We start from the raw sequence: 229984 nt of genomic DNA, 5'->3' as shown, positions 1-229984 counted from the left end.
GGGTCTTCCCATGGATTTAAGTATGAGGTAATCCGCTTAATCCGATATGGAGCCGATAGTACGAGCCCGACAAATCCGCTGAGGCCGATCAGTCCGAGAAAGACGAAATGGGCGATCCGCGCGCCGGCTACAAAAATCATGACAATACAAGTTCCGACCATTACTGTCCCCGTTCCGAGGTCAGGCTGGCACATGATAATCAAAAATGCTGAAAACACGATGCCAAGTGCAGGGACGAACCCCCGTCTGAACGATGTGATGTTTTTTTGTTTTTCAGAGAGAAATTTAGCAAGGAATGCAATCATCGCAAGCTTCATAAACTCTGAAGGCTGTATGCTGAATGCTCCGACTCCGATCCAGCTTCTTGAACCGTTCCGCACCATTCCGACGCCCGGTATCAAAACAAGCACCAGAAGGAAAAAGCAGATAACCATCAGCAATTTGGACCATGTCCTCCAAGTCCAATAATCGACATTCATGATAAAAAACATAGCAATGACGCCGATTCCCGCAAACAAAAGCTGCCGTTTCGCGAAAAAGAATGAGTCGTCAAATTTATAATCCGCCCATACCGCACTCGCACTGTACACCATAATTAATCCGATTGTTAATAATAATAACGTAATGATGACCAATAACAAATCAGGCGATGTTTTTTTAGTAGTCAAAGCAATCGACACCCCAAGCTTAAAGTCATTAGGGCTGCCGATTTACTTCAAGACAAGCCCTTACTTAAGCATATGCACGGCATCTATAAACATGTCACCGCGTTCTTCAAATGTTTTGAATTGATCCCAGCTCGCACACGCGGGTGACAGCAGGATGACATCTCCTTCATTTGAGAGCGCAAACGCCGCAGATACTGCTTGTTCAACATTATCGACACGTTTGACATGTTGTATTCCCAGTTCATTGCCGAGTTTCTCGAGTTTTGGCGCCGTCTGGCCAAATGTAAGCACTGCTTTGACATGCTTCATATAAGGTTTCAAGTCATCAAAACCATTTCCGCGATCCAGTCCGCCCGCAAGCAGAATGACCGGCTTGTCAAAAGCTGAAAGCGCCTTGCTTGTCGCCAGAATGTTTGTTGCTTTACTGTCGTTATAAAATTTGCGGCCATTCACAGTTGTGACATATTGGAGGCGGTGCTTCACACCAGTAAAGCTTGTCAGCACCTTTTTAACCGCCTCATTGGATGCTCCTGCCGTTTTCACAACTGCAATAGCTGCTAAAATGTTCTCCAGGTTATGAGCACCGGGCAGTACAACCTCTTCCAGAGGAAGAATGGCTTCGCCGTTAAACATAATCATACTGTCTTTTACATATGCGCCCTGTTCAAGCGTTTTGCTGACTGAAAACGGGACGATTTCGGCTTTTCCGGCTTCAGCAAGACGCACGACGGTTTCATCATCCTGGTTGACAATGGCTTTATCTGAAGCAGTCTGATGAAGGTACACTTTCTGTTTCGCTTTTTCATAGTTTTCGCGCGTATGGTGATAATCCAGATGGGCGTCAAATACATTTAAAATCAGGCTGATTTCCGGTCTGAAAGCGTGTGTTCCCATCAGCTGAAACGAAGACAGTTCGGTAACGATCCATTCATCTCCATCAGCATGATAGGCAACCTCACTTGCGACTGTGCCGATGTTTCCGGCAATCAGTGCTTTTTGCGAGTCAGCTTTGAGCATTTCGTAAATTAGCGTTGTCGTGGTCGTTTTACCGTTCGATCCGGTAATCCCGATAAACTTGGCGCTGGTCAGGTAGTAAGCGAGCTCAATTTCCGTCCAAACCGGAATGCCTCGTTTCTCCGCTTCCTGAACCATAATATTTTCATAAGGAATTCCCGGGTTTTTGATCAGAATCGTGATTTGATGCTGATCGAACAGAGAAACTGGATGCTCTCCGCAAACAACTTCGATTCCTTTTTCAGAAAGCTTTTGTGCCGGTTCATTTTCTTCAAAAGGCTTTTGGTCATTGACTGCAACATAAATGCCTTTTTCATGAAGAATGGAGGCCGCCGCATATCCGCTTTTCGCAAGCCCAAGGATTAAAAAATGCTGTTTCTGTAAAAATTGATCATTTTCCACTTATAACCACACCTCGATGTAAATTCCTAAAACGGCAAGCAAAAGTCCCGCAGCCCAAAACGTCACGACTACTCTCCATTCAGACCAGCCGACAAGCTCATAATGGTGATGAAGCGGACTCATTTTAAAGATTCGTTTACCTGTCGTTTTAAAGCTGATGACCTGCAAAATAACAGATAATGTCTCGATAACGAATACACCGCCGATGATAACCAGCAGGATCTCTAATTTCGTTAAAATGGCAATGGTAACGATGGCTCCTCCCAATGCAAGCGATCCCGTATCTCCCATAAAAACTTTGGCCGGATGAGCATTAAATACAAGGAAGCCCAGAACTGCACCGACAACGGCAACTGAGAAAATCGCTACGTCATATTGAGACTGATTCCATGCCAGAATGGCAAAGGCGCCAAAGGCAATCGCCGCAGTACCGGACAATAACCCGTCAAGGCCGTCAGTCAGGTTAACTGCGTTTGATCCGCCGACAAGCATAAAGAGCACAAGGATAAAGTAAGCCCAGCCAAGATCAAATGATAAGTCAGTTCCAGGAATGCGAATATCCGTCGCAAAATTGTAGTAATGATACACGGCGTAAAATACAACTGCAATAATAATTTGTCCGATCAGCTTTTGCTTTGATGTCAATCCAAGATTGCGCTTCATGACAACCTTGATGTAATCATCTAAAAAGCCAAGCAAACCGTAGCCTAGCGTAACAAACAGAAGCAGCACCATTTCGGGGCTTATTTCTGAAAACTTCTGTGTCATAACAATTGTTGTCACTATGATAGAAAGTATGATCATGACCCCGCCCATTGTCGGTGTCCCTGATTTTTTCTGATGTGATTTCGGTCCTTCTTCTCTAATACTCTGGCCGAATTTTAATCTTCTTAAAAACGGAATAAGAATCGGAGAGAGCAGAACACTAATTAAAAACCCCATTAAAATTGTAAACAGAATGACTTGCTCAAGCATTGTCCTTTTCTCCTCCTGTTTCTTTCAAACGACATACGTAGTTATCATATTCATGATTTTTTTCCATATGAAAAATCTTTTCAAGCTCCATTATTCAGTAACATCTCTTTCCTATGAATTCGTCTTATTCTTATTGAGTTCAACAATGGCTCTCGCCGCTACTTCAGCATCATCAAAATCGAAAGTTTCATTTCCGATCTGCTGATAGGTTTCATGTCCTTTTCCGGCAATGAGGACAACGTCGCCTTTTTTGGCATTGGCAATTGCGAAAAAGATCGCCTGTTCGCGGTTTGCAATACTGTGATAGTATGCGTTCTCTACTCCGGCTTCCATATCTCTTAAAATCGCGCGAGGATCTTCGCTTCTCGGGTTATCTGACGTGAAAATCGGCTCGTCAGCCAGCTCCACAGCAATTTTAGCCATTTTCGGGCGCTTCGTCTTATCTCTGTCTCCTCCGCAGCCGACAACGACAAATAGCTTTCCTTCCGTCATGTCTCTGCATGTCTCCAGCACATTTTCAAGGCTGTCCGGTGTGTGCGCGTAGTCTACAATGACAGGAAACTCCTGCTGCTGATTGACCAATTCAAAACGGCCTCTTACACCATGCAATTCTTCAACAGCTTCAGTGATGATTTCAAACGGTATGCCTGCTGCAATACATGTCGCAACAGCGGCCAGCACGTTATACACATTAAATTGTCCGACGAGAGACATCGTGATGTGCTTCGTGCCTTTGTTTGTCACGAGATCAAAGCTTGTGCCCTGTGCAGTGATACTGATGTTCTTCGCCATCACATCAGCATCGTTTTTAATTCCGTATGTAGAGATATGCGCAGCTGTTACCTTTTCAAAATAAGCGCTCGCCTCATCGTCAGCATTCAGGACGGCACGCTTTGGATGTTCATGGTTGAAAGCCCCGCCAAGTTGGGAAAAGAGCAAGCTTTTTGCATGCCGGTACTCATCCATCGTTTTATGATAGTCCAGATGGTCCTGTGTTAAATTCGTAAACACGGCAATATCATAATCACAGCCATGGACGCGTCCTAAAGACAAAGCGTGGGAAGAAACCTCCATGATTGCAGTGTCAACATGCTTGTCATTCATTTTCTTAAACGTTTTCTGCAGCGTGACGCTTTCCGGAGTCGTGTTTTTAACAGGAAGTGTTTCGTCTCCGATTTTCATGTACATTGTACCGATCAAGCCTGTGCGTTTTCCCGCTTTTTTCAGAATCTCATCGACCATGTGGGTCGTTGATGTTTTGCCGTTTGTCCCTGTTATCCCAATCAGCTGAAGCTTCTTCGTCGGCTGTCCGTAAAACGCATCAGACAAAACGCTGAGCGCGCGAAGTGACTGCCGGACAATAATAACAGGAACATTCACATCGACCTCTCTTTCTGCCACAATAGCCGCTGCACCGTTTTCTACTGCTTTTTGCGCAAAATCGTGGCCATCCACCGTATACCCTTTTACACATACAAAAAGACTCCCTTTCTTTACTTCCCTGGAGTCCATCTCAATTGAAGTTATTTCAGGGTCTTGTGAGTCGTTTACAGAAGGTTCGGTTGTTAAGTATGTAAGCAGCTTTGTAAGTTTCATCGTATCAAACCTCTCAACATTCTAATTCGTTCTTTTTATCATTGAAGTCACATCAAATGATGTGGTAATGATTTTAAGCATACAGTTCATATTTTAGCGTAAATAAAAGGATACATCCAGCTAATCTTGAAAGATATCAGCATTTTTTCTGCAATAAAAGAATAGGCAGCCCGAATCAATCGGCTGCCTCCTTTTCATCTTCTTCAGTCAAATACACGCGTATCTTTGAGCCTTCTTTTACTTTCGTTCCGGCAGCTGGCGATTGTTTAACGATTTTGCTCCCTTTCCCGGAAGCATCCACATTGAGATTCACCAATAGTGACTCAAGATCTGAGACAGACATCCCTACAACATTCGGAACTTCTATTGTTTTTGTGTCGTTCCATTGGTATTTTTTCTCGATTTGATTTTTCCGGGGCTTCACACCAAGTTCCGGCAGACTGTCTCTCATAATATTTCCGACAATAGGCGCTGCCACCGTTCCGCCAAACTGAATCGTGCCTTTCGGGTTATCCACCGCAACGTAGACGACTAGACTCGGATCATCAGCTGGCGCGAAACCGATAAATGATACAATATGGTTGTTTTCAAGATATTTTCCATCTTTAACCTTTTGTGCAGTTCCCGTTTTTCCTCCGACACGATATCCTTCTACAAATGCATTGCGGCCGGTTCCTTCTGCGACGACGCTTTCTAGAGCATAGCGGATTTGTTTGGATGTTTCCTCAGAAATGACTTGTTTCTTTGCGATTGGTGATTGTTTTTTGACCGTTTTCTTCGTAACAGGATCGATCCATTCCTTTGCAATATAAGGTGTGTAGAGCGTTCCTCCGTTTACAGCGGCGGATACTGCTGCAACCTGCTGAATCGGCGTGACGGATACTCCCTGTCCGAAAGCCGTAGTTGCTTGCTCCACCGGGCCCACTCTCTCAAGCGGGAATAAGATGCCTGTTCCCTCGCCTTGGAGATCAATCCCCGTTTTTTGTCCAAAACCAAAGTCTTTGATATATTTGAAAAGCTTTTCCTTTCCTAAGCGCTCGCCTAATTCAACAAACCCCGGGTTGCAGGAGTTCTGCACAACTTCCAGATACGTCTGAAGCCCGTGCCCGCCTCTTTTCCAGCACCGCAGTCTCGCTCCGTCCACTTCCGCATGCCCTTTATCATAAAATTGATCCCGTTTCAAATTTACTTTTTGCTCTTCAAGGGCTGCTGCAAGTGTAATAATTTTAAAGGTAGATCCCGGTTCATACGTGCTCCATACTGGCAGGTTTCGATTGTAGACGGACGGATCAACAGATTGGTAATCAGCAGGGTCGAAGTCAGGCCTGCTAGACATCCCCAAAATTTCTCCGTTTTTCGGATTCATGGCTACGGCAATCATGCCGTCCGGATGATATTTGGCCTCAGCGTTATCAAGCTCTCTTTCCATTATCGTCTGGACCTTTGAATCAACCGTCAGCTTCATATCAAGCCCATCCTTAGGCGGCGTATAGTCATCCGCTTCATCAGGCATTTTTTTACCCTTGGCATCTGTATAAAACTTGACAGAACCTTTTTCCCCTTTTAAATCATCGTCGTAATAGGCTTCCAATCCAAGGAGTCCTTGGTTGTCAATTCCTGCAAATCCAAGCACATGAGATAAAAAGCTGCCGAACGGGTAATGACGGATACTGTCCTCCGCAACATACACACCTTTTAAATCAAGCGCTTTAATTTCCTTCGCCTTCTCATTTGAAATTTTTCTCCCTTCAGGAGTGATCTTTTCGATTGACGCTTTTTTTGTCACATGTTTATATACTTTTTCTTCTGACATATTGAGCACCGCCGCAAGCTGCTTGCTCGTTTTCATTGGATTCTGAACTTGGCGCGGCACGACGAATACGGTCGGCGCACTTTTATTTGTTGCCAGCTTCACACCGTTCCGATCCAGAATCTCGCCTCTCTCCGGCTCAAACGGCAAGTTACGGCTCCAGGAATCTTTCGCCAGCGAAGTCAGTTTTTCGCCCATCACAAACTGAACATACCCCAGCCTTGTATCAATGATCAGAAACACGATCACGCCAAAAAGCAAAACAAATAATAAACGTTTTCTAACCGTTACATTCGAGACGCGCAAGAGACCGTTCACTCCTTATTTAGGCTTGTTTCATTTTATGCCTGAAATTGGACAGGTAGAACGATGCTCCTCTGAAGGCATAAAAAAAGAAAGCCTGCATAACGCAGGCTTTCTTTTTAATCAGGATTTTTAAACTTAACCTTGATTACGGTTTTGTCTTTGATTTCTTTGTCTTTCTTAACACTTTGGCTGACAGCGTAGCCTTGCCCGTTTACTTCAATATGAATTCCCGCGAGCTCGCCGTATTGAAGAACCTCTCTTCTCGACCACCCTGTCATATCAGGCATTTTGATTTTGCCGCCCGTTTTCAGGAAGACCTTTTGATTGGTGAGAACTTCCTCATCCGCTTTCGGATACTGTTCTTTTACAGCGACATCACTGCCGATGACAATTGGTGTGAGATTCTCCTCTTTTGCTTTCTTTTGAGCAGCAGCTACCGTTTGATCTGTTAAATCAGGCATTGTCTGCGCTTTTGTTTCTTCCTTATCTGAGTCAGATTTTTCAGTTGGTTCAATGTTCAGGTAGTGCAGGCTGTTTTTCATTGTCGGGTTGAAGATTTCTGATACCGGATCTGAACTGCTTTGTCCTGCTTTGAGTTGCGGCTGCTGTACAGCAACATAAATTAAAAGCTCAGGATCATCTTTTGGTGCCATACCCATAAACGAAAAGATATAGTCATCTGTTCCGTCTAGATATCCGCCTTTACCGGCTATTTGCGCAGTACCTGTTTTCCCGGCAACATCAAATCCTTCGATTTTATAGGCTTGCCCTGTTCCGATTTTCGACGTAACAACTTCTCCCAATATATCCCGCACCTTTTTCGCTGTGCTTGCAGAAATTGGGGTTCCGGCTGATTCTGGCTTATTTTGATAGATGGTTTTATCTTTATCGGGATCAACGATATGGTCAATCACATAAGGTTTCATCATTTTGCCGTCATTCGCAATTGCCGTTGCGGCCTGAAGCTGCTGAATTGGTGTGACTGCAGACGCTTGTCCGTATGCGGTTGACGCCTTATCAAATTCATATTTAAAGTTGATTTTGCTAGAGACTTCTCCTGGCAAATCAATACCTGTTTTTTGATAAAAATTGAATTTGTGTAAATATTGATTAAGACGGTCATATCCCAGCTTTTCTTTCGCCAGTTTCGCAAATGCAACATTTGACGATCTAAGGACGCCGTCATGATAGGTTGTCGGCCCCCAGCCTATACCTCTATTATGGTCCCTGACAGGTTCCCCGCCAACTTCAAACGTACCTGATTTATATTTTTCGTTCGCATTAAACACGTTTTCCTGCATCGCAGCAGCGAGTGTAAATATCTTCATCGTTGATCCGGGTTCATACGCATATGAAATCAAATCATTATAGTAGTTTGTCACATCGCGCTTGTTCGGATCAAAGCTTGGTCGCTGTCCCATGGCAAGGACTTTGCCTGTTTTCGGATCGACAACTGCGGCCATGATTTTTTTCGGATTATACTTTTGCGCTACTTTTGTCATGCTGTCTTCTAAAAAGGTTTGAATTTTCTGGTCAATGGTTAAATATACATTGTCACCATTTTTTGGCGCTGTAATTTTATTTTTGCTGTTCGGGAGCTCCCAGCCGGATTTGTCGCTTTCATATGTCACATATCCGTCGCGCTCCTTCAAATACTTATCCAGCACGTTTTCTAATCCCATCGCGCCGGAAATTTCATTTGTTTCTTCATCAACCTCGGCATAGCCGATTAAATTGGATGCGAAAATACCATTTGGATAGTAGCGTTTTGTATCCCGCAAAAATGAAATGCCCGGGAGTTTCATTTTTTCAATTTTTTGCTTTTGTGAATACGTAATATCCCGGCCAGCTGATCCAAACTCGACTTGTTTTGCATCTTTATTTAAGATATCAAGGATGTCGGCCTTGTCCAAGTTTATCACTTTAGACAATGCTTCTGCCGTTTTTTCTTTGTTTACAACATGCTGAGGATGCTTGACATCAGTGGTCATTTTTTTATCGAGAATCGCAATCAGTTTATACGTCGCTGTGTCCTCTGCAATGACTTTTCCTTTTCGGTCTAAAATCGAGCCGCGGCTCGCTTCGATGGTCCGTTTCTTTTCATGCTGCTCTGTCGCTTTTGTCGCAAGCACTTCGCCATTCGCTTTTCCGGTTATTTGAATATATGCCATTCTCCCCAGGATGACAAAGAAAAAGAGAGCGAAACAAATACTTAGAATCGCTGCTCCTCTATTCATAAATTTATTCTTTTTTGGCATTTGAATCATTCCTGTATGTTTTTCACTTTTTTATCTTTTAAATTCAAGCCGTTCTTTTTCGCAATGTCCATAATGCGCTGCGGTTTGCTTAAATCAGCAACGCTTTTTTCGAGGTCACCAATTTGCTTATTTTCGGATGAAATTTGCTCCTCAAGCTTTTGCACCTCAATATTGGTTTGATATGCCGCATACGCCTTCGATACGATCAAAAGCGATACGCTGAGCACCGCCGCAGCAAAGAGGACAAGAAGCACTTTTTCTCCGAGAGTAATGGAAGCCCTTTTCTTGACAATCACTTTTTTCTCAGGACTGATCGCATGCCGCTGCTGTTTCTCTGGTTGGTAAGCTAAATTGCTCATAGGCTGATGACCTCCTTTTAATTTTGCGTTCGCGTTTCGTTATTTTCTTTTTTCAGCAATCCGAAGCTTGGCAGAACGAGCCCGGTTGTTCTCTTCAAGCTCTTCTTGAGATGCCGTAATCGGTTTTCGTGTGATGAGCTTCAGCTCCGGTTCAAACTCTTCCGGTATAACAGGAAGCCCCGGAGGAAGTTCCGGAAGCGACGACTTTTCTTTAAAAGTGGTTTTGCAAATTCTGTCTTCTAGCGAGTGGAAGGTAATGACTGATACCCTGCCCCCTGGCTTCAGAACCTCAATTGCCTGCTCCAAAGCTTCTTCAAACACCCTAAGTTCATCGTTTACGGCAATTCTGATTGCCTGAAACACGCGTTTAGCGGGATGTCCGCCGCTCCTTCTCGCTGGAGCGGGAATCGCGTCTTTTATTAGATCGACCAGTTGGCCCGTAGTTTGAATAGGAGACTTCATTCTTGCCTCCTCAATTTTTCTGGCGATCTGTTTACTGAACTTCTCTTCTCCGTATTTAAAGAAAATACGGACGAGATCCTCATAGCGCCACTCATTAACGACTTCTTTCGCCGAAAGCGTAGCCGACTGGTCCATCCTCATGTCCAACGGTGCGTCATGATGGTAACTGAATCCGCGCTCCGGTGTATCCAGCTGCGGAGAGGACACCCCTAAATCAAATAAAATGCCGTCTACTTCTGTAATGCCTTGTTCATTCAAACATTCTTTTAAATACCTGAAATTGCTTTTCATCAGAATGAGCTGTCCTTTATAATCGGACAACACTTCTTTAGCATGCTGTAATGCCGTATCATCTTGGTCAAAAGCGATTAAACGCCCCTTCTCGGATAACTGCTGCAATAAGTATGTACTGTGCCCAGCTCCGCCGAGTGTGCAGTCTACATATGTACCGTCCGGCTTAATATTGAGTCCGTCTACGGTTTCACGAAGAAGTACTGTCTTGTGTTGAAACATATTGTGTTGGTCCCACCTTTTATCAGGATGAATTGAAATTGCTTTTAGAGTGTTATACACGAAGAATCATTATATATCAAACCCAATCATGTTTTCAGCAATTTCAGCAAATGAATCTTCTTGCTCTTCTGTGTATTGTTCCCAAATTACTTTACTCCACAATTCAATTCGATTAGAAACCCCGATAACAACACATTCTTTTTCCAGTTTGGCGTAATTCAATAGAGATGATGCGATATTTACCCTGCCTTGCTTGTCCAGTTCGCATTCAGTCGCCCCTGAAAAGAAGAAACGGGTAAACGCGCGGGCATCTTTCTTTGTGAGAGGAAGAGCTTTTAGTTTTTCTTCAATTTGTTTCCATTCGTGCATAGGGTAGCCGAAGAGACATTGGTCAAGTCCTCTAGTCAGCACAAATTGCTCACCTAGGCCTTCTCTGAATTTAGCGGGTACGATCATGCGGCCTTTCGCATCGATGGTATGCTGATATTCACCCATAAACATGATCTCTTGCCCCACTTTCTCTCCTTAACTCACCACTATTCACCACTTCGCTCCACAACTTCATTTTACACTGTTTACCCATAAAAAAAAACCCTGAACTATTCAGGGTTCTTTAAAACTTTATTTCAAAGTTTGACAACTTGATGTTGATTTTGAAAAGAAAATGGCAGATTCTTGAATGTCGTGAAGAATTTTGGACCGTACCTGTTCAAATAATACATGATATTCCAAATCCGTTCTTGCGGCGCAAGAAGCGGCTTAATGCTATTTTGAATTCTTTCATAATCCTTCAAGACGTAGCCTTCTTTTTCTTCAATTCGCTTCGTCACCGTGCGCTCTAAGAATTGAAGCTGATCCTGAATAAAAGCGGCATTTTTCAGGAGTAAAGGTTCCATGCTTTGATCAACCTTTAACGCCTCCTGCCGGACCGTTTTGTGAATCGCTTCAATTTGGCTTTTCGCCTGATCCATCACCGCCGTAAACTCTTCCGGAATCTGGCGCTCGAAGTATGTCTCTCTTTGATTCTCCGTTCCGCGCTCAATCGCGTCTTGTAATGAGATATTCCGTTCAGCCAGTTTTTTCTCAATATGCCGCTCAAGTATCGTAATGTTCAGCCTTGGCATGACAGGAGGCATTTTGAAGCCCATCACCGCAAAAGCCTGTTTGAGCTCGCCCCAATAATTGATTTCTCCAGGCCCTGCAATAAATGCTAAAGTCGGAATGAGAAATTCCTGCATTAACGGTCTCGTTACAACATTGTTGCTGAAACGCTCTGGATGTTCTTCCATATGTGTATGAAGTTCATCCCTCGTCCATCCTAGATCAAGCTCTTTGATGACAAATTGGCCGTTGTCTTTTTCAATTAGAAAACGCTCTTCTTCGTATTCATAAAACAGATTCGCCTGCTCTTTTCCGGACTCGATAATCGGTTTGTAGCCTGCTTGACGCATGAAGGCCTGCTGATCTGATACAGCCCGGGCGAGTTCATCATTTTCTCGAAGAATCTTTTGGAACATGGCCGTTTCCAGCTTTTTAATCCCCGGATCTCCAGAATTTAATAAAACTAAGCCCTCTTCTTGGAACAAATCCGCGATCAGCAGTTCAAAGAAGTCAGTAAACGTAACAGATTCCCTTAAACATCGTTTAACATTGTCGAGAAGTGTATTCGTATGGTCTGTTTCTTCAAAAGCGGCAAAAACATCATCTATCCACGCGGCACACTTTTCCTGATCAAGCGATGTACTCGCTGCTGATGATTTCTTCCAATAAGACTGAGGCAGCTTTTTTTTCACAGGCCCATTCTCTTCAGATGTGTGAACAAAATTAATCTCATCCAAATCGTGGTCTTCTCCAGCCACCCAGAAGATTGGTATGACAGGCACTTGCAGTTCCTTTTCTTGTTGCTTTGCCAAAACAATGATTGAAATGATTTTATGTATGGTGTAAAGCGGTCCTGTTAAAAGTCCTGCCTGCTGTCCGCCGACTACAGCGGCACTTGACGGGTCCTTCAGCTTCTCAATAGCAGACTGCATCGCACTTGAACCGAATTTATTATGGTAAGAGGTTAAGTACGCCGCCAATTCCTCTCTTGCGAAAAACCGGGAAGATAAGTCTTCCAGTCTTTCGCGCCACATGTCCTTATGATGAATACTGTAATCAAAAAAAGAAGACATTTCTTCTTTGCCATCTATATAGTGCTGTACAAACACATTCTGATTTTTGATGGAAAGTTCAGTTAGCTGCATCTTCTAGAACTTCCTTTCTCCAATAAATAGTTAGTGATCCGAAATGAGTATAGCATGTTACCGAAAAAGCTCAAAAGACTTTGTTTGCATTTCGCTCCAATGCTTTGATGCTGCCATATAAAAACTCTAGGTGGACTGCATCAAGACCTTGAAGACTTGCTTCCTTCAATAAGTACCCGATAATGGCGTCAGCTTCCGTCTGCCGGCCTCTAATGACGTCAACCAGCATTGATGAACGATTCTCTTTCGTTTGCCCACAAACGGCCTGAACCCGCTCCCAAGCCTTTTCTTCATTTTCAAGTTTTAAAATGCGGCATGCCTCCTGAAATACCAGCTTCATAAAAGCCAGATAAGCTGGCGTTGTCAGCAGTTCTCCATTTTTCACCTGCAATAAAGCAGTTAAAGGATTAATACACGCATTTACAATCAGCTTGCCCGTCAGCAGACGGTACCAATCCGTCTCATAATAAATCGGAAAATCCGAATGGTTATGCTGAAACAAGATGTTCAGCCGGTCTGGTTCAGCATCGTCGAACGCGCTCCATTTTATCGCACCTAAGCCTGTATGATCAACAGCTGTATCCGATTTTCTTACAGCTCCGTGCTCAACGATTCCAACATAAATGGAATGGCCAACGTGCCAGTCTTTTAGGTCGTGGATATGCCCCATGCCGTTTTGCAAAAATAATATATGCGTTTTCCCGATCCGTTCAAGCGACGAAAAAACAGATTGAAGCTGATGCTGCTTCACTGTCACGACAAGCAGGTCAAAGTCCGAATTGATACTCGTGTCCGCACTGCAATCAGCCCTGAATTCCGCCCCGCCTTTATAAAGCCGGATTCCTTCAGACTGAATGGCCGCAGCCTGTTCTTGCCGCCTCGTCACAACAGTCACGTCGTGATAAAGTGACAAATAATAGGCGCATAAAAGACCGACGGAGCCTCCGCCGATAATTCCAATTTTCATGATGTCACACCCAATTTAGCATTTACGTATTATCATAGCAGAAGTAAGAAGAAATTACTTCTCAAAGATCCCATGTGCTTAAAATTAAAGTTTAAATATTTGGATTTTTTAAATAAAGCGTTTACAATATATGTAGAAACAACAAAGGGGGAGATTTGTTTGACAAAGGTAGAACGTCTGCTTATCAACTATAAAACGCTGGAAGAATTCAAGAAATTCAAAGAATACGGCATTCAGGAGCTTTCAATGCTTGAAGAACTTCAGGATAATATTATTGAAAATGACAGCACCTCGCCTTTTTACGGGATTTATTTTGGCGATAAACTTGTAGCACGAATGAGTCTGTATCAAGTTAACGGCAAATCGAATCCCTATTTTGACAACCGCCAGGATTATTTGGAGCTGTGGAAGCTTGAGGTTCTTCCGGGCTACCAGAACAGGGGATACGGGAGAGCCTTGGTTGAATTTGCAAAATCATTCAAAATGCCGATCCGGACAAATCCGAGAATGAAATCAGCGGAATTTTGGAACAAAATGAACTTTAAAACTGTTAAGTATGATATGGCGAGGGACAAAGGGGAAAACCCGCTCATCTGGCATCCTGATATGGATCACGAAATGACACCAGGAGAGTCTGCATAGAAATCAAAACAACCGGCCTATTCTTACTATAGGGCCGGTTCATTTCAGGCGTTTCTTTACGTTTCTTGAGCCGCTTTTTTCATTCTTCCGTCTTCCTTCGAAACAACCATTTTTCTGGCCCGATCCATGATATCGATCAGTGCCTTATAATCCTCTTCTGTCATCTCTAGCTGATTCCGCAATGTCTGATTTTCACTCCGCAAATCCTCAAGCTCTTTTTGCAGCGATTGGATTTGCTCCTTCAATTTTTCCCTTTCAAGCTGAAATTCTTGTGCAGACGGCGCTTCTTTGAATTGTTCGAGAAATTGGATGACATCCTGAATGGACAAATCTCGTTTTCCTTCCGACGATGCCGAGGCAGTCTGCTTCATGGAATTCGGCATATTGACCGAATGAACGCCGATTTGCTTTCTCAGTTCTTTCCTTTGCTTTTTTGCAAGCTCTATACCTGACTGGTATTGTTTTCTCACATACGAGTTCCACCTGAAACCACAGGCTGCCGCGGTTCTGGTCAGCGCCCTTCCAACCTCCTCAAAGGCTGAAAGCTGTGTTCCTCCCTCTCGAATATGACGAAGCACCACTTCTGCCAGCAGCAAATCCTCATCCTGAGTCCAAGCATCTTGTCTTGTAATGGTCAAATTCAATCTCCCTCCATGTCAGCTTATTTATCTCATACATATGCCGGTAATAGATTAGATAGACTATTTGCACTCACAAATTTTCCGCAAGCTGACAGGAAGAGAAAAAGAAAAAGCGCAGGGCTTTCACCCCGCGCTTTTCTTATTAGTTACTTTTTACATTTATGTCTTTGCCGTTGTATGATCCGCATGCTTTGCATACACGGTGAGACAACTTCATCTCTCCGCATGACGGACATTCTGTCATACCAGGTACATTAAGTTTGAAATGTGTACGGCGCAATCTTTTCTTCATTTTAGAAGTTCTTCTAAAAGGTACAGCCATTATTCCCACCTCCTTAAAGAGTTAAGATTCATCATCTTGTTTTAAGAGCTTTTCGAGGGCTGCAAGTCTCGGATCAACTTGATTCTTCTTGTCTTCTTCCGAAATGACTTGCCAATCCTTTCCTTCTTGAGGAGCAGCTCCTTTTTCTTGTTCAGATTCACAAAAGATTTGCATAGGGATTTCTAAAAGAATTTCTTCTTTCACGATCGGAGTTAAGTCGATAGTATCGTCCTCAACAATGTGAACGTCATCATCTTCTATATCATCCGTGTGATGAAATATAAACAGTTCTTTTGTTGAAATTTCAAATGGATACGGGACATCAACGAGTGTTCTTGAGCATGGCAAAATCATTTCGCCTGAAATTGTAAAATCAAACGAAACCTGTTTGGATTTGATATCCGCTCTGCCCTTCACCCGGACGGGAGAAATGCGGCGAATGTCAGAATTCAGCTTTGTCAGCTCATTTAACTCAACTGTTTCATCAAACTCAAAACTTTGTTTTGGCATTTGATGCAGCTGATAAATCGTCCATTTCATTTGTATCACCTCAGGAAAGCAACAAACATGATTATAGCTTTTAAGATTGTTTTTGTCAATATTTTTTCTTTACAGCATAATGCTGCCATTGAAGTATCGTTGACAGCGGAATATGCTATGCATACACTTAAAACAAAAATAAGGCGTAAGAGTTTTCATTTGCAAATGTACCATACGTTTTTAAACATAGCAAGAAAGGCGGAAAAAATATGAAAGCTGTCGGATTGGTGGTTGAATATAATCCCTTTCATAACGGTCACCTTTATCATGCCCAAACAGCAAAGCTGCAAACCGGATGTGACACGGCTGTCGCGGTCATGAGCGGACATTTTTTACAGCGCGGGGAACCCGCTGTTGTATCAAAATGGGCCCGAACAAAAATGGCGCTGCAAAGCGGAGTTGATCTTGTCATTGAGCTGCCTTATCTTTATGCCGTGCAAAAAGCAGACATTTTTGCACGCGGCAGTGTTTCCATCCTGAACGAACTTGAATGTGCGGCGCTGTTTTTCGGGAGTGAAAATGGGGATATCAAGCCTTTTTTAGAAACAGCACAGCTTATTGATGAGCATAAACATATATTGAATGACCGAATTAAAGAAGAACTTAAAAAGGGGGCCAGTTACCCAGCAGCGGCGGCTATCGCCTTCAGCTCCATTTTGCATACTGAAAGTGCACTTGACTTGTCAAAACCAAATAACATTTTGGGATACCAGTATGTGACCTCGATTCTAACCGGGGGATATCCTATGAAACCTTATACTACGGCACGAATCTCTTCGGACTATCATGATGCCGATCTCCCTGAAGGCGAAAACCATATAGCAAGTGCCACAAGCATTAGAAAAGCGATGATTGGCCAGAATCTCGAAGCCTGCCTTCGTTTTCTCCCTGCTGCATCTGCACGTGAATTAGCAGCTTACCGCAAATCTTTCGGATTGTGGCATACACCTGAAAGCTACTTTTCTTACTTAAAATACAGCCTTTCAACTGTAACGGCACGGGAATTACAGCAAGTATACGAGGTGGAGGAAGGTTTAGAGCACAGAATTATTCGTTCGATCAGAAAATCCAGCTCCTATCAGGAATTTATGGAACTGCTGAAAACAAAACGCTATACGTGGACAAGGCTCCAGCGGATGAATACACACATTTTAACCAGAACAAAAAAACAGGATATGCAAAAGCTGCTTGACAACGATAAGGCGCCGTATATCAGGCTTCTCGGCATGACGAAAAAAGGACAGGCTTATTTATCCGAAAAGAAAAAAGCACTGTCTGTTCCGCTTGTCAGCAAACTGTCCTCTTTCTCCCATCCAGCTCTCGATCTGGACGTAAAAGCAAGCAGGATTTACAGCCTGCCGATAGAAGAGCCGCTGAGAACTGAGTTTGACCTACAGGAATACGGACATGCACCGATTCGATATGACGAAGATGAACAACACTTTTTAAATGTATAGAAAAAGCACCTGAGAATCAGGTGCTTTTCGCTTTCAGCTTATTCAAATAATCAATCGCATCCTGCATGGTATCAACAGGCACAATCTTCATATCTGAATCAATATCTTTTGCTGTTTTTACTGCGTTCTTATAATCGGAATTGCTGGCGCCGTTTTGATTTGGCGCGAAGAAAATGTCTTTTCCGGCTTTGTCTGCGGCGACGACTTTTTGATCAATGCCGCCGATCGGGCCAACTTTTCCATCAACATCAATGGTACCTGTTCCCGCAATATCGTAGCCTTTTGTTTCGTCTGGTTTTGTCAGCTGATTATAAATTTCAAGGGACATCATTAACCCTGCTGACGGGCCGCCAATATTTTCGATTTCAAAATCAATATCAGGCTCTACCTTCACGTTTCTGTCTGTATAAAGCGAAACTCCGATTCCTGCCCGATCCGGCTCATCAGGAAATTGTTTTAACGTAAGGGTGACACGCTTTTCTTTTTCTTCTCTTTCGATCTTTAACGTGACTTTATCTCCCGCTTTTTTGCTGCTGATATAATCAATCAGCTTTTCAGCAGACTGATAGTTTTTGCCGTCTGCGCTGATGATTTTATCACCGACTTCTATTTTCCCTTTTGCCGGCATGTTTTCTACAACTGAGCTTGCGTATATGCCGTTAAAGGAATAGCTGACTTTTTTTCCTGCCTTTTGATAGGCGGCTATAACCGCATTTTCTTGCGAGCTTTTCATCATTTGGAGCTGTCTTTTCATATACTCCTTATCTGATTCGCCTTCCTCCTTAATGCTCTCATCAGGAACAATTTCATAATAAGGGTGCATCTTTGCCCACACATATGTAAATGGATTAGCCGGTCCCACTTTAACAGTCATTAAGGACAGGCTTCCTTTTTCCGGGTAGCCTCCCTCCACTTTTATCAATGAAGCAAGCTCTGTCGCTTCTCCCGGTTTTGTAATATAGTATGGAAGTTTTATAAATGATAAAACGGCGATCAGTATGAGGATGACGAGCATCCAGCTAAAATGTTTTTTACGTAGCAAATTATGAGCCCTCCCAATTCTCTATTTCTTTTCTTATCTTGCTGATCATTCGGTTTGTCGCCTCTTCGCCTGCCGATATCATTTCTTCAATATTGGCAAACGAGCTTGAGCTGTATGTTTCAAGGGAAGGGCGAATCATGATATCTGCGGCAATTGTTTGATGCCGCACTAATTCATTTTGCAGTATATCCATACTTTGCATAATCACATCAAAAATATGCACTGCTGTTTCAGTTTTTCGAACCCTGGAAACATCCGAAGCGATGATAATATCAGCTCCCATGGCTTTCACAACAGAAACCGGAATTCGATCGACGACCGCGCCGTCTACAAGAAGGCGTCCGTCCAGCCGCTGCGGAATAAAGATACCCGGGATACTGATGCTGGCCCTCACTGCATCTGACACTGATCCTTTTCGGAACACAACCTTTTCTCCCGTCTGTAAATCACACGCAACAATGCCCAGCGGGATTTGGAGCTCTTCAATCGGTTTTCCGAATGTATAAGCATGCACAAGCTGTCTGACGCGGTCACCTTTTAAAAAACCGAGCTTCGGCACCGTATAATCAGCATAAAGCCTTCGTTTAAAGGCTTTGGCTACTTTTTTCATCGTTGCCACGTCATGTCCGGCGGCATAAAAACTGCCCACCAAAGCGCCCATGCTGCTTCCTGCAATCATATCCACTTCAATTTGGTGCTTATGTAAACTGGAAAGCACACCGAGATGAGCAAGCCCTCTGGCCCCTCCCGATCCTAACGCTAACCCGATTTTAGGTTTGGCCAAAGCGTTAACCTCCTGCCTGAATTCCCTGTATACCGAATTCTATGGTCTAAACTGAACCCCTATGCTCGTATATTAGTACAAAGAATCAAGAGGACAGGTACTGCTTGGCCGTTTTACATCATACATTATTTTATCATGATATACATGTCATTGGGCATTTTTAGCATCGGGGAGGTAAGAATGAACTTGTCGAAGATTAATACACTTTTGATTGCCTCATTTTTTATTTTTTTAACAGCGACTGTCATCTCACATCCACAGGCCTCATTCGAAGCCTCTAAAACCGGGCTGTCTATGTGGTGGGAGGTTGTGTTTCCGTCATTGCTGCCATTTTTTATTCTGTCCGAACTCTTAATCGGCTTTGGCATTGTGCGGTTTGTCGGTGTTTTGCTTGAGCCTTTTATGCGGCCGATCTTTCGCGTGCCGGGTGTCGGCGGCTTCGTTCTTGCTATGGGAATGGCATCAGGAAACCCAGCGGGCGCAAAACTCACTGCCCGTCTGCGGCAGGAAAATCAGATTTCAAGAGTAGAGGCAGAACGGCTCGCGTCGTTTACCAATTCTTCAAACCCGCTCTTTATTTTCGGCGCTGTTGCCGTCGGTTTCTTTCAAAACGCATCACTAGGCATTTTATTAGCTTCTGCACACTATTTGGGGAATCTTGCCGTCGGTTTAACAATGCGCTCCTATGGCCGCAAGGAAGAGCAGCATCTCAGAAGAAAGAAAACGATACCTTTCCCTTCAGTCAAAGATGCTTTACACGCTCTTCATACCGCCAGACTTGCAGAAAAACGGCCCTTAGGTAAAATTTTAGGCGACGCCGTGACGTCTTCTGTTCAAACGCTTCTTATGGTAGGCGGCTTTATTATTTTATTTTCTGTCTTCAATCGGCTGTTGTCAGTGGTCCAGCTGACTGATGTTTTGTCTGTTTTCACAAAAGGAGCACTGACTTTGTTTCAGCTTCCGACTCAATTGGACATTCCGCTTTTATCAGGGATGTTTGAAATTACATTAGGCAGCAAGCTTGTCAGCGAGACAGATGTTTCTCTTCTGCAAAAAGCCATTATCGTCAGCTTTATTCTTGGGTTTAGCGGCTTTTCCGTACAAGCTCAGGTGGCAGGTATTTTATCGGAAACCGACATTAGATTTAAACCATTCTTTATCGCACGTTTGCTGCAGGGCGTTTATGCCGCTGTCTTCGTCATGCTTTTATGGAAACCTCTTTACACGGCATGGCATGATCCATATCAGTATGTATTTAAATCTCTTAACAGCAGTGACATGCCAACTGCCTTTATAAATGGCTGGAATCTGCTTGTGCAGATCGGACCTGCTGTCACACTATGCGCGCTGTTTACGTACATTATCATTTTTTCTTACAGACTGACAAACGGAACAAAAAAAGGATGAGTCAAAACCCTCATCCTTGTCTGAATTTTTGCTGAAGCGCCAGCTCTACTTCCGGCGGTACAAACTCTGATACCGAGCCGTTGTATCTCGCCACTTCTTTTACGATGCTTGAACTTAGAAACGAATATTGATTGTTTGTCATCATAAAAAATGTCTCGATGGATTCATCAAGCACACGGTTTACTGACGTCCCCTGCATCTCGTATTCAAAATCAGATACAGCTCTCAAGCCTCTTAAAATCGCTTTCGCATTTTTTCTTTTTGCATAATCAATTAACAGGCCTTGCGATGTTTCAACTGTTATGTTCGGAATGTCTTTTGTCACTTCTCTCAGAAGCTCACACCGTTCTTCCACACTGAACAAAGGCTTTTTTGAAGAATTATTCAGCACACATACATACACTTGTTCAAAAATATGCGCCCCGCGTTTGATGATGTCCAGATGCCCGTAGGTCACCGGATCAAAACTGCCGGGACAGACAGCTATACTCGCCACCTCACTACCCCCTCTTTTTATAAATCGCCACACCTGTTAACCCATAGGTTTCTTTTCTTGTCATCACAAGATCTCCTACGGTTTCGGGAAGCTCGACCTCTCTGTCATGCTCAGCGACGATAAAGCCGTCTTCTTCCAGCATTTGATATTCGTCAATCAGCGTTAAAAGTGCTTTCAGCTTTTGTTCCTTATACGGCGGATCGAGAAAAATTCCGCGAAAGCCGCTTTCTCTTTTAGCAGCAGCGTGCAAAGCACGTTCCGCATCATTGCGGTATACCTGTGCATGTTTTGTAAGCTCCAGCGTTTTCAAATTAGATTTTACCGTTTGAATCGCTTTAAAATCACGGTCAACGAATATACAATGCTCAAACCCGCGTGAAAGCGCTTCGATTCCAAGACCTCCGCTCCCTGCGAATAAGTCAAGTCCCCTGCCCCCGTCAAAATAAGGGCCGATCATATTAAAAATGGATTCCTTCACTTTGTCGGTTGTCGGTCTTGTTGATGTTCCGGGTACAGCCTTTAGTGAACGGCCTTTTTTTGATCCAGAAATTACTCTCATGTTCCACACCACTTTTTCTAAAAGCTATTTTGTTTCTTTATTCGGCCGGACGCCGCTATGTACATAGAAAAAAATCAATCCTATCTTAACATAAAGCATTCTTCCAAACAATGAACGCTAATCTTGATAAACAGGTGTATAGGCAGCATGATCCTTGTCCATACTATAAGCAACAGCATCTAGAGGATGTTGTTGCCAACCGCGGAGAAGACTTACGTTTCCCCATAAGTTCTTCCTCCGGTTTCTCCTCTCCCTTTGCCTTCTCCTTAACATATTAAGGAATAGAAGGACCCCGCAGATGCCTGCGGGGATTTTTTTATAGCTATATGCCGATTTTATAATCGTATTCTTTTGCCTTATCAAGCTTTGACTCGAATTCCAATTTTAAAAACGGTTTATAAGAAGGCTCCACTTTTTTCACAAATGAGTAAGACGCAATCTTGTCCATTGTTTTTTCAATTTGGTTCATATCACAGTACAGTACGACATATTTTAATCGTTTTGATACATAGTGCACATTCCCGAACTTCCTCAGCATTTTGCTCTGCTTTAGGGAGTGCAGATACACAACCATGCCCTGGCGCCTATTCTCCAATACAATCACCTGCCTGTTTTCTCTTATATGTAAAAGACGAGACGGCCAGTCTCGTCAGGACACTTTACATCCGCAGCTTCCGCCTGAACCGCAACCGCCTCCGCATGAAGACAAACCGTCAAAATAAGGGTTCCCAGTCGGAACTTTCACATGCTCCGAAACAGCTGTCCCAATCTCAACGCTGACCTCATCAAGAATGGACTGGAGCTCATTTTCAGCTCTCTTGAAGTCAGCCACCTTATCGTTCAGGTCCAGCTCACGTTTGATCTCCCTCATTTTCCGGGATATTTCTCTATAGTCAGGATGATATTTGCCAAAACGCTGTACATCCTCATACTGCTCTTTTATTTTGATAAAAGAACGAATAATCCGACCTGCCTCTTCATCTTCCTGGAGACGCTTGTAACAATTGCGGTAGTTCTCAGCCGTCTCCGACTGCAGAATCATCTCGGCAAGCTGCTGAGCTTCACTTTGAAGCCGCACGGATTCCATCGTCGCATACATAACATGCACCTCCAGTTGTTAGTTTACCATGAAACCAGCCAATTGGAAAATGCTTAACCGCAGCCGTATACAAAACCTTATGTCCGCATGAAAAAAGACCCTTTTTCGGGGCCTTTTAATCTTTTGTCCGCATCGCTTGAAACATTTGCATCATCATTTGCGCCATTTGAATCCCGTTCGTAAACTGATTCACCCGATGCGGAATGGTTTTTTCATAAAAATTCATCATTTCAAGCTGAAAGGAGGACAGATCATCCGGTTTTCTTGAAAGCCTGCGGTACCATATCGGCTGTTCTCTGATGAATCGTTTCCGTTCTTCGTTTGCTAAAATATATTCCTGAACCTCTTTGCGCATATGAGCTCCCCTTTTTTAATCCTTTCGAAAAGAAAAAGGATGCTGTCCAGAGCCTGGCTGAGAATGCTTCTGTCCGCTTCCGGAAAATGTATTAAGAAGGCTTTGCAACGATGAGATCGACTGGCTCATTTTATTGATTTGTTCGTTCATTTGATTGACATCCATCTTTTTCACCGCTGTCACCATTTTCGAGACAAAATCATTTTTTTGCGGTGTTTCAGGCACAGCTTCAGAAGCTTCTTCCGGTTCCCGATATGGATCCCAAATCGGGTCGCTCTCCCCGAAGAGGACCCAATTTTCATATACGTCCTGCCAGCTTCTTTGTTCTTTGCGCACTTCTTTTATCAGCTTGGGATGCTTTTTGACGAATTGTTTAAAGTCATTGATTGAATGATTGGCATGTTGATTCGCCACAATCCTCACCCCCTCCGAAAATCGTTACCTACTACAATGTATCGTTTTGTCGGGCATTGTGTTCGCCTATATTCATTCCCAAATGAATTTTTAGCGATATCCCTATACACTGGTGAAAAAGCCTGACTGAAGGGATGGGAAACGGCCTTATCTGTAAGCTATCAGCACATTCATTCAGACCGGCTTGTATGGAAATAGAAAAAGCCGGGAACCATTCGTCCGCGGCTTTCATTACCATCGCTTAATAAAGTTTTGGGTGTAATATTTCCGGTCTACTCCGACACCAAGATGCGTATAATCTGAATTCAGAAGCGCTTTTCGATGGCCTTCGCTATTCAGCCAGCCTTCTACAGCAGCCGGACCGTCCACATAATTGTATGCGATATTTTCTCCCGCTTGCTGAAAATCAACATGCCCTTCTTCTAAGCGGTCTTTCAGCGAGCCGTATTTTTTAGAGACATGGGAGAAATAATTATTTTCCTTCATATCCTCACTATGCCCAAATGCCACTTCCGCCGTTGGCTGATCCCACTCAAGCTTCGCAAGTCCATGTTTAACGCGTATGACATTCGTCAAATCAAGGATTTGCTTTTCGCTCGTTGTTTGGATCTTTTTCCATTTCTCATCTGAAACGGCTTTCGGTTTAATTAATTCCCCGCGGTACACTACCTCATAAGGTCTTTGCTTTACAAAGGTCTGCGCATCAAACGCCCTGATGCTGGATAGCTTCCCCTCAAATTTGTCCATATACAGCTGGACATACATCTTTCCTACCTTTACAGTCGGTCTTGTATTGATATCTTCTTCAGAAAATTCAAACCGATAGGAATTTCCTTTATACTCTACATTCACAAATGGTGCCACCTGGGTGGTCTTAAATACTTCGCCAGTTGATTCTCCAATTTTGAAAGGCTTGGCGTTAATATCATTACCCGACGCGAATAATGTGACCACTTTATTGTTTAATACCCCGATTTGGATATATTGATCCTTACCTTGATTGTATACCCACCAATCGTAATCATAAGCCGAAGGGTCAATACGTTCAGGTTCCCCAAGCTTTTTCGTTACTTCATCGGCGGGCTTGCCCATGAAGGACAATAACCCTGAAGTCGGCATATGTATTCGTTTGCCGCTTTGCGCTTCCTCATTCGACACCTGAGGCTCGCTGTCATTTGATTTCTTTTCAGGAACAGATCCATATTGAATAAACAGAACATAGGTTCCGCAGATAATCAAAAGGATAACCATTGCTCTCAATATATTTTTCAATCTATCACCCCCGTGGCGATTCACAATCTCTTGTTTACATCCCATTACAATACAGCCTATTTAACATGTCAAAGATTTATGTGTTAATGAAAAAAGCCTTCTTCTCTATTATCACCTTCGGAAATATCCGATAAGGCGCTGCCGGCACGTTCATTCGTTTGCTCAGATAAAGAAAGATCACCAAGCGTAACAATTCCAGTCAGTTTTTTATTTTTTGTAACTGGTATCCTTCTGAGCTGATGCGATGCCATCAAATGAAGAACCTCATCGACTGAAGCATCTTCCTCCACACTGACAGGTTTTTCGGTCATCGCGTCAGTGATTTTTTGCGAGTTCGGTTTTTTGATGGCGATTCCTCTTAATACAAGATCGCGGTCGGTTACGATGCCGACCAATGTTTCCCCGTCCTCATCAACTACCGGAATCGCTCCTACATTTGCGTCCTTCATCTTTACTGCAGCTTCATATACATTATCTAATACCGTGCAATATTGCAAGTCGGCTGTCATCAGATCTTTTATTTTTGTCATCCGTTTAACCTCCTTTAGTCTAGTGCTATTGTCGTCAAAATTTAATTTTTGCATACTTTCAAAAGAAGAAGATTCATTGAAAGTTTAACGCTTTCATACTATGATTGTCAGGAAAGGTAATTTTTATAAGGAGGGGTCAATGTTGAAGTTTACTGAAAGCGGACTTGAAGGGGTTAAGGCTGAGCTCAGCTGGCTAGACGACTTAATGGAAAGCAAAGGTCTTATCAGAGCGGGTCAATGGGATTACGAGAGAGTCACCTATGACAAGAAGTTTTCGACGATTGAGGGTACGTTTTACCTGCGGATACAAGGTATTGCGGCAGAAGGCGATGTCGGAAGCGGGCGCGCCGTGATTCAATTAATGTCCCCTCTCCTAGGAAAGCATTACTACCCTCATGGAGTAGAATATGGAGAAACGGAAGAGTTTCCCGTACAGGTTGTGACAAAAAGCAAGGCACTGATTCAGGACATAGCCAACATGTTAAAAACAGTTCAAATGTAACGAAAAGGTACAGCATATTTCGCTGTACCTTTTATGATATCGTCTGCTGAATATACGGCGGCTCCTCCTGCCCGTCCTTTTCCCTTTCTTTCTTCACCCATTGGAAAAAAATAACGGCCAAAAAAGTACCGTACACAATTTCCTGAATGATTTTCATCATGACTGCTCCGAGCTGCTGATCCTCTAACAAAGGCAGTGTATTCAACATCTCTGGCCCTGTTAATGGGACCTGCCCCATCATATCCGCTGGCACGCAAAGCCTCATTGCCTCAGCCCATAAAGCCGGATCTGTATAGGTGGCGTATAACGGTGCACCGCTGAACATGATCAAGGCGCAAGCAGGTGTGAGCAGCATACCGTCCGCCATAATATAACCCAGCTTCATCAAGCCGCTGAGCTGCCGTAGACGCTCAACCTTATGAACAAGCGGCCACCACATGAAGAACGCAAGCACAAAGATAAGCCAAGTGATTAATGTATGGTAAAACGGATCTGTTTTGACAGTATCAAATATAAGCGGTACATGATATAAAGAAAAAATGCCGTTAAACAAAAGCAAAGCAATTAAAGGCGTCGTAAAAAAGGAAAAAACCGGTTTGATTGAAGGCCTGAAAATGATTTTTTCCCAGAGCCATGCAGGAATCCCCGCGATTAACAGCGGCGGGACAACCAAATACAGGACGGCCATCTGCACCATATGTGCGCTGAACATAATATGTCCGAGCAGATCAACCGGGCTTCCCTCGGCTGCATATAAAAACAGCATCGCCGACAGAAAGCACACCATCTCTTTACCAGTTATTCGATTTGGCTTTGAAGACATTCGCCTATATAAATAGAGATAAAGCGCCGTAATGCCTAACAGGATACAAAAAAGATAAGGGCTCCACATCGCGCGAAACCCGAATATCTCCAACTGATTCATTTCTTCACCTCCGGCGGCTGTTTCAAATTACCACCATATAATTGTCACAAACGCAAGCACAGTGATAAACGCGACAAACACCCCTGAATACAAAAACAGTGCCGGCGCCTCATGCCCTTTCTGATTCATATGCATGAAATAATACAGCTGAAAAATGACTTGAATTGCAGCTAGCAAAATAATGAAAGGAATCGTAAACCAGCTGCCGACACCGTCCGTGGCCACAGTCAGAAATGCAACAATCGTAAGACCGATCATTAAACCAAAAGACAGGACTTGATATTTCATCTCCCGGGCATGCTTTTTTTTCTTAAATTCAAGGTCGCTATTAATATGCCCTCTGCTTTTTTTATCGACCATGTTTATCCCACCATCCCCATTAAATATACAACGGTAAAGATGAAGACCCACACGACATCAATAAAGTGCCAATAAAGGCTGGCAACGTAAAACTTAGGCGCCGTATACAGATTCAGCCCTCTCTTGGCATTGCGGATCATAAGCGTGCTGATCCACATAAGCCCAAATGCCACGTGGGCGCCGTGCGTACCGACAAGCGTGTAAAACGCAGAACCAAGGGCAGAGCTTGTGATGGTAAAGCCAAATTCATGGGTGTAATGCTTGAACTCATAGATTTCCAGTCCTAAAAAGCCCGCCCCCAATAAAATCGTAATTCCCAGCCAAAGCTGCATCTTGCCGAAGGAAAAGTTCTTCATGTGGTACATCGCGTATACACTCGTTAAACTGCTCGTTAATAGAAGCATTGTGGCAATGAATACAAGTGTCACATCGAACATTTCCGTCGTAGGCGGATCACCGGCATTTGAATTCCGAAGCGCAAGAAACGTGGCGAAGAGAGACGCAAACAGAACAGTCTCTCCGCCAAGAAAAAGCCAAAAGCCTAAAAATTTATTTTTCCCTTCCAGGGTTACTTTTTCGGGAGAAGCTGGAAAGGTTTCTGCGGTGAATTTTTCTTGAACTTGCATTATGCCTTCACCCCTTTATCATCGTTCGGCAGTTCCTCTTTATGAATATGATAGCCGTGATCATCAATTACTGAACGAAGCAGCATCGTAATAAATGTGATGCCGAGCCCGATAAAGATCACCGGCAGGCCCCAAGCGTAATCACTTCTGTACAGCAGCCCGAACGCTGCAACAAAAAGGCCGAAGGAAATGATGAGCGGCAGGATTGAGCCGTTTGGCATATGAATATCATCAACCGGTTCCGCCGGCGTCATTGATTTGTGCCCTGCCTGCTTCTCGATCCAAAGCGGATCAAGTCCTCTGACAAAAGGAAGCTGTTTAAAGTTATACTCCGGCGGCGGTGAAGAAACGGTCCATTCCAGCGTACGTCCGTCATGCCATGGATCAGCACCTACATATTCACCTTTTACCGATGTCCATATGACATTGACCAGCAGAAGAATAACAGCTGCCGCCATAAAAAACGCCCCGATTGTACTGATCAAGTTGCCGGTTTCCAGACCCTGTCCTGGCAAAAACGTATAAACCCGGCGCGGCATCCCCATTAAGCCGACAAAATGCTGAATGAAAAACGTGAGGTGAAAGCCGATAAAAAACAATACAAATGAAATTTTCCCCATCGTTTCATGCAGAATTTTACCGAACATTTTCGGCCACCAGAAATGAACACCGGCTAAAAGGCCGAATACAACGCCACCAATAATGACGTAGTGGAAGTGCGCAACCACAAAATACGTATCATGGAACTGATAATCAGCCGCAGCAGCTGCCAGCATGACTCCCGTCACACCGCCGAGCACAAAGGATGGAATAAATGAGACAGCATACAGCATAGCGGTTGTATACTTCACATTTCCTCCCCAAATCGTCAACAGCCAGTTAAAAATCTTAATCCCGGTCGGAATCGCGATAGCCATTGTTGCAACCGCAAAAATCGCATTTGCAATCGGGCCGAGACCAGTCGTGAACATGTGGTGCACCCAAACCATAAAGCCCAGAAAGCCGATGAGCACGATTGCAAAAACCATTGAAGAATAGCCAAACAAACGCTTTCTGGCGAACACAGGGATGACCTCAGAAAAAATACCGAATGCAGGCAAAATTAGGATATAAACCTCCGGGTGGCCGAAGATCCAAAATAAATGTTCCCAAATGACCGTATTTCCGCCAAGCTCCGGATTAAAGAAATTGGTTCCGAACAGCCGATCCAGCATCATGAGAGCCAATCCAACCGTAAGCGGCGGAAACGCGAACAAAATCAATGCCGAGGCCACAAATGTCGTCCATGTAAACAAAGGCAGCCTCATATACGTCATGCCCGGAGCCCTCATGTTGATAATCGTAGCCAAAAAGTTAATCCCGGCTATCAGCGTCCCGAGCCCCGATATTTGGAGTCCGAGGACGAAAAAGTCTATGCCGTGTCCTTTAGAATGAAGCGAAAGTGAGGCATATGACGTCCAGCCCGCATCTGGCGCTCCGCCCAAAAACCAGCTTAGATTTAAGAAAATGCCCCCGAAAAAGAAGAGCCAAAAACCAAGCGCGTTTAAAAATGGAAACGAAACGTCCCGAGCCCCGATCTGCAAAGGCACAACCGCATTCATCAAGGCAAATAAGAGCGGCATCGCAGCCAGAAAGATCATCGTCGTTCCGTGCATAGTCATTACTTCATTGTATGCTTGAGCACTGAGAAACGCATTTTCCGGCTTTGCAAGCTGAATTCTGATAAACATCGCTTCAATTCCCCCGACAAGAAAGAAGAATCCCCCTGCTACTAAATAAAGAATCGCGATTTTTTTATGGTCCACCGTCGTCAAATAATCCCAAAGCATAGATCCGCGCGTCCGCTTTTCTGTAAGCGCATTCAACATATGTGACCTCCCCCAATATCTCCCTTTCTTCCCTACTTGCTTTCCGCTTTTAAGCCTTTTAAGTATTCATAAAGCGCATTTGTTTCGCTGTCTGAGAGCTTTGGATATGTGCCTGTCATTTTGTTCCCCGGCTTTATGCTGTCAGGGTCCTTCAGCCAAGCCTTCACATTTTCTTTGTTGGCCTCTTTCACCCCTGCCACTTTTGTCCTTTCACCGAAGGTCGCCAAGTTAGGTGCCGTTCTAGCGGCTTCTGCACGCTTATCATTCGGCTCTACCGCATGGCAGCTCAGGCAGTTTTTCTCTTTAAACAGTTCTTCACCCTGCTTAGCCAAATCGCTCTCTGCTGTAGATTTATAGTTTTTCATTTCTTTTGTCCAACCCTGAAATTCCTTTGCAGACATTGTCTTCACCTTAAAATCCATCAGCGCATGTGAAGGGCCGCAAAGCTCTGCACACTTCCCAAAAAACATATCTCCTGCCTCTTTGCTTCGTTTTGAATCAAATGTCAGGAAGAACTTATTTTCATTATCCGTATTCGTATCAAGTTTTCCTCCAACTGAAGGAATCCAGAAGGAATGTTTTACATCAGAGGCTTTTAAATTAAAATATACACGCTGATCTGTCGGTACAATCAGTTCCTGGCTTGTGATAATGCCGTAATCAGGGTACTCAAACTCCCACCAGTATAAATTTGCCCTAACATTGACTACAAGAGCATCCTCAGCTTTGCGGCCTTTTTTATCCATTGGTGATGTGTCTGCTAGCTCCAGCGTATATAATACAACAGGAATCACAAGAATAATGAGCAGCAAAATCGGGATCACGGTCCATGTGATTTCTAAAAATTTATTCCCCTCTACCTGTTTCGGTATCGTGTTCTCACCGACCCGTGATCTTCTGAATCTCACAATCACATAAAAGAAGATAACAGATACTACTGCAACAACAACCACCATAATCAATGTGCTGAGCACTGTCAGGTCATACTGTTTATCAGCCACCTCGCCAGCAGGCTTGAGCGTGGATAAAAAAGGTTTTCCACATCCGCTTAATAGAAGCGGCACTAAGGCTAATAATAAAATAAGACGCCAATGCTTTACCATTTCACCCAACCCCTTTTCTGGTCAATACAAAGGCGGAAAGCGGATCGAAATCTATCGCCATCCAACCTATCACCAATAAAGCACTTACATTTCCTCTTCTCTTAAATTATGAGTTTTTTTACTCAAAATGCCATCTATGTATAAAAGTAAAGCCGCCTGATTAAACAAGAGGTCAAGGCGGCATTTACTAGTTGTCATCGTTTATTTTGAAGCGATAAAACAAGCATCATATCTATTTTTTAGAAAAGCGTCAAGACAACCATGGCAACGAAATAGATTGTCATGTAGTTAAGCGAGTAAACGAACATCTGCGTTGCCCACTTCATGATATTCTTGGAGCGGAATCCCATTAAGCCAAGAATCAGCCAGCCGATATTTAACAGCAAGCCGAGAATGACAATCGGAAGACCCAGACTACCAAGGAAAAACGGAAGCGGCATCAGGCACGCAACCCACACAATAATTTGTCTTTTTGTCACTTCAAATCCGTATACGACAGGAAGCATCGGAATATTTGCAGCTCTGTAATCCTCTGTTTTCTTAATAGCCAATGCTAAGAAGTGAGGAATCTGCCAAATAAATAAAATCATGAATAACACCCATGCCACGACACCGATATTCCCTTCCACAGCCGTCCATCCAATAAGCGGCGGCACTGCACCGGAAACGCTTCCTACTACTGTGTTAATCGTATAGCGGCGTTTCGTCCACATTGTGTACAATACAACATACGTAAAAACTCCGATAAAACCGATAACAGCAGCCATGACAGTTGTCATCAGCAGCATGATCAATCCTAAAGCAACCAGCAAAATTCCAGACCATAACGCCTGACTCGGCTGAATTTTACCCGTAACCGTCGGTCTTACTTTCGTACGCTCCATAAGATGGTCAATGTCCCGGTCATACCAGTTATTGATCGCGCAGGAGCCTGCAATAATCAGTGAAGACCCGATTAACGTAAGAAGAACGGTGTTTATATTGCCTAAAAAACTTAAACCGGATATATGCAGTGCAAGCCACATTCCAGTGAAAGTCGTGATGAGGTTAGAATTGACGATCCCTATTTTAATAAGGGACAGAAAATCTTTCCATGCCGTTGTTTCTTCAATTTGTCCGTCTATAGCTGTATCATTTAAGATTCTGGAGTTAGCCATAACGTAAACCTCCCTTACAAACCTAACGCAGGAGAATAAAATAACCTGCAACTCTATCATACAAGATAACATCTTGTAAAAAAACGTCCTATTAAATATTAAACGACAAACAGGAATTTATTTGTGAACTTTTTATGAATTTTACCAAAGATGAAGGCAATCTCCAAATCGGCATTGCGTTTACCTTATTTCTATCAGACCCGGCATGAATAATCAAGTGTACATTTTCCAGAAGCCGTCATTCTATTATATTTTTGTGAACAAAAGGCTCTGGGAATTGCCACAAAACACATATTCGCTTACACTTGGAACGTATATAAAATTGCAGCAGTATGTTGAGAAGGTGAATATTGTATGAATAAAGCATTAAAAGCTCTCGGTGTTCTGACGACATTTGTCATGCTAATTGTTTTAATCGGGGGTGCCCTCGTTACAAAAACAGGTTCCGGCCAAGGATGCGGCAGACAGTGGCCGCTGTGTCACGGCCGTTTTTTCCCTGAACTGAATCCGGCTTCAATTATTGAATGGAGCCACCGATTCGCAAGCGGAATCTCTATTATCCTTGTGCTAAGCCTTGCGTTTTGGTCATGGAGAAAAATCACGCCGATTTTCCGTGAAACAACGTTTCTCGCGATCATGTCAATTATCTTTTTATTTCTTCAGGCATTGCTTGGCGCATTGGCTGTCGTATTCGGTTCGAACGCGCTGATTATGGCGCTTCACTTCGGCATCTCATTAATTTCTTTTGCTTCAGTGCTTATTTTGACATTGCTCATATTTGAAGCTGATAAATCAGTCAGAACACTGGTTAAGCCGCTTCAAATCGGCAAAAAGATGCAATTTCACATGATAGGAATTTTAATATATTCCTATATCGTTGTGTATACAGGCGCATATGTAAGACACACTGAATCAAGCCTGGCATGTCCTGATGTGCCGCTGTGCAGCCCGCTGAACAATGGACTTCCGACCCAATTCCATGAATGGGTGCAAATGGGCCACAGAGCAGCAGCCTTACTGTTATTTGTATGGATTATTGTTGCCGCTGTTCATGCTATTATCTCCTATAAAGATCAAAAACAGATCTTTTGGGGATGGATCTCATGTCTTATTTTCATTACATTACAGGCACTGTCCGGGATTATGATCGTATACTCTGAACTGGCTCTGGGCTTTGCACTTGCCCACTCGTTCTTTATTGCCTGTCTGTTTGGCGTTCTATGCTACTTCTTATTATTGATTGCTCGTTTCCGTTATGAATCTAGGCAATCATAAGGACTCAAGACCAAAGCCTTAGGCGGCTTTGGTCTTTTTTCATGTCTTGTTTTGGCGCTTTATTGTTTCAATGGCCAGCCTTTGCTGAATTTGATGATCAGTGAGCAGCTCACTTCGGTCTGTCCCTTTTCTTATCGTGATTATAGAAATTTCATATGGATCTATAGCCCGCGAACATAAGTATTAAAGCCTTTTGGCCATTGGAAAATCAGATAGTGCTTAAAGAAATATGCATGGACTACTACAAAGCATCTAAAAAATTGGTGGTATACCTCTTTTTATTTTGGGCTTGTGACAGTACTCTATAATCTCTGAAGTCCCCTTATATCTCTTCTAACCATCTGTTTCACTCCACATTTTCTATAAAAAAACAAGAGTGTATATCATTGATATACACTCTTGTTTTTTTTATGCTTTTTCAATTTCGAGAAGCAGATCTCCCGTTTGGATCGGCTCACCATTTTTCACATGAACCTGCATGATTGTTCCTGAGAAAGGCGCCTGAACCGTTGTTTCCATTTTCATCGCTTCATTAATCATCAAATGATCACCTTTATTGACTTTTGTGCCTGCTTCAGCCAATACCTTAATAACTGTTCCAGGCATAGAAGCTGCGATGTGGCTTGGATTTGTCCGGTCTGCTTTCAGCCTTTCCTGAACGGAAGACTTAATGCTTTCATCTTTAATGACTACTTCACGCGGCTGCCCGTTGAGTTCGAAATAAACGACGCGGGTGGCATCAGGCTGAGGCTCACCGATTGAAATCAGCTTAACGATCAGCGTTTTGCCGCGCTCAATTTCAACTTCTATCTCTTCACCTAATGTCATACCGTAGAAGAATGTCGGTGTATCTAATACCGAGATGTCTCCATAGCTTTCTGTCGTTTTCACATAATCAGTGAAGACTTTAGGATAAAGGGCATATGCCACAGCATCCTGATCTGAAATTTCCAAGTTATGCTGCTCTTTAAATTCCTGTTTGATCGCTTCAAATGACACCGGCTCAAGCAGTTCGCCCGGTCTGACTGTAATCGGCTCCTGCCCTTTTAAGATTAGCTTTTGCAGTTTTTCCGGGAATCCGCCATGAGGCTGGCCGATATTTCCTTTAAAAAGCTCCACGACAGAATCAGGGAAATCTAAAGATTCGCCTTTTTCATAAACGTCTTTTTCAGTCAGATTGTTTTGCACCATGTAAAGTGCCATATCTCCGACAACTTTTGAGGAAGGCGTTACCTTGACGATGTCACCGAACATATCGTTCACGCGTCTGTACATTTCCTTGACTTCGTTCCATCGGTCGCCAAGGCCTACTCCCTTGGCCTGCTGCTGCAGGTTGCTGTATTGGCCCCCTGGCATTTCGTGTTCATAAATTTCAGTATGCGGAGACTTCATTCCGCTTTCAAATTCACTATAATATTTACGCACCGACTCCCAATATTGGGACAGCAATTCAACGCCTTGGACATTCATTTCCGGACGGCGGTCGTTGCCTTCCATCGCATGATAAAATCCGCTCGCGCTAGGCTGTGACGTTAATCCCGCCATTGAGCTGACCGCCACGTCTATGATATCAACGCCGGCTTCAACAGCTTTCGCATACATATAAATACCGTTTCCGCTCGTATCATGTGTATGAAGGTGAACCGGAATGTCGATCGTTTCTTTCAACGCAGAAACAAGTTCATATGCAGCCTGCGGTTTTAACAGCCCTGCCATATCTTTAATCCCGAGAATATGGGCTCCGGCCGCCTCAAGCTCCTTCGCCATCGATGTATAATATGCAAGGTCGTACTTCGTCCGGTTCTTGTCAAGGATATCTCCCGTATAACAAATCGCAGCTTCTGCCACTTTGCCGGTATCCCTAACAGCATCAATGGCTAACGTCATCCCTTTTACCCAGTTTAAGCTGTCGAAAATACGAAACACATCAATACCGGATTGAGCTGATTGCTTCACAAATTCTTTAATCACATTGTCCGGATAATTCGTATAGCCGACCGCATTTGATGAGCGAAGCAGCATCTGGAATAAGGTATTCGGCACTTCTTTGCGAAGATCTTCCAAACGCTTCCACGGATCTTCTTTCAGGAATCGGTAGGCTACATCAAAGGTCGCGCCTCCCCACATTTCCATACTGAATAGTTCAGGCCATAACGCAGCCGTCGGATTTGCGATTTTTTTCAAATCATGCGATCTGATTCTAGTTGCCAATAACGATTGGTGGGCATCCCTGAATGTCGTATCAGTTAAAAGGACAGATTTCTGCTCCTTAACCCAATTTGCAAGCCCTTCTGCACCTTTTTCATCGAGAATTTGCTTTGTTCCTCTGGCAGGCTGCTGATCAACGTCTACCTTTACGCTTAACGGTTTGTCAAACGCCGGTTTTTCTTTTTTCCCGATTCCAGGGAAGCCGTTCACTGTCACATTGCCGATGTAAGTGAGCATTTTCGTTCCGCGGTCTTTTTGTTTAGGGAATTTAAATAATTCAGGCGTTGTATCAATGAAAGACGTATCATATTGCCCTGTCAGGAACTTCTCATGTTTTGCAACGTTCTCAAGGAACGGAATGTTCGTTTTTATGCCTCTGATTCTAAACTCCTGAAGGTTTCGCACCATTTTGGCAGCTGCCTGTTCAAACGTTAAAGCCCAAGTTGAAAGCTTAACGAGAAGTGAATCATAGTATGGTGTGATCACGGCGCCCTGGAAGCTGTTTCCGGTATCAAGACGGACACCAAAACCGCCGCCTGAGCGGTAAGCCATTATTTTTCCTGTATCAGGCATGAAATCATTTTGCGGATCCTCAGTCGTAACCCGTGACTGAATGGCATAGCCGATTGTAAAAATGTCCTTTTGCTCAGGAATATTTACTTTTTTGCTGTGAAGGCTGTGCCCTTGGGCAACAAGGATCTGAGTTTGAACAATATCGATACCAGTAATCATTTCTGTTATCGTGTGTTCAACTTGTACGCGAGGATTTACTTCAATAAAGTAGAACTCGTTGTTTGCAACAAGGAATTCGACCGTCCCCGCATTTATATAGTTTACATTTTTGGCAAGCGCAACTGCCGCCTCACAAATTTGATCCCTTAATTCAGGTGACAGCGAGACACTCGGCGCCACTTCAATGACCTTTTGATGGCGTCTTTGAACGGAACAATCCCTCTCAAAAAGATGGACGACATTTCCCTGCTTGTCTCCAATGACCTGAACCTCAATATGTTTCGGATTCTCAATTAATTTTTCTACATAAACTTCATCATTGCCAAAGGCTGCTTTCGCCTCTGATTTAGCACGCTCATATGCTTCTTTGACTTCACTTTCAGATCTGACAATCCGCATACCGCGGCCGCCGCCGCCAAGCGAGGCTTTAATGATGATCGGATAACCGTTAGCTTGTCCAAATTGTTCGACGGCTTCAAGCGTTTCGGCAGGACCGTCGCTTCCCGGAATCACGGGGATTCCCGCTTTTTCTGCCTGCTCACGCGCTTTTACCTTGTCACCAAACATATCGAGATGCCCGGATTTTGGCCCTATGAATACGATGCCTTCTTCTTCACATCGTCTCGCAAAATGAATATTTTCAGATAAGAAACCGTATCCCGGATGAATTGCATCGACTTTGTTTCTTTTCGCAATATCAATGATACCTTCAATATCCAGGTAAGCATCAATCGGTTTTTTCCCTTCACCGACCAAGTATGCTTCATCCGCTTTGTACCGATGGTAGGAACCGGAATCTTCTTTTGAATAGACCGCAACTGTACGAATATTCAACTCGGTACACGCCCGGAATATTCGGATTGCAATTTCTCCCCTGTTTGCTACTAATACTTTTTGTATCGATTGCTGAGACAAACTTTTCTCCCCCTTACCCGAATGGAATATAATCTATCATAGCGGAATATCCTTCCCCTGTACACACTTGTTTTTTACTGATAAACAGTTTTTTTGAGCTGTTTCTTTTTCATTCCCTTCGGAGCCAAGGGCTCTTTCTTTTTCTTATTCTCTGAATATTTCACAAACATGCTGATATTCGCTAATATCCCCATACTCCCCAGCAGCAGCACCAAAGAAGAGCCCCCGTAACTGATAAATGGCAGCGTAACCCCTGTAATCGGAATTAATCCGCTGACACCGCCAAGGTTAATAAACGACTGGATGGCAATCATGCTTGAAATGCCGATCGCCAGAAGACTTCCAAACGGGTCCTCGCATTTTCTGGCAATATAAAAACCTTTTATGACGACAAAACCCAATAAGAAAATCACAAACAATACCCCAAAAATGCCGAGCTCTTCAGCAATGACAGCCATAATAAAGTCAGTGTGTGATTCAGGCAGATATCCGTATTTTTGGATACTTTCACCGAGCCCCAGGCCGAAAATGCCGCCTGAGCTGATCGCATAATAAGAATTGATCACTTGCAAACCTGATGAATTTGCATACTTAAATGGGTCTTCAAGACTCTCAAAACGCGCCAAACGGCCTTTAGTTAAAATTTGATCCTGATTTAAATAGAGAATCGGGCTGACTAAAATTAAAACAATTCCGCCGAGCAAAAGCAGCCTCACCAGCGTCTTTCCGCTGAAGCCGGAGCACAAGATCATGCACGTCGCAATTAACCCTATAATCATGGCTGTACCGAAATCTGGCTGCATGGCAATTAACCCGCAAATTATAAGCGTCATGACTACCGGAGGGGCTACTCCCGTTAACAGATGGTCGATATAACTTTGTTTTTTTGCATATACGGCTGCAAGGTATAAAATCACGACCAGTTTCACAAACTCCCCCGGCTGAATACTCATTCCGCCGATTTTAAACCAGCTCTGCGCGTTTCCGGCAACATGCCCGAAAACAAACAGTGAGATAAGCGCAAGAACAGATACAAGCAGTATCCCCTTCTGAAACTTTTGATGGGCCAGTGCTTTATAAGGAAACAACGCCATGAGAATAAATAGAGCGCCACCCGCAATTAAAGCAAACAGCTGCCGCATGAAGAAAAAATTACTGCTTACTCCATACCGGGAGACAGCCGTAATCATGCTTGAGCTGTATACCATCACTAAACCGAATCCGCATAATAAAACGATTGCGAATATCAGTGAGTAATCATAAGATTTTAGCATTTTTTTTAACATAGCATCCTCTTCCCTGCTTCTAACTTCCATTATCTATGGTTTTTATGTATTTATCTTTTTTATTTTACTACAATTTATCAAACGAGACGAAGAATCTCTATACGATTCGGAAGGAATGTGTAAAAAAAGACCGTCTTTTATGAGATGAGAGAAAAATAGCGGTTATAAAAAAACCCAAACTGTTAATAAGTTTGAGTTTTATCATTTATTTAGCTGTAAACGCGTCATGCAAAGCAGACAATTCGCGCTCCAATGTGTATAAAAGGTCTTTACCGTCTTTTTCATCAACCAATCCCAGGCGGACAGCAAAATCGATTTCCCTCGAAAGCCCGAACATTTGAGTATCTAAAACCTCTTCATATAGAGGACATTGAGGCATCGTTAAGTTATCCATTTGTACTCGGATCAGCTTCAAAATCTTCTCAGCGTCCACTTTTAAGAGTTCAAAAGCTTTTTGCCGATGGTCAACTATCATCTCTGAAGCCAAAAGTATCCCTCCGTTCCCCAGGCGAGTACCTAATTCTTCTATTTATCATAAAGGGTATCAACAGAAAATGCAAGAGGATTTAAGCATATGACATAAATTAAAAAATACTCAGCCTGTACATCTCAGACATTATTTCCAAAAGCTTTACACCTGCAATGCTGTTCCCTTTTTCGTCTAATGCGGGGCCGAATATGCCGATCCCGAAATCGTAAGGCGAAATGCCCATAATCCCGCCGGATACGCCGCTTTTCGCAGGAATTCCGACCTTAATTGCGAATTCCCCGCTTGCATTATACATTCCGCACGTCACCATAAATGTTTTGCAAATTCTAGCGACATCTTTTGAGATGACTTGCTCCCCAGTCTCTGGATGTCTGCCGTTCAATGCAAATACAGATCCGATTTTCGCTAAATCCAAGCTGTTCATTTCAATCGCGCATTGCTTCGTGTATAAATCCATTACTGCCTCTACATCATCTTCAAAAATGCCGTACTGCTTCATATAATAGCACATTGCCCGATTAATCATTGAAGTGCTGTATTCAGATTCAGCCACTTCCCGGCAGTATGTAATCTCTTGGTTGTTTGTCAGCCTTCTGATAAAAGAAAGCAAATAATCAAGTCTCTCTTTCACCGTTCTTCCTCTTATCAGACTTGTCACTACCAATGCCCCGGCATTAATCATAGGATTTAACGGCTTGCTCGGATTCACTGTTTCGAGCTTGATAATTGAATTAAACGGATCACCGGTCGGCTCCTGTCCAACATAACTGAAGACCTTATCTTTGCCGTATTCCATTAACACCAAAGCAAGGGAAAGGACTTTCGATATACTTTGAAGCGTAAATGTTTTTTCTACGTCACCTGCTGACAGACAAACATTATTGGAATAATAAATCGCCACTGACAGGTCGTGTTTATCAACTTTTGCCAAGGCGGGAATATAGCTGGCTACCTCCCCCTTGTCCGTTACTTTTTTCGCCTTTTTCACTAAGGCTTCAAGCTCATCATTATGCCGGCATACCATGCAAACACCCTCGTTCCCTCAGCATTTCAATACACATAATTTGTACACAAAGTGACAATTCATGCGAAAACTTTTATAATTTTGAGAGAAGGGGGTCATATCATGAGCGTTATCCAAGTAAAAGGCAATGTTACATATCCAATTACCATTGATCCAAGCGTATGGATTTTTGATGATCGCAAATTTTCGTTTGACCGCAAAGGGGACAGTCAAGACACATATTTACAATCAGCCGGGGATGAATCCGACCTTGATCCGGAACGCGTCATCAGAGAGGGGCGAATTGCGCCGCCTACATTAAAGACGGAAAAACAATATGAGAAGCAAAAACTGATGAACGGCAGTTTCGCAATGAGACTTGGGACTGTCCTGAAGAATGCTGAGCCGAACAGCTCTGCGACGCAATGTGTATTTGTCACAAGTTCGGGAAAGGCCGCCGTTTCTCTGGAAACCGCTCTGAACAGTATTGTCCATTTCAGTGAGGCAGGCAAGCCGATTCAAGAAGGCGGCCCCGTGCATATTTACTTTGAAGATCCAATTCATCACAAACAGCCGATTACCGATGTAAAAGAGATCGAAATCATTTAAGTGTTACAGCAAATCAGCTGCAAGCTGGGCGAGACCTGATCTCTCACCTTTTAACAGCTTCACGCTGCCTGAGATGGGTTGTCCTTTAAACCGCTCAACCACATAGGCCAAACCATTGTTCAGACTGTCTAAATATGGGTGATCAATTTGTTCAGGGTCGCCCATTAAGACAATTTTACTGCCCTCACCGACTCTCGTCAGCAACGTTTTCACCTCATGCCTGGTCAAATTTTGCGCTTCATCAATGATAATAAATTGATCTGGAATGCTTCTCCCTCTGATATAAGTCAGCGCCTCTACCTGAATTGAGCCAATTCCCGCCAAAATAGCATCAAGCTCCCCTGGTTTTTTCGCATTAAACAGAAACTCTAAGTTGTCAAAAATCGGCTGCATCCAAGGCTTTAGCTTTTCCTCTTTTTCGCCTGGCAAATACCCGATGTCCTTGCCAACAGGAACAATCGGCCTTGCGACGACCAGCTTTTTATATATTCCCAAGTCTTCTGTCTGTAATAGCCCTGCCGCCAAAGCTAAGAGCGTTTTGCCGGTTCCCGCTTTGCCGATCAGGGTGACAAGCGGAATATCTTCCCGCAGCAAAAGCTCTAATGCCATTGTCTGCTGTACATTTTTCGGCCTGATTCCCCATATATGTTCATCATCAAATACGAGTCTTTTTAATACCGTGCCGGTTTTGTCTGCAATTCCGACTGCCGAGGAGGACCCTCCTAGCTCATCCTTCATTAAAGCAAACTGATTCGGATAAAACGCATGCTGTTTCACATCGTTTACTGAAATTTGATTTTTCCCGTAAAAAGAGCTGAACAGCTGCTGGCTGATATATAAATCTTTATAGCCGCTGTACATTTCATCATTGTCCACAACACGGTCATTCAAGAAATCTTCAGCAAGCAGTCCGATTGCGTCGGCTTTAACCCTGACCAGTACATCCTTACTGACAAGGATAACCGGCCTGCCATTTTCCTTGGTTTCTTCCTCGAGGCTTAAGTTTTTCGCAACGGCTAATATGCGATTATCGTTCGTCTTTTCAATAAAGATCTCTTGCAGCTGGTGAAACGAACGATGATTCAGTTCAATTCTCAGTGTGCCGCCGGTGTCAAGCGGTACATGCTCATGCAGCCTGCCCTTTTGTCTTAGCGCATCGATTAGCTTAGATACGTGCCTTGCATTCCTCCCAACTTCGTCCATATACCGTTTTTTTGAATCAACCTCTTCTAAAACGACAGCAGGGATGACAACCTCATTTTCTTCAAAAGAAAATATCGCGTTAGGATCCTGTAATAACACATTCGTATCTAACACATAAATTTTACTCAAGTCTCAGCCTCCTGATATAAGGGTCAAAGTTCTTCCTGCTTCTCTTTTGATGAAAAAGGTGAATGCCTGCTAAAATATATGTTTTTGTGCATAAAGATAGAAGGTTAATTCAACAATAAAATTAATGAAAGCATTTTAAGGAGGGAACCCGCAAGTGCGAATTCTTTTCATTATCATACAGCTGACACTTATCCTGTCCGCTTGTGCCTATCAACAAGGAAAACAGGGCCAGAATGTTGAAAAAGAATCAACAAGACAGCAGGAGACTAAACCGATTCACGTAAAGGACACAACTCAAGAAACAAAAGACAATGGAACAAGAACGGATATTGCCAAGCATCTTGTCAGCGTTGCTGAAAAAAACCCCGACGTCAAGGATGCAACAGCCGTTGTGCTGGGAGGCTATGCTGTTGTTGGGATTGATGTCGATGATACTTTGGACAGAAGCAAAGTGGAAACCATTAAATATTCTGTAGCTCAGGCGCTAAAGAATGATCGATATGGCGCCAACGCAGTAGTCATTGCTGATCCCGATACGGTCAGCCGCCTTCGCGAAATGAGCAGAGAAATCAGCGAGGGCCATCCGGTAACAGGTATACTGGATGAATTAGCTGCAATTGTCGGCCGAGTGCTTCCTGAAGTGCCTAACGATGTGATTGACAATGAAGATGAACCGCAAACAAAGCAGCAAAATGACCAATTAAATAGAAAACAGCAACAGGAAATGGAGAAGGAGCAAAACGATCAATCTGATCATCATATGAAAAAGAACAACAATGACTAAGCTATAGCCTTGCGCTTTAGCTTTTTCTTATTTTGGACAGCTTCTGATCCGTGATATAATACATGTTAGTGAAAGAGGTGATATGATGAGGGTCAAATGTTCTATTTGCGATAAAATTGAAACAATTGATGATGATACCCTGATCGCGAAACGGCTTCGAAACCGCCCGATCCATACATATATGTGCCAGGAATGCCACGATCGGATTGCCAAAAAAACAGAGGAACGGCTGAAAACGGGAAAATTTACTTTTCACCCGGGACAGCAGAAAAAAGAAAAAGTCAAAAAATAAAGCGGCCGCTTAACCATACAGAACACAAAAAAGACTCAGCTTTCAGCTGAGTCTTTTATGATTTTGCAGACTGTCCTTTTTTCGACTGATACAGCCGGATTTTGTAAATGATTAAAATCAGCGCAGCGACGACCAATCCTTCTGCCACGGGCAAAAACACCCCTAAAAAAGTCAAAACAGTGCAGCCCAAAGCCAAAAATACATACACCACTGCAGATTTTAATACAGGAAGCCGTTTAGCAAATCCAAGCTTAAATACAATAACGGCCAACACAAAAATCGTGCCGTACAGCAGCCACATGCCTGCCGCAGGCTGCCGGTCTACTTGATATAGAGCGGCGAAGAACGACAGGCGTTCGCTTACGTCATTCAAAAAGATTCCCTCCCCTGTAAACGTACGGGTTCTATCTTTTCAAATTCTGCACGAAATTAAGACAATCCTGCTGTTTTTTTCTTTTTAGCTGCTTTTTCACGTTCGTTCTTATTGAGGATCTTCTTTCTTAAACGGATGGATTCAGGTGTTACTTCACAATATTCATCTTCGTTTAAGTACTCTAGAGACTCCTCAAGAGACATGATGCGCGCTTTTTTAATTGTAGTTGTCTGATCCTTTGTCGCAGAACGGACGTTTGTTTGCTGTTTCATTTTGCTGACGTTAACAACAAGGTCATTGTCACGGTTATGCTCTCCAACGATCATTCCTTCGTATACTTCAGTACCCGGCTCAACGAAGATGACACCGCGGTCTTCAATTCCTTGAATACCGTATGATGTTGCTTTTCCGTTTTCCATTGACACAAGTACACCTTGACGGCGTCCGCCGACTTGGCCTGCCTGCATCGGCTGGTAGCTGTCAAACGTATGGTTCAAAATACCGAATCCGCGTGTTAATGATAGGAATTCTGTAGAGTAACCGATCAATCCGCGGGAAGGAACTGTAAAGATGAGACGGACTTGGCCGTTTCCGTTGTTGATCATATCAACCATTTCGCCTTTGCGGGCACCCATTGATTCCATGACAGAGCCAGTATGCTCTTCAGGAACATCAATTTGCACACGTTCAACAGGCTCACAGCGTACGCCGTCGATTTCTTTGATAATAACTTCAGGTTTTGATACTTGAAGCTCATAGCCCTCACGACGCATATTTTCAATTAAAATTGACAAGTGCAGCTCACCGCGTCCTGAAACAACCCAAGCATCAGGAGAAGCTGTTGGCTCAACACGCAAGCTCACATCCGTCTGAAGCTGTGATTGAAGACGCTCTTCGATTTTGCGGGCCGTTACATATTTGCCTTCACGGCCTGCAAACGGACTGTTATTCACGACAAATGTCATTTGAAGTGTCGGCTCATCAATGCGAAGCACCGGAAGCGGATCTTGATGGTCTACAGGACATACCGTTTCACCAACGTTGATATCTTCCATCCCGGAAACCGCAACGAGGTCTCCCGCTTTTGCTTCTTCAATTTCCACACGCTTTAAGCCTTGGAAACCAAAAATCTTTGTAACACGGAATGACTTTGCCGTTCCGTCAAGCTTCATAAGAGAAACCTGCTGTCCGACTTTCATTGTGCCGCGGAATACGCGTCCGATTCCGATACGGCCTACATAGTCGTTGTAGTCAAGAAGGGCAACTTGGAATTGAAGCGGCTCCTCTGCATTATCAACAGGTGCCGGAACATGCTTAATAATGGTTTCATATAAAGCTTCCATGTTTTCATCCTGTTGTTTCGGATCAAGACTCGCTGTTCCATTAATCGCGGAAGCATATACCACTGGGAACTCGAGCTGCTCTTCATTAGCATCAAGCTCAATGAACAGATCCAGAACTTCATCGATAACTTCCTCTGGACGAGCAAAGTCACGGTCAATTTTGTTTACAACAACAACAGGGTTCAGGTTTTGCTCAAGAGCTTTTTTCAGAACAAAACGAGTTTGAGGCATACAGCCTTCATATGCGTCAACGACAAGCACTACGCCGTCAACCATTTTCATAATCCGTTCTACTTCTCCCCCAAAGTCTGCGTGTCCAGGGGTGTCCAAAATATTGATACGTGTATCTTTATAGTTAATCGCAGTATTTTTCGCCAATATTGTAATGCCGCGTTCGCGTTCAAGATCATTAGAGTCCATTGCGCGTTCAGCAACCTGTTCGTTGGCACGGAACGTACCAGCCTGATGTAAAAGCTGATCGACTAGAGTCGTTTTCCCATGGTCAACGTGGGCAATAATCGCGATGTTGCGAAGATCATTTCGAAGTTTCACTTTTTCATCTCCTAAAAAAATTAGATAACTTTCATATTATATCACACATCCTCTTTAAAAGCGTCACGTTTTTCTGTAAACTTAATATAAGACGTAAAAGGGGATGGAATTTATGAAAAAAATGAATTGGCTTTTACTATTATTTGCATTTGCAGCGGTTTTCAGCATTATGCTGATCGGCGTCTTTATCGCTGAAAAAAGCCCTGCAGGCATTATCGCCAGCATTGTACTTGTTTGCGCTGTCATGGGCGGCGGATTTACATTAAAAAAGAAAATGCGCGAACAAGGCTTGCTTGATTAAAAGCATTGCCCCGCCGGCGACATTGTAATCAAAAAACACCGCAAAGAAAGCGGTGTTTTTCATTTCTTTAAGCCTTATCTCCCCTGTTTCTTAGTCAGGAAGATGCAAAACAGCCTTCATACATAGACAATCGTTCTAACGATCACACGTGCAGCCTTCAAAAAGTAGTTCGGCAACGATACACATAAAATACCATAGCGCCTATTCCTCCACCGGAAACTACTCCCTATAATGGAATTTGTAGCACAATTCACAAAAGGGAGAGAAGAAACATGAAGAAAACATTTGTAAAAAAAGCTATGTTAACGACTGCCGCAATGACCTCAGCTGCTCTATTAACGTTCGGTCCTGATGCAGCCAGCGCAAAAACACTGGTTGATAACACTGCTGTTCAACTCCAGCATCAGGCGAGCACTAATGAAGATCTCAATACATTCATTGATATATTAAATCAATGTATATACGAACAAGACGGTGTATATTATTTTGACAGCGAAAAAGCTGTCGAGTTAGGAATGACAAAAGAAGAGGCTCAGGTAATTGCTACACTCTGGGAATCGACATCAGAATTTTTCAGCATTGTTTCACAATGTGTGTATCTCGAGGATGGAAATTACAAATTTGATACAGAAAAAGCAGTTGAACTTGGCTTCACAGAAAAAGAAGCACTTGCACTTGAACAATTTTTCTCCGCTGTTTCTCTCAAGATTCACATTCTTCAAGCAGCCATCGTGCTTCAAGATGATGTGTACAGCTATGATAAAGACGCAGCGCTACAAGCAGGTGCAACGCCACTGCAAGCTGACGTTTATGAAAAACTCTTCAGTGCCCTGTCACAAGAACAGCTTGCCGCTATTTACGATATGATTCATCCCCAGGCTTAATGTGAAAAAGCGCTTGCCGGAATCGGACAAGCGCTTTTTTTATATCAGCAGTTTGATGATCAGCATCATGGCAACCGCCGCTCCAAACCAGCAGGCAGCTTTCATGATCAGTAATCCATAGTACCTCTGTTTAAATCGCAGTTCTTCTTCCGGCAGAAAAGCCTCCTCAACGGCCTGCTCACTTTCCAATTCAAATGGCTCAGCCATCGTGTCATACATGTCTTTGCAGCTGCTGCACATTTTTAAATGCTCTTCTATAACGTGTTCCGTTTCTCTTTTACAATCACCTTCAAGATACAGAGGAAGCAGGTCTCTTACTAGAAAGCAGGTCATATCCGCTCCTCCTCTCTACTTTTCGTCATGTGTTTCTTTAGCTCTAATCTAGCCCGGTGCAATGTGGTTTTCACCTTAGAAAGACTCCATCCTAATATCTCAGCGATTTCTTCATAAGAAAGCTCTTGGAATTCTCTTAAAATCAAAACGGATTGATGCTGATCTTTTAACTTCAGGAGCTCCTGCCGCAGTGTTTCGCTTTTCACCGTCCGTGACAGATACTGTTCAGGCTGCTCATAAGTTGTTTGCGTTAACCCTTCATTTTTGCTGATATCAGTAAATTGGTATTTGACATCCCTGCGGTACCAATTGATAAAGGTATGATGCGCAATGGTGTAGAGCCATGTTCTGATGGAAGAATGCCCCCTAAACGAAGCCACCGTTAAGAGCTTTCACAAACGTGTCCTGCGCTAAGTCCTTGGCTGTTTCAAGATGATGAGTCCTTCTGAATAAATAATTTAAAATTTCTTGATAATACTGCCGATACAAGTCCTCAATGGAATCCCTATGCTTCATTAAAAGTAAAACCACACCGTCATCCAAATGGCCAATAAAATGAAACAGATATACATGAAAGACAAGTATACTTTCATATATCTGATTTGGCTTTCTTCTTCAGCACCGGGACTTCTCTTTAAACAAGTTTTACTCTTTAAGTCTTCCGCATTCTTTTGAAATAGGGATTCATGCTGTTTCATCCATTCCATTGATTCATCCTCTAGCTCTCCTTCTTTATACAGGTCGTATAAGTCTACAAAAACAGACTCTTTTTCTTTATGATTCATAAAGACTTTTCACCTCTTGTGTTTCTCCATCCACTACATAGGCATCATGGCGATTTGAACCAAACGGCTGAATAATGATCAGCCATGCATAATGCCGTTCATCCTCTCTTTGAACGATAATCGGACGCATACGCTTTTTGTAAATAACATCCTGATATAGAGAAGCTACCTTTTCGTAAGCCAATGTTCCATTACGATATGTATAGGGGAATGACTGATCAGGTGTATCGCTGTATACATAAACGTTTAGCTGACCTTGATCTTCAAAAAACTCATATGTTTTAGAAGAATCAGTATACATCACCATGTCACTCTGACTGCTTTTTTTCTTCATTTCTGATACATCAGCATCGAAGACCGTTAATACCTGCCGCTGCAGCCGGCTGTTAGTCAGTGAAATTTCCTTTTTCATTGGAATCGAGAGACTGTGTAAACTACCGGATTCTCCATCAAACTCCAATACAATTCCATCTTTTGTTTCAACTCTCACCATGCTTCCGAGCAGGCTGTCGCTTTCAATATCAGTGATCTGATAAGGCTGTTTTGATATGTTCAGCGCTGTAAACATTTGTTCCACTTTGTCTTGAATGTCTTGTTCTGTAATATGAACATGCAATAGAGAGTCAAGCTGGTAAATCGATGGATCTTCACTAAAACCCATTAAGGTTTCCTTTTCCCAATAAAATACCGCGCCATCATCAGCATGATCTTTTTTATGAAGCTGGTTTTTCAGGTATATACGTACGACTGTCTGGCCGTCCTCATTTGATACCTTTGTTTCGATATGATCCTTATGTAACACACGTCCGTGTCGCTCAAGGAAAGCGATGGACTTTCGCTTGTACTCCTGATTCGTTAGCTTTTTCCCATGCGCTTTTTGTAAGTATTCATAATTACGAATCAGCTGCGATACTTCATCTACCTCAGCTTTATAACTCTTGCTTTCAAATGAGTAGAAATAATGCACATCCATGTTTGTATCGTGCAAATAAAGTGTTTCATCCGTAGGAAAAAATGACTTTAGTATCTGTTCCGCTTTTTCTGATGAAATGTGCTCCCCGACAAAATTGAATGAATCATGGACATTTGCTGGCTTTGATACAGCGAAAGCAGCCGTTCCTATGTTATATATCGGATTTAACAGCAGGACAAAAAACACCAGGACAGCCATCGTCACCCACTTATTCACACGCACATAAACCTTTCCTGACTTTTGGAACAGATGATAGCTCATCAAAAATCCCGCCATTGCCAAATAAATCGTATATGGCATTACTGCACCATAATCTTTTGAGATTTGATTGGGATATGGCGCAAGCAGCAAGACAAGCAGTCCGATAATCAGCGTATAAAATAAGCCTAGTAAAATCTTATTTGTTCTCCAATACAGCTTGAAAAACACAACATTCAACACAATAGGAAGAGTAATAATGAAAAACAGAAACACGAATGCAATTGGCTCGACTCCATCCGGATTTTCCTTCCAATACGTAAAGAAACTGAATATCATTTGTACGATTGGCAAACTGACAACGGCAAGGTCGAACGTGTAAAACTTACCCTTTCCGCCATGATCACGCGGCATCAGCATATAGTGAAAAGCCGTCAGCAGCACATATCCGTATAACAAAAAATGCAGCAGCGGCAACAGTTCTTTTCCGTCCTCTCTTAAGTAAGCGCTGGTGAAGTTTGTTGATTGCACCTGGTGAATAAGTTCAACAGACACTCCCGCCAGCAGCACAATCCGCAACATAACACCCGCCAAGAACATTGTGCGCTGCCGGTTTATTTTGGGATGATGCCCCAAAAGATATAAACCCGCCAGAACAACAATTGACCATTGAATCAGCAGGGTGCTTTGTCTGCTTAATATAAAATAACGTTCGAAATGCAATACATAATGACTGAATAACTCCAACACGAACAACAATCCTTTACTTCTTATTAAGGCCTCATTCGGTTAGACAGCGGACTTTTCAAAAAGTTTCAAGTTGAAACAAAAATATCTCATCTTCCCCTTGATATGTAAAAAACATAACTCTTGAGTGAACCGTCACATGACACTTGACTCATCTTGATATTATTCAACAAAAACAAACACAGGACAATACTATCAATTTTGTCTAGTTATGTTAGTTTTTGTTGAGTATTCCAGAATGCTAGTTTAATATAACAATATAAAGTTTTCAGTATTTTCAAAAAGGGGGATTTATTGTGGGTTTAGGTAAGAAATTGTCTGTTGCTGTCGCTGCTTCGTTTATGAGTTTATCAATCAGCCTTCCTGGTGTTCAGGCTGCTGAAGGTCATCAGCTTAAAGAGAATCAAACAAATTTCCTCTCCAAAAACGCGATTGCGCAATCAGAACTCTCTGCACCAAATGACAAGGCTGTCAAGCAGTTTTTGAAAAAGAACAGCAACATTTTTAAAGGTGACCCTTCCAAAAGGCTGAAGCTTGTTGAAAGCACGACTGATGCCCTTGGATACAAGCACTTTCGATATGCGCCTGTCGTTAACGGAGTGCCAATTAAAGATTCGCAAGTGATCGTTCACGTCGATAAATCCGATAATGTCTATGCGGTCAATGGTGAATTACACAATCAATCTGCTGCAAAAACAGATAACAGCCAAAAAGTCTCTTCTGAAAAAGCGCTGGCACTCGCTTTCAAAGCTATCGGCAAATCACCAGACGCTGTTTCTAACGGAGCGGCCAAAAACAGCAATAAAGCCGAATTAAAAGCGATAGAAACAAAAGACGGCAGCTATCGTCTTGCTTACGACGTGACGATTCGCTATGTCGAGCCTGAACCTGCAAACTGGGAAGTCTTAGTTGACGCCGAAACAGGCAGCATTTTAAAACAGCAAAATAAAGTAGAACATGCCGCCGCCACTGGAAGCGGAACAACTCTAAAGGGCGCAACTGTTCCTTTGAACATCTCTTATGAAGGCGGAAAATATGTTCTAAGAGATCTTTCAAAACCAACAGGCACCCAAATCATCACATATGATTTGCAAAACAGACAAAGCCGCCTTCCGGGCACGCTTGTCTCAAGCACAACGAAAACATTTACATCTTCATCACAGCGGGCAGCCGTTGACGCACACTATAACCTCGGTAAAGTGTACGATTATTTTTATTCAAACTTTAAACGAAACAGCTATGATAACAAAGGCAGTAAAATCGTTTCTTCCGTTCACTACGGCACTCAATACAATAACGCTGCATGGACAGGAGACCAGATGATTTACGGTGATGGCGACGGTTCATTCTTCTCTCCGCTTTCCGGCTCATTAGATGTGACAGCGCATGAAATGACACATGGCGTCACCCAAGAAACAGCCAACTTGATTTATGAAAATCAGCCAGGTGCATTAAACGAGTCTTTCTCTGACGTATTCGGGTATTTTAACGATACAGAAGACTGGGACATCGGTGAAGACATTACGGTCAGCCAGCCTGCTCTTCGCAGCCTGTCCAACCCTACAAAATACAACCAGCCTGACAATTACGCCAATTATAGAAACCTTCCAAACACAGATGAAGGCGATTATGGCGGTGTACACACAAACAGCGGAATTCCAAACAAAGCCGCTTACAACACCATCACAAAACTTGGTGTATCTAAATCACAGCAAATCTATTACCGTGCGTTAACAACGTACCTCACGCCTTCTTCCACGTTCAAAGATGCCAAGGCAGCTCTCATTCAGTCTGCCCGTGACCTCTACGGCTCAACTGATGCCGCTAAAGTTGAAGCAGCCTGGAATGCTGTTGGATTGTAATATTAGAAAAAGCCTGAGATCCCTCAGGCTTTTATTGTTACATATCTTGATTTCTCTCTCAGCTGAAACGACGAAAAGATGCTGCCATGAGACAGAAAACCGCTCCTGATTTGCCAAAAGAGGGATGCAGCCGCAAGTACGCATTTTATAAAAGCTAATGATTCAGTCCAAATAATTGATAGACGAATTCTGCTACAGGTCACGTGGCTATGTGAAGGATCGCGCGTCCAGTTAAGAGCAAAAACATTGACAAAAAAATTTATTTATGCTAAAATTTACTATTAATATATTTGTATGTATAATAAGATTCTCCTGGCCAGGAGAATCTTATTTTTTGTGGAGGATCATTTCATGAGGAAAAATGAGTCCAGCTTAACGTCTTTGATTTCAGCGTTTGCCCGTGCTTATCACAGCAAATATGACACATCTCTTATTTTTGATGATTTTATCGCAAAAGATCTCATTAACGAAAAAGAGTTTATCGACATCAGTAAAAATATGATTCAAGGAATATCGTTTTTCAACAAAGAGATCGCCGAACGTCTTCAAAATGATCCTGAAAAAATATTAAAATGGGTTGCACAAATCCAGCTGTCTCCCACGCCACTAGCACGTGCTTCTTATTGTGAAAAAGTCTTGCACAACGAATTAATCCTGGGGGCAAAACAGTATGTCATTCTTGGAGCGGGGCTGGATACCTTCTGCTTTCGGCATCCAGAATTAGAAAACAGCTTACAGGTTTTCGAGGTTGACCATCCGGCTACACAGCAATTCAAAAAAATAAGCTGAAGGATGCAAATCTGACAATTCCGAGTCATCTTCATTTTGTTCCTATGGATTTCACCAAAACGTTTTCGTATGATCCTCTCTTAGATGAAGGATTTAAAAACACAAAAACATTCTTCAGCCTTCTCGGAGTGTCTTATTATGTAACACGGGAAGAAAATGCAAGCTTGATCAGCAATTTATTTTCTCATGTCCCGCCTGGAAGCTCTATTGTTTTTGATTATGCGGACGAAACACTTTTTACAGCAAAAGGGACGTCAAATCGAGTTGAACATATGGTGAAGATGGCTGCCGCAAGCGGGGAACCGATGAAATCATGTTTCACTTATCAAGAGATTGAACATCTGTTAGAGTCATCTGGTTTACTGATCTATGAACATCTATCACCAGACGACATTAATGACCTTTTCTTTAGTAATCGAAAAGACAATTTGTCAGCGTTTGAAACGATTCATTATATTCATGCGGTAAAAAAATAATTTTCAAATTATCAGAAGCCTCTCAATGTTTGAGAGGCTTTTTATTGAACCCGCATGCAGCAAATAAGCTGCCATTATCATATGGCAGCTTCTGCTAAAGGCTTCACCAGGATCATAAATGATTTGCCTTTCTCATCTTTTTCCGTTTTCAGCTGTTCAAAGCCGCATTGGCTTAAAAACAGTATCCATTCCCTGCGCTCAATGGGAACTCCCGCAAACATCGCTTTATGTTTCGCTCTAAGCAATTTGCTGATCTGTTCAATGATCATCTTCGCATGTCCCTTTTTTTCTTCAGCCGGGTCAATCAGGACCGTTCCGAGCCACGGCTTACCGTTTGAAGGAGACCACTCGAGATGGTAGCTGACGGCAACAGGCAGACCGTCTTTTTCCCATACAAGCCATGCCCCGTTGTACATGGAGTAGGAAATGATATAGTCTTCTGCATCTTTATCTCCAAACTCCTCCTCTTTCCATACAGGATGAGCCTCCGCGAGCTTTTCTAACAAGCTGAGATCATCCTGCTCAAATGGCCTACTTCCGAGCATGAAGATACTCTTCAAATATCGTTTTATGTATAGATGGGTTTCCGGCTAGCACACTGTGGTTTTCTAAAAAGGTAAACGGCTCTCCTTCAATGGTCGTATAGGTGCCTCCTACTTCATTTAACAGCACACAGCCGGCTGCGTAGTCCCATGGCGCAAGCCGCATCGTGATGTAAGCATCTATTCTTCCTGCCGCGACATTTGCCAGCTCTAAAGCGGCAGACCCGTAGGAGCGTGTGCCTCTGACTCTTTTCACAAGTGGCGCTAACACACTTTGATCAATTCTTCTATTTTCCGTTACCCATGTTGCATTAATGGCAAGAATCGCTTCTTCAATGACGGTTTCTTTTAATGGAGCCAGCTTCGTTTCATTCATATAAGCTCCTCTGCCGCTAAATGCGTGATACAGCTCATCGTGCACCACATCATAAATTAAACCGATTTTCCCTTCACCGTTTTCAAAAATCCCAATGGAAATCGCAAAATTTCTTTGCTGGTGCACAAAATTCATCGTCCCATCAATCGGATCAATAATCCATACGACTCCCTCAAGTGAGTGGATTTTGTCTCCTTGCCCCTCTTCACCGAGTATCCGATGTCCCGGAAAAGTTTCTTGAATTCGATTAATGAAAAACTTTTCGGTTTCTTTGTCAATATTGGTGACTAAATCATTCGGATTTGATTTCGTTTCAATTGTCAGGCTTTCATGCATGGATTGTGTAATTCTCGCGCCTGCTTCTCTTATCCACTTCTTTGCAATCTCATCAATTTCCGTCCAATTTGTCATTCGTTCGTACCTCTCTTCTATGTAGACCTTTTATTTTATAGGATACTGATAACGGCAATGAAAAAGCAAGGAAAATGAAAAATATCCCTTCTCACGTAAAAACGAACCATTCATGCGGTTCGTTTTCACTATCGCTTTTTTACCCGTTAAGACGAATCCATTCTTTTCTAAGTCGCTCAAGTTTGTTTTTGCTTTGTTCAATCTGCTCTTCATTTTCTTTCTGCATTGCTTCATATAGGGTTGCCAATTCATAATCAACCTCTAGTCTCCAGACAGCAACACGATTGTTTTTCTCTTCCTTAAATCCCTCTTTTACAACTTGCCTCATTGTCTTTCGCCCCTTCCAGAGATCATTTGTTTGTAAAAAAGCATCCCATTTTGCCATTCAACAATGATTACTTCTTATATCGTATGATTGTTCTATTTACGCGCAACATGATTCTGAAAATTGTGTGTTTACCTACTCGTTTATTACCACATTTCTCCTTACTTCAAACGCGCTCAATCTTTTTGAAGCTCGTATGAACTGTGATAAAATATGTATACTTAGCATGAAGGAGGAAAATCATGACACAAATGCGTTTCACTGAAGAAGACTTTAACACATTTACAATAGAAGGTTTAGACGCGCGCATGGAAGTATTAAAAGAGACGGTCCGTCCGAAGCTTACAGCTCTAGGCGAACATTTTGCCCCAACTTTATCAGCTTTAACCGGAGATGAAATGTTTCCGCATGTGGCAAAGCACGCAAGAAGATCCGTCAATCCCCCGGCTGACAGCTGGGTGGCGTTCGCAAACAGCAAAAGAGGCTATAAAAAACTGCCGCATTTCCAAATTGGTTTATGGGAAAGCCACGTCTTTGTATGGTTCGCGATTATTTATGAATCCCCTATCAAAGAAGAATACGGCAAATTGCTTGAAGTGAACCAAGAAACCATTACGAAAAATATCCCTGGCAGCTTCGTTTGGTCTGCAGATCACACAAAACCGGGAGTACATAAACAGTCTGAAATGGACAAGGAACAGCTGAAGACACTGTTTGAGCGTTTGCAGACTGTAAAGAAAGCCGAGCTGTTATGCGGCATCCAGCTCCAAAAAGAAGAAGTGCTGAATATGAATAACCAGGAATTCCTTCAGCGTATCGACGATGCCTTTAAACAGCTTGCTTTTCTGTACCGTCTCACCCAAAAAGTAACACAAGCATAAAAAAGAGCCGGGATATCCCCCGGCTCTTTTTCTTACATCTTAATCTTCGCGTGATCAGATTCTCTCGCCTGTTTGACCGTGCAATAAGGAGAATATGTACTTTGTTCCTCAAACTCGCCGCATAGCTTTTTTTCTTCGGCCTTCCCCGGTACAATTTCCTTGAAACGGCGGTAAGCTTTAAGCAGTTCTTCACGATCCGCCCCTTTTTCATATGCAAGCTCAACCTGCTGGAAAAATGCAATCACATCCACTGCTTCTTCGGTTGTCCAATCTTCATTCATCGGATATTGATACTCCATTTTCTTCACTCCTTGTAGATTTACTTCCCTTAAGAGAAAGCATCTTCATTTGATCATAAATTGTTCTTTACATTCTTTCAAGTTCATAATATAATTCATTTGTTTTACGTCTAAAAAACGGTTGAGAAACTGATTTTAATACACACTATTATGCATAGGTATGATTACAAAGGTGGGAAAACAATTGTCGCAACATGAAACACCCTTATACACAGGACTGAAAAAGCATGCAAGCAGACAGCCTGTTCAATTCCACATTCCCGGCCATAAAAAAGGGGCAGGAATGGACCCAGAATTCAGACAATTTATCGGTGAAAACGCGTTAAGCATAGATTTGATTAATATTGAACCATTAGACGATCTGCACGCGCCAAAAGGCATTATTAAACAAGCACAAGATCTGGCTGCTGAAGCATTTGGAGCAGATCATACATTTTTTTCTGTTCAAGGAACAAGCGGCGCCATTATGACAATGGTAATGGCTGTTTGCGGACCTGGTGATAAAATTATTATTCCAAGAAATGTTCATAAATCAATTATGACAGCTATTGTATTTTCCGGAGCGGTTCCAATTTTTATTCATCCTGAAATTGACAATGAATTGGGCATCTCCCACGGAATTACACTTGAATCTGCTAAACGGGCGCTTACCGAGCATCCGGATGCAAAAGGGCTTCTCGTCATCAACCCGACATATTTCGGTGTTGCAGCCGACTTAAAAAGCATCGTAGAACTCGCTCATTCGTTTGATGTGCCAGTGCTTGTGGATGAAGCACACGGCGTTCACATTCATTTTCACGACGAATTACCGCTATCGGCTATGCAGGCAGGAGCAGACATAGCAGCGACAAGTGTCCACAAACTGGGCGGATCACTGACACAAAGCTCTATTTTAAACATGAGAGAAGGCCTTGTATCTAAAGACAGAGTGCAATCCATCCTGAGCATGCTGACAACTACGTCAACTTCTTACTTGCTTCTCGCTTCTTTGGATGTTGCCAGAAAACGCCTTGCAACAGAAGGCCGCCAGCTTGCTGAGGAAACACTCAAGCTTGCCAATCAGACGAGAGATCGCCTCAATCAGATTGAAGGCATTTATTGTGTCGGTTCTGAGATTCTTGGGTCGAAAGCAGCTTACAGCTATGATCCGACAAAATTGATTATCTCTGTGAAAAGTCTTGGCCTGACAGGACATGACGTGGAAAAATGGCTTCGTGAATCCTTTAATATTGAGGTGGAGCTTTCTGATCTGTACAATATTTTGTGTATTTTCACTCCTGGTGACAGCCAAAATGATGCAGACCGGCTTGTAGAGGCTTTAACTGAGATCGCACAGCAAATGTCAGAACAAGATGTAACACATCAGCAAACTGAGGTTCTGCTTCCAGAAATACCTTTATTGGCAATGACTCCGCGTGATGCTTTCTATGCAAATACGGAAGTCATCCCATTAAAAGAAGCATCCGGACGGATTATTGCTGAATTTGTCATGGTATATCCGCCTGGTATTCCAATCTTCATCCCAGGAGAAATTATTACAGAAGAAAACATCAGCTACATTTTTAAAAACCTTGACGCAGGCCTCCCTGTTCAAGGACCTGAGGACTCGACTTTACATATGATCCGGGTCATCAAAGAACAAAAAGCAATTCAATAAAAAATAAAAAGCAATTCAATAAAAAATAAAAAGCAATTCAATAAAAAATAAAAAGCATGCGGCTTTAAGCCGCATGCTTTTTTTACTCTTCATCAACAGGACATTGACATTGTCCGCAGCATGTTCCGTATAATGTTGTCACTTTCTCATCTTCAAAGTAATGAATGGCTTCGTTGCAATCTTGGCAAACAATCGTACCCATCTCTTATTCCCCATTTCTTTGAAATTTGAAAACGCTTAATTTCTTTTGTTGTTATTATATTAATATGTCACATTTAAAATGTCAACAATAAACTGTATAACACATTTAATTTTAGATCATCATATAGACCGTGCTTTTCCATTTTCCCTCATACAATATCTTCTTCATACAGAAGCTTTACTCGATATATATGCCACAGCACATAATGTAATTTCACGTTTTCTTGAACTTTCATCCAAGAATGCAGCAAAAAATTCAATATACCCCAGGTTGCTATTTTAAACGATTGATATAATATGTAATCTCACTTTAAAAACGGTTTCAATTATATAACAATTAGGTAACAAGAAGCAGATTAAGCCGCCTCTCGTGATAAACTAAAGCTAGTTAACTACTGTTTATACAGAGGAGAAGATAGATGCGATATCGCGCGGTATTCCCCATGCTGATAATAGTATTTGCTTTATCGGGCTGTACGCTTTCCACCATCAATCCGATGAAAAAAAGCCGGATTGACAACATTCATCATACACAAATCCTGTTTTTTTCTGATGAGAACCAAATAGACCAGGAAGCGCCTTATTACGATGCACTGCTTGATTTAGAAAAAGATTATCCCGAGCAAATAGATAAAATGAAGGTCTATGATAAAAAAGAAGGCTGGGAAGATGAGATTGAAACTGTCCCTACCCTTATGGTTGTTGATCAGCGCCATGTCGTGGTGAAAATCGAGGGATGTGTGAAAAAGAAAGAAGACATCATTAAACCATTACAGCATGTGCTGTCAAAATAAAAAAACAGCCCCGCTTTGAGCGAGGGCTGTTTTTGATATGAAAATTATTTTACGATGTGAATCGGACTTCCGATTGCCACTTCAGCAGCTTCCATTGTGATTTCGCCCAATGTTGGGTGAGCGTGAATTGTCATCGCGATATCTTCAGCAGTCATGCCGCCTTCAATCGCTAAGCTTAATTCAGAAATCATATCAGAAGCACTTGCTCCGGCGATTTGTGCACCGATCACAAGACCGTCCTCTTTACGAGTGATCAGCTTCATGAAGCCGTCTGTTTCGTTAAGAGAAAGCGCGCGGCCGTTTGCTGCAAATGGGAATTTAGCAGCAACAATGTCAAGACCTTCTTCTTTCGCCTGTGCTTCAGTGTAACCAACTGATGCAAGTTCAGGCTCAGAGAAAACAACCGCAGGAATACCAAGGTAATCGATTTCTGCAGGCTCTCCAGCGATAGCTTCTGCTGCGATTTTACCTTCGTAAGATGCTTTATGAGCAAGCGGCGGTCCTTCGATGATATCACCGATTGCATAAATGTTAGGTACGTTTGTGCGGCACTGTTTGTCAGTTTTCACGATACCGCGGTCCGTCATTTCGATACCGACTTGCTCAAGACCAAGCTCATCAGTGTTTGGACGGCGTCCTACTGTAATCAATACGTAATCAGCATCAACAGTTTTTTCTTCGCCTTTTACTTCGAAAGTAACTGTTACGCCGTCTGGTCTTTCTTCAACGCCTTTAGCCATCGCGTTTGTATGGATTTCAACGTTGCCTTTTTTCTTCAGTCTGCGTGTAACGAGAGAACTCATTTGTTTTTCGAAGCCAGGAAGAATTTCATCTCCGCCTTCAAGAATAACAAGTTCAGTACCGAAGTTAGCATACGCAGTTCCAAGTTCAGTTCCGATGTATCCGCCGCCGATAACAACGAGCTTTTTAGGAATTTCTTTAAGAGCCAAAGCGCCAGTTGAATTCAGGACACGCTCACTATATTTGAAGTTTGGCAATTCGATAGGACGAGATCCAGTAGCAATGATTGCGTTTTTGAACGTGTATGTTTGAGCAGAGTTCTCATCCATCACACGAACTGAATTGCTGTCTACAAAGTAAGCTTCACCTTTTACAACATCTACTTTGTTGCCTTTAAGAAGACCTGCTACACCGCCAGTAAGCTTGTTGACAACAGAAGCTTTCCATTCTTGAACTTTTGTGAAATCAACTGTTACATTCTCAGCAGTGATTCCCATGTCATCAGAATGTTTTGCATTCTCATAACGGTGACCTGCATTGATCAGCGCTTTTGAAGGGATACATCCAACGTTCAGACAAACGCCTCCAAGAGTTGCTTTTTCAACGACTGTTACTTTTTGTCCAAGCTGTGCAGCGCGGATGGCAGCTACATAGCCGCCAGGTCCCGCACCAATTACAAGAGTATCTGTTTCAATAGGGAAATCTCCTACTACCATAACATTACGCCTCCATTAAAATTAATTGTGGATCGTTCAGTAAACGCTTGATGTGATTTAATGCATTTTGCGCAGTTGCTCCGTCGATCATACGGTGGTCGAAGCTGAGAGAAAGAGCTAAGACTGGAGCTGCTACGATTTCGCCATCACGAACAATCGCTTTTTCTGCAATGCGTCCGATACCAAGAATCGCAACTTCTGGATGGTTGATAACCGGAGTGAACCATTGTCCGCCGGCAGAACCGATGTTTGTAATTGTGCAAGATGCGCCTTTCATTTCAGCTGGAGCAAGCTTGCCTTCACGAGCTTTTGTTGCAAGGCCATTGATCTCATCAGAAATTTCAAAGACAGATTTACGATCTGCATTTTTCACAACCGGTACAAGCAAGCCTTTTTCAGTGTCAGCAGCGATACCGATGTTGAAGTAATGTTTTTGGATGACTTCATCTGTTTTATCGTCAATTGACGTGTTTAAAACAGGGAATTTTTTCAGTGCAGATGTAAGAGCTTTTACAACGTAAGGCAAGTAAGTCAGCTTGATTCCTTGATCAGCAGCAACCTGTTTGAACTGTTTACGATGTGCAACAAGGTTTGTTACGTCCACTTCGTCCATTAACGTTACGTGAGGAGCAGTGTGTTTAGAGTTAACCATCGCTTTTGCAATTGCTTTACGGATACCGCTCATTTTTTCGCGTGTTTCTGGGAATTCGCCCTCTGGAGCTGGTGCAGCAGCCGGTTTAGCAGCTGTTTCTTGTGGTGCAGCTGTTTCTTGCGGTGCAGCTTCTTGCGCTCCTCCGTTTACAAAGCTGTCGATATCTTCTTTTACAACACGTCCGTTGTTGCCTGAACCAGTAACCTTACGGATGTCTACGCCTTTTTCACGAGCATATTTACGTACGGAAGGCATAGCGATCACGCGTTTGTTCGGGTCAACTTCAGCTTGATCCTGCTGTCCTGCGCCAGTAGCTTTTGCAGGCTCTTGAGCTTGCTCTTCTTTCGCAACGTCTTGTCCAGCTTCTGCAGTTGACTGAACTTGTGCTTCAGTTTTCGCATCGTCAGACTCGTCGCTGCCTTTAAATTGAAGATCTTCGTAACCAGGTGCATCAAACGTAATAATCGTTTGTCCAACAGTTGCAACCGTTCCCTCTTCAACTTTTAATTCTAATACTTTTCCTTTAACAGGTGAAGGAATTTCTACTACTGCTTTATCATTTTGGACTTCAGCCAGTACATCATCTTCGTCTACCTCGTCGTTAGGCTTGACAAACCATTTTACGATTTCGCCTTCGTGGATACCTTCCCCGATATCTGGAAGTTTAAATTCAAATGCCACAGTTCTCGACCTCCTAGTTTGATTAAGCAATTTTAAAATTTACATCGTAAGCATTGAAAACAGGTATATAATAGAGGGAAAACGTTCATCTTCCCTCTCGATTATGCAGTTTGATTAAAATTCAAGCACTTTTCTTGCTGTTTCAAGAACGTCTTTATGGTTTGGAAGCCATACGCTCTCCGCTTGAGAGAAAGGAAATACTGTATCTGGCGCTGCAACGCGAAGTACAGGTGCTTCCAAGCTCAGGATCGCACGGTCATTAATTTCTGCTACTACGTTTGCAGCAATACCGGCTTGTTTTTGTGCCTCTTGAACAACAATCGCGCGTCCTGTTTTTTCTACAGAAGCGATAATTGTATCGATATCAAGTGGGCTTACTGTACGAAGGTCGACAACTTCAGCAGAAATGCCGTCTTTTTCAAGCTCCTCAGCAGCTTTTAATGATTCATGAACCATTGCGCCGTAAGTGATGATTGAAAGATCAGTACCTTCACGTTTCACGTCAGCTTTTCCAAGCTCAATTGTGTATTCTTCTTCAGGAACTTCCTGACGGAAAGAACGGTAAAGCTTCATATGCTCTAAGAAGACAACAGGATCATTGTCTCTGATCGCAGAAATTAAAAGTCCTTTGGCATCGTAAGGAGTTGATGGAATAACAACTTTGATACCAGGCTGTTGTGCAACAAGACCTTCCAAGCTGTCAGCGTGAAGTTCAGGAGTATGAACACCGCCGCCGAATGGAGAACGAATTGTTACAGGTGAAGTCCAGCGTCCGCCAGAACGGTAGCGCATACGAGCCATTTGGCCAGAAACTGAATCCATTACTTCATAAACAAATCCGAAGAATTGGATTTCCATTACCGGACGGAAGCCGTTTAAGCCTAAACCAAGGGCAAGACCGCCGATACCAGATTCAGCAAGTGGCGTGTCAAACACACGGTCTTCACCGAATTCTTTTTGCAATCCTTCTGTCGCACGGAATACGCCGCCGTTTACACCAACGTCTTCTCCGAAAACTAAGACATTTTCGTCATTTTTCAGTTCTGTGCGTAACGCATCCGTGATTGCTTGAATCATTGTCATTTGCGCCATGGCTTACTTCGACTCCTTCTGTGTATAAATTTCAAATTGCTCCTCAAGGTTGTGAGGCATTTTTTCGTACATGATTTTCATTAAATCAGTTACTTTTTGCTTCGGTTCAGCATCAGCTTTTTTGATCGCTTGCTTAATTTCTTCTTTCGCATCCTCAATCACTTTTGCTTCTTCTTCTTCAGACCATAAGCCTTTGTTTTCAAGGAACGCACGGAAACGTACAAGCGGATCTTTTTGTTCCCACTCATTTTCGATTTCTTTTGTACGATATTTAGTAGGATCGTCACCAGCCATTGTGTGCGGGCCATAACGGAATGTAAGTGTTTCAATTAGTGTTGGACCTTCGCCGTTGATTGCGCGCTCGCGTGCTTCAGCAGTTGCTGCGTATACAGCAAGCGGATCCATTCCGTCTACTTGTACGCCGACAATACCGGCAGCTACAGCTTTTTGTGCAATTGTTTCAGCTGCAGATTGTTTTTCAACAGGAGTTGAAATCGCGTAACGGTTGTTTTGCACCACGAATATTGCAGGTGCTTTATAAGCTCCGGCAAAGTTAATTCCTTCGTAGAAGTCCCCTTGAGAAGCTCCGCCGTCACCAGTGTAAGTGATTGCGACAGCTTTCTTACCGCGTTTTTTAAGACCTAGCGCAACACCGGCAGTTTGAATGTATTGAGCACCGATAATGATTTGTGGAGAAAGGGCATTCACATCATCAGGCATTTGGTTTCCTCTGAAATGTCCGCGAGAGAAAAGAAACGCTTGATATAATGGAAGGCCGTGCCAAATTAACTGAGGCACATCACGGTATCCAGGAAGAACAAAGTCTTCTTTTTCAAGCGCGAAATGCGTTGCAATCTGAGAAGCTTCTTGACCCGCAGTAGGAGCGTAAAATCCGAGACGTCCTTGACGGTTTAATGAGATAGAGCGTTGGTCAAGCACACGCGTAAATACCATGCGGCGCATTAGCTCTTTTAATTGATCATCAGTTAAATCAGGCATCGCCGCTTCATTCACGACTTCTCCCTTTTCATTTAAAATTTGGAACGTTTCGAACTGCTTTTTAATGGCATCAAATTGCTTCTTACTGTCAACGATAGCTTTTTTCGTTTTTGCAGCCATACTAAGTCACCTCTTCCTTTCTTTTAAACAGTCATTAGACGTGCATTCCTTTTATACATACAAACTTAGGGTACCCTAAAGTATCAGCAGTAAGTCGTATTATATTTTAGCCGATCCCCAGTTTGCCAAAACCTTTTATGTAGGATAGTTACACTCTGCTTTGAACTGTATTATTTCGAAGTTGTAAAAAACTAATACAACACCGCTTAACATGGATTAGTTTACACCAAATAAAGAAGAACCGTCAATCGTTTTCATCGCTGATTTTCAATAAATGTATTCGCTTTACATTTTCATCAAAAAAACAGATGCCAACCGCACCCAAAACTGTACTAGTATACCTTACTATGCTGTACTACAATAGAAATGAAAATTTTGAACGAAATCCGAATCGCATTTCATTCAAAAAAAGAGCTGATCGAGTCAGCTCTTTTTCACACGATAGCCTGCAGCATCATATAAATCTTCCCGGGCTTTATTATATTTTTCGGTTTGTTCATTAAATTCTCCGCTATATTTAAGGATCTTTTCATAAGAAGCATTGACTTTATCGATCTGCTGATCCAGATCATCTCTTGTCAAATCTTTGTCTTTCAGCTGCATATACAGTTTTTTATTAAGCTCAAGCGCTTTTTTATACTCTTTATACATAGTGCCATATGATGTATATCTTTTCTCCATATGGTTTGCTGCGGCATCGGCCTTTTCTTTTATGTCTTTTTCCTTAATATGTTCCGCTGACGTTTTTGCTTCCTCAAATTCTGTTTCCGATTTTTTCATGCTGTCATTTTCAAGCTTTAGGTGTTCTTCGCGCTTGCTGACATTTTCAAGCGCCTTATTAGATAAAGCAACAATTTTTTTATAATCATCCATATTGAGCTTCATAACACTATCGTAAAGCTGATTTTCTTTGGCCTCTAATTCTTTGAGTGTGTTTTGTTCTTCTTGAAACGGCTTTTCCGATTCCGCGGCTTTTTCTAATGAATGATGAAGTGAATCAACCGGGTCCTGTCCCATGCATCCTGTTAATATCAGTGCCATGGCACAAAAAGCTCCGATCTTCATTCCAGGCCGCCGTTTTATTGCGTCTTTCACGTTAAATCCCCCAATCTTGACAATTTCTACTATAGAATCCATGGGGACATTTGGCAATAGTCGTGCTGTATTAATGCAATACTGAAATTAAATCAAAAAAGTGAAAAATCAGGACAGATGACCATACAATTTTTTTGTTTTTACATAGGTTATATTAGACGCTATGCCTACTTATAAAGGCTCTGGCGTAATTAAAAGAGGAGGTTATGTAATATGTATGGATATGGTTACGGCGGAGGCTGCTGCAGTTATGGTGGTTACGGATATGGTGGCTGCGGATATGGCTACGGCCGCACCTTTGCGCTAATCGTTGTTTTATTCATTCTGTTAATCATTGTCGGAGCTGCTTATTTAGGCGGAGGCTGTTGCTAACCACACAGCATGAAATTGACCAGCCATATACGGCTGGTCATTCGTTTCGTTGCACCTTTGTGAAGAAATCCGATATAATTTACATATTAAGCTTTAGGAGTGAAGTTTCTTGATTACTATGGAAAACATCGTACGTGACGGCCATCCAGCCCTCAGAGAGACTGCCGAACCTGTTGAGTTGCCTCCAACTGATGCAGAAAAACAGCAGCTGGCCGACATGATCGAATTTGTTAAAAACAGCCAAAATCCGGAATTAGCCGAAAAATACAAGCTGCGCCCTGGCGTAGGACTCGCAGCTCCTCAAATTAATATCAAAAAACGAATGATCGCTGTTCATGCGGAAGATGCTTCCGGTAAATTATACAGCTATGCTCTATTTAATCCTAAGATCGTCAGCCATTCAGTTGAAAAAAGCTACTTAACAAGCGGCGAGGGCTGCCTCTCTGTAGATGAAGCGATTCCCGGTTATGTTCCCCGCTATGCTCGCATCAGAGTAAAAGGAACAACACTAGAAGGCGAAAATATTGATATTCGTTTAAAAGGATTTCCGGCTATTGTGTTTCAGCATGAGATCGATCATTTGAACGGCGTTATGTTCTATGATCATATTGACAAGGAAAATCCTTTCAAAGAACCTGAAAATGCAATCGCAATTGAGCGCTAAATAGAAAAAACGGCTGGCACAATGCCAGCCGTTTCTTTATTTTAAAAGGCCCAATTCTTTGACAGCGTATGCAATTCCATCCTCGTCCACCGGTTTTGTTACAAAGTCCGCGATTTCTTTCAGTTCGGGAACAGCATTTCCCATAGCAACGCCTGTCCCAACATATTCAATCATTTGCAGATCATTTAATCCGTCGCCGAAAGCATATGTATCGCCGATATCAAACGGAAGACGCTCAATCACTTTTTTGATTCCTTCTGCCTTCGAACCTCCGTGCGGCAGAACATCAGTCGATAGCTCATGCCAGCGAACTAGATCAAACTCAGGAAAAGCGGCATAAGCTTTTTCTTCTTCATCCTGACAAAATAAAAGAAGCTGAAAAATTTCTTTTCCTTCATAAAAAAGGTCATCAGTCTCTGGGTAATCGGTTTTAAGGCTGCCGATTCCCTCAAGAACATGAGGGTGATCCGCAACAGTCGCTTTCATCGTGTCCTCAGCCATAAACACAACAGGATGCTTGCCTTCATCCGCCTGCTTTAATAATCGCCTGATTGCATCTTCAGGCAGCGGATTTTTATAAATCACTTGATTTTCAAAGACAACAAACTGTCCATTGTAGGAAATAAATGAGTGGATGCCCAGCTCCTCCAAAATCGGCTTAACCAAAAATGGAGATCGGCCGCTGGCAATAAACACATGATGCCCTTGGCGCTGCAGCTCCGCCACGGTTTTTCTCGTACTTTCCGGTATATTCTTATCATGATCATATATTGTGCCGTCAATATCAAAAAAGATTAATTTTGAATCCATCGCAACTTCCCCTTTATCGTCTTGGTCTGCAATTCCCACCCTCATCATACAAAAAGATTGTCATTCAGCAAACAATTTCGTTCAAAAATCATATTAAATTCCATTAATAACCACGAAAAGTCTTCCTCAATCTCCGTATACTATTTGTATAAAAGAACTCTGGGACAAATTTTTCATTAAAGGAGGGACTGGCTAATGCTGCGTAAATTAAGAAAGAAACTCAGAAGACAATGGAACGGAATGCTCCGTAAGAAAGCAATTGCCTGACAAGGGATCTTTCACTTTTTGAGAGATCCTTATTTTGCTCAAGGCTTTCCTTATATTCCGTTTTCGAATATAATAGAATGAGCGAGTCTAACATACGGCATTTAAGGAGAGATTTGGAATGATTTATAAGGTATTTTATCAAGAGAAGGCTGACGAAGTACCTGTTCGGGAAAAGACAGATTCACTTTATATTGAAGGCGTATCTGAGCGTGACGTCAGAACAAAGCTGAAAGAAAAGAAATTTAATATTGAGTTTATTACACCTGTTGATGGTGCATTCTTAGAATATGAACAACAGAGCGAAAATTTTAAAGTATTGGAGTTATGAGCGGTATGAAATTTGTAAAAAATGATCAGACTGCTGTTTTCGCCCTCGGAGGTTTGGGCGAAATCGGTAAAAATACGTACGCGGTGCAATTCCAGGATGAAATTGTGCTGATTGATGCGGGGATCAAGTTTCCCGAGGACGAACTGCTCGGAATTGACTACGTCATCCCTGATTATACGTATTTAGTCAAAAACGAAGATAAAATTAAAGGGCTTTTTATCACCCACGGGCACGAAGACCACATCGGCGGTATTCCATACCTGCTCAGACAAGTGAATATTCCTGTATACGGCGGAAAACTCGCGATCGGCTTACTTCGGAATAAACTTGAAGAGCATGGATTATTGAGACAGACGAAACTGAACATTATCGGCGAGGATGATATTGTAAAGTTCCGCAAAACGGCTGTGTCATTCTTCAGAACAACACACAGTATTCCGGATTCCTACGGCATTGTTGTAAAAACGCCGCCCGGAAACATCGTACATACTGGGGATTTCAAATTCGACTTTACTCCAGTCGGCGAGCCGGCAAACTTAACGAAAATGGCCGAAATCGGTAAGGAAGGCGTTTTGTGCCTTCTTTCAGACAGCACAAACAGTGAAAATCCGGAGTTTACCATGTCTGAACGCCGTGTAGGAGAAAGCATTCATGACATTTTCCGCAAGGTGGACGGCCGAATTATCTTCGCTACATTTGCGTCGAATATTCACCGCTTGCAGCAGGTAATTGAAGCTGCTGTACAAAATGGAAGAAAAGTTGCCGTATTTGGACGCAGTATGGAATCGGCTATCGAAATTGGACAGACACTCGGTTATATTAACTGTCCTAAAAATACGTTTATTGAGCATAACGAAATCAATCGTATGCCTGCTAATAAAGTAACAATTTTATGTACAGGAAGCCAAGGGGAACCAATGGCGGCGTTATCAAGAATTGCAAACGGCACACACCGCCAAATTTCAATCAATCCTGGGGATACGGTCGTATTTTCTTCATCCCCTATCCCAGGCAACACAATCAGCGTGAGTCGAACAATCAACCAGCTGTATCGTGCGGGTGCTGAGGTTATTCACGGCCCTCTTAACGATATCCATACATCCGGTCACGGCGGACAAGAAGAACAGAAGCTGATGCTTCGTTTAATCAAGCCTAAATTCTTCATGCCGATTCACGGTGAGTACAGAATGCAAAAGATGCATGTCAAGCTTGCAACAGATTGTGGCATCCCAGAGGAAAACTGCTTTATCATGGATAATGGTGAAGTATTAGCACTTAAAGGCGATGAGGCTTCAGTTGCAGGAAAAATCCCGTCCGGTTCAGTGTACATTGACGGAAGCGGTATCGGTGATATTGGCAATATCGTACTTCGTGATCGCAGAATTCTCTCTGAAGAAGGACTTGTCATCGTTGTTGTCAGCATTGACATGGACGACTTCAAGATTTCAGCGGGTCCAGATTTGATTTCCAGAGGATTTGTGTACATGAGAGAATCTGGCGACTTGATCAACGACGCTCAAGAGCTCATTTCAAATCACTTACAAAAAGTAATGGAACGAAAAACGACTCAATGGTCTGAAATCAAAAACGAGATTACAGACACTCTTGCGCCTTTCTTGTACGAAAAAACAAAGCGCCGTCCAATGATCCTGCCGATCATTATGGAGGTTTAAAAAAAGAGGCACTCCCTAAGGGAGTGCCTCTTTTTATTGCAGTGATATGTGTTGAAATGATTTTACATCGAATAATCCCGTAGTCGTCATTTTAATATCAGGAATGACAGGCAAAGCTAAAAACGACAATGTCAAAAATGGATTAAATCCGCCTGTGAAACCGATTAACGGCAATTTATCATGAAGCGTCTGCAAGCTTTGATTCACTTGCTCTGCAGATTGGTCGGATAATAACCCTGCAATCGGCAACGGTACTGAATGGAGCTCTTCCCCATTTTTTATAATCGTTAATCCTCCGCCAATTTCCTGCAGCTTATTAACTGCCGCCGCGATATCCTCATCATTCGTTCCGACAGCAATAATATTATGGGAGTCGTGTGAAATGGTTGTGGCAATCGCTCCGCTCTTGAATCCAAAACCTTTCACAACACCAAGTCCGGTTTCTTTCAATCCTTTATGCCGCTCGACAACTGCAATCTTTAACAAATCAAACTCAGTGTCAGGCTCAAATTCGCGGGCATCAGGAGCCGGAACTTGTACTAATCTTGTTTCAAGCTGATTTGGTATGATTTGAATGACATTGATCTGCTGCTCTGAATCGATTGGCATATGAAAATCCTGTTTGTTAAGAGGAGCAGCAAGCTTAACAGAATCAAGCAGGGCCTGATCTGGTGCTGCAGTTGAAGCATGATCCTGATAGACCACTTTGCTGTCTTCAGCAACAGTCTGCCCTTTTACCATCGTCATTGTGACAGTGACATTTTCCAGATCAGATACAAAGAGCAAATCAGCGTCAAAACCCGGGGCAATCGCTCCCTTTGTATCTAATCCGTAGCACTCGGCCGCATTGAGGCTTCCTAATTGATAGGCTAAAAACGGATCAAGTCCGGCTTGAATCGCCATTTTCACCTGATGGTTTACACTTCCCTCTGACAATAAATCATCCACATGCTTATCATCCGTACAGAAAAAGAACCGGCGTGCGTTCTTTTCATTTACCGCCGGCAGCACATTGAGCGTGTTTTTGGCGACTGATCCTTCACGCATCATGACATACATGCCTCTTCTGATACGATCAAGGGCTTCTTCCTTCGATGTTACTTCATGGTCGTTTAAGACAAAGGCGGTTCTGTAAATGTTAATGAGGTCTGTTGATAAACCAGCTAAATGACCGTCTATCCGTTTTCCTGCCACACGGGCATCGAGCAGTTTCTGAACCATGTCTTCTTCAGCCTGCTGAACCGACACATAATCCATAACTTCAGCCAGCCCTAATACTTCTTCTTCTTCTTCATAAAAAGGCTTGAGATCGGCAGCTTTGAGAATTGCGCCTGATCGCTCAAAACTTGCGGCAGGCACACTGGAAGGAAGCATAAAATGGATATTCAGCGGTGTATGCCGAGCTTGTTCAAGCATAAACACAATCCCTTTTTCACCAGACACATTCGCGATCTCATGCGGATCTGTAACGACCGTCGTCACGCCATGAGGCAACACTGCTTTAGCGAACTCAATCGGTGTAACCATTGACGACTCAATATGTACATGTCCATCAATAAAACCCGGAACAATCATTTGTCCCTCTGCATCAATGGTATTTTCACCTTCATACTCACCGAGGCCTACAATAACTCCATCTGTAATCGCAATATCTTCATATATCCATTCTTGATTATATACGTCCATGATTTTTCCGTTTTTAATGACGATATCAGCTTTTTGTCTTTTGGCTGAAGCATTCAGCCTATTGACTAGCGCTTCTTTATTCAAATAGGCCCCTCCTCTTTTTTATTATATGGTACAATATGCTATCGGAACGCCTGTGCTTAGTCAATGAAATTTTAAGAAATTGACGCTCAGTTCATTAAAGTTGTTATATTCTGATAATATGAAAAACCGCCCTTAAAGGACGGCTTATTTGGCTGCTATTTAGTATGAAGAACTCTTTTTTCAAAACGGGAGATGTCTGTAACTGATCCAATAACAATGAGTATATCTTCTTGGTGGATGACTTCGGTTGCAAGCGGTGATACGATAACTTCCTTGCCCCTTTTTATGGCTACGATATTAATACCGTATTTTGCGCGAATATCTAAATCGAGAAGCGTATTTCCAGCCAGGCGGCTGTTAGCTACGATTTCAACAAGACTATGCTCTTCAGACAGCTCCAAATAGTCAAGTACATTGTTGGACACGATATTATGCGCAATTCGTTTTGCCATATCGCGTTCTGGGTGGACGATGTGATCCGCGCCAATTTTAGACAGCACTTTTTCGTGATAATCGTTCTGCGCTTTAACTGTAATCGTATGGACGCCAAGTTCTTTCAGAATGAGTGTCGTTAAAATACTCGCTTGAATATTTTCCCCGATTGCTACAATAACATGGTCAAAATTTCGCAGGCCTAAATTTTTCAGGACAGATTCGTCTGTCGAATCACCGATAACTGCGTGAGATGCAATCTTGGCATACTCGTTGACTTTATCTTCATCGATATCCATTGCCATAACCTCGACGCCTTCTTCGCTTAATGCTTTGCAAATACTGCCACCAAAACGGCCCAGCCCAATTACCGCAAATTCTTTTTTCATCGTGGTGCTCCTTTATATGACATGATATTGATCAAATTTTATCATATTCTTTTGTTACAGTGTTATCCTTTTGGCAGCGAATTCATATGCCGCTTGAGCTTTTCAGTAAACTCAGGCGACAAATACAGCTCCGCTCCGCGTTCGATTTCAATCTGATAGTGCTGAGGCGGGGCAATTTCCGCTTCTTTTTGGAGGACGAGAAAGGTTAAGCAGTCTTTGTAGTGCCTCCCGCCAGCTTCAACGTCTACAAATGCCGGCCGATACGTAAGAGATTCGACGCCCTCCCTTTTAAATAGATAGGAGAGAGCAGAATAAGGAATACGGTATAAAACGCCTTCTGTTGTTCCTCCGTCTTCCAACATGTCCGCTCTTGAACCGTCATCCCTTTTTAGCGTGAAGCGGGTTGTGTATCCTTTTAAAACAGCTCTTCCTACTGGATCTTGAAAATAGTGATCGACTCCCGCTTTTTGAAAGCGGGCATTATCCATGCATGATCCATAGGCAAAATAATAAATGGGATTTTTCGATTTGCTGATCATCTGATGTTCTTTCCAGTCGCCGCTGCTTATTTTCGTAAAACCGGCACACCCTTCTTTGTTCATAAAATAAATAAGCGCATTTTTAATCCCGACATCCGTTTCTACAAACACCGTTTGTTTATGATATCCTTGAAAAAATTGATCGAGCTTATGTATACACAATTCATCTGCTTCATATACTTCGCCGTATATATAGCCTTCGCCATTAAAAACAGCTGTGGGCCCCTCTTTTGCAGCAAACAAACTTCCCTTTGTTCTCGCCTGCTCATTGATACATGCCGATTGTGCCAGCAAATGATGGGTTTTTTCATGCTTTCTTAATGTCCCATATACAAACAGAAGCGAGTTCACTGTATTTTTCTCCTCTCAGCTGTCTGATTTTAAAGGCAAAACCACTTGAAAGACGCTGCCTTTTCCAGCTTCACTTTCGATTTTCAATTCCCCGTCATGTTCCTTCAGGATTCTCAAACAAATGGGAAGTCCCAGTCCAGTGCCCTTTTCTTTTGTTGAATAAAAAGGTTTGCCAATCTGCTTCAGCTTTTCCTGCGGCATGCCGTTTCCTTCATCCTTTACGCTTATCACTGCATGAGAGGCGGTTTTAGCAGTTGAAATGGTTACGACACCGCCCTTTGGCATTGCCTCAATTCCGTTTTTAATGATGTTGATAAAGACCTGCTTCAGCTGATTTTCGTCTCCATTAATCATACAGCCATCTGTCTCTTTGAAATTTTTCTCTATGACGATATTGGACAGAATTGCATTGGTATCAAGCAATGTCGTGACTTGTTTCAAGATCTCATTAAGCTGGTGTGTTTTAAATGTGATTGCCTGCGGTTTTGCAAGCAGCAGCAGCTCGCTGAGCACTAAATCGATTCTTTTAATCTCTGAAAAGATGATGTCAAAATAGTCTTTTCTGTCCGGATATTGTGTTTTCATAATCTGGAGGAAACCGCTGACAGATGTTAAAGGGTTTCTGACCTCATGAGCAATACCTGCGGCAAGTTCACTTGTGATTGATAGTTTCTGGGATTCCCTCGCCAGCCGTTCATTAATCTCAATGAGCTCATCTTCAGCCTCTTTCCGCTCAGTGATATCTGACATTGTACCCAGGCTGCCTGTAAATTGGTCATCCCGGTCATAGTAAAGTTTATAATGAACTTCTCCCCAAAAAATCGTGCCGTTCTTTGTCACGTATTTTGCCGTAAACATGCCAGAAGACGCTTTGTTTTGGATTTGGGTGTTAATGTGGTCGGCTACGTGCTTTTCTTTTATGAAGTAATCGTTATACATTGTTCCCATACATTCACTGATTGAAAACCCGGTTATAGATGCCCACGCTTGGTTTAAATATGTAATTTCGCCTTTTGCATTTGTTTGAAATACGATTTCCTGCAAATTATCCATGATGCGGTTTTTTTCTTCAGAAAGCTGTTTATACTTCCATTCGTTATCCTTCATTTTCTTAACCAGCTGCTGTTTCTCATCAATATAATAAGCCAACATCCAGACACTTACCAGCGTGACTGCAGTATACACAATATCAACAGGCCAATTAATCGGGTTTTTGCCTATAAAATAAAATAAATAATCCCAAAACATTATAAAAATCATTGCCAAAATGATGGAAATGATACGAGCTTGATATTTTCTCATATGACCACCTGCCGCTTGTGTTTCTCTACTTATTGTACCATTCTTCGACAAATAATTGAGTAAAATATGTAAAGTATCCCAAATCATTCATTACCAAATATCTTGATGTCTTATCTTAGGCGGCGGTAATCAAAAATTGGCACGCAAAAAAGGCGGAGATGATATCACTCCGCCTTTTTTAGCATAATTTTATTCTTTTAAAGCGGCTTGAATTTCTTCGAGGAGCAGCTGTGCACCCTCAGGGCTTAGCGTAATTTTACCGTTGCCGTATTCTTTATTTTCTGAAGTGATTTCTCCAGTCATTAAACAAACGCCATGAGGTTTGTACTTTTTCAAGATAATTTTATCTCCGTCAACAAAAAACTCAATGCTGTCTTTTATGGCAATATCCAATGCCCGTCTCAACTCAATCGGCATGACAATGCGGCCTAATTCATCTACTTTTCTCACAACACCTATTGATTTCATAAAAACCCTTCTTCCTTTAAATGTTTCTTTTCTCATGTAATGTTTTAAGGATGTACCTCAATATATCGTAGACGAATGAAACTTTGAAAAAGTTTCCCGCTTTCTATAAGAATTACAAGATATTTTTTCCATAAAACCGAAAAATGTATTACTTCTGTTACACAGTTCCTTGATTTTTTACAAAAACATTTCTTTACCGACGCACACCCCCAAAAATCGCAGTATTTCTGAGAAACTTTAAATGTAGAATCATATTAAATTAGGATAGAGATTGGGTGAAAACATGTTTCAATCAACTGAAATCGGGATTGACTTAGGAACAGCTAATATACTTGTTTACAGCAAAAATAAAGGGATTATCCTAAATGAACCATCTGTTGTCGCAGTGGATACGACGACAAAAGCAGTGCTTGCAATCGGAGCTGACGCGAAAAACATGATCGGTAAAACACCGGGAAAAATTGTCGCTGTCAGACCGATGAAAGATGGCGTGATCGCAGACTATGATATGACAACTGACCTGCTAAAGCACATTATGAAAAAAGCAGCAAAAAGCATCGGCATGTCGTTCAGAAAACCGAACGTAGTCGTTTGCACACCATCAGGCTCAACAGCAGTAGAACGCCGCGCCATCAGTGATGCGGTGAAAAATTGCGGCGCGAAAAACGTTCATTTAATCGAAGAGCCAGTTGCAGCCGCCATCGGAGCGGATTTACCGGTTGATGAGCCGGTTGCCAATGTGGTAGTAGATATCGGCGGAGGGACGACAGAGGTCGCTATTATTTCCTTCGGTGGCGTTGTTTCCTGCCATTCTATCAGGATCGGCGGAGACCAGCTTGATGAGGATATCGTTTCTTTCGTCCGTAAAAGATACAATTTGCTGATCGGCGAACGCACAGCTGAGCAGGTAAAAATGGAAATTGGCCATGCTCTGATTGAACATATACCAGAGGCAATGGAAATTCGGGGACGCGACCTCGTGACAGGTCTTCCAAAAACCATTATGCTTCAATCCAACGAAATTCAAGATGCAATGCGTGAATCCCTCCTGCATATTCTTGAAGCCATCAGAGCGACACTTGAGGACTGTCCGCCTGAATTGAGCGGAGATATTGTTGATCGCGGCGTTATTTTAACAGGCGGCGGCGCGCTCCTTAATGGAATTAAAGAATGGCTCACAGAAGAGATTGTCGTGCCTGTACACGTGGCGCAAAACCCGCTTGAATCTGTAGCAATCGGCACAGGCCGTTCTTTAGAAGTGATTGATAAGCTGCAAAAGGCAATTAAATAGTCTTTACCCGCAAAATTCTCACACGCGGCAAATTTCTTGCTTCTTTTTTCCTCACTTCCTTCATATTGTGGGAAATGGAGAAACGTTAAGGAGGAAACAGATGCTAAGAGATTTAGGAAGAAGAGTAGCGATCGCAGCCATTTTAAGCGGAATTATTCTTGGAGGCATGAGCATTTCTTTGGCAAATATGCCTCATTCGCCTGCAGGCGGCACTGTAAAACTGAATCATCCATAATATTGAAAAACCCAAGACGTGTCGTTTTGGGTTTTTCACTTTGGGCTCCTTCTTTCCTTTATAGGATCATATTTGATATGATGAGAAAAAAGCTTGGAGGAATGATTCATGGATTCATTTTCACAGAAATTAAATACATATGCACAGCTGGCGGTAGAAGTCGGCGTTAATGTCCAAAAAGGCCAGTATGTAGTCGTAAATGCTTCAACAGACGTTCGGGATTTTGTCCGTTTAATTGTAAAACACGCATATGAAAAGGGCGCAAAAAACGTCACCGTGAATTGGCAGGATGACGAAGTCGCCAAATTAAAATACGAACTTGCGCCGTTTGAAGCATTTGAAGAATATCCTGAATGGGAAGCAAAAGGCAGAGAAGAGCTTGCCAAAAATGGAGCTGCTTTCATTTCTGTTGTGTCGTCAAACCCAGACTTGCTAAAAGGTATAGATTCCAAACGGATTGCGGCATTCCAAAAAGCAGCAGGCAAAGCATTACATACATACAGACAATATATTCAATCAGACAAAGTCAGCTGGACTGTCGTAGGTGCGGCATCAGCAGGCTGGGCTCACAAGGTGTTTCCTGGCAAATCAGAGGAGGAAGCGATCCACCTTCTGTGGGAAGAAATTTTTAAAGCGACGCGCGTAAATGAAGACAACCCGGTTCAGGCGTGGATCAATCATGACCAGAATCTTCATGAAAAAGTTGACCATTTGAACGAGAGACATTACGCTGCCTTACATTATCAAGCTGAAGGAACTGATTTAACAATTAAGCTGCCTAGGAAGCATGTTTGGGCAGGTGCGGGAAGCGTGAATGAAAGCGGCCATGAGTTTATGGCCAATATGCCGACAGAAGAAGTGTTCACGCTGCCGCAAAAAGACGGGGTTGACGGAGTGGTATCAAGCACAAAACCATTAAGCTACGGCGGAAATATTATTGAAAATTTCACCCTGACGTTTGAAAATGGCCGTATAGTCGACATTAAAGCTGAAAAAGGTGAGGATATTTTAAAAGAACTGGTGGAAACAGATGAAGGTTCTCACTATTTAGGTGAAGTGGCACTTGTTCCTTACGATTCACCTATATCACAATCAAACATTCTTTTCTATAACACGCTGTTTGATGAAAACGCGTCAAATCATTTGGCGATCGGAAGCGCCTATGCCTTTAATATTGAAGGCGGAAAGCAGATGTCTCGTGAAGAGCTTGTCAAAGAAGGCCTAAATGAAAGCATTACACACGTGGACTTTATGATCGGTTCTAAGGATATGAATATTGACGGAATTACGGCAGACGGGAAAAGAGAGCCTATCTTCAGAAACGGAAATTGGGCTTTTTAAGTAAATAAAAGGAGGCTTTTTCGCCTCCTTTTTTTATTTTTCTGCTTCATACATTTGCAGATTCGCATAAACGGTTTCTAATACTGGTGCAGCGAGAGATAAACGTTTTGCTTTTTCAAGCAAAAATCCATGCAGGTGGTCTCCTTCAGTCGTTTGGCCGTTTTCCATATCCCGAAGCATGGAGGACTTCATATGGTAAGACATGCTGGTCATCGTACGAAAGCTCTCTTCCTCAAGATCCGGATCAGCCGGAACACCTTCTTTTCGTAAAACAGCGCAAATTTCCCCAATAAGAGTTTGGGCCGTGTGACGTCCGGCTTCTGTGGCGAGGATTGGGCCAAGCGGTCGTTGAAATAACGTTGTGATCCCCGCTTGCGCTGCAATAAAGAGATACTTTTTCCAAATGTCCTTCTCGATATGCCCGCTAATGATGACTTCAGCCTTCACACCTGAAAATGCCTCTTCAAGCGCTCTTATCCGCTCCGTACGCTCGCCGTTCCATTCTCCAAATACAAAACGATGCGATGCGCTCGTATGATGAATTTCTCCTTTGTTGTCTAAAGCACTTTCTATAAAACACAGGCCGCCCAGCACCTGTTCTTTTGAAAATGCCGCAAATAGCTGCTCATAGTGGCGGTACCCATTTAAAAAAGGGATAATGACAGATTCCTGATGGATAAATGGTTTGACATCCTCTATCACTTGACCAAGCGAGTATGCTTTAGAAGCAATGATAACGACATCAAATTGCCCTGTTTCTCCGGCACTGATTAGTTCGGGCTGAAATGATACATTCCCTTTTTCACTATGGATGACAAGCCCGGTTTTTTTAAGCTGCTCAGCTCGTTTTTGGCGCACGAGAAATGTCACATCATTTCCTTTCTCCGAAAGCCGTCCGCCAATATACCCACCTACTCCACCTGCTCCGACAACCAAAAATTTCATGTTGTGATCTCCTTTCATATTTAGGTATCAAAAAAAGCAGAGAAATCTCTGCTTTTTTATTCCGCGTATAGTTCAGTCAATTTTTTCTGCACATCAGCATTTTCAAGGAACTCGTCATAGCTCATTTGCTTATCGACGATGCCGTTAGGTGTAATTTCTATAATTCTGTTGGCAATGGTCTGCACAAACTGATGGTCATGGGAAGTAAACAGCATAGCGCCTTTAAAGCTGATTAAGCCGTTATTGAGCGCTGTAATGGACTCCAGGTCTAAATGGTTAGTCGGCTCATCCAAAATTAAAATATTGGCGCCAGAAAGCATCGCTTTCGACAGCATACAGCGGACCTTTTCTCCCCCGGAAAGTACATTTGCTTTTTTGTGGACTTCTTCTCCAGAGAACAGCATGCGTCCTAAGAAACCGCGTAAAAAGCTCTCACTTTGGTCGTGCGGAGAATATTGGCGAAGCCAGTCTACAAGGTTCAGATCACTGCCTTCGAAATATTCGCTGTTGTCTTTTGGAAAATACGCTTGAGATGTGGTAACACCCCATTTAAACGTTCCGCTGTCAGCTTCCATTTCCCCGGAAATGATTTTAAACAGCGTAGTAACAGCAAGTTCGTTTCGGCCAGTGAAAGCAATTTTATCTTCTCGATTCATAATAAAGCTGACATTGTCAAGCACTTTTACGCCATCGATTGTTTTTGTTAAGCCTTCCACGCGAAGAACATCATTTCCGATTTCCCGTTCCGGCGTGAAGTTAACATAAGGATAGCGGCGGGAAGACGGTTTAATATCATCCAGCGTGATTTTTTCGAGAAGTTTCTTTCTTGATGTAGCCTGCTTAGATTTAGACGCATTGGCGCTGAATCTAGCGACAAACTCTTGAAGCTGTTTAATCTGCTCTTCTTTTTTCTTGTTCGCTTCTTGAGAAAGCTTTAACGCCAGCTGGCTTGACTCGTACCAGAAATCATAGTTTCCTACATAGATTTGAATTTTGTTAAAATCAAGGTCGGCAATGTGCGTACATACTTTATTTAAGAAGTGACGGTCATGGGATACGACAATAACTGTGTTTTCAAAGTTAATCAGAAACTCTTCAAGCCACTGGATTGCCTGAAGGTCCAAGTGGTTCGTCGGCTCATCGAGCAGCAGAACATCCGGCTTGCCGAATAATGCCTGTGCCAAGAGAACTTTTACCTTCTCCGAACCGCCGAGGTCTGCCATCTTTTTTGTGTGCAGATCTTCTGAGATACCAAGGCCTTTTAACAGGATCGCAGCTTCACTTTCCGCTTCCCAACCGTTCAGTTCCGCGAATTCACCTTCTAGCTCAGCAGCACGAATCCCATCCTCATCTGAGAAATCAGGCTTCATGTAAATAGCGTCTTTCTCCTGCATGACTTCATACAGGCGTTTGTGGCCCATAATGACCACTTTCAGCACTTCATACTCTTCGTACTCAAAATGGTTCTGCTTCAAGACGGCAAGACGCTCACCAGGACTCATATGCACGTCGCCTGTCTGAGGCTCGATTTCGCCTGACAGCACCTTTAGAAACGTTGATTTACCGGCACCGTTTGCACCAATTAACCCATAGCAGTTGCCTGGGGTAAATTTAATATTAACATCTTCAAATAACTTGCGATCCGCAAACCGCAAGCTTACATTATTTACAGCAATCATTTATTATCCTCCATCATGTCTATCATCAATAAAAGTATACCATGAAAGCAGGGCAAGAGAAATGATTCCCTGATAAAACAGAGAGAAAACACTTATACACCCAAACCAGCCAGCTGTGTTACAATTAAAGAGAGAGAATGCATCCGCTCGGAAAATTACACACTCTCATGGAGGAACACGTTGAGGCTTTTAACACTTACTGAATATTGCTTACTGATCTTTTTTACGGGCTTTTACCTTGCCGTAACAGGCTTTACCGCCAAAGATATCGGCTTATATATAGGCATAGCCCTTATTTACATATTTTCGCACATTTTTTCTAAACGGCTTTTAGAAAAGCGCGGAAAAGAGAACAAACAGGTTCACCTTTTCTTCAGTGTGCTAGCTATTATCGGTTCAGTGTTCATCACGGTTTTATGCATTGCATTGGTCGCTTCTTTTTCAAAATAAAAACGCCTGCTGTCCTAGGCCAGCAAGGCGTTTTTATTTTGTTTGACGCATTTCGTTAAACGGGAAAAAGACAAACTTCGATGTGCCGACAATTCGATCTTCCGCGATCAGTCCCAGCCCGTTTCGGCTGTCCATAGAATTCAACCGGTTATCTCCCATGACAAAGTATTTGCCTTTCGGAACCTTAACCGGTCCAAAGTCTCCTGTCAGACTGACACCAAGTTTTTCTGCTTCCTTCTTGTTTTTAGACAAGTAAGGCTCGGCTACTTTTTTACCGTTTATATAAAGCGTGTCATCCTTCATTTGAACGGTTTCTCCAGGCTTTCCGATCAATCTTTTTACATAATGGATTTTAGAAGTTTCACCGTTGATAATAACGATATCTCCGCGCTTCAGCTCGCCGATATAGTTGACTGTTTTATTCACAAACAGCCTTTCTCCGTCATGTAATGTGGGATACATAGATGAACCTTCAACTAAATACGGTTCAAACAAAAAGTGACGGATCAGGAGAGCCAGCAGAACAGCGATGACAATCGCTTTACCCCATTCCAGGTACGTATTGGTTTTTTTCTTCGCCGTTTTCTCAGTATTCGTATTTTTTTCCTCGGTCAAAGTGTTTCCTCCTAGACAATTGCTATGTCAGTTGTTTCTCTTCTTTTACTTTATCATAAAAAAGAATAAAATACATAACTTAACCGCGCTCCCTGCCGGCCGGATAAGAAAAAGCGTCCTTTCGAACCAAGGACGCTTTTTTTCTTATTTTTCTGTAACAGGTTTTTTGACGATACCGAGGATAATTGCCATCACGACAGCACCGATCACGATACTTAAAAGGTAAAGCATCGGATGGTTTGTAATGAAAGCTACGAATACTCCTCCATGAGGCGCCGGAAGCGTTACTCGGAAGAATTCAGTTAATCCGCCGGCAACAGCTGCACCGACTACAGCAGCTGGTATGACGCGAAGCGGATCAGCCGCAGCAAATGGGATCGCTCCCTCTGTTACGAAAGCAGCTCCCATGAAATAGCATGTAATACCAGCTTCACGGTCACGCTGAGTGAATTTGTTTCTGAAAATGGTTGTTGCAAGTGCGATACCAAGCGGAGGAACCATACCGCCGGCCATGATTGCTGCATGAGGCGCATAGTTGCCTGCATCGATCATGGCGATACCGAACGTAAAGGCTGCTTTATTAAGCGGGCCACCCATATCGATCGCCATCATGCCGCCCAAGATAATACCCATTAACACAAGGTTTCCAGTACCAAGGCTTTCAAGCCAGTTTGTTAAGAAATTCATAAATGCCGCTACAGGTGTATTGACGACAAATTGCATTAATACGCCAGTGATAAAAATACCGAACAGCGGGTAAATCAAAACAGGTTTTAATCCATCAAGTGACTGAGGGATAAACGTAAATACTTTTTTCAGTAAAATCACAACATAACCGGCAAGGAATCCGGCAATTAAGCCGCCTAAGAATCCAGCATTCGCTTGAGTAGCCATAAATCCGCCGACCATACCAGGCGCAAAACCAGGACGATCTGCAATACTCATCGCAATGAAACCGGCCAGAACTGCAACAATCAGTTTTAATGCATTGTCGCCGCCGATAAAGTTTAATGCTGCTGCAAACGTGTTGTAGCTAGGATCATTCGGATCAGCAGAGTGAATTCCCCAGAAGAATGAAATCGCAACGAGAATACCGCCGCCGACTACGAACGGAAGCATGTTGCTGACACCGCTCATCAGGTGCTTATAAAACGTGTTTCCGATACCGCTTCCAGACTTGCCTTTCGCTTCTTCATCATCGTTTGAAGCTGCTGAACCGCCGCCGCTGCCTTGATAAATCGGCGCATCTTGATTCATCGCTTTTTCGATAAGCTCTTGCGGACGTCTGATACCCGCCGTTACAGGAACTTGAAGTACGCGCTTGCCTTTAAAACGTTCCATTTCAACCTGCTTGTCCGCTGCGACAATGATTGCAGGTGCATCTTCGATTTCTTGGGCAGTGAGCTTGTGCTTAATGCCGCTTGACCCATTTGTTTCGACCTTAATTTCCACACCAAGCTCTTTCGCTTTTTCTTTAAGGGCATCCGCAGCCATGAATGTATGGGCAATACCTGTCGGGCATGCAGTAACCGCTAAAATTTTCCCTTTTCCGGCAGGTGCTGGTGCCGCTTCTTCTTCCTCTTCCTCTTCGTCATCATCTTTATCGTGCTGATTAATAATGTCGATGATGGCATCTTCAGACTCAGCTTCAAGGAGCTGCTTACGGATTTCTTCACGCATTAACAGCGTTGAAAGTCTTGACAATGCTTCAAGGTGAGTGTTGTTTGCGCCTTCAGTCGCCGCGATCATGAACACTAAGTGAGCCGGCTGGCCGTCTAATGATTCATAATCGACGCCGTCTTTTGAACGTCCGAACGCGATCGCCGGGTTGATAACGCTTGCCGTTTTCGCATGGGGGATAGCGATTCCTTCACCGATACCCGTGGAGCTTTGGCTTTCGCGATTTAAAATGGCTTCTTTATAGGCTTGTCGGTCATTTAACTTTCCAGCCTTATCAAGAACAGTGACCATTTCGTCAATAACATTTTCTTTTTCTTTGCTCTCAATATTAAGCTTTATCGTATGCTTCGTTAAAAGCTCAGTTATTTTCACTTGTGTTTCCTCCTCTATAGACGTGTGACCTTAACTTCAGGAAGAAGCTGCTGGACAAATTCTTCTGTTCCAAGTTCTTCAGAGAACGCGGTAGCACTGCCTGAAGTAACTCCTAAGCGGAATGCTTCTTCAAGCGGCAGCTGTTTGGAAATTCCGGCAAGGAAACCTGCAACAACGGAATCCCCTGCTCCGACTGAGTTTACCAATTTCCCCTTTGGCACGTTAGCAAAATAAACAGCTTCGTTCGTAAACAGAAGCGCTCCGTCTCCGGCCATTGATACGATTACATGTTCAGCGCCTTGTTCTACAAGCTTTTTCCCATAAGGAACGGCTTCCTCAACAGATGTAATGGCCGTGCCGAACATTTCTCCAAGCTCATGATGATTTGGCTTCATCAAAAATGGTTTCATTTCTGTTGCTTTCAAAAGAGCCTCGCCTGAGATATCCAGAACAACTCGTGCGTTCTGCTGTTTGCAGGCCTCTGCGATTTTTTCATAAGTATCGTGAGGGAGTGAAGATGGAATGCTTCCTGCAAGAACAACGATATCTCCCTCTTGCAAAGATTGGAACTGTTCTAAAAAGGCTTTGAAATCTTCATCCGAAATTGTCGGTCCCTGCCCGTTAATTTCAGTTTCATCACCAGTTTTCAGCTTTACATTGATACGGGTATCCCCTTTTACTTCAGAAAAAGCTGTTTCCAGGTTTTCTTCCCGTAAAAATGTTTTGATATATTCTCCGGTAAATCCGCCGACGAATCCGAGCGCTTTAGACGCCACATGGTGTCTTTTCAGCAGTCTCGATACGTTGATGCCTTTGCCCCCTGGATACTTGGTATCATACGAAGAACGGTTCAGGCCTCCTACAGAAAAATCTTCAACGTGAACTATATAATCGACAGATGGATTAAGTGTTACAGTGTAAATCATGGTTTCACTACCTTTACGACAGTTTTTTCTTGGTAATTATCGAATGTAAGCTCTTCAGCGTCAGTCGTAATGATTGTTGCGTCGCCTATTCCGGCGAATGCCGAAAATGAAATTTCTCCGAACTTCGAAGGGTCTGCTAAGACGTAAGCGTGTTTTGCCTGTTTGATCGCTTTCTGTTTTAAAAGGGCCTCATCAGGGTCCGGCGTTGTAAATCCAGCCTCTGTATGGACACCGTTTGTCCCCAGAAAACTCTTGTCAAATCTGTACTGGTCCATGGCAATCAATGAAGCGCCTCCAATAATCGCGCCCGTTCTGTGCTTTACGTATCCTCCAAGCAGATAAAAAGAAATTTCTTTCCTTATTAATGCATCGATATGCATTACCCCGTTTGTGACAACGACAATATCTTTGGTTTTATCCATAAAATCAATCATGTGCAATGTCGTCGTGCCTGCATCAAGGTAAATGCAATCCCCTTCTTCTAAAAGAGAAGCTGCTTTTTCAGCAATCCTCAGTTTATCGTGAAGGTTTTTGGATGATTTTTCAAGCATATCGGGTTCAAGTCTGATATCGGAAAGCTTGGCCGCTCCACCATGAACGCGCTTTAAAAAACCCCGTTCTTCAAGTGTCGATAAATCTCTTCTGATTGTTGATTCAGAAGCATTAGTCAGATTTATAAGCTCTTGAATCTTTACCACATCATGCTTTTCTATTTGATCAATAATCAATTGATGCCGTTCAGGAGTTAGCATGCTTCACCTCCTAATGAAAACGTATTCATTTTGAATACAATTTCATTGTAAACGCTATTTTCGGTTTAGGCAACTAAAATCATTCAAATTCATTCAATAACTATCAAAATCTTTCACGTTTCTCCATATTAACGTATGTCTATAGGGTTTGTAAACTGTAAATTCGACAAAAATAAGGACAATTGTACGACATTTTCTTCTTATTTTAATGAAAAAAGTCTTTTATATTCATAGTAGAAATCACTAAACATAAAAAAACCTCATGCATGTTGCATGAGGCTATTCATAACGCAGCGCTTCAATGGGATCAAGCTTTGCGGCTTTATTTGCAGGAAGCATGCCGAAAATAACACCAATGAGCATACTGAACAGCACGCCCCCGCATACAACCTGCCAGGATATGAGTGACGGCCAGCCCGCAATGGCTGAAACAAGCGCGGCCCCTCCGTATCCAATACCAATCCCGATCAGTCCGCCAATCAGCGTCAATACGACTGACTCAATTAAAAACTGAGTTAGAATCTGTCCCCTCGTCGCACCGAGGGATTTTCTGATTCCAATTTCCCGTGTCCGTTCTGTGACTGATACGAGCATGATATTCATGACACCGATTCCGCCGACCAAAAGAGAGATGCCTGCAATTGAGCCGATAATCGTCGTCATAATTGCCGTTACCTTGCCAATTCCGGCCGCAATCTCCTCCATGTTCATCACTTGATACGAATCCTCTGTGCCATGATTGTCATTTACCAGCTGTACTGCTTCTTTTCCAGCCGATTTTATGTCGTCTGCTGATTCGACCTGCAATGATACGTTACTGAAATCACTTGTGCCAAAAGAGGATTTCATCATATTAAATGGCACATACATTTCACTTAAACCGAAAGAAAGCAAGCCTGTTTCTTTTTTCAGCACGCCGATAATTTCAACGGGCTGTCCGTTTATCCAGACAACTTCACCTAAAGGGGAGGTTTTATCGAACAGTTCTTCAGCCATCTTTTGAGAGATGATTCCGGCTCTATTCCCCGCAAGAAAGTCATTGTCGGTAAATGTTCTGCCGCTTTCGATTTCTAAAGAATTGACATTCATGTATCCATCATTTATTCCGTTAACCGTAGCATCGGTTTCTTCTTCGTGATAACGCGCTTTCATACTTTCAGAAGTCGAAGCAACGACTTGTTTAATGCCTTCTATTCCTTTTAAACCTTTAATATCGTTTTCTGTAAACGTAGATTCAGCTGCGGCGTTCGGGTTGCTTGCAAGCTCCTCGTCGCTAGGCATATAGTACAGCTCCACAGTATTTCCCGGGCCGCTGATCGACTGCTTCAGCATTTGCTCGCCGCCCTGTCCTACCGCAACGACAACAATGACAGAGCCTACACCAATGATAATGCCGAGCATCGTTAAGATCGAACGCATTTTATGGGCAAGGACAGAGCTTAGAGCCATTCTGATGTTTTCTAACAGGCTCATTCTCCCACACTCCTTTGTCCGGAGCTGGCAGGAACAATGTTTCCGTCACGCACCATGACGATCCGATTCGTGCAATCTGCTACTTCAGGCTCGTGAGTAACCAGAACGATTGTCGTTCCCTCGGCATTTAATGCTGTAAACTGATCCATAATCGCCTCGCTTGTTTTCGTATCCAGGGCGCCGGTCGGTTCATCAGCTAAAATCAATTTCGGCTCATTCACGATCGCCCTCGCAATCGCCACCCGCTGCTTCTGCCCGCCCGACAGCTCGTTGGGCATGTGGAGCATTCGATCGGCTAACCCGACCTTTTCCAATGCTCTCTCAGCCCGCTCTTGACGTTCCTTTTTGCCTATCCCGGAATAAATCATCGGCAGCTCGACATTTTTTTTTGCGTTCAGCCGCGGAAGAAGCTGAAATTGCTGAAATACAAAACCGATGGACCGGTTACGGACTGCCGCCAGTTCTTTATCTTTATATGAAGAAATGTCTTCTCCGTCCAATTGATATGTACCGGAAGTCGGCCGATCAAGACAGCCGATAATATTCATGATCGTCGATTTTCCTGATCCTGACGGCCCCATAATCGAGACATATTCACCTTGATGAATGTCCAAATCAATAGAATGGAGAACATCAAACGTTTCCTTTCCGATCTGGTAGCTTTTTCGCACATTAGAAAGCTGAATCATTTAAGATTTCACTTCCATTCCGTCAGTCACCTGATCAGATGGATTCAAAATGACTTGATCATCTTGGGTAAGCCCCTCTTTAATTTCTGTCAGGTCATCTGTCACTTCGCCGATTTTGACATCAACTCGCTTTGCTTTTCCGTCTTTTACTGTATACACATAATATTGGTCATCTTCTTTTTTGACTGCCTTTGAAGGAAGCGTATTTGCTTTCCGTTTATCTGTTTCAATATTCATGATAAATTTAAAGCCTGGCTTTCCTTCTGGAAGATTTCCTTTTATTTTCACTTGAAGCGGGTATTGGACCGCCTGTTCTGTTCCTTGTGCCGCAGCGCTCTCCTGCTGATCCGGAACAAGCCCGACTGCGGAAACCGTGCCTTTCCATGTTTTACCCTGTATTACATCTGAAGTGAGTGTGACCTTCTGGCCTTTTTTGACTTTCAATGTATCGTATTCAGACAATTTCCCTGAGACGACAAGGTCTTTTGGGTTGCCGATATGTATGACAGGCTCTTGAATATCTGACTTTTTGGATGCCGCCTCTTGGTTGACAGAAATAACGGTGCCTTCAATTTCGCTTTTCACTTCAAGATCTGATACCCGGTTGGCAAGTGACTGTCGCTGAAGCTCGGTTTGTTTTAATTCGATCTCCGCTGTTTTTTTCTGCATTTGAAGCTCTGTTCGTTCAGATTCGATTTGTTTTTCTGCTTCTTTCTTTCCTACCTGTTTTTCCAGTTCTCTTTCTTTGCTGTCTAAGGCTTTTAACTTTTCTTGAATTTGGTCAATTTGAAGCCGATTGGATTCAGACGTTAACTGGTTCTGTTCTTTTTCCAGGCTCAGCTGCTCATTTGTATAGGTGACTAAAGGCGTGCCCTTTTTAACTTTATCGCCTTCCTTTACTTTAATGTCTTCTAATGTCCCTTTATCAGCTTCATAAAAGACATACTGTTCATTTGAAAATTTTAGCGTGCCAGGAACCATAACCGTTGATGAGATTTCATTTTCTTCAACGCTCCCCGCCTGTATCTCCTTGCCGGCGCTGCCGCTTGTTGGAGCGGCAGACCGGTATATATTGATTCCAACAAAAAGAGCGACTATAACTGCGATTCCAATTCCGATCCAGACTTTTTTCATGAGCTTATGCACCCGCCACAGAATTGATTAAACCTGAAAAAAGCGAAAATACAACTAAAATTCCGAATAGAATGATTGCTGAAATCCACCCGGCTTTTTTGGAGATGCCTCCCGTTTTGTGAAGTCCGATTGCTAATAATACAAAGCTCCAGATGCTGAAAATTTCAAAGGTATTTAACACGCTGGCAAGAGCCCCGTCAGATGGGATAATCCCTGCCAGTGACGTCGTGCTGTAAAGAGGATTCACGTCAGTCGTAAAAGCAACGATTCCATTAACCAATAATCCGAGACTGCTAATTAAAGAGACAAACAGACCGAGAGAAAGCATTTTTTTATATGTCGTAACTCCGCCTGATATTTTTACACAGAGCCAATAAATAAGAGGGGCAATAAATAATGCTGCGATACCGCCGATAATAGCGCCTGCCATTCCGCCAAATTTGGTTATTGTTGCGACAGTTTCCATTTGTTCAGCAGATAGCCCTTGCGTATCCTGGCTTTTCAAAAGCTCACTATAATCCGTACCGAGTGATTGCAGCACGGCACCGACGATGATAATTGCTGCAACAATCAAAAGCGGTCCCCATACAGCCGGCCTTTCTCTTATTCTTTCAAATTGAACGGACGGACTTGTGATTACTCCGAAAAGTGAAGGCTTTTCAGTCGCCGTTCCGCTGTTTTTTTCTACATTCGTTTCCATTTCAAAACCTCCTTGAGAATATCTAACAAATAGTACGGGAAGGATATCAAAAAGTTTCATGTTTTTCTAATAAATTTCCAAAAGCCTTCAATATTGAAGGCTTTTCATATTATTCTATCGCTGTGCTGTATTGCGCTTTCACAAGCCCGGCATAAATGCCTCCTTTAGCGAGCAGCTGATCATGGTTCCCTTCTTCTATTTTCCTGCCGTGATCAAGAACAATGATGCGGTCGGCGTCGCGGATCGTAGACAATCTGTGAGCGATCATCACTGCTGTACGCCCTTTCAGAAGCGTTTTTAACGCTTGCTGAATTTTTACTTCTGTCTCTGTATCAATGCTTGCCGTTGCTTCGTCAAGGATGATAATAGCCGGATCGGCGAGCAATGCTCTTGCAAATGAAATAAGCTGACGCTGACCGGCAGACAGTACGCTGCCCCTTTCCTCTACCTCTGTTGCGTATCCTTCCGCTAAATCGGAAATAAACTCATCCGCTCCGACCGCTTGGGAGGCTTTCATCACTTCTTCATCCGAAGCATTTGGCCTTCCAAAACGAATATTTTCCATGATGGTCCCAGAGAAAATAAATGTATCTTGCAGGACAATGCTGATTTGAGAGCGCAGACTGGCAAGGGAAAGATCCTTAATCGGTATACCGTCTATTTTAATGGTGCCTCCGGTCGCATCATAAAAACGGCTGATTAAATTGGCAATCGTCGTCTTCCCGCTCCCTGTATGCCCGACAAGCGCAAGCGTCGAGCCCGCCGGAATAGAGAAAGAAATGGCGTAAAGGGCTTTTCGTTTTTCATCATACGAAAATTCAACCTCTTCAAAACTGATCTCCCCATTTATCTTTTCATTATGAATGGCATTCGGCTTCTCCTTGACATTTGGCTGTTCGTCCAGAAACTCAAAAATCCGTTCTGATGATGCCATCCCCATTAACAGCTGATTATAGACCTGACCCAGTCTTGAAATAGGTTCCCAAAACATTCCCAGATAGAAAGCAAAAGAAACGAAGACGCCAATCGTAATGGTTTCATTCATGATGAGTGTGGCTCCATACCAAATCAAGACAGCCGTCCCAATCGCATTCGTCATTTCTACCAGCGGACGGAACATGGCATTTTTTCTAGTTGCTTCCCGCCATGATTCGTAGTTCTCCTGATTGACACCGTCAAAATACGCCATGTTTTCTTCTTCCTGCGTAAATGCCTGTGTGACCCGGATGCCCTGAATGCTTTCGTTTAGATGAGAGTTGAGCTTCGATTGCTTCAGCCGTACCGTTTGCCAGGATCGGCGTATTTTTTTTCTGAGACTTGTTGAAATAAAAAACATAATCGGCAATGTCACCATGATGGCTATAGTCAGCTCAGGGCTCAGCGTAAACAAAATAATAATCACGCCGGCCAGAAGCAGCAAGTCGGTCAACAAATTGATGACTCCGCTTGTAAAGAGCTCCTGAAGAGAGTTAATATCATTCATGATCCTGACTAAGATCGATCCCGCCGACCGCTGATCAAAAAATCGATGGGATAAGCGCTGCACATGGGTAAATAAATGCTGTCGCAAATCGTAAATGACATGCTGGCCAAGCTGATTCATCCACCTGATTCTTAACACATTGGCGGCGTAATTGAGGACATATAAACCGCTAATAATAAAAATGAGCTGAATCAGCAGCTCCGAGTTTCTCCCTGTAATCGCATGATCAAGAACATAAACGCCGATCAAAATGGGGATCACAAGCTTCACAGCAGTGCCAATTAATACGGTGAGAAAAGAAAGCGGCAAAATTGTTTTTCGATATGGTTTGACATAGCTCAGCAGCCGCCACATTTGAGCCCAGTTAAACGGCTTTTCAATGATTTCATCTGAAGAGTAATAGAAACGCTCTAAAATCCCCTGTTTTTTCACTTGTTTCATTTGGCCCCTCCCTATCCGACCTCATGCGGCTCATTAATCATTTTGACATCGCGGTATTGCAAATCGTAAATCTTTTTATAGTAGCCGCCTTTTTCAAGAAGCTCATGATGTGTTCCCCTTTCACGAATGCGCCCTTTATTAAAAACGAGAATTTCATCGGCGTGTTTCAGTGAAGAAATGCGGTGAGCGACGATAAAGGTTGTGCGGTTTTTCATGACTTCTTTTAAGGCAAGCTGTATGCTGTGCTCCGTTTGCATATCTACTGCACTTGTGGCATCATCCAATATTAAAATGCTCGGGTTCAAGCAGATGGCTCTCGCAATGGCAATACGCTGTTTCTGCCCGCCGGAAAGCCCCATTCCCCTCTCTCCCAGCATGGTGTCATACCCATCAGGAAGCTCCATAATAAAGTTATGAGCCTGCGCCCTTTTTGCCGCTTCGATGACGTCTTCCATTGAGGCATCCGGCCGCCCATACGAAATATTTGATCTAATCGTAGATGAAAACAGGAAGGATTCTTGAAGTACGACCCCGATATTGGAGCGAAGGGTTTTTAACGAATAATCCGTGATTGGTTTGTGATCAATGGTAATCATTCCGCCAACAGGACTGTAAAATCTGGTGAGAAGCTGTGTCACTGAGCTTTTGCCTGAACCTGTCGGGCCCAACAGTCCGATTACCTTCCCGCTGTTTGCCTCAAAGCTTACATTGCACAGCGCGTTTGTTTGTTCTTTCCCGTATGCAAGAGAAACATTTTTGAAATGGACATCTCCGGTTAATTTTTGTTTATGCAAAGCATGAGGATGATCTGTAATGTCTTCTTCTTTTTCCAGAATGTCGAGCAGGCGTTCCCCTGACGCTTTTGCTTGAGAGAACATATTGATGACAAAACCTAAGTTCATAATGGGCCACATCATATAATTGACAAGGCTGAAGAAAGCAACAAGCTCGCCGGGATTGAGCTGATTTTGCATAACCAAGTAACCGCCGTATGAGAGGAGAGCTACAATACAAATGTTACCAATGAACTCCATTAAAGGGAAATACGCAGACCAGATGGATGATGTTTGTAAATACTGCGCCCTGTATTCTGCATTGGCTTTATTGAAAGTGCTGATCTGAAAATCTTCCCTTGAAAGAGATTTAACCGTATTAATGCCGCTGATATTTTCTTGGACTTTTGTATTGAGTTTCGCAAACGATTGGCGGATGCCTCTGAAGGCGGGATGGACTCTTTTGTCAAACCGGTATACCGCAACCGCGAGAAATGGCAGAACAGCTATTGTCACAAGCGTGAGAGGAACAGAATAGTAAAACATAACCGACAGGCTGATGGCTACCAGCAGGCCGAAGCGAATGAGCTCAGCGAGACCGTATGATAAGAAAAAACGAAGCCCTTCAACATCAGCAGTCAGCCTGGACATCAAATCTCCTGTTTTCGCGTTATCATAGTAAGAAAAAGAAAGCCGCTGCAGTTTTTCATACAGACCATTTCTCAGCCGATAAACGGATTTGATCCCGAACATATCACCTAAATACTGATGAAAAAAGGTAGCCATTCCTTTCAAAACCATTACCGCAATAAATCCTAAGCTGACCCACGCCGCAAGCTGATACTGCCGTCCCAGCACGATCTCATCAATTGTAATTTGCAGGATAATCGGATAAACGACAGTAATTGCAGTCATCAAAAGCATGGCTAGAAGCGACCACATAAACACTTTTCTGTACGGCCAATAATACATTTTTAATCTTTTAAATGTCTCCATATCCAGCACCTTTCCAACATTTATCATCTTCACTATATCGATACCCGAAATAAATTTCTATTATTTTTCAAAATTTCAGTCTAATTATGGAGTGAGTCTCTTACTTTATAGGGAGTAACATATGTAGAATAAACGCTTACAGAAAATCATTGTATGCTGGGGATACTCGGGGATATGCCAATGAAATACAGAAAAACCGGACGGCTGAAATGCCGTCCGGTTTTCATCCCCCGCTGACCGGCGGTATGATGGCTACCGTGTCACCTGAAGATACAGAGGTATTTTCTTTTACATAGCTTTCGTTAACGGCAATCATAGCCGTATCAATAGATTCAAGACCGTATTGTTCTTTTAGACTCGCTTTTATTTCATCTGTGGTTGCTTGTTCCATATCTATTTCTATTGCTAGTGTACCGGCCTGTTCAGCAAGCCCTGCAAATAAAAGAATTTTAATCATGCTGCTCTCCCTCGCTTAGGTCTGGTTTTCCGTTCGGATAAGCTGTCGTTTCTAGCTGGTCGCCGATCCATTGCTCACCGTCTTCCCAAATTTCTTTTTTCCAAATCGGCACAATCTGTTTAATTCGTTCAATCGCATACTCATTGGCTTCATATGCGGCTTTTCGATGGGGAGAAGATACAGCAATCACCACCGCTGCTTCACCGATATCGAGCACACCTATACGGTGCGTGATCGCAGCTGAGGCACCTTCCCATTTTTCTTCGATTTCAGCGCCGATTTGAGCAAGCATTTGCACGGCCATCGGTTCATATGCCTCATATTCAAGCCGAACCGTTCTTTTTCCGTTTGTCCATTCCCGAACCGTACCAATAAATGTCGTAATGGCTCCTGCTTCCCGTTTCTCCACTTTTTTGATGATGTCTTCAGTATTAATGGGTGTTTTCGTAATCTCAAACCGTTCCATTATGCAGACTCCCCCTTCAGCTGTGAAAGCACAAAATCCACGGCAACCGGATCATCCGCATGAAAAACGGGTAATCCCTGATGCTCTGTCATATGCTCTTTTTTTCTATAGATGATGGCGATTATATTTACTGCTTGCAGCGCTTCCAGATCTTCCTTTTCACTTAGGATAACCACTTTAGGATAAGGGGCTTTTTTAAAGCCTTCAATCAGAAGACAGTCTGTTTCGAGAAATTGGTATAACTCGATTAGCCGTGCCAAATCCCAATTGCGGCGGGCAGTCAGCTGTAACACACCAGCACCTTCTACCGCTGTTACACCAGCACCTGCCGCCTTGTAACGGTCCGTGTCTTTTCCTTCCGTGAGCGTTTGCGGTTCACCGCCGTGACCATGATGCTTCAGGCAGCCCAAATGGACTCCCTGTTCAGAGGCTTTTTCAAGAATGCGCTCAATAAACGTTGTTTTCCCGCTGTTTTGAAATCCTACAACTTGGACGATCGGGAAAGGACGGACCAAGGCCATTCACTTCCATTCTCTTCTCTGATGAGCAGTACTTGAACCGTTCTGCCAGATTCGTAGCCTCGCGTGCCGCCCGGCAGGATAATAAATGCATTGGCATCTGCAAGTGATGTGACAGAGCTCGACTTATCTAAGCCAACGGGTGTCGCCAACAGCTTCCCTTCCTGATGGTGCACGAGCGCACGAACAAATCGGGTAAATGGGTTCGGCTTCGGAAAATCCTTGGTCAAAACTGCTTCCGCACAAATTGAATGCGGTGTTTCATTGAGCAGCCATGTCTGGATTATCGGTTTGACAAACAGTTCAAAACCGACATAGCATGCCGACGGATTACCTGAAAGGCCAAACAGCAGCATATCGTTTGCATGCGCCACCGTTGTCACGCTGCCCGGGCGCATGGCAACTTTATTAAACAGCACGTCCGCTCCGAGTTTTTCATAGATCGCAGGCAAAAAGTCAAAGTCACCGACTGACACACCGCCAGTTGTGATCAGGAAATCCACTTTTTTCATCGCTTCTTTAACTGCAGCAAAGCTTTTATCCAGTTCATCAGAGATTTTCCCTAAATAAAGCGGTGTTGCGCCTGCTTCTATCGCTTGCGCATATACCATACTCGCATTGCTGTTGCGGATTTTTCCCGGTTCCAGCGGATCACTGACATTCAGCAATTCGGTACCGGTTGCGATAATCCCGACTACAGGCTTTCTCACGACAGGCACAGATGCGTATCCGAATGTTGCCAAAAGAGCCGTCACTCCTGGTGTCACCCGGGTGCCCTTTGTCAGTAAAACACTCCCTTTTTGAGCGTCCTCACCTGTTTTTGAAATATTATCCCCCGTCTGAAAGCGGCGTTTTAAAGACATAAATGACTTCCCATTCTCCTCAAAGGTTTGAGTCAATTCAATCATGACGACTGCATCTGCCCCTTCAGGGATTTGCGCGCCAGTCATAATCCGCACGGCCTGAAACGGGCCAAGTTCTTTTTCAGATACTGCTCCTGCTCCAATATGGTCAATAACTTCAAACCGAACTGGGTTTTCACGTGAAGCTTCTGCCGTATCGCACGCTCTGACAGCAAAACCATCGTATGGCGAACGGTCAAACGCAGGGACGTGGTGATCCGCAGTTATATCTTCGGCTAAAAACCGATGAAGGCTGTCTTCAAGCGCCACCCATTCTGTTTCACCTTGTTTTTGAAAATGGCAGACACGCCGAACTGCCTCGTCTACCGGTATCGGTGTTCTTTTCTCCAGCATTCTGACCCCTCCTGTTGTTACAGTCCAATCACTCTTGCCAACACGGAGTTGGCTTCTTTCACATCATTTGTTCCATGCACCAGTGCCCGTCCGTCATTGAAAATGACAATTCTGAAATCCTCGTAAAAAATATGCAGCAAAAACGCATTAGCCTCGACCTTGCCGATTGTTTTCAGCCGCTTAATGAGCTCCTGTTTCGGGATTCTTTTTAATGATTCTGACCTTACCTGCACTGTATCACGGCCGCATAGTACAGCAGCTTTTGGTGTGTTCCAATCCTGAAGATAAGGATATACCGCATTTGCTCCGCAAGATGGGCATTCCTCATGGCGTACATGATTAACGTTAATCTTCATATGCGAATTGTTCCAGACATCAAATGTCACAAAACCCCGCTGTATTGCTTCTATTTGGCCGGTTAACAGCTTAAATGCCTCAGCCTGCTGATATGCTGAAACGATATGCACAGCAGGCGGAATAATACCGGCAGTATCACACGTCGCCCCGCCAACAGGAATTTGCTCAAACAAACAAGACAGACAAGGGGTTTCTCCGGGAATGACAGTCATGAACATTCCCTGGCTGCTTACACAGGCGCCATAGACCCAAGGTGTCTTTGTTTTCTGGGCAAGATCGTTTATCAGCATGCGGGTTTCAAAATTATCTGTCGCGTCAATCACGACATCTGCTTTTTCAATCAGCGGCTCAAGCGTTTCGGCTGTTCCTTCGGTAACATACGCCTCAATATGTATCTCGCTGTTAATCGCTGATAGATGCTCTTTGGCAGCCATGGCTTTCGGCATGCGGAGTTTGGCATCGCTTTCTGTATAAAGCTGCTGCCTTTGAAGATTGCTCCACTCCACATAGTCACGGTCAATAATGGTAATCGTACCGACTCCCGCTCTCGAAAGCCCTTCAGCTCCTGCAGTGCCGAGCGCTCCCGCTCCGACAATCAGCACATGGCTGTCTGCCAGTCTTTTCTGGCCCTCTTCCCCAATTTGCTTAAATCTGATTTGCCGTGAATAACGTTCCTCCATCAAACCTGTTCTCCTTATCTTTTATGTCATCTTATCATGTTATTGCCCCGTCAGTCCCGCTTGAGGGAGTTCGATTTTTCTTCCAAACAGCTAAAATCATCACGTGTATTAATGTTGATAAACTCTGCCGGGTTTGCTCCGATATTTTCAGCCTGTACGTAACAAACCGAAATTCTGCCTAATAAATCTGATATTCTCAACCTCTTCTCAGAAAGCTGATCGTATAGAACTGGCATGATACGTTTGTGGTAAATCGCAATCAATGGCTGCACTTGTCCGTCTGAAATTGGGACTACCGCGTCCGCACCGGCAATCATCAGACGTTTGAGCTCCAGCATCGTCCTTCTTTGTATCAGCGGTGTGTCACAGGAAAGAACAGTATAAAGATCACCGTCTGTCTTTTTAAAAGCGGTATATATACCAGCCAATGGCCCCATGCCTTGAAATGGCTCAGCATCTTGATACACTTCATTTTCACCGTTTTCTTGAAATCTATCAATAAATTCGGGACGGCTGATGATAACCGTTTGTTCTCCAAGTGCCTCTTTAGCGCATTCGTAAAGCATCCTGCCCTTCCATTTGACAAACGCCTTCGGTTCTCCAAAGCGACGTGAGGCTCCCCCTGCCAGCAGTACGTTTACATGCTTCATATCATCTCACCTCTAGTTTCGTTAAAAGCATAGCAAAAGCAAAGGCTCAACGCTACTGCTTGTCTGTTTATTAAAGAGGAATAGCTGTTCAGTATTTGCATATTGTAGTGTTAACATCATGAGGGAGATGGTTCGAATGAAAAGATCAGGTCCTTTTTTCCACGACGTGTCTCAGGAGAACCTTTATTTAAAATCCGAGCTTTCAAGGTGCCATAAGCTGATTGCTGAACTTGAAGCAAGCTACTTTCATCAGAAAAATAACAAACTGCTCAAAGAAAATACCGATATGAAAGAAAAACTCCAGCAGCTGTCTGCCGAATTAACACATATGTCAACAAAAGAAAAACATGCCTCCCACACCAGCCAAACCCTGCACCAAATAAGAGCTGAACTGCTTGATAAAATCGTTGTTTTGCAGGAGCTTCTATCTGCTGAAACCTATAAACGCAGAGCCGAAATCGAAGAAAAACATAAACTTCATATTGCTAAAGTCAAAATCGAAGAAGAAAATAAAAATCTTCATAAACGGATCAGCGAACTTCAAGCCTCGATTGAGCAGGAACAAAATGCACTGCTTCAGGCAAAACAGCAAGCCGAATTGATAAAAGCCGAAAATGGGCGTCTAAAAGAGCAAATGGTAGAAAAAGAATATCAGCTAAAACATATTAAAATAGAAGTTGATCATATGAAAGATCGAATCATAGAAACGAAAGAAAGACTGCTAGACATAGAAAAAACGAAAGAAAAATTATTTCACGAAACTATTATATCGTATAAACGGCAGCTTGATGAAAGCGATGCCTGGATTGCTTCTCATTTTGCCGATATTGATGGCGGCACGAAACAAAAAGAAAAAACGGAAGAAGAAGCTCCAGCGGCCTACGCGCAGCCATACCATGTAGAGACTATCCTTGAAGATGTCACCAAACAGATACATGTGCTTCAAAAACAGCTTGCCCGCGCCCAATCATCAGACCAGGCCAAGAGCCATACAATCGAAGAGCTGAAAAACAGAGCCGCTGAAGAAAAGCCTTATCAAAAGTGGGTGTATAAGCTTAATCTTGAAAAAGAAAACAAACCTTCACAGAAAAAACCTCAATAAAAAAACTGCTTGAGCGATGCCAAGCAGTTTTTCTTTATATTTATTCATTAGCTGATTCAGCAGATTCGATTTCACCCTCTAAAATGTACTGCCCGCGATATGGTTTTTTCACTTCCGGGTACATTTTAATTAAGCTTTGCATAAACGTTGTCATATTAGGGATTTCAAGACCGCTTTCTTTTTCAATCTCTTTTTGAAGCTCCGAGCTCTTAATCGCCGCGTTGTGGCGTTTTAATGTTTTAATAGCAGCTTCACGCAGCTTAGCTGCTTTTGATCCCGGTCTTGCCGTTCCTCTTCTTCTTCGTGTTGTTCCGTCTGGTATACCGGCAGGAAGAGAGGAAATAGATTGAAGCTGAGGCTGAACAGACTGCTGCTGTGATTGCGGCTGATAGCTTCTGATTTCCTGAGCCGCAAGCTCAGCGAGAACCGGCAGAGAGTCAGGTTTTTTTTCAGAACGGAAATCCTTTTTGATTTCGGAAGGGCTTCCATTTCTGTCCAGCTCTCTTAATTTTGCGTATATTTTATCACGTTCAATTTGATATTCACGAATGACTTTCACTTCAGCTTCATTTAATTGTTCTAACCGCAAGCGCAAAGCTTCTCTTTCATTAAACATTCCTCAATGTACCCCCTATCAAAATTAACATCTTTAATTAAGATATTAGATTACAAAAGTAATTTTATCAACTATTATTTTAGCATTTTACTATTATATTTACTCTATGAAAAATTCCTTATTTTCTGAAAAAATTTTATTTTTCAAAAGAGTCCTTTATTCTCAAGGGGTCAAGGGTCTTTCTAGTTTATTTGGTATAATGTTGAAAATATATATTTTACTTACTTCTTTAAAGAAATTTAGTGTAATATCTACAATTTTCGAGTTATGAGATATGAGATTTATCTAAAATTGAGGAAAAACATCAAAAATTAGCTGTGTTTTTTAGCGTATCAATCAATCAAATCATCAATTCATATACCCAAATTTGGAAAAATAAGCTTCTTACTCTTCTTCCATTGCTTTTTGCACAAATAAAAAACCTGATGTGATCAGGTTTTTAGGAAATACTATTTAGTCAGATGCCTATTCCGTTTCAGCCAGAACGCGGTTCACACGTTTTTCAAGCATTTTCATACCGCTCCCGCCGGCTTGGAAGTGACGGAGCTGTCCTGTTTTATCAAACACATAATATGCAGGTACATATTCATTTTCAAATACATCGGTTAAAGCATGGTCACTGTCAACAAAAATCGGCTGAGTGATATCGTGTTCAGCGGCTGTTTCTTTAATTTTACCAAGGTCAAGATCATCTTCGGAACGGGGCATATGCACAGCTACAACATTCAGTTGATCTTTATATTTATCACGAAATTCATTCACTTGCGGCATCGCTTCTTTACACAAGTGACAGCTGATGGACCAGAAATGAATAAGCGTCGGCTTTTCCCCGATCAATTGCTCTCTCGTCACTTCACCATTTAACCAAGCTTTTTCTCCCGTCAATTCAGGCATTGGCTGACGTAATTTCATTGCATTTCCCTCCTATTAAACAGAAAAGCCTAACAAATATGCTAAACCTTTTTCGTTCTTAGAAAGATTTACAGTGTTTTTTGGCCTGGTTTCCAGTTAGCCGGACAGAGTCCGCCAGTCTGCAGCGCCTGAAGAACACGAAGCGTTTCATCCACATCACGCCCAATGTTGTTATGGAAAACAGTTTGGTATTGGAGCTCCCCTTCAGGATTAATAATAAACAATCCGCGCAAAGCCACACCTTCTTCTTCGATTAAAACGCCATATTCCCGGGATACCTCATGGTTTGTATCAGCAGCAAGCGGGTATTTCAGCTGGCCAAGACCGTTTTCTTTGCGGTCTGTATTGATCCAAGCTAAATGAGTATGGATGGTATCAGTTGAAACCCCGATGACTTCTGCATCAAGATCTTCGAACTCGTCATAGCGGTCAGACATTGCTGTAATTTCTGTCGGACAAACAAAAGTAAAGTCCATTGGATAGAAGAATAGCACTGTCCATTTGTCGTTTTTCATGTTTTCCTCAAGACTTACTTTGCCGAATTCTTTGCTTGCAAGGACTGCTTCCATTTCAAAACGAGGAGCTTGTTTACCTACCATACGTTCTGCCATATGTATCCCTCCAATTTATTGTTTGGCTTAAAGGTCAAAATCGCATGAAAATAAAGGGTGATTAACCATTTTTAGTTATATTGCAATGCTATTATATAAAAGCAGATTCCCTGAGTCAATTTTTAACAAATCATGTATGTCTTTGGCTTCGACATTTTTGAATAAAACGTTTAACATGGTCATGTACAGGGTAACTAGTCTCAATGTGCAGCAATCAATTAGAAAAGGAGCTCAACATGGACTTTATTAAACAATATGATTGGGCGGGACTGATTACAAATGCCGGTGTTCTGCTCATTAAACTCGCCATTATGATATTGCTCTATTTTATCGTTCGATCATTAGGCATGAAAATCATTAAACATCTGTTTGCAAAATTCGAGGAGCAGAATAGCTTGTCTATCGGACGTGCACATACGCTCCGAAGCCTGACTCTTAACATATTTGCTTATACATTGATTTTCATATTTTTCGTCATGGTTCTAGATTTGTTTCATTATGATCCAAGCGCTCTTTTAGCGGGGGCAGGAATCGTCGGCCTGGCTGTCGGATTTGGCGCCCAAGGGCTTGTCAGTGATATCGTGACAGGTTTTTTTATTTTGCTTGAGAAACAATTGGATGTCGGAGATTATATTACCGTTTCCACCTTTGACGGAATTGTCGAGCAGGTTGGCTTAAGGACAACTCAAATCCGCAGCTTTGACGGAACACTGCATTACATCCCCAACAGAAACATCACAAACGTGAGCAATCATTCTCGTGGTACCATGCAGGCTCTTGTTGACATTAAAGTGCCGGCTGAAAGAAATATTGATGAAATGATTCATATTTTACAGCAGGTTTGTGATGAGACGGCAGCGGCTCTTCCACAAATAAAAGAAGGCCCAAATGTCATCGGGATTCAAGAACTGGGGACTTCTGAAATTGTAATCAGGGTCATTGCCAAAACAGAAAATATGGAACAGTGGCGAGTCGAACGAGTGTTGAGAAAAGAAATAAAGAACGCGTTCGACCGCGCTTTCCCTAAAGAAACAGAATAAATAAAAGAACCGAAGCTTTTTGCTTCGGTTTTTATATTACTGAATTCTGCTTTCAACTTCGCTGCAAATTTCTTCAGCCGTCATCCCGGAAGCTGTAATGACAGGTGCTTGTGTTACCGTATCGGCTATCCCTTGCACATTATTATCAAGACCTGTTACGACACAGCAGTCACAGCCTTGAGCATCAGCAGGGCTTTTCATCATTACAACGTCATATCCTTTTTCTTTTAAAGCAGCTTCTACATCTGATAATGATTGTTCAATTCCAATTTTTTTAGCCATTTTTGAACACCTCCGTTTACTAGAGTGCTCATTTTATGGAATTTTATTCTTTCATTTGTACTTAATTGGCATAAACAGAAAAATAACCTGTCATGACATGAACCGCTGTTTCTATCGCATTTTCATCGGGATTCAGCTTAGCATGATGAAGCCCATGTTCAGAATCAGCGCCGAGCCAGAACATGAAGCCGGGATATTTTTTCAGCATGTAGCCAAAATCCTCTCCAGTCATTGCTTCTTTTGCTTCAATTACTGTCGCCAGTTGATGTTCAGCAACAAAAGACATAAATTCTTCTGTTAATCCGCTCGTATTGTAAACTTGGTGATATACAGACGGATATGTCACTTTTCCTTTGCAGCGGAATCCGATTTCGATTCCTTTCACTACATCTTCAATCCGTTCCTTTACTTGTTTCATCGATTCTTCAGAAAGCGTGCGGATCGTGCCTTCCAGGTGGGCCGTTTCCGCAATGATATTTTGTGCCGAGCCTCCGGTAATGGTACCAACTGTAATAACAGCACTGTCTAGCGGATCTGTGTTTCTGGAGATAATCGTTTGCAGCTGAGTGACAAGTGTACTTGCCGCTACAACCATATCCTCAGCCAAATGCGGATATGCCGCATGTCCCCCTTTGCCTTCCAGATCGATGACTAGCTCTGATGTATTCGCAAATAGAAGGCCGCTTTTTGTCGCAATGGTGCCTACCGGAAGCTCTGGAGCAATATGAAGCGCAGTGATGAAATCAGGCTGCCACTTTTTTAATACATCGCTCTCAAGCATTGGTTCCGCACCGCCAGGCCCTTCCTCTGCCGGCTGAAACAGAAAAAGCAAATCATGTTTGACTGGGTGGTGAACAAAATGATCAATAATGCCGAGTGCAATCGTCATATGCAAATCGTGACCGCAGGCGTGCATGTTGCCGTGATGCTCTGATGCGAATGGAAGACCAGTTTGCTCTTCTATAGAAAGCGCATCGATATCCGCTCTGTACGCCAGCATTTTTTCCGGCGCCGTCCCGTTCACTTTTACAAAAAGCCCTGTTCGCCATTTCTCAATTTCAATTCTGTCTTGCGGATATTGTTCCAAGACATTTAATAAATACTGCTGGGTTTTGAACTCCTGAAATCCAAGCTCCGGTATACGATGCAGATCTCTGCGAATTGCGATGAGCTCCTCTTTCTTCATTTCTATTCCTCCTGCCTATACGAATAAGGCGTGGATATATTATCCACGCCTTTTTTATCAAACTTTTCCTTACAGCTGGCGTAATTCCTGCTTGATTTCAGTTTTGCCTTTTGTTTTTTCATCAATGTCTTTGATTTTTTTAGCTGGTGTGCCTGCAACGACAGTGTATGGCTCAACGTCGTTTACCACGATCGCTCCCGCAGCAACAACAGCTCCTTTACCTACTGTTACACCTTCAAGCACAACAGCATTTGCGCCGATTACGACGTCGTCTTCAATCACAACCGGTTTAGCGGATGGCGGCTCAATAACGCCCGCAAGTACAGAACCCGCGCCGATATGGCAGTTTTTTCCAACAGTAGCTCGTCCGCCAAGCACAACGTTCATATCAATCATTGTGCCTTCGCCGATGACTGAACCGATATTAATAGAAGCACCCATCATGATGACTGCGTTATCACCGATTTCAACTTGGTCGCGGATGATCGCGCCCGGCTCGATACGCGCTTTGATGTTTTTAAGATCAAGCATTGGGATCGCAGAATTGCGGCGGTCATTTTCAACCACATAGTCTTCGATTTTGCTTTGGTTTTCTTCGATTGCTGTTTGGATTTCGCTCCACTCACCGAAAACGACACCAGTGTTTCCGTTGATAAAAGCTTTCGCAGATTCGCCGAAATTGATTCCTTCCAGCTCACCTTTCACGTAAACCTTTACGGGTGTTGATTTTGTACTATTTTGAATAAATGAAATAATTTCATTTGCGTCCATCATTTTCATATGTATAGTCCTCCTCCTGATTTTCTACCTCATTACTGTATCAAAGGAAAGATACAAAGACAAGAAAAAAAGGAACAGCCGTTTTAGCAGTTCCCAGTGAGTGATCAGACAGCGCACCCGCTTTTCTTTGCGAATTGTCTCCCAAAGTTTATTAATTCTTCCTCTTCTTCACCTTCTGGATTATTTTCGATTTTTACCGAAGGCAGCACAATGTCTCCACCGCGTTCTTTTATTTTTGCCTCTAGCGTATCAACCGCTCCGCAGAAAAATTCATATGCTGTATCACCGGAACCGAATACAGCGCATGTTTTGCCGGAAAAATCAATCTCATCCATGTCTTCAACAAGATCTAAAAATTCATCAGGCAGATCTCCGTCTCCCCACGTATAGGTTCCCATTATGACATGGTCATAATCGGTAAACAGCTGGGCATCATCAATATCCATTGCTTCGAAACGGTCTACTTCTGCTTCCGCCTCCTGTAGCCCCTTTTCAATCAAATCTGCCATAGCTTCAGTGTTGCCTGACATTGTTGCATAAACGAGCAAAATCTTCGCCAATTCCTTGTTCCTCCTCTAATGAATCATTGCTGAAACTTCGTACGGCTGGACAAATTTACATTCATACAAGCCTGCGCAAAAGAAATTCTCTTTCTGATTGGCCACTCTCCATCCATGCCCCTTAATGGTATCGAACCATTTTAACGACCGGGCTTCGAGATCAACCTGGTAAATTCTAGAAAAACCATTTTCATCTTGTGTTGTAGTGACATATATAATGCCATCATCCTCTGAAAGATCAAGAAATGATTCTTCATTTCTGATCATACTGGATTGTATGGTGAATTCTTCACCATTCAAAAGATTCCTTACAGTGACAGCACCGTGCTTTCCTTTCACAGAACCCATCGCCGCCACCAGCCAATTTTCATTGAACACGAGCATGGATGCCGTCATCCGGTTTTTTTCTTTTTTGACAACTTGGACAGTGTCACGCTTAATGTCGTAAGCCCAAATGCCGCCAAAATATTCGTGTATTTGCGTGCCGATAAAAAGATTGCCCCCGTGAAGGCATAACGACCGGATAACAGGGGGATTATGAAATTCGGCAAAAGGTTTGGCTACGCGCCATGAGACACCAAAATCATCCGATACATAAATACAATGCTTACCGTGGGCGCAGACAAACCCGTTGTTTCTGCCGATAATCGCCCACACTGTTGCATTTGTCGGAAAGCTCGACATCGTCCAGGTTTTCCCTTCATCAGCCGAACGAATGACTGTTCCCTTTTCACCAACGCCAAATAAGTAAGGCCCTATGTAGCTGATACAGTGTATCTTACTTTTCAAACGAAAAAGCTTTCTCCAGCCCTGCTCCAAAGAGTAATGAAAAATGCCTTCTCTTTGTACCGCCACAAAATATCCAGAAAACGCCGATGCCGTAACAGCGGTTGCCCCTTTATGAAACATGGATTTTTTCCTTGTTCATATAATCTGCCCATGCAAGAAAACCTCTCGCAAACGCTCGGCAGCTTTCCACATCTTCATCTGTTTCAGGCGCTAATTCAATTTTTAGTGTTTCCTGGTAAACAGCAGCTCCCGCCTCTTGCAGCATGACATTGAACAAATTCACCGCTTCGCAAAACTTTGGATAAGAATAATCGCCAGACCCGAAGCAGGCTGTTTTTAAACCATTAAGCTGAATCTGTTTGACCTCTTCGAAAAAATCCTCCGCTTCGTAGGGCAAATCGCCGTCCCCCCATGTATAGGTGCCAATCAGTACATAATCATAGGAGGTTAAACAAGACGCATCCATATCATCTATCTCGACACAATCGATATCCAACTCATATTCCTGAAGCGTATCTTTTATTATGAAGGCAATGTCTTCTGTATTTCCTGACATGCTGGCATATGTAATCAAGGCTTTAGCCATGTTATCACCCCATTAATTGATAATGATTTTCAATATCATATGTATCACTTTAAATGATAATGATTTTCATTGTCAACAGATAAATAAAAAAAAGACAGCACCTCGCTGTCTTTAAAATGGATTTTCCTGATCCAGCATATCCTTTATCACTTGTACAAAAGCTTGAACTTGTTTCAGTTCAAAGGCAGGCTCATAGCCTAATAACCATGTATCCCGACCGATCGGATGCCCTTTCATGTCTAAAAGAGGCATTTTATTCACTTTATCTTCATTTTGAAGGGTAACAGACGGCAAAATGGCATACCCGATTCCGTGCAGCGCCATCTGTTTGCACGTTTCAATCTGATCAACCAATATCGTCTGTTTCGGCGACGTTTTAAATTTTTGATGCCACCAGTGCTGAATTTCCTGAAAATAAGTGCTGTCACTTTTAAACTGGATAAACGGCCGTTCTGTATGGGCAATATCTTCAATGCAGGAAATTTCAGTATCCACTAAATACAGATGATCTGTCATTAAGTAATCTTTGCGCCCCTTCCACTCAGGGTTGCCTCTTATAATGCCGATATGAACCTGATCCTCATACAAGCTTTTCAGCATTTCGCTGCTCCACCCGGTTATGAGCGAGATCTTTGCATTCGGATACTTTTCCACATACGTCTTCAGGACTTTAGGGAGCCAATGCTGACCGATTATGGAGGCGACGGCAAGCTTCAATGTGCCGTGAATTTCACCTTCAAGCTCGTCAATATTTTCTCTTATTCTTTCCTGCTCTAATGTCACATCATTCGCAAACTGAATGATTTTCTCACCGGCGGGCGTTACCGTTAATCCTTTTTGGGATCTTAAAAAGATTTTTGTTCCCCACGCCTTTTCAATGGTTTGTAAGCGCTGAGATAAAGCCGGCTGAGATACAAAAAGCCGTTCTGCCGCCTTTCTCATATTTAATTCCTCAGCTAAAACTACGAGCATATGAAGCTCTTGAAGCTGCATGTCGTCCTCCTTTTTGTTATCAATAAGTTTTTCTTATCTCCCATTCTAATAAAATCTTAGTTTCTTATTCAAGCCCTATTCTCGTTTAAATTATGTATACGCTTTCTTTTTTCGCTCTGGCTATATAATAAAAATAGGCCGTACAGCCTACTTATTCAACGAGCGTATATGCTTATTCAATTCCTTTAAAACGACTCTTCTCGTAAAAATCCCTTCAAATACCTGCTCGTCATTTTCAACACAGACAAATCCGTTATTAATGACCATGCCGAATCCCTTCATAATCGGATCATTGATATGAAGGCGCGGAATGTCGGTCAGCATGACTTCCTCAACAGTGATTTGGTCAAGCTTTTCAAACTCAATTCGCTCAAGTCCAAAAATACTGTTCATGATCATATTTGTCCCGATTAAGCCATGTAAACGGTAAGAAGGATCCAGAACCGGGATGGCTGTGTATCCGGTTTTTGTCAATACTAATAATGCATGCTCAAGGTTATTTCCGACTTGCACGTGCGCTACTTTATCCGCCTCAATCATAAATTGTCCGACTGTTGCCTCAAGAAGTTGATCTGATTGTAAGCTTATCATGTTTTCGACCCCTTTTCATTTTCATCATCAATACATTCCCTATATTGCAATAATATAAACTTTATCAGTATTTGTCGAAAAGTTTCCTTTCAATAAAAAAGATACTCTTTGTGGAGTATCAATTATAGGGTGTCCCATTAATTTTCAAATCGAAATCGGTCGTATAGCGTTACAAGTTTTTTGTAGGTGGTTCCGTCAACGTTTTTGGTCCCTGTCTCTATATCGTTGATCTCACTGCTTAATAGCTCGATGGCATACTCATGGTTGATCAGGATATTCAGCAGAAGTTTTTGTTCTTCTTCTGTAAATCGTTCACCGATAAGACTCATTCGCAATCAGGCCCCCTGTTTTATACTGAATACCTCTGAAAGCAAGACAACTTACTTTCAGCTCTACCGCTAGAATAAGTAATCAGATAACAAACGTCAACCGCATAATTCGACATTTACCTTGGCTTTTTCAGCCAAATTATTTTGTGAAACGATTTGCATAGCTGAAGGCAGTGTATGAATCCGGCTTTATTTTGGCCTCAATCCCCATGGAGGTAATACGTCCAGTCATTTCTTGGATCAGATCTTTTGTAAGCCCTTTTTTCCCAATATCCAAGTGAACTTCAAAGGTAAGATCCGCCCCCTCACCGGTAAAGGGCAGGAGCAGATCGGTAATATCCATTAAGTGTCCATCAAGAATATGAGCGGCCGTTTCTTGGCTGTACGCCGTTTCTAACGAAATCTTCTCCCGAAGGCTATGTATGGGTCTGTCGACTGTATGATTTTTCAAGCAGCCCCAAGCTCCCTTGCCTGTACGATGCAAATGCAATGCGGTAATAAACTTTGTGTAATCGCGGTAAACCTGTGAATCGGTTCCGATCGATAACACATAAGAAGAACGGGGGTCCTTTTGAACAAAGGCTTTAAGCCGTTCCATCACATCTTGAAAGGTCATCTGTGCTTCTGAAAGATTATAAAACAGAAAAGAATCAGCCATCACGACACTCCTTTTCAAGGATTTACAACCATGAAACAAGTATGTTCCTTACCGTTTATTTCGATTACTTTTGCAAAGGCGGAAGCTTGTTCCCCCCTATTTCAGGAATCTTACTGAAGAAGTTCAAAGATTTCGATGGAAACCATGTCGATATTATCAAACGGATATGTGTTAGGTTTTTCACCTTTTTGGAAAACCGTCAGTTCAAACGTTTGATTTTTTTCGAAATATTTAACACTGCATATTTTCTCACCATTCACTTCGAAATAGCGCTGCATTGGCTCGTTAGCCGCTTCCGCTGTTTCTTGCAGACTTTGCAGCCGTGTGATGATACCCATTAATTGTGACATTCTAAAAAAAGACTCCTTTCAAAAAGCAACTTCAAATCAACAAGTATTTATTATAATACAAGTTCTATTGAGCATCATACCATAAAGTCGGACAGGATGGCATTTTCACTGCTGAATTTAAGCAAAGAAAAAAAGTGAAAAAAACGATTTTTCTTTAGTTTGAGGCTTTTTTTGAATGTCATGCACACAATTATAATTTTTTTCGAATCTTTGGCAGCATTAAGAATGCCTTTTTGCAACTTTGTCAAAACCTTCTTTTGAATTTTATGGTGAAGTCCCGCGTGGCCATAATCAATGGGAGTCATGCTGGATAGAGGTAAACAACGGAACTGAACACCCGTGCAGCAGTGTCAGGGGTGTTCGGCACTCAATGTTTCTCCCCGTGTTAAACGTTTACCACTAGTTAGGTTTATTGTTTCATTGGATTGTCCTATGCTTTGACAAATAAAAAACTTGGCGGGGGTAGCGCCAAGTTTTTTCGGATCTTGATCTGATAGAGGGGTTGGGGAACAGAGAGTAGCTTCTCTCTATAATTAAATGATAATGATTCTCAGTATCAATGTCAATCGTTTTTTTGATATTTTTTTCAATTCATAAAAAAAAACGGCCTTTCAGCCGTTAAATCAGTCCGTCCTGCTCATATAAATAAGAATAAGGCAAGTCTATAAATAAATACATCTGATCATCCATCGGATATGAAAACGTTCTGATCATTTCACCTGTTTCCAAATCACTGTACAGATCACTGAAAAAACCTTTTCTGAGATTTCTCATTCTCATAATGTTCTCCAGAAAATAAGGGCGCCAGCTCCAGTTCTTTTCCGCATATTCCGGCTGATAAATCCATTCTCCATCTTGCTTAAACACATTTCCCGTCAGCTGATCGCCTTCTTCATCACACATGTAAATCCTGAAGCTGCAATCTGTCAGCTCTTCCGCCAGCTTTTTAATAAAGTCATCATCAGAAGACAGATTGTTTTTTCTCAAAGAGGTCACAGCCTGATGCACTCGTTTGTAAAACTGTTCAGAGTGCTCATAGACGGTCTCCAGTTTCTTTTTCTCATGTGTGATAAATTGGTGAAATTCAGTTTTAAGTCTTTGTTTCAATACATCTCTCTCTAGAAACGTTTCAGATGGAGACACTAAGTAATAGCCCTGAAAATAGCGGCCTCCGTTTCTCCAGGCGTACTGAAGCTGGAAGTTCGCCTCAATGTCTTCATACAATAGCGCCGCACCGATTTTTCTTGCTAATAAAGATATGCTGTACAGCACATGCTCATATGACGGTGACGGCTGTGACACTTTCAGCGCCTGCAAATCGATTTTTAACAGATCTGGTGAGAGCAGCGCGATTCTGTCCAAGTTGCTGCTTTCTTTTCCGATGTTGTCAACTGCGATTTTAATTCCGTATGTACGATAGTATGCAAGCATATGGTAGAGCTGCTCAATATCCCCTTCAAAATTGTGCTCTGTAATTTCAAGAACAAAACGGTGGAGTTCGATTCCCTTCGCTTCATATTCTTTCAGAAGCTCCAGAAAGCTTTCACCATGATCCAGCATCAGCAGATTGGCATCCTGATTCATAAAAATCAGCAGATCAGAATCCGCCTCTAAAAAGCGGTCAAGAGCCTGGCGGATAATTCTGTTATCAACCTCTAATTTATATTCTTCGGGTATCCCCGCATCTAAAAAGAAGGGCCCGAGACTTTGGATTTCTGAATCTGCCAAAATTCGTCCAAGCACCTCATATCCGACAACCTTCTGCTCCTCGGCACTAAAAATCGCCTGGTAATATGGAAGGACATCATCAATGTTCGTTAAAATATCAAGTGGATCCAACATGTTATCACCTGCTTCTCTATCTTTGTCTGATTATACCACATTGAATCCAAAGATTAATATTCTTTAAAACGGATAAGGATTCAGCCATTGCCCCCCGTCCATTGTAATACAATCCCCGTTTATATAGGATGCTTCATCAGAAAGCAAAAACGCTGCCAAAGCGGCGATTTCCTCCGGTGTGCCCAATCGGCCGAGCGGCACACTGTTCATCGTGCGGGCCATCGCTTTTTCCGATTCAAATAGCTTCTCCGCACCGCCTGTTCGTTCAATCGGTCCGGGGGCTATCGCGTTTGTACGAATTCCGTATTTGCTCCCCCATTCAACGGCCAGCGTTCTTGTCAATGACAATACCCCCGCTTTGGCTGCAGCGGAATGAACGACCCCCGCTCCCGCTCCCCAAGCGTACGTGGCTGCCATATTTAAAATGACACCCTGCTGCTTCTGGTCAATCCAATGCCTTGCCGCTGCTTGGCTGCAAAAAAATGTGCCGTTTAAAACAATCTCAATAACGGCTTTCCATCCATTGGGCGTCAGCTTTTCTGCCGGACAAATAAAGTTTCCGGCCGCGTTGTTAATCAGCGCGTCAAGCCGGCCAAAGGCTTTTACCGCTTCTTTAATCATGTCTGAAGCGGCGGAATCGGAACGGACATCCATTTGAAAACAAGCGACCTGTCCCTCAAAGGTCTGAATTTCTTTTTTTGTTTCCTCAAGTGCCTCATGGTTCCTCCCTGTCACCATAACGTGCCACCCTAATTCAGCCTGTTTTTTTGCCATCGCTTTTCCCATGCCGCTTGACCCGCCGGTAATAATTACCGCCTTTTTTTCCATGTTTATCCCTCCAATTGTGAATGAGTATTCATTCAACAATATTCTATCATTATATCCCTGCCTATGTCAGCACATGCTCATATGAGATTTTTATCAGATACAGATGATATAATAGAAAAACTCTATTAAAGGTTGGTTTGAAATGAAAAAGATGTCCAGAAGACAATTTCTAAAAGGAATGTTCAGCGCTCTTGCTGCCGGGGCTTTAACGGCCGGCGGGGGATATGGCTATGCCAGGTATCTCGAGCCGCATATGATCGAGACAACCGAACACACAATAAAAAGCTCTCTCATCCCGCACGGATTTGACGGTTTTAAAATCGTGCAGTTCAGCGATGCACACTTGAGTGATTACTTTACTCTCGAAGATTTAAAAACTGTCATTCTTACCATTAATGAATCTAAACCTGATCTCATTGTTTTTACAGGTGATATTATTGATAATCCTGATACGTACCAGCACCACCAGGCAGTCATTCCATTATTGAGAAAGCTTAATGCTCCCTTCGGCAAGCTTTGTATTTACGGCAATCATGATCACGGAGGCTATGGAACTGCCGTTTACAAAAGCCTGATGACGGCCGGAGGTTTCACGGTATATCGCAATGGCTATCAAACATTGTCACTCGCAGATGGCAGCAAAATCGAGATTGCTTCGCTTGATGACTTAATGCTGGGAAACCCAGATTATGAAGGCACCCTTTCAAGGCTGAGCGACAGACTTTTTTCCATTCTTCTCGTCCATGAACCTGATGCAGCCTTGAAAACAACAGATTATCCCGTGAACCTTCAGCTTTCCGGCCATACACACGGCGGCCAGATTCAGCTGCCTTTTTACGGACCGATTATTACGCCTCCATATGGAAAAGTCTACACAGAGGGAATGTATCAAACGGGCAGCACTCATATTTATGTAAACCGAGGCCTCGGGATGACCAGGCTGCCTTTGCGGTTTCTGGCCAAGCCTGAAATCACTGTCTTCACCTTAAAAAGCACAAATTAATGTAGCAGGATGGGCTCCTCATCAATACTTATAAGTAAAAAAGGAGGATGAGGAAACTGCTTACGTACCAGGTGAAGCAAGGTGATACACTGAACAGCATCGCGGCTGATTTCAGAATCAGCACGGCTGCATTACTCCAGGCTAATCCGTCACTGCAGGCAGGGCTCACCGCGGGACAGTCCATAGTCATCCCCGGACTGCCGGACCCTTATACAATTCCGTATCATATCGCAGTCTCAATCGGAGCGAAGACCCTTACGCTGTTCCTAAATAATCGGGTAATGAAAACCTATCCCATCGCCGTTGGTAAAATACTAACGCAAACGCCTACTGGCGAGTTTTACATTATTAACCGCCAGCGCAATCCCGGCGGCCCATTTGGCGCTTATTGGCTGAGCCTTTCAAAGCAGCACTACGGAATACATGGGACGAATAATCCCGCTTCGATTGGTAAGGCTGTTTCTAAAGGCTGCATTCGCATGCATAACAAAGACGTGATCGAACTTGCTTCAATTGTGCCAAACGGAACAAGAGTCACGATTAACCGGTAATGTTTTCTTATTTGTTTCAAAAACAGGCGGTTTATAATATGATAAAGTGGGACCTTTAGGGTAAGGAGCGTTTTTATGGATATATTTAAAAATCGTAATTTTGTTCGTCTATTTTTCGCAGCACTCGCTTCTCAAATGGGCACGACAGTAGGCAACATGGCCTTTGCTTTTTTTTTGCTGGACCGATTCAGCAGCCAGCCTTCATATACGACCTTGGCGGAGCTGATGTATTCTCTTCCGACCATATTTGTATTTCTGATCGTGGGAGTCGTCGCGGACCGGTTTGACAGAAAAAAGGTGGCAGAAAATTGTGATTGGATCAGAGCAGGCCTGACTGTCGTGCTTTTTTTCACTTTATTTACCGGCAATATTCCTCTTGTTTTTTGCATCTTATTTATCAGAAGCGCTGTAACAAAGTTTTTCTTTCCGGCAGAAAACAGTTTGGTACAAGCCATTCTGCCGAAGGAGCATTATGCGAAAGCCGCAGGGCTTAATCAGATGCTTTTTAGCATTTTTATGGTGTTTGGAGTCGGTATAGGCGCGTTTATGTACAACACAATCGGTATTGAAGGCGCCATTATTCTTGATTTTGTCAGCTTTATCATTTCCGGGCTGCTGATCCGCAGCTGCCGGATTCCAAAAGAAGCCCGACAGCCAAACGGTGCATTCAGCTGGAGAAAGACTTCTGTTAAGGATTCAATAAATGACTTTAGAGAAGGCATCCTCTATATTTTAAAAAACAAATTGCTGGCATCTCTTATTTTCGGCTTCTTCATTTTTGGATTTGTCAACGGAGGATTCGCCGTATTGCCGATGTTTACAATGAAATATGGATTGGCTCCTGACCGTTATGAGTGGCATACGTCTGTATTTACGATCGCACTCGGGTTTGGGCTGCTGGCAGGCAGCGTAATCGGCACGATCATCTCTAAAAAAGTGAAGCCGCACTTTTTAATGTCGATACCGATTTTCATTGCAGGTTTGCTGATCTTCGTCCTCGGCTACACCAATATTTTATGGGTGTATTACGCGGCAGCTTTTGCACTGGGAATGTGTATCGGACCGATCAACATTGCAATCGGAGGGTGGATGCCAAAAATTGTTCATCCCAAACTGATGGGACGTGTAAGCGGCATGCAGGACCCTTTTATGATGTTTGCACAGTCTTTGACACTTGGCTTAGTCGCGCTGTTATTCCCTAAGTTTGTTTCAAACATTGATTATCTTTATTACGGTATGGGTGTTATTATCCTGCTCGTTTTTATTTTTTATTTTATTGCACTGCCAAAATACAGTGCTCAGGCTGTGGAAGTGAATGTTCAGGAAGCATTTCAAGAACAGCCGAAAAAGAAGGCAAGATCTGTATAATGCAGGTTAAAAATGCGCTTTTTTTCTTAGAAAAAAGCGCATTTTTACATTCAATATTTGCATTTCAACTTTAAAAAAGTATAATCTAAACATATAGAAATTGATAAGAGCAAAGGAGAGAAATAATGGACGACCATGCATATACGAAAGATCTGCAGCCAACCGTAGAAAATCTTTCAAAAGCAGTTTACACTGTGAACCGCCATGCAAAAACCGCCCCCAACCCTAAATACCTATATCTGCTGAAAAAACGGGCTTTGCAAAAGCTTGTCAAAGAAGGTAAAGGAAAGAAAATAGGGCTTCATTTTTCAAAAAATCCAAGGTTCAGCCAACAGCAATCGGACGTGCTTATCTCAATCGGAGACTACTATTTTCACATGCCTCCAACTAAAGAAGACTTCGAACATCTTCCGCATTTAGGTACACTTAATCAATCGTACCGAAATCCTAAAGCTCAAATGTCTTTAACAAAAGCGAAACACCTATTGCAAGAATATGTCGGCATGAAAGAAAAGCCGCTAGTGCCAAATCGCCAGCAGCCAGCTTACCATAAACCGGTCTTTAAAAAACTTGGCGAGAGTTACTTTTAAAATAAAAACAGCCGTGCCTCTTTCTGGCAACGGCTGTTTTTATTTATTCAATAACATACGTATCCACTTTTTTAATCAAATCACTGATCTCAGGCTTGCTGATTTGCTCATCTGCGCCTACAACTTCGCCGCGGTGACGCAGATCATCCGTAATTAACGATGAGAAAATCATAACCGGCACATCTGAGCTTTTTGGATTTTCCTTCAGCAGCTTTGTGAGCCTGTGTCCGTCCATTTTTGGCATTTCAATATCAGTGATGATCATATCAATCTGTTCTGATAAATCAGTTTCGTTTTCAGCAAGGTTCATTATGTATTCATATGCCTCTTTTCCATTTTCAAACGAAGCGATATTGTTGTACCCTGCTTCTTTTAATTCATCCTGCAAGAGGCGCATCAAAAGCGGTGAGTCCTCTACAATGATAAGCTTTTTATCAGTTCTTCTTTCATCGAAGCCCTCGGTATGCATATTATACGTGTCAACACCTGAATCTGATTCAATGTCATAAATAATTTTTTCATAGTCAGGCAAAAAGATCATCAGGTCTTCGAGCTTAATAATCCCGGTAAGGTGCCGCTCCATTCCTTGATTTAACGATGTCGGCTTTTCAATCGCTTCCCAGGATACTCTGTGAATTTGAGAAACAGAGCCGACATGAAAAACAATTTTCCGTTTATTAAATTCAGTCACGATATATTTCTCATCTTTTGATCCTTCAGGCTCTACTCCAAAAAATGAGAAGAGACTGATCACAGGGAGGATTTCTCCTCTGAGTTTAATCATTCCTTCTACATGCTGATGGGAGTGAGGCACTGATGTCACCTCGACAGGCTGAATAATTTCTCTTACCTTCATGACGTTAATTCCGAAAGCATTTTCACCCACGCCAAACTTCACAATTTCTAATTCATTTGTACCAGAATCCAATAAAATTTCGTATTGTTGTAACGACAATTCAATCCCTCGCTATTCGCATTCAGTATTGTACTGTATATATCGGCGTAATTTGTAAAAAGTGAATGGCAGCTCTTCAAAATCGAATTCCGAAGGCAACAAGCCGCGTTCCTCAAAAAAGAAACTTTTTTCCTAATAACCATTGACTTTCCAACTAACAGTGATAAAATAGTCAAGGATTTTTCCAAAGAAGGGTGTAAATAATGGGTACCTTAGTAATATTTAAAGAAAACGAAATGACTGTTTTAGAGGATATCAGTGAAGAAACTTACCTGAATATGAAGAAAGAATCAGCTGACCTTCAAGAAGAGCATCCTCCGTATCTGATTTGGCACGAAGACCTTCATTTTGATTATGGCTATTAATGAAATTGGCACATATAAACAATAATAGAACATGATACAATAAAGACAATCAAATCGCTGGTTGTCTTCTTTTTTTCTGAAAAGAAAGGTATGTTTAGAAAAAAGGCGCATACAATCGAAATATATCAGTTAAAAAGGTGACAAATGATCAGCTAGTGGTAAAATAGGATAAACTCATTATATTTGTTAAGGTGATGAATTATGGAACATTTGCTGAATCCGAAAGCAAGAGAGATCGAAATTTCAGGAATACGCAAATTCTCGAATCTTGTAGCCCAACACGAAGACGTCATTTCACTTACAATCGGCCAGCCTGATTTTTTCACACCGCATCATGTGAAAGCTGCCGCAAAAAAAGCCATTGATGAAAACGTGACGTCATATACTCCGAATGCCGGCTACCTGGAGCTGAGACAAGCTGTGCAGCTTTATATGAAGAAAAAAGCGGATTTCAACTATGATGCTGAATCTGAAATTATCATCACAACCGGCGCAAGCCAAGCCATTGATGCTGCATTCCGGACGATTTTATCTCCCGGTGATGAAGTCATTATGCCAGGGCCTATTTATCCGGGCTATGAACCTATTATCAATTTGTGCGGGGCCAAGCCTGTCATTGTTGATACTACGTCACACGGCTTTAAGCTTACCGCCCGGCTGATTGAAGATGCTCTGACACCCAACACCAAGTGTGTCGTGCTTCCTTATCCGTCAAACCCTACCGGCGTGACTTTATCTGAAGAAGAACTGAAAAGCATCGCAGCCCTTTTAAAAGGCAGAAATGTCTTCGTATTGTCCGATGAAATATACAGTGAATTAACATATGACAGACCGCATTACTCCATCGCAAACCATTTGCGGGATCAAACAATTGTCATTAACGGCTTGTCAAAATCACACAGCATGACCGGTTGGAGAATTGGATTTTTATTTGCACCGAAAGACATTGCAAAGCACATTTTAAAGGTTCATCAATACAATGTGTCGTGCGCCTCATCCATTTCTCAAAAAGCCGCGCTTGAAGCTGTCACAAACGGCTTTGACGATGCATTGATTATGAGAGAACAATACAAAAAACGTCTGGACTATGTTTATGACCGTCTTGTTTCCATGGGACTTGACGTAGTTAAACCGTCCGGTGCGTTTTATATCTTCCCTTCTATTAAATCATTTGGAATGACTTCATTTGATTTTAGTATGGCTCTTTTGGAAGACGCTGGCGTGGCACTCGTGCCGGGCAGCTCGTTCTCAACATATGGTGAAGGATATGTAAGGCTGTCTTTTGCATGCTCAATGGACACGCTGAGAGAAGGCTTAGACCGTTTAGAATTATTTGTATTAAAAAAACGTGAAGCAATGCAGACGATAAACAACGGCGTTTAAGCCGTTGTTTTTATTTTTTTGGAAATGAAATTTTAAACGCTGTGCCTTTTTCAGGATGGCTGTCCACATGTATAACTCCCTGATGGTTTTCAATGATATTAAATGTCACCATTAATCCAAGCCCCGTACCTTTTTCTTTTGTTGTTAAAAATGGCTCTCCAATCCGGTTTAGTACCTTTTCAGGTATACCTTCCCCTTCGTCTTTGACAGTAACATGAACAGAATGCTCATCTTCGGTTATGATAATGTCTACTGTTCCCCCATCAGGCATTGATTCAACTGCATTTTTGATTAAATTAATGAATACCTGCTTTAATTGGTTTTGATCCCCGTTTATATAAATGCTGTCTTTTTCATAACTTGTTCTGATAAAAATGCCATTTAAATTCGCCTGCGTTTCTAACAGGGCTGAAACCTCACCAATTAATTTTTTCAAGTTCAAATATTCTTTGACAGCATTTTGCTGAGGTTTCGCCAGCATGAGCAGTTCACTGAGTATTAATTCGATACGGCTGAGTTCAGAAAACACAATATCAAAGTAATGTTCGTTGCCTTCCATTGTCGGTTTCATCAGCTGTAAAAATCCTTTGATTGCTGTAAGCGGGTTCCGGATCTCATGGGCGATTCCCGCCGCGAGCTGCCCTGCGATTGATAATTTTTCCGATTTCAGCATCAATTCTTCTGTTTGTTTTCTCTCTGAGATGTCCCGAAGAATGACCTGGACGGCCGCTTCACCAAAAAAGGTCGTCGGAATGCAGACCATCTCCGTATAGATGACCCTGTTCTGAAAGGTGAACCAGGATTGCTTGACAATTTCAGATTCTGATTTTTGCTCGGCAATGTTTTGGATTCTCTCTTTTACATCCTCGTGATCGCAAGGATGCAGCTGATCGTATATGTTTTTGCCAATTAAATCCTCATATGTAGCCGCTTCAAACAGGGAAATTCCAGACTCATTCATAAATACCCATTTTCCATTGTGAATCACCGCAATGGTATCAATGGAATTTTGAATCAGCAGCTGATATCGTTCACGGCTTTTTTGCAGGATGGTTTGGAATTTCTTCCTTGAAGAGATATCGATCAGCAGCAGCAGCTCAGCCTGCTGGTTTTTGTAGACGGTCGGGGATGCTTTCACTTCTAAATGAACAGGTGTGCCATCAAGCCTTTTCCACGTCTGTTCAATCATTCCGACTTCCATTCCTTTTTGCATTCGTATAATCCTGTTTTTCACGATATCATGATATTCTTCTTCAATAAATTCATAGGACCATTTTCCAATAATAGCATCCTTGCTTTTGGCTCCCAGCATTGAAAGCATCGCGCTGTTTACATAGACGATCTTGCCTTTGACACTGATGCATAGCGGACTCGGGAGATTTTCAACCAACCGTTCATAATCATCCGTTATATATGTAGTCGATTCCGGGCTTGCAGGTTCGATTTCATGTTTTTCGCAGTTTAGGGATTGATGGCCTGTTTCTTCTTCAAGAACCTTCATTTTCAAAATGATTTCCCGTTCTGTCCGCTCAGCTCTTGTCGTAACAATTTCTACCGCAGCCTCCACCCACACAATCGTATGATCTTTTTTAATAAAACGAAAGGTGCACGGCATCAGATGATGTTCATTATAAAAATAGCTTTCAACCAAAAATTGGTCTTCCTCATGCAGAAACGTTTTGAGGAATGATCCGATCATCTCTCCTTGGAGATAGCCCAAATGCAGTTTGGAGTTGGCAGATATATAAATGATGCGTCCATTAGAGGCCAAGACTGCATGAATATCGGTTTTTGTTTGAAGTGGTTTAACATGCTGCGTATCCTGTTCCACAGAATCCCTCCTTTGCATGATCATCGTGTTTCGACATATACAGATTGACTTTTACCTAGTATGATTCGCTAGAAAATGAGTATTCTCCTTCTATTCTTATGGTGAACGTCAATTTTTGAATAAAAGAAAGGGCACACAATCTTTTAGTTGTGCACCCTGTTTTTTATTTTTTACTGTGTTTTTTTTCGAGCTCTGCGTAGGCGTGGATAGCTCTTTTGGCAATGAGTTTGTTGATCGGGTCGTGGTCGTTCGCTACAGAAGGAACAACAACACTGAAAGCCACTTTTGGATTTTTTGACGGATAATAGCCGACAAATGTTAGATTGTACGTGCTTTTTCCCCACCAATTACGATTTGTTCCGTAATAAAATGTTTGAGCAGTTCCTGTTTTTCCGGAAACATCCTCTGCAAATGTATTTCTAGCTGTTCCCGAAGTGGTAACTAGCTTCATTCCAGTCTTCACCTGCTGAATGTCACTTTCTGAGTTGTTAATTTTGTTGAGAATGTTTGGCTTTCTTTGTTCAATGGTCTTCCCAAGGCCTTCTTTTTTGCTGGGCTCATGAACACTTGTAACAATTCTTGGCTGAATGCGGTACCCCCCATTGGCAATTGATGAGATGTACTGAGCCATTTGAAGCGGTGTATATGTATCGTATTGTCCAATGGCCAAGTCTAAAATTAACCCCCCTACCGCATCAGGTGTAGTTTGCATACCGGCTGATTCCTGCGGCAGATCGATACCTGTCTTTACTCCCAGGCCAAATTGGCTGTAGTAATTTCTCATTTTGTTTAAATCCTTCTGGTCAGCAGGAAGAGGTCCATGCGGCTTGTATGTGACACCGGCAATGTGCATGGCGACATTAAACATGTATACGTTTGAGCTTTTTTGCAATGCCGTTAATTCATTAATAGTTCCCATATTCATATAGGACTTCTTAGGCTTATTACCGTTTCCTGCAAAATACAGTGGCATGTCAACAAAATATTTATAATGCGGGATCCCGTCCTGATAGCCGGCTAGCACGGTGGCCCCCTTTACTGCTGATCCCATTTCATATTGGGTGGTAAATGCCCCTATCGCATAATCTTCAATTTTGTTGGTTTTTAAATCTATCTTTTTCCCTGCCATTGATAAAATATCGCCGTTATTCGGGTCCATCATTACGGCAAAGGCTCTGTCAAGCATGTAATTTCCGCGTGCACGGCTGTTTCTTACTTCTTCTTCAATGATCTTTTCTACCTTTGCCTGAAGCTCCATGTCAAAAGAAAGCTGAAGATCGTATCCCCTGCTGCCCTTATCAATGGTTTTTTGGCTGACGACATTTCCTTTATTATCTTCTACGTATTCCACTTTTTCTTTATGCGAATTTAAATATTCTTCATATTGATACTCTAAATAACTTTTTCCCACCCTGTCATTATTCGCATAGCCTCTAGTTAAGTAGAAATCTTTCCGGTCGCTCAGCAGGCCCTGATCAGGTGTCGTGACGCCCCCGAAAACAGAATAAAGGGTTTTGTCATAAGGATATTTTCGTGTCCAATCGTTTACGATATCGATTCCCGGAAGTTCTTCTAAATGCTCAGAAACAATGGAAATTTCATCATATGTTAAGTCATTTTTTGGTCTTTGCGAGGAGTTTTTCTTCTCATCAAGCAGCGCTCCGTTTTTTCCATTGCTATTGCTCTTATTCGGATTCATTGCCTTTACGATTTGAGGTTCGTAAGCATTTCCGCTTGAAAACCTTGTATATATCGCAGCAGTTTCCATTTCTTCGTCATCTTGCTGAATAGCCTTTAATTCTTGATCCGGAACACGCTCTATTTGAAGCTTGTAAGCCTGGTCTCCTTTCAGATTGCTTTCTGATTCCTTAAGTAGAGCGGCGGCTTTTTTCGGATGAGCTGCGATCCAGTAATCACGAAGATCCCTTTCCTTCAAAAATTCGGTATCAATATGAATGAAAGAAGCAAGCCGCTTCGCTGTTTTGATTTTATCTTCTGTTTTTGTGCTAGATGTTGATACATACACAATTTCTGGAACGCTCTGGTTGTCGACAGCAACTTTCTGGTTTCTGTCGTACATCTTCCCGCGAGGCGCAGGATAGTAAGCTGTTTTTGCATTTGATTTCTCAGCGTCTTCTTCATGCTGTTCGCCTTCAACAATTTGAACAACCCCGAGCTTAAAAATTAATGCAGTGAATAGAACAAAGACAGCTAGGAAAAAAAGGTTCATTCTGATTGCTCTGTTTCCTTTGCTCTTTTTCTTTGGTTCACGTCCTATTTCAGTCACTTCTGGTTACCCCTCTCAAATCATTCAATATATTTACATATACTGAGATTAATTGTAACACCTTTGTAATAGTTGTTACAGCGAAAAGGAGTAAAAAAAGCTGTCAATATAAAAACACATTAAAATATAACTAACGGTTCAAAAAAAAGGAAGCTATGTAACGGTACGATAAAATCATATATACCGCTGATTCCCTTATTCTTAGTGATTCAACGGATTTACTTTACGAAAATGACAATCTCTATTTGTCAAAGGAAAGTGCTGGAATCTTTATGACAAAAAAGCTATGTTATGATTTTTCTGTAGAAACAAACAACTCTAGGAGGTTACGAACTAATGAAGAAAGCATTTATTTTATCTGCTGCCGCTGCGGTTGGATTATTCACATTCGGGGGCGTACAGCAAGCATCAGCGAAAGAACTCTCCTGCCAGCCTGTGGTTACAGTAAAAACGGGGAACACAGTACAAAACATGTCACTTAACGATGCAGTGAAAAAGCTGCATATTAACACAAATATCAAAACGTTAAACGCTGCAAACGAAAAAGAGATGAAGCAGCTTCTTCAAAAACATGCGAAGCAATCTAACGTGAAAGTTCAGGATGTTCAAAAGACAGAAACGGCAAAACCTGCACAAAAGACTACTGAAAAAGCAGCTGCTGATCAAAACACTGCTTCTAAAGCACCTGCAACTGCTGAAAAAACAAACACAACAACATCTGCACCTTCATCTGTAAGTGCATATGAGAAAAAAGTTGTTGAACTTACAAATGCAGAAAGACAAAAACAAGGATTAAAGCCGCTTCAAATTGATGAAACGTTAAGCAAATCCGCACGCGCAAAATCTCAGGATATGAAAGACAAAAACTACTTTGATCACCAAAGCCCAACATACGGCTCACCGTTTGATATGATGAAATCTTTCGGAATCAGCTACAAAACAGCAGGTGAAAACATTGCGAAGGGCCAAAAGACACCAGAAGAAGTAGTAAAAGCTTGGATGAACAGTGAAGGACACAGAAAAAACATTCTAAACCCTAACTTTACTCACATCGGTGTTGGCTACGTTGAGTCTGGAAGCATCTGGACACAACAATTCATCGGAAAATAATAAAAAAAGATTGCCTGTTTCATACAGGCAATCTTTTTTTATTTCACCCAAAGCTTATAGATACTCTGTGTTCCGCTGTTTTCTTCACCTTGAGCAGCTAGCTTGTCATATAAGGATTTTGCGAGCGACAAGCCTGGCATTTCTTCCCCCATTAATTCTGCTTCCTCTAGTGCGATTCCCATATCCTTAATAAAATGCTTCACATAAAATCCCGGTTCAAAGTTGCCTTGCAGCATACGGGGAGCAAGATTTGACAATGACCAGCTTCCGGCTGCGCCCGTTGTGATGCTTTTCAGAACATTTTCCGGCTCTAGGCCTGATTTTTGGGCATAAGCCATCGCTTCAGCAACACCGATCATACCGGCTGCAATTGCAATCTGATTGCACATCTTGGTATGCTGTCCGCTTCCAGCCGGTCCTTGATACTGAATATTCTCTCCCATTAAAGAGAAAATCGGCATGCAGGCTTCAAAAGCTTCTTTTTCTCCACCGACCATAATCGCGAGTGTTCCGTTTTGTGCACCGATGTCTCCACCGGAAACAGGAGCGTCTAAAGCGAACAATGCTTTTTCTTTGGCCGCTTCAGCAATCTTCTTCGCAAGCGAAGGCTTAGATGTCGTCATATCAATAAGATATGCGCCTTCTTTTGCGTTTTCAATAATTCCATTGCTTTCAAAATACACTTCCTCAACATCACTGGGATAGCCGACCATTGTGATGATAACATCCGCTTCTTTCGAAAGATCTTTGACCGTATCTTTCCAGATCGCGCCTTTTTGAAGTATGCTTTCTGCTTTTTCTTTTGTCCGGGTGTACACCAATACAGGATGGCCGTCATTGAGAATATGTGATGCCATGCTTTTTCCCATTACTCCAAGACCGATAAAACCAATTGTTTTTTTCAAGGTCATTCCTCCCAGATGTTTCGTTTAGATTTTAGTTAAAATTTATCATTTTTCCTTCATTTTCTAGACTACCATATCTATTCATCTTATAAAATAAAAAATCCCCAAAACAAATGATGTTTGGGGATGTAATTGGATTACAATGTGAATTTTGCAATTGTGTTCATAAGCTCTTGGCTTGCATGTTTTAGTGTTTCCGTTGAGTGTTTGACTTTCTCAAGGGTGACAAGCTGTTCATCGGTTGATGCGTTCACTTCCTCTGCTGCGGCAGCTGATTCCTGTGATATGGCTGAAATGCTTTGAATAGCTTCAGATATCGCAAGCTGTTCTTCACTCATTCTTTGAATTTCCGCGTAAATGTGATCAATACCTTGTACCAGTGACTGCATTTCTGCAGTTATCGTATTTAATACCTCTCCAGTTTCGTGAATTGCACTGTTTTGTTCATCATTCATTCTGCTTGCCTCAACCATCGCGTGAGAGGCCTCTTTTGTCTCAAGCTGGATAAGCTTCACAGTCTCGCTGATATGCTTTGTAGAAAGGGCTGATTGCTCAGCTAACTTCCGCACTTCATCGGCTACGACGGCAAAACCGCGCCCGCTTTCTCCGGCTCTGGCTGCCTCAATACTGGCATTTAAGGCAAGCAAGTTGGTTTGATCAGATATGTTTGAAATCGCTGTAACGACTTCTTCAATATTCTTAGTTTGATTTTCCAAATCCAGCAGCATCGTTTCAACCTTTTTCGTTTCCATATTGGCTTCGTTTGATTTCATCAGCAGCTGGCCGAGCGCATCAAGTCCTTTATAGCTTGCATCCTCGGACGATTTTGAGCGTTCTTTAATTCCGCCTGCCTCCTCAGCGATTTGCCTGATTTTCGTTGACAGGCTTTCCGATTTTTCATTAATGGTTTCAACTTCAGAAGCCTGTTCCGATGCCCCTGCGGCTACTTCTTCAATCGCTTTTGCAATTTGTCCGCTTGTTTCATTAGTTTCGGCAGCGACAGCCGTTAGTTGTTCAGAGGTGTCAGATACTTTCCCTGAAGAGAGTATCACTTGCTCAACCATTTCCTTCATATTTTCAACCATCAGATTGAAATCTCTTGTTAAAATACCGACTTCATCCTTAGATTTTGATTCCGCGCGCACTGTTAAATCGCCTGCGGAAACAGCTTTCGTTTTTACGATCAGCTGCTGTATCGGACCGGTTATCGTTTTGGCCAGGAAGTAGCTGAGAATAATTGTTATGATAAGCGCAATCAATGATATCCAAAGATTTGCCCGATTCATTTTATCTGAAATCCACATTAATTGATCGGTATCAAACTGCGTTCCGACCTTCCAGCCCGTTTCGCCAATCGTTTGGTACACAACCATTTTCCCATTCACATCTTGTATCCCTTGTTTCTCGGATGCGATGGTTTGCAGTGTTTGATCCTTTGATATATTTTTTCCTTGATTTGACGGATGGGCTAAAAGATTGCCGCTCGCATCAGCTAAAAAGGCAAATCCTTTGTAAGGCACCTTTTGTTTATTGACCATACTCTGGATAGCAGAGAGTTTCAAGTCATAGCTGGCAACCCCTATCACTTTTTGCCCGTCTAAGATCGCTTTCGATGCAGTAACAATCATGTCTCCTGTCACGACATCTTTATAAGGTTCCGTCCAAACAACTTGATCCGGGGTTTCAGCTGCACGCTTATACCATGGTCTTGATGTTGGATCGTAATCCTCAGCGAAATCCGCTTTTGGATATGTAAACATTTCTTTTTTTGCGGTGCCTATGTAAGCCATCGCAACATAATCATCGTTATCTTTGATTTGCTTAATGTCATCGTGAAACAGCCGAGAAGCTTCTTTACTTGGTTTCGTTACAAATGTATGCGTTAATTCCCCATTAGCCAATCTTGATAACGAAATGGCATAACTCTTTAATTGCAATTCAATATTTTGTTCAAGTGACTGCGTCACGTTTTGAGTTGTATTTTTCCCATCCTCTGTAATCATCGGTTTTAGCGTCAAATAAGAAGACAGCATTAAAAGAACAACTGTGATGATTAACATAATCGAAACAAAAACAGCAATCTTCATGTGAAGTTTTTTAAACAAACCAATCCCCTCCTAATTTCTATATCGGCCCTTTCGTTTGAAAAATGAATAATCAAAAAATAAATTATAAGAAAATCGGAATATATTTACTGAAAATTCAATCTTCTTTATAATGAAACAACATAAGGAGAGTGATGATCATACTAAAACAAATGTATGTGCATGACGGCAGAAAATTTGAGGCTCTGACTATTAGAAACTACACTGCGACTGACATCGAGAGGCTGATTTCTCTTCAAGAAGAATGTTTCCCTCCTCCGTTTCCCCAGGAATTGCTGTGGTCAGAGGACCAGCTTGCCAGCCATATCAAAACCTTTCCAGAAGGCGCTTTATGCGCGCTCATCAATGGCAGAATTATCGGTTCCATGACTGCTCTTATTGTACAATTTGAGCCTGATTCTCCTGATCATACATGGGCACAAGCAACTGACAACGGATCGATTAAAAATCATGAACCTCTTGGAAATACTTTATATGTAGTGGATATTTCTGTTTCTCCTCATTATCGAAAGCTTGGAATCGGAAAATGGCTGATGAATACGATGTATGAGCTGACTGTTGATAAGAGACTGGAGCGCCTTCTCGGCGGCTGCCGCATTCCTTTATATCATAAATACGCACACGAGATCAGCGCTGTTCAGTACGTTGAAGATGTGATGGAAGGCAGGAAAAACGACCCTGTGCTGTCCTTTCTCCTCCGTTGCGGGCGTTCACCTATTCGTGTAGTCAGCAATTATTTGGAGGATAAAGAATCATTGAATTACGGCGTTTTGATGGAATGGAAAAATCCTTTTTATAAAAAGAGAGCTGTTGATCACAACAGCCCGTTTAAGTGAAATATTCAATTTTTGCGTTAGGGAAAAAGGTATCAATATAGGATTCAAGTGCTTCTCGAAGTGCATGCTCTTCATCTTTCTGATAAATATATTTTCCGATCCCGTAACGGCCCCATTTATAACGGCGCTTTTCTTCATCTAATTCGAGCTTCGTCTTCGGATAATTTTTCTCTATCACTCGTTTGGCCGGTTTTGTAAAACGGTGTTGGATTAATTCAAACGTTATGTCATGTCTAACGTCCTGCGGCAAAGCAGCATCAAGCTTTTCAAACAGATGTCTGTATCCTTCTTCCCAGCCTTCATGAATATATATCGGAGCAACAATAAAGCCTAGCGGGTAGCCTGCTTTTGCAACTTTTACTGCCGCTTCTATCCGCTTATCAAGAGGTGAAGTTCCCGGCTCAAAGTTTTTAATCACATAGTCGGCATTAATACTAAATCTGAATCTCGTTTTCCCATTATGCTTTGCGTTTAATAGGTGATCGACATGATGAAATTTCGTTACAAATCGGAGCTTTCCGAGATCACTTTGGCCAAAATGTTCAATGGCGCGCTTCAGCGTGTGTGTCAGATGATCAATTCCTACAATGTCTGACGTACATGATGCTTCGAACCTTGTGAACTCTGGTGCGCGCTCCTTCATATACTTATCTGCCTGATCCAAAATCTCTTCGACGTTTACATAAGTTCTGATATACGGCTTTGATCCCATGGTTGTTTGCAGGTAGCAGTAATGACAATGCCCCATGCAGCCTGTTGCAAACGGAATGGCATATTCGGCCGAGGGTTTGGATGAATCAAACTTTAATGTTTTCCGGACACCGATAACTAAAGTTGATTTCGCATTGCGATATTGCTGAAGATGATTTTTCCCAGGAATATTACGCACCTGATTGTGGGATGTTGTTTCTCTGATTTCAATGCCCATATTTTCAAATTTATCTTGTAATTCTTGGCCTAGCGGATATTCCAGCGCCCTCGGTTCTATATATACAAGCTGCGGAACAAATGGGTTCTGCATGATGCCACATCCTTTTCCTTTACTAACGTTACTTTTCTCACTAGGCGGAAAGGATATGAGTTGTAATGATTTCCTTGTTACTCATACGGATCAATATCAAAGAGTTCTTTGTAAAGTGATTTAGCTTCTTCATAGCTTGCAAACACAGCATCGTCCTCTGCGAACGGGTGATAGGTTTCATAAATAAACAGGGAAAGCTCACCTTCATGGTATGGATGGTGCACAATTTCGGCTTCCTTTATGTGGGCTACATTGGCGGCGTGCGGATTTCTGTAGATCACATAAACAGTATCTCCTGCGTTAAATTGGTTTGACATACTATCCCTCCTAGCCATGTTATTGTGTCCTTCTATACCCTTACTTATGAAAAAAACCAGACAGGCCGGAGGCCGTCTGGTTTTTGTACATTACTTGAATGTTTCTTTTACGAACGCGACAACTTCTTCTGTCGTGCTCATAGATAAGATTTTCTCTTTGAATGACTCAGCTTCTTGTTTAGACAATTTGCTGATCTGTGTTCTTGCCGGAAGAATAGACGTTGCGCTCATTGAGAACTCATCTAAGCCTAAGCCGAGAAGGATTGGAATCGCAATCTCGTCTCCTGCCATTTCTCCGCACATGCCAACCCATTTTCCTTCTTTGTGTGCTGCTTCAATTACCAGTGTAATTAAGCGAAGGATTGCCGGGTTGTATGGCTGATACAGGTAAGATACACGTTCATTCATACGGTCAGCTGCCATTGTGTATTGGATCAAATCGTTTGTTCCGATACTGAAGAAATCAACCTCTTTAGCAAACTGATCAGCGATGACTGCAGTTGACGGAATCTCAACCATCATTCCGACTTCAATATCGTCAGATACAGCCTGTCCCGCTTTTACGAGCTTTTCTTTCTCTTCAAGAAGGATCGCTTTTGCTTCTTTGAATTCGTTAACTGTCGCAATCATAGGGAACATGATTTTCAAGTTTCCGTATGTACTTGCACGAAGCAGCGCGCGAAGCTGTGTTCTGAAGATTTCTTGCTCTTCAAGGCAAAGACGAATCGCTCTATATCCCAGGAACGGGTTCATTTCTTTAGGAAGCTGCAGGTAAGGAAGCTCTTTGTCTCCGCCGATATCAAGTGTCCGCACGACGACTGATTTTCCTTCCATACGCTCAAGAACCGTTTTGTAAGCATCAAACTGCTCATCTTCTGTAGGCAGCTGATCTCTTCCCATGTAAAGGAATTCTGTACGGTAAAGGCCAACTGCTTCTCCGCCGTTTTCAAGAACACCTTTTACATCATCAGGAGTACCGATGTTCGCTGCAAGCTCTACATGATGTCCGTCTTTTGAGACAGTCGGTTCATTGACAAGCTTCGCCCACTCAGCTTTTTGAGCCAAATAAGCATTATGTTTTTCTTCATACTCTTTTACAGTTTCCGCAGATGGGTCAATAATGACATCGCCATTGATACCGTCAACGATAACAGTCACGCCGTTTTGGATCGTGCCTGTAGCCGCTTTCGTTCCAACAACTGCTGGAATCTCAAGAGAACGTGCCATGATGGCAGAGTGAGATGTGCGTCCGCCGATATCAGTAGTGAATCCTTTTACGAACTCACGGTTTAATTGGGCTGTGTCAGACGGTGTTAAGTCTTCAGCTACAATAATAACCTCTTCTGAGATCATGCTTGGGTTTGGAATTTCGACGCCAAGCAGGTGGCCGGTTACGCGTTTTGTTACATCGCGGATATCTGCCGCACGCTCTTTCATATATTCGTTGTCCATAGATTCAAACATGGTAACGAACATAGAAGACGTTTCTTTTAAAGCGAATTCAGCGTTCACTGAATCAGTGCTGATTTTTTCTTTCACAGGGTTCAGAAGCTCAGGGTCACTGAGAACTAAAAGGTGAGCAGAAAAAATATCAGCTTTATCCTGACCCAGTTCTTTCAAAGCGTGCTCTTTGATTTTTTCGAGCTCTTCTTTTGAACGTGCAATCGCTTCATCAAAACGGCTTACTTCCGCTTCAGAATCAGAGATGTTTTTCTTTTCAACCGTTAAATCTGGCTCTTCAAGCCGGTATGCTTTTGCAATCGCGATGCCGGCTGAAGCACCAATCCCTTTTAATTCTTGCATTACTCGCCGAGTCCTTCGCTTTTCATTGTTTCTTCTAAAGCGTTAAGAGCATCGTTTTCGTCAGCTCCGGAAGCAGAGATTGTGATCTCAGCGCCTTTAGCGATACCTAAAGACATAACACCCATAATAGATTTAAGGTTAACTGTTTTGCCGTTATATTCTAAATTAACGTCAGCGTCGTATTTGCTAGCAGTTTGTACAAGAACTGTCGCAGGACGAGCATGGATTCCAGAATCTGCAGTTACTTTAAATGTTTTTTGTGCCATTTTTATCATTCTCCTTTTAACTTAAAGCTTTATTACTTCACAATATTATATCATACAACCGTACTTGTCATCTGACAAGCACGGCGTACTAACACCCTTATTTTTCAATCTTCACAATATCTTCTTGTTCTCTGTTGACTGAACCGCTTGCTTTAATGCTGACTGTTTCTCCTTCAGCAAGGTTTGTAAATACAATCGGTGTCATGAGAGATGGGACATTCGGTTTGACTGCATCCAGATCAACTTCAAGAAGTTTTTGTCCAGGCTCAACACGGTCTCCTTCTGATACGAAAGACGTAAATCCTTCGCCCTTCAGGCTGACGGTATCAATACCAAAGTGGATTAAAATTTCTCTTCCGCCGTCGGATTGCAGGCCGATCGCATGTTTCGTCGGGAACACATTTAGAATTTTTCCGCGAACCGGTGATACGACAATTCCTTCAGAAGGGAGAATCGCAAAACCGTCACCCATCATTTTCCCTGAGAAGACTTGGTCAGGAACATCCGTAATCGGGTGAATTTCCCCGGTAATCGGAGAAACGAAAACTTCCTCGCCGATTTCATTTTGCAGCGGTTCTGCAATCACTTCCTCAACCTGCTGGCCTACTTCCTCTTGAGCAGATGTTTTCGGTTCAGGTCTAGGCTTGCGTCCCGCAATAATGTCTTGCATTTGTGTTTTTAACCCGTCAGAACGCGGTCCGAAAATAGCCTGAATGTTGTTGCCGACTTCCAGCACTCCGGAAGCGCCAAGCTGTTTCAGACGGTCTTTATCAACCTTTTTCTGATCGTTTACAGTCACACGCAGACGAGTGATACAAGCATCAAGGTGTTTGATGTTTTCCTGGTCACCCATTGCCTGCAGAATCTCATAAGGAAGATCCCCTGCTTCACCTGTTTTCCCAGGTGCTGCTGTTTCTTCCGCAGCATCCTCGCGTCCAGGTGTTTTCAGATTAAATTTGCGGATGGCAAATCGGAATCCGAAGTAGTAAATGACCGCTAACCCTAAGCCGACAGGGATGACAAGCCACCATGCCGTCCGGTTCGGTAAAATACCGAATAGGAAGTAGTCAATTAAACCACCGGAGAATGTCATACCAATCTTAACATTCAACAGCTGCATGACCATGAATGAAAGTCCCGCAAACAAACAGTGAATCGCAAACAGGACTGGAGCAACGAATAAGAAAGAAAATTCCAATGGCTCTGTGATCCCCGTTAAGAAGGATGTCAAGGCCGCTGAACCCATAATACCTGCAACGAGTTTTTTGTTTTGCGGTTTTGCTTCATGATAAATGGCAAGCGCCGCAGCAGGCAGACCGAACATCATAAATGGATATTTACCTGTCATAAACGTACCTGCCGTTAACTGTACGCCGTCTTTAATCTGCGCCATAAAGATACGCTGATCCCCGCGGATGATTTCTCCTGCTGCACTCTTATAGCTGAAGAATTCATACCAGAACGGCGAATAGAAAATGTGGTGCAATCCGAATGGGATAAGCGAACGTTCAATCACCCCGAAGATAAATGCAGCAAGGGTTGGATTCGCTTCCACTAATCCTGTTGAAAAGGCATTCAATCCATGCTGGATCGGAGGCCAGATCACTAACATAATAAGACCCAGAATCAGTGCAGAAATTGACGTAACAATTGGAACGAAACGTTTACCCGCAAAGAAACCAAGGTATTGCGGCAGTTCAATTGTGTAAAATCTGTTAAACAATAATGCAGCTAACACACCGACGATAATACCGCCGAACACCCCTGTCGCCAAGGTAGGTATACCAAGCATGTTTACATATGCAGGATGGTTTTCCGTAAAGAACTTGGCTCTTTCAACTGAATCCGAAGGAATGGTTCCGTTTGCAAGAAGAACCGCACTCATGGATACATTCATTACAAGATAACCGATAATTGCTGCAATCCCTGCAACTCCATCACCATTGGCAAGCCCGATGGCTACACCTACTGCGAAAAGAAGCGGAAGGTTATCGAAAACAATCTGCCCAGCGCTTTCCATCACACCTGCTACAAGCTGAACATTGTCATTGCTCAAGAAATGCAGGACCTGAATCATGTCCTTATTTTGCATCGCATTTCCGATCGCAAGCAAAATACCCGCAGCCGGAAGGATCGCAACTGGAAGCATAAGCGCACGCCCAATTTTTTGAAGAACGCCGAATAATGCTTTAAACATAAGAATTGACCTCCTCTTTTTACTAGTCTGACCTTACAGCTAAAAATCATGACAACGAATTCACAGGCGTAAGTCTTCCAGTTTAACCGTTTACATTTGCCCTTTTACACAACAAGAAGGCATGAGCAAAATTGGGTGCGCAAAAGAACGAGAATGAACTTCCCGTTTTTTTCCCTCAATCACTCATGCCTGATCGAATCAGTAACACGTTATAAGGATAAACTGAATTTATGAAATTTTATTGGTTAATCGGTACAGATGAAGCGTCAGATAAACCGCTTCCGCCTCATGAACTGGTTTCTTCAATGTTTGCTGCAAGATTTTAATCAATTTCCAAGCTGTATTGTAGCATAGCGGATATTCATTTTTCAATAACAACATTAATTTTTCTGGTTCTTTAGTCGGTTCTTCTTTTTTAATTCTTTCTATTGTAAATCTGATATGCCTGATCAGCCGCAAATAGTTCACACTTTCCTTATTTACTTTCATTTGAAATGAGTCTTCAATCACCTCGACAAGCTGCGCCATGAGCTGAGAGTGCTGATTGACCTCGGACAGCGGACGGTTTGTCAACGCTGAATGGATATGCAGAGCGATAAAACCAATCTCCCCTTCCGGAAGGCAGATTCCCGCTTTTTCATTGATCATATCTATGACTTCTTTGGCAATTTGGTACTCCTCAGGATATAGTGACTGAGTCTCCATTAGAAATGGATTTTTCATATCAAATCCCTGCTGCTGCCTTTTGATCGCAAATGCGATATGGTCTGTCAACGCAATGTGAATATGTTCATTTAATGAGTGATTAGTCCTATTGCTTATGTGATAGATGACATCGTTTGAAATATCAACGAGCTTTTCATCAACATAGTCAAGGAGCTTTTTAAACTGCTTTTGTTCCTTCTCGTCTTTTAAAATGAACATTTTATCGTAGCCTTTATCTTCAATGACATCATCTTGTTTTTTTCCGAAACCAATACCTTTTCCGATTAAAACGACTTCGCTGTATTTATGATGAGAAGCAATTAATACGTTATTATTCAGTACCTTTTTCACTGTGAAGGACCCATTCACGATCCTCAGCTCCTTTGTCATTCAATACCTCATATCGTACATAACGAACAGAATGCACGTCAAACCTTTTTTCAATGCATTCACTAAACAGTCGATCTTTCGATGAGACGGTAATCCAGAACTTTCCTTTCAATCGGCTGTCCTTGAATTCTTTTTTCCAGTATGGCAAATGCCTGCTTTCCCATTTACCTTGTCTGAATATCGATCGTTGTGATTCCAAGCGCTTGGCTGATTTCGTGGTTATCAACGCTTAAGATTGCAAGCTCACCCGGTACTGACACCCGCTGGTTCTTTGCTTCAAGAAAAAGCCCTGCTGAGACTTGGTCATTGGCAACAAAAATAGCCGTCGGCTTTTCCTTCCACGTATTCCATTTATGAAAAAGCGCCTTCCCATCATTGATTGTAATCGCTTTCTCAACTACCCAGTCTTCACGAAATGCCTCGCCGATCTCTTCCAATGCCTCTTTGTAGGCTTTGATTCGAAAATGGCTGTTCATGCCTTTTTTTCTTGCCAAACAGATGGCTATTTTTTTGTGCCCTTTGGCAATTAAATAGTCCAAGCCGTTCCGAAATGCTTCTTGGTGAGGAATGCTGATGGTTGGGAAGCGGGCATTATCTGAATTCTGGCAAAGCAAAATCGGGCCCTCCCATTCCATGAGTTTCTCATCAGCAAGCGCCTTTGAGCAAAAAATCAGGCCGTCAACCTGGCGCTGCTTTAATTGGGAAAGCGCAAAGATTTCTTTTTGTACCTCATAGTTTGTTTGGAATAAAGAGAGGTGAACCCCAGATTCCGCGGCTGCGTCGGCTATTCCTGCAATCAGCTCTGCAAAATATGGCAGATTAACCGTCGGCAAGACAACACCAATCATGTTTGAAAATCCTTTCGACAAATGTACAGCGTGAATATTTCTCGTGTACTCCAATGATTCCATTGCCTCAAACACTCTTTTTCGTTTGTCTTCACTGACGTATGGATGATTGTTTATGACTCGGGAAACCGTTGTAACAGAGACACCGGCTTTTTCTGCAATGTCTTTAATATTAGCCATAGATCCCCTTCTTTCTAAATCCCCTTGATCTGGAATGCGTTTCATACAATATGATATGGACGTACCAGATATCTTTTTGTGTTTTAAGCTGAAAGGAGAAGATCACATGGGTTTCTTCATTTTAATTGGGTTATGTCTCACTGTTCTCGGTGGCAGCTGTCTTGCTGTAAAACCTCTCAACCAAAAACATGAAATTAAACCCTTTCGAACATTTGATGATTTTTTTATTTAATGCAGATAAAAAAGGACGATGTCGAGAACAAAGTCCTTTTTTATTTCTATTACGGCAGTATGATTAATTCCTTTGGATATTGGGTCAGAGCAACTGCTCCGTCCTTTGTTACGTGAACGTCATCTTCAATGCGCACGCCGCCGATTTCAGGCACATAAATCCCCGGTTCGATCGTGTAGACCATGCCTTCCTGCAGCAGTGTATCGTTGGCCTGGCTCATTGATGGATACTCATGGACAGAAATTCCGAGTCCATGCCCAAGCCGGTGAGGAAAATAGTCACCGTATCCCGCTTTTTCAATGATTCCGCGGGCGGTTAAGTCCAGATCTCCGATTCTCACACCGGGTTTGCTTGCCTCAATCGCGGCTTTTTCCGCTTGAAGCACAGTCTCGTAAATGGCCTCCTGCTTCGGATTGATGGTTTTGTAAGCAAACGTTCTTGTAATATCAGAGCAATAGCCGTCAAGAATAACACCGAGATCAAATAATACAAAATCACCTTTCTTCAACGTGGCTGTACCAGGATTTCCATGAGGCTGGCCAGATTTTTCTCCGAATAAAACCATTGTAGAGAAAGACATGCCCTGAATTCCTTTTTTCTTCAGCTCATACTCAATTTGAGCGAGCACTTCCACTTCACTGATGCCTTCACGCAAAGCGGCTGTGCCGACTTCAACACCGTAATCTGCAAGCTTTGCCGCCTCTTTCAGCAAACGAATCTCATTGTCATCTTTAATCAGGCGAAATTGATTGAGTGTTTCTTCTGCTGAAACAAATTGAGCCCCGCCAGTCGCATGCTTCAGCTGTTCTGCACGTGATAGCGAGATTGAATCCTTTTCTACCGCAAGCGTATGTATGCTGATATTTCGCTTTTTCAAGGCCTTCTCTATCAGCTCCCACGGATTTTCGTGATCCGCATAGCCAATGATTTCATGATTCCAGCCTGCGTTGCGGGCCTGTCCTGCTTCCATTCCTGGACAAACAAAGAAAGGCTCCTCTTCTTGAAAAACAAATAACCCCATTAATCTTTCATGCGGCTCTGTGTAAAAACCGGTTAAGTAAAAAACATTTTCTTTTGTATGAATAAATGCGGCAGTATGCCCCGCTTCCTTCAGCCATGAAGAGACGCGTTGTATTCTATTCACTTCTTGTTCCTCCCTGCCATTTGCAATGCATTGTTCTGTCTTCCATTGTAACAGGTTTTACCGGTGTTTGCCTTTCACGACGCCTTCATTTTCTAATGCATTTTATTTCCTGCTCCTCTTCCTGTATACTGACAGTAACGTTCAATCGCAGGGGGGTTGTTCCGTTTGCTGATGAATTTTTTCAGACGAAAAGCAGTTATGCTCTTAACGGTTTTGGGAATTTCCGCTCCTTTTATCGGGATGAAGATGGTGGGCTTTTATTATTACAGCTCTATCATAGGCTGTGCAGCGGGTTTCCTTTGCTGCATCCTCGCTCTCATCCTGGTTATGAAAAGATCTGAAAAAGACAAAAATGAAGGGAAAGCTTGATACATAAAAAGCCAGCAGCCTGATTAGGCTGCTGGTTTTATTTTAGGAGTCTTAAACCGTTTAGTATGACCAAAATCGTGCTGCCCTCATGACCAATCACGCCAAATGGCAATTCCATCACCTGCAAAAAGTTTGCACAAATCAGCAGGCAGATTACAGCTAGAGAAAACACGATATTTTGTTTGATGATCCTGTTCATTTTCCGAGACAAGCGGCACATGTTTACGAGCTTTTTCAAATCGTTTTTCATGAGGACCATATCAGCGGTCTCAAGTGCTACATCTGTTCCGCCGCCCATCGCAATGCCGACATCCGCCGCTTTGAGTGCCGGCGCATCATTGATTCCGTCACCCACCATTGCAATCGTTCCGAATTCTTCTTTTAACCGTTTGATTTCATTCACTTTTTGGTCAGGCAGGCATTCTGCCACGACAGTTGTCATGCCGGCTTCCTTGGCAATCGCTTGAGCCGTGTCTTCGTGATCTCCTGTCAGCATGGCCGTTTTAATCCCAAGTCGGTTCAGTTCTTCCATGACCTCTTTTGCTTCAGGCCTGATTTGGTCCTTCAGTGCGATACAGCCTGCTATTTGATCATCCTTTTTCACAAATACAATTGTATGACCGCTTTGAATGACATCTGATGCTGTTTGTTTCATAAATTGTGCTGCCATTTCCTCGCCGATAAAACCTGCTTTACCGACCTTCCATTTCGCACCCGACACTTCTGCCATAACGCCAAACCCTGAGGTTTCTTCTATAGATATGTAGCCGGACTGATTCACGCCGCGGCTTTCAGCGTACGCCGTTATGGCTTGGGCGAGCGGATGGCTTGATTGCGTTTCGATGGCATAGACAGCCTCAAGAACTTCCGCTTCACTGAATCCTTCTGCTATTCTGATCGTCTCTACGGCAGGCTGGCCTTTTGTTACAGTGCCGGTTTTATCAAAGGCGATCATTTGCACTGAGCCCAGCTGTTCAAGAAAGACGCTTCCTTTCACAAGCATACCGTTGCGGGCGCCATTTGAAATCAGGGACAGCGCCGCTGGCATAATAGAGGCGACAAGCGCACAAGGTGACGCGACAACCATAAACACCATTGCGCGGTAGAAGGTTTCACTCCAGCTCCAGCCCAGCGCAAAGTGCGGGACGAATAAAAGGAGCGCCACCGCAATTAGCACACCTTTCACATAAGCATTTTCAAATCGTTCGATGAAAGCCTGAGCGGGTGAAACACTATTTTGTGCTGATTCAACCAGTTTGATAATTTTTCTGAATAACGAATCTTCATTTGCTTTCGTGACACGGACAGTCAAGGAGCCATTGCGATTCACCGTTCCTGTGAATACAGTGTCGCCTGTGTTTTTTTCTACAGGCATTGATTCACCTGTTAAAGCCGACTCGTCAAGACTTGTCGAGCCCGATTCAATGATACCGTCTGCCGCTACGCGTTCTCCAGGTTTGATCACGATCATATCACCGGCCTGCAAGTCTGAAACCGGAACTCTTTTGGTTTCACCATTGACCATCAATGTCGCTTCTTCAGGCTCAAGCTGCATTAAAGACGTTAAATCTCTGCTGCTTTTATTCATCGTGTATGTTTCTAAAGCTCCGCTTAAGGAAAAAATAAATATTAAAATAGCACCCTCTGCCCAGTATCCGATCAAGGCGGAACCAACGGCAGCGAAAATCATTAAAAGTTCTACATTCAGCGTTTTGGATTCGAGTGTTTCTTCGATTCCTTCCTTTGCTTTAGCAAATCCGCCGATCACAAAAGCCAGCAAGAAAAGTATTATGGATAATACCTGATATCCGGATAAGAGCCAGCCTGCCAAAATAAGAGCGCCTGATACAAGTGCTGCAATAAGCTCCGCGTGCTGTGCCCAGTTTTTTTCCCTCTTGTCTGTTTTCAATGGCTCATGCGGGTCGCGTTGAACGATAACTTGTTCATTCATATCGAATTCTCCTCTCTAATTGAGAACGTAAATCATCTTCATTTCTCTTATAAAAACAAAATCGCTGCCCAAAAGGCAGCTTTATCGTCAGTTATTTCTTGATGTCTTCCTTTATTATAGCACGCACGAAGAGAATTTCAATTATAATTATTTTAATTTCTTTTTGATAATAATTATCATTAATGTTTATTCACTTCTTCTCTATATGAAAAAAGCTGAGAGTCTATGCTCTCAGCTATTCTTCCGTCCATTCCTTCAGTTGTTCCGCTGTCATCGGGCCAATTTTTGTTTTTTCAATTTCTCCCTTTTCATTCAGCAAAAATGATGTTGGGATCGTGATGATATGATACTCCTTCATCAATTCCCCTTTTGAGTCAAGGACAATCGGGAACGTCAGCTTGTTTGCTTTAATAAAATCTTCAACGACTTGCTGATTTTGTTCCGAATTCACTAAATTCACCGTTACCAGCTTTACACTGTCGGATGGATGGGCATCATAAAACGATTGAAACTGTGGAAGCTCCTTTTTGCAGGGCGGACACCATGACGTCCAAAAATGGAGAATTGTTTTTTGCCCTTTATTCGGAATCGAGATGTCCTCCCCTTCTATCGTTTTCATAAGAAAAACAGCGGGAACAGCAGGCTGTTTTTCCTCAGCTTGTGCCGCACCTGGAAACCATGCAATCAACCCTAATAACATAATGTATATAGTAAGCAAGCGCTTCGTCAACATGGAATCTTCCTTTCATGCTTTTCAATTAGCTTGCCCCTGCTGTTCCTTTATCATCCTTCAATTCGCGGCGTTCTGGTCCCTCCCGTAAGAAATACAGATACCTTCAATGCTTTGCAGATCGTGGCATAGTGCAGGCTCGTCAAAAGAATCATGCCAGTGTTCATTCCAAGGATAATCCCGAGCATTTGCAGATTCTCCATTGATCCCAGTACATACATCATACTTAGCGCAACGAAATGGCTCCATACATTGTGATAAAAAGCCTCTTTCACAAAACCCATCCCGATTAAGCACGCCTGCAGCGGCATGACAAACAGATGAAAGAGAAAGTAAGGCCACAACAGCTGCAAGTAATACTGCGCTTCAGGAGAGTGAAAAAACAAATGCGTGAGAGGTCCCGCAAACTGGAACATGACCCAGACGGCAGGTATACCGTAACCTAATGTAATAAAAATCGACTGCTTCAGCCTTTTTAACACGATGTCATACTGAGAAAGTGCATAAGCTTCCGAAATACTCGGTATCATGACGACCATTAACGAATGGGCAATAAAAGCAGGGAACGACCCTATCGTCACAGCCACTCCTGCCAGCATTCCGTATTGATCGATCGCCGCTGTCCCGGCAACGCCCGCAGCCAAAAGAGCTCCTTTTACTAAAAAGGGTTCAATTGCATTGACAACCGCATGAAAAATGCGCAGTCCTGTTGTAGGAATTGAAACAGCAAGCAGTCTTTTCCTTACATCCTTTCCGCGCAAATGAATGTGCTGCTGGCCGGATAACGCCCGCCTTGCCATGATAAATTGTGAATATAAATAAACAAGCACGACCACATCACTCACGACTAGAACAAACAAGGAAATCAGCACAGCCATGTCCAATTCAAATGAGTACCATTGAAAAAAGAGGAATAAGCACAAGAGCTGGATGATTTTTTTCAGCACATTGGCAATTGCGATCTTCCCCATTTTCTGCACACCCATAAAGTAGCCCCTGGCGATTGAAGTAAAGGCGACAACAGGAATTAAGCCGATGACAATCCCTTTAATAAACGGGTGGTATGTATCAAATACCGGTATAAACGGAAGCGCAATACTAGCGGCGGCAGTAGAAAAAGCAGTAAAAATGGCTGTCATTCTGAAAGCGTGCCTCAGCATGCTTTCATGAAGCTTAGGATTTGACTCGGCAATGAATTTAGAAATGGATATCGGCAGTTCCAGGCTCGCGATGACAATAATTAAAAAGATCGTGGGCAAAATACTCATGTAAAGCCCCATCCCATGCTCGCCAAGCTCCCGCGCCAAAATCATATTGACGACAAATTCAAGGCATTCAGCGAAAAAGGCGGCAATGGATAAAAGAATGATCCCTTTCACAAATCGATTCATGATGTCTCTCCTTGTCTCTTGTACTACCAACATCATATGAGACAAGTTCAAAAATTATTTTATTTTTACTCTTTATATGAAAAAAAGCACAGCTGAGACAAATTGTCTCTTCTATGCTTAGACGGCAAAAACGTGTCTGCCGATTTTTTCTACGATTTTTCTTGAACGAATCCAATTATCTGACGCTGTTTTCGGATTATAAAAGAATATGGCATCTGTTTCTCTATTTTTTGAGGACAGCGCTTCTTCGGCAGCTTCAATCGATTCTTTATCAGGCTTTTGGTTAATGCTCCCGTTTGCGACCGGTTCAAAGGCGTTTTTCTGATAAATAACTCCTCTTATCGTATCAGGAAAACCTTTTTTCTCCGTCCTGTTCAGTACAACGCTTGCTACAGCGACCTTGCCTTTATATGATTCTCCTTTGGCCTCTGCGTGAACGAGACGGGACAGCAACTCTTTTTCAGACTGTGTATATGTTTCTTTCTCATCATTTGTTTTGTCCGGTTTATCTTTCTCTTTCTTTTCAGTGTGTGCTGATAGCTTAATCGGTTTTATTTTCTTGTCTTTATCAGCAGACAGTGAAGGGAAAGATTCATTCGTATTTCGATCTATATGTGTAAGCCATTTCTCTTCTTCATGTTTTGTCTTCTTTGCGCTCAGTAGTGAAGCTTGTGTATGCTCAATTTTGGCTGCAGGCATGAAACAAAGAAGAAAAACAGCCAGAGCAGTGAATTTCGTTGTCATACAGTTTCCTCCTTAAAGTGCTCCAAAAAACACTTCATAACCTTAACAAGAGATCCATTCATTTTCACGGAAAAAGATTTTCCAACTCTCCCAAGGAGGTATCAGGATGGAATAAAGAGGATGACTCACTGCTTAATGGCAAAAAAACAGTTTGAAATTCTATAAATATTGTCAAATTAAAACATGTTTATCCATTTTTGACACTTTACATTTTATTTACACCTGTTACAGACAACTGTAATAAAAGGCTTGTATTCTGTCATATATGATAAAAAGGCTTCTCACGTATGAGAAACCTTCAGCTTCTTGGCTGTTCTAAGTATTGAAAAATAACATCTCCGCCTTGCTGGGCAATTCCTCGGAAATGTTTAAAATCATCTTGTTTAGATAACACGGCCCTGAAATCAAGAAAATGCTCTTTCTGGACTCTCAGTTCGTTTATGGCGCCGGTGCGCAGCTGTTCAATCATTTCTGTTATTTCTTCGGGTCGCAACAAAAATTCCCCCCTTTTCTTTCTATTGACGAAAATCAATATATCATCTTTATAGCGACAGAACAATTCATAAGGGAGATAAAACTCCTTATCGCTTTACTTCTCAATGAAAATACTGCAAAATACTTTCAAAAGGCATTATTATGTTTAAAGGAGAGGAAGCTTGTGAAAATCGCTAAGGTTGGGAATGTCATTGAATTTAAAAACGGATTAACCGGTGTTGTTGAAAAAGTAAATGAGAATTCTGTTATCGTTGATGTGACGATCATGGATAACTATCGGGATCTTGAGTTAGATTCATTGACAGTTGTTAATCATAAAAATTATAAGATCATCAGAGACTCCTATTAAAACCTCCTTATTTCCACATTTATTCAAAAAACTGCAAGACAGACAATTTAACACCTTACATATGAAATTCGCTTTCTCAAAAGCTGCCGGCCGGCAGCTTTTTTACATAAAAAACACCGATCATGAATCGGCGTTTTTGTCTATTTCCGTTATTTCTATATAGAACTCGCTGACGGCCCCTGGTTCGTACAGGTTGGTCAATGATGTTGAATAATTTGTCATTTCCCCCCGGAAGGCAAGATCGCGTTCCGGAACCTCGACATTAAACGTTTTTTCATACAACAGGACAGCGATATCATGGTAAGTCTCACTCGTAACGTTTAAGGTAAATGCAATTTTTCGCTTCGGCTCGCTCTCCTCTTGATATGCAGCCATTTCTAACGTTACATTGTTTAACCGCAATGTCTTCACTTCATATCACTCCTTTATAGTCCATGCATCTTAGCATACCTTAGCGAATGTTTACAATGAATCTGTTCTTAACGGTTATATGAACCAATTCATTCGAAAAGACACCTTTACAAACATACGTTCGTTAAATTATAATAAAACAGACGAGCTGCCATCCAGCATCCCGTCTTTTCATTAGAAAGCGGCGAGTGGAATTCCCCCCGGATTCGCTCGTCTTTTTTATGTAAAAACCCCCTCATTTCTAAGGAGAAACTATATGGTCGATTATCAACAAGTCATGTTTCACCATGCGTACCTTGGCGCCTTGAATTTCTCCATCCTTTAATGAGAGCGGTCAATCAATTCTCATCATGTTTTTTTAGATAAACCAGCATCCATTCAGGAAGTATATGAGTGTATGTTTTTAAAGTTCTAGTTATTCGTGCGCTTCCATATCGATCCTGAACAATTCTGAATGAAATGCAATAATCCTGCTATCAAGGTAGCATGTGTATGACTTGAATCATGGAAGCAGAATAAATTCAACACATCCGTAATTACTTGAAATGCGTACTATAACATAAGTTTGAATGTGTATTTCAAGCCCAATGTAATGCCTCGTATAGAACATTTCGGGAGAAGGGCCTATGGAATGCCCTCACTGTTTTACCCGCACTCGTAATAAACTCCTTTCAGTATGTCCATTTAGAGATTCATTGCAATTATCTTCGAATTTTGTTCTGAACTATAAATCATTATATATTTTTAAACACTGTATTCCAGACTGACGCATCTTCTTGTCCAAGACTCCAGCTGCCAAGACCTTTCAATTTATATTTTTGAGCGAGTTTTATTTTTGCTCTGAGTGACTGTTCATTTTCAAACCATAATGTATATGTTCCCGAAGGCAACGGCCCCTTGTTATCGTGATTGACAGTAAAAATAGCTTTTGGAGATTGACTCTTGGTGTCAAAAATAATTGTTCCGCTATGCCTTTTTACTAATGAGTCAACAAGGTAAAGGGGAATGGCTTGAGAGGCAGATTGGCCTTCCATCCAGCAGCGGCCATAGAATGGCAATCCTAAAACTAGTTTTTGAGGAGAGATTTTTTGGGTCAGAACATATTGAATGGACTTTTCCACCCATCCTACACTTGCGGTAGGCCCAGCAAGGCGGCTTTCATCATAGGCCATAACCATAAGATAATCTGCATATTTAGCTAAATACTCGTAATCATATGATCCGTGCCAGCCCTTCGTCCAGCCAAAAGGATTTGCCGCCACTGCAACTGATACTTCTTTATGTTTAGGAATACTTTTCCTTACTAATCTAATAAAATCTGTAAATAGATTCCGATCTTTTTCTGTAAGGTTTTCTATATCGATATTAACTCCGTCCAAATCCAGTTCTTCTATTGCATGAGAAATTTGTTTAGCTAAAAGAACTCGGTTCATTAATGCAAATCGTCCCAAATCCTGATCCCAATGATTGCTTAGAAAAGGAACTACTTTTAATTTTCTTCTATGAAGAGCTTTAATCACATCGGGATTAGCTGAACGGAGAAGTAATGATCCATCTTTTCTGATATAGAAAAAATCAGGAGACACAACATTTAATACTCCGTTCGTTTGATCAACGTGTTGAATAAAATCCCATCCTAATCCAGAATAGAAATAGCTCATTTGAAACATCTCATAACCCCTTCATCCCCAAAAATATCAAGTTCCCCACAAATAAAAAAATGAGGATTGTCATTTCAATTTGATTCGTTTCCGAAACCTCAAAGATTATCTTTCTCTTATCTTTATAATTTGTCCAGGATAAATTCTATCTGAAGAAAGCTCATTAAGATTCATAAGTTGTTGTACCGGAATTTTAAAGGATTTGGCAATCGTCCATAATGTATCGCCGGATTCCACATGATATACTTCGTATGTCACGGGAAATTCCATATAACGAGGCGTTCTTTTTACTTTATTCGCTTGATTTCTTATTTTAGGTATTTTCCCCTTCATTCATATTACTCTCCTTTAGAATAATTTGTTATTAATATTTCTAAACAGTTTCTCTCTAATCTTAATGATTTGTCCAGCATATATTTGATCTGATTTGAAATGATTAAGCTCCATGAGTTGCTGCAGGGAAACATTATACTTCCTGGCAATTATTGATAATGTTTCACCGGGAGTAACATGATGGATCACGTATTTTTCTTTGAGAACATCTACATAATGAATGGTTTCCCCTAAGTTTCTTATAATTCCTCTGCTTTTTAGCACCTCAAGCATTCTCTCGGCTCTATGCCGATAGGAATCATTCTTTACAGCCTTTTTACCGTTTATCTGAATCTTTTTTCTCTCGCTATCATGATTCAAATAGTATTTAACCTTTTCCAATGTTTCTTTTGGGGAGGAAGAAACGATGAGATCGCGGCCAGGTTTGAATTTACCTCGAACTGCTGGTGTATCCGATGTCAATAAAAACCCCCCGGAACCAAGAATCTCATAGGTGCGTTGCGTAAGTTGGCTTTCACAGTTTTGCAAACCGATAATGATTTTTGCTGAACTGTAAACTTTATATGCTTCAGTATAATCAAGGTATCCATGGATCCAATTGCGGGGAATTTCTCTTCCTATATATTTACTCATTTTTTCCCAGTTTCTCCCCCAAAAATCAATGCGAATACCCTTCCGTATAAGAGGACGAATAAGCGTTTTTAAAGAGGACGAACGGAACACTTCCGGATGTTCTTCAAGAAAATTAGGGTAAGCATTAGCCACCACTGCTATATCACAACTGTATTTCGCTAATGGTTTAATCTGGTGATGTATACTTTCGTGAAATGCAAAGTCTAAGTGAGCTGCTTTAATCCCCATGCTTTCATAAGTTTTACACAGAGAAGGCGTAACCGTGAAAACAAAATCCGGTTTCATCTTTTTAATTAACGGGATAGTAAAGTTTTGAGTGTGCAGCGGGTCTTCAGTAGCCCAATAAACGAGAGGGATATTCACCTTTTTAGTAGCGTTGCGAATCCAGGCCTGCTTTTCCCTTGAATGCTCTGGTGTCCATCCCATAGATACTATTAGATCTGGTTTAAATTCGTCTATCATTTCAGTGATATTTTCCCGACTTACAGGACCGGAAATCATTACGGTATGTCCTGCTTCCCTAAACCCATTCGGTAAACCATAGAGCCACATGGGATGACTCTCAAGGAAAAGAATTTTCACACATTTCCATCCTCTCTTTCACTTTTTAATGTCTACTTTATTGGTATGTATATGTAATATAACTTGTCGCGATACTAGTCTATAAAAAAACGTTCAGGTGTGAGATCACGTGATAGCTTGTGTGGGATGCCCCACAAAAAAAGAAAGCAACCTACAACATATTTTCCTATGTGGTTATTCAGGACATAAGGATTCCTTTAAATATTTTCAAAAGTATTAGAATACAAGGACAGGGATATTATTTTTTATTAAAAATCAAGAGCCCCCGTTACTTTAAGTACATTTATTCACAGTGTAATCTTTTTTACAGGTCATTTAGTAGTAGCCCCAGGAAAATGCGAATTTACAACGTTAATCAAGTTCAAACATAAAAAAGTCGAATTCCCTGTCCTTTAAGGAAAACGACTTTTTTATACGACTTCTTCAAGTAAATCCCCATTAACCTTTTTTGGGGACTATTTGTAATCTCTGCGCAGTGAAATTATACCTGTGCTAGCCCGCCATCTACGAACAATTCAACACCCGTCAAGTAACTGCTTTCGTCTGAAGCAAGGAAAGATACAGCGTTTGCTACTTCTTCAGGTGTCCCAACTTTTCCAGCTGGAACAGTATTTCTGCTATTTTCCAGTACCTCTTCAAGTGCATCACCAAAAAGCTCATCGTAGGCAGGTGTAAGAATACCTCCTGGACTAACCACATTTACACGGATTTCAGTACCTTTTAGGTCAAGAATCCAGTTGCGAACTAGTGCTCTTAATGCTGCTTTAGATGCTCCATATACACTAAACGCTGGGTTGGCAATTGATCCAGCAGTAGAGCCCGTTACAATAATAGAACCTACTTTGTCTGGGAATAGTGATAATGCTTTTTGAACAGTAAAGATGGTTCCTTTAACGTTAATGTCGAACGTTCTATCAACCTGCTCTTCAGTAATTTCACCTAATGGAAGGAAGTTGCCGATGCCTGCATTAGCAAAAAGAATGTCCAACTTACCTTTTTCCTGCTTTATAATGTCATATAGTTTGTCTAAGTCTTCAAGCTTAGAAATATCACCTTGAACACCGGTTACGTTCTTGCCAATTTGGTTAACAGCTTTATCAAGTTCGTTTTGTCTACGTCCCGTGATATAAACATATGCACCTTCGTTTACAAATTTTTGTGCTGTAGCAAGACCAATCCCACTTGTTCCACCCGTTACAAGCGCTATTTTACCTTCAAATTTACCCATACTTAACACTCCTTTAGAATTAATATTATTTTATGTCTAGTACCTTTAAGTACTTGAAGAACAACTTACAAGATATAGTATCCTTCAGTAAGCACATTATCGGAAGTACCCACTTTTTTGTGATATAGTAACTAAAAAGTAATAAATGTGGAATGGAGAGCTTTAGACATGAAAAAATTTAGCTGTGGGTTTGAAGTGACAAAGGAAGTTATTGGAGGAAAATGGAAAGGCCTTGTATTATACTTTTTAATGAATGGACCAAAGAGAACGAGTGAATTAAAGCGCATTATCCCAAATATAACTCAGAAAATGCTGATTCAAACACTTAGAGAGCTTGAAGCCAGTGGACTTGTGAGCAGAAAGATGTATAATCAAGTACCGCCGAAGGTTGAATATTCATCCACTGAACTTGGAGAATCTCTTAAACCTATCTTGCAGGAGCTCTGTCAATGGGGAGGCCATTATGCGGAGCAAGAGTATGCAGAAGGTGAATATGAAATTGTACAACCAGAACAACTAAGTTAGGATTGATGTAGCTGCTGAAGTAAATGCTAAACAACTTCAATACCATCACCTAACAGATGAAGAACAGTCAGAAATAAATGAGATATTCAATTTTGAAAGTGAAGTTCTAATAAGAAGTGTCATCGACTATATTCAGGAGAACTTTGATGAAATTCAAAAAAGAGCTGTTTCAAATGTTAAAGAGAAGGTTCAGAAACTTAGCCAAAAAATAATGAAGATATTGATAATAATATTTAATGCCTATGATCTCTAGATAGGCATTTTTTCTTTCGGATAAAAAAGAAAAGACGTACAAATTGTACGCCTTAATCTGCTTCTGTACTATCAATTTTTCAATGCATAAAAGTCACAGTTCAGGTTGCACCTCAGGTCACACTTTTATTGAGCTTAGTGCGGGTCACACTTCGCTGTGACTCGGTTACAATTCCGCTGAAAATTAACGCTGAATGTTCGGATTTTACTGTGACTCCACTTCGTTTCACACTCCGTATCACACAACGGAATAATTAACGATTATCAATTGTCTCCGGATACAAATCATGGTTCATCATACGGTATTCGGCCATTTTCTCATACTTCGTGCCAGGCTTTCCGTAGTTTGTGTACGGGTCAATGGAAATTCCGCCTCTTGGCGTGAATTTGCCCCATACTTCAATGTAGCGCGGGTCCATTAATTCAATCAAGTCATTCATGATGATATTCATGCAGTCCTCGTGGAAGTCACCATGGTTTCTGAAGCTGAATAGATACAGCTTTAATGATTTGCTTTCAACCATTTTTTCATCAGGAATGTAGCTGATGTAGATTGTCGCAAAGTCAGGCTGGCCTGTTTTAGGACATAAAGATGTGAATTCCGGGCAATTGAATTTTACAAAGTAATCACGGTTTACATGTTTATTCGGGAAGGATTCCAGCACGTCCGGTGCATATTCGAACAAATAATTTGTACCTTGATTGCCTAGCAATGTTACACCTTCTAATTCTGATTCTTTTCTTGTCGTCATGTTCATCTTCCTTTCTATTATACTCCGCGTTTGTTGCCCCATAACAGGGTGTGCAGCTGCGGGAGCACTCTGACGAGATTCATCTCCGCATCGACAGCTACCTTATCAACAAGCGCTTCATATTTTCCAAGCAAATGTGCAATCAGTGACTGATCATCTGTCGTATGCACGTCATCATTTCCGACTTGTAAATAAAACGGGATTCCCGGATACCGCTTGTGCACAGTTTTGGCAAATTCCAGATCTTCATCATTAAAGATGACAACCTTCAAGCTGACAGCATGCTGTCTATCATTCTCTTGAAGTAAAGTTAAAATGTGGTCAAGCTTTTGAAAGTTCGTTACCATTTTTGAGCTTGGCGGTTTTGGAGAAATTGTCAGGTCATCAATCAGCGTAAACCAATCCTGATAAACGGTCCCTTGAGTTTCAAGCGCTGCACGGATGTTATTTTCCTTCAGCAGTTCAATAAAAGCATCCAGCTGTTTTAACAGAGCCGGGTTGCCGCCTGAGATCGTCACATGAGAAAACGCATCTCCCCCAATGTCCTTAAGCTCCGCAAAAATCTCCTCCGCCGTCATCCAGCGAATATCTTTTTTAGCAGACCCGTCCCAAGTGAAAGCGGAGTCACACCAGCTGCAGGAATAATCGCAGCCGGCTGTCCGGACGAACATCGTTTTCTGTCCGATCACCATGCCTTCTCCTTGAATCGTCGGGCCGAAAATTTCTAATACAGGAATTCCTTTAGCCATTCAAACCACCCTTTTTCGGACGGTAGACACAGTAGCTTGTCGGTGTTTCACGGACAAACACCTGTACACAGGTCGGCTTATTCTCCAAAGTGTCTAAATAAGCCTGTACGTTGTCATAAATCGTTTTCGCCACGACTTCAGTTGTCGGCAGCGAATACCGGTCGTCCTGAGAAAAATCTTCATGATCATTTAATAGCGTGTGATCATAGTTTCCGTGCACCAGTTTTTTGAGTACGCTGAAATTGACAAGAAAGCCTGAATCGTCAAGTTCGTCGCCGGCAACGGTTATATTTACGGTATACGTATGCCCGTGAACCCTGCTGCACGCTCCCGCACTTTCCCGAGGGATAAAATGAGCGGCTGAGATATGCATGTCTTTATTCAGTTCAAACGAATAAGGATGCTGGGCCTGCGGATAAATTTGAGATAACAATTTATGCACGCTCTCCTTTCATCACCATATATTCTTCATAACCTTTTGAACGAAGGTGACATGCCGGACATTCGCCGCAGCCGTCTGCGATGATGCCGTTATAGCATGTCAGCGTGTTGTTTTTCACAAAATCCAGCGCGCCAAGCTCATCTGCAAGCTTCCACGTTTCCGCCTTATTGAGCCACATGAGAGGCGTGTGGATCACAAACGGCTTCTCCATTGCCAGATTTACCGTGACATTGCAAGATTTCACGAATTCGTCACGGCAGTCAGGATAACCGCTGAAGTCTGTCTCGCAAACTCCTGTAATAATGTGGCGCGCGCCAATTTGGTAAGCCAGGATAGACGCAAAGGATAAGAATACCAAATTGCGGCCTGGAACGAATGTGGATGGCAGTTCGCCGTCTTTTACTTCTATCTCAATATCATTTCTAGTCAGGGCATTCGGTGCAAGCTGATTTAAAAGTGACATATCAAGCAAATGATTTTTCACACCAAGCTTTTCCGCAATGGATTTTGCCACTTCAATTTCCTGCGAATGTCGCTGATTATAATGAAAAGTCACCGTTTCGACTTCTTCGAATTCTTTTAAGGCCCACAGTAAGCATGTTGTGCTGTCTTGGCCGCCGCTAAATACGACAATTGCTTTTTCTTTTTTCATGATTCCTCTCCTTCTCCGCAATAAAAACGCCGGCGAGAGACATCGCTACAGCTAATTCACGCAAAAAAACACCTTTTTTCGGAAGGTGCTCTAGAAAAACATAAAAAAGGCCGTATCCAAGGATACAGCTCGTCCTTAGTTTTTTATAGAGGGTGTAGCTAGAACCTCTCCCGCATATCGCACGGATTTTCTTCAATTTTTTCACTTCTGCTATCTTACCATAATGATGTTTTTCTTGACAATAAAAAAGTCAGTCCCCGGTTCCTAGATCAATTATCGCTCTATAGTGACGGTTCGTTTCATTATATATATTTATAAACTGCGCCGCCGAGGAGCTTTTTTGCAAAGCAAAGCGCCTATGAAGGCCAGGCTCACATAGCCAAACAAGGGATAAATCGTTGAAATAAGCCTGCCGTACCCTATTTGGCTCGTAATATAAGCCGTGATCATAATGGCCGCAAAGATATATTTGCTTTTCACTGGAAGAAAGCTTTGCACTTGTTTTTCTAATCCATATAGATTACCGATAACTGATGTGAACACTTCTCCGAAAATAATGAGTAAATAAATCAAATGGACAGATCGTGCAAAGAGATAAACCACTTGTGCCATCGGTATATCATACAAAAATACATCCGGAAGAGTTGACAAAGACAGAAAACTCGCGGACAGCACAATCGTCAGCATCGTCCCTCCGATTAAAGCGCCTTTTTTGATCACTTTCTCCGAGGACATTTCATTCGCCAGCGGAACCAAAACTGCTTGGGCAAGCGATAAATTCAAAGCCCCGTAAGAAAAGGCTGATAACAGCCAATCCCAGCGATGCGGCCAGACCCACTGAGCTGCGTTTCGTGATTCGCTGAATATAAAAGAGTCGGCCACTACAATCATTGAAAAGAGGATTAAAAGGGGAACAACAAACACATTGACACCGAAAATGCCTTTTACTCCTCTAGTCATCACAATTAAGCTCAGACCGATTGTAATAAGCATCCCAATCTGAGCGGACATCCCCAATTGTTCCTCAAAAAGCGCCCCTGCTCCTGAAAGCATGACAGATGTAACTCCGAGGAGAACAAACAGCATAAATACATTGATAATTCGCCCAGCCGCCGCCCCGAACAAAAAGATGTTCATTTCTTGATATGACTTGGCATTGATTCGCTTTGAAATGATCATCAGCTTGGCGCCAAGAAACGTAAACATTCCGCCGCTGACGAGAATGCCGAATAAACCGAACCAGCCGAACTTCAGAAAAAACTCAACAATTTCTCTGCCAGTCGCAAATCCAGCTCCGACTACTGTGCCGACATACACAAAAGCAAGCTGACTTGCAGACCCTTTTGATTGTTCCATTTCTCCCCTCCGAACGAACCGCAGTTTTGTCCATAGATGCCTTTTTATAACCTATGAGACAAGTTCCTTGAAAAGACGAAGAAAACATGTTTTACTTTGTAACAAATTAAAAAATGTTGTGCAAAAGGCTTGAAAGTCAAAGAAGGTCAGAGTATACTATTAATCAAAGTTGGTCAAACAAACCGGCCTTTTTTAAAAACCAATTGGTCAAAGATAGTCAAATATTCAGTCTGCTTTGAGCATATTGGTTTGAAAGCCGTTAAGTTTGCCGTATACTAATAGTCAAAGAAGGTCAAATCCAATAGACCTTTTTATTCACTTTCATTGGTCAAAGAAGATCAAATTATTAAGGAGGTTTTGGCAAATGCGTTGTCAACATTGTCATCAAAACGAGGCGACGATTCGCCTTAACATGCAAATAAATTCCGTTCATAAACAGATGGTTCTTTGTGAAACTTGCTATAACGAACTGACCCGTAAACCTTCAATGAGTATGGGTCCTCAATCTTTCGGATTTCCGTTTGAACAGGCATTCCAGCCGAAAGAAAAGAGCGCAGCAAAACAAAGCGGAAAAAAAGGGCTGCTTGATGAGCTGGCTCAAAATATTACAAACGGTGCTAAAGCCGGTCTCATTGATCCCGTCATCGGCCGTGATGATGAAGTGGCGCGAGTGATCGAAATTCTAAACCGCCGGAACAAAAACAATCCGGTTCTTATTGGTGAGCCGGGTGTAGGGAAAACTGCCATCGCTGAAGGGCTCGCTTTAAAAATTGCTGAAGGTGATGTTCCAAACAAACTGAAAAACAAAGAGCTATATTTGCTTGATGTTGCATCCCTTGTTGCAAACACAGGGATCAGAGGCCAATTTGAGGAGAGAATGAAACAGCTGATCACTGAGCTGAAGGAACGAAAAAATGTCATTCTGTTCATTGATGAAATTCACCTTCTCGTTGGCGCAGGCTCTGCAGAAGGATCAATGGACGCCGGCAACATTCTCAAACCGGCCCTAGCCAGAGGCGAACTGCAAGTCATTGGCGCGACAACACTGAAAGAATATCGTCAAATCGAAAAAGATGCCGCGCTGGAAAGACGTTTTCAGCCTGTCATGGTGCAGGAGCCTTCAATTGAACAGGCTATCCTCATTCTGCAAGGGATTAAAGACAAATACGAGGCGTACCATGGCGTAACATTCAGTGATGAAGCAATCAAAGCGTGTGTCACTTTATCATCCCGCTACATTCAGGACAGACACCTGCCGGATAAAGCAATTGATTTATTAGATGAAGCAGGTTCAAAAGCTAACCTGTTAATTGATGAACTGAATGATGAGGATGCCGCTGAACGCTTAACTGCAATTGAAGCCGAAAAAACAAAAGCCCTGGAAGAAGAAAATTACGAACTGGCTGCAAAACTCCGTGATGAAGAACTCGCATTGGAGAAAAAACTGAACAGCTCCTCCGCTCATACTGCTGTCACTGTGGAAGCTGAGCACATTCAGGAAATTGTTGAACAAAAAACAGGCATCCCTGTCGGCAAACTGCAGGCAGACGAACAAACGAAAATGAAAGAACTCGAAGCAAAACTTCATGAACGCGTGATTGGACAAGAAGCCGCTGTTCAAAAAGTGGCAAAGGCGGTAAGACGAAGCCGCGCCGGTTTAAAATCCAAAAACAGACCAGTCGGCTCCTTCCTCTTCGTCGGTCCTACCGGCGTAGGGAAAACAGAGCTTTCTAAAACACTGGCAGATGAATTATTCGGCACAAAAGACGCTATTATCCGACTCGATATGAGCGAATACATGGAGAAACACGCCGTATCTAAAATTATCGGTTCACCGCCTGGATATGTCGGCCATGAGGAAGCTGGACAATTAACTGAGAAAGTGCGCCGCAATCCTTACAGCATTGTGTTGCTGGATGAGATTGAAAAAGCACACCCAGACGTTCAGCATATGTTCCTGCAAATTATGGAAGATGGCCGTCTGACAGACAGCCAAGGCAGAACCGTAAGCTTCAAAGACACTGTGATCATCATGACAAGTAATGCGGGTGCTGGTGAGAAACAAACGAAAGTCGGTTTCCAATCAGATGACAGTGTCATCGAAGAACAAACATTAATTGATTCACTGAGCATGTTCTTTAAACCTGAGTTCCTCAACCGTTTTGACAGCATTATTGAGTTCCGCTCATTGGAAAAAGAACATCTTGTCAAAATCGTCAGCCTTCTTCTTGGAGAACTTGAAGAAACATTGGCGGAACGGGGCATTAGCTTGAATGTGACAGATGAAGCGAAAGAAAAAATCGCTGAGCTGGGCTACCACCCTTCATTCGGTGCACGTCCGCTTAGAAGAACCATCCAAGAATGGGTTGAGGATGAAATGACCGATCTGCTGCTTGATAATGGCGAGATCACAAGTTTTCACGTGATTTTAGAAGATGATAAAATCAAAGTGCGAGCGAAATAACAATCAGCGGTTTCCTTTTAGGAAGCCGCTTTTTTTATGCTTTCATACTCTTGACTTAGAAAATACCGTCCCTTCCCCTGAAGCGCTACTTCCCTTCATCCTTTACACTTTTTTTAAGGAGGGATGGAACATGTTTATATACAGTGAATATGTATTTCTACTATTATATGAATACCATCTGAAGGACAGCTTGCAAGAAAGCTGCTAATTTCAGTAGACACCCGGGCTTTTCAATTTTGGAGAGCCCGTTTTTGTTTATTTCTCCCTTCTATGCCTCTTCCTTGAATATTTCATGAACAAATTCACAATGTCCCTAAAGTTCCGGGCACCAAAACCGATATTAACCATAGACAAGATAGTAAAAAAGGATTTGGTGAAAAACTATGGATAAAACTTCGTTAATCGGTATTATTCTTGCTTTTGTGGCATTGAGCGTCGGGATGGTTCTGAAAGGCGTCAGTTTCAGCGCCCTTGCAAACCCCGCTGCCATTTTAATTATTATCGCCGGGACAATCTCAGCAGTCGTTATTGCGTTCCCAACAAAAGAAATTAAAAAAGTGCCTGCGCTGTTTCGAGTGTTATTTAAGGAAAATAAACAGCTCACAATAGAGGAACTCATTCCTATGTTCTCTGAATGGGCTCAGCTTGCACGCCGCGAAGGTCTGCTTGCTTTAGAAGCAAGCATTGAGGATGTAGATGATGCTTTCTTGAAAAACGGGCTCAGCATGGCTGTTGACGGGCAAAGCGCGGAATTTATCAGAGATATTATGACAGAGGAAGTCGAAGCAATGGAGGACAGACACCAAGCCGGAGCCGCTATTTTTACACAAGCAGGAACGTACGCTCCGACACTTGGAGTACTCGGCGCTGTAATCGGGCTGATTGCCGCTCTCTCTCATATGGACAATACAGATGAGCTTGGACACGCCATCAGTGCCGCCTTTGTTGCCACACTTCTCGGTATCTTTACAGGGTATGTGTTATGGCATCCTTTCGCAAATAAATTAAAACGAAAATCAAAACAAGAAGTAAAACTGCGTGAGGTCATGATTGAAGGTGTTTTATCCGTTTTAGAAGGACAGGCACCGAAAGTCATCGAACAAAAGCTTTTAATGTATCTTCCTGCGAAGGACCGCTTGAAATTTGCAGAACAAGGAGAGGCGCAAAATGGCGAGAAAAAAGAAGAAGAAGCATGAGGACGAGCACGTTGATGAATCATGGCTCGTTCCTTACGCCGACATCCTTACTCTTCTCCTGGCATTGTTTATTGTGCTGTACGCGAGCAGCTCGATTGACGCAGCTAAGTTTCAAATGCTCTCAAAATCATTTAATGAAGTTTTTACAGGCGGAACCGGTGTACTGGACTACTCCAGTGTCACTCCTCCTGAAAACGAGTCAGACGGCATCGATGAAGTGAAAAAGGAAAAAGAAGAGAAAGAGAAAAACAAGAAAGAAAAAGAAAAAGCAGCTGATCAAGAAGAACTTGAAAATGTGAAGAGCCAGGTGGAAAAGTTCATCAAAGATAAAAAGCTGGAACATCAGCTGGAGACGAAGATGACTAGTGAAGGCCTTCTGATTACGATTAAAGACAGCATCTTCTTTGATTCTGGAAAAGCGACCATCCGTAAGGAAGATGTGCCGCTTGCAAAAGAGATTTCAAATCTTCTTGTGATTAACCCGCCAAGAAATATCATTATCAGCGGACATACTGATAATATGCCAATTAAAAATTCTGAATTCCAATCAAACTGGCATTTAAGCGTCATGAGAGCGGTAAACTTTATGGGGCTCCTGATTGAAAACCCCAAGCTCGATGCAAAAGTGTTCAGCGCCAAGGGTTATGGCGAGTATAAACCGGTGGCTTCCAACAAAACTGCGGAAGGCCGAAGCAAAAACCGGCGGGTTGAAGTTCTCATTTTGCCAAGAGGCGCAGCGGAAACAAATGAAAAATAGCAAAAAAGGAAGCCTTGTGACATATCAGGCTTCCTTTTTTTACTTATTATGAAACTGTTTTGCGTTTAATCCTACTCTTTTTAACATTTCGGTGCACATCTCTACCTCTTCTTCGCTTAATACGCTGATCATTTCATCAATTTCAGCAGCGTGATCAGGGAAAATATCGTTCAAAAGACCGATGCCTTTTTCAGTAATTTGCGCAAATGTCACTCGTCTGTCTGTAGGAGACGCTTTCCGAATGAGAAGTTCTTTTTGCTCCAGCTTATCTACAACGTATGTGATGCTCCCGCTAGCCAAGAGAATTTTATCTCCTATCTGCTGCAGCGGCTGATCGCCTTTATGGTACAAAAGCTCTAGCACAGCAAATTCAGTCGGATTCAGCCCATGCTTATGAATATGCTTATTCATATGATCGTTAATAGACCGATACGCGCGCGACAGCACGATAAATAACTTCAGTGATTTTTCTGTCATGTCTCAATCATCCTTTTAGAAACCGTTACAGAGAAACATTAATAAACAAAGACCAAAATGTCAATAAAAATCTTTCCAATATTTCTCTTCTTTTTTAAAATGTAAGCTTGCCAACACCTTTTTCTAATTTTTTTGGTTATTTTTTCTTATTAAAGAAGAAGAAACAATGATATAATACCTCTAATCAGGTGTATGTTGGAGCGATGCAAATTGAAAATACTAAAAGGCGCCTGCGGGAGAGTCAAACTTTATATCATACTGGTCGTGATTCCGGCAATCGTCATCAGCTTTTTCGTATATGAAAAAGAAAAAGATACAATAGCTGCAGAACATAAACAAGAAGCAAGTGTCCTGCTAAACCTTCACCGCAACAAAATCAATTATTTAATCGGAGAAACAATGGCGAGAATGACCTCCTTGTCCATCGCCATCGACAGACCGGTTGATATAAAGAAAATGCAGTCAATTTTGGAAAAGACCTTTGATTCAGAGCCGAGATTTTCCGGTCTCTATTTTCTCAATGCCAAAGGAGACGTCACCGCAAGCACAACCGAATTAAAAACGAAAGTAAACCTGGCCGACAGATCTTTTTTTACAAAAGCAAAGGAAACTAAAAAGACAGTCATTTCAGATAGTTATTCGAGCAGAATTACTGGTCAGCCAATTTTCACAATTTGTGTGCCTGTTTTGGACTCAAAACGAAATGTGACAGATTATCTTGTCGCAGCTATTCAAATTGATTATTTGAAAAATCTCATTAACTTGCTGAGCCCTGATGTTTATATTGAAGTTGTGAACCAAGACGGGAAAATGATTTTTGCGAGCGGACAATCCTCTCATGCAGAGGATCAGAAACCTGTCAGCGGATATCTGGATGATATCAGCTGGAATATGAAAGTCTATCCGAACCCGGTCACAATAGAAGAACTGTCGAAAAGCCTTGTGCTTCCGCTTTCATGTATTATTGTTCTGCTGAATATCCTTTTTATTCTCGTGCTGTATTATTTGCTGAAGCGGCAGACCCAGCTGGAGCGCTCAGAAAACGAGGCGCAAAAATTAGAGCTGATCGGGACGCTTGCTGCCAGCACAGCCCATGAAATCCGTAACCCCCTCACCGGGATAAGCGGCTTTATTCAGCTGTTGCAAAAGAAATATAAAGGTGAGGAAGATCAGCTTTACTTCTCCATTATCGAACAGGAGATCAAACGCATCAATCAAATAGTGAGTGAGTTTCTCGTTCTCGGCAAGCCGACAGCTGAAAAATGGGAGCTGAACTCACTTCAGGACATTATCGGAGAAATTATGCCGATCATTTATTCTGAGGGCAATCTATACAATGTTGAAGTCGAATTACAGTATTTAACCGAGCAGCCCTTACTCGTAAAATGTACAAAAGATCATATTAAACAAGTGATTTTAAATGTAGCAAAAAATGGCCTCGAGTCAATGCCTGAAGGAGGCAAACTGACGATCTCCCTGGGAGCTTTAGATAAAAAAGCCATAATCAAAGTTGTGGATAACGGTGAAGGGATTTCTCAGGAAATGCTGGATCACATCTTCCTTCCCTTTGTTACTTCTAAAGAAAAAGGAACCGGTCTCGGCCTTGTTGTTTGTAAACGGATCGTGCTGATGTACGGAGGCTCTATTCATATTGAAAGTGAAGTGCGAAGAGGCACAGAGGTGACAATCACCCTCCCCGTATCCGCATCATAGCCCCCCTGACCATGTCAGGAGGGTTTTTTATCTTCGTGATCGGGCATTGCCATTCGATTTGCTTGCTGGTCTTCCAGAAAAAAGGATTTTGATGAAACGCAACAGCATTTTCAAAAGCAAAAAAAACATAAAAAATACTAAAAAACCCTTTATACCTTCCGTGGCATCTAAAAACTCCATATTCCCTCTACCCGTCACCTTTTGCTGAATCTCAATCGCAAATACGATGACAATGATGACTGTAACAGTATAGATAAAGGACAAGGCTGTCATACTCCATTTAGAAAGCCATGTAAACACAGCGTGAGTGACGCCGAAAAAGAATATGCCAAAAATGCCGATCACCCAAAAATGCATTTCTTTGTCAGTTAAATGAATGCCAAATATTCCGCATAAGGAAATAAAAGCATCATGAAATTGATTGACCATTTCGGTAATGAGAATCGCTAGTTCTTTCATTAGTTCCCTCTTTCATATGAATTTTTTCCAGAAAAAAAGAGCGCTTCCGAAAAGCTCTCTCTTTATATATGCATCTGATAGGCCGCTATTTATTTGCATCATATGCTGGCATAACATCTCTGCGGGGCCACAAGCCTAATTTCTTTACAAGGCCTTGAATCCCTTGGGAATGTTCGTTTTCTTGCATAAGCTGGTGATATTCATTTATTAAACAATCCAGCTCCTGACTGTGCCTGATCGTGTCATGCCCTGTAAATCCCTGCTTTCTAGCGGCATCTATCATTAACTTTCTTTTTTCATCAATAGACACCAACAATCTTTCTTGTTCAGAAGAACCGCCCATTCACTTCACCCCTCGCCGCTAAGAAATAGGAAACAAGTTTGATTGGGTTATTGTGCATTATTACAGATTATACTTTATTTGTAAACATATTTTCATTAAATAAGTTAATTTTTCAGGTATAATAGATATATTGATAGGATTAGAAGAACAATACCCAGGTGAAGAATATCTTAAACACGCCGCCAGGCAGGAGGAATGCCCAATGAAGAAAAAGAAAGCAATTATGCTCGGAGCGGCAGGCGGAAAAGCAATTTTGAAGAGGAAAAACCGAAAAAAATGTATTCAGCACATCACTATTTTTTTTCAGATGCTTCGCGATTGGCGAAATGGCGACTATCCTCGGTCACAGGTTAAAACACTTTTGCTGTTAACTGCCGCAATTCTGTATATCGTCATGCCGCTCGATATCATTCCAGACGTAATCCTCGGTCTTGGGTTCATTGACGATGCAGCTGTTTTAGGTTTGATTTGGACACTGATTAAAAAAGAACTGTCACAGTATGAAAAGTGGCGTTTGCAATAAATATAAAAAGCCCCGTTCGATGAACGGGGCTATCTCATGCTTATTGATTCACGCTGTCTTTTTCATAAATAGGAACCCAGCCTTCAGTTGTGACAAAAATTCTCACCGCGACAACTTTGCGGTCCTCCTGAAGCGTGAAGTAATGGCGGATATTCTCAGGCACGGAGATTAAATCACCAGGGTTTAAACGGACATCAAAAAACGTGCCGTCCTTGCCTTGAATGACAAAAATACCGTGTCCGCTTACAATAAAACGAACCTCATCGTCTGTATGGTGATGCTCTCTTTTAAAGTTTTCAAGCAGTTCATCAAGTTTCGGATTGCTGTCTGACAATGAAATAACATCCTGTGCTTTATAGCCGCGGCGGGTTGAGATATCTTTAATTTCAGTTTCGAAGGTATCAAGAATTTGCTGTTTTTCTTCTTCTGTCAGGTCATATTTCTCTGAGAGATGTTCCGGAAGCTTCGTGATATCCCATTGCTCATAAATAACCTCTTGACTGTCCAGAAAGCTTGCCACTTCCTCTTGATTTTCAATCGTTGTATTTGCCTCATCATGAATTCGAATTGTAGCCATTTCAATTCCTCCTTTTATTTAACCAGCTGATGCTGGAGTGTTTTCAATTTCAAATGGTAGCTGAACAAAAATTCATACGCTTCAAGCACTCTTTTTGCCTCAAATGCTGTTTTCCCCCAAACCGTAATACCATGATTTCGGATCAGAACAGCTCCTGAATCTTCTGAAATCTCTTCCGCAAACAGTGCCGCAAGCGTTGGGATATGTGCCGGATTTTCTATAATCGGAACGGTCACTTCTGCGTTCTCTTCCCACAAGCCGAGTGCTTTTATAATTTCCTGGCCTTTGAATGTGATTTTCTTTTGGTCTCCGTATAACTCTGAAATCACATTATTGTTTACCGTATGGACATGCAGGCAGCATCCGGCATTGGTTTTATTGTACAAATGTGTATGCAAAAGCGTTTCTGCTGACGGTTTCAGAGAATGCCCGCTTTCAGCAGGCTCTCCGTTTTGATTGACCAGCAGAAAATCTTCAACCGTCTCTTTGCGTTTATCTTTTCCGCTTGCAGTGACGAGAAATGTTAAAGGCTCATCTGTAACCTTAATTGACAAATTGCCGCTAGTCGCTGGAAACCAATCTCTCTCTGCCAATTCCCGTTTTACTTCAGCGAGCTCTCGCCAGCGTTCTTGTTTTGCAGCCATTCCTGTACCTCCTTTACATTCTCAATTTCCTTTCTGATCTCATAAAAATCTTGATACGGAAGATGATTGAGGTTCTGCTCCCGGCATTCGTTTAATAAATAATCCCTTGCAAAGCATAGGTCAGACAGCTTTGCTGCCTCCACATCTGTAACCGAATCACCGATCATGATGATATATTGGTTCGGTTCAGAAAGTTCATGGATGACCGACGGCTTACAGCACCCGCATTGATTGCTGCATGTGCCCTTGCAGGAATGAGGCCAGTCAATATGGATATAGTCATTGTCAAATGAAGCATGGTTGCAATAAATGCGGTCTTTCTCCACAATGCCTTCAAGCAAAGGATATACAAAGAAGTCCATTCCACCGCTTATGACATAAAACGGAATCTCGTGCTCATTGATAAATGCTACAAATTCCCGAAAGCCTTCCCTGATTTTTGCATCTTCCAATACAAAACTTGTAATCTCTTCTTTTAAACGGCTGGGCAGAAGGCCGAACATCCGCCCGACACCTTCCTTGATCGATAGCGTTTTGGAAAGTACGCCGTCTTTTAATGCCACCCACTCTGGGGGAGCAAATGTTTTCATGATATTTATAATGTTGTCGTTCATCGTGATTGTTCCGTCAAAATCACAAATAACAAAAGGTTTTCGAGTCGTCATACGGCTTCAACCTTTCCCCATTTATCTAGCGCAAGCTTAAGATCCTTGCATTGTTCGGCTTTTTCATCAATCGGCTGGGCCTCTAGGACCGCATCAATAATGGCTCTGAACGCTCGCCCCCCGCCTTGGGCACCGTTCGGATGTCCATGTACGCCTCCTCCGGCGTTAATAATGTGGTCTATGCCGAAATCACGCATTAATAGCGGAACCATGCCGGGATGAATGCCTGCTGACGGAACCGCAAATGTTTGGTTAAAAGCATCCTCTCTCACACATTCTTCATGGATCGCCAGTGCGTCTGCTCTTGGAAGCGCAACCGAACCATATGGAGACGGAAAGAGGCTGAAGTCAGCACCGCAATATCGATTTAATTTTCCGAGTAAAAGAGCGTGAGAAAAACCGTAAAACGGAGAAGACGTAAACGCTCCGCTCACTGCTGGATGCGCCATAATCGGAACTGGGATTTCAGGATCTTCTGCTAGGCCTTGCATAACGTCCAAGCCGTAAGCAAAGACATTAAACAAAAGCGCATCCGCTCCCAGCTCGGCGGCGCGTCTCGCTTTGTCTTTCAGATCAGCCGTACGTCCAGTCAAATTCACCGCATACAGCGTTTTATGTCCGGTTTGCTCATACGTTTCTTTCAATATTTGCTTTCCTTCTGCAATTCTTGTTTCAAAAGGCGCTAGACCTGTCTCAAAGAAAATTTCATCGTCTTTAATCAAGTCAACTCCGCCAAGCGCCTGCTGCCGGAGCTGTTCTTTAATATCACTCAGGTCCCTTCCGATTACGCCTTTAAATATGCTCATTAACAGCGGTCTCTCAAACTCTCCCAGCAGCTTCCGGATGCCGTATACGCCAAACTTTGGTCCCGGCAGTGCACGCTTAAATGCTTCAGAGAAGTGAAGATCGATCAATTTGATTTTTCCGTCCAGGGACAGCTTGCCAAACACTGTTGTCAGCAAAGCCGGAATATCCTGAGAGAAATTGATTTCAGGATAGGCAATTGTGATGACCGCTTGTTTTTCTGATGCAGGAGTTCCCTCTCTCTCCTCAACTTTTATCACCCGCCCCTTATGCTTTTGCATTTGCTCCTGTTTTACAAGGGGCAGATCAGTCCAGGAGCCTACTGTCAATCCTGTTGCGATTTGTTCTGCTTTCTTCTCTGTATCGGCTCCCGGTTCGGTCAGGAGATATGTCGCTAATAACTCACTCATGCCAGAGCTCCTTTCATTTTCATCCATATCAAAAAACCTCTTCAAACTGCAATCGCGTCTAAAGAGGTTTCGTTTCTCGTCCGAATCTTATCTCTCAGCCGCTAGCTGCAAGAATTAGCACCGTGCTTTATAAGTCGGTTGCCGGGCTTCATCGGGCTCGTCCCTCTGCCTGCTCTTGATAAGAAAATATAGATTTTATAAATTATTTTGAATTATCCCATCGTTATAAGGTCTTGTCAATGCTTTTTTGGGTAAACAGGTTCAGTTTGCCAATTCGATAAGCGGCTTCCTTAAGTCTTTCTTCACTTGTTAAAAGTCCGACTCTGACGTAGCCCTCGCCATATTTACCGAAGCCGTTTCCAGCCGCAACCGCCACATTCGCTTTTTCCAGCAAAAGATCTGAGAACTGCTCAGAAGTATAGCCTTCAGACACAGGTAGCCATGCAAAAAAAGAACCTGCGGGAGCTGTTACATCCCAGCCGATTTCCCGGCATGCCGTGATCCAAGCGTTTCTCCTGCTCTCATATCTGGCATTTTGCTCTGCCACACACGTCTGATCGGCTAACAGTGCCTCTGCTGCAGCCTCTTGAGTCGCTCTGAAAAGACTGACAAACATATGGTCTTGATAAAGATTGATCGCTTCAATGACCGAAGCGTTTCCGACGGCAAAGCCAACCCGCCATCCTGCCATATTATACGTTTTTGACAGCGTGTAAATTTCAATTCCGTTATCCTTCGCACCTTCAGTCTGCAAAAAGCTTAAAGGCTTGCAGCCGTCAAATCCTACAGCGCCGTAAGCAAAATCGTGAACGACGCAGATTCCGTTTTCAGCCGCAAAACGCACGGTGTCTTCAAAGAACTCGGAAGTAGCAACAGCTCCAGTCGGATTATTCGGATAATTTAAATACATCAATTTCGCCTGTTCCCTTACTTCAGCGGTTATGCTGCTGTAATCAGGGAGAAACGCCCTGTCCTTTACGAGCGGCATCATTTCCATCTTTGCTTTTGCAAGTGTGACACCCGACCAGTAATCAGGATAACCCGGATCGGGAACTAAAATCGTATCACCGGGATTCAACAAGCATTGCGGGAGCTCGACTAGACCGGCTTTTCCGCCGAATAATACAGCGACTTCGGTTTCCGGATCCAGATCAATGCCGTATTCTCTTTTGTAAAATGCAGCAGCCGCTGACTTCAGACGGTATGAGCCGCGAAAAGACGAATATTTATGATTCTCAGGATCAGCAACAGCTCGTTTCATCTCCTCAACAATATGTTCAGGAGTCGGCTGATCTGGATTTCCCTGTCCTAGATTGATAACGTCATGTCCTTCTGCGAGCTTTTGGTTCACTTTCTGCACCAAAGAAGCGAAGAATTGTTTAGGCAATTCCTTCAATACAAGAGACTGTTCAAATTTCATCTATTCTCACCTTCTAAAAAAATCTTGAAATGATAGTCCATCATCATATATGGTTAAATGAAAAAAGTAAAGAAAAATTTGGGGTGTTAAAAAGATGAAATGGACGATATCTTGTCTTCAATTTGATATTTCATACGGAAAACCTTCGGAAAATATAAAAAAGGCTGAATTTTTCATCGAAAAAGAAAGCAAACATGCTGATGTTCTTGTTCTGCCTGAATTATGGACGACCGGATATGACCTGGCCAATCTTGATGAACTCGCTGATGAAGACGGCCGCTCCGCTCAGAACTGGCTGAAGAAAACGGCAAAAAAACATGGTGTTCATATTGTCGCCGGATCGGTCGCTGTCAGGAAGAATTCTGATGTTTATAATACAATGTACATCGCGGATAAGGAAGGGCAAATCATTAAAGAGTACAGAAAAGCCCATCTTTTTCAGCTGATGGATGAGCATCTGTATTTATCAGCCGGTTCCGAAGACGGATACTTTGAGCTTGACGGCGTCAAAAGCTCAGGATTGATCTGTTACGATATCCGTTTTCCGGAATGGATCAGAAAACATACGACAAAAGGCGCCAACGTGCTGTTTATTTCTGCGGAATGGCCTCTTCCCCGCCTTGATCATTGGAAAAGCCTGCTTATTGCGCGGGCCATTGAAAACCAATGCTTTGTCGCAGCCTGCAATTGTACCGGTTCAAATCCGGATAATGAATTTGCAGGACATAGCCTAATTATTGATCCATGGGGGCGTGTACTTGCTGAAGGCGGACGGGAAGAAGGCATAGTCCGAGCGGAAATCGACCTTCAAGAAAGCGCAGAAGTTCGGGAGAGCATTCCTGTTTTCGATGATATCAGAAAAGATTTATATTAAAAAATATATTGACAACTAACTAAATTACCTGTTACCATGTTCATCAACTGATAAATTAGAATTGTCAAACAAGTGAATATATTCTCTTATCGAGAGTTGGGCGAGGGATTTGGCCTTTTGACCCCAACAGCAACCGACCGTAATTCCATTGTGAAATGGGGCGCATCTTTTTCGCGCCGAGACGCTGGTCTCTTAAGGCACGGTGCTAATTCCATTCAGATCTGATCTGAGAGATAAGAGAGGCGGACATAGATGTTAAGCCTCCTTCTCTCTGAGAAGGAGGCTTTTTTACGGCCACATATTAAGTGATTACATAATTGGAGGTTATGATGATGGGAGTCACAAAAACACCTTTATACGAAACGTTAAATGAAAGCTCCGCTGTGGCGTTGGCGGTGAAGCTTGGCCTTTTTCCAAGCAAAAGCACGCTGACATGCCAGGAGATCGGAGACGGCAACTTAAATTACGTTTTTCATATTTATGATCAAGAACATGACAGAGCATTGATCATTAAACAGGCGGTTCCGTATGCAAAAGTGGTGGGAGAAAGCTGGCCGCTGACAATCGACCGTGCAAGAATCGAAAGCAGCGCTCTCATCCGTCAGGGCGAGCATGTGCCTCACCTGGTTCCAAGAGTGTTTTATTCTGATACGGAAATGGCCGTTACCGTCATGGAGGATCTCTCTCACCTCAAGATCGCAAGAAAAGGACTCATTGAGGGTGAAAACTATCCTCATCTGTCGCAGCACATCGGTGAATTTTTAGGAAAAACACTTTTCTACTCATCAGATTACGCGCTTGAACCTAAGGTGAAAAAACAGCTTGTTAAACAGTTTACAAATCCAGAGCTATGCGACATTACGGAAAGACTTGTTTTTACAGATCCTTTCTTCGACCATGACACAAATGATTTTGAAGAAGAGCTTCGTCCTTTTGTCGAAAAGCTTTGGAATAATGACAGCGTTAAAATCGAAGCCGCTAAGCTGAAAAAGTCATTTTTAACGTCTGCAGAAACGTTGATTCATGGTGATTTGCATACAGGAAGCATTTTCGCAAGTGAGCACGAAACAAAGGTGATTGATCCTGAGTTTGCTTTTTACGGACCGATCGGCTTTGATGTAGGGCAATTTATCGCCAACTTATTTTTGAACGCACTCAGCCGTGACGGGGCTGACAGAGAGCCGTTATATGAACATGTCAACCAGGTCTGGGAAACGTTTGAAGAGACGTTTAGTGAAGCCTGGCAGAAGGACAGTCTGGATGTTTACGCCAACATCGACGGTTACCTCACTGATACGCTCAGCCATATTTTTGAAGAAGCAATCGGATTTGCGGGCTGTGAGCTGATACGACGCACGATCGGCCTTGCCCACGTAGCTGACCTGGATACGATCGTGCCGTTTGATAAACGAATTGGCAGAAAACGCCTGGCGCTCGAAACCGGCACAGCCTTTATCGAAAAACGTTCGGAATTCAAAACGATAACAGATGTTATTGAATTATTTAAGTTACTTGTAAAGGAATGATCCATTCATGACCCATTCATTTGCTGTTCCACGTTCTGTTGAATGGAAAGAAACAGCTATTACCATTTTAAATCAGCAAAAGCTTCCTGATGAGACGGAATATTTGGAGCTGACGACGAAAGAGGATGTATTTGATGCGATTGTCACGCTCAAAGTAAGGGGCGCTCCGGCGATCGGCATTACGGCTGCCTTCGGACTGGCGCTTGCTGCCAAAAACATTGAAACAGATAATGTCACGGAATTCCGCCGCAGACTGGAAGACATCAAACAATATTTAAACAGCTCACGGCCTACCGCCATTAATTTGTCATGGGCGCTTGAGAGACTGAGTCATTCGGTCGCAAACGCGATTTCCGTAAATGAAGCAAAAACAAACCTTGTCCATGAAGCCATTCAGATTCAGGTTGAGGATGAGGAAACGTGCCGGTTGATCGGCCAAAACGCCCTGCAGCTTTTCAAAAAAGGCGACAGGATCATGACAATCTGCAATGCCGGCTCAATCGCGACAAGCCGCTATGGAACGGCGCTAGCTCCGTTTTACTTGGCCAAACAAAAAGATTTGGGATTACACATTTATGCCTGTGAAACAAGGCCTGTCCTGCAAGGTTCACGCCTTACTGCTTGGGAGCTGATGCAGGGGGGCATTGATGTCACTCTGATCACAGACAGCATGGCTGCCCATACGATGAAGGAAAAACAAATTTCCGCTGTTATCGTCGGAGCCGACCGAATTGCAAAGAACGGTGATACGGCAAATAAAATCGGCACATACGGTCTTGCTATTTTAGCAAACGCCTTTGATATTCCGTTTTTTGTCGCCGCACCTTTATCTACATTTGATACAAAGGTCAAATGCGGCGCTGATATCCCGATAGAGGAACGAGATCCCGAGGAAGTCAGGCAGATTTCCGGAGTTCGGACCGCTCCATCCAATGTGCCTGTCTTTAATCCCGCTTTCGACATTACACCTCATGATCTCATTTCAGGAATCATCACAGAAAAAGGGATTATGACCGGAAACTATGAAGAAGAGATTGAACAGCTGTTTAGAGGAGAAAAGGTGCATTAAAAAACCGCTGGACTTTGCTCATTTGGAGCCGAGTCAGCGGTTTTTTTGTTTCTTTTTGTTAACATTGATGATTTCATCTTTTTGAGCGCTTGATAAGATATGCAGTTTCACAAACAGTTCGGCAAAAACAGCAAGTTTCTCAGAGCGGCTCGGCTTCAATTGCTTTGTCCTCCTTTTTCACCAGACCAACTTTTTTAACTTAATAAAATGATATGTCGGCCGTGAAAAAAAGGGAACGTGCCATATGTTTTATTTTTCTTTATAGGAGATTCGCTCGATGTTTAGCAAAAATGCTTTGATCTCCGTTTTGCTTCCGGCGTATCCTGTTAACGCACTGTTTTTGCCGATCACTCTGTGGCACGGGACAAAAATCGGCAGGTCGTTACGTTTATTAGCCTGTCCGACAGCGCGCACCGCTTTCGGACTGCCGACCGCAGCGGCAATATCTGCATAGCTTCGGGATTCACCATATGGAATCCTCTCCAGCGCCTTCCACACTTTTTGCTGAAAAGGAGTGCCCTTTTGGCTGAGCGGCAGGGAGAATGTCTTCCTTTCGCCTGCGAAATATTCTTGAAGCTGTTGTTTCGCTTCTGCAAGATTAGATGTTTCCTTGTGCTCAGTATTCTGAACCGTTTCTTTCCAATCCACCCAATCTTCCTGACTGAGAAATAGACGAGTGATCCGGTCATCCTCTTCGGCAATGATAAGTTCACCGAGCGGCGTTTCGGCTGTCGTATAGTAGTTCATTCATCATCCCTTCTTTCTTCAGCATTCTGTCTGACAGGAAGCGTAATATGGAAAACGGTGCCCTTCCCTTCTTCACTTTCTACCATAATTTCGCCTTGATGTTCTTCAATAATTTTATAGCTTACCATAAGCCCAAGTCCAGTTCCCCGTTCCTTTGTCGTATAAAACGGTTCACCAAGCCGCTTTAATTTATCTTCTGTCATTCCGATTCCCTCGTCTTTTAAGGAGATAAGAACATGATCTTGATCCAATGCCTTTATCGTTACAAAAATATTTCCGCCGTCAGGCATCACTTCGATGGCGTTTTTTAATATATTGATAAAAACCTGTTTCAGCTGATTCGGTTCACAGTAAATCGGGGGAATGTCGTCAATTAAATCAAGTTGCATTTGTACATTGCTGAGATTGGCTTGCGCATTTAGAAGGTCTATCGTGTCCCTCATAATTTGGGTAACATGTTTTTCCTCATACATAATGGCCTGGGGCTTAGCTAAAATCAAGAATTCGGTGATGATGGATTCGATGCGCTTTAGTTCTGAGGTGATCACGTTGAAGTAAAGGGCGTAGTCTCCCTCGACACTCCCTTTCAGAAGCTGAATGAAGCCTTTAAGAGCAGTCATCGGATTTCTGATTTCATGAGCAATGCCGGCTGCAAGTTCGCCGACAACATGAAGGGTATCTGATTTGCGCAGGCGCTCCTCCAATTCTTTTCGCTCTGTTACGTCTTTAAAGATAGCCAAGTTCATATTTTGAATAATATTCCGTTTAAATGAGAATTCGAGTTTTCTGTTATCACCGCTGCTCAGCAAAAATGGAATTTCGTTGTCCATTTCATCAAAATTAATCTGCCTTGCCGGTGATGCCAGATTTTCTATTTCATAAGCAGAAATAATGTCTAACAGGCTGTGCTGTTTGATCTCTTCATGTGACAGGCCCAAAATATGGCTTGCCAACGGGTTGGCGTCGATGATCCTGTATTGATTGTCGAACAATACATTGCCGTCCATTGAGCCGTTGAACACTTTTCTGAATTTCAGCTCGCTTTCCCGAAGCTCCTTTTCCATCCGCTTTCTGTCGCTTACATTTCTTAAGATCGTCAAATGCTGATTTTCAAGGATTGTCCGTTTTGAAGTAAATTCAAGCTCTTTGAATTGGCCGTTCCCCATTTGAAACAGCAGCTCTTCTCTGATCTCTCCGTATTTTGCGTATTTCCTCTTCGTTATGCTGTATTTCTGCTGCGAGTCAACGAGAAAATCACACAGCTTTCTTTTCAACAGCAAATTCATCGGCAGCTCAAAAATTTTACAGGCTGATTGATTCGCTTTTACGATTCTTCCGTCATTCGACCAGATGATGATGGCGTCCATTGCATTTTCAAAGATTTCTCTGAAGCGCTCCTCACTTTTAAAGAGCTGTAGCTCCATAGACCGCTTCTCTGTGATATCCCTCATAATGGACATATAAAAACCGCTGATGATGTTTGATGTAATCGTGAATTCAAATAGTTTTTGAACTCCTGAACGAAGCTTGACAGGCAGCTCCCCCTTCGCTTTTCCCTTGCGGTTGAGCGCCTTCCAGATATTGTCGAAATCTTTTCGTGAGCCGCTGTCTATGAACTCATACAACGATAAATGAGACAGCTCATTATGATTGATTTCAAAGCTTTTACAAAAGGACAAATTGGCATCAATAAAACCGCCATCTTTATCAAACAGGACGATTCCGTCAACTGCTCTGTCAAACAAGTCCTTAAAAAGCTGTTCATTCATAGAGAATTCCCGCTCCAGAATCTTCTTAGAAGATATGTCCCTCATGACAACAAAAAAGAAATCCTCGCCAATACCTCTTTTGGCCAGAAACTCTATGTATTTTGTTGCCCCGCAATCAAGCCTGATCGGAACCTCCTTCCACAGAAAGCCTTTTTTAAAAAACTTCTTTACGGAAAGATTCAGTTCATCCTTTGGGATTGAAAACAAAAAATCCAAAACAGAACGCTTTTTCAAATCTTCCGAGTCAACTTGAAGCATCCTTTCTGTTGCTTCATTTGCCTGAACAATCCGCATTTCGTTATCACAAATAAAAATAGCATCGAGCGTATTGTTGACAATCACTTGATGCTGATTCAATTCCTTTTTCAGTCGCGCGTTTTCTTTTTTGAGGCGATTCAGTTCCTCTCGCAGCTCCGAGTTTGTCTGGACACCAAGAGTTTCCATGCATGTACACTCCTTCTTCAAAACCTATCCTTCAATATTTCTACAAAATGCGGGAACTTCCTTCATTTGCCCTATAAATTTCAGAAAATTTCAGCGCCATTACATTACGAAGACATTTTCTACGATCCTTACCATCACTTTACATCGACCTAACAATCAGCATTTTTTTAGATTCCTTTTTCATCTTTTATTTTAAAATATGTACCAGCAGGGAATAATCTCTTAGTGACTGATGAAAGAGAAGGTGATGCTATGAGTAAATCGCGGGACAGTTATTTCGATAACGCAAAATTTTTATTGATATTCCTTGTTGTATTCGGTCATATCCTTCGTTCCTTTATTAATGATAATCATTTTATGCTCTACCTCTACAAGTTCATTTACACATTCCATATGCCTGCATTTATTCTTGTATCCGGTTATTTCGCGAAAGGCTTTAAACGGGCGGGATATGTAAAAAAGCTGGCGGTCAAGCTGATTATTCCGTATTTGATTTTCCAAATCATTTATTCCGTCTTTTATTACATTATGCAAGATGAAAGCATGGCAAATGTGAACCCGATTGATCCGCAATGGTCGTTATGGTTTCTTGTAAGCTTATTCTTTTGGAACCTGCTCCTATATCCTTTTTCAAAGCTTTCAAAGCAGTGGGCGCTGTTTGTCAGCTGCGGAATCGCCGTGCTGATCGGTTATCTGGACTTTGTCAGCAGCACGCTGAGCTTGTCACGGACATTCGTATTCTTACCGATGTTCCTTGTCGGTTTTTATTTAAATAAACATCATTTTGATTTATTGAGATCAAAACGCGGCAAACAAATTGCGCTCGGAGTGCTTGCCGCAGTATTCGTCATCTGCTGGGGCATCGATTTTGACTATTCTTTTCTGTTTGGTTCAAAACCGTATTCTTCATTTGGAGACGTTACCCTGGTAAGCGGACTATCCCGAATCGGCTGGTATGTACTCGCCTTTGGGGCAACCTTCAGCTTTTTAGCGCTTGTTCCGCAAAAACGGTATTTCTTTACCAAATGGGGAACCCGGACATTTTACGTGTATCTGCTTCACGGGTTTATTATTAAGACATTACGACAGGTCGGGCTTGAGGATTGGCTTACTGACTATCAAAGCTTAGTGATCCTCTTGCTTTTAACAGCAGCCCTGACATCAGTCCTCTCCAGCAACTTTGTTAAGACAGTCGCTCAGCCCTTCATTGAGCTGAGGATGACCAGCTTATTGCAATTTGTCAGAGGAACGGGCAAAAATGCTTATTTAAAATAGAAAAGCACCTCTTAAGCGGACGCCGCCTAAGAGGTCTTTTTTATTGGTGTTTTTTATTTTTGTTTTTTTCTTTTTTCTTTTCAGGCTTGGTGACTTCCAGCGTTTCGATGATCTTCCCGGCATTGTAATCCCCAAGTTCACTTGAGAACTCTTCCTCCAGCACCTTTTTATTCATAGGTTTTTTATGATTTTGCATGTCTTTGCTATGACGGTTTTTCTTCACAATTACATGCCTCCCTGCTGGCCCTGTTTGGAATTGCGGTTTGCCCCTCTAAAATTGGGGTCATCATGATATTGTGTCTTATATGAATTAGGGTCCATGCTCTCGGTAGGTGTATTGTTATTTTTAATGGCTTCATTCACTTCAGCTTTACGCTTCATACGAATCCTCCTCGCCAATTTTCAGACATTTTAAGATGCAGGAGCGTAAATTGCACCTGTCGAAGTTAGGTTCTCCAACTGAACAGGAGGCACACATCTTTTTTTTGGCAATCAAAAAACACCGCAAAATATGCGGTGTTTTGCCTATCCGATAATCACTCTTTCTTTCGGATAGTGATAATTCGCTTCAATTTCCTTTCTTCCGATCAGATACAGGAAGGTCAGGATGCCGATTCGCCCGATAAACATGACAATCATAATGACGCATTTTCCAACACTGCTCAAATCTGCCGTAATTCCAAGCGACAGGCCGGTTGTACCGAATGCCGAGCACACTTCAAACAAAAGCTCCAGCAGGGAATGCTTTTCTGTAATGGTCAGAATGAGTGTCGCGCCAAAAACGAGCAGGATCGCCATCATCGTGACAACAAGCGACTTCATCAAGTCAGCAGGGTGAAGCTCCCGTTTGAATACCTTTACGGCCTTATTGCCGCGGGCAAAATGAAACAGCGCAAGAAGGTTCAAAGCAAAAGTCGTTGTCCGTATGCCTCCCCCGACTGAGCTTGGCGACGCTCCAATAAACATCAGCGCACAAATAAAAAAGAGTGTGGAATCTGATAATTGGCTGATATCGATTGTTGCCAGTCCCCCGCTTCGGGTTGCCGTTGATTGAAACAGGGACAAAAACAAAATATCATGCCATGATTTTCCTGCGAACGCATGGTTTGCTTCCAGGGCAAAGATGCCAATGGCTCCAAACAAGACAAGTGAGCCGAACGTAATCGTCGTGATCTTTGTAAAAAGCGTAAATGGATAACGCCGATGCTTTGAAAACAGGAAATCCTTTACTTCAACAAGCACGGGAAATCCAATCGCTCCAAATATAATTAAAAGCATTGTAATAAACTGCACAAAGTAATCGTGGCGAAATGGAATCATCGAATTACCGGTAATATCAAATCCGCCGTTTGTCGTTGCACTGATACTGGCAAAAAATCCGTGTAAATAGGCTTCCTGATAGGAGTCATAGTAGGTTAAGAAATATGTGCCGAGTATCAGCCCGCCAAAAAATTCAATCCACAAGATCAGAAACAGTACCTGCTTCATCAGATTGACAATTCCTGAAAACTGGGATTGGTTTTGATCAACCATAATCAGCTTCCGTTCTTTCAGCCCGATTCGTTTTCCCATGATCAGCCAAATGAACGTTCCGAGCGTCATAATTCCGATTCCGCCAAATTGCAGAACAAATGCTAATATAAAAATCCCTATTGTGCTGAATGTATCAGCTGTATCAACAACTGTCAGTCCCGTTACACTGACTGAACTGACAGCTGTAAAAAGCGCATCAATAAACGTCCAATCCGCCCCCGGTTTATGGGCCGCCGGCAAACTCAGCAATATAACGGCCACAGTAACTGCAAGAAAATAATATAATGCGATCAGCTGGGCCGGTGACAAGGCCTGTATCAATTTTCCAAACTTTAATCTCATGTAAAATCCTTCTGCCTCTCTTTTTAAGTACGGTAATTATTCTAAAGATATTAGGTCCATTTTTAAAGGCTTTTACGAAACATTTTCTTAACTTGCTTATTTTTTTATGATTTTAGTCAATGGATAAAATAAAAAACCTCTGAGAATTCTCTCAGAGGAACAATGTGTTTGTATTATTTAGCTTCCAGCCGTCTGATTCGCTCATCTAAATCAGGGTGAGTAGAGAAAAGTGAAGAGCGCTTCTTGCCATTAATCTTTAACGTTTGGACAGCTGTCTGATCGTCTTCCATAATCCGGGAAGAATAGCTTTTAAGCGTCCGCAGCGCATGAATCATCTTGTCCTTGCCGGCAAGATCCGCTCCTCCTCTGTCAGCATGGAATTCACGATGGCGTGAATACGCAAACACAACCAGGCTGCCAAGTATCGAAAAGACAATCTGAAAAATAATCATTGCAATAAAATGAACGATCGGCGCTAGATCTTCTTTGACAAAACGGCTTGCTATCCAAGCAGCGATACGCGATAAAAAGACGACAAAGGTATTAACGATACCTTGTAAAAGCGTCATTGTTACCATATCACCATTTGTGATATGCGCGACCTCGTGGGCAAGCACACCTTCAACCGCTGCGTCATCCATCTGCTCCAGCAGCCCTGACGATACTGCGACAAGTGAACGGCGTTTTGACGGTCCAGTCGCAAACGCGTTTACTTCAGGTGAACGGTAAATCCCGACTTCCGGCATTTTCGTTAAACCGGCAGAGCGGCTTAATCTGTGAACACGTTCAACCAATTGCTGTTCCTCATAGCTGAGCGAGTGTTTTTTCGGATTCAGCACTCTGACACCCATCATCGTCTTTGCCATCCATCTGGACATCGCAAGAGACGTAAAGGAACCGACAAATCCAACGACTAAACTGAACACAAGAAGCGCCATTGGATCGATACCGCCATCAGCTGTAAAGTACGTCCCGACTCCTGTAACAGAGCTTAAAACAGACAAAACGATCCCGATTGTTGTAAGCACCAAAATATTCGTTAGAATAAACAGAAAAATTCTTTTCGCCATAACAACCTCCGTTATTTTAAGTTCAAAAGAACCCGTATATTTAAATTATAAAACATCCATTTGAAAATGCAAGGAATTCGACGTATGATGTTAATGTAATTTGCTGACGCTTGAATTTTGAACTTATACATAGACCTATATCCGCGTCAAATTGTTTAAAGAGGTGAACAATGAACATTTTTAAACTCTCTCGAACCGATATGGTGCGGCTGCTCTATTCCCTAAAAGGACAAGGAGAACATAGCCCGCTCGACATTCTCGTCCAATCAGCGAACATGTCAGCAGAAAAAGCAGCCAATCATCTAGAAATTCCTGAATTTCTTACAAGATATGAACGAAAAAAACAGAAAAAAGAATACGGACTGTCTACAAATGAAATCGTAGAGCTTGGCAACTTATGCGAGCTGACTTCGTTAAAGTCAACCGCAATTCAAAACTGGGTAAAGCGTGATATCAAAGATCTGATCGGACACCCTGAGCTGGGCAAAAAATACTCAGTTGAACAGGCAGTTATTCTTTTAATTGTACGTGATTTAAAATCCATTTATGACTTTGAACACATACGGGCTATTTTAAAAGTGGCCTTTAACACAATCTCAGACAGATCTGATGATGTCATCAGCCCGATTGCTTATTATGAAAGCTGCGCATATGTGCTTGATGCCATCCATCACCAAGATACTCCTTCTATGAAAGAATCAAATCTGCAGGAGATCGCCGAACAGGAGACAGAGCGTCTCCGTCACCGTTTTGAAGAACTGAATGACAGCCAATGGCTTAAAATCAGACAAATTATCGCCATTACAGTCCTCTCCATTTTGACGTTCCATATTCAGGCAACCGCACATAAAATGACAGCAGACATTCTATAGTCTGCGTCACCTCGGCTTAGAGGCCGGGGTTTTATTTTTCTCCACAACAATTGCCAGCATAAATAAACCCCGTATATTTCAAACTAAATACGCGTTAAGAATTTCTTTATCGAAAAAGGAGATGAAAAAGATGGCGAGCAGAAATAAACTCGTTGTTCCAGGGGTGGAGCAGGCACTAGACCAATTTAAACTCGAAGTGGCTCAAGAATTCGGTGTGAACCTTGGTTCTGATACAGTCGCACGCGCTAACGGCTCTGTAGGCGGAGAAATGACAAAGCGGCTGGTACAGCAAGCACAATCACAATTAAATGGCACAACTAAATAAATTCAGGTCTTTATTCGCCGGGGGCACTCGGCGAATCTTCATTTTGAGCTGAATGATTATCACTGCTGTAGCCGTTTGGATTACGTCGGTCTGAAGCGTTATCCCTTCTGGACGAAGAACGGTTCTTGCCTTGTTCACCATTGTTCCAGTCCCTGTGATATTGGCTTTGACCCTTGTCAGCGCCGTTATTTTCATTTCCTTTATCTTGAGGATCTTGTATTGGGGTTTGCTCATGGTCCCCATCTTTTTCGGTATTTGTATTTTCATCTGATTCCTTTATTTTTTTATCTTGGTCACTATCATCAATCTGGTCATCCGCTTTCTCTTCTTTCTGGTCTCCGGAATCCGCATCATTCAGCTGTTCATTATCTCCTTGCTTGCTGTCCTGGGTGTCAGTTTGATCGGTGTTTTCATCCTCATTTTCATCACTCTTTTGATCCTCTTCCCCGGATGGTTTGCTGGAGTCATCTTTTAAATCTTTATTGTCATTCTTTTCATTTGATTTGATGTAGCTGCCTGTTGAGACGCCTTCTTTCTTCGCTTTTTCCCTCGTTTGCATATCTGACTCGAGAGATTCCATGCGGTATGTCGTTTTATATTTTTCAGTCACATCATTCAGCTGTTTTTTCACAGCCTTTTTATATGTATTGTCTTCTGTGTTTTCATAAACAGTGGAAATCAATATTTCTTTCGATTTCTTTACATACCCGTGTTCACTGCAGTCGGTTATAATATCGTCAATCACCTTTTTAAAATCAGTCTTCTCCCAATCATCTATATCATTCACGACTTTCTGTCCCTCATCGTTTAGAGGCGTCAGTTCAATCACTTCATAATCGCTGTTTAACGCCATTTCGACGCTTGGATTGATATCAATTGTCATATACGCATAGGCCTTATTATTAGAAAAAACGGGGAGAACTATAAAAATAAAGAGCATAATAGCAGTCATCGTAAAAATCCCCATTTTGAAAGGGCGCAGTTTAAAAAAATCAAAAAAGCTGGCCCTTCTGCCCATGCGTGTTTCACTCGGAAGCATGATTTCTTCTCCGATTTCATAGCTGTGTCGATCATTTTTGGCTTTTAAAAATTGTCCGTCAGGGGTCAGCAACGTGACGAATTTTTTATTTTTCTCTACTATAATCCCTCTTCTCATGAGTGCAGCACCCCTTTAAGATAATCTTTTAAATAAATATAATCACCCGTAATGATAATACACATCGCAATAATATATTTTCTGTTTCTCTCAATCGTTTTTCGGCTCACAGAGACAAGCTGTTCAAGCTGTTTGACTGGAAGCTGCTTCTTTGTATACAGGATAGCGGCCAATTCTTCATGTTCAACAAGCGTCATTGCCACCTTTATGGCGTTTTGCCTTGCATCCGTGTGCTTTGGAGAATTTTCAAGCAGTTCTTTAAACGATAAACCATAATCCTTGAGCTGCTTTTGAAAATAGAGGATTTCCTCCCGCCTCTGCTCCTGTTCAATCTGACGACGGTATTCATCAATGGAAAGCTCGGCTTCAATCAGGCTTTGTGATGACTCCTGATCGTCTCCTTCCTGTAAATCGATATTTATATTTTGTGCGCTTCTGGCTTCTTTTCTAATGTAATCAATGACTTTTCTTTTTATAATAAGCTCAGCAAATGCGAGCAGAGAATTTCCTTTTTCAGGTGAATATTTTTCTATAGCTTCATTAAACGCGATCAGTCCAATACTGAACTCATCGTCTTTTTCATCTATATATCGTTTACAAACGGATGAAACCGTCTTTGCGATAAATGGCTTATATTGCTGTATTAATTCATTTTGCAGATCTTTATTGCCTTTTTGTATACTCTCAACAGCTTTTTCAAGTGTTTGCTTCTTTTTTCCCAATTTAAACAAAAGGCTAAGCACTGGTTTCACCTCAGTTCCTCCCTATAACTACTCATTAATGATAGCTAATTTAATAGGGATTCGCAAAGGAGAAAAAGAAATATTGATTTCCAATGTCTCAATTATGACAAACCATTCTGACGTCCTATACATGATTTCGTGCCTTTCTAAAGAATTAAGGGGGTTTTATGCGTGTTTTTTGTAACAAAGATGTTATAAAAATGTTATTTTATTTCGCTTATGAAAACGCTTCAAACACAAAAAGACTCTGCTTTTAAGCAGAGTCTTTCAGATTACGCCCGTTCACGGGTGCTGTTTTTTTGTTCGTTTTGTGCGCCCTCCGGCTGTTTTTTCCCACCTGACATAAACCAGCCGCAAACCGCGATTGCTGCTAAGACACCCCAGAATATCAGCTTCCATGTTCCAGAATGAATAAAGTGCTCAGAAACAACCGCTATGTCGCGATGGGCAAGCGTATATAAAGCAAGCTTCACTCCGACCCAGCCGACAATCACAAAGGCTGCTGTTTCTAGGCTTGGACGTTCCTTTAATAACTTCACAAACATGGAAGCCGCAAACCGCATGATCACCAGTCCGATGATACCGCCGGCCAAAATGACGAGAAATTGTCCTCCGTCAAGTCCGCCGATCTTCGGGAGTGATGTCCCAGGAAGTGTAACCGCCAGCGCTACTGCTGCTAAGATGGAATCAACAGCAAACGCGATATCTGCCAGTTCAACTTTTAAAACAGTCGGCCAAAAACCGCTTTGGTTCGTCTCTTTATGTGTGTCTTCTTTCTTAAATACATATCTTTTCAATAAGTGGCTTGCTGAGATATACAGCAAATAAATCGCGCCAATCGCTTGAACCTGCCATACGTTGACCAAAAATGAAATGGCGAATAAAGAGCCAAATCGCAGAACAAAAGCCCCTGCCAATCCATAAAATAACGCTTTTTTTCTTTTTTCCTCCGGCAAATGTTTTACCATTACCGCCATAACCAGCGCGTTATCGGCGGCTAAAATCCCTTCCAGCCCGATCAAGACGAGAAGAACCCAACCATACTCTAATAATAATGCTGCATCCATAAATGATACCCTCCCAAAAAAGTTGTTTTCTTTCTCTTCATCCGATCTTATGCCGGCCGGACCATGCAAAAAAGACCTTTGCCGACATAAGGCAAAGGTCTTGCTAGACATGAATTCAGGCATGCCAACAAAGCCGATGGATACAATCCATGAAATGACGACTTTGTTTCCGGAAGACATTCCGGACGCTACTCCCCTTTGGGATTTCAAGAAATATGATTTTATACGTCAATGATATGCGCAGCGCAATGATTTGTCAACGCTTATTTTTTAAAAATACAGATAATTGTTCGGAATGCGTGCGTTTCTTCCTCTTTTTCATCAGTAAGTAGAGCAGGAACAGCGCCAAAATCGCTATCCCGATCGGAAGCATATATTGATCAAGAATAGAGCCGACTTCCTTCCAATTTTCACCGAGCTTCACACCGAGATAAACATATACAAATGTAATCGGAAGCATAGCAATGAATGTATAAAGCGAAAACACCCAAACATTCATTTTTGCAATTCCGCACGGTATGGAAATCAATGTCCTGATGCCAGGCAAGAAACGGCCGCTGAAGGCGACAAAGCCCCCATGTTTTTTGAAAAAATTATCTGACTTATCAAGCGCTTCAGGTTTAATAAAGAGATACTTCCCAAAACGTTCAAGAAACGGCCTTCCTCCGTACCGGCCTATCCAATACAGCGTAAGCGGACCGGCCACTCCTCCAAGCGATCCTGCCAAAACAACGCCGGCAAGTGTCATATCGCCTTTAGATACCCAATAGCCCGCAAGCGGCAAGACGACTTCGGCCGGAATAAACTCAATGCTGAGCGCTAGAAATATTCCAAAATAAGATAAGCTTTTAAATGCTTCTATCCATGACATAACCAGCTCTTCGATAGCCACCAACTCCCTTGTTTCATGTTTATGTATCATACATTTTTGTTTTTTCGGAAAACGTCAAGATGATTTTAACACATTTTTCACGGTCAGTTGAACTAAAAATAGATCTCCCTCGTATTTCTATCGTTTTGAAGGCTGAAACTCTGCGGTTAAGCAGCCGATAATAAAGAGAGTCAACAAGACTGGAACACACGATACGGGGGGGGGAATCTCCATTTGGAAATACACGTTACGTATAATACGACGCTCATATGTTTATCTATTCTAATTGCCTGTACCGCCTCGTATATTTCCCTTGAACTTTCAAGGAAAGTCACCATCAATACAGGCTTAAAAAGTAAAATTTGGCTGATCGGCGGCTCACTTATTATGGGATTCGGTATTTGGTCAATGCATTTTGTAGGGATGATGGCCGTCCATATGGAAATGCCGATGGAATATGAATTCATGCCTTTAATGGCAGCCATTGGCGCATCTGTTTCGGGATCATTTGTGTCATTATATTTTGTCAGCCGGCACATTCTTACATATTACAGACTGCTTACCGGATCAGTTGTGCTTGGCGCATCTATTGCTTCTATGCACTATATCGGAATGTCTGCCATTTCCCGGGTAATGATTATTTACGAACCGATTTTATTTACAGTTTCAATTATCATTGCGATTGCAGCCTCTTTCGTCTCGTTAAAAATATTCTTTGACTTGGCCGTAAAAAAACATTCTGAGCATCTTATATTCTATAAAGTCGTCAGTTCAATTGTAATGGGCATTGGGATTTCGGGCATGCACTACACAGGGATGCTTGCGGCAACTTTCCATAAGGACATGGCTCCGCCCGGAAGCCATATGGAGGTGCAAACGTTTCATTGGTCAATTTTTGTTACTTTAATTATTTTTTGTATCCAAACGTTATTGTTATTCAGTTCCCATGCAGATCGAAAGTTTATTAAACAGAGCGAACGCATAAAGGATAACGAACAGCGATTTCAGTCTTTAATCGTCCACAATATTGATGCAATTTTTATTTTATCATTAGAAGGAGACATAATATCTTCCAATCACGCTGGTGAGGAAATGATCAGCAAATTTGGCTTCAGCATGCATGACTGGAGGAATTACACATCACTGAAGGTTAAGCGCCTTTTTGAGCAAGTTAAAAAAGATAAACAAGCGATGAACAGCGATAGCGATCTTATCACTGAAAAAGGCCAGTTTCACTTAAATATTACGCTTATACCTGTTGAGGTCAATCAGGAACTAGACAGCATTTATGTCATTTGTAAAGACATGACGAAGCAGTACAAAGCAGAAAAAGAAATCCATAGAATGGCTCATTATGATTCGCTTACAGACTTACCTAACAGAAGGCATGCCATCTCTCATCTAACAAAGGTGCTGAATCGCGAGCATTCCTTGCATTATAACACTGTTGTATTCTTTCTTGACTTAAACCGGTTTAAAGTGATTAACGATGCATTAGGGCATAATGTCGGTGATCAATTGCTTCAGTTTGCAGCTAAACGCCTGTCATCTGTAGTCCCTGATAACGGATTTATCGCCCGTCTTGGCGGTGATGAATTTATTATTATATTAACAGACGCCAATACAGGAACAGGCGAAGCAGATGTTTTAGCAAGAAAAATTATCCAAAAATTCAAAAAACCTTTCAAAATTCAAGATCACACCCTTGTCACATCTGTCAGTATCGGGATTGCGATATCTCCAAAAGACGGGACGGATGGCCTTGAATTGATGAAAAAGGCTGATATGGCGATGTATGCGGCTAAAGAACGAAACAAAAGCAAATACAGATACTATTCTTTTTCAATCGGCAACAAAGAAACCGTTAAGCTTAACCAAGAGATGGTACTCAGAGAAGCAATCGAAAACGATAGATTTGTCTTGCATTATCAGCCGCAATTCAGTGTGAAAAAACAAAAAATGACAGGAGCAGAAGCACTGATACGCCTTGTGACACCAGACGGGCAACTGCGTCCGCCCGGAGAATTCATCGGTGTTGCAGAAGAAACGGGACTTATTATTGATATCGGAAAGTGGATTATAGATGAAGCATGCAAGCAGGCAAGGATTTGGCATGACAAAGGCTATGATCTTTCTGTCGCCATTAATATTTCCGCCAGACAGTTTCAATCTAAAGGTCTGATTCCCCTCATCAAGGATACGCTTAATAAATACCAGCTTCCTCCGCAGCTTCTTGAAGTGGAGGTGACGGAAAGCATGACAATGGACAATCTCGATCACTCCAAAAAGGTTTTGTCATCCCTAACAGAATTAGGAATCAGAATCAGTATTGACGATTTCGGTACTGGTCACAGCTCTCTTAGCTATTTGAAGGACTTCCCGATTCACAGGCTGAAGATTGACAAATCATTTATTGACGATATTCAGACCCATCCTAAATCAGAGCAAATTACCGGAGCTATTATTGCCATGGGGCATCAGCTGTCTTTGCAGGTGATTGCCGAAGGTGTGGAAAATGCAGCTCAAAAGCAGCTTCTTTTTGAAAAAGGCTGCGACCATTTGCAGGGCTTCTTTTTCAGCAGGCCAATACCTCCGGAACAATTCGAACAATTCATTATTGAACAGCCGTCGCAATAACAGCGCCGGCTTTTTTTCACCCATAAGTTACTACACATGAATCGTACTCCTTCTCTTCACACTAAAGAAAAAAAGGGGTTTATCGATATGCATACAATGTGGAAGGGATCGATCAGCTTCGGATTAGTAAACATCCCCATCAAGCTATATGCGGCCACAGAAGATAAAGATATTAAACTGCGCAGCCTCCATAAAGAGGATCACGCACCAATCAAATACGAGAAAGTTTGCACAAATTGCGAAAAAACTCTTAGTCCTGATGAAATTGTGAAGGGATATGAATATGTAAAAGGAAAATATGTAGTGCTGACAGACGAAGATTTAAAAAGCTTAAAACAGGAGCATGAGGAGAAAGCAGTTGAGATTGTTGACTTTGTTCAGCTTCAGGAAATTGATCCGATTTATTTTAACCGCTCCTACTTTGTCGGCCCCGGGGATAATGGGACGAAGGCCTATACCCTGCTGCGTGAGGCGCTGCGCTCAACCGGAAAGATCGGTATCGCCAATATGACAATCAGGTCAAAGCAGCAGCTGGCGATTCTCCGCGTTTATGAAAATTGTATCGTCATGGAGTCTATCCATTATCCCGATGAGGTCAGAAGCGCCGCTCAAGTCCCAGGTGTACCTGATCAATCGAATGTAAACGATAAGGAACTGCAAACTGCTATCACATTAATAGATGAACTGACTGCTAAGTTTGAGCCTGAGAAATATGAAGACACGTACCGACAGGCGCTGCTGCAAAGAGTCAACGACAAGCTAGAAAATAAAGAAACGGCTGTCACTCCTGATAAAGCGCCACCTCGTGAAGATGTCATTGACCTGGTAAGCGCTCTGCAAGCCAGCATCGACAGAACCAGAAGGCCGAACCGGGAGACACCGGCTGCCGCACCTGCACAAGCCGCTGAACCGAAAGGAGCCGGAGATAAAAAACAAAAAACAACTAGAAAAAAAGCCTCCGGCACATCATAGCGCATGGCGTTTACCATGCAGCCGGTCTTAACTTCGTCACCGCCAATCGGAGCAGAATGGCGTTACGAAGTAAAATATGATGGGTACCGCTGTATTCTCCGCATCCATTCTTCAGGTGTGACCTTAACCAGCAGAAATGGTGTGGAGCTCAGCAGCACCTTCCCTGAAATCACACAATTCGCCAAAACTGCCTTTCAGCACCTAGAAAAAGAGCTTCCGCTGACACTTGACGGTGAAATCGTATGTTTGGTGAATCCCTGTCGTGCAGATTTTGAACACCTTCAAGTGCGGGGGCGTTTGAAAAGGCCAGACAAGATTCAGGAATCGGCAAACGCGCGGCCGTGCTGCTTTCTCGCCTTTGATTTGTTAGAGCGAAGCGGAGAAGATGTAACGCTTCTTTCGTATTTGGACCGCAAAAAATCGCTGCGTGAACTCATATCCGCAGCAAAGCTTCCTGCATCTCCAGATCCTTACGCAAAAGAAACCATTCAATCCATTCCCTGTTATGATCATTTTGATCAACTCTGGGAGATGGTAATAAAATATGACGGAGAAGGAATTGTAGCGAAGAAAACAAACAGCAAATGGCTTGAAAAGAAGCGGTCGTCCGATTGGCTCAAATATAAAAACTTTAAACAAGCTTATGTTTGCATAACAGGGTTCAACCCTAACAACGGGTTTCTGACGGTATCGGTGTTAAAAAACGGAATAATGACACCGATTGCCTCTGTCTCGCACGGAATGCGCGATGAGGAAAAAAGCGCTATACGCGAGATTATGGAACAGCACGGACATCAAACACCCTCAGGCGAGTTTAAGCTTGAACCTTCGATTTGTGCAGCTGTTCAATACTTAACAATTCTCCATGGCACATTAAGAGAGGTATCGTTTATCGGTTTCGAATTCCAAATGGACTGGACCGAATGCACGTATGCGCAAGTCATACGACACTCCAAACCGGTTCACCCAAAACTCCAGTTCACAAGCCTGGATAAAATCATATTTGAAAAGAATAAAAAAACAAAAGAAGATTTTATTCAGTATATGATTGAAGTCAGTGACTACCTGCTCCCATTTCTGAAAAACCGGGCTGTCACCGTCATCCGCTATCCGCATGGATCTAGGAGCGAATCATTTTTCCAAAAAAACAAGCCGGACTATGCGCCGGATTTTGTTCAGTCCTTCTATGATGGAAGCCATGAACATATTGTCTGTGAGGATATGTCTACATTGTTATGGCTTTGCAACCAGCTTGCTTTGGAGTTTCACGTTCCTTTTCAAACCATTAAAAGCAGGCGTCCGGCTGAGATTGTCATTGATTTAGACCCGCCTTCGCGAGATGACTTTCTTATGGCCGTGCAGGCCGCAAATGAACTGAAGCGGCTGTTGGATTCCTTTGGCATCACATCGTACCCGAAGCTGTCCGGCAACAAAGGCATCCAGCTTTATATTCCCTTGTCTCCCGAGGCATTTACGTATGAAGAAACACGCCAATTTACGCAGCTGATCGCAGAGTACTGCACCAATGCATTTCCCGAGCTCTTTACCACTGAACGCTTGATTAAAAACAGACACTGCAAATTGTATCTTGATTATTTGCAGCATGCAGAAGGAAAAACGATTATCTGTCCCTATTCGACGAGAGGAAATGAGCTTGGGACTGTTGCAGCCCCGCTCTACTGGCATGAGGTGCAATCATCTTTAACACCCGCTCTGTTTACAATTGATACGGTCATCGATCGAATTAAGAAGCAGGGCTGCCCATTTTTTGATTTTTACCGCAACCCGCAAGACGAACCGCTTAGCGCTATATTGCATCAGTTGAAGAAAAAGAGCTGACTAATGAAGTCAGCTCTTTCCGTGTTTAACTGTACTTTTTTTCTAACCGCTCTTTTTCCTGGCGCTGAAGCGGGCTCAGCTGTTCATTATACAAATCAATATCAATCGCGTATTTCGGCCGTCTTTTCACTTCAGAAAAAATCGTTCCAATATACTCTCCGATGATTCCAATTCCCATCAATTGCAGCCCGCCCAAAAACCAAATGGATATGATAAGAGACGCCCAGCCTGCATTCGTATGGCCGAGCAGCTTTTGAATAAACGCACCTATCCCTGCCACAGCGCTAAGGAAAAACAAAACAAACCCTAAAAGCGTAAAGAATCGAATTGGTGCGACACTGAATGAAGTAATCCCGTTAAAAGCGAAGGATAGCATCTTTTTCAGCGGATATTTCGTTTTGCCGGCAAAGCGTTCCTTGCGGTCATACAAAACTTCGGCCGATTTAAAGCCGATCATGGGGACAATACCTCTTAAAAACAGATTCGCTTCCGGATAACGCTCGAGCTCTTCGAGGGACCTTTTATTCATTAAACGAAAATCAGCATGATTATAAATTAATTTAATCCCAAGCTTATTCATGAGACGATAAAACCCTAACGCGGTCGTGCGCTTGAAAAAGGTATCGGTTTTTCTGCTCCGGCGTACACCGTAAACGATCTCGCAGCCCTCATGATATTTCAGCATAAAATCCCGGATCACAGAGATGTCGTCCTGAAGATCAGCATCGATCGAAATGACGCAGTCTGACCTATTCTTCGCTTTATGCAGTCCGGCTAAAAGCGCTTTTTGGTGGCCGACATTGCAGGCTAATTTTAAGCCGGTAACCTTCTTGTTTCTTATGCTCTCCATAGCAATCAAAGCCCAAGTGCGGTCTTTGCTGCCATCATCGACAAACAGAATTTTACTGTCTTCAGCAATTAATTTTTCTTCAATTAAATCATCTACAACCTCTGTCAGCTGACGGCTTGTTTCTTGAAACACTTCCTCTTCATTGAAACACGGGACGACGATGGTTAATACTGGCTGTGACTGTTTCAATCGATATCCTCCTTATCTTGTTTCATATAAATAAATGCGCCAGGCGGAATCTTTATGGTCAAACGTCTTTACGAGCGCGAGATGGTTTTGTTCAGCATTCATGATCGGAACTGAAGAAAAAATGTACCGTCCGCCCATTTTTTTAAATACATCTGTATTTAATTGAAGGTTGTTGATCGTTTTCTTCGAGTTCTTTTTGAAATCATATCGTTTACCGAGTTCATCGACAAAAAGGTAGCAGCGGCTGCCCCATTCATCAAAGTATTGTTTCAGCCGAGAATTTTTTTCCAGCTCTTTTTCGATGATTTTCCTAAATTCATATTTATATGAGAGCGGATACAGATTGTTATACGTATCTAACGTATAAAACCCGTTATATTGGGCGATAGACGGATGCAGTCCGATGCTCGCCACCCTGTACGAATCTTGCGGACGTCCGATATATTCCTTAATCTCTTTGAATTGTTCCGATGCATAAAACTCCTTGAATGTCGGCGCGTTGTAATGAACGCCATACGTATATTCTTCATTAAAAGGCGCCAACACCATCAGCTGTGCAGCGACTGCGGCGTACACAAGCCATTTCCATCCTTTCCCCATCCGCCAAATGAGATATAAAGCAAGCGCAAAGCTCACGTATATAACAAGCGGCCGAAGAAAATGAAAACGGGCAAAATTAAATTCTGCTAAAAAAGCAAATTTCTGCTTTGGAACAGCCCAAATTTTGTTGAACCAAAACGCATACCATAATGACAACCCGTAATTAAGCACACATAAAAACAGATAAACATTTTCTGGCTTTGTCCGATTTCGTTTGAACAGCAGAGCAGCAAATACGACCATCAGGATCGGAAGGATGACAACGGTATGAACGGTCATCACATGATTATGGCCATAGACAAAGTTTTTTATGGATAGCCGAAGAGAATGCCAAACGTCATGCCTAGATGAGATAAATTCGATACGATGCATCGGTGCGTGCTCAAACAGCATCGAATAGACAAGCCGATATTCAACGAAAAGATAGATACTCGTCATAAATGCAATACTGCCTAAGAACATCAAATTCCATCTTCTTTTTGTAATGGCATCATACAGCCAAAAACACGCCATCCCTGCCAGGAAAAAGAAGAAGCCTAGAACAAAGCTTGAGTATAGAGGGAGCAAGCCCAGCGTCAGCCACTCTCTCCATGAGATATCCCCTTTTCGGATATTTAAAAAAGCCCACAGTGCCAAAGGGTACCCAAGCGTACTCAGCATTCCCGAAGGCCAGAACGGTGTTAAGGCAAATGCAAGCGATACGCCAATTCGGATGAAAGCCGCTTTTGGTTCCGGGATTATATGTTTCTTCAGCAGCACATACATTCCAAAAAAAGCGACAACTCTTGTAACCGTCTGGCTTATTGCATAGGCGGTCATGGAAGAAAAGAAAGCATGGAGCCAAACAATTCCGCTCCACTCGGTGCCAAAGGCATCCCGGGGCAGCCCGTTAATGATTTGCGGAATGGCAGCGTCAACCTTGCCGACGATTTCTCCGCTATCGGCCAGAACCTTGTACCAAGCGATGTTGGAATCTAAATTATCGTGGACCCGGATATGGGCATCTTCCTTTAAAATAAAAAGCGGGGATACATACAATAAAAGAAGAAATAATGCGATCCAGAGATAATATGTTTCTTTTTTTTGTTGTCTCATCAATCGTAACATTGCTTACACATCCATTTGTTATTCTGACTCCGTCGGCATGTTCTGCCTCATGTGTCAAAATTTATTATCCCTTTTCCCTTCCAAATCATTCATCATATGACAATCCGTTTTTCAGCCTGTCTCTACCCATTAATTCCCGCTATCCAGAGGGCTTGATCACTTACTATACTGATAGAAGGGAGGGGATATATTTTGTTTACAATCTTACTTTCATTGGCCATACTCGTATTTGTGCCATTTCTATATAAAGCGAACCGCAATACAAAAGATGTGAAAGTCAACACCATTTCAATCGACCAAAAAGACGGCCTTCCAGCCAGAAAAAAATTAAATATCCTTCATTTATCAGATCTTCACTTGGAAAACATTTCAGTCTCACCTGAGGAGCTGTATCATTTAACAAAAGATCAGCCTGTGGACATCATTGCTCTTACCGGGGATTTTCTTGATCGGAAACGTAATATTCCGAAGCTGGCAGGTTACTTGAACGCCTTGCAAAAGCTAAAGCCTGCATATGGAATGTACGCGGTGTTCGGTAACCACGATTATGTATTGAAAGAAGAGGACTTTCGGAGATTGAAGCGAGTTTTAGAGGAAAACGGCTGTATCACGCTGCAAAATGAACATGTTCGAATCGAGACGGCTGCAGGGCCAGTCAATATTATCGGCATTGATGATTACAGTACGAATCGGAGTAATATCACCGGCTCTTATCAAAGTCTAGAAAATGGCTATCATCTTGTCTTAACACATGACCCAAATATTATTCTGGATATGAAAGATGTTCATTATGATTACCTGCTGTCAGGGCATTTTCACGGCGGGCAAATTCACTGGCCAAAACCGTATCATTTGGTGAAAATGGGAAAGCTCGTGCGAATGAACATGATTAAAGGCCTTCATTATCATCACGATAAACCATTTTATATCAGCGAGGGCTTGGGACAAACCGGCGTAAATATCCGTGTCGGAAGCCGCCCTGAAGTAACATTTCATCAGATTTAATCAAAAAAGACTGTGCTGACCGAGGCATCAGTCTTTTTTTTGATATGTTTTCTGCAGCTTTTCTTTTGAGATAAACAAATAGGATGAATTCGGTAAATGCCGCAAGCTCACAGGCTTTGAAGTCAAATATAAAATCGGCACATGGGACACTTTTTTAAAGCACCTGTAAAAAGGGTTCACCGGGGTGATCACATCAAAGCCGAGCCTTTCCACACCTTTGTCAAGCATTGTAATCCCAATGATTCCTTTGATTTTCTCGCTTTTTTTATGATTGTTGATATAGTCAAGAAGAAGCGGCATCGATTGATATACTTTCTGATAAATAATGATTCCCTTTCTGACCGCGCTCTCAATGCTTTGCAGTTCTCTTATCAGCTTAATATTGTGCAGATGAATTTTAACGAGCACATCATTTTTTCTAATATGCGTTCCATCGCTAAGTACGACATGATGTCCTTTATACTTCGTCAGCCTGACTCGAAAGACGCTTTTTTGATCGTTGTCAATCAAGCTTAGCCTTGAAAAAAAGAAATAAATCGGATCAACCATTCTCCAAATGGAAAGGAAACAGGTTTTCATCTTTTCACCTTCCTTGTGATCAAAAACACCCTTATATTTTGTGAACGTTCTCCTCAAAATATAGTTGCCATATTTTTTAAGGAGGACTGTCATGAAAAACATTCTCATTTTTCCTTTTTTAAGCATTTCCACCGGGCATCATCATGTGGCTGATGCATTGCAGGCTGAATTAGAGTCTCAAGGGCTGGCATCAGAAAAGATTGATATCTTTTCACATGCGTATAGGCGGTTAGAAAAATTGTCCTCCGTGGCTTATTTAAAATGGATTCAATATTTCCCGAAAACGTACAGCGGCATTTACAGGCTCCTCGCCTGCGGAGAATTTCAGCATGACAAACGCTATTTCATGTACGAATGGCTGTTCACACAGCAAATGAGGCACATCCTCCAAGAAAAACAGCCTGATATCGCCTTCTGCACACATGCGCTGCCTTCTTATCTGCTGAACCGATTAAAGCCTGAATATCCGAATCTGACGGTTGTGAATGTATACACTGATTTTTTCGTAAATCAATTATGGGGACGGAAGAACATTGATTACCATTTTGTTCCGAGCACGGAAGTAAAGAAGCAGCTAATATCAGAGGGGATCGATCAGAACAACATATACTTGACCGGCATTCCAGTTCACCGAAATTTTGAAATGGAATCAGCAGATACCTTGCAGCACCACCCGCCATATACCATCATCATCACAGGGGGCAGTATGGGGGTCGGCGGGATTTTAAAATGGGTGCAGGAACTGTCGCCAGGCGGAAAGATCTTATACAAAATATTATGCGGCAGAAACGAAAAGCTCTACTCCTATGTCAAAAGTTTACACCACCCCTTGATTGAGGCGATTCCTTACCTTCACAGCAAAGCAGAGATGAACCGTTTGTACGAACAGGCGACAGGCATCATGACAAAACCCGGAGGCGTGACCATCAGTGAATGCTTACAGAAGAGGCTTCCGGTATTTATTTATCATGCACTGCCGGGACAGGAGGAAATGAATTTAAACCTTCTACATGAAAGGAAACTCGTCACAGATATGAGAAACTGGGACATGAAGAAAGCAGAAGAGTATATCGCGGCATTTTTTCAATCGAACGAACAGATGAAGGAGTATAAAAAACACGTCAATGGATACCTTGGCGAAATGTCTGATAGGAAGATTGAAGATGTTTTAAAAAGAATCTTATGAAACAAAAAAACACTCTCCTGAAACAGAGAGTGTAGAATAGTTAACGAAACAGCAAATGCTGGCTGTGTATGCCTGCTTTCTTGAGCAGGACAATCAGCTGGTCCTGTTCATCAGGCGAAAGGCCTGAAAACGCTCTCGCAATACGCAGTGCATGAATCGGATAAATTTTATCCAAATACTCATTTCCCTTGTCAGTTAAATGTGCGTAAACAGAGCGTTTATCTTTCGGGTCCTGCTCCCTTACTAAAAACCCGTTTCTTTCTAGTTTGTCAATAACATATGTGACGTTTCCGCTTACAAGCAGAAGTCTCGACCCAATTTGCTGTAATTTTTGCGGGCCTCTTGTGTACAGGAGTTCCAGTACAGCAAATTCAGTGGGATTAAAACCGTGCTCTTTGCTATCACGGATACTATGTTCGGACACACTTTTGAAAGCCCTTGCAAAAACTCTGTACAAATTCATCGCACGCTCAACTTCTTCTTCGTTAAACGATAATCTCATCATATCTACCTCGTATATAGGATTTTTATAAAAAAATAATGAAAACCCTTACATATAATAAGAGTTCAGTCCCTTACTATACGTATTCGCTATAATTCGAGAAATTCCTTCTAAAAGCAAAAAAATCCTTATACATTATCTTGTATAAGGATAATTTTTATGATTTGTAATGCTTCGAAAGAAATAAGCATATTCTTTCCGAAGCTCAGAAATCGTCATTTTGTTCATGACCTCTTTATTATAAACCCCTATCTGATAGAGTTTTTCAGAATAATGGCGTCGTTCTTTTTCTAAAGCGGATTTCAATAAATTACTCATAGCGTCCTCCTTCATTTTGAGGTATCCTATACAAAAGATACTCTTTTTAAATGAACGTGGTATGAATCTAATGTAAAGAATTTATGTTTACGAAGATTTTCGGTATTGTCCGTTTTGAACCGATCTTAATAATTGAAAAGCCTGTTCTCCGGCAAGCTGCATAAACGTCTCCAGCATTTCATCACGCTTGATATCCAACTCTATAATTTCTTTTGCCAGTGAGACCGCTTTTTCTTCCTCCATGATTATCCTTCCTCCTCGTTTGATTCGTTACATAAAGGATAAAACGCGCTTGGGTGTTACGCATTATTCTTGTTAATTTTTCTTCCGTATTTTTTCAAAAATCTTCTATTTGATGTTAGAAAATATGACAAGCGTCAGGTTTTTTCTCTTTGTTTTTTATATACTATTATCAAAAGACATCCAGGGGTGGAAAAATGACCACAGAAGATCATTCTTATAAAGACAAAAAAGTGATTTCAATCGGAATTGTGAGTGAATTGACAGGATTGTCCGTAAGACAGATCAGGTATTATGAGGAACGAAAGCTCATTTACCCGCAGCGTTCTTCAAGGGGAACAAGAAAATACTCCTTTGCCGATGTGGAGCGGCTGATGGATATCGCCAATAAACGTGAAGACGGCGTACAGACGGCAGAGATTTTAAAGGATATGCGCAAAAAAGAACAGATGTTAAAAAACGATCCGCAAGTGCGGAAAAAAATGCTGGAGGGGCAGCTTAATGCTCACTTTCGGTACAAAAACCGTTAAATAATAAAAGTCCGGCTCGCAGTTGAGACGGACTTTTTACGTTTATAATGAGTGAATGAATGCAGTGGCAATGCCAAAGTAGATTAATAAAGATAAAATATCGTTTAACGTTGTAATCAGCGGTCCAGAAGCAATCGCCGGGTCTACTTTCAGTTTGTGCAAAATAATAGGGATAATCGTTCCTGACATCGTGCCGATGATTAAGGTTAAGAACAGTGAAGAGGCGACAACAAATCCCAAAAGCGCATTCCCCTGCCATATGATGGAGACAATCGCAATCAGCACAGAACAAACCGCTCCGATAAAAATGCTTGTTCTGAACTCCCGGAAGATTAGACGCACAATCGTTTTTTTGTTCATTTCTTCTTTAGACAAACCTCTGATGACAACCGCGAGAGATTGTGTTCCCGTATTTCCTGTCATCCCTGACACCATCGGCATGAAAAACGCAAGCGCGACAACCTGCTTCAGCGCATCTTCAAAATAGCTGATAATGCTTCCTGAAATCAGTCCGATAAACAAGAGTAAAATCAGCCATGGCAGGCGCCGGTATGCCGCCACGTAAGCTTTTGTGTCAAAGGTGATGTCTTTACCGGAAGCGGCAAATTTTTCGTAATCCTCATCAGCTTCCCGAATAACGACGTCGATAATATCATCGACCGTCACAATGCCGACAAGCACGTTGTTTTCTTCTACAACCGGTATTGCCAAAAAATCGTAACGTTCAATCAGGCGGGCAACTTCTTCCTGGTCCTGAAGAGCATCTGCTGATATGACGCGGGTAAACATTAAATCCTGCACCTTTTCTTCAGGTTCACCCAGAATCAAATCGCGGTAGGAAAGAACCCCAACCAGCTGTTTGCTTTCATTAATAACATATAAGTAGTTGATCGATTCAGCTATTTCAGCGAAGCTTTTCAGTTTGACGACCGCGTCTTTTACCGTGTAATGCTGAGGAATCCACACATATCGGTTTGTCATCATGCGTCCCGCTGAATCAGCCGGGTAATTCATCAAGAGCTGTACAGCTTTTGATTCTGACGCTTCCATGCTGGACAAAAGCTGTTCCTTCAGTTCTTCGTCCATTTCTTCAAGCAATTGAGCGAGGTCATCGTTGTCCATTTTGTTCATCGCCAGTGTTGCTTTTGTTTTTCCGACTTTATTTAAGACGACAAGCTGAAATTCGCGTTCCAGCTCCCCGATCATATCAGTGATATCGTCTACAGTTAAATAAGATAAATAGCGGGCGCGGTGTTTTTCCGGCATTTCTTTAAAAATAAATGCCATGTCATAGGGCTGAAGCTCATCAATAACACTTCTGAAATCCCTGATTTTCCCGTCTCGCAGTAAAATAATGATGCGTAAAATGAGTTCGTCATAGGTCATGTTTTGAACCATCGGGACTCGTACCTCCTCTACGGAGACGTGCCGGCCTCGCCAGAAGGTGCGGCAGTTCGTCTCCTCATCGTGTAATCAATTGTCTTGCTGTCATAGTATATGGGTACTTCTTCAGATTGACTCGAATGGGGAGAATCCATACTCCGCACCTCCTTTGATTGGTTTCGTTTTAAAGGCATAAAAAAAGCCTTCGGGATTGAAGGTGAAAGAAGCACGGCAAAAAAAGCGTGCGGGCGCCTTCAATCGTAGAGCTTTAGCACTGTATGGCATAGGACAAGCATCCAGCTGCATTAAAAATCACCTTATGTCGATGATTTCTGTTGACCCATTGGCGTCTTTGGACATTTTTGGGCAGCAGCGTATCTCCATACAGGAGCCTCACCTAACGAAGTTCCTAATTGAATTGACACACTGAGATTACAGAAAAAAACAAGCTGTGTCAACTCAAAAAAGTAATAAATGCGCTTACATCACAATTACGGAACAAAACAAGGGCCAAAGCCCTTATTCTGTTGTTTGTGTCTCGTCATCTTCAGAAAGCAAATGATACGTTTCATGAAGAAATAAGGCATACTCTCCTTCCTTCGTCGGATGAGGGACATATTCAGCCTGATTGATGTATTGCTCCTCTTTCTTTTCCATGCGTTTCGCCTCCTTTTCTACTTAGATTGTCCAAAAGAAGGTTTCTTATCATGAAAAACCCCCGCTGCAGCGGGGGTTTTGATTAGTCATCTATCTCCTGTTTGATAATGCGTCCATCTTTTGCGGAAATTTCAAATTCTGTCTCAGTTCCTTGCTTCGTTTGGATTTCCATTTCATAGATGTAAGCACCGTCATCTTCGTCAAGCTTACTTTCTGTTACGGTTCCACCTGTTTGCTTTAAAGCAATTTCTTCAGCTTCTTCTTTGGTTATGGCGACTTGTTCTGCTTTCTCCTTTAGCGGGTCATTAAGCGCTTGTTTTGTATGAATATCTACATAAACGTCGTAGTCTTCACCTTCTTTTTCAATCTCCACTTCATAGACTTCTTTACCGTTGTAAAGGTCTCTGTCAATGTCTTCTACTGTGCCGTCAACAACTGTTTTAGCAATTGCTTCTGCTTCTTGTTCAGTGAGTGCATCCGTCTTAGAAGAAGCCTGTCTGTTTTCATTGTTTTCTTTGGCAAACGCGTTGTAGCTGAATCCTCCGGCCGCTAGGCACCCTGCTAAAAGACCGACCATCCATTTTTTCTTGAGCATTTGTGAGTCCTCCTTTGTTTTGTATGAGTACAGTTTACACACTCAACATGAAAGGAAAACGAGAGCAAGATGAGAATTTGATGAGAAACCGTCAGTCTTCATACACAATGTTAGCTACCTTTCCTGTGTAGGCATTGATTTTCACTGTCGCTTCCTTATTATCAGGAAGATCAACGTCTACTTCAAAGATGAGAGTGCCCTCACTTTCTTCGAGATCTGCGTCATCCGCTGTTCCACCCGTTTTTCGCTCTGCAATTGTTTTGGCTTCTTTTTTCGTAATCGGCGTTTTTTGTTGATCTTTGCTGCTGATTTGATCGGCAGACAAGACTGTTTTTGCCTGCATGTCTACCTTCACTTCGTATGTTTTCCCGTCTTCTTTTTGTATGGTATAAGTGGCAACTCGACTTTGTCGTGTTTGTTTTTTGACCGTTCCCGGCACTCGCTCAAGCGCGAGATGCTCGGCTTCTTTTTCTGTCATGGCAGATGGATTCACTGCTTTTACTCTATTCATTGAAAGAATGTCAGCCGATATTGCGTCTGCTTTTACAAAGTAAGTTCCCTTTGGATTTTCAAGGGTTATATCATATGTTTTTTTATCCTTTGATTGAGTTGCTTTCGTGACCTTGCCTTCATAGGAGGCTTCGACTTTTTTTACGACAGTCTCCTTTGACAATACGTTCTCATGGGTTTGCCGAATGATGAGAAACGTACAGATGATGACAACTAAAATGGCTGCTGCAGCAAAAGATACTATTTTTATTGTTTTAGTCATCGGCCTCCCCCATTCTGTTCGCTGAATTGCATGGTGACAGCTGTTCCTTGTCCCGGCTTGCTTTTGACAGACAGCTCAATGCCATGCTCATCGGCGATTTGCTTGGCAATGGAAAGGCCTAAACCCGTTCCGCCTGTTTTTCGATTTCGTGCCTCATCTGCCCGGTAGAACCGTTCGAACAAATGCGGGATATGCTCCTCAGGTATTCCGATGCCTTCATCCCTCACTGACAGAAATGGCCGTCCATTCCTCGTTCCGGCTGACATCTCAATAGGCTTTTCACTATACTTTATTGCATTATCAAGCAAAATGGTCAACAGCTGCTTGATGCGTTCTTCATCAGCCTTTACAAGCAGGCTCTCTTTATCTGTTTCAAGCAATATGTCACGCTGATAAACGGGCTGGAGCGTTTGCATAACCGCGCGCGCCGCTTCAATCAGATCGATTGTTTTCAGATCAAGCTCAAGCTCTTGATGACTTTTGGCCAGCGCCAAAAGCTGATTGGTCAGTTTTTTCATATGCACCGCTTCTGAGTGAATGGCTTCTATCGACTCCTCAAGCACCTCCGGCTTTTTTGCCCCCCACCGCTTCATCAGGCTGCTGTAGCTTTCTATAATGGTGAGCGGGGTTTTCAATTCGTGTGAAGCATCTTGAACAAATTGCTGCTGTTTATCATAGTGCTCCTTCAGCATCATTGCCATTTCATTAAATGTCAGCCCCATTTGATACAATTCATCGTTGGACTGTCCTTCTAAAGAAATCGTTTTAAATTCTTTGTCTCGCTGTATGTCTTTCATTGTGATCATTAATCGTCTGATCGGATTGATGATTCGGCGGGCTAGCAAGCTGCCTGCAAAAAAAGAAGCAATGCAGACAGCAGCACTTGCAGCGATTAAAATAATTTTCAGCAGAAACAGACTCTCTTCTGTGTTCTCAAGCCTTTCAACCAGCTGAAGAGACACCACTTGTCCATCGGTCCAAATCACCGGAACAGCAGCCTCGGCAAACAGCTTGCCGTCATGTTTCCTCACATCTGCCGTTTCTCCGCTATGAAAAGAGAGAGGAAAATCTTTATAGGCTTTTTCTTTTGTGATCGTCATAACGGCTTTTTGATCACCATTCACTACACGCACCATGCCATTTGCCGGAAGATAGGCCTGCAGCATATCCTGCAAAGCCACTCCTTCTGTTTCAGCGGCACGCAGCGCTTCGGCAATGTTATCCGTCTCATCAGCAAGCCGGGCCGCATCCTTTGATGTCAGCGCAGACGAAAAAATGAGATATACTGCGGTATGAACCAAAATTAATAAAATCAACAGTGATAGCGAAGTGTATAGATGAATCTTGGTCTTCAGCTTCATCGTTTACCCCTTAATGGCATAGCCGACCCCGCGAATCGTATGGATCAGCTGTTTTTCGTAAGGATAGTCCAGTTTTTTTCTGATGTATCTTATGTAGACGTCCACGACATTGGTATCACCGATATAATCAAATCCCCATACCGAGCTTAGAATTTGCTCCCGTGTCAGCACTTGCTGCGGATGCTTTAGCATATAGACGAGCAGATCAAATTCCCGCGGCGTTAATTCCACCTCTTTGTCTCCGCGTCTCACTTCACGGGTTTTTTCGTTCACCCGCAAATCGTCATATGTAAGAAAGGTGCCGATATCTTCCGTTTTTGTTCCATTTTGCCGCAGCGCCGCCCTGATTCTCGCAAGCAATTCCTCGATTTCAAACGGCTTGGTGACATAGTCATTTGCACCGATGTCCAGACCTGTTACCTTATCAGGAATACTGTCTCGCGCCGTTAATAATATGACCGGTGTCTGCGAATCCGTTTTTCTCAAGCGGCGCAGCACTTCCAGTCCGCTAAGCCCCGGAAGCATGACATCAAGAAGCACCAAGGAATACCCGCCTTCCGCTGCCGCATCAAGACCTTCTGTGCCATTGTGTTTGATCGTGACGCTGTATCCTTCATATTCCAATTCAAGCTGAAGAACCCTGGCGATTTTTTCTTCATCTTCCACAATTAATATGTGTCCTTTTTCCAAATTTGATCATCCTCTCCCGTCCCTATTTGAAAAAAATGATTTCGTTGTTTACAAAATGATTCTTATCATCTATTATGATGTCAAAATAAAAAATTGTATACGGAAAGCACTAGGGGTGCTGTTTTGGCTGAGATAAAGCGCGGAAGAAACGCGCTTTGATCCCTTATGACCCGATCTGGATAATACCAGCGTGGGGAAGTGCAGGTTGACCGAATGGTGTATTTTTTTGTGCGCTTAATCGATCTATGACTGCATATTCCCTTAGGATATGCAGTTTTTTATTTTACCAAAAAAACAGGAGGTCGGAGAAATGGAGCATATTTGCGGTACAAGCAAAATCGCCGGTTTTCGCTTCTCTTTATATCCGATGACGGATGATTTTATCAGTGTGATCAAGTCTGCGCTGAAAAAAACAGATACATCCAAGGTATGGACGAAAACCGACCATATCAGCACGGTGTTACGCGGATCGATTGATCATGTATTCGATGCTGCAAAAGCCATTTACCTTCATGCAGCAAACAGCGAACAACACATCGTCATGAACGGCACGTTTTCCATTGGATGCCCGGGTGACACACAGGGGGATACATATCTTTCCAAAGGTGATAAGCGTGTCAATGATGATGCTGTCCGAGGCTTGAAGGCGGAAGCGCCGTGCCAATTTGCCCTTTATCCAATGAACGAGCCGGATTATATGGGATTGATTATGAAGGCTGTCGACATTGCAAAAGCCCAAGGCACTTTCGTACAGGGTGTCCATTACGCGAGCGAGCTTGACGGGGATGCGCATGACGTATTCAGCACATTGGAAGCCGTTTTCCGCATGGCTGAGCAGCAAACAAACCACATCACCATGACTGTGAATCTTTCGGCTAACAGTCCATCAAGAAAAAACAGAAAGCAGGGATAAAATGAAAAGCTGGAAAGTAAAAGAAATTGTCATCATGTCTGTTATCAGTATCGTATTTGCCGTTGTTTATTTATTATTTACACATTTCGGAAACGTGCTTGCAGGTATGTTTGGGCCAATCGCCTATGAACCGATTTACGGCATTTGGTTTATCGTTTCTGTGATCGCCGCGTACATGATTCGAAAACCGGGTGCGGCGCTCGTTTCTGAAATCATTGCCGCTCTCGTTGAGTGCCTGCTGGGAAATCCGTCTGGCCCGATGGTCATCGTCATTGGCATTGTTCAAGGACTCGGGGCTGAGGCTGTGTTTCTTGCAACACGCTGGAAAGCATACTCTCTCCCTGTCCTTATGCTGGCCGGTATGGGGTCTTCAGTAGCCAGCTTTATCTATGATCTCTTTGTTTCTGGCTATGCAGCCTATTCACCAGGTTATCTGCTCATTATGCTTGTGATCCGCCTCATTTCCGGCGCGCTTTTGGCGGGGCTTCTCGGAAAAGCTGTCAGCGACTCTCTCGCTTATACAGGTGTGTTAAACGGAATGGCACTCGGAAAGGAACTGAAAAAGAAACGGAAGCGGGCGTCAGAACATGCAAGCCTTTGATGAGCTTCTGACGGTTGAGCAGCTCAGCTTCTCTTATGAAGAAGACGAGAAACCGGTTTTTCAAGACATTTCGTTTGAGCTTCAAAAAGGAGAATGTGTTTTATTATTAGGACCGAGCGGATGCGGCAAAAGCTCGCTCGCCCTTTGTTTAAACGGTCTATATCCGGAGGCTTGCGACGGCGTTCAGTCCGGACATGTCTTTCTATTTCAAAAGCCGGTCACAGATGCTGAAACCTCCGAAACGATTGCTCAGCATGCCGGGGTCGTTTTTCAGGATCCTGATCAGCAGTTCTGCATGCTGACGGTGGAGGACGAAATAGCGTTCGGGCTGGAAAATCTGCAAATTCCAAAAGAAGAAATGACAGAGAAAATCAACGCCGTATTAGAAAAATTACGCATTACCCATTTAAAAGAAAAAATGATCTCAACCCTTTCAGGAGGACAAAAGCAGAAAGTGGCTCTCGCCTGTATTTTGGCGATGGAGCCTGAGCTTATTATTTTAGATGAGCCGACCTCTCTTTTAGACCCTTTCTCAGCACGGGAGTTCGTTCATCTGATGAAGGATCTTCAGCGGGAAAAAGGTTTCAGCCTCCTCGTCATTGAGCACCAGCTTGATGAATGGGCGCCTTGGATTGAGAGAACGATCGTACTCGACAAATCAGGCAAAAAGGCGCTGGATGGCCTGACGAAAAATCTATTTCAGCATGAAGCGGAGACACTAAAGAAATTGGGCATCGCCATTCCAAAGGTCTGTCATCTGCAGGAAAAGCTGAGTATGCCGTTTACTTTATCAAAAGAGATGCTGTTCAAAGAACCTATTCCTGCCGGGCGTGTCAAAAAGAAGAAAGCCCCTCCTGGGGAGAGTGTGCTTGAAGTCAGCAGCCTTTCGTTCGCGAGAGGACAGCAGGCGATTTTCAAAGACATCAGCTTTTCGTTGCGCGAAGGCTCTTTAACGGCGCTTGTCGGTCCGAACGGAACTGGAAAATCGACGCTCCTATCAGTTCTGGCCCGTCTCATGAAACCGCAAAGCGGCAAAATCCTTCTCTATGATCAGCCGCTGCAGAAATATAAAGAAAAAGAATTGCGTAAACGGATGGGATTTGTTTTTCAAAACCCTGAGCATCAATTCGTCACCGATACGGTATATGACGAGCTTCTGTTCGGCCAGAAAGCAAATGCTGAAACTGAGAAAAAAGCGCAACACCTGCTGCAGCGTTTTGGTCTTGCGCATTTGGCTGATCATCATCCGTTTGCGATCAGCCAAGGGCAAAAACGGCGACTGAGCGTTGCTACTATGCTCATGCATGACGTAAAGGTTTTATTATTAGACGAACCAACCTTTGGCCAGGATGCCCGCACGGCGGCTGAATGCATGGAAATGATTCAGCGTATCAAGGCAGAGGGAACCGCTGTCCTTATGATTACACACGATATGGAGCTAGTCTCTTCGTATGCTGACAGCGTGCTTGTGCTTCACGATACAGGCCTGGCCTTTGACGGATCTCCAGCGCAGTTGTTTTCTCAAGAAACAGGGCTTGTTCAAAAAGCAAAGCTCACCCTTCCCCTTCTATATGAATGGATGGCATTTCAAGAGGAGGTGCGTGATGAAGCAGCCGTTACATCTCATTAATCCGACTGTGAAAGCGGCGGCGGTTTTTTGTTGTGTCGTCATGCTGTCGTTTATTTACAACCCATACACTCCGGCATGTTTTTATATCATCATCGTTGCGGGCGTTCTACTGGCGGCCGGAATCCCATTGAAAAAATGGTTGTTGTTTACGATTCCGTTTTTGATTTTAGCATTCGGATGCGTGTGGACAGCCGCAGTTTTTGGAAAAGTGCCGACAACACCGGATAATTTTTTGTTTCAAGCAGGCCCTATCTCAATTAACAGCGATAATGTGTCTGTCGGCATCTCTCTCGGGTTTCGTATTTTATGCTTTTCCGCCTTATCGATGATGTTTGTTTTTACAACCGATCCGATTTTATTTATGCTGAGCCTTGTCCAGCAGTGCAGGCTCTCACCAAAGCTCGCGTACGGTGTCATTGCAGGCTTTCGCTTTCTTCCGCTGTTAAAGGATGAGGTCCAGCTGATTCAGCAGGCTCATAAAATCAGAGGAGGAGCGGCGGAGAGCGGCATCATGAATAAAATCAGTGCGTTAAAACGATATACCATACCGCTATTGGCAAGCGCCATCAGAAAAGCGGAACGGACAGCGCTTGCGATGGAATCGAAAGGATTTACAGGAAGCAGAAACCGGACATACTACAGGACATTGAGCGTGAACCGGCGCGACTGGGTGTTCTTTTGCCTCGTCCTCATATTATTCGCGGGATCCTTTCTCGTATCTTTATGTTTCGCATCATAAAAAATCCGCTATCACAGATAGCGGATTTTTTTATTGATGATAGTTTAATGCTTGGGCAAGGTTGGTTTTAATGGTAATATTCGAAAAGTCAATCCCCAGCTGTACAGCAGTTTGCGCAATTTCAGGCCTGATTCCTGACAAGGTTGACCGGACACCGATCAGATTTAGCGCCTCAATCAATTTAAAGATCTGGTGCGCCACCATCGTATCCACCACAACAACACCTGACAGATCGATTAATAGATGCTCCACACGTCTTTTCGCACAAGCTTGAAGCGTGTTTTCCAGAATAAACTTCGCCCGTTCGGTATCAATGTCACCGACAAGCGGCAGCAGAGCTGTTGATTTGCTCAGGGTAATGACAGGTGAGCTTAATTCCAATATCATTTCTCTTTGGGCGTTTAATTGCTGCTTGGCATTCATTTCAGCGTGATCAACGAATGTATAAATGGTGAAATCAAATACTTTCACAATCAAATCAGCCCATTTTTGCTTCTCTCCCGGCTCAAACGCTGACCCATTTTCTTCTGCGAACTTCTCAAAATACTTCGTATATAATCTCCTGTTTCTCATAAATTCCCGAATGACATACTGAACCGGTGTGTCGAGATGTTTTTGATCGTTGGTCAGCTCAATGACCCACTCTTGAAACTCTTCGAGAAATTGTTTTTCCGGTAAAACATACATGTAATTCAGATGCCGGTAAAATTCTCTGTCCTGCTCTTTCAATTCTTCCGTTACTGTTGCATTATGTAGGGCGTAAAGCGAATTCGGATCACTTTCCTCCATCGTTTCAATCCATTCCTCGGCCATTTGTTCCACATGCTCTGAAAAAAATGCATATAATTTTTCATTCAGTTTCATGACACTGCTCCTTTCCCCAACACTATTATAACTTGACTTACAGTTGAATCCCAGTCATACACGCCGAAGCCATCCAATATTTTGAAAATTACTAATTCTTTGGTGTGTATCCTATTTTTTCAAAATGCTTCAAATGGCTCTGTCCGAGCGCTTGTTTTTTTCATATAATATGAGGCAACACCCTTGAATCCACTTGAAAGCATAAAAAAGGAGGGCTTTTTTATGAATGGTGAAATCCGCTTGATCCCGTATGTGACGAATGAGCAGATCATGGATGTAAACGAGCTTCCTGAGGGCATTAAAGTGATTAAGGCGCCAGAAATGTGGGCAAAAGGGGTAAAAGGCAAAAATATTAAAGTTGCTGTATTAGACACGGGCTGCGACACAAGCCACCCTGATTTAAAAAATCAAATCATCGGCGGAAAGAACTTCACGGATGACGACGGCGGCAAGGAAGATGCGATTTCCGACTACAACGGACACGGCACACACGTCGCCGGAACGATTGCAGCTAATGATTCAAACGGAGGCATTGCCGGAGTCGCGCCTGAGGCAAGCCTATTGATTGTGAAGGTTCTTGGCGGCGAGAACGGCAGCGGACAATACGAATGGATAATCAACGGCATCAACTACGCGGTGGAACAGAAAGTCGACATCATCTCAATGTCCCTTGGAGGGCCAAGCGATGTGCCAGAGCTGGAAGAAGCAGTGAAAAACGCAGTCAAAAACGGAGTGCTTGTCGTTTGTGCAGCGGGAAATGAAGGTGACGGCGACGAACGCACAGAAGAGCTTTCCTACCCCGCAGCTTATAATGAAGTGATTGCAGTTGGATCTGTTTCTGTAGCGCGAGAATTATCAGAATTTTCTAACGCGAATAAAGAGATTGACCTTGTGGCACCAGGAGAAAACATCTTATCCACCCTTCCCAACAAGAAGTACGGTAAGCTGACCGGCACTTCAATGGCTGCCCCTCATGTCAGCGGTGCGCTTGCTTTAATCAAAAGCTATGAAGAAGAATCATTTCAAAGAAAGCTTTCTGAATCTGAGGTTTTCGCACAGCTAATCCGCAGGACACTTCCTCTTGATATTGCAAAAACGCTGGCAGGCAATGGATTCCTGTATTTAACAGCTCCTGATGAGCTCGCAGAAAAAGCAGAGCAATCACATTTGTTGACCCTATAAGATTATTTTTCTTATATAATATACACCACATCATGTAAATAAAAATTTCAAATTCTATGTTGACAATGAATTTGAATTACTGTTAAGATTACCAACAAATGATTCAACTTTTCAAAAAATTAATAACATTTTCTCTTATCGAGAGTTGGGCGAGGGATTGGCCTTTTGACCCCAACAGCAACCGACCGTAATACCATTGTGAAATGGGGCGCACTGCTTTTCGCGCCGAGACTGATGTCTCATAAGGCACGGTGCTAATTCCATCAGATTGTGTCTGAGAGATGAGAGAGGCAGTGTTTTACGCAGAAAAGCCTCTTTCTCTCATGGGAAAGAGGCTTTTTGTTGTGAGAAAACCTCTTAGCAGCCTGTATCCGCGGGTTAAAGAGAGTGTTTTACATATAAAGGAGGAGAAACAATGACAACCATCAAAACATCGAATTTAGGATTTCCGAGAATCGGACTGAACCGGGAATGGAAAAAAGCACTTGAAGCGTATTGGAAAGGCAGTACTGATAAAGATACGTTTTTGAAGCAAATCGACGAACTATTTTTATCCGCAGTAAAAACACAAATTGACCAGCAGATTGATGTTGTGCCTGTTTCTGATTTCACACAGTATGACCATGTACTCGACACAGCAGTCAGCTTCAACTGGATCCCGAAACGTTTCAGACATTTGACTGACGCTACCGATACATACTTCGCTATCGCCCGCGGAATCAAAGACGCCGTATCTAGTGAAATGACAAAATGGTTTAATACAAATTACCATTACATCGTTCCGGAATATGACGAGAGCATTGAGTTCCGTCTGACAAGAAACAAACAACTCGAAGATTATCGCCGGATCAAACAGGAATACGGTGTGGAAACAAAGCCTGTGATTGTCGGCCCTTATACGTTCGTTACGCTTGCTAAAGGCTATGAACCATCTGAAGCAAAAGCGATCCAAAAACGCCTTGTGCCATTATATGTACAGCTTTTGAAAGAGCTTGAAGAAGAAGGCGTAAAATGGGTTCAAATCGATGAGCCGGCGCTCGTTACCGCCTCTAGTGAAGATGTCCGCGGCGCAAAAGAATTATTTGAAAGCATTACAAGTGAGCTTTCATCCTTGAATGTGCTTTTGCAGACGTATTTTGATTCTGTTGATGCTTATGAAGAGCTGATCTCTTACCCGGTTCAGGGAATTGGCCTTGATTTCGTTCACGACAAAGGCAGAAACCTAGAACAGCTTAAAACACATGGCTTTCCGACAGACAAAGTGCTGGCAGCCGGCGTTATCGACGGACGCAACATTTGGAAAGCGGACCTTGAAGAGCGTCTCGATGCCGTTCTTGATATTCTCAGCATTGCAAAAGTTGATGAACTGTGGATTCAGCCTTCCAGCAGCCTGTTGCATGTTCCGGTAGCGAAACACCCTGATGAGCATTTGGAAAAAGACCTATTGAACGGATTATCCTACGCAAAAGAGAAGCTGGCCGAGCTGACAGCTTTGAAAGAAGGTTTAGTATCAGGAAAAGCGGCGATCAGCGAAGAGATTCAGCAGGCTAAGGCTGATATCCAGGCGCTTAAACAGTTTGCAACAGGCGCCAATTCTGAACAAAAGAAAGAGCTTGAGCAATTAACTGATAAAGACTTCAAGCGTCCGATTCCGTTTGAAGAACGTTTAGCCCTGCAAAATGAATCTCTCGGCCTTCCGCTTTTGCCGACGACAACGATCGGCAGCTTCCCGCAGTCTGCTGAAGTGCGGAGCGCACGCCAAAAATGGCGGAAAGCTGAGTGGTCCGATGAACAGTATCAAAACTTTATCAATGCGGAAACAAAAAGATGGATTGATATTCAAGAAGAATTGGAGCTTGATGTCCTTGTTCACGGCGAATTTGAACGGACAGACATGGTCGAATACTTCGGTGAAAAGCTGGCTGGTTTCGCCTTCACTAAATATGCCTGGGTTCAATCATACGGCTCACGCTGTGTCCGCCCGCCAGTCATTTACGGAGATGTTGAATTTATTGAACCGATGACAGTGAAAGACACAGTCTACGCACAGTCATTGACTTCCAAGCATGTGAAAGGAATGCTGACGGGCCCGGTTACAATCTTAAACTGGTCTTTCCCTCGAAACGACATCTCGAGGAAAGAAATCGCCTTCCAAATCGGGCTTGCCCTTCGCAAAGAAGTTAAAGCGCTTGAAGACGCAGGCATTCAAATCATTCAAGTTGATGAACCAGCGCTGCGCGAAGGCCTTCCATTGAAAACACGCGATTGGGATGAGTATTTGACTTGGGCGGCAGAAGCATTCAGATTAACCACTTCTTCCGTGAAAAACGAAACACAAATTCATACACATATGTGCTACAGCAACTTCGAAGATATCGTTGATACAATCAATGATCTTGATGCCGATGTGATTACAATTGAACATAGCAGAAGCCACGGAGGATTTTTAGATTACTTAAAAAACCACCCGTATTTGAAAGGGCTTGGCCTTGGTGTATATGACATTCACAGCCCTCGTGTGCCGTCAACTGAAGAAATGTACAATATTATCGTTGATGCGCTTGCCGTCTGTCCAACTGACCGCTTCTGGGTAAATCCGGACTGCGGATTGAAAACAAGACAGCAGGAAGAAACGGTTGCAGCATTGAAAAACATGGTTGAAGCCGCAAAACAGGCAAGAGCAAAGCAGACACAGCTAGTATAATTTTTAAAAAACCATCTGCATTTGGCAGATGGTTTTTTTCTATAATACAGCCACAATCAGTTTCTTATTTTAGCAAATCCCCCAATTACTTTGTTTATTTTGCACTTTTTTAAGAATGTTCTTTGCATTCTTTTCGGCTATACTAATAACACTCTATTGACAGGAGGGATTGGGATGAATCATGAAACGTTCTTAAAACGGGCTGTCACTCTCGCATGTGAAGGAGTGAATGCAGGAATCGGCGGGCCTTTTGGAGCCGTTATCGTGAAAGACGGAGCCATTATTGCAGAGGGACAGAACAACGTCACAACAAGCAATGATCCGACTGCCCACGCGGAAGTCACAGCTATTCGGAAAGCCTGTAAGGTGCTAGGAGCATACCAGCTTGATGACTGCATTTTGTATACGAGCTGTGAACCATGCCCAATGTGCTTGGGCGCCATCTACTGGGCCCGGCCTAAAGCCGTTTTCTATGCAGCTGAGCACACAGACGCTGCCGAAGCCGGGTTTGATGATTCATTCATTTATAAAGAAATTGATAAACCTGCTGAAGAAAGAACGATCCCCTTTTATCAAGTGACACTAACAGAGCATTTATCCCCGTTTCAAGCATGGCGGAACTTCGCCAATAAGAAAGAATATTAAAAGGATCAGGCATGCGCGGCCTGGTCCTTGTTATTTCTCCAAGTAGCCGCTATGCCCTGTGCAAATACAAAACAGCATATACGCGCAATTCAGCACGGCAGACACCGTGCCAGCCACCCGCTTCATCTGTAACTTTTGGTTTAAAGGCATGCTTCAAACGCTTCTCTGAAGTTTTATCATAAATCTGTGCCCGCCCCGCATGTCCGACACCAAAAAACATCCTGAGAATCCTCAGGATGCCGGTCATTATTTTAATTCTAGTTTTACATCAACATTTCCTCTGGTTGCCTTTGAGTAAGGACAGAATTCATGAGCGGCGTTGACAAGCTCTTGTGCCTTTTCCCGATCTAAATCTTTCGTCTTCACAACAAGTGTGACACCGATTTTAAACCCGCCGTCGCTCTCATCCTTCATGAGGCTGACCTGCCCTTCAATCTCCGAATCAATTTCGATATTCTGCTCTTTGGCTACGTGTTCGAGCGCGCCGCCGAAGCATGCAGCATACCCTGCCGCAAAGAGCTGTTCCGGATTTGTGCCGGTTTGTCCTTCTTTTTTGGCATTTGGCATGACAATATCAAAATCAAGAACACCGTCATCTGATGTAATATGTCCTGCTCGTCCGCCTCGCGCGGTTACTTTTGCTGTAAATAGTGCCATATTTCCCAACCTCCTTATTTGTATCTAGTTGTTATATTTCCCTTTCTAATCTTTTTAAACATGCTATGTTTGCCGAGAATAGGAAAAGTGAGGTTTTTCAGATACAATAGAATCGAATGACAAAAAAGAGTTGGTGAACAAAATGGAAAATAAATTTGATCATATGAAATTGGAGAATCAGCTATGTTTTTTGCTATATGCAAGTTCGCGGGAAATGACAAAGCAATACAAGCCGCTGCTTGATAAGCTGAATATAACATACCCTCAATATTTGGCTTTGCTTTTGTTATGGGAACATGAAACGCTTACTGTCAAAAAAATGGGCGAACAGCTGTATTTAGATTCAGGGACGCTCACTCCGATGCTTAAACGAATGGAACAACAGGGTTTGATTACGAGAAAAAGATCTGAAGAGGATGAGCGGTCCGTGTTGATCAGCCTGACAGAGGACGGAGCGTTATTAAAAGAAAAAGCGGTTGACATTCCAGAGACAATTCTGGGGCTCTCAAAGCAGTCTGGGGAGGATCTCAAACAGTTAAAATCCGCTCTATATACATTGCTGGAAACACTTCATCAAAAAAATTGAGGATGCCTTGTACAGGCATCCTCTTTTTATTTATTCAGCAACTTCAAGTGTCACATCAATATTTCCGGAGGTTGCTTTTGAGTACGGGCAGACGCCGTGCGCTTTTTTCACAAGCGCCTCCAATTCTGATGCACTGACTCCTTCTCCTTTTACTTGCAGCGTCACACCCAGCTTATAGCCCTGGTCCGCTTCATCCTTTAACAGGCTAACATTCGCTGTAACCTCTGTCTCTACTTTTACCCGTTCTGTTCTTGCGACAAGCTGCAGGGCGCTGTCAAAGCAAGCTGCATAACCTGCTGCAAACAGTTGCTCTGGATTTGTCGCTTTTTCTAATTTCTTGGCTCTCGGTGTCCCCGGCATTGCGACATCAAGCTCAAGAACGCGGTCTGATGAAATGACCTTTCCTTCTCTTCCTCCTACCGCTGAAACAGTTGCTGTAAATAATGGCTGACTCATTTTTCATTCCCCCAATATATTTTATACAATTAAATTGTACAAAATTAAATTCGAAATGTCAATTTTTCTCGTATAAAAAAGCTTATCTCGTAATGAGATAAGCTTTTTCATTGAACATTGCCCTGCTATTCACGGATTTGCCCAGTTCCTTTAATGATGTATTTTGTAGAAGTCAGTGCAGGAAGCCCCATCGGTCCTCTTGCATGAAGCTTTTGCGTGCTGATGCCGATTTCGGCTCCGTAGCCGAATTCAAAGCCGTCGGTAAAGCGGGTTGACGCGTTATGATAGACAGCGGCAGCATCGACAGCCGTTTGAAAATATGCCGCGTTTTTGTCATTTTCAGTTAAAATCGCTTCCGAATGATTGGTGCCGTATTGTTGGATATGCTTCACAGCTTCTTGGACGTTTTCAACCGTCTTTACGCTGAGGACAGGCGCTAAAAATTCGGTTTCCCAATCTTCTTTTGATGCTTGTTTGCTTGAAGGATGAAGTTCACATACCAATTCATCACCCCGAATTTCAACTCCCACGTTTTCCAGCTGGTCCAGCAATTCTCTCCCGTGCTGTCTTGCCCAAGCCTTGTGAATCAGCAATGATTCAATCGCGTTGCATACGGAAGGGCGTTGCGTTTTGGCATTTACGACAACCTTTTCTGCCATTTGCGGTTTGGCTGTTTCGTCAATGAATATGTGGCAGTTTCCTGCTCCCGTTTCTAATACAGGAACTGTTGATTCTCTCACAACGAGATCAATCAGTTTCTTGCCTCCGCGCGGAATCAATACGTCTAAGCCATCATTTAACGTAAAGAGCTCTTTTGCTGTCTCTCTGCTCGTATCCTCAATCAGCTGCACAGCGTGAATCGGAAGCGCTGATTGCTCAAGTGCTCTGTGAATGACACTGACGAGCGCTTTGTTGCTGTGGATGGCTGAGGAGCTTCCCCGCAGCACAACCGCGTTCCCTGTCTTCAGGCAAAGGGTAGCCGCATCAACTGTGACGTTTGGCCTCGCCTCATAAATCATTCCTACGACACCGAGCGGCACACGGATTTTTTCAATAAACAGGCCGTTTTCTTTTTCAATCGTTTCAAGAGAGTCGCCGATTGGGTCCGCTAAGTCGATTAAGAGCTCCACCGCGTCCGCGATATCGCGTATACGTTTCTCATCCAATGTGAGACGGTCAATGATGTCCGGTGTTAAACCATTCTCTTTTCCGTTCACAATGTCTTTTGCATTCTCCGCCAAGAGAAAATCCAGTTCTTTGCGGAGTCCGTTTGCAATGAGGCTGAGCGCCTCATCCTTCTCGGCTGTTGTTTTCATGATCATTTCGGCTGCTGCTTCTTTCGCAAGCTTCGCTTTTACAGAAACTTCACTCATTTTTCCGCCTCCTAGTCTTTTACATTGACCCAGTCATTCCTATGAATAACCTCAAACGTTTTCTCAAAATCAAGTTCGTCACTGCGTTTGCCCTTGGCCTCCATAATCTCCTCAGAGGAGTAATGGGTTTGGCCTTTGCCGATCACGCCGCCCGGTCCCCTGACTTCCACAACCGCCCCTTTCGGAAAGCTTCCGTTCACACCCACAACGCCAGCGGGCAAAAGGCTGCTTCCATTATGGATCATCGCCTCTTCGGCACCCGCATCAATGATAATTTCTCCCGATATCGGCGAGTGGAACTGAATCCACTGCCTCGTGTTGTTAACCGAAGATAGTTCTTTGTCTCCGATATAAGTGCCGTCTCCCCTGCCGTCCAAAATGTCCGCGAGTTTTTGCTCTCCGCTGCCTGTTCCAATGAATACTTTCACTCCCAGAGACAGCGCGGTTTGTGCGGCTAACAGCTTTGATTTCATTCCGCCGGTGCCGACCTTTGATCCAGCTGAACCTGCATATCCAAGCAATTCAGGCGTGATCTCCGGCAAATAATCAAATCGTTTCGCCTCAGGATTTTCATTTGGATTGGCATCATACAGTCCGTTAATGTCGGTGAGAATCATGAGCTGGTCCGCGTGAATCAATCCGCTGACTAACGCAGAAAGCATATCATTATCTCCGAATGTCAATTCTTCAACAGACGTAGAATCGTTCTCGTTGATAATCGGGATGACGCCGCGTTCCAATAATTCCATTATCGTAGCATACGCGTTTCGATACCGTTCTCTTTTCGAAAAATCATTTCTCGTTAAAAGGATTTGTCCCGGAGTTAATGAGTATTGTTTAAATTGATTCATATATTGCTGCATTAACAGTGTTTGTCCGACCGCGGCCGCCGCCTGTTTTCCTTTGATGGTAACGGGACGGGATGGATAACCGAGGCTGGAAAACCCCGCCGCTACGGCACCCGAGGTAATCAGAATCATTTCATGCCCCGCTTTTTTTAACACGGAAATCGCCTGAACATGCTCTCTGATTTTTGCCTCATCAATGCTTCCTTTGCTATTCGTGAGCGAACTGCTTCCTATTTTCACTACTATTCTTTGTTTTTTCATTTATTCTCCTCCGCGGCTCTTCTACAATAAAAAAACCCATTTCATCCTGATTCATAAGGACGAAATGGGTTTCCGTGGTACCACCTTGATTGAACGCGCTTGTGCACGCTCCGCTCTCCTGTAACGCCAGGTTATGCGCCTAGGTTTTCCCCCTAGGACTCCAAGGCAGGTTCGGCAGGTTTCATGCGGCAAAATGTTTCAGCGATTCATTTTGCTCTCTGTCACAGAAAGGTCTGCTTACTAATCCTCTTCAACGCTCAATGATTTTTTTATATTATGCAAAGAAAAAAGACACTTGTCAAGGTTTTTTGTCATCAAAAATAGCCCGCATTGCGCGGGCCTCTTGCAGTCTAGTTAAAGACGATTGTTTTATTTTCATGAACGATGACACGGTCTTCCAAATGCCATTTCACAGCACGGGCAAGCACGCTGCGCTCAATTGTTCTTCCGATGTTTTTCAGCGCTTCCGCATTATCGCGGTGGTCCACACGCTCAATATCCTGTTCAATGATCGGCCCTTCATCAAGATCGTTTGTCACATAATGAGATGTCGCACCGATCAGTTTCACGCCGCGCTCGTAGGCCCGTTTGTACGGATTCGCACCGATAAAAGCTGGCAGGAATGAATGGTGGATATTGATGATGCGATTCGGATGAGCCGAAACAAAATCAGGAGTTAGAATCTGCATATAGCGTGCGAGAACGATGACATCAACATCGTACTGCTCCAGCAGTTCAAGCTGCTTCTTTTCGACTTCCGCTCTGATGTCTTTGTTCGCTTTCATATAGTGGAATGGAATGTTCAGGCGCTCAACCAGCTCTCTCGCTTCCTCATGGTTACTGATGACAACAGCGATCTCCGCCATCAGGTTGCCGGTTTGCCATTCCCAAATCAGCTCATGCAGGCAATGAAGCTCCTTTGAAACAAAAATGGCGACACGCTTCAATTCACTTGCCAAAGTTAAGCTCCATGTCATGTCGAATTTTTCCGCTACAGAGGCAAACGCCGCCTGAAGAGATGTTTTTTTCTCACGAATGCCTGCGCAGTCGAATTCGATTCTCAGGAAGAACCGGCCGCCTTCAGGGTCTGTCGTATATTGATTTGATTCTATAATATTGGCACCGTGTTCAAATAAAAACGCGGAAACTGCAGAGACGATACCCGGCTGATCGGGGCAGCTGACCAAGAGCCGCCCTTTATCCTCATTTCCGTCACGGTATTCGTCCAACCGCTGAGTCATATATGATTTCATGAATAATCCCTCTTATCTTTGTAAGTCTAAACTATTTATCCATTATACTGAAGATTTGATAAAAATCAATTTATGACAGAATTTTTAAACCAACTGCTGAGCATAAAATCAACGCGATAAAGAAGATCCGTTTGGCGTCTTTCTGCTCCTTGTAAAAGAGGATGCCGATAAGCGCCCCGCCGGCGGTGCCAATTCCTGTCCAGACCGCGTAAGCCGTTCCCATCGGAATGGTTTCCATTGCGTACGACAGCAAGGAAAATGAAGCGGCAAAACCAACAATGATCAACAGCACCCATTTCACGCTTTTTTCTTTCGCATATTGATTCATAAGGGCCACACCGGCCATTTCTAAACAGCCCGCGCACAATAAACTGATCCAGTGCAGCATTATGCCTCGCCTCCTTTTTCCTCTGTCTCATCCTGTGTCACAAGCTTCAACCCGATTACACCGATTAAGAGCACGCCAATTAACAATAGCTTCGGCCATCCAACCGGTTCATGAAAAAGAACGATTTCACTAAGTACTGTTCCCGCTGTGCCGAGCCCGGTAAAGACGGCATACACGGTACCAACAGGCAGACTGTGAGTCGCCTTCATTAGAAGGTAAAAGCTAAATATGATGCCGATGGCAGTGCCGCTCCATGTTAAGGCTGAGTCAGCGTGCTTTAAGCCTATCACCCAAACAACCTCGAAAACAGCGGCAAGCACGACCAATCCCCATTTCATTTTGAGTCATTCCTTTCTATCTATTAAGATTCTCCGAAAACAAAAAAACCCCGGACAGTCGTCTCACATGAGATTGACTCTCCCGGGCTTTTTTCCCTCCGTGTGCATACGCGCTTCTATTTACGCGTATGTGTTTTCTCTCGGACCAGTCCATGTCAATTGACATGCGGAACCCTAGAAAACTTTACATGATATCATGATACTAAACTGAGCTCTATCTTTCAATTGTAAGATTTTCTTTCATATACCGCGATCGGTTTATTCCATTTTCTGATCGTTTTGCTGTAATGCATGCCGATTTTCTCCGCTACCCGTATGGATGCTTTGTTACCCGGATCAATCAAAGCCGCCATTTTGCCGAACTGCCGCTCGTTAAAGCCATAGTCCAGACAGGCCCGAGCCGCTTCTTGCGCATAGCCGTTCCCCCAGTGGCGGCGGGCAAACATATAGCCAATTTCCATTACGGTTTGATTTTCGATCTGCTGGGGAACGATGCCGCATTGCCCCAAAAACTCCCCTGTCCGCTTATCTTCGGCGATCCACAGACTAACGCCGTACCCTTTTTCATTTCGTTGGTTCCAATTGACCCACTCGCGGGTTTGCCTCTTATCTTTTAAACCGGAATAATATGTCATGACGTCAGGATCATTAAAAAGCAGCCCAAACAAAGTGGCTTGATCCCGATCTTCCATACAGCGCAAACGAATTCGATCAGTCACAAGCTTCGTTTTAGCGTTCATACTTCGCCACATCCTGCTTCCATTCTTTTTTGAGAGCTTCAATATGTGCCTGATGATAGCGGTTATGATCTGCCATATGCCAAATTCCCCATCGTATCGTCGCGGTGTCACCTTCGAAGGAAAGCGGCTGGTTCAAAGCATTTTCAGTTAAAGTGAAGCATACCGATTTCAGCTCGTCTACTACATGCTGATGTCTTTTCAGGAGTTCATCTAAGTCTGGCTGATTCACCGGTTCAGGCAGCCGTCCGCTTTCATCTGTCATCGGGCCGTATGCCTGTTCAATATGGTCCGGTATCCGATTTTCCTTGATACGCCAGACCCATCTGATATCAACATTTGTGATATGGTGCAAAAGCTGAGCCGTGCTGTTTTTTGTTTGGCAGCGCCCCTTATAGTAAAGTTCACTGTGTGTCATATGGCTTACGATGGAAGCCAGACGGAGACTGTTTTCTTCCACTGCGGAATACAGCAAACTGACCGTTGGCGCCATGTCGTTTCTTATGGATAAGTCCTTCATGTTCAGTTCCCCTCCTAACTAGGTACATTTGACACCAAACAAAAATTCCCTTTAAAAAAGAAAAAAAGCTCTCATTACAAGAGAGAGCCATCTTAATTGTTATTTCCCGGTTTATATAAGTAAGGATCATGCTGCGGTTCATTAGCGGTATTTAAATCAAGGGATATATCACCGCGTGCATTCATCGTGCCAAGGGTAATCGAAGACAGCAGTTTGGGGCTGTACCCTTTTTCCTCAAGCTTCTCAAACAGCCAGGATCGGTTTTTTTGGAGATATTTCAAATTATGATCAAGGATTTCGCCATCCAGTATGAGCGGAATCGGGATAAAATTCCGTTCAGCTTCCATATTCAAATCCCGCACCTGCACCGCTCTCGCTTCCTCTTTCGGGATGACGCTTACTTCTCCCGTTTCTTCAATGATAGCAAGATCAATGTCAGCCGGGTCGGCATAGCCCTTTTCCCTCAGCTTTCCAAGCAGCTCATTAACAGTCAGCCTTTCTTTACGAAGGCCGCGTTCATCAATATCCCCGTTTCGGATTAGGACAGTCGGGCTCACGACTAGGAGCCATCGCCATTTATTAGATAAAGAGAGCTTGCTCATGATAAGATAAAGCACCAAAAAAGCACCCGCATAATAAATTGACATCGGCAGCTTGGATGTAAGGATCGGCTCACTGATAATGGTTCCGATTGCGAAGGTCAAAAGCAGATCAAAATTGTTCATTTGTGACACAGCTTTTTTACCGGCAAGCCGAAATAAAATATATGCAATCGAAAATACGATAACTGGCTTCAGTAAAAATACCCATATCATCCATAACACCGATCTATACCTCCATCCGCTGGTCATATTGAGCCTATTGTGCCCAGTGGCAGGCCCTCTATGCATCAGTGTCTAGGCGAACGTGCACATCGACTGAACATAACACAATAGAAAGTGACACCGATTGGAGGCGCAATACGCAATATGAAAAATCAGAAGTCGAATGCCCTTTGGCCCTTTGATCTGCCTTTGGCTCCCCAACCTGAGAGCTACCAGCAGCAAACAATCGACAGGCTGGACGGTTTGGAGCTAAGGATGGAGCAACTAATTAGAGCGATTGAGGTAAACAATGAATTGCTGAGAACAATGCAAGAACAGCAAAACCGTGTATGCACAAATGGCGGCGGGTCTGTGATTGTCCGGATGTAGAAACCGGCGCTTGTCTGCCTTCTTATATCTCAATAAAAAACTCTTCTCTGAAAGGAGAAGAGTTTCATGTATGTGTTCAAACGGACTGCGCCAAACTTAATTGCGGGCCGAATAGCTCGTAATGGATAGACTCCGGCGCTGATCCGAGCTCTGATACCAGCTTATGCATTGCCGTAATAAACGACGGTGAACCGCAAATATAGTAATCCGCATCTGCGTTGGCAATCAGTTCTTTGAGGAATTGCTGATCAATCTGTCCTTCATGAAAATGCAGATCACCTGCACGGTCTTCCTCTGTCGGCTCGCGATACACAAATGCTGTTTTAACAGCAGAATGTTTTGCTGCTTCTTCTACTTCATGGCGCAATGCATGATATTCACTGTTTTTCGCCGCATGAATGAACAGAATTTGCCGTTCAGGCTGTTTGGAAACAGATGTTTTCAGCATGCTGATCATTGGTGTAATGCCAACTCCGGCACTGATCAAAACGAGATCTTTTTGTGATGCATGATCTAAAACAAAGTCCCCTGCCGGTGCGCTGATCTCTATTGAATCTCCCTCCTGCAGCCCATCGTGTAAGTAGGAAGACACGACACCATCTTTCTTCACTGAAATTCGATAATAGTCTTTTCCCGGCATATCAGACAGGCTGTACTGACGGATATGCGTATATTCAGAATCAGGAATCCGCACTTTGATGCTGATATATTGCCCTGCTTGGAATTCAGGTAACGGCTTGCCGTCTTCCGTTTTCAAATAGAAGGATGTAATTTCTTTGCTTTCCCGCTCTTTTTTTGCGATAACGAATGGCTTATACTCCTTCCAGCCGCCGGCTTGCTCTTCAGCCTGTTCATACATGTCTTTTTCAATTCCGATGAACGCGTCAGCAATGACTCCGTACGCTTTTTCCCATGCCTGCATAATATCAGGAGTTGCAGCGTCTCCCAATACATCTTTAATCGCAATCAGCAAATATTTACCGACGATTGGGTAGTGCTCAGGCTTAATTCCGATACTGCGGTGCTTGTGGCCGATTTGTTTGACAACCGGAATAATGTTTCCTAATTGGTCAATGTTTGCCGCAGCTGCAATAACGGCATTTGCCAGTGCAGTTCGCTGTGTTTTTTTCTTTTGGTTTGTTTGATTAAAAATGTTCAAAAGCTCTGGATGGTCTTGAAACATCCGATCGTAAAAACGGCCAGTGATTGTTTCTCCATGCTGTTGCAATACGGGTACAGTGCTTTTAATAATGTCGATTGTTTTGTTATCTAACATTGTATAAACAATCCTTTCGAAAAGATGTATTAAAAATATATCTTTAAAATACATGATCTTACGGATAAAAGATATATCTAAAATGAATCTTTAATAAAGTTGTCACAAAATTATCAATTTAACATGACATTTGTTGCTTTTTTATAGAATCCCCTAGCAAAAACGGACTAACCATTGTAATAATCACCATTGAAAAGTACAAAAAAACCCAAAACAACTTATGTTTTGGGTTTAACGTTCACCAAGGCTTATCAGTTCCGAGCGCATTTGCAAGCGCCTGGCTGTGTTTCTTGCGGTTCTTACGTTCATTAGCGCGCTGTACAGCTGTATTATGCAGCATGATTTCTTCTTCTGTTTCCGGTACAACCCTCGGTACAGGCACCGGCTTGCCATTTGAATCTAATGCGACAAATGTCAAAAAGGATGTGGCAGCGAGTTCCCGTTCGCCAGTCATCAAATGCTCCTTAATAACTTTCACAAATACTTCCATGGAAGATGTGCCGACCCATGTCACATAGGACTCTAGGCAGACAGAATCCTTTTGCCCGATCGGCTTTAAAAAATCTACAGAATCCATTGAAGCTGTTACCGTTTCACGTCTGCAATGGCGTGCCGCTGAAATAGAGGCAATGTCGTCTATGTAGCTCATTAATTTTCCGCCAAACAGCGTATTATGGTTGTTCGTGTCAAGTGGGAACACCCTGCTGGTTTTCACAACCTTTGACTCTTTACAAAATCTTGTTTCCGGTGTTTCCATACCTTTCTCCCCTTTGATGTCTGATCTTTTAGCTAAATGCACTTATATTCTCCTATTAAACAATATTCTCTTCCATTTGTCTAAAATTTAAAATGGTTTAATGATTTTCATGATGAGGGAATAATAAATATATTCTTCACACTTTAGGAGGAAAAACAAATGGACGTATCCATCCCGAAATCTCAGCACAAAACGGTATGCCGAACGGAATACGGCACACTTCAAAAAGTGATCTTATGCAAACCTGAGCACATGACCATAAAAGATGTTATAAACGAAACACAAAAACATTTTGAAGATGACAATATTCATGTAAAAACCGCTAACGACCAGCACAGCCGCTTAGTGGAGGCACTTAGGTCACACAACGTTGAGGTCGTCCTTTTGCCCGTTCGCGACGGACTACCAGAGCAGGTTTTTACTAGGGACATAGGATTTGTCATCGGAGAAAAAGCCTTTCTGTCAAGCATGACTGAACCGATTCGCCAAGGAGAAGAAGCCGTTATAAAAGATTTTTTTCACAGCCAAGGTATCTCTTACACCCGCATGCTTGATACGAGTATTGAAGGCGGAGACGTCATTATCGATGATGACATTGTCTATGTCGGAATCAGCCAGCGCACCGACATTTCAGCTATCGGCCAGCTGGAAGAGGCACTTCCTGAATATACGATCGTTCCAGTGAAGCTTCATGAAAAATTTTTGCATTTGGACTGCGTATTTAACATTATATCTGAAAGCGAAGCGTTAATTTATCCACAGGCCATTGAGCCAGATGCAGCCGATATGCTGGCAAAACGTTATGATCTTATTGAGGTGCCCGAGGACGAACAATTTACGCTTGGCACCAACGTCCTTTCAATCGGAAAAAAAACGATCATCAGTCTCCCTGGCAACCGCCATGTCAATCAACAGCTATCGAAAAGAGGCTATCACATTATCGAAATTGACCTGTCAGAAATTATTAAATCAGGCGGCTCCTTCAGGTGCTGCACAATGCCGCTGATTCGAGGCGAATGAAGAATCTTCCCCTTTTTCATGTTTTGAACAGCTTATTTTATCAAGATACGTTAATATAGAGGTGACATCATTTTTAAGGGGGAAATCGCATGACAAAATACATAGGATATGTGGGAACATATACAAAAGGCGGAAGCGAAGGAATTTATTCATTTGAGCTTGATACTGAGAAAAAAGCACTCAGCGAGCCAAAGCTGGCCGCTAAGCTGGGCAACCCGACATATGTGGCGCCGAATAAAAACAACACCATCCTTTATTCCATCGAAAAAGCAGACGGCCAAGGCGGAGTTGCTGCCTATCAAATCGATAAAAACAGCGGCGAATTGACATTTCTGAATCATCAGTTAATTGATGGCCCTTCGCCATGCCACGTAAGCGTTGATGATCAAAATCAATTCGTACTGACTGCCAATTATCACAGCGGGAAGGTACACGTTTTTCCGGTTCAGGAAGACGGCAGCTTGCAATCACCTGTTTCAGAGGCCGCTCACACAGGAAAAGGGCCGCACGAAAGACAAGAAAAACCGCATACACACTACGCGGGGTTCACACCTGAACACAATTATGTGGTAGCGGTTGATTTAGGTATAGATAAGCTGTACACCTATAAGCTGAAAGACGGCGTATTGACTGAATCCGGAAGCCATTCCTTCGCTCCCGGTGCAGGACCTCGCCATATCGCTTTTCATCCGAAAGAAAAATACGCTTATGTCATGACAGAATTAAGCAATGAAGTGATTGCGCTTGAATACAACCCGACAGCCGGCGAATTTAGAGAAATCCAAGTCGTTTCTGCCATCCCTGATGATTTTACAGATAACAGCCAGGGAAGCGCAATTCATGTCACGCAGGACGGACGTTTTGTTTATGTCGCAAACCGCGGCCATGACAGTATCGCCGTATTTGAAGTGAATCAATATTCAGGAGAGCTGGCTTTCGTAGAAAGAGTGTCGACAGAAGGAAACTGGCCTCGTGACTTTGTACTTGACCCAACGGAAGGGTTCCTCGTTGCTTCAAATGAAGAAACAGGCAACCTTGTCTTGTTTGAAAGAGACAAAGAAACCGGCCGATTGACACTCCTCCCATCAACGGTTTCTGTCCCTTACCCGGTTTGTGTAAAGTTTTTACATCAAGTATAAAACAAATGGAGTGGCTCTAGTAAAAAGGAGCCACTCTTTTTATTTATCTCACTTTTTCCTTCGTTTCAGCATTTCGATACAAATGGCAAGCGACAAAACGGCCGGGTTCGATTTCTTGAAGCTGGGGACGAGATTCTCCACATTCAGGCATCGCCTCAGGACAGCGGGTACGAAACACGCAGCCGCTTGGCGGATTGACCGGGCTCGGCAGCTCTCCTTTTAAGAGAATACGCTCACGCTTGTCCTCCAATTCAGGATCTGGAATCGGAATCGAGGACAAAAGCGCCTTTGTATAGGGATGGAGCGGTTCACGATACAAGGTGCCGCTCTCTGTAATTTCCATCATGTGCCCTAAGTACATAACACCGATCCTGTCACTGATATGCTTCACCATCGAAAGATCATGGGCAATGAATAAAAACGTAAGCCCTTTCTCTTTTTGAAGCCGCTTCAGCAGGTTGACCACCTGCGCTTGAACAGAGACATCAAGTGCAGAAATCGGTTCGTCCGCCACGATAAATTCAGGATTCAGCGACAGTGCTCTCGCAATCCCGATTCTTTGCCTTTGCCCGCCGCTGAATTCATGCGGATAACGGCTGCCAAAATCGGGATGAAGCCCAACTGCCTCAAGCAGCTCGTCCACGACGAGAAGCCGCGCTTTATGAGTATTGTAGAGATTGTGAATCTCCATCGGCTCCAAAATAATTTCTCGAACGGTCATGCGCGGATTAAGTGAAGCATAGGGGTCCTGAAAAATCATCTGCAGTTTGCGGTTGAAGGCAAACTGCTCTTTTTCACTCAGCGCATGAAGATTTGTGCCTCTGTATATCACACTTCCTTCTGTTGGCTGATAGAGGCGCATCAGCACTCTCCCCAAGGTTGATTTCCCGCACCCTGATTCCCCGACTAGCCCGAACGTTTCTCCTTCACGAATCTGAAAGGTGACCCCGTCGACGGCTTTGACTGTCCGCTTTTTCCCTGCGTCAAAATGCATTTTTAGCTGGCTGACCTCTAACAAAGGCAGTGGCGTCATTTGTCTCCCTCCTTATTCTGAAAAACAGCGGCGCACCGCACAAAGTTCTTTTTCATAGATTGTGTCTTTTAATGTAAGGATTTCGATTGATTTTCCTGTCTTTGGAGAATGAAGCATTTTCCCGCCGCCTACATACAGACCGACGTGATGAATCGCTCCTTTTCCTTCCTCATAAGCAAAAAACAGCAGGTCACCGGCTTTCATATTATCAAGCGGGACACCCTTCCCCGCCTTAGCCTGATCTCCCGCATCACGGGGGATGCTGTATCCATTTGCCTTAAATATACTGTACATAAATCCGGAGCAATCAAACCCAAACCCGCTGATCCCTCCCCACAGGTAGGGAAGGCCAAGGAAAAACGCACCCGTTTGAATGATGTCTTCAGCAGTCCCTTTCTGTTGGCTGACAGGCACTGCATCACTTTGCTTCACAAACCTTTCTCCCAAAACGGTCGAAACCTTAAAATATCCTTTTTCTTCTGCAATAAGGGGGAGAACTGTCAAAAAGCTCAATTCGATCTCCTTTTCTCCATTGCTTTTGTACAAAAAGGCAGCAGGTTTGCTGATCATCACATCGTGTTGTGTATGGATGGGCTTTGTTTTTTCCAGCTGGTTCTTTTTCATCCAGCCTGGGTATCCGCGCGGATCCTTTCGGGATGGCTGGCTAGGCACGATCACAGAAACCCATTCCCCCTGTTCCGCTGTCACAAGTACCTTTTCGCCAAAGAGAACCTGAGTTTGGATTACATTGTCTGTACATAATCCAAGCCGTTCATCATACGTCATGCGCTCCAGCCAGTCTCTGATCATTACAGTCGGTTGAAGCATGAATTGATCAGACGGACGCGGTGAATCAGGCGCTGTCCAGATGTTGGCCACTGCTGATATGACAGTGTGCATCATTGCTCTTTTTCCCCTTTCAAAAGCGCAGCCCCGGTGATTCCGAGGCCCGGTTTGCCAGGCATCGAAATCGTGCTGCCGCTATATGTTATGCCGCCTTTGAATACATCTGTTTTCAGCATCAGCGGCGCGTCAAAATCAAAGCGTGTGATGTTTCTCTTGCTTGCCGCAAAATGCGCCGCGGCCGTAATGCCCAGCTTCGTTTCGATCATGCTGCCGACCATACACTCCACCCCGCAGGCCTCCGCCATGGCATTAATTTTCTCTGCTCCGCTGATGCCGCCCGCTTTCATCAATTTAATATTGATCAAGTCTGCGCTCCGGGTTTGCAGAACTTCGAACGCCTGGCGCGGTGTAAAAACACTTTCATCAGCCATAATCGGCGTATCTGTTGCATCTGTCACCTTTTTAAGCCCAGCGAGATCATCTTTATGGACAGGCTGCTCGACAAGCTCAATGCCTAGGCCCGCATCCTCCATTTTCCGAATGGCAGTTACCGCTTCCTTCGGCCTCCACCCCTGATTAGCGTCTAAACGCAGTTTCACAGCTGATCCGACACGTTTTCTGATTTCCTGGATACGGGCGATATCTGTTGCAATATCATCTTTTCCGACCTTTATTTTCAGCGTTTGAAAGCCTTGTTTGAGATAATTCTCGGCATCAGCTGCCATCTCTTCAGGTGAGTTGACACTGACGGTATAATCTGTTTCCAGCGTATCTCGATATCCGCCAAGCATTTGATAAAGCGGCAGCCCGCACATCTGCGCCCAGCCGTCGTATAGCGCCATTTCTACAGCAGCCTTCGCGCTCATATTTCCTGTAAGAAGATGCTGGATGTCGTGCAGAATGGCCTCACAGCCGGACAGGCTTTTTCCAAGCAATGCCGGTTTTAAAACATTGTGAATGGCACTTTCAATGCTATCCATGCTGTCTCCTGTAATCACTAACGTCGGGGGTGCTTCTCCCCATCCGACTGCACCGCTGTCATAAGTAATCCTTACTATGACTGATTCAGCCGTATACACAGTGCGAAGCGCAGTTTTAAACGGCTTTGTCAGCGGGACAGCAATTCGGCTTGTTTCGATTCGAATGATTTTCATGTCTTCAGCGCCCCTTCTGAAACGCCCGCCTCTATTACGACTGTTTTTTCTGCTGTATTCATAGCAGCTTTCGCACCGATCGGAACGGCAATACTTGGCGAGCAGTGGCCGATTTTAAATCCTCTCAGAGCAGGCCTGCCCGCAGAAATAATATAGTCTTCCAGCACCTGCTCAAGTGAGAGAGACTTCTCTCGCTTCACCGGGACACAATTGTGAAAATCACAAACTAGAATTCCCGCCGCGTCCGTCAGCTTCCCCGCCATTTTCAGCTGATTCAGCATCCGGTCGATTTGATAAGGCTCCTCGTCAATATCTTCAATAAACAGAAGCTTTCCTCTCGTATCAATTTCAAATGGCGTGCCCAGTGTAGACGTCAGCAAAGACAGATTTCCCCCGACAAGCTCGCCTTCCGCTTTTCCAGGAACAAGCGCGGTCAGCGGAGAAAGCTCTTCTGTATAGGTGAATTCCGTCTCCTGGAAGAGCTGCTTATATGACGCTTTTGTCAGCGGGTGAACGTCGTCAAGGCCAATATCCGAGCTGAGCATTGGGCCATGGAAGGTGACAAGACCTGTGTTTTGATGAATGGCAGTATGTAAAAACGTAATATCGCTGTATCCCCAAAAGATTTTAGGGTGTTTGCGGATCAAGCTGAAATCAATGCCCGCGGCGATACGTCCTGTCCCAAAACCCCCGCATGCGCACAACACTGCTTTTACCTCCTCGTCTCTGAACATCTCATGGAGATCCGCCAGCCGCTCATCATCCTGTCCCGCTAAATAGCCGTGCTGGTTTTTCAGCGCCTTGCCCAACTTCACCTGAAGACCGAGCTCTTCTAAAAATAATAGCGCGGTGTCAAGCTTTTTTTGATCCGGCGGACTTGCGGGCGCGATCACTCCGACTGTATCACCCTTTTTCAGCGCTTTCGGCTTGTAATTCAACGAAAACACTCCTTTCATTTGCTCTGCACCCTACGTATACGTGCAAGAAAGAGAAAAAATACCGCTCCTTCGCATAAAGAAGCAGTATTTCCTCAATCACCGCCATCAGTTTTTATCTGCCCATTTTAAATCGATATAGCCGACAGGGTGACGGACAATTCCCTTTACTTGTTCATTTTGCAGGTGAACCTGATTATAAAAATAAACCGGGATGATCGGCGCTTCATTGATGAGCAGCTCTTCAGCTTGATGCATAAGAGAGAACCGTGTTTTTTCATCGGCTTCATTTTTCGCCTGTTTGATCAGCTGATCGTATTCTTTATTGGCCCAGCCTGTGCGGTTCATCGAATTACCCGTTTGAAAGGCTTCCAGAAAACTGATAGGGTCCGCGTAATCAGGCAAAAATGAGCTTTGAGAGAATTGGAATTTCAGCGCTTTTTGATCCTCTAAAAATACGTTCCATTCCATATTGGCCAGCTTCACATCGACTCCAAGGCTATTTTTCAATTTTTGCTGAATAGCTTCGGCAATCTTTTTATGCTCCGGCTTTGTACTGTAAGTAAGCGTGATCGCAGGAAGCTTATTATAGTTTTCTTCCTTCATGCCCTTTTCGAGCAGCTGCTTCGCTTTGCTTTCGTTAGGCTTGATCAAGTCTCCGCCTGCTTCACGGAAATCTTTGCCGTCAGGCTGCGTAAACCCAGGCGATACAAAGGCGCGCGCCGGTTTTTCATTATTTTTCGTGACGTACTTTACAATTTCCTCTTGATCCACAGCCATCGCAAAGGCTTTTCTGATGTTTTCATTTTGGAATGGCTCCATGTTGACATTAAATCGATAGAAATAGAGACCCGCCTGGTCAACAATATTGACGTTATCCTGATCCATCAGCTGGTCGCTTAACTCTGCAGGGACATAAGCGGTATCAAGTTCCCCTGATTGAAACATCTGATAATCTGTATTTCTGTCACTGACCATCGCCCATTTCACCTTATCAAGCTTCACGGTATCTTTATCCCAATACGTGTCGCTTTTCTCCATAGTGATGCTGTCATCATGCTTCCATTCCGTCAGCTTAAACGGGCCGTTTCCGACAAATGTATCCGCCTCAGCAAACCACTTTGGATTGTCTTTATCGACCTTTTCATTTACCGGAAAATACGCAGGATTGGACACAACGCTCAGAAAATATTTTTGCGGTGCTTCCAGTGTAACTTCAAGGGTTCGATCATCCTTTGCCGTCACCTTCACATCGTCTTTTTTCCCTTTCCCGCTGTTATATGCTTCGCCGCCTTCAATAAAATAACCTAGGAATGCTGATGAAGCGCCTTTTTTCGGATCAAGCATCCGCTTCCACGCGTATTCGAAGTCTCCGGCTGTTACAGGATCTCCGTTTGTCCATTTCGCATTTTCCCGAATCGTAAATGTGTAAGTTTTATTATCTTTCGAAACAGACCACTTCTCCGCCATTGCCGGCTCAGGCTCATGATCTTTGCCAAGACGCGTCAGCCCCTCCATGATGTTATTTAACGGCTGCCATGACACATTATTAAAGCCGATCGGCGGATCGAATGAAGTCGGTTCATTTTCATTATTTACATACAGCACCTTTTCTCCGCTGGTTTTTGCCTTATCATGACTGCCTTCTTTTCCGGCCTGTTCATTTGCTGTGCACCCCATCAGCGCAAACGAAAGTCCTAATGCAAGACTCATGCCCCATAGCTTTTTCACTCGTTTCATCCTCTTCCCCCTTTTCATGTTCAATCCTTCGCATCTCCTGACAGCACCGCATGCTCTGCTCGTTGATCCTGCAGCCAGCAGTTGACGGTGTGCGAGTCAGATCTGATCGTCTGGCCCGGGTACACCCTGTCACACACAACCATCCTGTTCGGACAGCGGGCGGCAAACGGGCAGCCCGGCGGAGGCGAAAATAAATCCGGCGGCGTTCCGTCGATTGGGATCAGCTCCGCGCCATCTAAATCCAGCCGCGGGACAGAACCCAGCAGTCCTTTTGTATAAGGGTGCTGCGGCTGATAAAAAATATCTTTTCTCGTGCCGATTTCCGCCATTTTCCCGGCATACATGACTGCGACTCTGTCAGCTACCTGGGCAACGACCCCTAAATCATGTGTAATCAGGATGACAGACACATTCGTTTTTCTCTGAATCTCTTTAAACAGCTCTAAAATCTGTGCCTGAATGGTTACATCCAGGGCGGTGGTCGGTTCATCCGCAATTAAGATGTCAGGCTCGCAAATCAGCGCCATCGCAATGACAATCCGCTGTCTCATGCCGCCGCTGAATTGGTGGGGATATTGCTTTAGGCGCTCTTCGGGATCTGGAATACCAACCAATGACAGCATGGAAAGCACCTCTTTCCGTGCCGCTTTTTTGCTCATTTTTTTGTGGCGCAATAGCGCTTCCCCCAGCTGGTCGCCGACAGTCAGCGTAGGGTTTAACGCCGTCATCGGGTCTTGAAAAATCATAGAAATGTCGGCTCCCCTTATACCTCTCATTTCTTTGTCAGAGAGACGGCAAAGGTCTTTGTTTTTAAATAGAATGCTGCCGTCTGTCACCTTCGCCGAATAAGGCGGAAGCAGGCCCATGATGCTTTGGGAGGTAACGCTTTTGCCGCAGCCGGATTCGCCGACGATCGCAAAGGTTTCTCCTTTATACAAATCAAAGCTCACCCCTCTGACCGCCTGAACCGTCCCGCCGTAAGTCGTAAAAGACACGTGCAGATTTTGGACTGACAGAACTTTTTCCATACAGCTACCTCCTCAGCTTAGGGTCAAGCGCATCCTGCAATCCGTCCCCCAGCACATTAAACGCGTACATCGTCAGAGATATGAAAAAGGCCGGAAAAAACAGGCGCCACCAATGCCCAGATAAAATCGTGGGCAGGCCGTCATTCGCCATCACGCCCCAACTTGCAAACGGAGCCTGTATGCCGAGGCCGAGAAAGCTTAAAAATGATTCTGCGAATATGGCGGCAGGTACGGTTAATGTCATTTGTACGATGATCGCTCCCATAGTATTCGGCAGCAAATTCTTCCGGATGATGCGAAAGGTTTTCGCGCCAAAGGTTTTCGAGGCGAGTACATATTCATAATTTTTAATCTGAAGCACCTGGCCTCTTACAATTCTCGCCATGCCGACCCACCCGGTCACAGTCAGCGCCACAATAATCGTGCCCAGTCCCGGTCCCATGAGCACCATCAGCAAAATGACAACAAGCAGGTACGGCAGTCCGTACAGCACTTCGATAATCCTCATCATAATGCTGTCAATCCTGCCGCCTTTATAGCCGGCAACGCCTCCGTAAATGACACCAATCAAAAAATCAATCAGTGCTGCCATCACGCCGACAAACAACGAGATTCTCGCGCCATACCATGTTCGGGTAAACACATCCCGGCCGAGTTCATCGGTGCCGAACCAATGATCGGCTGAGGGCGGAAGATTTTGTTCTGTCAGTGATTGGCGTACGACACTATGAGGCGATAAAAAGGGCCCGATAACTGCCATGACAAAAAGAAATAAAAGAATAAAGAGTCCGGCCATCGCTAATTTATTTTTTTTCAGCCTCCTCCAGGCATCCTGCGTGTATGACAAACTCGGCCGCTTGACCGAATCGGCTTCCCGATTTTTTTCCTGATTCGAGACAAACCACTCATCAGGCACCTGATTGTGCTGTTCTGGCTGGCGTTCATCCGTTTGTACAGGGAGATTCACACGCTTCACCCTTTCTTATGCAGTTTAATGCGCGGGTCTAAGAGACCGTAGGCCAAATCGACCAAAAACAGCATGATAATCAGAATGACGCTGTAAAAAACGGTCGTTCCCATAATCACGGGATAGTCACGCTGATTAATGCTTTCAACAAAATATTTTCCCATTCCCGGAATGGCAAAGATTTTTTCAATGACAAAGCTTCCTGTTAAGATGCTGGCGACGAGTGTGCCCAGGACGGTAATGACGGGCATGAGTGCATTTCTGAGTGCGTGTTTTACGATAATTTTGAATGGAGAAAGCCCTTTTGCTTTTGCTGTGCGGATATAATCCTGTGTCAGAACTTCGACCATACTCGACCGTGTCAGCCTGGCAATGATCGCCATTGGCCCTACAGCAAGCGCTGCGGTCGGAAGCACCATATGAATCGGGCTCGTCCATGTCGCAGCAGGAAATAGTTTGAGATTGACAGCAAATTGCTGAATGAGCAATGTTGCCAGAATAAAATTCGGGATGGAGATGCCGAGTACTGCAAGACTCATCGCGGCGTAGTCCAAAAAGCCATTGCGGCGGAGTGCAGCGATTACGCCCAGCACCAGCCCAGAAATCACAGCAATGACAATCGCTGTCATCCCAAGCTCAAAGGAAACGGGAAATCCGCGTTCCAGCATATCATTTACGCTGTCCGACGGTTTTTTAATTGAAGGTCCGAAATCGAATGTAATGATGGATTTTAAGTAGAAAATGTATTGGAAAATGAGAGGATCGTCTAAGTGATAGTAGGCTTCGAGATTTTTTTGAACGGCTTCATTTGTGCCTCTCTCCTCGTTAAAAGGAGATCCGGGAATGACCTTCATGAGAACAAAAGTCAGGGTGGTAATCACCAAAATTGTAGCTGCCATTGCCCAAAAACGCTTTATCATGTATCGCGCCAAAGCCTAAAACACCCCTTTAGCAGAATGATGTCCGCATCGCAAGCTCAGTCATGACAAGCATCGCCTGATAGGCTTCAAGCATGTCCTTCGCCTGAAATTGAACGGTTGTAGTTCCCGTCTTGATTTCCGTTCCCGGCATCAGATTCGCCCATTCTGCTTGGCCATAATTGGCGAATTCAATGCTCAGAACTGGCCTGTCAGGCGGGGTGAGCGGCTTGACTTTGTCCTTGTTTTGCAGGGCAAACGCAGTTTTTTCTGTCAACAGCCGTCCGGCTTTCGCAGGGGACAAGCACTTCACTGCGGATCTTGAAATGGTTTGTTTGACTGCGGCTGTCGTCACGTTCGGGATAAGCTCTTCCGCTTCCTTCGCCGCCCGGTCATCCCCGGCTACCATTAATACCGGGACATCATAATAACCGGCAACGTATGCATTTAATCCAAGCTCACCGACAGGCCGATCGTTTATGTAAAAATGACGGACGCCGAAAATCATGCTGTGTGACATGACACCGGGAGTCGAGGCTCTCGCATGATAACCGAGAAACAAAGCGCCTGTAAACGTATCATCCAGTCCCTCCACCATTGAAAATGGTTTGACGTCACCAGAAATCAAGTCTGCTTCAGGGTGAAGCTTTTCAACCATCAGATTATTCATCTTCGAATGACTGTCATTGACCAGCACCTCGGTACACCCGCTGTTAAACGCTTCAGCAATACAGTAGTTTGCTTCTTCAGTCATGATAAGCCGTCCGCGTTCATAATTCCGCTTGCCGGAATCCACAAAGGTATCGTCCGGAAGACCCGAAATACCTTCCATATCTACTGACATGTACAATTTCATAACGCTCCTCCTTTTTTACTAAATTATGAATATTCCAACAAATTATATTAAAAAAAGAGGAAAAATGCAATATAACTGGGGAAAATCTCAACCATTCAGTGATAAAAAAAGAATCCTCTTTCAAGGATTCATGTCTGTTTACCAACCTGTTCTGTAAGCAGTTCATATTTTTTCAGGGTTCTTTCAAACACCTCATCAAAAACGTCTGGCACAGAGGCGCGTATCACCTCAGCTCCCTCTCCCGTTATTCCGCCTTTGGTTGCGACACGTTCCAGCGTCTCCTCGAAAGACATATTTTTTTCGATCAGCATCTTGCCAGTTCCGTATAGCGAATGAATCAGAAAATCAAAGGCTTCTTCTTTGGACAAGCTGCTGCTTCTGACCGCAGACAGTGCCAGCTCTTCGAAGATTGCCGCTATGAATCCTGGTGCCGAGCTCGTTAAATTGCTGGCCGCATCTAAATTCGATTCTTTGATTTCTCGTACACGGCTGAAAACCGATAACAATTCATTCAGATATTCTTTTTTCTCTGCAGCCAGTGCTTCACTGTGAACGACAAGTGAGATGCCAGCTTCTGCTTCGGACGTAATGGCAGGAATAACACGTGAGATACCGGCTTCTGTTTCTGCCTCCAAAAGACGCAGCGGCACACCGGCAGCTATGGATACGATGTGAGTATTTCTGTTCACATACGGGTGCAGACGGCGCATTGTTTCGATGACATGGAGCGGCGGGACGCATATCAAAATCAATTGGCACGTCTTTGCCCAATTCTCCAACGGATCAGCCGATACGTTTGGATAATCTGACATAAGTGCCCGCAGCCGCTCCCCCTTCGTTCTCGTCTCAATAAATAGCTCATTCTCTTTTATTTGCTCATGTTTCAACAGCTGTCTGGCGATCATATCCGCCATGCTGCCATATCCAATCAATCCAATCTATTCCATCGACTCAGTCCTTTCATATACAATATGAAGTGTACCGTTTTCCGCACTTTTTCACAATTTCCCATAATCTTTTCATTTTTATCCCACAGTTTTTGTTTATGATAAACTCAAGTCATAAACCTATCAATATAAATAGACATGTGAAAATAGAGAAACGGAGTGAACATGATGGATAACTATCGTGATGAAAACAGAACGAAAGGTAATGAGAATGAGGTCTTTTTAACGAAAGAGAACGATCAGAGCACCTCTTACTCGGCCCGCAATGTCATTCATGATCAGGAGAAGAAAAAACGAGGCTTCGGATGGTTCAGACCGTTGCTTGGCGGAGTGATCGGCGGCAGTCTTGCCCTTGGCATTTACACGTTTACACCGCTTGGCGACCATGATTCTCAGGACACTGCAAAACAATCATCCAGCCAGCAGCAAACGCAATCTGTTACAGCAACAAGCACCTCCTCTGAATCTAAAAAAAGCTCATCAAGCTCAAGCAGCTCATCTGCATTCAAGAGCGAGGACTCTTCTAAAATCTCAGATATGGTAGAAGACCTTTCACCAGCGATTGTCGGTATTACAAATCTTCAGGCACAATCAAACAGCTCTTTGTTTGGCTCTAGTTCTTCTGATTCCAGCGAAGATACAGAAAGCGGTTCAGGGTCAGGTGTCATTTTCAAAAAAGAGAATGGCAAGGCTTATATCATTACAAATAACCACGTCGTAGAAGGGGCATCATCACTGAAGGTATCTTTATATGACGGCACTGAGGTTACTGCAAAGCTGGTAGGCAGTGACTCGTTAACTGATTTAGCCGTCCTCCAAATCAGTGATGACCACGTCACAAAAGTGGCAAACTTCGGTGATTCATCTGATCTTAGAACAGGCGAGACCGTTATTGCGATTGGGGATCCGCTTGGAAAAGATCTGTCCCGCACAGTAACACAAGGAATTGTAAGCGGCGTGGACAGAACGGTTTCAATGTCTACATCAGCCGGCGAAACGAGCATTAACGTCATTCAGACAGACGCAGCAATTAATCCAGGTAACAGTGGCGGTCCTTTGTTAAATACAGACGGCAAAATCGTCGGCATTAACAGTATGAAAATCAGTGAGGATGATGTTGAGGGTATCGGATTTGCCATTCCAAGCAATGACGTAAAACCGATTGCTGAAGAACTGCTGTCTAAAGGACAAATTGAACGTCCATATATCGGTGTCAGCATGCTTGATCTGGAACAAGTGCCGCAAAATTACCAAGAAGGCACACTCGGCCTGTTCGGCAGCCAGCTGAATAAAGGTGTTTACATCCGTGAGGTCGCTTCAGGCTCTCCTGCTGAAAAGGCCGGATTAAAAGCGGAGGATATTATCATCGGCCTAAAAGGTAAAGAAATTGATACAGGCAGTGAATTGCGCAATATCTTATATAAAGACGCAAAGATCGGTGATACCGTTGAAGTGAAAATTCTTCGAAACGGCAAAGAAATGACGAAAAAAATTAAACTTGATCAAAAAGAAGAGAAAACTTCGTAAGACATAACGCCTCAGGCCGCAAAAGCGGTCTGAGGCTTTTTATTAGATAAAAGACCTAATTGCTCTATGAAACTTTCTGACGAGATATCCGTATATCATACAGATTGACATCATTCTCATCAGATGCTAGAAACATCGTTTGCTAGGAGGCATGAACATGAAAACCGTGGGACTGAGTATGATCTGCGCAGGATTGGCTTTTCTTTTGCTGAGCTTTCTTCTCTCTGAAT

The 229984-nt window shown here is 42.9% G+C and carries 238 protein-coding genes, 4 pseudogenes and 7 riboswitches (2 of these 249 only partly in view); of the genes and pseudogenes, 67 read left to right on the top strand and 175 right to left on the bottom strand.

Features of this window, described 5'->3' with window-relative positions; genetic code table 11:
- The 11 genes from spoVE to NSQ12_RS08440 form a co-directional block, all read right to left on the bottom strand.
- Nucleotides 1-668, bottom strand: partial view of a stage V sporulation protein E gene (spoVE, locus tag NSQ12_RS08490; RefSeq protein WP_003244810.1) — the 5' portion only. It extends 433 nt beyond the left edge of the window; the window shows 668 of its 1101 coding nt (coding positions 1-668); it begins with the start codon at nucleotides 666-668; its stop codon lies off the left edge, out of view.
- 60 nt (nucleotides 669-728) lie between these two features.
- Nucleotides 729-2084, bottom strand: a complete 1356-nt coding sequence (gene murD / locus NSQ12_RS08485; protein ID WP_003232189.1) for a UDP-N-acetylmuramoyl-L-alanine--D-glutamate ligase — start codon at nucleotides 2082-2084, stop codon at nucleotides 729-731.
- Nucleotides 2085-3059, bottom strand: coding sequence for a phospho-N-acetylmuramoyl-pentapeptide-transferase (gene mraY, locus NSQ12_RS08480; RefSeq protein WP_003232192.1), 975 nt, complete (start codon nucleotides 3057-3059; stop codon nucleotides 2085-2087).
- Between the two features lie 111 nt (nucleotides 3060-3170).
- Nucleotides 3171-4655 (bottom strand): UDP-N-acetylmuramoyl-L-alanyl-D-glutamate--2,6-diaminopimelate ligase, encoded by a 1485-nt coding sequence (locus NSQ12_RS08475; RefSeq protein WP_003245326.1) that lies wholly within the window; start codon nucleotides 4653-4655, stop codon nucleotides 3171-3173.
- Between the two features lie 175 nt (nucleotides 4656-4830).
- On the bottom strand, nucleotides 4831-6771 hold the full coding sequence (locus NSQ12_RS08470) for a stage V sporulation protein D (protein ID WP_003245048.1): 1941 nt from the start codon (nucleotides 6769-6771) through the stop codon (nucleotides 4831-4833).
- Between the two features lie 116 nt (nucleotides 6772-6887).
- Nucleotides 6888-9038, bottom strand: coding sequence for a penicillin-binding protein 2B (gene pbpB / locus NSQ12_RS08465; RefSeq protein WP_080333453.1), 2151 nt, complete (start codon nucleotides 9036-9038; stop codon nucleotides 6888-6890).
- Nucleotides 9035-9388: a cell division protein FtsL gene (gene ftsL / locus NSQ12_RS08460; RefSeq protein WP_003232200.1), complete on the bottom strand. Its 354-nt coding sequence runs from the start codon at nucleotides 9386-9388 to the stop codon at nucleotides 9035-9037. Before ftsL ends, pbpB begins: the two co-directional genes overlap by 4 nt.
- A 39-nt stretch (nucleotides 9389-9427) precedes the next feature.
- A complete protein-coding gene (gene rsmH / locus NSQ12_RS08455) occupies nucleotides 9428-10363 on the bottom strand; it encodes a 16S rRNA (cytosine(1402)-N(4))-methyltransferase RsmH (protein WP_088325822.1) in 936 nt (311 codons plus the stop codon).
- A gap of 69 nt (nucleotides 10364-10432) precedes the next feature.
- A complete protein-coding gene (mraZ, locus tag NSQ12_RS08450) occupies nucleotides 10433-10864 on the bottom strand; it encodes a division/cell wall cluster transcriptional repressor MraZ (protein ID WP_003221402.1) in 432 nt (143 codons plus the stop codon).
- Nucleotides 10865-10989: 125 nt separating this feature from the next.
- Nucleotides 10990-12609, bottom strand: a complete 1620-nt coding sequence (gene bshC, locus NSQ12_RS08445) for a bacillithiol biosynthesis cysteine-adding enzyme BshC (RefSeq protein WP_339176461.1) — start codon at nucleotides 12607-12609, stop codon at nucleotides 10990-10992.
- 70 nt (nucleotides 12610-12679) lie between these two features.
- Nucleotides 12680-13576, bottom strand: a complete 897-nt coding sequence (locus NSQ12_RS08440; RefSeq protein WP_339176459.1) for a 2-dehydropantoate 2-reductase — start codon at nucleotides 13574-13576, stop codon at nucleotides 12680-12682.
- Nucleotides 13577-13735: 159 nt separating this feature from the next.
- On the opposite strand from NSQ12_RS08440, the gene NSQ12_RS08435 reads away from it, so the two are divergent.
- Nucleotides 13736-14218 carry an N-acetyltransferase gene (locus tag NSQ12_RS08435; RefSeq protein WP_014476736.1) on the top strand — a complete coding sequence of 161 codons (483 nt, stop codon included), beginning with the start codon at nucleotides 13736-13738 and terminating at the stop codon, nucleotides 14216-14218.
- Nucleotides 14219-14274: 56 nt separating this feature from the next.
- Here NSQ12_RS08435 and gerR read toward each other — a convergent pair whose 3' ends face one another.
- The 3 genes from gerR to NSQ12_RS08420 all read right to left on the bottom strand — a co-directional run bounded on the left by gerR (nucleotide 14275) and on the right by NSQ12_RS08420 (nucleotide 15721).
- Nucleotides 14275-14856, bottom strand: a complete 582-nt coding sequence (gerR, locus tag NSQ12_RS08430; RefSeq protein ID WP_015383592.1) for a sporulation specific transcriptional regulator GerR — start codon at nucleotides 14854-14856, stop codon at nucleotides 14275-14277.
- 145 nt (nucleotides 14857-15001) lie between these two features.
- Nucleotides 15002-15181, bottom strand: a complete 180-nt coding sequence (gene rpmF / locus NSQ12_RS08425; protein ID WP_003154457.1) for a 50S ribosomal protein L32 — start codon at nucleotides 15179-15181, stop codon at nucleotides 15002-15004.
- Nucleotides 15182-15202: 21 nt separating this feature from the next.
- Nucleotides 15203-15721: a DUF177 domain-containing protein gene (locus tag NSQ12_RS08420; RefSeq protein WP_014479718.1), complete on the bottom strand. Its 519-nt coding sequence runs from the start codon at nucleotides 15719-15721 to the stop codon at nucleotides 15203-15205.
- Between the two features lie 27 nt (nucleotides 15722-15748).
- On the opposite strand from NSQ12_RS08420, the gene NSQ12_RS08415 reads away from it, so the two are divergent.
- Together NSQ12_RS08415 and NSQ12_RS08410 are read left to right on the top strand one after the other, a co-directional pair.
- The gene (locus NSQ12_RS08415) at nucleotides 15749-15934 is read left to right on the top strand and encodes a hypothetical protein (RefSeq protein ID WP_003232215.1); all 186 of its coding nucleotides are present in this window, start codon (nucleotides 15749-15751) and stop codon (nucleotides 15932-15934) included.
- Nucleotides 15931-17178, top strand: coding sequence for a nucleotidyltransferase (locus NSQ12_RS08410; RefSeq protein WP_339176456.1), 1248 nt, complete (start codon nucleotides 15931-15933; stop codon nucleotides 17176-17178). Before NSQ12_RS08415 ends, NSQ12_RS08410 begins: the two co-directional genes overlap by 4 nt.
- A gap of 16 nt (nucleotides 17179-17194) precedes the next feature.
- Here the strand turns inward: NSQ12_RS08410 and ddcP are convergent, their stop codons facing one another.
- On the bottom strand, nucleotides 17195-18220 hold the full coding sequence (gene ddcP, locus NSQ12_RS08405) for a protease DdcP (RefSeq protein WP_014476730.1): 1026 nt from the start codon (nucleotides 18218-18220) through the stop codon (nucleotides 17195-17197).
- Nucleotide 18221: 1 nt separating this feature from the next.
- Entirely contained in the window at nucleotides 18222-19004 is a 783-nt protein-coding gene (locus NSQ12_RS08400) for a patatin family protein (RefSeq protein WP_339176454.1), read from the bottom strand.
- A gap of 180 nt (nucleotides 19005-19184) precedes the next feature.
- Between NSQ12_RS08400 and spoVV the strand changes: the two genes are divergently transcribed.
- Nucleotides 19185-20411, top strand: coding sequence for a dipicolinic acid transporter SpoVV (gene spoVV, locus NSQ12_RS08395; RefSeq protein WP_029726517.1), 1227 nt, complete (start codon nucleotides 19185-19187; stop codon nucleotides 20409-20411).
- 10 nt (nucleotides 20412-20421) lie between these two features.
- Here the strand turns inward: spoVV and coaD are convergent, their stop codons facing one another.
- From coaD to NSQ12_RS08355, 8 genes are all read right to left on the bottom strand, one after another.
- Nucleotides 20422-20907: a pantetheine-phosphate adenylyltransferase gene (coaD, locus tag NSQ12_RS08390; protein WP_003245283.1), complete on the bottom strand. Its 486-nt coding sequence runs from the start codon at nucleotides 20905-20907 to the stop codon at nucleotides 20422-20424.
- 4 nt (nucleotides 20908-20911) lie between these two features.
- A complete protein-coding gene (rsmD, locus tag NSQ12_RS08385) occupies nucleotides 20912-21466 on the bottom strand; it encodes a 16S rRNA (guanine(966)-N(2))-methyltransferase RsmD (protein ID WP_029317761.1) in 555 nt (184 codons plus the stop codon).
- A gap of 322 nt (nucleotides 21467-21788) precedes the next feature.
- Nucleotides 21789-22061: a YlbG family protein gene (locus NSQ12_RS08380; RefSeq protein ID WP_015715839.1), complete on the bottom strand. Its 273-nt coding sequence runs from the start codon at nucleotides 22059-22061 to the stop codon at nucleotides 21789-21791.
- Nucleotides 22062-22115: 54 nt separating this feature from the next.
- The gene (gene ricF, locus NSQ12_RS08375) at nucleotides 22116-22565 is read right to left on the bottom strand and encodes a regulatory iron-sulfur-containing complex subunit RicF (RefSeq protein WP_003221370.1); all 450 of its coding nucleotides are present in this window, start codon (nucleotides 22563-22565) and stop codon (nucleotides 22116-22118) included.
- 115 nt (nucleotides 22566-22680) lie between these two features.
- Nucleotides 22681-22920: a YlbE-like family protein gene (locus NSQ12_RS08370; RefSeq protein ID WP_003232231.1), complete on the bottom strand. Its 240-nt coding sequence runs from the start codon at nucleotides 22918-22920 to the stop codon at nucleotides 22681-22683.
- Between the two features lie 15 nt (nucleotides 22921-22935).
- Nucleotides 22936-23334 carry a YlbD family protein gene (locus NSQ12_RS08365; protein ID WP_003232233.1) on the bottom strand — a complete coding sequence of 133 codons (399 nt, stop codon included), beginning with the start codon at nucleotides 23332-23334 and terminating at the stop codon, nucleotides 22936-22938.
- A 231-nt stretch (nucleotides 23335-23565) separates the two neighbouring features.
- Nucleotides 23566-24606, bottom strand: coding sequence for a CAP domain-containing protein (locus NSQ12_RS08360; protein WP_014479713.1), 1041 nt, complete (start codon nucleotides 24604-24606; stop codon nucleotides 23566-23568).
- An 83-nt stretch (nucleotides 24607-24689) separates the two neighbouring features.
- Complete coding sequence (locus NSQ12_RS08355; RefSeq protein WP_003221362.1) at nucleotides 24690-25136, bottom strand: CBS domain-containing protein; 447 nt, start codon at nucleotides 25134-25136, stop codon at nucleotides 24690-24692.
- A gap of 139 nt (nucleotides 25137-25275) precedes the next feature.
- Between NSQ12_RS08355 and NSQ12_RS08350 the strand changes: the two genes are divergently transcribed.
- Nucleotides 25276-25638 (top strand): YugN family protein, encoded by a 363-nt coding sequence (locus NSQ12_RS08350; protein ID WP_003232238.1) that lies wholly within the window; start codon nucleotides 25276-25278, stop codon nucleotides 25636-25638.
- 31 nt (nucleotides 25639-25669) lie between these two features.
- Here NSQ12_RS08350 and ctaG read toward each other — a convergent pair whose 3' ends face one another.
- The 6 genes from ctaG to cyoE all read right to left on the bottom strand — a co-directional run bounded on the left by ctaG (nucleotide 25670) and on the right by cyoE (nucleotide 31677).
- The gene (gene ctaG, locus NSQ12_RS08345; protein ID WP_326224736.1) at nucleotides 25670-26563 is read right to left on the bottom strand and encodes a cytochrome c oxidase assembly factor CtaG; all 894 of its coding nucleotides are present in this window, start codon (nucleotides 26561-26563) and stop codon (nucleotides 25670-25672) included.
- 27 nt (nucleotides 26564-26590) lie between these two features.
- Nucleotides 26591-26923 (bottom strand): cytochrome c oxidase subunit IVB, encoded by a 333-nt coding sequence (ctaF, locus tag NSQ12_RS08340; RefSeq protein ID WP_003232242.1) that lies wholly within the window; start codon nucleotides 26921-26923, stop codon nucleotides 26591-26593.
- A 2-nt stretch (nucleotides 26924-26925) separates the two neighbouring features.
- The gene (gene ctaE, locus NSQ12_RS08335) at nucleotides 26926-27549 is read right to left on the bottom strand and encodes a cytochrome c oxidase subunit III (RefSeq protein WP_003232244.1); all 624 of its coding nucleotides are present in this window, start codon (nucleotides 27547-27549) and stop codon (nucleotides 26926-26928) included.
- Complete coding sequence (gene ctaD / locus NSQ12_RS08330; protein ID WP_003232245.1) at nucleotides 27549-29417, bottom strand: cytochrome c oxidase subunit I; 1869 nt, start codon at nucleotides 29415-29417, stop codon at nucleotides 27549-27551. Before ctaD ends, ctaE begins: the two co-directional genes overlap by 1 nt.
- Before the next feature lie 32 nt (nucleotides 29418-29449).
- Complete coding sequence (coxB, locus tag NSQ12_RS08325; RefSeq protein ID WP_003232248.1) at nucleotides 29450-30520, bottom strand: cytochrome c oxidase subunit II; 1071 nt, start codon at nucleotides 30518-30520, stop codon at nucleotides 29450-29452.
- A 239-nt stretch (nucleotides 30521-30759) separates the two neighbouring features.
- Entirely contained in the window at nucleotides 30760-31677 is a 918-nt protein-coding gene (gene cyoE / locus NSQ12_RS08320) for a heme o synthase (RefSeq protein ID WP_003232250.1), read from the bottom strand.
- Nucleotides 31678-32031: 354 nt separating this feature from the next.
- On the opposite strand from cyoE, the gene ctaA reads away from it, so the two are divergent.
- Nucleotides 32032-32952, top strand: coding sequence for a heme A synthase CtaA (gene ctaA, locus NSQ12_RS08315; RefSeq protein WP_003232254.1), 921 nt, complete (start codon nucleotides 32032-32034; stop codon nucleotides 32950-32952).
- A gap of 408 nt (nucleotides 32953-33360) precedes the next feature.
- Here the strand turns inward: ctaA and pyc are convergent, their stop codons facing one another.
- The 4 genes from pyc to glsA form a co-directional block, all read right to left on the bottom strand.
- Nucleotides 33361-36807: a pyruvate carboxylase gene (gene pyc, locus NSQ12_RS08310; protein WP_160243241.1), complete on the bottom strand. Its 3447-nt coding sequence runs from the start codon at nucleotides 36805-36807 to the stop codon at nucleotides 33361-33363.
- 74 nt (nucleotides 36808-36881) lie between these two features.
- Nucleotides 36882-38093, bottom strand: coding sequence for a cell division protein FtsW (gene ftsW, locus NSQ12_RS08305; protein ID WP_029317758.1), 1212 nt, complete (start codon nucleotides 38091-38093; stop codon nucleotides 36882-36884).
- A 205-nt stretch (nucleotides 38094-38298) separates the two neighbouring features.
- The gene (locus tag NSQ12_RS08300; protein ID WP_003245286.1) at nucleotides 38299-38580 is read right to left on the bottom strand and encodes a YlaN family protein; all 282 of its coding nucleotides are present in this window, start codon (nucleotides 38578-38580) and stop codon (nucleotides 38299-38301) included.
- Nucleotides 38581-38677: 97 nt separating this feature from the next.
- On the bottom strand, nucleotides 38678-39607 hold the full coding sequence (gene glsA, locus NSQ12_RS08295) for a glutaminase A (RefSeq protein WP_131227381.1): 930 nt from the start codon (nucleotides 39605-39607) through the stop codon (nucleotides 38678-38680).
- A gap of 102 nt (nucleotides 39608-39709) precedes the next feature.
- On the opposite strand from glsA, the gene NSQ12_RS08290 reads away from it, so the two are divergent.
- Nucleotides 39710-40195: a hypothetical protein gene (locus NSQ12_RS08290; RefSeq protein ID WP_015383578.1), complete on the top strand. Its 486-nt coding sequence runs from the start codon at nucleotides 39710-39712 to the stop codon at nucleotides 40193-40195.
- 3 nt (nucleotides 40196-40198) lie between these two features.
- Here the strand turns inward: NSQ12_RS08290 and NSQ12_RS08285 are convergent, their stop codons facing one another.
- Nucleotides 40199-41527 (bottom strand): PhoH family protein, encoded by a 1329-nt coding sequence (locus tag NSQ12_RS08285; protein WP_003245272.1) that lies wholly within the window; start codon nucleotides 41525-41527, stop codon nucleotides 40199-40201.
- Between the two features lie 154 nt (nucleotides 41528-41681).
- Between NSQ12_RS08285 and NSQ12_RS08280 the strand changes: the two genes are divergently transcribed.
- Nucleotides 41682-42311: a YhcN/YlaJ family sporulation lipoprotein gene (locus NSQ12_RS08280; RefSeq protein ID WP_003232269.1), complete on the top strand. Its 630-nt coding sequence runs from the start codon at nucleotides 41682-41684 to the stop codon at nucleotides 42309-42311.
- Nucleotides 42312-42393: 82 nt separating this feature from the next.
- A complete protein-coding gene (locus NSQ12_RS08275) occupies nucleotides 42394-42603 on the top strand; it encodes a YlaI family protein (RefSeq protein ID WP_003232271.1) in 210 nt (69 codons plus the stop codon).
- 55 nt (nucleotides 42604-42658) lie between these two features.
- On the opposite strand, the gene NSQ12_RS08270 is transcribed toward NSQ12_RS08275, so the two are convergent.
- Nucleotides 42659-42976 carry a YlaH-like family protein gene (locus tag NSQ12_RS08270; protein ID WP_003232274.1) on the bottom strand — a complete coding sequence of 106 codons (318 nt, stop codon included), beginning with the start codon at nucleotides 42974-42976 and terminating at the stop codon, nucleotides 42659-42661.
- A 56-nt stretch (nucleotides 42977-43032) separates the two neighbouring features.
- The gene (typA, locus tag NSQ12_RS08265) at nucleotides 43033-44871 is read right to left on the bottom strand and encodes a translational GTPase TypA (protein WP_003232278.1); all 1839 of its coding nucleotides are present in this window, start codon (nucleotides 44869-44871) and stop codon (nucleotides 43033-43035) included.
- A 112-nt stretch (nucleotides 44872-44983) separates the two neighbouring features.
- Between typA and NSQ12_RS08260 the strand changes: the two genes are divergently transcribed.
- Both NSQ12_RS08260 and NSQ12_RS08255 read left to right on the top strand, forming a co-directional pair.
- Complete coding sequence (locus NSQ12_RS08260; RefSeq protein ID WP_003245500.1) at nucleotides 44984-45172, top strand: YlaF family protein; 189 nt, start codon at nucleotides 44984-44986, stop codon at nucleotides 45170-45172.
- 272 nt (nucleotides 45173-45444) lie between these two features.
- The gene (locus NSQ12_RS08255) at nucleotides 45445-46056 is read left to right on the top strand and encodes a hypothetical protein (RefSeq protein WP_015383573.1); all 612 of its coding nucleotides are present in this window, start codon (nucleotides 45445-45447) and stop codon (nucleotides 46054-46056) included.
- Nucleotides 46057-46095: 39 nt separating this feature from the next.
- Here the strand turns inward: NSQ12_RS08255 and sigQ are convergent, their stop codons facing one another.
- The 4 genes and pseudogenes from sigQ to NSQ12_RS08235 form a co-directional block, all read right to left on the bottom strand.
- Entirely contained in the window at nucleotides 46096-46389 is a 294-nt protein-coding gene (sigQ, locus tag NSQ12_RS08250) for an anti-SigP sigma factor SigQ (RefSeq protein WP_047182565.1), read from the bottom strand.
- A pseudogene (gene ylaC / locus NSQ12_RS08245) lies at nucleotides 46386-46905 on the bottom strand (RNA polymerase sigma factor YlaC). The gene sigQ and the pseudogene ylaC overlap by 4 nt, the downstream one beginning before the upstream one ends.
- A complete protein-coding gene (locus NSQ12_RS08240; protein WP_160243244.1) occupies nucleotides 46905-47174 on the bottom strand; it encodes a hypothetical protein in 270 nt (89 codons plus the stop codon). The pseudogene ylaC and the gene NSQ12_RS08240 overlap by 1 nt, the downstream one beginning before the upstream one ends.
- Complete coding sequence (locus NSQ12_RS08235; protein WP_160243246.1) at nucleotides 47164-49104, bottom strand: hypothetical protein; 1941 nt, start codon at nucleotides 49102-49104, stop codon at nucleotides 47164-47166. The genes NSQ12_RS08240 and NSQ12_RS08235 overlap by 11 nt, the downstream gene beginning before the upstream one ends.
- Nucleotides 49105-49388: 284 nt before the next feature.
- On the opposite strand from NSQ12_RS08235, the gene nprE reads away from it, so the two are divergent.
- On the top strand, nucleotides 49389-50954 hold the full coding sequence (gene nprE, locus NSQ12_RS08230) for a neutral metalloprotease NprE (protein WP_003245026.1): 1566 nt from the start codon (nucleotides 49389-49391) through the stop codon (nucleotides 50952-50954).
- A 351-nt stretch (nucleotides 50955-51305) separates the two neighbouring features.
- A pseudogene (locus tag NSQ12_RS08225) lies at nucleotides 51306-52219 on the top strand (class I SAM-dependent methyltransferase).
- 77 nt (nucleotides 52220-52296) lie between these two features.
- On the opposite strand, the gene NSQ12_RS08220 reads toward NSQ12_RS08225, so the two are convergent.
- The 3 genes from NSQ12_RS08220 to NSQ12_RS08210 all read right to left on the bottom strand — a co-directional run bounded on the left by NSQ12_RS08220 (nucleotide 52297) and on the right by NSQ12_RS08210 (nucleotide 53876).
- On the bottom strand, nucleotides 52297-52725 hold the full coding sequence (locus tag NSQ12_RS08220; RefSeq protein WP_160243318.1) for a GNAT family N-acetyltransferase: 429 nt from the start codon (nucleotides 52723-52725) through the stop codon (nucleotides 52297-52299).
- A gap of 25 nt (nucleotides 52726-52750) precedes the next feature.
- Nucleotides 52751-53548: an inositol-1-monophosphatase gene (gene suhB, locus NSQ12_RS08215; RefSeq protein WP_069322571.1), complete on the bottom strand. Its 798-nt coding sequence runs from the start codon at nucleotides 53546-53548 to the stop codon at nucleotides 52751-52753.
- A 139-nt stretch (nucleotides 53549-53687) separates the two neighbouring features.
- On the bottom strand, nucleotides 53688-53876 hold the full coding sequence (locus NSQ12_RS08210) for a hypothetical protein (protein ID WP_009967148.1): 189 nt from the start codon (nucleotides 53874-53876) through the stop codon (nucleotides 53688-53690).
- Nucleotides 53877-54115: 239 nt separating this feature from the next.
- Between NSQ12_RS08210 and NSQ12_RS08205 the strand changes: the two genes are divergently transcribed.
- Nucleotides 54116-54754: a YktB family protein gene (locus NSQ12_RS08205; protein WP_339176448.1), complete on the top strand. Its 639-nt coding sequence runs from the start codon at nucleotides 54116-54118 to the stop codon at nucleotides 54752-54754.
- Between the two features lie 32 nt (nucleotides 54755-54786).
- On the opposite strand, the gene NSQ12_RS08200 is transcribed toward NSQ12_RS08205, so the two are convergent.
- Nucleotides 54787-55053 carry a UPF0223 family protein gene (locus NSQ12_RS08200; protein WP_339176446.1) on the bottom strand — a complete coding sequence of 89 codons (267 nt, stop codon included), beginning with the start codon at nucleotides 55051-55053 and terminating at the stop codon, nucleotides 54787-54789.
- Between the two features lie 184 nt (nucleotides 55054-55237).
- Here NSQ12_RS08200 and speA point away from each other — a divergent pair, with 184 nt between their 5' ends.
- The gene (speA, locus tag NSQ12_RS08195; RefSeq protein WP_003244780.1) at nucleotides 55238-56710 is read left to right on the top strand and encodes an arginine decarboxylase; all 1473 of its coding nucleotides are present in this window, start codon (nucleotides 55238-55240) and stop codon (nucleotides 56708-56710) included.
- Nucleotides 56711-56792: 82 nt separating this feature from the next.
- On the opposite strand, the gene NSQ12_RS08190 is transcribed toward speA, so the two are convergent.
- Nucleotides 56793-56912, bottom strand: a complete 120-nt coding sequence (locus tag NSQ12_RS08190) for a GapA-binding peptide SR1P (RefSeq protein WP_003232305.1) — start codon at nucleotides 56910-56912, stop codon at nucleotides 56793-56795.
- A gap of 418 nt (nucleotides 56913-57330) precedes the next feature.
- Here NSQ12_RS08190 and slp point away from each other — a divergent pair, with 418 nt between their 5' ends.
- Nucleotides 57331-57705 carry a peptidoglycan-associated lipoprotein Slp gene (gene slp, locus NSQ12_RS08185; protein WP_003245672.1) on the top strand — a complete coding sequence of 125 codons (375 nt, stop codon included), beginning with the start codon at nucleotides 57331-57333 and terminating at the stop codon, nucleotides 57703-57705.
- Between the two features lie 44 nt (nucleotides 57706-57749).
- Here slp and lpdA read toward each other — a convergent pair whose 3' ends face one another.
- From lpdA to NSQ12_RS08160, 5 genes are all read right to left on the bottom strand, one after another.
- Nucleotides 57750-59162 carry a dihydrolipoyl dehydrogenase gene (gene lpdA / locus NSQ12_RS08180; protein ID WP_003232309.1) on the bottom strand — a complete coding sequence of 471 codons (1413 nt, stop codon included), beginning with the start codon at nucleotides 59160-59162 and terminating at the stop codon, nucleotides 57750-57752.
- A 4-nt stretch (nucleotides 59163-59166) separates the two neighbouring features.
- Entirely contained in the window at nucleotides 59167-60495 is a 1329-nt protein-coding gene (gene pdhC, locus NSQ12_RS08175) for a pyruvate dehydrogenase complex dihydrolipoyllysine-residue acetyltransferase (RefSeq protein WP_003232311.1), read from the bottom strand.
- 114 nt (nucleotides 60496-60609) lie between these two features.
- Complete coding sequence (gene pdhB / locus NSQ12_RS08170) at nucleotides 60610-61587, bottom strand: pyruvate dehydrogenase complex E1 component subunit beta (protein WP_014113660.1); 978 nt, start codon at nucleotides 61585-61587, stop codon at nucleotides 60610-60612.
- Nucleotides 61588-61590: 3 nt separating this feature from the next.
- Complete coding sequence (pdhA, locus tag NSQ12_RS08165; RefSeq protein WP_003222294.1) at nucleotides 61591-62706, bottom strand: pyruvate dehydrogenase (acetyl-transferring) E1 component subunit alpha; 1116 nt, start codon at nucleotides 62704-62706, stop codon at nucleotides 61591-61593.
- Between the two features lie 423 nt (nucleotides 62707-63129).
- Nucleotides 63130-63801, bottom strand: a complete 672-nt coding sequence (locus NSQ12_RS08160) for a YkyA family protein (protein WP_029317748.1) — start codon at nucleotides 63799-63801, stop codon at nucleotides 63130-63132.
- Nucleotides 63802-64014: 213 nt separating this feature from the next.
- On the opposite strand from NSQ12_RS08160, the gene NSQ12_RS08155 reads away from it, so the two are divergent.
- Both NSQ12_RS08155 and def read left to right on the top strand, forming a co-directional pair.
- Nucleotides 64015-64173: a YjcZ family sporulation protein gene (locus NSQ12_RS08155; RefSeq protein ID WP_003232317.1), complete on the top strand. Its 159-nt coding sequence runs from the start codon at nucleotides 64015-64017 to the stop codon at nucleotides 64171-64173.
- Between the two features lie 109 nt (nucleotides 64174-64282).
- The gene (def, locus tag NSQ12_RS08150) at nucleotides 64283-64837 is read left to right on the top strand and encodes a peptide deformylase (protein WP_003245474.1); all 555 of its coding nucleotides are present in this window, start codon (nucleotides 64283-64285) and stop codon (nucleotides 64835-64837) included.
- 36 nt (nucleotides 64838-64873) lie between these two features.
- On the opposite strand, the gene NSQ12_RS08145 is transcribed toward def, so the two are convergent.
- On the bottom strand, nucleotides 64874-65647 hold the full coding sequence (locus NSQ12_RS08145; RefSeq protein ID WP_015252170.1) for a Cof-type HAD-IIB family hydrolase: 774 nt from the start codon (nucleotides 65645-65647) through the stop codon (nucleotides 64874-64876).
- Between the two features lie 385 nt (nucleotides 65648-66032).
- On the opposite strand from NSQ12_RS08145, the gene rnpZA reads away from it, so the two are divergent.
- Nucleotides 66033-66242, top strand: a complete 210-nt coding sequence (gene rnpZA, locus NSQ12_RS08140; protein ID WP_003222303.1) for an RNA polymerase subunit omega 1 — start codon at nucleotides 66033-66035, stop codon at nucleotides 66240-66242.
- A gap of 5 nt (nucleotides 66243-66247) precedes the next feature.
- On the top strand, nucleotides 66248-67915 hold the full coding sequence (rnjA, locus tag NSQ12_RS08135) for a ribonuclease J1 (protein ID WP_003245660.1): 1668 nt from the start codon (nucleotides 66248-66250) through the stop codon (nucleotides 67913-67915).
- A 33-nt stretch (nucleotides 67916-67948) separates the two neighbouring features.
- Here rnjA and ade read toward each other — a convergent pair whose 3' ends face one another.
- The 5 genes from ade to abhA form a co-directional block, all read right to left on the bottom strand.
- Entirely contained in the window at nucleotides 67949-69685 is a 1737-nt protein-coding gene (gene ade, locus NSQ12_RS08130; protein WP_029317747.1) for an adenine deaminase, read from the bottom strand.
- 155 nt (nucleotides 69686-69840) lie between these two features.
- Nucleotides 69841-70506, bottom strand: coding sequence for a Ktr system potassium transporter KtrC (ktrC, locus tag NSQ12_RS08125; RefSeq protein WP_003222311.1), 666 nt, complete (start codon nucleotides 70504-70506; stop codon nucleotides 69841-69843).
- A gap of 62 nt (nucleotides 70507-70568) precedes the next feature.
- A complete protein-coding gene (locus NSQ12_RS08120) occupies nucleotides 70569-71396 on the bottom strand; it encodes a gamma-glutamylcyclotransferase (RefSeq protein ID WP_128740304.1) in 828 nt (275 codons plus the stop codon).
- A 15-nt stretch (nucleotides 71397-71411) separates the two neighbouring features.
- On the bottom strand, nucleotides 71412-72698 hold the full coding sequence (gene kinC, locus NSQ12_RS08115; protein ID WP_003232333.1) for a two-component sensor histidine kinase KinC: 1287 nt from the start codon (nucleotides 72696-72698) through the stop codon (nucleotides 71412-71414).
- Nucleotides 72699-72887: 189 nt separating this feature from the next.
- A complete protein-coding gene (gene abhA, locus NSQ12_RS08110) occupies nucleotides 72888-73166 on the bottom strand; it encodes a transcriptional regulator AbhA (protein WP_003244728.1) in 279 nt (92 codons plus the stop codon).
- A gap of 283 nt (nucleotides 73167-73449) precedes the next feature.
- Here abhA and mreBH point away from each other — a divergent pair, with 283 nt between their 5' ends.
- The 3 genes from mreBH (at nucleotide 73450) to NSQ12_RS08095 (ending at nucleotide 76033) form a co-directional block, all read left to right on the top strand.
- Nucleotides 73450-74457, top strand: a complete 1008-nt coding sequence (gene mreBH / locus NSQ12_RS08105; protein ID WP_339176442.1) for a cell shape-determining protein MreBH — start codon at nucleotides 73450-73452, stop codon at nucleotides 74455-74457.
- 100 nt (nucleotides 74458-74557) lie between these two features.
- Nucleotides 74558-74692 carry a protein YkpC gene (locus NSQ12_RS08100; RefSeq protein WP_003238865.1) on the top strand — a complete coding sequence of 45 codons (135 nt, stop codon included), beginning with the start codon at nucleotides 74558-74560 and terminating at the stop codon, nucleotides 74690-74692.
- Between the two features lie 108 nt (nucleotides 74693-74800).
- Nucleotides 74801-76033: an aminopeptidase gene (locus NSQ12_RS08095; protein WP_003232341.1), complete on the top strand. Its 1233-nt coding sequence runs from the start codon at nucleotides 74801-74803 to the stop codon at nucleotides 76031-76033.
- Nucleotides 76034-76066: 33 nt separating this feature from the next.
- On the opposite strand, the gene NSQ12_RS08090 is transcribed toward NSQ12_RS08095, so the two are convergent.
- Both NSQ12_RS08090 and NSQ12_RS08085 read right to left on the bottom strand, forming a co-directional pair.
- The gene (locus tag NSQ12_RS08090) at nucleotides 76067-76978 is read right to left on the bottom strand and encodes a ketopantoate reductase family protein (protein WP_038427635.1); all 912 of its coding nucleotides are present in this window, start codon (nucleotides 76976-76978) and stop codon (nucleotides 76067-76069) included.
- A gap of 56 nt (nucleotides 76979-77034) precedes the next feature.
- Nucleotides 77035-78657, bottom strand: coding sequence for an ATP-binding cassette domain-containing protein (locus NSQ12_RS08085; protein ID WP_003232344.1), 1623 nt, complete (start codon nucleotides 78655-78657; stop codon nucleotides 77035-77037).
- A gap of 180 nt (nucleotides 78658-78837) precedes the next feature.
- Between NSQ12_RS08085 and NSQ12_RS08080 the strand changes: the two genes are divergently transcribed.
- The gene (locus NSQ12_RS08080; protein WP_003232345.1) at nucleotides 78838-79107 is read left to right on the top strand and encodes a hypothetical protein; all 270 of its coding nucleotides are present in this window, start codon (nucleotides 78838-78840) and stop codon (nucleotides 79105-79107) included.
- A 33-nt stretch (nucleotides 79108-79140) separates the two neighbouring features.
- Here NSQ12_RS08080 and lepB read toward each other — a convergent pair whose 3' ends face one another.
- The 16 genes from lepB to NSQ12_RS08000 all read right to left on the bottom strand — a co-directional run bounded on the left by lepB (nucleotide 79141) and on the right by NSQ12_RS08000 (nucleotide 95525).
- Nucleotides 79141-79722: a signal peptidase I gene (gene lepB, locus NSQ12_RS08075; protein WP_003232348.1), complete on the bottom strand. Its 582-nt coding sequence runs from the start codon at nucleotides 79720-79722 to the stop codon at nucleotides 79141-79143.
- 144 nt (nucleotides 79723-79866) lie between these two features.
- A complete protein-coding gene (locus NSQ12_RS08070) occupies nucleotides 79867-81774 on the bottom strand; it encodes a PTS fructose transporter subunit IIABC (RefSeq protein WP_003232350.1) in 1908 nt (635 codons plus the stop codon).
- 14 nt (nucleotides 81775-81788) lie between these two features.
- Entirely contained in the window at nucleotides 81789-82700 is a 912-nt protein-coding gene (pfkB, locus tag NSQ12_RS08065; RefSeq protein WP_033883800.1) for a 1-phosphofructokinase, read from the bottom strand.
- Nucleotides 82697-83452: a DeoR/GlpR family DNA-binding transcription regulator gene (locus tag NSQ12_RS08060; protein ID WP_181217040.1), complete on the bottom strand. Its 756-nt coding sequence runs from the start codon at nucleotides 83450-83452 to the stop codon at nucleotides 82697-82699. The genes pfkB and NSQ12_RS08060 overlap by 4 nt, the downstream gene beginning before the upstream one ends.
- 279 nt (nucleotides 83453-83731) lie before the next feature.
- Nucleotides 83732-84925, bottom strand: coding sequence for a sporulation-delaying-protein transporter subunit SkiZ (gene skiZ / locus NSQ12_RS08055; protein ID WP_131227379.1), 1194 nt, complete (start codon nucleotides 84923-84925; stop codon nucleotides 83732-83734).
- Entirely contained in the window at nucleotides 84922-85614 is a 693-nt protein-coding gene (gene yknY, locus NSQ12_RS08050) for an ABC transporter ATP-binding protein YknY (protein ID WP_003232356.1), read from the bottom strand. Before yknY ends, skiZ begins: the two co-directional genes overlap by 4 nt.
- Entirely contained in the window at nucleotides 85615-86748 is a 1134-nt protein-coding gene (locus tag NSQ12_RS08045; RefSeq protein WP_029317740.1) for an efflux RND transporter periplasmic adaptor subunit, read from the bottom strand.
- Between the two features lie 4 nt (nucleotides 86749-86752).
- Nucleotides 86753-87448, bottom strand: a complete 696-nt coding sequence (yknW, locus tag NSQ12_RS08040; protein WP_014479677.1) for a toxin SDP protection protein YknW — start codon at nucleotides 87446-87448, stop codon at nucleotides 86753-86755.
- 109 nt (nucleotides 87449-87557) lie between these two features.
- A complete protein-coding gene (locus NSQ12_RS08035; protein ID WP_230488532.1) occupies nucleotides 87558-89372 on the bottom strand; it encodes an ABC transporter ATP-binding protein in 1815 nt (604 codons plus the stop codon).
- Nucleotides 89373-89383: 11 nt separating this feature from the next.
- A complete protein-coding gene (locus NSQ12_RS08030) occupies nucleotides 89384-91141 on the bottom strand; it encodes an ABC transporter ATP-binding protein (protein WP_029317738.1) in 1758 nt (585 codons plus the stop codon).
- Between the two features lie 223 nt (nucleotides 91142-91364).
- Nucleotides 91365-91598, bottom strand: coding sequence for a molybdopterin converting factor subunit 1 (gene moaD, locus NSQ12_RS08025; RefSeq protein WP_230488533.1), 234 nt, complete (start codon nucleotides 91596-91598; stop codon nucleotides 91365-91367).
- On the bottom strand, nucleotides 91591-92064 hold the full coding sequence (locus tag NSQ12_RS08020) for a molybdenum cofactor biosynthesis protein MoaE (RefSeq protein ID WP_015715811.1): 474 nt from the start codon (nucleotides 92062-92064) through the stop codon (nucleotides 91591-91593). Before NSQ12_RS08020 ends, moaD begins: the two co-directional genes overlap by 8 nt.
- Complete coding sequence (mobB, locus tag NSQ12_RS08015) at nucleotides 92064-92585, bottom strand: molybdopterin-guanine dinucleotide biosynthesis protein B (protein WP_042974935.1); 522 nt, start codon at nucleotides 92583-92585, stop codon at nucleotides 92064-92066. The genes NSQ12_RS08020 and mobB overlap by 1 nt, the downstream gene beginning before the upstream one ends.
- On the bottom strand, nucleotides 92546-93838 hold the full coding sequence (gene glp, locus NSQ12_RS08010; RefSeq protein WP_029317736.1) for a gephyrin-like molybdotransferase Glp: 1293 nt from the start codon (nucleotides 93836-93838) through the stop codon (nucleotides 92546-92548). The genes mobB and glp overlap by 40 nt, the downstream gene beginning before the upstream one ends.
- A 17-nt stretch (nucleotides 93839-93855) precedes the next feature.
- Nucleotides 93856-94875 (bottom strand): molybdopterin-synthase adenylyltransferase MoeB, encoded by a 1020-nt coding sequence (locus NSQ12_RS08005; protein ID WP_032721477.1) that lies wholly within the window; start codon nucleotides 94873-94875, stop codon nucleotides 93856-93858.
- A gap of 50 nt (nucleotides 94876-94925) precedes the next feature.
- Nucleotides 94926-95525, bottom strand: a complete 600-nt coding sequence (locus tag NSQ12_RS08000) for a molybdenum cofactor guanylyltransferase (protein ID WP_003232376.1) — start codon at nucleotides 95523-95525, stop codon at nucleotides 94926-94928.
- A 136-nt stretch (nucleotides 95526-95661) separates the two neighbouring features.
- Between NSQ12_RS08000 and cse15 the strand changes: the two genes are divergently transcribed.
- Nucleotides 95662-96627 carry a spore protein Cse15 gene (cse15, locus tag NSQ12_RS07995; RefSeq protein ID WP_076457764.1) on the top strand — a complete coding sequence of 322 codons (966 nt, stop codon included), beginning with the start codon at nucleotides 95662-95664 and terminating at the stop codon, nucleotides 96625-96627.
- Between the two features lie 40 nt (nucleotides 96628-96667).
- On the opposite strand, the gene rok is transcribed toward cse15, so the two are convergent.
- The 3 genes from rok to ahpA form a co-directional block, all read right to left on the bottom strand.
- Nucleotides 96668-97243 carry a transcriptional regulator Rok gene (gene rok, locus NSQ12_RS07990; RefSeq protein WP_003232378.1) on the bottom strand — a complete coding sequence of 192 codons (576 nt, stop codon included), beginning with the start codon at nucleotides 97241-97243 and terminating at the stop codon, nucleotides 96668-96670.
- Nucleotides 97244-97708: 465 nt separating this feature from the next.
- Nucleotides 97709-98155: a thiol-disulfide oxidoreductase YkuV gene (gene ykuV / locus NSQ12_RS07985; protein WP_088325783.1), complete on the bottom strand. Its 447-nt coding sequence runs from the start codon at nucleotides 98153-98155 to the stop codon at nucleotides 97709-97711.
- A gap of 68 nt (nucleotides 98156-98223) precedes the next feature.
- The gene (gene ahpA, locus NSQ12_RS07980) at nucleotides 98224-98766 is read right to left on the bottom strand and encodes a biofilm-specific peroxidase AhpA (RefSeq protein WP_003245371.1); all 543 of its coding nucleotides are present in this window, start codon (nucleotides 98764-98766) and stop codon (nucleotides 98224-98226) included.
- A gap of 236 nt (nucleotides 98767-99002) precedes the next feature.
- On the opposite strand from ahpA, the gene mscT reads away from it, so the two are divergent.
- Nucleotides 99003-99806 (top strand): small-conductance mechanosensitive channel protein MscT, encoded by an 804-nt coding sequence (gene mscT / locus NSQ12_RS07975; protein ID WP_003244994.1) that lies wholly within the window; start codon nucleotides 99003-99005, stop codon nucleotides 99804-99806.
- A 36-nt stretch (nucleotides 99807-99842) separates the two neighbouring features.
- On the opposite strand, the gene NSQ12_RS07970 is transcribed toward mscT, so the two are convergent.
- From NSQ12_RS07970 to fadH, 13 genes are all read right to left on the bottom strand, one after another.
- Nucleotides 99843-100088: a YkuS family protein gene (locus NSQ12_RS07970; RefSeq protein ID WP_003232382.1), complete on the bottom strand. Its 246-nt coding sequence runs from the start codon at nucleotides 100086-100088 to the stop codon at nucleotides 99843-99845.
- A gap of 61 nt (nucleotides 100089-100149) precedes the next feature.
- Nucleotides 100150-101274: an N-acetyldiaminopimelate deacetylase gene (locus NSQ12_RS07965; RefSeq protein ID WP_038428899.1), complete on the bottom strand. Its 1125-nt coding sequence runs from the start codon at nucleotides 101272-101274 to the stop codon at nucleotides 100150-100152.
- A gap of 69 nt (nucleotides 101275-101343) precedes the next feature.
- Nucleotides 101344-102054 (bottom strand): 2,3,4,5-tetrahydropyridine-2,6-dicarboxylate N-acetyltransferase, encoded by a 711-nt coding sequence (gene dapD, locus NSQ12_RS07960; RefSeq protein ID WP_003218680.1) that lies wholly within the window; start codon nucleotides 102052-102054, stop codon nucleotides 101344-101346.
- A 104-nt stretch (nucleotides 102055-102158) separates the two neighbouring features.
- The gene (locus NSQ12_RS07955) at nucleotides 102159-102614 is read right to left on the bottom strand and encodes a flavodoxin (protein WP_339176435.1); all 456 of its coding nucleotides are present in this window, start codon (nucleotides 102612-102614) and stop codon (nucleotides 102159-102161) included.
- Nucleotides 102615-102629: 15 nt separating this feature from the next.
- Nucleotides 102630-103523 carry an exo-alpha-sialidase gene (locus NSQ12_RS07950; RefSeq protein WP_339176434.1) on the bottom strand — a complete coding sequence of 298 codons (894 nt, stop codon included), beginning with the start codon at nucleotides 103521-103523 and terminating at the stop codon, nucleotides 102630-102632.
- Nucleotides 103513-103989, bottom strand: a complete 477-nt coding sequence (locus NSQ12_RS07945; RefSeq protein ID WP_014479661.1) for a flavodoxin — start codon at nucleotides 103987-103989, stop codon at nucleotides 103513-103515. The genes NSQ12_RS07950 and NSQ12_RS07945 overlap by 11 nt, the downstream gene beginning before the upstream one ends.
- A gap of 111 nt (nucleotides 103990-104100) precedes the next feature.
- Nucleotides 104101-104982 carry a transcriptional regulator CcpC gene (gene ccpC / locus NSQ12_RS07940; RefSeq protein WP_003232387.1) on the bottom strand — a complete coding sequence of 294 codons (882 nt, stop codon included), beginning with the start codon at nucleotides 104980-104982 and terminating at the stop codon, nucleotides 104101-104103.
- 147 nt (nucleotides 104983-105129) lie between these two features.
- On the bottom strand, nucleotides 105130-105573 hold the full coding sequence (gene cbpB, locus NSQ12_RS07935) for a cyclic-di-AMP-binding protein CbpB (RefSeq protein WP_003218674.1): 444 nt from the start codon (nucleotides 105571-105573) through the stop codon (nucleotides 105130-105132).
- A 137-nt stretch (nucleotides 105574-105710) separates the two neighbouring features.
- Nucleotides 105711-105908, bottom strand: a complete 198-nt coding sequence (gene abbA / locus NSQ12_RS07930; RefSeq protein WP_010886502.1) for an AbrB antirepressor AbbA — start codon at nucleotides 105906-105908, stop codon at nucleotides 105711-105713.
- Between the two features lie 133 nt (nucleotides 105909-106041).
- The gene (locus NSQ12_RS07925; protein WP_003232389.1) at nucleotides 106042-106560 is read right to left on the bottom strand and encodes a ribonuclease H-like YkuK family protein; all 519 of its coding nucleotides are present in this window, start codon (nucleotides 106558-106560) and stop codon (nucleotides 106042-106044) included.
- Nucleotides 106561-106670: 110 nt separating this feature from the next.
- Nucleotides 106671-106910, bottom strand: coding sequence for a DUF1797 family protein (locus tag NSQ12_RS07920; RefSeq protein WP_003218671.1), 240 nt, complete (start codon nucleotides 106908-106910; stop codon nucleotides 106671-106673).
- A 618-nt stretch (nucleotides 106911-107528) separates the two neighbouring features.
- On the bottom strand, nucleotides 107529-108752 hold the full coding sequence (locus NSQ12_RS07915) for an EAL-associated domain-containing protein (protein WP_003232391.1): 1224 nt from the start codon (nucleotides 108750-108752) through the stop codon (nucleotides 107529-107531).
- Between the two features lie 63 nt (nucleotides 108753-108815).
- Entirely contained in the window at nucleotides 108816-109580 is a 765-nt protein-coding gene (gene fadH, locus NSQ12_RS07910; RefSeq protein WP_003232398.1) for a 2,4-dienoyl-CoA reductase, read from the bottom strand.
- 142 nt (nucleotides 109581-109722) lie between these two features.
- Here fadH and NSQ12_RS07905 point away from each other — a divergent pair, with 142 nt between their 5' ends.
- The 4 genes from NSQ12_RS07905 (at nucleotide 109723) to NSQ12_RS07890 (ending at nucleotide 113092) form a co-directional block, all read left to right on the top strand.
- Nucleotides 109723-110583 (top strand): metallophosphoesterase, encoded by an 861-nt coding sequence (locus NSQ12_RS07905; RefSeq protein WP_339176432.1) that lies wholly within the window; start codon nucleotides 109723-109725, stop codon nucleotides 110581-110583.
- Between the two features lie 56 nt (nucleotides 110584-110639).
- On the top strand, nucleotides 110640-111134 hold the full coding sequence (locus tag NSQ12_RS07900) for a L,D-transpeptidase family protein (RefSeq protein ID WP_072174092.1): 495 nt from the start codon (nucleotides 110640-110642) through the stop codon (nucleotides 111132-111134).
- 75 nt (nucleotides 111135-111209) lie between these two features.
- Nucleotides 111210-112502, top strand: coding sequence for an MFS transporter (locus NSQ12_RS07895; RefSeq protein ID WP_014479656.1), 1293 nt, complete (start codon nucleotides 111210-111212; stop codon nucleotides 112500-112502).
- Between the two features lie 125 nt (nucleotides 112503-112627).
- On the top strand, nucleotides 112628-113092 hold the full coding sequence (locus NSQ12_RS07890) for a YkyB family protein (RefSeq protein ID WP_003232406.1): 465 nt from the start codon (nucleotides 112628-112630) through the stop codon (nucleotides 113090-113092).
- Between the two features lie 43 nt (nucleotides 113093-113135).
- Here NSQ12_RS07890 and cheV read toward each other — a convergent pair whose 3' ends face one another.
- Nucleotides 113136-114047 (bottom strand): chemotaxis protein CheV, encoded by a 912-nt coding sequence (cheV, locus tag NSQ12_RS07885; RefSeq protein WP_014476655.1) that lies wholly within the window; start codon nucleotides 114045-114047, stop codon nucleotides 113136-113138.
- Nucleotides 114048-114250: 203 nt separating this feature from the next.
- On the opposite strand from cheV, the gene NSQ12_RS07880 reads away from it, so the two are divergent.
- Nucleotides 114251-114412: a hypothetical protein gene (locus NSQ12_RS07880; RefSeq protein WP_003245246.1), complete on the top strand. Its 162-nt coding sequence runs from the start codon at nucleotides 114251-114253 to the stop codon at nucleotides 114410-114412.
- 201 nt (nucleotides 114413-114613) lie between these two features.
- Nucleotides 114614-115795: an aminotransferase A gene (locus NSQ12_RS07875; RefSeq protein ID WP_014479654.1), complete on the top strand. Its 1182-nt coding sequence runs from the start codon at nucleotides 114614-114616 to the stop codon at nucleotides 115793-115795.
- 10 nt (nucleotides 115796-115805) lie between these two features.
- On the opposite strand, the gene kinA is transcribed toward NSQ12_RS07875, so the two are convergent.
- Entirely contained in the window at nucleotides 115806-117626 is a 1821-nt protein-coding gene (kinA, locus tag NSQ12_RS07870) for a sporulation histidine kinase KinA (RefSeq protein WP_080529263.1), read from the bottom strand.
- A gap of 163 nt (nucleotides 117627-117789) precedes the next feature.
- Nucleotides 117790-119913: a penicillin-binding protein 2 gene (locus tag NSQ12_RS07865; protein ID WP_038427627.1), complete on the bottom strand. Its 2124-nt coding sequence runs from the start codon at nucleotides 119911-119913 to the stop codon at nucleotides 117790-117792.
- A 336-nt stretch (nucleotides 119914-120249) separates the two neighbouring features.
- Here NSQ12_RS07865 and NSQ12_RS07860 point away from each other — a divergent pair, with 336 nt between their 5' ends.
- Entirely contained in the window at nucleotides 120250-121023 is a 774-nt protein-coding gene (locus tag NSQ12_RS07860) for a CAP domain-containing protein (RefSeq protein WP_003244693.1), read from the top strand.
- Between the two features lie 38 nt (nucleotides 121024-121061).
- Here the strand turns inward: NSQ12_RS07860 and NSQ12_RS07855 are convergent, their stop codons facing one another.
- Both NSQ12_RS07855 and mcpC read right to left on the bottom strand, forming a co-directional pair.
- A complete protein-coding gene (locus tag NSQ12_RS07855) occupies nucleotides 121062-121928 on the bottom strand; it encodes an NAD(P)-dependent oxidoreductase (protein ID WP_033884227.1) in 867 nt (288 codons plus the stop codon).
- Between the two features lie 137 nt (nucleotides 121929-122065).
- Nucleotides 122066-124033 carry a methyl-accepting chemotaxis protein McpC gene (mcpC, locus tag NSQ12_RS07850; RefSeq protein ID WP_339176428.1) on the bottom strand — a complete coding sequence of 656 codons (1968 nt, stop codon included), beginning with the start codon at nucleotides 124031-124033 and terminating at the stop codon, nucleotides 122066-122068.
- Nucleotides 124034-124167: 134 nt separating this feature from the next.
- Between mcpC and NSQ12_RS07845 the strand changes: the two genes are divergently transcribed.
- A complete protein-coding gene (locus tag NSQ12_RS07845; RefSeq protein WP_339176675.1) occupies nucleotides 124168-124869 on the top strand; it encodes a GNAT family N-acetyltransferase in 702 nt (233 codons plus the stop codon).
- Here the strand turns inward: NSQ12_RS07845 and splB are convergent.
- The 8 genes and pseudogenes from splB to papB form a co-directional block, all read right to left on the bottom strand.
- On the bottom strand, nucleotides 124862-125890 hold the full coding sequence (splB, locus tag NSQ12_RS07840; RefSeq protein WP_339176426.1) for a spore photoproduct lyase: 1029 nt from the start codon (nucleotides 125888-125890) through the stop codon (nucleotides 124862-124864). The two genes, NSQ12_RS07845 and splB, sit on opposite strands and share 8 nt — an antisense overlap.
- A gap of 77 nt (nucleotides 125891-125967) precedes the next feature.
- Nucleotides 125968-126207 carry a splAB operon transcriptional regulator SplA gene (gene splA, locus NSQ12_RS07835; protein ID WP_003218644.1) on the bottom strand — a complete coding sequence of 80 codons (240 nt, stop codon included), beginning with the start codon at nucleotides 126205-126207 and terminating at the stop codon, nucleotides 125968-125970.
- A 90-nt stretch (nucleotides 126208-126297) separates the two neighbouring features.
- On the bottom strand, nucleotides 126298-128010 hold the full coding sequence (gene ptsP, locus NSQ12_RS07830; protein WP_003218638.1) for a phosphoenolpyruvate--protein phosphotransferase: 1713 nt from the start codon (nucleotides 128008-128010) through the stop codon (nucleotides 126298-126300).
- Complete coding sequence (locus NSQ12_RS07825) at nucleotides 128010-128276, bottom strand: phosphocarrier protein HPr (RefSeq protein WP_003154654.1); 267 nt, start codon at nucleotides 128274-128276, stop codon at nucleotides 128010-128012. Before NSQ12_RS07825 ends, ptsP begins: the two co-directional genes overlap by 1 nt.
- A gap of 97 nt (nucleotides 128277-128373) precedes the next feature.
- The gene (gene ptsG / locus NSQ12_RS07820; protein ID WP_003244661.1) at nucleotides 128374-130473 is read right to left on the bottom strand and encodes a PTS glucose transporter subunit IIABC; all 2100 of its coding nucleotides are present in this window, start codon (nucleotides 130471-130473) and stop codon (nucleotides 128374-128376) included.
- Nucleotides 130474-130701: 228 nt separating this feature from the next.
- Nucleotides 130702-131568 (bottom strand): ptsGHI operon transcription antiterminator GlcT, encoded by an 867-nt coding sequence (gene glcT, locus NSQ12_RS07815; protein WP_003218635.1) that lies wholly within the window; start codon nucleotides 131566-131568, stop codon nucleotides 130702-130704.
- Between the two features lie 62 nt (nucleotides 131569-131630).
- A pseudogene (locus NSQ12_RS07810) lies at nucleotides 131631-132596 on the bottom strand (LacI family DNA-binding transcriptional regulator).
- A 281-nt stretch (nucleotides 132597-132877) separates the two neighbouring features.
- The gene (gene papB, locus NSQ12_RS07805) at nucleotides 132878-133972 is read right to left on the bottom strand and encodes a di/tri-peptidase (protein ID WP_121591735.1); all 1095 of its coding nucleotides are present in this window, start codon (nucleotides 133970-133972) and stop codon (nucleotides 132878-132880) included.
- A gap of 165 nt (nucleotides 133973-134137) precedes the next feature.
- Here papB and NSQ12_RS07800 point away from each other — a divergent pair, with 165 nt between their 5' ends.
- Entirely contained in the window at nucleotides 134138-134341 is a 204-nt protein-coding gene (locus NSQ12_RS07800; protein ID WP_015715796.1) for a hypothetical protein, read from the top strand.
- A 37-nt stretch (nucleotides 134342-134378) separates the two neighbouring features.
- On the opposite strand, the gene pfeT is transcribed toward NSQ12_RS07800, so the two are convergent.
- From pfeT to NSQ12_RS07775, 5 genes are all read right to left on the bottom strand, one after another.
- Complete coding sequence (gene pfeT / locus NSQ12_RS07795; RefSeq protein WP_029946375.1) at nucleotides 134379-136292, bottom strand: metal-transporting ATPase PfeT; 1914 nt, start codon at nucleotides 136290-136292, stop codon at nucleotides 134379-134381.
- 235 nt (nucleotides 136293-136527) lie between these two features.
- Nucleotides 136528-137025 carry a sporulation thiol-disulfide oxidoreductase StoA gene (gene stoA, locus NSQ12_RS07790; RefSeq protein WP_003245444.1) on the bottom strand — a complete coding sequence of 166 codons (498 nt, stop codon included), beginning with the start codon at nucleotides 137023-137025 and terminating at the stop codon, nucleotides 136528-136530.
- Nucleotides 137026-137075: 50 nt separating this feature from the next.
- The gene (gene ykvU / locus NSQ12_RS07785; protein ID WP_241495704.1) at nucleotides 137076-138413 is read right to left on the bottom strand and encodes a sporulation protein YkvU; all 1338 of its coding nucleotides are present in this window, start codon (nucleotides 138411-138413) and stop codon (nucleotides 137076-137078) included.
- Between the two features lie 117 nt (nucleotides 138414-138530).
- A complete protein-coding gene (locus NSQ12_RS07780) occupies nucleotides 138531-139157 on the bottom strand; it encodes a cell wall hydrolase (RefSeq protein WP_088467645.1) in 627 nt (208 codons plus the stop codon).
- A 298-nt stretch (nucleotides 139158-139455) separates the two neighbouring features.
- Nucleotides 139456-139650, bottom strand: a complete 195-nt coding sequence (locus tag NSQ12_RS07775) for a hypothetical protein (protein ID WP_003218622.1) — start codon at nucleotides 139648-139650, stop codon at nucleotides 139456-139458.
- A gap of 165 nt (nucleotides 139651-139815) precedes the next feature.
- Here NSQ12_RS07775 and NSQ12_RS07770 point away from each other — a divergent pair, with 165 nt between their 5' ends.
- Nucleotides 139816-140001 carry a YkvS family protein gene (locus NSQ12_RS07770; protein ID WP_003232446.1) on the top strand — a complete coding sequence of 62 codons (186 nt, stop codon included), beginning with the start codon at nucleotides 139816-139818 and terminating at the stop codon, nucleotides 139999-140001.
- Nucleotides 140002-140121: 120 nt separating this feature from the next.
- On the opposite strand, the gene NSQ12_RS07765 is transcribed toward NSQ12_RS07770, so the two are convergent.
- The 5 genes from NSQ12_RS07765 to NSQ12_RS07745 all read right to left on the bottom strand — a co-directional run bounded on the left by NSQ12_RS07765 (nucleotide 140122) and on the right by NSQ12_RS07745 (nucleotide 144849).
- Complete coding sequence (locus NSQ12_RS07765) at nucleotides 140122-140412, bottom strand: YkvR family protein (RefSeq protein ID WP_003245399.1); 291 nt, start codon at nucleotides 140410-140412, stop codon at nucleotides 140122-140124.
- Between the two features lie 734 nt (nucleotides 140413-141146).
- Complete coding sequence (locus NSQ12_RS07760; protein ID WP_038427622.1) at nucleotides 141147-142082, bottom strand: glycosyl hydrolase family 18 protein; 936 nt, start codon at nucleotides 142080-142082, stop codon at nucleotides 141147-141149.
- Nucleotides 142083-142178: 96 nt separating this feature from the next.
- Entirely contained in the window at nucleotides 142179-142406 is a 228-nt protein-coding gene (locus NSQ12_RS07755; RefSeq protein WP_151262151.1) for a LysM peptidoglycan-binding domain-containing protein, read from the bottom strand.
- A gap of 15 nt (nucleotides 142407-142421) precedes the next feature.
- Nucleotides 142422-143621: a glycosyltransferase gene (gene ykvP, locus NSQ12_RS07750; RefSeq protein ID WP_213420074.1), complete on the bottom strand. Its 1200-nt coding sequence runs from the start codon at nucleotides 143619-143621 to the stop codon at nucleotides 142422-142424.
- Nucleotides 143622-144102: 481 nt separating this feature from the next.
- The gene (locus NSQ12_RS07745; protein WP_033884218.1) at nucleotides 144103-144849 is read right to left on the bottom strand and encodes a glucose 1-dehydrogenase; all 747 of its coding nucleotides are present in this window, start codon (nucleotides 144847-144849) and stop codon (nucleotides 144103-144105) included.
- A 168-nt stretch (nucleotides 144850-145017) separates the two neighbouring features.
- Between NSQ12_RS07745 and NSQ12_RS07740 the strand changes: the two genes are divergently transcribed.
- Nucleotides 145018-145374 (top strand): winged helix-turn-helix transcriptional regulator, encoded by a 357-nt coding sequence (locus tag NSQ12_RS07740; RefSeq protein WP_014417586.1) that lies wholly within the window; start codon nucleotides 145018-145020, stop codon nucleotides 145372-145374.
- 506 nt (nucleotides 145375-145880) lie between these two features.
- Here the strand turns inward: NSQ12_RS07740 and queF are convergent.
- From queF to NSQ12_RS07715, 5 genes are all read right to left on the bottom strand, one after another.
- Nucleotides 145881-146378 (bottom strand): preQ(1) synthase, encoded by a 498-nt coding sequence (gene queF, locus NSQ12_RS07735; protein ID WP_003218613.1) that lies wholly within the window; start codon nucleotides 146376-146378, stop codon nucleotides 145881-145883.
- Nucleotides 146379-146395: 17 nt separating this feature from the next.
- Nucleotides 146396-147127 (bottom strand): 7-carboxy-7-deazaguanine synthase QueE, encoded by a 732-nt coding sequence (gene queE / locus NSQ12_RS07730; protein WP_029317718.1) that lies wholly within the window; start codon nucleotides 147125-147127, stop codon nucleotides 146396-146398.
- Entirely contained in the window at nucleotides 147120-147569 is a 450-nt protein-coding gene (gene queD, locus NSQ12_RS07725; protein WP_003232462.1) for a 6-carboxytetrahydropterin synthase QueD, read from the bottom strand. The genes queE and queD overlap by 8 nt, the downstream gene beginning before the upstream one ends.
- Nucleotides 147562-148221, bottom strand: a complete 660-nt coding sequence (gene queC / locus NSQ12_RS07720) for a 7-cyano-7-deazaguanine synthase QueC (RefSeq protein WP_021479407.1) — start codon at nucleotides 148219-148221, stop codon at nucleotides 147562-147564. The genes queD and queC overlap by 8 nt, the downstream gene beginning before the upstream one ends.
- A gap of 129 nt (nucleotides 148222-148350) precedes the next feature.
- Nucleotides 148351-148395, bottom strand: a riboswitch (PreQ1 riboswitch).
- A 138-nt stretch (nucleotides 148396-148533) separates the two neighbouring features.
- Nucleotides 148534-149577, bottom strand: a complete 1044-nt coding sequence (locus tag NSQ12_RS07715) for a membrane protein (RefSeq protein ID WP_021479408.1) — start codon at nucleotides 149575-149577, stop codon at nucleotides 148534-148536.
- A 364-nt stretch (nucleotides 149578-149941) separates the two neighbouring features.
- Here NSQ12_RS07715 and clpE point away from each other — a divergent pair, with 364 nt between their 5' ends.
- The 3 genes from clpE (at nucleotide 149942) to motB (ending at nucleotide 153994) form a co-directional block, all read left to right on the top strand.
- The gene (clpE, locus tag NSQ12_RS07710; protein WP_029317717.1) at nucleotides 149942-152041 is read left to right on the top strand and encodes an ATP-dependent protease ATP-binding subunit ClpE; all 2100 of its coding nucleotides are present in this window, start codon (nucleotides 149942-149944) and stop codon (nucleotides 152039-152041) included.
- 383 nt (nucleotides 152042-152424) lie between these two features.
- Complete coding sequence (gene motA / locus NSQ12_RS07705) at nucleotides 152425-153237, top strand: flagellar motor stator protein MotA (RefSeq protein WP_003238984.1); 813 nt, start codon at nucleotides 152425-152427, stop codon at nucleotides 153235-153237.
- Nucleotides 153209-153994: a flagellar motor protein MotB gene (motB, locus tag NSQ12_RS07700; protein ID WP_003232473.1), complete on the top strand. Its 786-nt coding sequence runs from the start codon at nucleotides 153209-153211 to the stop codon at nucleotides 153992-153994. Before motA ends, motB begins: the two co-directional genes overlap by 29 nt.
- Before the next feature lie 39 nt (nucleotides 153995-154033).
- Here motB and mhqR read toward each other — a convergent pair whose 3' ends face one another.
- Nucleotides 154034-154471, bottom strand: a complete 438-nt coding sequence (gene mhqR, locus NSQ12_RS07695; protein WP_003232475.1) for a MarR family transcriptional regulator MhqR — start codon at nucleotides 154469-154471, stop codon at nucleotides 154034-154036.
- A gap of 192 nt (nucleotides 154472-154663) precedes the next feature.
- Between mhqR and kinD the strand changes: the two genes are divergently transcribed.
- Nucleotides 154664-156184, top strand: a complete 1521-nt coding sequence (gene kinD, locus NSQ12_RS07690; protein WP_339176410.1) for a sporulation kinase KinD — start codon at nucleotides 154664-154666, stop codon at nucleotides 156182-156184.
- A gap of 27 nt (nucleotides 156185-156211) precedes the next feature.
- Here kinD and NSQ12_RS07685 read toward each other — a convergent pair whose 3' ends face one another.
- Both NSQ12_RS07685 and spo0E read right to left on the bottom strand, forming a co-directional pair.
- Nucleotides 156212-156643, bottom strand: coding sequence for a hypothetical protein (locus NSQ12_RS07685; RefSeq protein WP_003245685.1), 432 nt, complete (start codon nucleotides 156641-156643; stop codon nucleotides 156212-156214).
- 85 nt (nucleotides 156644-156728) lie between these two features.
- Nucleotides 156729-156986 (bottom strand): aspartyl-phosphate phosphatase Spo0E, encoded by a 258-nt coding sequence (gene spo0E / locus NSQ12_RS07680; RefSeq protein ID WP_003218598.1) that lies wholly within the window; start codon nucleotides 156984-156986, stop codon nucleotides 156729-156731.
- 202 nt (nucleotides 156987-157188) lie between these two features.
- Between spo0E and NSQ12_RS07675 the strand changes: the two genes are divergently transcribed.
- Complete coding sequence (locus tag NSQ12_RS07675; protein WP_014479630.1) at nucleotides 157189-157509, top strand: YkvA family protein; 321 nt, start codon at nucleotides 157189-157191, stop codon at nucleotides 157507-157509.
- 40 nt (nucleotides 157510-157549) lie between these two features.
- Here the strand turns inward: NSQ12_RS07675 and mtnD are convergent, their stop codons facing one another.
- From mtnD to mtnE, 5 genes are all read right to left on the bottom strand, one after another.
- Nucleotides 157550-158086: an acireductone dioxygenase gene (gene mtnD, locus NSQ12_RS07670; protein ID WP_003232483.1), complete on the bottom strand. Its 537-nt coding sequence runs from the start codon at nucleotides 158084-158086 to the stop codon at nucleotides 157550-157552.
- 14 nt (nucleotides 158087-158100) lie between these two features.
- The gene (locus NSQ12_RS07665; RefSeq protein ID WP_076457780.1) at nucleotides 158101-158730 is read right to left on the bottom strand and encodes a methylthioribulose 1-phosphate dehydratase; all 630 of its coding nucleotides are present in this window, start codon (nucleotides 158728-158730) and stop codon (nucleotides 158101-158103) included.
- Complete coding sequence (mtnX, locus tag NSQ12_RS07660; RefSeq protein WP_017695070.1) at nucleotides 158688-159395, bottom strand: 2-hydroxy-3-keto-5-methylthiopentenyl-1-phosphate phosphatase; 708 nt, start codon at nucleotides 159393-159395, stop codon at nucleotides 158688-158690. The genes NSQ12_RS07665 and mtnX overlap by 43 nt, the downstream gene beginning before the upstream one ends.
- On the bottom strand, nucleotides 159392-160609 hold the full coding sequence (gene mtnW, locus NSQ12_RS07655; RefSeq protein ID WP_033884236.1) for a 2,3-diketo-5-methylthiopentyl-1-phosphate enolase: 1218 nt from the start codon (nucleotides 160607-160609) through the stop codon (nucleotides 159392-159394). The genes mtnX and mtnW overlap by 4 nt, the downstream gene beginning before the upstream one ends.
- A gap of 84 nt (nucleotides 160610-160693) precedes the next feature.
- Nucleotides 160694-160794, bottom strand: a riboswitch (SAM riboswitch).
- A 38-nt stretch (nucleotides 160795-160832) separates the two neighbouring features.
- Complete coding sequence (mtnE, locus tag NSQ12_RS07650; RefSeq protein WP_029317713.1) at nucleotides 160833-162029, bottom strand: methionine-glutamine aminotransferase; 1197 nt, start codon at nucleotides 162027-162029, stop codon at nucleotides 160833-160835.
- Between the two features lie 94 nt (nucleotides 162030-162123).
- Between mtnE and NSQ12_RS07645 the strand changes: the two genes are divergently transcribed.
- The 3 genes from NSQ12_RS07645 to mtnA all read left to right on the top strand — a co-directional run bounded on the left by NSQ12_RS07645 (nucleotide 162124) and on the right by mtnA (nucleotide 165498).
- Nucleotides 162124-162903 (top strand): carbon-nitrogen family hydrolase, encoded by a 780-nt coding sequence (locus tag NSQ12_RS07645; RefSeq protein ID WP_120028031.1) that lies wholly within the window; start codon nucleotides 162124-162126, stop codon nucleotides 162901-162903.
- A gap of 83 nt (nucleotides 162904-162986) precedes the next feature.
- Nucleotides 162987-163143, top strand: a riboswitch (SAM riboswitch).
- Between the two features lie 92 nt (nucleotides 163144-163235).
- A complete protein-coding gene (gene mtnK, locus NSQ12_RS07640; protein ID WP_003244973.1) occupies nucleotides 163236-164429 on the top strand; it encodes an S-methyl-5-thioribose kinase in 1194 nt (397 codons plus the stop codon).
- Nucleotides 164430-164436: 7 nt separating this feature from the next.
- Nucleotides 164437-165498, top strand: a complete 1062-nt coding sequence (gene mtnA / locus NSQ12_RS07635; RefSeq protein ID WP_046380979.1) for an S-methyl-5-thioribose-1-phosphate isomerase — start codon at nucleotides 164437-164439, stop codon at nucleotides 165496-165498.
- A gap of 33 nt (nucleotides 165499-165531) precedes the next feature.
- Here mtnA and NSQ12_RS07630 read toward each other — a convergent pair whose 3' ends face one another.
- From NSQ12_RS07630 to kinE, 3 genes are all read right to left on the bottom strand, one after another.
- A complete protein-coding gene (locus tag NSQ12_RS07630; protein WP_003232500.1) occupies nucleotides 165532-165657 on the bottom strand; it encodes a hypothetical protein in 126 nt (41 codons plus the stop codon).
- Nucleotides 165658-165747: 90 nt separating this feature from the next.
- Entirely contained in the window at nucleotides 165748-166245 is a 498-nt protein-coding gene (gene ogt, locus NSQ12_RS07625; RefSeq protein WP_029726987.1) for a methylated-DNA--protein-cysteine methyltransferase, read from the bottom strand.
- Nucleotides 166242-168458, bottom strand: a complete 2217-nt coding sequence (kinE, locus tag NSQ12_RS07620) for a PAS domain-containing sensor histidine kinase (protein WP_217011470.1) — start codon at nucleotides 168456-168458, stop codon at nucleotides 166242-166244. Before kinE ends, ogt begins: the two co-directional genes overlap by 4 nt.
- A gap of 252 nt (nucleotides 168459-168710) precedes the next feature.
- On the opposite strand from kinE, the gene NSQ12_RS07615 reads away from it, so the two are divergent.
- On the top strand, nucleotides 168711-169733 hold the full coding sequence (locus tag NSQ12_RS07615; protein WP_003245573.1) for an acyltransferase family protein: 1023 nt from the start codon (nucleotides 168711-168713) through the stop codon (nucleotides 169731-169733).
- A 40-nt stretch (nucleotides 169734-169773) separates the two neighbouring features.
- On the opposite strand, the gene NSQ12_RS07610 is transcribed toward NSQ12_RS07615, so the two are convergent.
- The 4 genes from NSQ12_RS07610 to htpX all read right to left on the bottom strand — a co-directional run bounded on the left by NSQ12_RS07610 (nucleotide 169774) and on the right by htpX (nucleotide 172678).
- Nucleotides 169774-169956, bottom strand: coding sequence for a hypothetical protein (locus NSQ12_RS07610; RefSeq protein WP_029317708.1), 183 nt, complete (start codon nucleotides 169954-169956; stop codon nucleotides 169774-169776).
- Nucleotides 169957-169958: 2 nt separating this feature from the next.
- A complete protein-coding gene (locus tag NSQ12_RS07605; protein WP_003232510.1) occupies nucleotides 169959-170114 on the bottom strand; it encodes a hypothetical protein in 156 nt (51 codons plus the stop codon).
- Nucleotides 170115-170258: 144 nt separating this feature from the next.
- Nucleotides 170259-171608 carry a Ktr system potassium transporter KtrD gene (gene ktrD / locus NSQ12_RS07600; RefSeq protein WP_003244672.1) on the bottom strand — a complete coding sequence of 450 codons (1350 nt, stop codon included), beginning with the start codon at nucleotides 171606-171608 and terminating at the stop codon, nucleotides 170259-170261.
- Nucleotides 171609-171781: 173 nt separating this feature from the next.
- Nucleotides 171782-172678, bottom strand: coding sequence for a protease HtpX (gene htpX, locus NSQ12_RS07595; protein ID WP_029317707.1), 897 nt, complete (start codon nucleotides 172676-172678; stop codon nucleotides 171782-171784).
- Between the two features lie 170 nt (nucleotides 172679-172848).
- On the opposite strand from htpX, the gene htpK reads away from it, so the two are divergent.
- The gene (htpK, locus tag NSQ12_RS07590) at nucleotides 172849-173550 is read left to right on the top strand and encodes a transcriptional regulator HtpK (RefSeq protein ID WP_015252224.1); all 702 of its coding nucleotides are present in this window, start codon (nucleotides 172849-172851) and stop codon (nucleotides 173548-173550) included.
- Between the two features lie 130 nt (nucleotides 173551-173680).
- Complete coding sequence (sspD, locus tag NSQ12_RS07585) at nucleotides 173681-173875, top strand: acid-soluble spore protein SspD (RefSeq protein WP_003218568.1); 195 nt, start codon at nucleotides 173681-173683, stop codon at nucleotides 173873-173875.
- A gap of 10 nt (nucleotides 173876-173885) precedes the next feature.
- On the opposite strand, the gene rsgI is transcribed toward sspD, so the two are convergent.
- The 4 genes from rsgI to NSQ12_RS07565 all read right to left on the bottom strand — a co-directional run bounded on the left by rsgI (nucleotide 173886) and on the right by NSQ12_RS07565 (nucleotide 177763).
- The gene (gene rsgI / locus NSQ12_RS07580; RefSeq protein WP_015252225.1) at nucleotides 173886-175031 is read right to left on the bottom strand and encodes an anti-sigma-I factor RsgI; all 1146 of its coding nucleotides are present in this window, start codon (nucleotides 175029-175031) and stop codon (nucleotides 173886-173888) included.
- Nucleotides 175028-175783 carry an RNA polymerase sigma factor SigI gene (gene sigI, locus NSQ12_RS07575; RefSeq protein ID WP_003245855.1) on the bottom strand — a complete coding sequence of 252 codons (756 nt, stop codon included), beginning with the start codon at nucleotides 175781-175783 and terminating at the stop codon, nucleotides 175028-175030. The genes rsgI and sigI overlap by 4 nt, the downstream gene beginning before the upstream one ends.
- 263 nt (nucleotides 175784-176046) lie before the next feature.
- On the bottom strand, nucleotides 176047-177021 hold the full coding sequence (locus tag NSQ12_RS07570) for a TerC family protein (protein WP_029317706.1): 975 nt from the start codon (nucleotides 177019-177021) through the stop codon (nucleotides 176047-176049).
- 76 nt (nucleotides 177022-177097) lie between these two features.
- Nucleotides 177098-177763 carry a DedA family protein gene (locus tag NSQ12_RS07565; protein ID WP_024572507.1) on the bottom strand — a complete coding sequence of 222 codons (666 nt, stop codon included), beginning with the start codon at nucleotides 177761-177763 and terminating at the stop codon, nucleotides 177098-177100.
- A 183-nt stretch (nucleotides 177764-177946) separates the two neighbouring features.
- On the opposite strand from NSQ12_RS07565, the gene NSQ12_RS07560 reads away from it, so the two are divergent.
- The 3 genes from NSQ12_RS07560 to NSQ12_RS07550 are packed head-to-tail and all read left to right on the top strand — an operon-like array spanning nucleotide 177947 to nucleotide 183160.
- Entirely contained in the window at nucleotides 177947-180349 is a 2403-nt protein-coding gene (locus NSQ12_RS07560) for a bifunctional diguanylate cyclase/phosphodiesterase (protein WP_048655227.1), read from the top strand.
- Nucleotides 180350-180385: 36 nt separating this feature from the next.
- Entirely contained in the window at nucleotides 180386-181321 is a 936-nt protein-coding gene (locus tag NSQ12_RS07555) for a Ku protein (RefSeq protein ID WP_010886496.1), read from the top strand.
- A 3-nt stretch (nucleotides 181322-181324) separates the two neighbouring features.
- Entirely contained in the window at nucleotides 181325-183160 is a 1836-nt protein-coding gene (locus NSQ12_RS07550) for a DNA ligase D (protein ID WP_038427615.1), read from the top strand.
- Nucleotides 183161-183185: 25 nt separating this feature from the next.
- Here the strand turns inward: NSQ12_RS07550 and NSQ12_RS07545 are convergent, their stop codons facing one another.
- Both NSQ12_RS07545 and NSQ12_RS07540 read right to left on the bottom strand, forming a co-directional pair.
- On the bottom strand, nucleotides 183186-184199 hold the full coding sequence (locus NSQ12_RS07545; protein ID WP_015252230.1) for a glycosyltransferase family 2 protein: 1014 nt from the start codon (nucleotides 184197-184199) through the stop codon (nucleotides 183186-183188).
- A 12-nt stretch (nucleotides 184200-184211) separates the two neighbouring features.
- A complete protein-coding gene (locus NSQ12_RS07540; RefSeq protein ID WP_046380975.1) occupies nucleotides 184212-185906 on the bottom strand; it encodes a DUF6044 family protein in 1695 nt (564 codons plus the stop codon).
- A gap of 192 nt (nucleotides 185907-186098) precedes the next feature.
- Here NSQ12_RS07540 and NSQ12_RS07535 point away from each other — a divergent pair, with 192 nt between their 5' ends.
- Entirely contained in the window at nucleotides 186099-186911 is an 813-nt protein-coding gene (locus tag NSQ12_RS07535; protein ID WP_015715771.1) for a metallophosphoesterase, read from the top strand.
- A gap of 27 nt (nucleotides 186912-186938) precedes the next feature.
- Here the strand turns inward: NSQ12_RS07535 and NSQ12_RS07530 are convergent, their stop codons facing one another.
- Entirely contained in the window at nucleotides 186939-187490 is a 552-nt protein-coding gene (locus NSQ12_RS07530) for a hypothetical protein (protein ID WP_024572091.1), read from the bottom strand.
- A gap of 91 nt (nucleotides 187491-187581) precedes the next feature.
- Between NSQ12_RS07530 and NSQ12_RS07525 the strand changes: the two are divergent.
- Nucleotides 187582-188711: pseudogene (locus NSQ12_RS07525) on the top strand (glycosyltransferase).
- Between the two features lie 5 nt (nucleotides 188712-188716).
- Here NSQ12_RS07525 and NSQ12_RS07520 read toward each other — a convergent pair.
- The 3 genes from NSQ12_RS07520 to NSQ12_RS07510 all read right to left on the bottom strand — a co-directional run bounded on the left by NSQ12_RS07520 (nucleotide 188717) and on the right by NSQ12_RS07510 (nucleotide 189739).
- A complete protein-coding gene (locus tag NSQ12_RS07520; RefSeq protein WP_003232536.1) occupies nucleotides 188717-189181 on the bottom strand; it encodes a MarR family transcriptional regulator in 465 nt (154 codons plus the stop codon).
- Between the two features lie 132 nt (nucleotides 189182-189313).
- On the bottom strand, nucleotides 189314-189496 hold the full coding sequence (gene ykoL / locus NSQ12_RS07515) for a stress response protein YkoL (protein WP_003245766.1): 183 nt from the start codon (nucleotides 189494-189496) through the stop codon (nucleotides 189314-189316).
- Between the two features lie 87 nt (nucleotides 189497-189583).
- Nucleotides 189584-189739, bottom strand: coding sequence for a hypothetical protein (locus tag NSQ12_RS07510; protein WP_003232538.1), 156 nt, complete (start codon nucleotides 189737-189739; stop codon nucleotides 189584-189586).
- Nucleotides 189740-189933: 194 nt separating this feature from the next.
- On the opposite strand from NSQ12_RS07510, the gene tnrA reads away from it, so the two are divergent.
- Nucleotides 189934-190266 (top strand): MerR family transcriptional regulator TnrA, encoded by a 333-nt coding sequence (gene tnrA / locus NSQ12_RS07505; RefSeq protein ID WP_003232541.1) that lies wholly within the window; start codon nucleotides 189934-189936, stop codon nucleotides 190264-190266.
- A gap of 42 nt (nucleotides 190267-190308) precedes the next feature.
- Here the strand turns inward: tnrA and mgtE are convergent, their stop codons facing one another.
- From mgtE to ykoG, 7 genes are all read right to left on the bottom strand, one after another.
- The gene (gene mgtE, locus NSQ12_RS07500; RefSeq protein ID WP_003232543.1) at nucleotides 190309-191664 is read right to left on the bottom strand and encodes a magnesium transporter; all 1356 of its coding nucleotides are present in this window, start codon (nucleotides 191662-191664) and stop codon (nucleotides 190309-190311) included.
- Nucleotides 191665-191681: 17 nt separating this feature from the next.
- Nucleotides 191682-191804, bottom strand: coding sequence for a hypothetical protein (locus NSQ12_RS07495; RefSeq protein ID WP_009967087.1), 123 nt, complete (start codon nucleotides 191802-191804; stop codon nucleotides 191682-191684).
- A gap of 91 nt (nucleotides 191805-191895) precedes the next feature.
- A riboswitch (M-box (ykoK) riboswitch) is annotated at nucleotides 191896-192061 on the bottom strand.
- A gap of 107 nt (nucleotides 192062-192168) precedes the next feature.
- Entirely contained in the window at nucleotides 192169-192306 is a 138-nt protein-coding gene (locus tag NSQ12_RS07490; RefSeq protein ID WP_003218541.1) for a transcriptional regulator SplA domain-containing protein, read from the bottom strand.
- Between the two features lie 82 nt (nucleotides 192307-192388).
- A complete protein-coding gene (locus tag NSQ12_RS07485) occupies nucleotides 192389-192901 on the bottom strand; it encodes a PepSY domain-containing protein (protein ID WP_014479606.1) in 513 nt (170 codons plus the stop codon).
- Between the two features lie 91 nt (nucleotides 192902-192992).
- A complete protein-coding gene (locus NSQ12_RS07480) occupies nucleotides 192993-193673 on the bottom strand; it encodes a PepSY domain-containing protein (RefSeq protein WP_015715769.1) in 681 nt (226 codons plus the stop codon).
- Nucleotides 193670-195034: a two-component system sensor histidine kinase YkoH gene (gene ykoH, locus NSQ12_RS07475; protein ID WP_032677392.1), complete on the bottom strand. Its 1365-nt coding sequence runs from the start codon at nucleotides 195032-195034 to the stop codon at nucleotides 193670-193672. The genes NSQ12_RS07480 and ykoH overlap by 4 nt, the downstream gene beginning before the upstream one ends.
- Before the next feature lie 3 nt (nucleotides 195035-195037).
- Nucleotides 195038-195724 carry a two-component system response regulator YkoG gene (ykoG, locus tag NSQ12_RS07470; protein WP_003232551.1) on the bottom strand — a complete coding sequence of 229 codons (687 nt, stop codon included), beginning with the start codon at nucleotides 195722-195724 and terminating at the stop codon, nucleotides 195038-195040.
- A gap of 101 nt (nucleotides 195725-195825) precedes the next feature.
- Nucleotides 195826-195938, top strand: a riboswitch (TPP riboswitch).
- Nucleotides 195939-196034: 96 nt separating this feature from the next.
- On the opposite strand from ykoG, the gene thiU reads away from it, so the two are divergent.
- Genes thiU through thiX form a run of 4 tightly spaced genes read left to right on the top strand, consistent with a single transcriptional unit; the run spans nucleotide 196035 to nucleotide 199607 of the window.
- Nucleotides 196035-196637: an HMP/thiamine ABC transporter substrate-binding protein ThiU gene (gene thiU / locus NSQ12_RS07465; RefSeq protein WP_021479434.1), complete on the top strand. Its 603-nt coding sequence runs from the start codon at nucleotides 196035-196037 to the stop codon at nucleotides 196635-196637.
- 1 nt (nucleotide 196638) lies between these two features.
- Nucleotides 196639-197238, top strand: coding sequence for an ECF transporter S component (locus tag NSQ12_RS07460; protein WP_003232554.1), 600 nt, complete (start codon nucleotides 196639-196641; stop codon nucleotides 197236-197238).
- Nucleotides 197225-198868 carry an ABC transporter ATP-binding protein gene (locus NSQ12_RS07455; protein WP_003232556.1) on the top strand — a complete coding sequence of 548 codons (1644 nt, stop codon included), beginning with the start codon at nucleotides 197225-197227 and terminating at the stop codon, nucleotides 198866-198868. The genes NSQ12_RS07460 and NSQ12_RS07455 overlap by 14 nt, the downstream gene beginning before the upstream one ends.
- Nucleotides 198843-199607 carry an HMP/thiamine ABC transporter permease ThiX gene (thiX, locus tag NSQ12_RS07450; RefSeq protein ID WP_019712472.1) on the top strand — a complete coding sequence of 255 codons (765 nt, stop codon included), beginning with the start codon at nucleotides 198843-198845 and terminating at the stop codon, nucleotides 199605-199607. The genes NSQ12_RS07455 and thiX overlap by 26 nt, the downstream gene beginning before the upstream one ends.
- 30 nt (nucleotides 199608-199637) lie before the next feature.
- Here the strand turns inward: thiX and rsbRB are convergent, their stop codons facing one another.
- A complete protein-coding gene (gene rsbRB, locus NSQ12_RS07445; protein ID WP_069322541.1) occupies nucleotides 199638-200471 on the bottom strand; it encodes an RsbT co-antagonist RsbRB in 834 nt (277 codons plus the stop codon).
- A 222-nt stretch (nucleotides 200472-200693) separates the two neighbouring features.
- On the opposite strand from rsbRB, the gene isp reads away from it, so the two are divergent.
- The 3 genes from isp (at nucleotide 200694) to guaD (ending at nucleotide 205002) form a co-directional block, all read left to right on the top strand.
- Nucleotides 200694-201653, top strand: a complete 960-nt coding sequence (gene isp, locus NSQ12_RS07440) for a serine protease Isp (protein WP_014479598.1) — start codon at nucleotides 200694-200696, stop codon at nucleotides 201651-201653.
- Nucleotides 201654-201785: 132 nt separating this feature from the next.
- A riboswitch (SAM riboswitch) is annotated at nucleotides 201786-201941 on the top strand.
- Nucleotides 201942-202068: 127 nt separating this feature from the next.
- On the top strand, nucleotides 202069-204357 hold the full coding sequence (metE, locus tag NSQ12_RS07435; protein WP_046380967.1) for a 5-methyltetrahydropteroyltriglutamate--homocysteine S-methyltransferase: 2289 nt from the start codon (nucleotides 202069-202071) through the stop codon (nucleotides 204355-204357).
- A gap of 174 nt (nucleotides 204358-204531) precedes the next feature.
- Nucleotides 204532-205002, top strand: a complete 471-nt coding sequence (gene guaD / locus NSQ12_RS07430) for a guanine deaminase (RefSeq protein WP_003245084.1) — start codon at nucleotides 204532-204534, stop codon at nucleotides 205000-205002.
- Nucleotides 205003-205051: 49 nt separating this feature from the next.
- Here the strand turns inward: guaD and NSQ12_RS07425 are convergent, their stop codons facing one another.
- Both NSQ12_RS07425 and NSQ12_RS07420 read right to left on the bottom strand, forming a co-directional pair.
- Nucleotides 205052-205222 carry a hypothetical protein gene (locus NSQ12_RS07425; protein ID WP_003232568.1) on the bottom strand — a complete coding sequence of 57 codons (171 nt, stop codon included), beginning with the start codon at nucleotides 205220-205222 and terminating at the stop codon, nucleotides 205052-205054.
- Between the two features lie 26 nt (nucleotides 205223-205248).
- Nucleotides 205249-205659: an organic hydroperoxide resistance protein gene (locus NSQ12_RS07420; protein ID WP_338382035.1), complete on the bottom strand. Its 411-nt coding sequence runs from the start codon at nucleotides 205657-205659 to the stop codon at nucleotides 205249-205251.
- Between the two features lie 142 nt (nucleotides 205660-205801).
- On the opposite strand from NSQ12_RS07420, the gene ohrR reads away from it, so the two are divergent.
- The gene (ohrR, locus tag NSQ12_RS07415; protein ID WP_014476587.1) at nucleotides 205802-206245 is read left to right on the top strand and encodes an organic hydroperoxide resistance transcriptional regulator OhrR; all 444 of its coding nucleotides are present in this window, start codon (nucleotides 205802-205804) and stop codon (nucleotides 206243-206245) included.
- Between the two features lie 30 nt (nucleotides 206246-206275).
- Here the strand turns inward: ohrR and NSQ12_RS07410 are convergent, their stop codons facing one another.
- The 9 genes from NSQ12_RS07410 to NSQ12_RS07370 form a co-directional block, all read right to left on the bottom strand.
- On the bottom strand, nucleotides 206276-206701 hold the full coding sequence (locus tag NSQ12_RS07410; protein WP_003232574.1) for an organic hydroperoxide resistance protein: 426 nt from the start codon (nucleotides 206699-206701) through the stop codon (nucleotides 206276-206278).
- A gap of 125 nt (nucleotides 206702-206826) precedes the next feature.
- Complete coding sequence (gene proA / locus NSQ12_RS07405) at nucleotides 206827-208074, bottom strand: glutamate-5-semialdehyde dehydrogenase (protein ID WP_229762408.1); 1248 nt, start codon at nucleotides 208072-208074, stop codon at nucleotides 206827-206829.
- A gap of 11 nt (nucleotides 208075-208085) precedes the next feature.
- A complete protein-coding gene (proB, locus tag NSQ12_RS07400; protein WP_014479591.1) occupies nucleotides 208086-209183 on the bottom strand; it encodes a glutamate 5-kinase in 1098 nt (365 codons plus the stop codon).
- A gap of 350 nt (nucleotides 209184-209533) precedes the next feature.
- Nucleotides 209534-210436 (bottom strand): formyltetrahydrofolate deformylase, encoded by a 903-nt coding sequence (gene purU, locus NSQ12_RS07395; protein ID WP_021479442.1) that lies wholly within the window; start codon nucleotides 210434-210436, stop codon nucleotides 209534-209536.
- Between the two features lie 70 nt (nucleotides 210437-210506).
- Nucleotides 210507-210824, bottom strand: a complete 318-nt coding sequence (gene ykkD / locus NSQ12_RS07390) for a multidrug efflux SMR transporter subunit YkkD (RefSeq protein ID WP_015252242.1) — start codon at nucleotides 210822-210824, stop codon at nucleotides 210507-210509.
- Nucleotides 210824-211162, bottom strand: a complete 339-nt coding sequence (gene ykkC / locus NSQ12_RS07385; protein ID WP_003232583.1) for a multidrug efflux SMR transporter subunit YkkC — start codon at nucleotides 211160-211162, stop codon at nucleotides 210824-210826. The genes ykkD and ykkC overlap by 1 nt, the downstream gene beginning before the upstream one ends.
- Before the next feature lie 77 nt (nucleotides 211163-211239).
- A riboswitch (guanidine-I (ykkC/yxkD leader) is annotated at nucleotides 211240-211351 on the bottom strand.
- A 32-nt stretch (nucleotides 211352-211383) separates the two neighbouring features.
- Entirely contained in the window at nucleotides 211384-211902 is a 519-nt protein-coding gene (locus NSQ12_RS07380; protein WP_003244793.1) for a GNAT family N-acetyltransferase, read from the bottom strand.
- The gene (locus NSQ12_RS07375; protein WP_038428844.1) at nucleotides 211892-212419 is read right to left on the bottom strand and encodes a DinB family protein; all 528 of its coding nucleotides are present in this window, start codon (nucleotides 212417-212419) and stop codon (nucleotides 211892-211894) included. Before NSQ12_RS07375 ends, NSQ12_RS07380 begins: the two co-directional genes overlap by 11 nt.
- 92 nt (nucleotides 212420-212511) lie before the next feature.
- A complete protein-coding gene (locus NSQ12_RS07370; protein WP_033884976.1) occupies nucleotides 212512-213243 on the bottom strand; it encodes a DUF421 domain-containing protein in 732 nt (243 codons plus the stop codon).
- Nucleotides 213244-213387: 144 nt separating this feature from the next.
- On the opposite strand from NSQ12_RS07370, the gene NSQ12_RS07365 reads away from it, so the two are divergent.
- On the top strand, nucleotides 213388-213612 hold the full coding sequence (locus NSQ12_RS07365; protein ID WP_230488557.1) for a hypothetical protein: 225 nt from the start codon (nucleotides 213388-213390) through the stop codon (nucleotides 213610-213612).
- 76 nt (nucleotides 213613-213688) lie between these two features.
- Here NSQ12_RS07365 and hmpA read toward each other — a convergent pair whose 3' ends face one another.
- Together hmpA and NSQ12_RS07355 are read right to left on the bottom strand one after the other, a co-directional pair.
- A complete protein-coding gene (gene hmpA, locus NSQ12_RS07360; RefSeq protein ID WP_268992312.1) occupies nucleotides 213689-214942 on the bottom strand; it encodes an NO-inducible flavohemoprotein in 1254 nt (417 codons plus the stop codon).
- Nucleotides 214943-215126: 184 nt separating this feature from the next.
- Nucleotides 215127-215645 carry an acyl-CoA thioesterase gene (locus NSQ12_RS07355; RefSeq protein WP_003232595.1) on the bottom strand — a complete coding sequence of 173 codons (519 nt, stop codon included), beginning with the start codon at nucleotides 215643-215645 and terminating at the stop codon, nucleotides 215127-215129.
- A 159-nt stretch (nucleotides 215646-215804) separates the two neighbouring features.
- Here NSQ12_RS07355 and NSQ12_RS07350 point away from each other — a divergent pair, with 159 nt between their 5' ends.
- Nucleotides 215805-216665: a dimethylarginine dimethylaminohydrolase family protein gene (locus NSQ12_RS07350; RefSeq protein WP_038428842.1), complete on the top strand. Its 861-nt coding sequence runs from the start codon at nucleotides 215805-215807 to the stop codon at nucleotides 216663-216665.
- A gap of 89 nt (nucleotides 216666-216754) precedes the next feature.
- A complete protein-coding gene (pgl, locus tag NSQ12_RS07345; RefSeq protein ID WP_069703536.1) occupies nucleotides 216755-217804 on the top strand; it encodes a 6-phosphogluconolactonase in 1050 nt (349 codons plus the stop codon).
- A 43-nt stretch (nucleotides 217805-217847) separates the two neighbouring features.
- On the opposite strand, the gene NSQ12_RS07340 is transcribed toward pgl, so the two are convergent.
- From NSQ12_RS07340 to proG, 10 genes are all read right to left on the bottom strand, one after another.
- Nucleotides 217848-218837 (bottom strand): oligopeptide/dipeptide ABC transporter ATP-binding protein, encoded by a 990-nt coding sequence (locus NSQ12_RS07340; protein ID WP_033884972.1) that lies wholly within the window; start codon nucleotides 218835-218837, stop codon nucleotides 217848-217850.
- 12 nt (nucleotides 218838-218849) lie between these two features.
- Complete coding sequence (gene eepC, locus NSQ12_RS07335) at nucleotides 218850-219740, bottom strand: gamma-D-glutamyl-L-lysine dipeptidyl-peptidase (RefSeq protein ID WP_339176383.1); 891 nt, start codon at nucleotides 219738-219740, stop codon at nucleotides 218850-218852.
- Nucleotides 219737-220837, bottom strand: a complete 1101-nt coding sequence (gene ykfB, locus NSQ12_RS07330; protein WP_339176381.1) for an L-Ala-D/L-Glu epimerase — start codon at nucleotides 220835-220837, stop codon at nucleotides 219737-219739. The genes eepC and ykfB overlap by 4 nt, the downstream gene beginning before the upstream one ends.
- Nucleotides 220834-221793, bottom strand: coding sequence for an LD-carboxypeptidase (locus NSQ12_RS07325; RefSeq protein ID WP_031600421.1), 960 nt, complete (start codon nucleotides 221791-221793; stop codon nucleotides 220834-220836). The genes ykfB and NSQ12_RS07325 overlap by 4 nt, the downstream gene beginning before the upstream one ends.
- Before the next feature lie 87 nt (nucleotides 221794-221880).
- The gene (gene dppE / locus NSQ12_RS07320) at nucleotides 221881-223530 is read right to left on the bottom strand and encodes a dipeptide ABC transporter substrate-binding protein DppE (protein WP_080316900.1); all 1650 of its coding nucleotides are present in this window, start codon (nucleotides 223528-223530) and stop codon (nucleotides 221881-221883) included.
- Between the two features lie 2 nt (nucleotides 223531-223532).
- Nucleotides 223533-224540 (bottom strand): dipeptide ABC transporter ATP-binding subunit DppD, encoded by a 1008-nt coding sequence (gene dppD, locus NSQ12_RS07315; RefSeq protein WP_015252254.1) that lies wholly within the window; start codon nucleotides 224538-224540, stop codon nucleotides 223533-223535.
- Between the two features lie 4 nt (nucleotides 224541-224544).
- Nucleotides 224545-225507 carry a dipeptide ABC transporter permease DppC gene (gene dppC, locus NSQ12_RS07310; RefSeq protein ID WP_014476568.1) on the bottom strand — a complete coding sequence of 321 codons (963 nt, stop codon included), beginning with the start codon at nucleotides 225505-225507 and terminating at the stop codon, nucleotides 224545-224547.
- A gap of 5 nt (nucleotides 225508-225512) precedes the next feature.
- A complete protein-coding gene (dppB, locus tag NSQ12_RS07305) occupies nucleotides 225513-226439 on the bottom strand; it encodes a dipeptide ABC transporter permease DppB (RefSeq protein ID WP_003245446.1) in 927 nt (308 codons plus the stop codon).
- A 16-nt stretch (nucleotides 226440-226455) separates the two neighbouring features.
- Nucleotides 226456-227280: a D-aminopeptidase DppA gene (gene dppA / locus NSQ12_RS07300; RefSeq protein WP_014479576.1), complete on the bottom strand. Its 825-nt coding sequence runs from the start codon at nucleotides 227278-227280 to the stop codon at nucleotides 226456-226458.
- A 128-nt stretch (nucleotides 227281-227408) separates the two neighbouring features.
- A complete protein-coding gene (gene proG, locus NSQ12_RS07295; protein WP_339176672.1) occupies nucleotides 227409-228218 on the bottom strand; it encodes a pyrroline-5-carboxylate reductase ProG in 810 nt (269 codons plus the stop codon).
- Between the two features lie 177 nt (nucleotides 228219-228395).
- Here proG and htrA point away from each other — a divergent pair, with 177 nt between their 5' ends.
- Complete coding sequence (gene htrA / locus NSQ12_RS07290) at nucleotides 228396-229754, top strand: serine protease HtrA (protein ID WP_015252257.1); 1359 nt, start codon at nucleotides 228396-228398, stop codon at nucleotides 229752-229754.
- A gap of 157 nt (nucleotides 229755-229911) precedes the next feature.
- On the top strand, nucleotides 229912-229984 hold the 5' end (the start) of the coding sequence (locus tag NSQ12_RS07285; RefSeq protein ID WP_032680700.1) for a hypothetical protein. 104 nt of this gene lie beyond the right edge of the window; the window shows 73 of its 177 coding nt (coding positions 1-73); the start codon lies at nucleotides 229912-229914; its stop codon lies beyond the right edge, outside the window.

Source organism: Bacillus sp. PS95, from assembly GCF_037963565.1.
Taxonomy (GTDB): Bacteria; Bacillota; Bacilli; order Bacillales; family Bacillaceae; genus Bacillus; species Bacillus subtilis.
Note: the sequence above shows the minus strand (reverse complement) of the source record. Positions and strands in the feature narration are given on the sequence as shown.

What these genes read in the sequence shown, in the direction of transcription:
- mraY (WP_003232192.1), bottom strand. Translation starts at nt 3,059, where the DNA reads ATGCTTGAGCAAGTCATTCTGTTTACAATTTTAATGGGGTTTTTAATT.
- NSQ12_RS08475 (WP_003245326.1), bottom strand. Translation starts at nt 4,655, where the DNA reads ATGAAACTTACAAAGCTGCTTACATACTTAACAACCGAACCTTCTGTA.
- pbpB (WP_080333453.1), bottom strand. Translation starts at nt 9,038, where the DNA reads ATGATTCAAATGCCAAAAAAGAATAAATTTATGAATAGAGGAGCAGCG.
- ftsL (WP_003232200.1), bottom strand. Translation starts at nt 9,388, where the DNA reads ATGAGCAATTTAGCTTACCAACCAGAGAAACAGCAGCGGCATGCGATC.
- rsmH (WP_088325822.1), bottom strand. Translation starts at nt 10,363, where the DNA reads ATGTTTCAACACAAGACAGTACTTCTTCGTGAAACCGTAGACGGACTC.
- mraZ (WP_003221402.1), bottom strand. Translation starts at nt 10,864, where the DNA reads ATGTTTATGGGTGAATATCAGCATACCATCGATGCGAAAGGCCGCATG.
- bshC (WP_339176461.1), bottom strand. Translation starts at nt 12,609, where the DNA reads ATGCAGCTAACTGAACTTTCCATCAAAAATCAGAATGTGTTTGTACAG.
- NSQ12_RS08440 (WP_339176459.1), bottom strand. Translation starts at nt 13,576, where the DNA reads ATGAAAATTGGAATTATCGGCGGAGGCTCCGTCGGTCTTTTATGCGCC.
- rpmF (WP_003154457.1), bottom strand. Translation starts at nt 15,181, where the DNA reads ATGGCTGTACCTTTTAGAAGAACTTCTAAAATGAAGAAAAGATTGCGC.
- NSQ12_RS08420 (WP_014479718.1), bottom strand. Translation starts at nt 15,721, where the DNA reads ATGAAATGGACGATTTATCAGCTGCATCAAATGCCAAAACAAAGTTTT.
- NSQ12_RS08415 (WP_003232215.1), top strand. Translation starts at nt 15,749, where the DNA reads ATGATTATAGCTTTTAAGATTGTTTTTGTCAATATTTTTTCTTTACAG.
- NSQ12_RS08410 (WP_339176456.1), top strand. Translation starts at nt 15,931, where the DNA reads ATGAAAGCTGTCGGATTGGTGGTTGAATATAATCCCTTTCATAACGGT.
- spoVV (WP_029726517.1), top strand. Translation starts at nt 19,185, where the DNA reads ATGAACTTGTCGAAGATTAATACACTTTTGATTGCCTCATTTTTTATT.
- rsmD (WP_029317761.1), bottom strand. Translation starts at nt 21,466, where the DNA reads ATGAGAGTAATTTCTGGATCAAAAAAAGGCCGTTCACTAAAGGCTGTA.
- ricF (WP_003221370.1), bottom strand. Translation starts at nt 22,565, where the DNA reads ATGTATGCGACGATGGAATCCGTGCGGCTTCAAAGTGAAGCTCAGCAG.
- NSQ12_RS08370 (WP_003232231.1), bottom strand. Translation starts at nt 22,920, where the DNA reads ATGCGCAAAGAGGTTCAGGAATATATTTTAGCAAACGAAGAACGGAAA.
- NSQ12_RS08355 (WP_003221362.1), bottom strand. Translation starts at nt 25,136, where the DNA reads ATGACAAAAATAAAAGATCTGATGACAGCCGACTTGCAATATTGCACG.
- NSQ12_RS08350 (WP_003232238.1), top strand. Translation starts at nt 25,276, where the DNA reads ATGTTGAAGTTTACTGAAAGCGGACTTGAAGGGGTTAAGGCTGAGCTC.
- ctaG (WP_326224736.1), bottom strand. Translation starts at nt 26,563, where the DNA reads ATGAATCAGTTGGAGATATTCGGGTTTCGCGCGATGTGGAGCCCTTAT.
- ctaF (WP_003232242.1), bottom strand. Translation starts at nt 26,923, where the DNA reads ATGGTCGATAAAAAAAGCAGAGGGCATATTAATAGCGACCTTGAATTT.
- ctaE (WP_003232244.1), bottom strand. Translation starts at nt 27,549, where the DNA reads ATGCAAGTTCAAGAAAAATTCACCGCAGAAACCTTTCCAGCTTCTCCC.
- ctaD (WP_003232245.1), bottom strand. Translation starts at nt 29,417, where the DNA reads ATGTTGAATGCGCTTACAGAAAAGCGGACGCGCGGATCTATGCTTTGG.
- coxB (WP_003232248.1), bottom strand. Translation starts at nt 30,520, where the DNA reads ATGGTAAAGCATTGGCGTCTTATTTTATTATTAGCCTTAGTGCCGCTT.
- cyoE (WP_003232250.1), bottom strand. Translation starts at nt 31,677, where the DNA reads ATGGCTAACTCCAGAATCTTAAATGATACAGCTATAGACGGACAAATT.
- ctaA (WP_003232254.1), top strand. Translation starts at nt 32,032, where the DNA reads ATGAATAAAGCATTAAAAGCTCTCGGTGTTCTGACGACATTTGTCATG.
- ftsW (WP_029317758.1), bottom strand. Translation starts at nt 38,093, where the DNA reads ATGTTAAAAAAAATGCTAAAATCTTATGATTACTCACTGATATTCGCA.
- glsA (WP_131227381.1), bottom strand. Translation starts at nt 39,607, where the DNA reads ATGGTATGCCGGCATAATGATGAGCTTGAAGCCTTAGTGAAAAAGGCG.
- NSQ12_RS08290 (WP_015383578.1), top strand. Translation starts at nt 39,710, where the DNA reads ATGAGCGTTATCCAAGTAAAAGGCAATGTTACATATCCAATTACCATT.
- NSQ12_RS08275 (WP_003232271.1), top strand. Translation starts at nt 42,394, where the DNA reads ATGATGAGGGTCAAATGTTCTATTTGCGATAAAATTGAAACAATTGAT.
- NSQ12_RS08260 (WP_003245500.1), top strand. Translation starts at nt 44,984, where the DNA reads ATGAAAAAAATGAATTGGCTTTTACTATTATTTGCATTTGCAGCGGTT.
- NSQ12_RS08255 (WP_015383573.1), top strand. Translation starts at nt 45,445, where the DNA reads ATGAAGAAAACATTTGTAAAAAAAGCTATGTTAACGACTGCCGCAATG.
- sigQ (WP_047182565.1), bottom strand. Translation starts at nt 46,389, where the DNA reads ATGACCTGCTTTCTAGTAAGAGACCTGCTTCCTCTGTATCTTGAAGGT.
- NSQ12_RS08240 (WP_160243244.1), bottom strand. Translation starts at nt 47,174, where the DNA reads ATGAATCATAAAGAAAAAGAGTCTGTTTTTGTAGACTTATACGACCTG.
- suhB (WP_069322571.1), bottom strand. Translation starts at nt 53,548, where the DNA reads ATGACAAATTGGACGGAAATTGATGAGATTGCAAAGAAGTGGATAAGA.
- NSQ12_RS08210 (WP_009967148.1), bottom strand. Translation starts at nt 53,876, where the DNA reads ATGAGGCAAGTTGTAAAAGAGGGATTTAAGGAAGAGAAAAACAATCGT.
- NSQ12_RS08205 (WP_339176448.1), top strand. Translation starts at nt 54,116, where the DNA reads ATGACACAAATGCGTTTCACTGAAGAAGACTTTAACACATTTACAATA.
- NSQ12_RS08200 (WP_339176446.1), bottom strand. Translation starts at nt 55,053, where the DNA reads ATGGAGTATCAATATCCGATGAATGAAGATTGGACAACCGAAGAAGCA.
- NSQ12_RS08190 (WP_003232305.1), bottom strand. Translation starts at nt 56,912, where the DNA reads ATGGGTACGATTGTTTGCCAAGATTGCAACGAAGCCATTCATTACTTT.
- slp (WP_003245672.1), top strand. Translation starts at nt 57,331, where the DNA reads ATGCGATATCGCGCGGTATTCCCCATGCTGATAATAGTATTTGCTTTA.
- lpdA (WP_003232309.1), bottom strand. Translation starts at nt 59,162, where the DNA reads ATGGTAGTAGGAGATTTCCCTATTGAAACAGATACTCTTGTAATTGGT.
- pdhB (WP_014113660.1), bottom strand. Translation starts at nt 61,587, where the DNA reads ATGGCGCAAATGACAATGATTCAAGCAATCACGGATGCGTTACGCACA.
- pdhA (WP_003222294.1), bottom strand. Translation starts at nt 62,706, where the DNA reads ATGGCTGCAAAAACGAAAAAAGCTATCGTTGACAGTAAGAAGCAATTT.
- NSQ12_RS08155 (WP_003232317.1), top strand. Translation starts at nt 64,015, where the DNA reads ATGTATGGATATGGTTACGGCGGAGGCTGCTGCAGTTATGGTGGTTAC.
- NSQ12_RS08145 (WP_015252170.1), bottom strand. Translation starts at nt 65,647, where the DNA reads ATGGATTCAAAATTAATCTTTTTTGATATTGACGGCACAATATATGAT.
- rnpZA (WP_003222303.1), top strand. Translation starts at nt 66,033, where the DNA reads ATGATTTATAAGGTATTTTATCAAGAGAAGGCTGACGAAGTACCTGTT.
- rnjA (WP_003245660.1), top strand. Translation starts at nt 66,248, where the DNA reads ATGAAATTTGTAAAAAATGATCAGACTGCTGTTTTCGCCCTCGGAGGT.
- ktrC (WP_003222311.1), bottom strand. Translation starts at nt 70,506, where the DNA reads ATGAAAAAAGAATTTGCGGTAATTGGGCTGGGCCGTTTTGGTGGCAGT.
- kinC (WP_003232333.1), bottom strand. Translation starts at nt 72,698, where the DNA reads ATGAGAAAATATCAAGCTCGTATCATTTCCATCATTTTGGCAATGATT.
- abhA (WP_003244728.1), bottom strand. Translation starts at nt 73,166, where the DNA reads ATGAAATCAATAGGTGTTGTGAGAAAAGTAGATGAATTAGGCCGCATT.
- mreBH (WP_339176442.1), top strand. Translation starts at nt 73,450, where the DNA reads ATGTTTCAATCAACTGAAATCGGGATTGACTTAGGAACAGCTAATATA.
- NSQ12_RS08100 (WP_003238865.1), top strand. Translation starts at nt 74,558, where the DNA reads ATGCTAAGAGATTTAGGAAGAAGAGTAGCGATCGCAGCCATTTTAAGC.
- NSQ12_RS08095 (WP_003232341.1), top strand. Translation starts at nt 74,801, where the DNA reads ATGGATTCATTTTCACAGAAATTAAATACATATGCACAGCTGGCGGTA.
- NSQ12_RS08090 (WP_038427635.1), bottom strand. Translation starts at nt 76,978, where the DNA reads ATGAAATTTTTGGTTGTCGGAGCAGGTGGAGTAGGTGGGTATATTGGC.
- NSQ12_RS08085 (WP_003232344.1), bottom strand. Translation starts at nt 78,657, where the DNA reads ATGATTGCTGTAAATAATGTAAGCTTGCGGTTTGCGGATCGCAAGTTA.
- pfkB (WP_033883800.1), bottom strand. Translation starts at nt 82,700, where the DNA reads ATGATTTACACTGTAACACTTAATCCATCTGTCGATTATATAGTTCAC.
- NSQ12_RS08060 (WP_181217040.1), bottom strand. Translation starts at nt 83,452, where the DNA reads ATGCTAACTCCTGAACGGCATCAATTGATTATTGATCAAATAGAAAAG.
- skiZ (WP_131227379.1), bottom strand. Translation starts at nt 84,925, where the DNA reads ATGAGCCTGTTAGAAAACATCAGAATGGCTCTAAGCTCTGTCCTTGCC.
- yknY (WP_003232356.1), bottom strand. Translation starts at nt 85,614, where the DNA reads ATGATTCAGCTTTCTAATGTGCGAAAAAGCTACCAGATCGGAAAGGAA.
- NSQ12_RS08045 (WP_029317740.1), bottom strand. Translation starts at nt 86,748, where the DNA reads ATGAAAAAAGTCTGGATCGGAATTGGAATCGCAGTTATAGTCGCTCTT.
- yknW (WP_014479677.1), bottom strand. Translation starts at nt 87,448, where the DNA reads ATGGAAACGAATGTAGAAAAAAACAGCGGAACGGCGACTGAAAAGCCT.
- NSQ12_RS08035 (WP_230488532.1), bottom strand. Translation starts at nt 89,372, where the DNA reads ATGAAACAAGTGAAAAAACAGGGGATTTTAGAGCGTTTCTATTACTCT.
- NSQ12_RS08030 (WP_029317738.1), bottom strand. Translation starts at nt 91,141, where the DNA reads ATGGAGACATTTAAAAGATTAAAAATGTATTATTGGCCGTACAGAAAA.
- moaD (WP_230488533.1), bottom strand. Translation starts at nt 91,598, where the DNA reads ATGATTAAAATTCTTTTATTTGCAGGGCTTGCTGAACAGGCCGGTACA.
- NSQ12_RS08020 (WP_015715811.1), bottom strand. Translation starts at nt 92,064, where the DNA reads ATGGAACGGTTTGAGATTACGAAAACACCCATTAATACTGAAGACATC.
- mobB (WP_042974935.1), bottom strand. Translation starts at nt 92,585, where the DNA reads ATGGCCTTGGTCCGTCCTTTCCCGATCGTCCAAGTTGTAGGATTTCAA.
- glp (WP_029317736.1), bottom strand. Translation starts at nt 93,838, where the DNA reads ATGCTGGAGAAAAGAACACCGATACCGGTAGACGAGGCAGTTCGGCGT.
- NSQ12_RS08005 (WP_032721477.1), bottom strand. Translation starts at nt 94,875, where the DNA reads ATGGAGGAACGTTATTCACGGCAAATCAGATTTAAGCAAATTGGGGAA.
- NSQ12_RS08000 (WP_003232376.1), bottom strand. Translation starts at nt 95,525, where the DNA reads ATGAAGCATGTAAACGTACTGCTGGCAGGGGGAGCCTCACGTCGCTTT.
- cse15 (WP_076457764.1), top strand. Translation starts at nt 95,662, where the DNA reads ATGAAAAGATCAGGTCCTTTTTTCCACGACGTGTCTCAGGAGAACCTT.
- rok (WP_003232378.1), bottom strand. Translation starts at nt 97,243, where the DNA reads ATGTTTAATGAAAGAGAAGCTTTGCGCTTGCGGTTAGAACAATTAAAT.
- ykuV (WP_088325783.1), bottom strand. Translation starts at nt 98,155, where the DNA reads ATGAAATTACGTCAGCCAATGCCTGAATTGACGGGAGAAAAAGCTTGG.
- ahpA (WP_003245371.1), bottom strand. Translation starts at nt 98,766, where the DNA reads ATGGCAGAACGTATGGTAGGTAAACAAGCTCCTCGTTTTGAAATGGAA.
- mscT (WP_003244994.1), top strand. Translation starts at nt 99,003, where the DNA reads ATGGACTTTATTAAACAATATGATTGGGCGGGACTGATTACAAATGCC.
- NSQ12_RS07970 (WP_003232382.1), bottom strand. Translation starts at nt 100,088, where the DNA reads ATGGCTAAAAAAATTGGAATTGAACAATCATTATCAGATGTAGAAGCT.
- NSQ12_RS07965 (WP_038428899.1), bottom strand. Translation starts at nt 101,274, where the DNA reads ATGAAGAAAGAGGAGCTCATCGCAATTCGCAGAGATCTGCATCGTATA.
- dapD (WP_003218680.1), bottom strand. Translation starts at nt 102,054, where the DNA reads ATGAAAATGATGGACGCAAATGAAATTATTTCATTTATTCAAAATAGT.
- NSQ12_RS07950 (WP_339176434.1), bottom strand. Translation starts at nt 103,523, where the DNA reads ATGTTTCATAAAGGGGCAACCGCTGTTACGGCATCGGCGTTTTCTGGA.
- NSQ12_RS07945 (WP_014479661.1), bottom strand. Translation starts at nt 103,989, where the DNA reads ATGGCTAAAGCCTTGATTACATATGCCAGCATGTCAGGAAATACAGAA.
- ccpC (WP_003232387.1), bottom strand. Translation starts at nt 104,982, where the DNA reads ATGCAGCTTCAAGAGCTTCATATGCTCGTAGTTTTAGCTGAGGAATTA.
- cbpB (WP_003218674.1), bottom strand. Translation starts at nt 105,573, where the DNA reads ATGATAAGCTTACAATCAGATCAACTTCTTGAGGCAACAGTCGGACAA.
- NSQ12_RS07925 (WP_003232389.1), bottom strand. Translation starts at nt 106,560, where the DNA reads ATGGCTGATTCTTTTCTGTTTTATAATCTTTCAGAAGCACAGATGACC.
- NSQ12_RS07920 (WP_003218671.1), bottom strand. Translation starts at nt 106,910, where the DNA reads ATGTCACAATTAATGGGTATCATCACACGGCTGCAAAGTCTGCAAGAA.
- NSQ12_RS07915 (WP_003232391.1), bottom strand. Translation starts at nt 108,752, where the DNA reads ATGTTGGATCCACTTGATATTTTAACGAACATTGATGATGTCCTTCCA.
- fadH (WP_003232398.1), bottom strand. Translation starts at nt 109,580, where the DNA reads ATGGAAAAAAAGGCGGTAATTATTACCGGCGGGTCAAGCGGCATGGGA.
- NSQ12_RS07905 (WP_339176432.1), top strand. Translation starts at nt 109,723, where the DNA reads ATGAAAAAGATGTCCAGAAGACAATTTCTAAAAGGAATGTTCAGCGCT.
- NSQ12_RS07895 (WP_014479656.1), top strand. Translation starts at nt 111,210, where the DNA reads ATGGATATATTTAAAAATCGTAATTTTGTTCGTCTATTTTTCGCAGCA.
- NSQ12_RS07890 (WP_003232406.1), top strand. Translation starts at nt 112,628, where the DNA reads ATGGACGACCATGCATATACGAAAGATCTGCAGCCAACCGTAGAAAAT.
- NSQ12_RS07880 (WP_003245246.1), top strand. Translation starts at nt 114,251, where the DNA reads ATGGGTACCTTAGTAATATTTAAAGAAAACGAAATGACTGTTTTAGAG.
- NSQ12_RS07875 (WP_014479654.1), top strand. Translation starts at nt 114,614, where the DNA reads ATGGAACATTTGCTGAATCCGAAAGCAAGAGAGATCGAAATTTCAGGA.
- NSQ12_RS07860 (WP_003244693.1), top strand. Translation starts at nt 120,250, where the DNA reads ATGAAGAAAGCATTTATTTTATCTGCTGCCGCTGCGGTTGGATTATTC.
- NSQ12_RS07845 (WP_339176675.1), top strand. Translation starts at nt 124,168, where the DNA reads ATGATCATACTAAAACAAATGTATGTGCATGACGGCAGAAAATTTGAG.
- splB (WP_339176426.1), bottom strand. Translation starts at nt 125,890, where the DNA reads ATGCAGAACCCATTTGTTCCGCAGCTTGTATATATAGAACCGAGGGCG.
- splA (WP_003218644.1), bottom strand. Translation starts at nt 126,207, where the DNA reads ATGTCAAACCAATTTAACGCAGGAGATACTGTTTATGTGATCTACAGA.
- ptsP (WP_003218638.1), bottom strand. Translation starts at nt 128,010, where the DNA reads ATGCAAGAATTAAAAGGGATTGGTGCTTCAGCCGGCATCGCGATTGCA.
- NSQ12_RS07825 (WP_003154654.1), bottom strand. Translation starts at nt 128,276, where the DNA reads ATGGCACAAAAAACATTTAAAGTAACTGCAGATTCTGGAATCCATGCT.
- ptsG (WP_003244661.1), bottom strand. Translation starts at nt 130,473, where the DNA reads ATGTTTAAAGCATTATTCGGCGTTCTTCAAAAAATTGGGCGTGCGCTT.
- glcT (WP_003218635.1), bottom strand. Translation starts at nt 131,568, where the DNA reads ATGACAAAGGAGCTGAGGATCGTGAATGGGTCCTTCACAGTGAAAAAG.
- pfeT (WP_029946375.1), bottom strand. Translation starts at nt 136,292, where the DNA reads ATGAATGAACAAGTTATCGTTCAACGCGACCCGCATGAGCCATTGAAA.
- stoA (WP_003245444.1), bottom strand. Translation starts at nt 137,025, where the DNA reads ATGTTGACGAAGCGCTTGCTTACTATATACATTATGTTATTAGGGTTG.
- ykvU (WP_241495704.1), bottom strand. Translation starts at nt 138,413, where the DNA reads ATGAATCGATTTGTGAAAGGGATCATTCTTTTATCCATTGCCGCCTTT.
- NSQ12_RS07780 (WP_088467645.1), bottom strand. Translation starts at nt 139,157, where the DNA reads ATGACAACGAAATTCACTGCTCTGGCTGTTTTTCTTCTTTGTTTCATG.
- NSQ12_RS07760 (WP_038427622.1), bottom strand. Translation starts at nt 142,082, where the DNA reads ATGTTTCAAATGAGCTATTTCTATTCTGGATTAGGATGGGATTTTATT.
- NSQ12_RS07755 (WP_151262151.1), bottom strand. Translation starts at nt 142,406, where the DNA reads ATGAAGGGGAAAATACCTAAAATAAGAAATCAAGCGAATAAAGTAAAA.
- NSQ12_RS07745 (WP_033884218.1), bottom strand. Translation starts at nt 144,849, where the DNA reads ATGGGTAAATTTGAAGGTAAAATAGCGCTTGTAACGGGTGGAACAAGT.
- NSQ12_RS07740 (WP_014417586.1), top strand. Translation starts at nt 145,018, where the DNA reads ATGAAAAAATTTAGCTGTGGGTTTGAAGTGACAAAGGAAGTTATTGGA.
- queF (WP_003218613.1), bottom strand. Translation starts at nt 146,378, where the DNA reads ATGACGACAAGAAAAGAATCAGAATTAGAAGGTGTAACATTGCTAGGC.
- queE (WP_029317718.1), bottom strand. Translation starts at nt 147,127, where the DNA reads ATGGCTAAAGGAATTCCTGTATTAGAAATTTTCGGCCCGACGATTCAA.
- queC (WP_021479407.1), bottom strand. Translation starts at nt 148,221, where the DNA reads ATGAAAAAAGAAAAAGCAATTGTCGTATTTAGCGGCGGCCAAGACAGC.
- NSQ12_RS07715 (WP_021479408.1), bottom strand. Translation starts at nt 149,577, where the DNA reads ATGGAACAATCAAAAGGGTCTGCAAGTCAGCTTGCTTTTGTGTATGTC.
- clpE (WP_029317717.1), top strand. Translation starts at nt 149,942, where the DNA reads ATGCGTTGTCAACATTGTCATCAAAACGAGGCGACGATTCGCCTTAAC.
- motA (WP_003238984.1), top strand. Translation starts at nt 152,425, where the DNA reads ATGGATAAAACTTCGTTAATCGGTATTATTCTTGCTTTTGTGGCATTG.
- motB (WP_003232473.1), top strand. Translation starts at nt 153,209, where the DNA reads ATGGCGAGAAAAAAGAAGAAGAAGCATGAGGACGAGCACGTTGATGAA.
- mhqR (WP_003232475.1), bottom strand. Translation starts at nt 154,471, where the DNA reads ATGACAGAAAAATCACTGAAGTTATTTATCGTGCTGTCGCGCGCGTAT.
- kinD (WP_339176410.1), top strand. Translation starts at nt 154,664, where the DNA reads ATGTTGGAGCGATGCAAATTGAAAATACTAAAAGGCGCCTGCGGGAGA.
- NSQ12_RS07685 (WP_003245685.1), bottom strand. Translation starts at nt 156,643, where the DNA reads ATGAAAGAACTAGCGATTCTCATTACCGAAATGGTCAATCAATTTCAT.
- spo0E (WP_003218598.1), bottom strand. Translation starts at nt 156,986, where the DNA reads ATGGGCGGTTCTTCTGAACAAGAAAGATTGTTGGTGTCTATTGATGAA.
- NSQ12_RS07675 (WP_014479630.1), top strand. Translation starts at nt 157,189, where the DNA reads ATGAAGAAAAAGAAAGCAATTATGCTCGGAGCGGCAGGCGGAAAAGCA.
- mtnD (WP_003232483.1), bottom strand. Translation starts at nt 158,086, where the DNA reads ATGGCTACAATTCGAATTCATGATGAGGCAAATACAACGATTGAAAAT.
- NSQ12_RS07665 (WP_076457780.1), bottom strand. Translation starts at nt 158,730, where the DNA reads ATGGCTGCAAAACAAGAACGCTGGCGAGAGCTCGCTGAAGTAAAACGG.
- mtnX (WP_017695070.1), bottom strand. Translation starts at nt 159,395, where the DNA reads ATGACGACTCGAAAACCTTTTGTTATTTGTGATTTTGACGGAACAATC.
- mtnW (WP_033884236.1), bottom strand. Translation starts at nt 160,609, where the DNA reads ATGAGTGAGTTATTAGCGACATATCTCCTGACCGAACCGGGAGCCGAT.
- mtnE (WP_029317713.1), bottom strand. Translation starts at nt 162,029, where the DNA reads ATGAAATTTGAACAGTCTCTTGTATTGAAGGAATTGCCTAAACAATTC.
- NSQ12_RS07645 (WP_120028031.1), top strand. Translation starts at nt 162,124, where the DNA reads ATGAAATGGACGATATCTTGTCTTCAATTTGATATTTCATACGGAAAA.
- mtnK (WP_003244973.1), top strand. Translation starts at nt 163,236, where the DNA reads ATGGGAGTCACAAAAACACCTTTATACGAAACGTTAAATGAAAGCTCC.
- mtnA (WP_046380979.1), top strand. Translation starts at nt 164,437, where the DNA reads ATGACCCATTCATTTGCTGTTCCACGTTCTGTTGAATGGAAAGAAACA.
- ogt (WP_029726987.1), bottom strand. Translation starts at nt 166,245, where the DNA reads ATGAACTACTATACGACAGCCGAAACGCCGCTCGGTGAACTTATCATT.
- kinE (WP_217011470.1), bottom strand. Translation starts at nt 168,458, where the DNA reads ATGGAAACTCTTGGTGTCCAGACAAACTCGGAGCTGCGAGAGGAACTG.
- NSQ12_RS07615 (WP_003245573.1), top strand. Translation starts at nt 168,711, where the DNA reads ATGAGTAAATCGCGGGACAGTTATTTCGATAACGCAAAATTTTTATTG.
- NSQ12_RS07605 (WP_003232510.1), bottom strand. Translation starts at nt 170,114, where the DNA reads ATGAAGCGTAAAGCTGAAGTGAATGAAGCCATTAAAAATAACAATACA.
- ktrD (WP_003244672.1), bottom strand. Translation starts at nt 171,608, where the DNA reads ATGAGATTAAAGTTTGGAAAATTGATACAGGCCTTGTCACCGGCCCAG.
- htpX (WP_029317707.1), bottom strand. Translation starts at nt 172,678, where the DNA reads ATGGCGAAAAGAATTTTTCTGTTTATTCTAACGAATATTTTGGTGCTT.
- htpK (WP_015252224.1), top strand. Translation starts at nt 172,849, where the DNA reads ATGAACATTTTTAAACTCTCTCGAACCGATATGGTGCGGCTGCTCTAT.
- sspD (WP_003218568.1), top strand. Translation starts at nt 173,681, where the DNA reads ATGGCGAGCAGAAATAAACTCGTTGTTCCAGGGGTGGAGCAGGCACTA.
- rsgI (WP_015252225.1), bottom strand. Translation starts at nt 175,031, where the DNA reads ATGAGAAGAGGGATTATAGTAGAGAAAAATAAAAAATTCGTCACGTTG.
- NSQ12_RS07570 (WP_029317706.1), bottom strand. Translation starts at nt 177,021, where the DNA reads ATGTCTTCCGGAAACAAAGTCGTCATTTCATGGATTGTATCCATCGGC.
- NSQ12_RS07565 (WP_024572507.1), bottom strand. Translation starts at nt 177,763, where the DNA reads ATGATACATAAACATGAAACAAGGGAGTTGGTGGCTATCGAAGAGCTG.
- NSQ12_RS07555 (WP_010886496.1), top strand. Translation starts at nt 180,386, where the DNA reads ATGAATCGTACTCCTTCTCTTCACACTAAAGAAAAAAAGGGGTTTATC.
- NSQ12_RS07550 (WP_038427615.1), top strand. Translation starts at nt 181,325, where the DNA reads ATGGCGTTTACCATGCAGCCGGTCTTAACTTCGTCACCGCCAATCGGA.
- NSQ12_RS07540 (WP_046380975.1), bottom strand. Translation starts at nt 185,906, where the DNA reads ATGTTACGATTGATGAGACAACAAAAAAAAGAAACATATTATCTCTGG.
- NSQ12_RS07530 (WP_024572091.1), bottom strand. Translation starts at nt 187,490, where the DNA reads ATGAAAACCTGTTTCCTTTCCATTTGGAGAATGGTTGATCCGATTTAT.
- NSQ12_RS07520 (WP_003232536.1), bottom strand. Translation starts at nt 189,181, where the DNA reads ATGATGAGATTATCGTTTAACGAAGAAGAAGTTGAGCGTGCGATGAAT.
- ykoL (WP_003245766.1), bottom strand. Translation starts at nt 189,496, where the DNA reads ATGAGTAATTTATTGAAATCCGCTTTAGAAAAAGAACGACGCCATTAT.
- NSQ12_RS07510 (WP_003232538.1), bottom strand. Translation starts at nt 189,739, where the DNA reads ATGGAGGAAGAAAAAGCGGTCTCACTGGCAAAAGAAATTATAGAGTTG.
- tnrA (WP_003232541.1), top strand. Translation starts at nt 189,934, where the DNA reads ATGACCACAGAAGATCATTCTTATAAAGACAAAAAAGTGATTTCAATC.
- mgtE (WP_003232543.1), bottom strand. Translation starts at nt 191,664, where the DNA reads ATGGTTCAAAACATGACCTATGACGAACTCATTTTACGCATCATTATT.
- NSQ12_RS07495 (WP_009967087.1), bottom strand. Translation starts at nt 191,804, where the DNA reads ATGGATTCTCCCCATTCGAGTCAATCTGAAGAAGTACCCATATACTAT.
- NSQ12_RS07490 (WP_003218541.1), bottom strand. Translation starts at nt 192,306, where the DNA reads ATGGAAAAGAAAGAGGAGCAATACATCAATCAGGCTGAATATGTCCCT.
- NSQ12_RS07485 (WP_014479606.1), bottom strand. Translation starts at nt 192,901, where the DNA reads ATGCTCAAGAAAAAATGGATGGTCGGTCTTTTAGCAGGGTGCCTAGCG.
- NSQ12_RS07480 (WP_015715769.1), bottom strand. Translation starts at nt 193,673, where the DNA reads ATGACTAAAACAATAAAAATAGTATCTTTTGCTGCAGCAGCCATTTTA.
- ykoH (WP_032677392.1), bottom strand. Translation starts at nt 195,034, where the DNA reads ATGAAGCTGAAGACCAAGATTCATCTATACACTTCGCTATCACTGTTG.
- thiU (WP_021479434.1), top strand. Translation starts at nt 196,035, where the DNA reads ATGGAGCATATTTGCGGTACAAGCAAAATCGCCGGTTTTCGCTTCTCT.
- NSQ12_RS07460 (WP_003232554.1), top strand. Translation starts at nt 196,639, where the DNA reads ATGAAAAGCTGGAAAGTAAAAGAAATTGTCATCATGTCTGTTATCAGT.
- NSQ12_RS07455 (WP_003232556.1), top strand. Translation starts at nt 197,225, where the DNA reads ATGCAAGCCTTTGATGAGCTTCTGACGGTTGAGCAGCTCAGCTTCTCT.
- thiX (WP_019712472.1), top strand. Translation starts at nt 198,843, where the DNA reads ATGAAGCAGCCGTTACATCTCATTAATCCGACTGTGAAAGCGGCGGCG.
- rsbRB (WP_069322541.1), bottom strand. Translation starts at nt 200,471, where the DNA reads ATGAAACTGAATGAAAAATTATATGCATTTTTTTCAGAGCATGTGGAA.
- isp (WP_014479598.1), top strand. Translation starts at nt 200,694, where the DNA reads ATGAATGGTGAAATCCGCTTGATCCCGTATGTGACGAATGAGCAGATC.
- metE (WP_046380967.1), top strand. Translation starts at nt 202,069, where the DNA reads ATGACAACCATCAAAACATCGAATTTAGGATTTCCGAGAATCGGACTG.
- guaD (WP_003245084.1), top strand. Translation starts at nt 204,532, where the DNA reads ATGAATCATGAAACGTTCTTAAAACGGGCTGTCACTCTCGCATGTGAA.
- NSQ12_RS07425 (WP_003232568.1), bottom strand. Translation starts at nt 205,222, where the DNA reads ATGTTTTTTGGTGTCGGACATGCGGGGCGGGCACAGATTTATGATAAA.
- NSQ12_RS07420 (WP_338382035.1), bottom strand. Translation starts at nt 205,659, where the DNA reads ATGGCACTATTTACAGCAAAAGTAACCGCGCGAGGCGGACGAGCAGGA.
- ohrR (WP_014476587.1), top strand. Translation starts at nt 205,802, where the DNA reads ATGGAAAATAAATTTGATCATATGAAATTGGAGAATCAGCTATGTTTT.
- NSQ12_RS07410 (WP_003232574.1), bottom strand. Translation starts at nt 206,701, where the DNA reads ATGAGTCAGCCATTATTTACAGCAACTGTTTCAGCGGTAGGAGGAAGA.
- proA (WP_229762408.1), bottom strand. Translation starts at nt 208,074, where the DNA reads ATGAGTGAAGTTTCTGTAAAAGCGAAGCTTGCGAAAGAAGCAGCAGCC.
- proB (WP_014479591.1), bottom strand. Translation starts at nt 209,183, where the DNA reads ATGAAAAAACAAAGAATAGTAGTGAAAATAGGAAGCAGTTCGCTCACG.
- purU (WP_021479442.1), bottom strand. Translation starts at nt 210,436, where the DNA reads ATGAAATCATATATGACTCAGCGGTTGGACGAATACCGTGACGGAAAT.
- ykkD (WP_015252242.1), bottom strand. Translation starts at nt 210,824, where the DNA reads ATGCTGCACTGGATCAGTTTATTGTGCGCGGGCTGTTTAGAAATGGCC.
- ykkC (WP_003232583.1), bottom strand. Translation starts at nt 211,162, where the DNA reads ATGAAATGGGGATTGGTCGTGCTTGCCGCTGTTTTCGAGGTTGTTTGG.
- NSQ12_RS07380 (WP_003244793.1), bottom strand. Translation starts at nt 211,902, where the DNA reads ATGAACGCTAAAACGAAGCTTGTGACTGATCGAATTCGTTTGCGCTGT.
- NSQ12_RS07375 (WP_038428844.1), bottom strand. Translation starts at nt 212,419, where the DNA reads ATGAAGGACTTATCCATAAGAAACGACATGGCGCCAACGGTCAGTTTG.
- NSQ12_RS07365 (WP_230488557.1), top strand. Translation starts at nt 213,388, where the DNA reads ATGAAAAATCAGAAGTCGAATGCCCTTTGGCCCTTTGATCTGCCTTTG.
- hmpA (WP_268992312.1), bottom strand. Translation starts at nt 214,942, where the DNA reads ATGTATTTTAAAGATATATTTTTAATACATCTTTTCGAAAGGATTGTT.
- NSQ12_RS07355 (WP_003232595.1), bottom strand. Translation starts at nt 215,645, where the DNA reads ATGGAAACACCGGAAACAAGATTTTGTAAAGAGTCAAAGGTTGTGAAA.
- NSQ12_RS07350 (WP_038428842.1), top strand. Translation starts at nt 215,805, where the DNA reads ATGGACGTATCCATCCCGAAATCTCAGCACAAAACGGTATGCCGAACG.
- pgl (WP_069703536.1), top strand. Translation starts at nt 216,755, where the DNA reads ATGACAAAATACATAGGATATGTGGGAACATATACAAAAGGCGGAAGC.
- NSQ12_RS07340 (WP_033884972.1), bottom strand. Translation starts at nt 218,837, where the DNA reads ATGACGCCACTGCCTTTGTTAGAGGTCAGCCAGCTAAAAATGCATTTT.
- eepC (WP_339176383.1), bottom strand. Translation starts at nt 219,740, where the DNA reads ATGATGCACACTGTCATATCAGCAGTGGCCAACATCTGGACAGCGCCT.
- ykfB (WP_339176381.1), bottom strand. Translation starts at nt 220,837, where the DNA reads ATGAAAATCATTCGAATCGAAACAAGCCGAATTGCTGTCCCGCTGACA.
- NSQ12_RS07325 (WP_031600421.1), bottom strand. Translation starts at nt 221,793, where the DNA reads ATGAAAGGAGTGTTTTCGTTGAATTACAAGCCGAAAGCGCTGAAAAAG.
- dppE (WP_080316900.1), bottom strand. Translation starts at nt 223,530, where the DNA reads ATGAAAAGGGGGAAGAGGATGAAACGAGTGAAAAAGCTATGGGGCATG.
- dppD (WP_015252254.1), bottom strand. Translation starts at nt 224,540, where the DNA reads ATGGAAAAAGTTCTGTCAGTCCAAAATCTGCACGTGTCTTTTACGACT.
- dppA (WP_014479576.1), bottom strand. Translation starts at nt 227,280, where the DNA reads ATGAAATTGTACATGTCAGTAGATATGGAAGGTATTTCGGGTCTTCCG.
- htrA (WP_015252257.1), top strand. Translation starts at nt 228,396, where the DNA reads ATGGATAACTATCGTGATGAAAACAGAACGAAAGGTAATGAGAATGAG.